Origin of the sequence: Lysobacter brunescens (genome assembly GCF_042677005.1) — a bacterium.
GTDB lineage: Bacteria > Pseudomonadota > Gammaproteobacteria > Xanthomonadales > Xanthomonadaceae > Lysobacter_I > Lysobacter_I brunescens.
On record NZ_JBHTIF010000002.1, the window covers coordinates 1 to 229,147 of the forward strand.

At 67.9% G+C, this 229,147-nt stretch carries 200 protein-coding genes and 2 tRNA genes (1 of these 202 cut by a window edge); 128 read left to right on the forward strand and 74 right to left on the reverse strand.

Going from position 1 to position 229,147, the window contains the following annotated elements; translation table 11 throughout:
• The 8 genes from ACFQ0E_RS12085 to ACFQ0E_RS12120 form a co-directional block, all read right to left on the reverse strand.
• Positions 1-385 (reverse strand): hypothetical protein (locus ACFQ0E_RS12085; RefSeq protein WP_386824149.1); only part of this gene is annotated, 385 nt, incomplete at its 3' end.
• Positions 386-629: 244 nt separating this feature from the next.
• Positions 630-1,190, reverse strand: a complete 561-nt coding sequence (locus tag ACFQ0E_RS12090; RefSeq protein ID WP_386824749.1) for an HNH endonuclease — start codon at positions 1,188-1,190, stop codon at positions 630-632.
• A 292-nt stretch (positions 1,191-1,482) separates the two neighbouring features.
• Positions 1,483-3,270, reverse strand: a complete 1,788-nt coding sequence (locus ACFQ0E_RS12095) for an acyl-CoA dehydrogenase C-terminal domain-containing protein (RefSeq protein WP_386824151.1) — start codon at positions 3,268-3,270, stop codon at positions 1,483-1,485.
• Between the two features lie 91 nt (positions 3,271-3,361).
• Positions 3,362-3,850, reverse strand: coding sequence for an NDR1/HIN1-like protein (locus tag ACFQ0E_RS12100; RefSeq protein ID WP_386824153.1), 489 nt, complete (start codon positions 3,848-3,850; stop codon positions 3,362-3,364).
• A 101-nt stretch (positions 3,851-3,951) separates the two neighbouring features.
• A complete protein-coding gene (locus ACFQ0E_RS12105; protein WP_386824155.1) occupies positions 3,952-4,518 on the reverse strand; it encodes a lipocalin family protein in 567 nt (188 codons plus the stop codon).
• A gap of 98 nt (positions 4,519-4,616) precedes the next feature.
• Positions 4,617-5,147 carry a DUF6702 family protein gene (locus ACFQ0E_RS12110; protein ID WP_386824157.1) on the reverse strand — a complete coding sequence of 177 codons (531 nt, stop codon included), beginning with the start codon at positions 5,145-5,147 and terminating at the stop codon, positions 4,617-4,619.
• Positions 5,144-7,603 carry a M1 family metallopeptidase gene (locus ACFQ0E_RS12115; RefSeq protein WP_386824159.1) on the reverse strand — a complete coding sequence of 820 codons (2,460 nt, stop codon included), beginning with the start codon at positions 7,601-7,603 and terminating at the stop codon, positions 5,144-5,146. The genes ACFQ0E_RS12110 and ACFQ0E_RS12115 overlap by 4 nt, the downstream gene beginning before the upstream one ends.
• Before the next feature lie 394 nt (positions 7,604-7,997).
• Positions 7,998-10,076 (reverse strand): 3-hydroxyacyl-CoA dehydrogenase NAD-binding domain-containing protein, encoded by a 2,079-nt coding sequence (locus tag ACFQ0E_RS12120; protein ID WP_386824161.1) that lies wholly within the window; start codon positions 10,074-10,076, stop codon positions 7,998-8,000.
• Positions 10,077-10,390: 314 nt separating this feature from the next.
• Between ACFQ0E_RS12120 and rpoE the strand changes: the two genes are divergently transcribed.
• The 10 genes from rpoE (at position 10,391) to recO (ending at position 20,160) form a co-directional block, all read left to right on the forward strand.
• On the forward strand, positions 10,391-11,008 hold the full coding sequence (gene rpoE / locus ACFQ0E_RS12125; RefSeq protein WP_137851118.1) for an RNA polymerase sigma factor RpoE: 618 nt from the start codon (positions 10,391-10,393) through the stop codon (positions 11,006-11,008).
• A gap of 130 nt (positions 11,009-11,138) precedes the next feature.
• Positions 11,139-12,086, forward strand: a complete 948-nt coding sequence (locus tag ACFQ0E_RS12130; RefSeq protein WP_386824164.1) for an RseA family anti-sigma factor — start codon at positions 11,139-11,141, stop codon at positions 12,084-12,086.
• 136 nt (positions 12,087-12,222) lie between these two features.
• On the forward strand, positions 12,223-13,794 hold the full coding sequence (locus tag ACFQ0E_RS12135; protein WP_386824166.1) for a DegQ family serine endoprotease: 1,572 nt from the start codon (positions 12,223-12,225) through the stop codon (positions 13,792-13,794).
• Positions 13,795-13,975: 181 nt separating this feature from the next.
• The gene (gene lepA / locus ACFQ0E_RS12140) at positions 13,976-15,769 is read left to right on the forward strand and encodes a translation elongation factor 4 (protein ID WP_386824751.1); all 1,794 of its coding nucleotides are present in this window, start codon (positions 13,976-13,978) and stop codon (positions 15,767-15,769) included.
• Positions 15,770-15,853: 84 nt separating this feature from the next.
• On the forward strand, positions 15,854-16,672 hold the full coding sequence (gene lepB, locus ACFQ0E_RS12145; RefSeq protein ID WP_386824168.1) for a signal peptidase I: 819 nt from the start codon (positions 15,854-15,856) through the stop codon (positions 16,670-16,672).
• Between the two features lie 66 nt (positions 16,673-16,738).
• A complete protein-coding gene (locus ACFQ0E_RS12150) occupies positions 16,739-17,128 on the forward strand; it encodes a DUF4845 domain-containing protein (RefSeq protein ID WP_386824170.1) in 390 nt (129 codons plus the stop codon).
• A 34-nt stretch (positions 17,129-17,162) separates the two neighbouring features.
• Positions 17,163-17,822, forward strand: coding sequence for a ribonuclease III (gene rnc, locus ACFQ0E_RS12155; protein WP_386824172.1), 660 nt, complete (start codon positions 17,163-17,165; stop codon positions 17,820-17,822).
• Positions 17,823-17,927: 105 nt separating this feature from the next.
• Complete coding sequence (gene era, locus ACFQ0E_RS12160) at positions 17,928-18,863, forward strand: GTPase Era (RefSeq protein WP_386824174.1); 936 nt, start codon at positions 17,928-17,930, stop codon at positions 18,861-18,863.
• Between the two features lie 31 nt (positions 18,864-18,894).
• Positions 18,895-19,299 carry a hypothetical protein gene (locus tag ACFQ0E_RS12165; RefSeq protein ID WP_386824176.1) on the forward strand — a complete coding sequence of 135 codons (405 nt, stop codon included), beginning with the start codon at positions 18,895-18,897 and terminating at the stop codon, positions 19,297-19,299.
• Between the two features lie 48 nt (positions 19,300-19,347).
• A complete protein-coding gene (gene recO / locus ACFQ0E_RS12170; protein ID WP_386824178.1) occupies positions 19,348-20,160 on the forward strand; it encodes a DNA repair protein RecO in 813 nt (270 codons plus the stop codon).
• A gap of 72 nt (positions 20,161-20,232) precedes the next feature.
• On the opposite strand, the gene ACFQ0E_RS12175 is transcribed toward recO, so the two are convergent.
• Complete coding sequence (locus ACFQ0E_RS12175; RefSeq protein WP_386824180.1) at positions 20,233-20,979, reverse strand: response regulator; 747 nt, start codon at positions 20,977-20,979, stop codon at positions 20,233-20,235.
• A gap of 24 nt (positions 20,980-21,003) precedes the next feature.
• Between ACFQ0E_RS12175 and ACFQ0E_RS12180 the strand changes: the two genes are divergently transcribed.
• The 3 genes from ACFQ0E_RS12180 (at position 21,004) to rlmD (ending at position 25,212) form a co-directional block, all read left to right on the forward strand.
• Positions 21,004-23,115: a hypothetical protein gene (locus ACFQ0E_RS12180; RefSeq protein ID WP_386824182.1), complete on the forward strand. Its 2,112-nt coding sequence runs from the start codon at positions 21,004-21,006 to the stop codon at positions 23,113-23,115.
• A 59-nt stretch (positions 23,116-23,174) separates the two neighbouring features.
• A complete protein-coding gene (locus ACFQ0E_RS12185) occupies positions 23,175-23,768 on the forward strand; it encodes a YdbL family protein (RefSeq protein ID WP_386824184.1) in 594 nt (197 codons plus the stop codon).
• Between the two features lie 106 nt (positions 23,769-23,874).
• On the forward strand, positions 23,875-25,212 hold the full coding sequence (rlmD, locus tag ACFQ0E_RS12190) for a 23S rRNA (uracil(1939)-C(5))-methyltransferase RlmD (protein WP_386824186.1): 1,338 nt from the start codon (positions 23,875-23,877) through the stop codon (positions 25,210-25,212).
• Between the two features lie 21 nt (positions 25,213-25,233).
• Here the strand turns inward: rlmD and ACFQ0E_RS12195 are convergent, their stop codons facing one another.
• Positions 25,234-26,253 (reverse strand): XVIPCD domain-containing protein, encoded by a 1,020-nt coding sequence (locus ACFQ0E_RS12195; RefSeq protein ID WP_386824187.1) that lies wholly within the window; start codon positions 26,251-26,253, stop codon positions 25,234-25,236.
• A gap of 269 nt (positions 26,254-26,522) precedes the next feature.
• Between ACFQ0E_RS12195 and ACFQ0E_RS12200 the strand changes: the two genes are divergently transcribed.
• From ACFQ0E_RS12200 to ACFQ0E_RS12250, 11 genes are all read left to right on the forward strand, one after another.
• The gene (locus ACFQ0E_RS12200; protein ID WP_386824188.1) at positions 26,523-27,062 is read left to right on the forward strand and encodes a CYTH domain-containing protein; all 540 of its coding nucleotides are present in this window, start codon (positions 26,523-26,525) and stop codon (positions 27,060-27,062) included.
• A gap of 142 nt (positions 27,063-27,204) precedes the next feature.
• Positions 27,205-28,212 carry a beta-N-acetylhexosaminidase gene (gene nagZ / locus ACFQ0E_RS12205; RefSeq protein ID WP_386824190.1) on the forward strand — a complete coding sequence of 336 codons (1,008 nt, stop codon included), beginning with the start codon at positions 27,205-27,207 and terminating at the stop codon, positions 28,210-28,212.
• Positions 28,209-28,769 carry a hypoxanthine-guanine phosphoribosyltransferase gene (locus ACFQ0E_RS12210; RefSeq protein ID WP_386824192.1) on the forward strand — a complete coding sequence of 187 codons (561 nt, stop codon included), beginning with the start codon at positions 28,209-28,211 and terminating at the stop codon, positions 28,767-28,769. Before nagZ ends, ACFQ0E_RS12210 begins: the two co-directional genes overlap by 4 nt.
• Positions 28,770-28,771: 2 nt before the next feature.
• Positions 28,772-29,551 carry an S-methyl-5'-thioinosine phosphorylase gene (locus ACFQ0E_RS12215; RefSeq protein WP_386824194.1) on the forward strand — a complete coding sequence of 260 codons (780 nt, stop codon included), beginning with the start codon at positions 28,772-28,774 and terminating at the stop codon, positions 29,549-29,551.
• Between the two features lie 177 nt (positions 29,552-29,728).
• Positions 29,729-29,935 carry a cold-shock protein gene (locus ACFQ0E_RS12220; protein WP_137851102.1) on the forward strand — a complete coding sequence of 69 codons (207 nt, stop codon included), beginning with the start codon at positions 29,729-29,731 and terminating at the stop codon, positions 29,933-29,935.
• Between the two features lie 251 nt (positions 29,936-30,186).
• Positions 30,187-30,690: a L,D-transpeptidase family protein gene (locus ACFQ0E_RS12225; RefSeq protein ID WP_386824197.1), complete on the forward strand. Its 504-nt coding sequence runs from the start codon at positions 30,187-30,189 to the stop codon at positions 30,688-30,690.
• Positions 30,691-30,928: 238 nt separating this feature from the next.
• Entirely contained in the window at positions 30,929-31,390 is a 462-nt protein-coding gene (locus tag ACFQ0E_RS12230; protein WP_386824198.1) for a Csu type fimbrial protein, read from the forward strand.
• Positions 31,391-31,470: 80 nt separating this feature from the next.
• Positions 31,471-32,199 (forward strand): fimbrial biogenesis chaperone, encoded by a 729-nt coding sequence (locus ACFQ0E_RS12235; RefSeq protein WP_386824200.1) that lies wholly within the window; start codon positions 31,471-31,473, stop codon positions 32,197-32,199.
• Positions 32,200-32,230: 31 nt separating this feature from the next.
• Positions 32,231-34,651 (forward strand): fimbria/pilus outer membrane usher protein, encoded by a 2,421-nt coding sequence (locus ACFQ0E_RS12240; RefSeq protein ID WP_386824201.1) that lies wholly within the window; start codon positions 32,231-32,233, stop codon positions 34,649-34,651.
• Position 34,652: 1 nt separating this feature from the next.
• Positions 34,653-35,102 carry a Csu type fimbrial protein gene (locus ACFQ0E_RS12245; RefSeq protein ID WP_386824203.1) on the forward strand — a complete coding sequence of 150 codons (450 nt, stop codon included), beginning with the start codon at positions 34,653-34,655 and terminating at the stop codon, positions 35,100-35,102.
• Positions 35,099-35,560 carry a spore coat protein U domain-containing protein gene (locus tag ACFQ0E_RS12250; RefSeq protein ID WP_386824205.1) on the forward strand — a complete coding sequence of 154 codons (462 nt, stop codon included), beginning with the start codon at positions 35,099-35,101 and terminating at the stop codon, positions 35,558-35,560. The genes ACFQ0E_RS12245 and ACFQ0E_RS12250 overlap by 4 nt, the downstream gene beginning before the upstream one ends.
• A gap of 55 nt (positions 35,561-35,615) precedes the next feature.
• On the opposite strand, the gene ACFQ0E_RS12255 is transcribed toward ACFQ0E_RS12250, so the two are convergent.
• Complete coding sequence (locus ACFQ0E_RS12255) at positions 35,616-36,338, reverse strand: winged helix-turn-helix domain-containing protein (RefSeq protein WP_386824207.1); 723 nt, start codon at positions 36,336-36,338, stop codon at positions 35,616-35,618.
• Positions 36,335-38,638, reverse strand: coding sequence for an ATP-binding protein (locus ACFQ0E_RS12260; RefSeq protein ID WP_386824209.1), 2,304 nt, complete (start codon positions 38,636-38,638; stop codon positions 36,335-36,337). Before ACFQ0E_RS12260 ends, ACFQ0E_RS12255 begins: the two co-directional genes overlap by 4 nt.
• A gap of 347 nt (positions 38,639-38,985) precedes the next feature.
• Here ACFQ0E_RS12260 and ACFQ0E_RS12265 point away from each other — a divergent pair, with 347 nt between their 5' ends.
• From ACFQ0E_RS12265 to ACFQ0E_RS12295, 7 genes are all read left to right on the forward strand, one after another.
• The gene (locus ACFQ0E_RS12265; RefSeq protein ID WP_386824211.1) at positions 38,986-39,684 is read left to right on the forward strand and encodes an alpha/beta fold hydrolase; all 699 of its coding nucleotides are present in this window, start codon (positions 38,986-38,988) and stop codon (positions 39,682-39,684) included.
• Positions 39,685-39,804: 120 nt separating this feature from the next.
• Complete coding sequence (leuS, locus tag ACFQ0E_RS12270; RefSeq protein WP_386824213.1) at positions 39,805-42,567, forward strand: leucine--tRNA ligase; 2,763 nt, start codon at positions 39,805-39,807, stop codon at positions 42,565-42,567.
• 76 nt (positions 42,568-42,643) lie between these two features.
• Entirely contained in the window at positions 42,644-43,165 is a 522-nt protein-coding gene (locus ACFQ0E_RS12275) for an LPS-assembly lipoprotein LptE (RefSeq protein WP_386824215.1), read from the forward strand.
• Positions 43,166-43,187: 22 nt separating this feature from the next.
• Positions 43,188-44,246 (forward strand): DNA polymerase III subunit delta, encoded by a 1,059-nt coding sequence (gene holA / locus ACFQ0E_RS12280; protein WP_386824217.1) that lies wholly within the window; start codon positions 43,188-43,190, stop codon positions 44,244-44,246.
• Positions 44,246-44,971: a nicotinate-nucleotide adenylyltransferase gene (nadD, locus tag ACFQ0E_RS12285; protein WP_386824219.1), complete on the forward strand. Its 726-nt coding sequence runs from the start codon at positions 44,246-44,248 to the stop codon at positions 44,969-44,971. The genes holA and nadD overlap by 1 nt, the downstream gene beginning before the upstream one ends.
• Positions 44,972-45,074: 103 nt before the next feature.
• Complete coding sequence (gene rsfS / locus ACFQ0E_RS12290; RefSeq protein WP_386824220.1) at positions 45,075-45,479, forward strand: ribosome silencing factor; 405 nt, start codon at positions 45,075-45,077, stop codon at positions 45,477-45,479.
• Positions 45,480-45,486: 7 nt separating this feature from the next.
• Positions 45,487-45,831 carry a YbjQ family protein gene (locus ACFQ0E_RS12295; protein WP_386824222.1) on the forward strand — a complete coding sequence of 115 codons (345 nt, stop codon included), beginning with the start codon at positions 45,487-45,489 and terminating at the stop codon, positions 45,829-45,831.
• A gap of 60 nt (positions 45,832-45,891) precedes the next feature.
• On the opposite strand, the gene ACFQ0E_RS12300 is transcribed toward ACFQ0E_RS12295, so the two are convergent.
• Both ACFQ0E_RS12300 and ACFQ0E_RS12305 read right to left on the reverse strand, forming a co-directional pair.
• Positions 45,892-47,463, reverse strand: coding sequence for an alkaline phosphatase PhoX (locus ACFQ0E_RS12300; RefSeq protein WP_386824224.1), 1,572 nt, complete (start codon positions 47,461-47,463; stop codon positions 45,892-45,894).
• A 123-nt stretch (positions 47,464-47,586) separates the two neighbouring features.
• The gene (locus tag ACFQ0E_RS12305) at positions 47,587-49,089 is read right to left on the reverse strand and encodes an SLC13 family permease (protein ID WP_386824226.1); all 1,503 of its coding nucleotides are present in this window, start codon (positions 49,087-49,089) and stop codon (positions 47,587-47,589) included.
• 77 nt (positions 49,090-49,166) lie between these two features.
• Between ACFQ0E_RS12305 and rlmH the strand changes: the two genes are divergently transcribed.
• Complete coding sequence (rlmH, locus tag ACFQ0E_RS12310) at positions 49,167-49,637, forward strand: 23S rRNA (pseudouridine(1915)-N(3))-methyltransferase RlmH (protein ID WP_137851093.1); 471 nt, start codon at positions 49,167-49,169, stop codon at positions 49,635-49,637.
• A gap of 316 nt (positions 49,638-49,953) precedes the next feature.
• Positions 49,954-52,005 (forward strand): hypothetical protein, encoded by a 2,052-nt coding sequence (locus ACFQ0E_RS12315; protein ID WP_386824228.1) that lies wholly within the window; start codon positions 49,954-49,956, stop codon positions 52,003-52,005.
• Between the two features lie 55 nt (positions 52,006-52,060).
• On the opposite strand, the gene ACFQ0E_RS12320 is transcribed toward ACFQ0E_RS12315, so the two are convergent.
• From ACFQ0E_RS12320 to ACFQ0E_RS12330, 3 genes are all read right to left on the reverse strand, one after another.
• Positions 52,061-53,134 (reverse strand): alkene reductase, encoded by a 1,074-nt coding sequence (locus ACFQ0E_RS12320; RefSeq protein WP_386824230.1) that lies wholly within the window; start codon positions 53,132-53,134, stop codon positions 52,061-52,063.
• Between the two features lie 233 nt (positions 53,135-53,367).
• A complete protein-coding gene (locus ACFQ0E_RS12325) occupies positions 53,368-54,060 on the reverse strand; it encodes an energy transducer TonB (RefSeq protein ID WP_386824232.1) in 693 nt (230 codons plus the stop codon).
• A 179-nt stretch (positions 54,061-54,239) separates the two neighbouring features.
• A complete protein-coding gene (locus ACFQ0E_RS12330; RefSeq protein ID WP_386824753.1) occupies positions 54,240-54,902 on the reverse strand; it encodes an SIMPL domain-containing protein in 663 nt (220 codons plus the stop codon).
• Positions 54,903-55,105: 203 nt separating this feature from the next.
• Between ACFQ0E_RS12330 and ACFQ0E_RS12335 the strand changes: the two genes are divergently transcribed.
• The 4 genes from ACFQ0E_RS12335 (at position 55,106) to tldD (ending at position 62,748) form a co-directional block, all read left to right on the forward strand.
• Positions 55,106-55,711, forward strand: coding sequence for a Maf family protein (locus ACFQ0E_RS12335; protein ID WP_386824234.1), 606 nt, complete (start codon positions 55,106-55,108; stop codon positions 55,709-55,711).
• The gene (locus ACFQ0E_RS12340) at positions 55,708-57,291 is read left to right on the forward strand and encodes an Rne/Rng family ribonuclease (RefSeq protein WP_386824236.1); all 1,584 of its coding nucleotides are present in this window, start codon (positions 55,708-55,710) and stop codon (positions 57,289-57,291) included. The genes ACFQ0E_RS12335 and ACFQ0E_RS12340 overlap by 4 nt, the downstream gene beginning before the upstream one ends.
• A gap of 54 nt (positions 57,292-57,345) precedes the next feature.
• On the forward strand, positions 57,346-61,209 hold the full coding sequence (locus ACFQ0E_RS12345) for a YhdP family protein (RefSeq protein ID WP_386824238.1): 3,864 nt from the start codon (positions 57,346-57,348) through the stop codon (positions 61,207-61,209).
• Positions 61,210-61,302: 93 nt separating this feature from the next.
• On the forward strand, positions 61,303-62,748 hold the full coding sequence (tldD, locus tag ACFQ0E_RS12350) for a metalloprotease TldD (RefSeq protein WP_386824240.1): 1,446 nt from the start codon (positions 61,303-61,305) through the stop codon (positions 62,746-62,748).
• A gap of 26 nt (positions 62,749-62,774) precedes the next feature.
• Here the strand turns inward: tldD and yjgA are convergent, their stop codons facing one another.
• The gene (yjgA, locus tag ACFQ0E_RS12355) at positions 62,775-63,338 is read right to left on the reverse strand and encodes a ribosome biogenesis factor YjgA (RefSeq protein ID WP_386824242.1); all 564 of its coding nucleotides are present in this window, start codon (positions 63,336-63,338) and stop codon (positions 62,775-62,777) included.
• Between the two features lie 20 nt (positions 63,339-63,358).
• On the opposite strand from yjgA, the gene pmbA reads away from it, so the two are divergent.
• From pmbA to ACFQ0E_RS12380, 5 genes are all read left to right on the forward strand, one after another.
• Positions 63,359-64,738: a metalloprotease PmbA gene (gene pmbA / locus ACFQ0E_RS12360; RefSeq protein WP_386824244.1), complete on the forward strand. Its 1,380-nt coding sequence runs from the start codon at positions 63,359-63,361 to the stop codon at positions 64,736-64,738.
• Between the two features lie 88 nt (positions 64,739-64,826).
• On the forward strand, positions 64,827-65,216 hold the full coding sequence (locus ACFQ0E_RS12365; protein WP_386824246.1) for a DUF4870 domain-containing protein: 390 nt from the start codon (positions 64,827-64,829) through the stop codon (positions 65,214-65,216).
• Between the two features lie 136 nt (positions 65,217-65,352).
• The gene (locus ACFQ0E_RS12370; RefSeq protein ID WP_386824247.1) at positions 65,353-66,789 is read left to right on the forward strand and encodes a DUF1800 domain-containing protein; all 1,437 of its coding nucleotides are present in this window, start codon (positions 65,353-65,355) and stop codon (positions 66,787-66,789) included.
• Entirely contained in the window at positions 66,789-67,988 is a 1,200-nt protein-coding gene (locus tag ACFQ0E_RS12375) for a DUF1501 domain-containing protein (RefSeq protein WP_386824249.1), read from the forward strand. The genes ACFQ0E_RS12370 and ACFQ0E_RS12375 overlap by 1 nt, the downstream gene beginning before the upstream one ends.
• 156 nt (positions 67,989-68,144) lie before the next feature.
• Positions 68,145-68,597, forward strand: a complete 453-nt coding sequence (locus tag ACFQ0E_RS12380; protein ID WP_386824251.1) for a DUF4870 domain-containing protein — start codon at positions 68,145-68,147, stop codon at positions 68,595-68,597.
• A gap of 78 nt (positions 68,598-68,675) precedes the next feature.
• Here the strand turns inward: ACFQ0E_RS12380 and ispA are convergent, their stop codons facing one another.
• The 4 genes from ispA to ACFQ0E_RS12400 all read right to left on the reverse strand — a co-directional run bounded on the left by ispA (position 68,676) and on the right by ACFQ0E_RS12400 (position 72,072).
• Positions 68,676-69,554 carry a (2E,6E)-farnesyl diphosphate synthase gene (gene ispA, locus ACFQ0E_RS12385; RefSeq protein ID WP_386824755.1) on the reverse strand — a complete coding sequence of 293 codons (879 nt, stop codon included), beginning with the start codon at positions 69,552-69,554 and terminating at the stop codon, positions 68,676-68,678.
• A 16-nt stretch (positions 69,555-69,570) separates the two neighbouring features.
• Complete coding sequence (locus tag ACFQ0E_RS12390) at positions 69,571-69,843, reverse strand: exodeoxyribonuclease VII small subunit (protein ID WP_386824253.1); 273 nt, start codon at positions 69,841-69,843, stop codon at positions 69,571-69,573.
• A 47-nt stretch (positions 69,844-69,890) separates the two neighbouring features.
• A complete protein-coding gene (gene tilS, locus ACFQ0E_RS12395) occupies positions 69,891-71,252 on the reverse strand; it encodes a tRNA lysidine(34) synthetase TilS (RefSeq protein WP_386824255.1) in 1,362 nt (453 codons plus the stop codon).
• 76 nt (positions 71,253-71,328) lie between these two features.
• The gene (locus ACFQ0E_RS12400) at positions 71,329-72,072 is read right to left on the reverse strand and encodes a tetratricopeptide repeat protein (RefSeq protein ID WP_386824257.1); all 744 of its coding nucleotides are present in this window, start codon (positions 72,070-72,072) and stop codon (positions 71,329-71,331) included.
• A gap of 117 nt (positions 72,073-72,189) precedes the next feature.
• Here ACFQ0E_RS12400 and ACFQ0E_RS12405 point away from each other — a divergent pair, with 117 nt between their 5' ends.
• The 8 genes from ACFQ0E_RS12405 (at position 72,190) to ACFQ0E_RS12440 (ending at position 78,254) form a co-directional block, all read left to right on the forward strand.
• Positions 72,190-72,858, forward strand: a complete 669-nt coding sequence (locus ACFQ0E_RS12405) for a nitroreductase family protein (RefSeq protein ID WP_386824259.1) — start codon at positions 72,190-72,192, stop codon at positions 72,856-72,858.
• Positions 72,855-73,424, forward strand: coding sequence for a GNAT family N-acetyltransferase (locus tag ACFQ0E_RS12410; RefSeq protein ID WP_386824261.1), 570 nt, complete (start codon positions 72,855-72,857; stop codon positions 73,422-73,424). Before ACFQ0E_RS12405 ends, ACFQ0E_RS12410 begins: the two co-directional genes overlap by 4 nt.
• A complete protein-coding gene (locus ACFQ0E_RS12415) occupies positions 73,376-74,254 on the forward strand; it encodes an SAM-dependent methyltransferase (protein WP_386824262.1) in 879 nt (292 codons plus the stop codon). The genes ACFQ0E_RS12410 and ACFQ0E_RS12415 overlap by 49 nt, the downstream gene beginning before the upstream one ends.
• Before the next feature lie 208 nt (positions 74,255-74,462).
• Entirely contained in the window at positions 74,463-74,807 is a 345-nt protein-coding gene (locus ACFQ0E_RS12420) for a hypothetical protein (RefSeq protein ID WP_386824264.1), read from the forward strand.
• Between the two features lie 31 nt (positions 74,808-74,838).
• The gene (locus ACFQ0E_RS12425) at positions 74,839-76,620 is read left to right on the forward strand and encodes a GGDEF domain-containing protein (protein WP_386824265.1); all 1,782 of its coding nucleotides are present in this window, start codon (positions 74,839-74,841) and stop codon (positions 76,618-76,620) included.
• 53 nt (positions 76,621-76,673) lie between these two features.
• On the forward strand, positions 76,674-77,282 hold the full coding sequence (locus ACFQ0E_RS12430; protein ID WP_386824757.1) for an HD domain-containing protein: 609 nt from the start codon (positions 76,674-76,676) through the stop codon (positions 77,280-77,282).
• Between the two features lie 47 nt (positions 77,283-77,329).
• On the forward strand, positions 77,330-78,100 hold the full coding sequence (locus tag ACFQ0E_RS12435; protein WP_386824267.1) for a sulfurtransferase: 771 nt from the start codon (positions 77,330-77,332) through the stop codon (positions 78,098-78,100).
• Positions 78,093-78,254: a hypothetical protein gene (locus tag ACFQ0E_RS12440; protein ID WP_171008238.1), complete on the forward strand. Its 162-nt coding sequence runs from the start codon at positions 78,093-78,095 to the stop codon at positions 78,252-78,254. The genes ACFQ0E_RS12435 and ACFQ0E_RS12440 overlap by 8 nt, the downstream gene beginning before the upstream one ends.
• A 37-nt stretch (positions 78,255-78,291) precedes the next feature.
• Here the strand turns inward: ACFQ0E_RS12440 and ACFQ0E_RS12445 are convergent, their stop codons facing one another.
• Positions 78,292-80,064: a M14 family metallopeptidase gene (locus ACFQ0E_RS12445; protein ID WP_386824269.1), complete on the reverse strand. Its 1,773-nt coding sequence runs from the start codon at positions 80,062-80,064 to the stop codon at positions 78,292-78,294.
• A gap of 116 nt (positions 80,065-80,180) precedes the next feature.
• Between ACFQ0E_RS12445 and ACFQ0E_RS12450 the strand changes: the two genes are divergently transcribed.
• The 3 genes from ACFQ0E_RS12450 to ACFQ0E_RS12460 all read left to right on the forward strand — a co-directional run bounded on the left by ACFQ0E_RS12450 (position 80,181) and on the right by ACFQ0E_RS12460 (position 83,293).
• Positions 80,181-80,825, forward strand: coding sequence for a glutathione S-transferase family protein (locus tag ACFQ0E_RS12450; RefSeq protein ID WP_386824271.1), 645 nt, complete (start codon positions 80,181-80,183; stop codon positions 80,823-80,825).
• 161 nt (positions 80,826-80,986) lie between these two features.
• Positions 80,987-82,621, forward strand: coding sequence for a POT-type proton-dependent oligopeptide transporter (locus ACFQ0E_RS12455; RefSeq protein WP_386824273.1), 1,635 nt, complete (start codon positions 80,987-80,989; stop codon positions 82,619-82,621).
• Positions 82,622-82,672: 51 nt separating this feature from the next.
• A complete protein-coding gene (locus ACFQ0E_RS12460) occupies positions 82,673-83,293 on the forward strand; it encodes a rhomboid family intramembrane serine protease (RefSeq protein WP_386824275.1) in 621 nt (206 codons plus the stop codon).
• A gap of 198 nt (positions 83,294-83,491) precedes the next feature.
• On the opposite strand, the gene ACFQ0E_RS12465 is transcribed toward ACFQ0E_RS12460, so the two are convergent.
• Positions 83,492-83,674, reverse strand: coding sequence for a hypothetical protein (locus tag ACFQ0E_RS12465; RefSeq protein WP_137851068.1), 183 nt, complete (start codon positions 83,672-83,674; stop codon positions 83,492-83,494).
• Between the two features lie 569 nt (positions 83,675-84,243).
• Here ACFQ0E_RS12465 and ACFQ0E_RS12470 point away from each other — a divergent pair.
• Both ACFQ0E_RS12470 and ACFQ0E_RS12475 read left to right on the forward strand, forming a co-directional pair.
• A complete protein-coding gene (locus ACFQ0E_RS12470) occupies positions 84,244-84,453 on the forward strand; it encodes a cold-shock protein (protein ID WP_137851067.1) in 210 nt (69 codons plus the stop codon).
• 199 nt (positions 84,454-84,652) lie between these two features.
• Positions 84,653-85,543: an RsiV family protein gene (locus ACFQ0E_RS12475; protein WP_386824278.1), complete on the forward strand. Its 891-nt coding sequence runs from the start codon at positions 84,653-84,655 to the stop codon at positions 85,541-85,543.
• 27 nt (positions 85,544-85,570) lie between these two features.
• Here ACFQ0E_RS12475 and ACFQ0E_RS12480 read toward each other — a convergent pair whose 3' ends face one another.
• Positions 85,571-86,428 (reverse strand): NAD-dependent protein deacetylase, encoded by an 858-nt coding sequence (locus ACFQ0E_RS12480; protein WP_386824280.1) that lies wholly within the window; start codon positions 86,426-86,428, stop codon positions 85,571-85,573.
• Positions 86,429-86,511: 83 nt separating this feature from the next.
• On the reverse strand, positions 86,512-88,689 hold the full coding sequence (locus ACFQ0E_RS12485; RefSeq protein ID WP_386824282.1) for a M3 family metallopeptidase: 2,178 nt from the start codon (positions 88,687-88,689) through the stop codon (positions 86,512-86,514).
• Between the two features lie 222 nt (positions 88,690-88,911).
• Here ACFQ0E_RS12485 and ACFQ0E_RS12490 point away from each other — a divergent pair, with 222 nt between their 5' ends.
• Positions 88,912-91,191, forward strand: coding sequence for a TonB-dependent receptor (locus ACFQ0E_RS12490; protein WP_386824284.1), 2,280 nt, complete (start codon positions 88,912-88,914; stop codon positions 91,189-91,191).
• A 291-nt stretch (positions 91,192-91,482) separates the two neighbouring features.
• On the opposite strand, the gene ACFQ0E_RS12495 is transcribed toward ACFQ0E_RS12490, so the two are convergent.
• The 12 genes from ACFQ0E_RS12495 to ACFQ0E_RS12550 all read right to left on the reverse strand — a co-directional run bounded on the left by ACFQ0E_RS12495 (position 91,483) and on the right by ACFQ0E_RS12550 (position 101,650).
• On the reverse strand, positions 91,483-92,253 hold the full coding sequence (locus tag ACFQ0E_RS12495; protein WP_386824286.1) for a MerR family transcriptional regulator: 771 nt from the start codon (positions 92,251-92,253) through the stop codon (positions 91,483-91,485).
• Positions 92,254-92,338: 85 nt separating this feature from the next.
• On the reverse strand, positions 92,339-92,995 hold the full coding sequence (gene pcp / locus ACFQ0E_RS12500) for a pyroglutamyl-peptidase I (protein WP_386824288.1): 657 nt from the start codon (positions 92,993-92,995) through the stop codon (positions 92,339-92,341).
• 4 nt (positions 92,996-92,999) lie between these two features.
• Entirely contained in the window at positions 93,000-93,956 is a 957-nt protein-coding gene (locus ACFQ0E_RS12505; protein ID WP_386824290.1) for a DUF979 domain-containing protein, read from the reverse strand.
• Positions 93,953-94,693, reverse strand: a complete 741-nt coding sequence (locus ACFQ0E_RS12510; protein WP_386824292.1) for a DUF969 domain-containing protein — start codon at positions 94,691-94,693, stop codon at positions 93,953-93,955. The genes ACFQ0E_RS12505 and ACFQ0E_RS12510 overlap by 4 nt, the downstream gene beginning before the upstream one ends.
• Positions 94,694-94,697: 4 nt before the next feature.
• Positions 94,698-95,441: a 5-oxoprolinase subunit PxpA gene (locus ACFQ0E_RS12515; RefSeq protein WP_386824293.1), complete on the reverse strand. Its 744-nt coding sequence runs from the start codon at positions 95,439-95,441 to the stop codon at positions 94,698-94,700.
• 75 nt (positions 95,442-95,516) lie between these two features.
• The gene (locus ACFQ0E_RS12520; protein ID WP_386824759.1) at positions 95,517-97,502 is read right to left on the reverse strand and encodes a peptidoglycan-binding protein; all 1,986 of its coding nucleotides are present in this window, start codon (positions 97,500-97,502) and stop codon (positions 95,517-95,519) included.
• Between the two features lie 39 nt (positions 97,503-97,541).
• Positions 97,542-97,775, reverse strand: coding sequence for a hypothetical protein (locus ACFQ0E_RS12525; protein ID WP_386824295.1), 234 nt, complete (start codon positions 97,773-97,775; stop codon positions 97,542-97,544).
• Positions 97,775-98,797, reverse strand: coding sequence for a hypothetical protein (locus tag ACFQ0E_RS12530; protein WP_386824297.1), 1,023 nt, complete (start codon positions 98,795-98,797; stop codon positions 97,775-97,777). The genes ACFQ0E_RS12525 and ACFQ0E_RS12530 overlap by 1 nt, the downstream gene beginning before the upstream one ends.
• A gap of 102 nt (positions 98,798-98,899) precedes the next feature.
• A complete protein-coding gene (locus ACFQ0E_RS12535; protein WP_386824298.1) occupies positions 98,900-99,865 on the reverse strand; it encodes a 5-oxoprolinase subunit C family protein in 966 nt (321 codons plus the stop codon).
• Positions 99,862-100,560: a 5-oxoprolinase subunit PxpB gene (pxpB, locus tag ACFQ0E_RS12540; RefSeq protein WP_386824300.1), complete on the reverse strand. Its 699-nt coding sequence runs from the start codon at positions 100,558-100,560 to the stop codon at positions 99,862-99,864. The genes ACFQ0E_RS12535 and pxpB overlap by 4 nt, the downstream gene beginning before the upstream one ends.
• Positions 100,557-100,991, reverse strand: a complete 435-nt coding sequence (locus tag ACFQ0E_RS12545; RefSeq protein WP_386824302.1) for an HIT domain-containing protein — start codon at positions 100,989-100,991, stop codon at positions 100,557-100,559. Before ACFQ0E_RS12545 ends, pxpB begins: the two co-directional genes overlap by 4 nt.
• The gene (locus ACFQ0E_RS12550) at positions 100,988-101,650 is read right to left on the reverse strand and encodes a dienelactone hydrolase family protein (RefSeq protein WP_386824304.1); all 663 of its coding nucleotides are present in this window, start codon (positions 101,648-101,650) and stop codon (positions 100,988-100,990) included. Before ACFQ0E_RS12550 ends, ACFQ0E_RS12545 begins: the two co-directional genes overlap by 4 nt.
• Before the next feature lie 128 nt (positions 101,651-101,778).
• Between ACFQ0E_RS12550 and rimO the strand changes: the two genes are divergently transcribed.
• Together rimO and ACFQ0E_RS12560 are read left to right on the forward strand one after the other, a co-directional pair.
• Complete coding sequence (gene rimO, locus ACFQ0E_RS12555; protein WP_386824306.1) at positions 101,779-103,140, forward strand: 30S ribosomal protein S12 methylthiotransferase RimO; 1,362 nt, start codon at positions 101,779-101,781, stop codon at positions 103,138-103,140.
• Between the two features lie 106 nt (positions 103,141-103,246).
• On the forward strand, positions 103,247-104,056 hold the full coding sequence (locus tag ACFQ0E_RS12560; RefSeq protein WP_386824307.1) for a DUF3025 domain-containing protein: 810 nt from the start codon (positions 103,247-103,249) through the stop codon (positions 104,054-104,056).
• A gap of 97 nt (positions 104,057-104,153) precedes the next feature.
• Here ACFQ0E_RS12560 and ACFQ0E_RS12565 read toward each other — a convergent pair whose 3' ends face one another.
• The 5 genes from ACFQ0E_RS12565 to ACFQ0E_RS12585 form a co-directional block, all read right to left on the reverse strand.
• Positions 104,154-104,945: a hypothetical protein gene (locus ACFQ0E_RS12565; RefSeq protein ID WP_386824309.1), complete on the reverse strand. Its 792-nt coding sequence runs from the start codon at positions 104,943-104,945 to the stop codon at positions 104,154-104,156.
• 13 nt (positions 104,946-104,958) lie between these two features.
• Entirely contained in the window at positions 104,959-105,336 is a 378-nt protein-coding gene (locus ACFQ0E_RS12570) for a cupin domain-containing protein (RefSeq protein WP_386824311.1), read from the reverse strand.
• A gap of 120 nt (positions 105,337-105,456) precedes the next feature.
• Positions 105,457-106,560, reverse strand: coding sequence for a DNA glycosylase AlkZ-like family protein (locus ACFQ0E_RS12575; protein ID WP_386824313.1), 1,104 nt, complete (start codon positions 106,558-106,560; stop codon positions 105,457-105,459).
• 219 nt (positions 106,561-106,779) lie between these two features.
• Positions 106,780-107,670: a hypothetical protein gene (locus tag ACFQ0E_RS12580; RefSeq protein ID WP_386824315.1), complete on the reverse strand. Its 891-nt coding sequence runs from the start codon at positions 107,668-107,670 to the stop codon at positions 106,780-106,782.
• Between the two features lie 191 nt (positions 107,671-107,861).
• Positions 107,862-108,707 (reverse strand): alpha/beta hydrolase family protein, encoded by an 846-nt coding sequence (locus tag ACFQ0E_RS12585; RefSeq protein WP_386824316.1) that lies wholly within the window; start codon positions 108,705-108,707, stop codon positions 107,862-107,864.
• On the opposite strand from ACFQ0E_RS12585, the gene ACFQ0E_RS12590 reads away from it, so the two are divergent.
• Positions 108,706-110,064: a hypothetical protein gene (locus ACFQ0E_RS12590; RefSeq protein WP_386824318.1), complete on the forward strand. Its 1,359-nt coding sequence runs from the start codon at positions 108,706-108,708 to the stop codon at positions 110,062-110,064. The genes ACFQ0E_RS12585 and ACFQ0E_RS12590 overlap by 2 nt on opposite strands.
• Here ACFQ0E_RS12590 and ACFQ0E_RS12595 read toward each other — a convergent pair.
• Together ACFQ0E_RS12595 and ACFQ0E_RS12600 are read right to left on the reverse strand one after the other, a co-directional pair.
• Positions 110,039-110,605 (reverse strand): YdeI/OmpD-associated family protein, encoded by a 567-nt coding sequence (locus ACFQ0E_RS12595; protein WP_386824320.1) that lies wholly within the window; start codon positions 110,603-110,605, stop codon positions 110,039-110,041. The two genes, ACFQ0E_RS12590 and ACFQ0E_RS12595, sit on opposite strands and share 26 nt — an antisense overlap.
• Before the next feature lie 24 nt (positions 110,606-110,629).
• Positions 110,630-110,980 (reverse strand): DUF2200 domain-containing protein, encoded by a 351-nt coding sequence (locus ACFQ0E_RS12600; RefSeq protein WP_386824322.1) that lies wholly within the window; start codon positions 110,978-110,980, stop codon positions 110,630-110,632.
• Between the two features lie 146 nt (positions 110,981-111,126).
• Between ACFQ0E_RS12600 and ACFQ0E_RS12605 the strand changes: the two genes are divergently transcribed.
• Positions 111,127-111,774, forward strand: coding sequence for a hypothetical protein (locus tag ACFQ0E_RS12605; RefSeq protein WP_386824323.1), 648 nt, complete (start codon positions 111,127-111,129; stop codon positions 111,772-111,774).
• 152 nt (positions 111,775-111,926) lie between these two features.
• A complete protein-coding gene (locus tag ACFQ0E_RS12610) occupies positions 111,927-112,376 on the forward strand; it encodes an NIF family HAD-type phosphatase (RefSeq protein ID WP_386824761.1) in 450 nt (149 codons plus the stop codon).
• A gap of 11 nt (positions 112,377-112,387) precedes the next feature.
• Here the strand turns inward: ACFQ0E_RS12610 and ACFQ0E_RS12615 are convergent, their stop codons facing one another.
• The 4 genes from ACFQ0E_RS12615 to ACFQ0E_RS12630 form a co-directional block, all read right to left on the reverse strand.
• A complete protein-coding gene (locus ACFQ0E_RS12615; RefSeq protein WP_386824325.1) occupies positions 112,388-112,921 on the reverse strand; it encodes a hypothetical protein in 534 nt (177 codons plus the stop codon).
• A 151-nt stretch (positions 112,922-113,072) separates the two neighbouring features.
• Positions 113,073-113,573 carry a transcription elongation factor GreB gene (gene greB / locus ACFQ0E_RS12620; protein ID WP_386824327.1) on the reverse strand — a complete coding sequence of 167 codons (501 nt, stop codon included), beginning with the start codon at positions 113,571-113,573 and terminating at the stop codon, positions 113,073-113,075.
• A 21-nt stretch (positions 113,574-113,594) separates the two neighbouring features.
• A complete protein-coding gene (locus ACFQ0E_RS12625) occupies positions 113,595-114,092 on the reverse strand; it encodes a hypothetical protein (RefSeq protein WP_386824329.1) in 498 nt (165 codons plus the stop codon).
• 77 nt (positions 114,093-114,169) lie between these two features.
• Positions 114,170-115,681 carry a helicase HerA-like domain-containing protein gene (locus tag ACFQ0E_RS12630; RefSeq protein ID WP_386824331.1) on the reverse strand — a complete coding sequence of 504 codons (1,512 nt, stop codon included), beginning with the start codon at positions 115,679-115,681 and terminating at the stop codon, positions 114,170-114,172.
• Positions 115,682-115,862: 181 nt separating this feature from the next.
• On the opposite strand from ACFQ0E_RS12630, the gene ACFQ0E_RS12635 reads away from it, so the two are divergent.
• Positions 115,863-117,437 carry a transglycosylase SLT domain-containing protein gene (locus tag ACFQ0E_RS12635; RefSeq protein ID WP_386824333.1) on the forward strand — a complete coding sequence of 525 codons (1,575 nt, stop codon included), beginning with the start codon at positions 115,863-115,865 and terminating at the stop codon, positions 117,435-117,437.
• A 37-nt stretch (positions 117,438-117,474) separates the two neighbouring features.
• On the opposite strand, the gene ACFQ0E_RS12640 is transcribed toward ACFQ0E_RS12635, so the two are convergent.
• The 5 genes from ACFQ0E_RS12640 to ACFQ0E_RS12660 all read right to left on the reverse strand — a co-directional run bounded on the left by ACFQ0E_RS12640 (position 117,475) and on the right by ACFQ0E_RS12660 (position 120,453).
• Positions 117,475-117,852: a hypothetical protein gene (locus ACFQ0E_RS12640; RefSeq protein WP_386824335.1), complete on the reverse strand. Its 378-nt coding sequence runs from the start codon at positions 117,850-117,852 to the stop codon at positions 117,475-117,477.
• On the reverse strand, positions 117,852-118,430 hold the full coding sequence (locus ACFQ0E_RS12645) for a DUF2939 domain-containing protein (protein WP_386824337.1): 579 nt from the start codon (positions 118,428-118,430) through the stop codon (positions 117,852-117,854). The genes ACFQ0E_RS12640 and ACFQ0E_RS12645 overlap by 1 nt, the downstream gene beginning before the upstream one ends.
• Before the next feature lie 88 nt (positions 118,431-118,518).
• The gene (locus ACFQ0E_RS12650) at positions 118,519-118,773 is read right to left on the reverse strand and encodes a hypothetical protein (protein WP_137851828.1); all 255 of its coding nucleotides are present in this window, start codon (positions 118,771-118,773) and stop codon (positions 118,519-118,521) included.
• 166 nt (positions 118,774-118,939) lie between these two features.
• Positions 118,940-119,797 (reverse strand): archaetidylserine decarboxylase, encoded by an 858-nt coding sequence (gene asd / locus ACFQ0E_RS12655; RefSeq protein ID WP_386824339.1) that lies wholly within the window; start codon positions 119,795-119,797, stop codon positions 118,940-118,942.
• Positions 119,797-120,453: an SCO family protein gene (locus ACFQ0E_RS12660; RefSeq protein WP_386824341.1), complete on the reverse strand. Its 657-nt coding sequence runs from the start codon at positions 120,451-120,453 to the stop codon at positions 119,797-119,799. Before ACFQ0E_RS12660 ends, asd begins: the two co-directional genes overlap by 1 nt.
• 114 nt (positions 120,454-120,567) lie before the next feature.
• On the opposite strand from ACFQ0E_RS12660, the gene prmB reads away from it, so the two are divergent.
• From prmB to ACFQ0E_RS12690, 6 genes are all read left to right on the forward strand, one after another.
• On the forward strand, positions 120,568-121,530 hold the full coding sequence (gene prmB / locus ACFQ0E_RS12665) for a 50S ribosomal protein L3 N(5)-glutamine methyltransferase (protein WP_386824343.1): 963 nt from the start codon (positions 120,568-120,570) through the stop codon (positions 121,528-121,530).
• 12 nt (positions 121,531-121,542) lie between these two features.
• Complete coding sequence (gene aroC / locus ACFQ0E_RS12670; protein ID WP_386824345.1) at positions 121,543-122,673, forward strand: chorismate synthase; 1,131 nt, start codon at positions 121,543-121,545, stop codon at positions 122,671-122,673.
• 173 nt (positions 122,674-122,846) lie between these two features.
• Positions 122,847-123,863: an aspartate-semialdehyde dehydrogenase gene (locus ACFQ0E_RS12675; RefSeq protein ID WP_386824347.1), complete on the forward strand. Its 1,017-nt coding sequence runs from the start codon at positions 122,847-122,849 to the stop codon at positions 123,861-123,863.
• Between the two features lie 103 nt (positions 123,864-123,966).
• Entirely contained in the window at positions 123,967-125,865 is a 1,899-nt protein-coding gene (locus ACFQ0E_RS12680; RefSeq protein ID WP_386824348.1) for a FimV/HubP family polar landmark protein, read from the forward strand.
• Positions 125,866-125,904: 39 nt separating this feature from the next.
• Positions 125,905-126,711, forward strand: a complete 807-nt coding sequence (truA, locus tag ACFQ0E_RS12685; protein ID WP_386824350.1) for a tRNA pseudouridine(38-40) synthase TruA — start codon at positions 125,905-125,907, stop codon at positions 126,709-126,711.
• A gap of 4 nt (positions 126,712-126,715) precedes the next feature.
• Positions 126,716-127,369: a phosphoribosylanthranilate isomerase gene (locus tag ACFQ0E_RS12690; protein WP_386824763.1), complete on the forward strand. Its 654-nt coding sequence runs from the start codon at positions 126,716-126,718 to the stop codon at positions 127,367-127,369.
• Positions 127,370-127,470: 101 nt separating this feature from the next.
• Here ACFQ0E_RS12690 and ACFQ0E_RS12695 read toward each other — a convergent pair whose 3' ends face one another.
• Complete coding sequence (locus ACFQ0E_RS12695; protein ID WP_386824353.1) at positions 127,471-128,355, reverse strand: LysR family transcriptional regulator; 885 nt, start codon at positions 128,353-128,355, stop codon at positions 127,471-127,473.
• A 106-nt stretch (positions 128,356-128,461) separates the two neighbouring features.
• Between ACFQ0E_RS12695 and trpB the strand changes: the two genes are divergently transcribed.
• From trpB to ACFQ0E_RS12730, 7 genes are all read left to right on the forward strand, one after another.
• Positions 128,462-129,688 carry a tryptophan synthase subunit beta gene (trpB, locus tag ACFQ0E_RS12700; RefSeq protein ID WP_386824355.1) on the forward strand — a complete coding sequence of 409 codons (1,227 nt, stop codon included), beginning with the start codon at positions 128,462-128,464 and terminating at the stop codon, positions 129,686-129,688.
• Positions 129,689-129,800: 112 nt separating this feature from the next.
• On the forward strand, positions 129,801-130,604 hold the full coding sequence (gene trpA / locus ACFQ0E_RS12705) for a tryptophan synthase subunit alpha (protein WP_386824357.1): 804 nt from the start codon (positions 129,801-129,803) through the stop codon (positions 130,602-130,604).
• A 110-nt stretch (positions 130,605-130,714) separates the two neighbouring features.
• Positions 130,715-131,605, forward strand: coding sequence for an acetyl-CoA carboxylase, carboxyltransferase subunit beta (gene accD, locus ACFQ0E_RS12710; protein WP_386824359.1), 891 nt, complete (start codon positions 130,715-130,717; stop codon positions 131,603-131,605).
• Between the two features lie 76 nt (positions 131,606-131,681).
• Positions 131,682-131,993, forward strand: coding sequence for a hypothetical protein (locus tag ACFQ0E_RS12715; protein ID WP_386824361.1), 312 nt, complete (start codon positions 131,682-131,684; stop codon positions 131,991-131,993).
• 11 nt (positions 131,994-132,004) lie between these two features.
• Positions 132,005-133,375 (forward strand): phosphoglucosamine mutase, encoded by a 1,371-nt coding sequence (gene glmM / locus ACFQ0E_RS12720; protein WP_386824363.1) that lies wholly within the window; start codon positions 132,005-132,007, stop codon positions 133,373-133,375.
• Between the two features lie 191 nt (positions 133,376-133,566).
• Positions 133,567-134,508 carry an isopenicillin N synthase family dioxygenase gene (locus ACFQ0E_RS12725; RefSeq protein WP_386824365.1) on the forward strand — a complete coding sequence of 314 codons (942 nt, stop codon included), beginning with the start codon at positions 133,567-133,569 and terminating at the stop codon, positions 134,506-134,508.
• 123 nt (positions 134,509-134,631) lie between these two features.
• Complete coding sequence (locus ACFQ0E_RS12730) at positions 134,632-135,045, forward strand: hypothetical protein (RefSeq protein WP_386824367.1); 414 nt, start codon at positions 134,632-134,634, stop codon at positions 135,043-135,045.
• A 16-nt stretch (positions 135,046-135,061) separates the two neighbouring features.
• Here the strand turns inward: ACFQ0E_RS12730 and ACFQ0E_RS12735 are convergent, their stop codons facing one another.
• Positions 135,062-135,883, reverse strand: coding sequence for an SDR family NAD(P)-dependent oxidoreductase (locus tag ACFQ0E_RS12735; RefSeq protein WP_386824369.1), 822 nt, complete (start codon positions 135,881-135,883; stop codon positions 135,062-135,064).
• Positions 135,884-135,982: 99 nt separating this feature from the next.
• Here ACFQ0E_RS12735 and tpiA point away from each other — a divergent pair, with 99 nt between their 5' ends.
• The 27 genes from tpiA (at position 135,983) to ACFQ0E_RS12870 (ending at position 164,962) form a co-directional block, all read left to right on the forward strand.
• Complete coding sequence (tpiA, locus tag ACFQ0E_RS12740) at positions 135,983-136,738, forward strand: triose-phosphate isomerase (protein ID WP_386824370.1); 756 nt, start codon at positions 135,983-135,985, stop codon at positions 136,736-136,738.
• A 74-nt stretch (positions 136,739-136,812) separates the two neighbouring features.
• Entirely contained in the window at positions 136,813-137,265 is a 453-nt protein-coding gene (gene secG, locus ACFQ0E_RS12745; protein ID WP_386824371.1) for a preprotein translocase subunit SecG, read from the forward strand.
• 134 nt (positions 137,266-137,399) lie between these two features.
• Positions 137,400-137,484 (forward strand) — tRNA-Leu (locus tag ACFQ0E_RS12750).
• 222 nt (positions 137,485-137,706) lie between these two features.
• Entirely contained in the window at positions 137,707-138,063 is a 357-nt protein-coding gene (locus ACFQ0E_RS12755) for an NADH-quinone oxidoreductase subunit A (protein WP_137851842.1), read from the forward strand.
• A 47-nt stretch (positions 138,064-138,110) separates the two neighbouring features.
• A complete protein-coding gene (locus tag ACFQ0E_RS12760; protein WP_137851810.1) occupies positions 138,111-138,707 on the forward strand; it encodes a NuoB/complex I 20 kDa subunit family protein in 597 nt (198 codons plus the stop codon).
• A gap of 1 nt (position 138,708) precedes the next feature.
• Positions 138,709-139,464 (forward strand): NADH-quinone oxidoreductase subunit C, encoded by a 756-nt coding sequence (locus ACFQ0E_RS12765; RefSeq protein ID WP_386824372.1) that lies wholly within the window; start codon positions 138,709-138,711, stop codon positions 139,462-139,464.
• Position 139,465: 1 nt separating this feature from the next.
• Positions 139,466-140,773: an NADH-quinone oxidoreductase subunit D gene (locus ACFQ0E_RS12770; RefSeq protein ID WP_386824374.1), complete on the forward strand. Its 1,308-nt coding sequence runs from the start codon at positions 139,466-139,468 to the stop codon at positions 140,771-140,773.
• Between the two features lie 12 nt (positions 140,774-140,785).
• Positions 140,786-141,313 carry an NADH-quinone oxidoreductase subunit NuoE gene (nuoE, locus tag ACFQ0E_RS12775; protein WP_386824375.1) on the forward strand — a complete coding sequence of 176 codons (528 nt, stop codon included), beginning with the start codon at positions 140,786-140,788 and terminating at the stop codon, positions 141,311-141,313.
• A gap of 14 nt (positions 141,314-141,327) precedes the next feature.
• The gene (nuoF, locus tag ACFQ0E_RS12780) at positions 141,328-142,689 is read left to right on the forward strand and encodes an NADH-quinone oxidoreductase subunit NuoF (RefSeq protein WP_386824376.1); all 1,362 of its coding nucleotides are present in this window, start codon (positions 141,328-141,330) and stop codon (positions 142,687-142,689) included.
• Entirely contained in the window at positions 142,686-144,941 is a 2,256-nt protein-coding gene (gene nuoG / locus ACFQ0E_RS12785; protein ID WP_386824377.1) for an NADH-quinone oxidoreductase subunit NuoG, read from the forward strand. The genes nuoF and nuoG overlap by 4 nt, the downstream gene beginning before the upstream one ends.
• Positions 144,942-144,946: 5 nt before the next feature.
• Positions 144,947-146,020 (forward strand): NADH-quinone oxidoreductase subunit NuoH, encoded by a 1,074-nt coding sequence (nuoH, locus tag ACFQ0E_RS12790; protein WP_386824765.1) that lies wholly within the window; start codon positions 144,947-144,949, stop codon positions 146,018-146,020.
• Positions 146,020-146,508, forward strand: a complete 489-nt coding sequence (nuoI, locus tag ACFQ0E_RS12795) for an NADH-quinone oxidoreductase subunit NuoI (RefSeq protein WP_137851803.1) — start codon at positions 146,020-146,022, stop codon at positions 146,506-146,508. The genes nuoH and nuoI overlap by 1 nt, the downstream gene beginning before the upstream one ends.
• 8 nt (positions 146,509-146,516) lie before the next feature.
• On the forward strand, positions 146,517-147,155 hold the full coding sequence (locus tag ACFQ0E_RS12800; RefSeq protein WP_386824378.1) for an NADH-quinone oxidoreductase subunit J: 639 nt from the start codon (positions 146,517-146,519) through the stop codon (positions 147,153-147,155).
• On the forward strand, positions 147,155-147,466 hold the full coding sequence (nuoK, locus tag ACFQ0E_RS12805) for an NADH-quinone oxidoreductase subunit NuoK (protein ID WP_386824380.1): 312 nt from the start codon (positions 147,155-147,157) through the stop codon (positions 147,464-147,466). Before ACFQ0E_RS12800 ends, nuoK begins: the two co-directional genes overlap by 1 nt.
• Positions 147,467-147,492: 26 nt before the next feature.
• The gene (nuoL, locus tag ACFQ0E_RS12810; RefSeq protein ID WP_386824767.1) at positions 147,493-149,631 is read left to right on the forward strand and encodes an NADH-quinone oxidoreductase subunit L; all 2,139 of its coding nucleotides are present in this window, start codon (positions 147,493-147,495) and stop codon (positions 149,629-149,631) included.
• A 30-nt stretch (positions 149,632-149,661) separates the two neighbouring features.
• Complete coding sequence (locus ACFQ0E_RS12815; RefSeq protein WP_386824381.1) at positions 149,662-151,173, forward strand: NADH-quinone oxidoreductase subunit M; 1,512 nt, start codon at positions 149,662-149,664, stop codon at positions 151,171-151,173.
• 9 nt (positions 151,174-151,182) lie between these two features.
• Entirely contained in the window at positions 151,183-152,628 is a 1,446-nt protein-coding gene (nuoN, locus tag ACFQ0E_RS12820; RefSeq protein ID WP_386824383.1) for an NADH-quinone oxidoreductase subunit NuoN, read from the forward strand.
• An 89-nt stretch (positions 152,629-152,717) separates the two neighbouring features.
• Positions 152,718-152,794: transfer RNA gene (locus tag ACFQ0E_RS12825), tRNA-Met, on the forward strand.
• Positions 152,795-153,037: 243 nt separating this feature from the next.
• Entirely contained in the window at positions 153,038-153,625 is a 588-nt protein-coding gene (rimP, locus tag ACFQ0E_RS12830; protein ID WP_386824385.1) for a ribosome maturation factor RimP, read from the forward strand.
• 66 nt (positions 153,626-153,691) lie between these two features.
• Positions 153,692-155,203 (forward strand): transcription termination factor NusA, encoded by a 1,512-nt coding sequence (nusA, locus tag ACFQ0E_RS12835; protein ID WP_386824387.1) that lies wholly within the window; start codon positions 153,692-153,694, stop codon positions 155,201-155,203.
• Between the two features lie 109 nt (positions 155,204-155,312).
• The gene (gene infB, locus ACFQ0E_RS12840; protein WP_386824389.1) at positions 155,313-157,955 is read left to right on the forward strand and encodes a translation initiation factor IF-2; all 2,643 of its coding nucleotides are present in this window, start codon (positions 155,313-155,315) and stop codon (positions 157,953-157,955) included.
• Positions 157,955-158,332 carry a 30S ribosome-binding factor RbfA gene (gene rbfA / locus ACFQ0E_RS12845; protein WP_386824391.1) on the forward strand — a complete coding sequence of 126 codons (378 nt, stop codon included), beginning with the start codon at positions 157,955-157,957 and terminating at the stop codon, positions 158,330-158,332. Before infB ends, rbfA begins: the two co-directional genes overlap by 1 nt.
• Before the next feature lie 54 nt (positions 158,333-158,386).
• Positions 158,387-159,337: a tRNA pseudouridine(55) synthase TruB gene (gene truB / locus ACFQ0E_RS12850; protein WP_386824393.1), complete on the forward strand. Its 951-nt coding sequence runs from the start codon at positions 158,387-158,389 to the stop codon at positions 159,335-159,337.
• 10 nt (positions 159,338-159,347) lie between these two features.
• Positions 159,348-159,977 carry a hypothetical protein gene (locus tag ACFQ0E_RS12855; RefSeq protein ID WP_386824394.1) on the forward strand — a complete coding sequence of 210 codons (630 nt, stop codon included), beginning with the start codon at positions 159,348-159,350 and terminating at the stop codon, positions 159,975-159,977.
• Positions 159,978-160,181: 204 nt separating this feature from the next.
• A complete protein-coding gene (gene rpsO / locus ACFQ0E_RS12860) occupies positions 160,182-160,442 on the forward strand; it encodes a 30S ribosomal protein S15 (RefSeq protein WP_386824396.1) in 261 nt (86 codons plus the stop codon).
• Positions 160,443-160,616: 174 nt separating this feature from the next.
• Entirely contained in the window at positions 160,617-162,725 is a 2,109-nt protein-coding gene (gene pnp, locus ACFQ0E_RS12865; protein WP_386824769.1) for a polyribonucleotide nucleotidyltransferase, read from the forward strand.
• Positions 162,726-162,865: 140 nt separating this feature from the next.
• Positions 162,866-164,962 carry a TonB-dependent receptor family protein gene (locus ACFQ0E_RS12870; RefSeq protein ID WP_386824398.1) on the forward strand — a complete coding sequence of 699 codons (2,097 nt, stop codon included), beginning with the start codon at positions 162,866-162,868 and terminating at the stop codon, positions 164,960-164,962.
• A 138-nt stretch (positions 164,963-165,100) separates the two neighbouring features.
• On the opposite strand, the gene ACFQ0E_RS12875 is transcribed toward ACFQ0E_RS12870, so the two are convergent.
• The 5 genes from ACFQ0E_RS12875 to ACFQ0E_RS12895 form a co-directional block, all read right to left on the reverse strand.
• Complete coding sequence (locus ACFQ0E_RS12875; protein ID WP_386824400.1) at positions 165,101-166,585, reverse strand: DUF1501 domain-containing protein; 1,485 nt, start codon at positions 166,583-166,585, stop codon at positions 165,101-165,103.
• Between the two features lies 1 nt (position 166,586).
• Positions 166,587-168,398 (reverse strand): DUF1800 domain-containing protein, encoded by a 1,812-nt coding sequence (locus ACFQ0E_RS12880; protein WP_386824402.1) that lies wholly within the window; start codon positions 168,396-168,398, stop codon positions 166,587-166,589.
• A 145-nt stretch (positions 168,399-168,543) separates the two neighbouring features.
• Positions 168,544-169,158 (reverse strand): HAD hydrolase-like protein, encoded by a 615-nt coding sequence (locus ACFQ0E_RS12885; RefSeq protein ID WP_386824404.1) that lies wholly within the window; start codon positions 169,156-169,158, stop codon positions 168,544-168,546.
• A 58-nt stretch (positions 169,159-169,216) separates the two neighbouring features.
• Complete coding sequence (locus ACFQ0E_RS12890) at positions 169,217-170,020, reverse strand: 3-hydroxybutyrate dehydrogenase (RefSeq protein WP_386824406.1); 804 nt, start codon at positions 170,018-170,020, stop codon at positions 169,217-169,219.
• A gap of 178 nt (positions 170,021-170,198) precedes the next feature.
• Positions 170,199-171,602, reverse strand: coding sequence for a GntP family permease (locus ACFQ0E_RS12895; protein ID WP_386824408.1), 1,404 nt, complete (start codon positions 171,600-171,602; stop codon positions 170,199-170,201).
• A gap of 161 nt (positions 171,603-171,763) precedes the next feature.
• Between ACFQ0E_RS12895 and ACFQ0E_RS12900 the strand changes: the two genes are divergently transcribed.
• Positions 171,764-174,049 (forward strand): TonB-dependent receptor, encoded by a 2,286-nt coding sequence (locus ACFQ0E_RS12900; protein ID WP_386824410.1) that lies wholly within the window; start codon positions 171,764-171,766, stop codon positions 174,047-174,049.
• 194 nt (positions 174,050-174,243) lie between these two features.
• On the opposite strand, the gene ACFQ0E_RS12905 is transcribed toward ACFQ0E_RS12900, so the two are convergent.
• Entirely contained in the window at positions 174,244-174,462 is a 219-nt protein-coding gene (locus ACFQ0E_RS12905; protein ID WP_386824412.1) for a hypothetical protein, read from the reverse strand.
• A gap of 180 nt (positions 174,463-174,642) precedes the next feature.
• The gene (locus tag ACFQ0E_RS12910) at positions 174,643-176,721 is read right to left on the reverse strand and encodes an oxidoreductase (RefSeq protein ID WP_386824414.1); all 2,079 of its coding nucleotides are present in this window, start codon (positions 176,719-176,721) and stop codon (positions 174,643-174,645) included.
• Between the two features lie 230 nt (positions 176,722-176,951).
• On the opposite strand from ACFQ0E_RS12910, the gene ACFQ0E_RS12915 reads away from it, so the two are divergent.
• A complete protein-coding gene (locus ACFQ0E_RS12915; RefSeq protein ID WP_386824416.1) occupies positions 176,952-177,431 on the forward strand; it encodes a DUF3592 domain-containing protein in 480 nt (159 codons plus the stop codon).
• 21 nt (positions 177,432-177,452) lie between these two features.
• Here ACFQ0E_RS12915 and ACFQ0E_RS12920 read toward each other — a convergent pair whose 3' ends face one another.
• From ACFQ0E_RS12920 to ACFQ0E_RS12930, 3 genes are all read right to left on the reverse strand, one after another.
• Entirely contained in the window at positions 177,453-177,614 is a 162-nt protein-coding gene (locus ACFQ0E_RS12920; protein WP_386824418.1) for a hypothetical protein, read from the reverse strand.
• A 106-nt stretch (positions 177,615-177,720) separates the two neighbouring features.
• On the reverse strand, positions 177,721-178,149 hold the full coding sequence (locus ACFQ0E_RS12925; protein WP_386824420.1) for a hypothetical protein: 429 nt from the start codon (positions 178,147-178,149) through the stop codon (positions 177,721-177,723).
• A gap of 114 nt (positions 178,150-178,263) precedes the next feature.
• Positions 178,264-180,693 carry a TonB-dependent receptor gene (locus ACFQ0E_RS12930; RefSeq protein WP_386824421.1) on the reverse strand — a complete coding sequence of 810 codons (2,430 nt, stop codon included), beginning with the start codon at positions 180,691-180,693 and terminating at the stop codon, positions 178,264-178,266.
• Positions 180,694-180,875: 182 nt separating this feature from the next.
• Between ACFQ0E_RS12930 and sufT the strand changes: the two genes are divergently transcribed.
• Positions 180,876-181,427, forward strand: a complete 552-nt coding sequence (sufT, locus tag ACFQ0E_RS12935) for a putative Fe-S cluster assembly protein SufT (protein ID WP_137852215.1) — start codon at positions 180,876-180,878, stop codon at positions 181,425-181,427.
• A 29-nt stretch (positions 181,428-181,456) separates the two neighbouring features.
• Here sufT and ACFQ0E_RS12940 read toward each other — a convergent pair whose 3' ends face one another.
• Entirely contained in the window at positions 181,457-184,372 is a 2,916-nt protein-coding gene (locus tag ACFQ0E_RS12940) for a winged helix-turn-helix domain-containing protein (RefSeq protein WP_386824422.1), read from the reverse strand.
• 941 nt (positions 184,373-185,313) lie between these two features.
• Here ACFQ0E_RS12940 and ACFQ0E_RS12945 point away from each other — a divergent pair.
• From ACFQ0E_RS12945 to ACFQ0E_RS12960, 4 genes are all read left to right on the forward strand, one after another.
• Entirely contained in the window at positions 185,314-186,681 is a 1,368-nt protein-coding gene (locus tag ACFQ0E_RS12945; RefSeq protein WP_386824424.1) for a trypsin-like serine protease, read from the forward strand.
• A gap of 477 nt (positions 186,682-187,158) precedes the next feature.
• Positions 187,159-188,211: a trypsin-like serine protease gene (locus tag ACFQ0E_RS12950; RefSeq protein WP_386824425.1), complete on the forward strand. Its 1,053-nt coding sequence runs from the start codon at positions 187,159-187,161 to the stop codon at positions 188,209-188,211.
• 475 nt (positions 188,212-188,686) lie between these two features.
• Entirely contained in the window at positions 188,687-190,492 is a 1,806-nt protein-coding gene (locus tag ACFQ0E_RS12955) for a S8 family serine peptidase (protein WP_386824426.1), read from the forward strand.
• Between the two features lie 582 nt (positions 190,493-191,074).
• Positions 191,075-192,889, forward strand: a complete 1,815-nt coding sequence (locus tag ACFQ0E_RS12960; protein WP_386824428.1) for a S8 family serine peptidase — start codon at positions 191,075-191,077, stop codon at positions 192,887-192,889.
• 120 nt (positions 192,890-193,009) lie between these two features.
• Here the strand turns inward: ACFQ0E_RS12960 and ACFQ0E_RS12965 are convergent, their stop codons facing one another.
• Both ACFQ0E_RS12965 and ACFQ0E_RS12970 read right to left on the reverse strand, forming a co-directional pair.
• Positions 193,010-195,937 (reverse strand): winged helix-turn-helix domain-containing protein, encoded by a 2,928-nt coding sequence (locus ACFQ0E_RS12965; RefSeq protein ID WP_386824430.1) that lies wholly within the window; start codon positions 195,935-195,937, stop codon positions 193,010-193,012.
• A 568-nt stretch (positions 195,938-196,505) separates the two neighbouring features.
• On the reverse strand, positions 196,506-196,670 hold the full coding sequence (locus tag ACFQ0E_RS12970; RefSeq protein WP_386824432.1) for a hypothetical protein: 165 nt from the start codon (positions 196,668-196,670) through the stop codon (positions 196,506-196,508).
• Positions 196,671-197,031: 361 nt separating this feature from the next.
• Here ACFQ0E_RS12970 and ACFQ0E_RS12975 point away from each other — a divergent pair, with 361 nt between their 5' ends.
• The 12 genes from ACFQ0E_RS12975 to ACFQ0E_RS13030 all read left to right on the forward strand — a co-directional run bounded on the left by ACFQ0E_RS12975 (position 197,032) and on the right by ACFQ0E_RS13030 (position 220,349).
• The gene (locus ACFQ0E_RS12975; protein WP_386824434.1) at positions 197,032-199,125 is read left to right on the forward strand and encodes a TonB-dependent receptor plug domain-containing protein; all 2,094 of its coding nucleotides are present in this window, start codon (positions 197,032-197,034) and stop codon (positions 199,123-199,125) included.
• A 119-nt stretch (positions 199,126-199,244) separates the two neighbouring features.
• A complete protein-coding gene (locus tag ACFQ0E_RS12980; RefSeq protein WP_386824435.1) occupies positions 199,245-200,066 on the forward strand; it encodes a hypothetical protein in 822 nt (273 codons plus the stop codon).
• A gap of 170 nt (positions 200,067-200,236) precedes the next feature.
• Positions 200,237-203,116 carry a proprotein convertase P-domain-containing protein gene (locus tag ACFQ0E_RS12985; protein ID WP_386824437.1) on the forward strand — a complete coding sequence of 960 codons (2,880 nt, stop codon included), beginning with the start codon at positions 200,237-200,239 and terminating at the stop codon, positions 203,114-203,116.
• Positions 203,117-203,767: 651 nt separating this feature from the next.
• Positions 203,768-205,636, forward strand: a complete 1,869-nt coding sequence (locus ACFQ0E_RS12990) for a proprotein convertase P-domain-containing protein (RefSeq protein ID WP_386824771.1) — start codon at positions 203,768-203,770, stop codon at positions 205,634-205,636.
• Between the two features lie 242 nt (positions 205,637-205,878).
• Positions 205,879-207,837 carry a M20/M25/M40 family metallo-hydrolase gene (locus ACFQ0E_RS12995; RefSeq protein ID WP_386824439.1) on the forward strand — a complete coding sequence of 653 codons (1,959 nt, stop codon included), beginning with the start codon at positions 205,879-205,881 and terminating at the stop codon, positions 207,835-207,837.
• A gap of 414 nt (positions 207,838-208,251) precedes the next feature.
• Entirely contained in the window at positions 208,252-210,060 is a 1,809-nt protein-coding gene (locus ACFQ0E_RS13000; RefSeq protein ID WP_386824441.1) for a S8 family peptidase, read from the forward strand.
• A 415-nt stretch (positions 210,061-210,475) separates the two neighbouring features.
• The gene (locus ACFQ0E_RS13005) at positions 210,476-212,260 is read left to right on the forward strand and encodes a S8 family serine peptidase (RefSeq protein ID WP_386824443.1); all 1,785 of its coding nucleotides are present in this window, start codon (positions 210,476-210,478) and stop codon (positions 212,258-212,260) included.
• A gap of 411 nt (positions 212,261-212,671) precedes the next feature.
• Positions 212,672-212,938, forward strand: coding sequence for a hypothetical protein (locus ACFQ0E_RS13010; protein ID WP_386824445.1), 267 nt, complete (start codon positions 212,672-212,674; stop codon positions 212,936-212,938).
• Positions 212,935-214,455, forward strand: a complete 1,521-nt coding sequence (locus ACFQ0E_RS13015) for a S8 family peptidase (RefSeq protein ID WP_386824447.1) — start codon at positions 212,935-212,937, stop codon at positions 214,453-214,455. The genes ACFQ0E_RS13010 and ACFQ0E_RS13015 overlap by 4 nt, the downstream gene beginning before the upstream one ends.
• Positions 214,456-214,911: 456 nt before the next feature.
• Positions 214,912-216,705 carry a S8 family peptidase gene (locus ACFQ0E_RS13020; protein WP_386824449.1) on the forward strand — a complete coding sequence of 598 codons (1,794 nt, stop codon included), beginning with the start codon at positions 214,912-214,914 and terminating at the stop codon, positions 216,703-216,705.
• Between the two features lie 181 nt (positions 216,706-216,886).
• Positions 216,887-218,248, forward strand: coding sequence for a M20/M25/M40 family metallo-hydrolase (locus ACFQ0E_RS13025; protein ID WP_386824451.1), 1,362 nt, complete (start codon positions 216,887-216,889; stop codon positions 218,246-218,248).
• Between the two features lie 406 nt (positions 218,249-218,654).
• Positions 218,655-220,349, forward strand: coding sequence for a hypothetical protein (locus tag ACFQ0E_RS13030; protein WP_386824453.1), 1,695 nt, complete (start codon positions 218,655-218,657; stop codon positions 220,347-220,349).
• Between the two features lie 180 nt (positions 220,350-220,529).
• Here the strand turns inward: ACFQ0E_RS13030 and ACFQ0E_RS13035 are convergent, their stop codons facing one another.
• The 5 genes from ACFQ0E_RS13035 to wrbA all read right to left on the reverse strand — a co-directional run bounded on the left by ACFQ0E_RS13035 (position 220,530) and on the right by wrbA (position 224,253).
• Complete coding sequence (locus tag ACFQ0E_RS13035; RefSeq protein ID WP_386824455.1) at positions 220,530-221,714, reverse strand: S1 family peptidase; 1,185 nt, start codon at positions 221,712-221,714, stop codon at positions 220,530-220,532.
• Positions 221,715-222,007: 293 nt separating this feature from the next.
• Positions 222,008-222,589: an SMI1/KNR4 family protein gene (locus tag ACFQ0E_RS13040; RefSeq protein WP_386824457.1), complete on the reverse strand. Its 582-nt coding sequence runs from the start codon at positions 222,587-222,589 to the stop codon at positions 222,008-222,010.
• A 109-nt stretch (positions 222,590-222,698) separates the two neighbouring features.
• Positions 222,699-223,187, reverse strand: coding sequence for an asparaginase domain-containing protein (locus ACFQ0E_RS13045; protein WP_137852198.1), 489 nt, complete (start codon positions 223,185-223,187; stop codon positions 222,699-222,701).
• Positions 223,188-223,277: 90 nt separating this feature from the next.
• On the reverse strand, positions 223,278-223,652 hold the full coding sequence (locus ACFQ0E_RS13050) for a DUF2069 domain-containing protein (protein ID WP_386824459.1): 375 nt from the start codon (positions 223,650-223,652) through the stop codon (positions 223,278-223,280).
• A 10-nt stretch (positions 223,653-223,662) separates the two neighbouring features.
• Entirely contained in the window at positions 223,663-224,253 is a 591-nt protein-coding gene (gene wrbA / locus ACFQ0E_RS13055) for an NAD(P)H:quinone oxidoreductase (protein WP_386824461.1), read from the reverse strand.
• 112 nt (positions 224,254-224,365) lie between these two features.
• Here wrbA and ACFQ0E_RS13060 point away from each other — a divergent pair, with 112 nt between their 5' ends.
• From ACFQ0E_RS13060 to ACFQ0E_RS13090, 7 genes are all read left to right on the forward strand, one after another.
• Positions 224,366-225,649 carry a YihY family inner membrane protein gene (locus ACFQ0E_RS13060; protein WP_386824463.1) on the forward strand — a complete coding sequence of 428 codons (1,284 nt, stop codon included), beginning with the start codon at positions 224,366-224,368 and terminating at the stop codon, positions 225,647-225,649.
• The gene (locus tag ACFQ0E_RS13065; RefSeq protein ID WP_386824465.1) at positions 225,646-226,239 is read left to right on the forward strand and encodes a TlpA family protein disulfide reductase; all 594 of its coding nucleotides are present in this window, start codon (positions 225,646-225,648) and stop codon (positions 226,237-226,239) included. Before ACFQ0E_RS13060 ends, ACFQ0E_RS13065 begins: the two co-directional genes overlap by 4 nt.
• Before the next feature lie 5 nt (positions 226,240-226,244).
• Entirely contained in the window at positions 226,245-226,523 is a 279-nt protein-coding gene (locus ACFQ0E_RS13070; RefSeq protein ID WP_386824467.1) for an acylphosphatase, read from the forward strand.
• Positions 226,524-226,646: 123 nt separating this feature from the next.
• Positions 226,647-227,093, forward strand: a complete 447-nt coding sequence (locus ACFQ0E_RS13075; RefSeq protein WP_386824469.1) for an RrF2 family transcriptional regulator — start codon at positions 226,647-226,649, stop codon at positions 227,091-227,093.
• The gene (locus ACFQ0E_RS13080) at positions 227,090-227,287 is read left to right on the forward strand and encodes a DUF2292 domain-containing protein (protein ID WP_386824471.1); all 198 of its coding nucleotides are present in this window, start codon (positions 227,090-227,092) and stop codon (positions 227,285-227,287) included. Before ACFQ0E_RS13075 ends, ACFQ0E_RS13080 begins: the two co-directional genes overlap by 4 nt.
• A gap of 97 nt (positions 227,288-227,384) precedes the next feature.
• Positions 227,385-228,851, forward strand: a complete 1,467-nt coding sequence (locus tag ACFQ0E_RS13085; RefSeq protein ID WP_386824472.1) for an OprO/OprP family phosphate-selective porin — start codon at positions 227,385-227,387, stop codon at positions 228,849-228,851.
• A 48-nt stretch (positions 228,852-228,899) separates the two neighbouring features.
• On the forward strand, positions 228,900-229,147 hold the 5' portion of the coding sequence (locus ACFQ0E_RS13090) for a sulfate ABC transporter substrate-binding protein (RefSeq protein ID WP_386824474.1). It continues 784 nt past the right edge of the window; the window shows 248 of its 1,032 coding nt (coding positions 1-248); the start codon lies at positions 228,900-228,902; its stop codon lies off the right edge, out of view.

Below are 229,147 nucleotides of genomic sequence, written 5' to 3' on the forward strand. Positions count from 1 at the left end.
CCGCCACGGGCGGCGCGACGGCCGGTGCCGGCGCAGCGGCCGGCGGTGGCACTGGGGCGGGCGGCGGGGCGACCGGGGCGGGTGCCGGTGCCGGCGCGGGTGGCGATGCCGGCTCGCCTCCGATCTGGGTGAGGATGCTGGCGAGCTGGTGGGCGTCGAAAGGGCGGCCCAGCAGGTAGTCCGCCTGGGTGCGCGGCGCCGAGGTCAGGCCGATCACCTGCTTGCCTGCGGCGTGCAGGCGCAGCCAGCTCATCGGCCCGTACATGCTGTCCATGTCGACGATCACGTAGTCGGCATCGTTTTCCGCGACCATCGACCAGTGGCCGACGCGCGCACCGGCTTCCTTGAAGGCCGCCTTGAGCGCGGTTTCGGTGGCTTGATCCATCCCTGTCAGGCCAAGTGTGAGCGACATGATTTGCAGCCTGTGTGCCGTAAACCTCAGAGTGTCGCCAAGGGGATATGCCACGTCAACGCGCACGCTGCGGCGTTTTTTTACCTTCCGCGTCAGTTTCTTGCGGCGCGCTCTTCCAGCGCTGCGCAAAGTGCGAACCCATCCGCGCTTTGCGCCCGCAGGCAAGACGTGTTGTGCATCGCAGCAGATGCCGCTGGTCGGCGAATGACGGCAGCGCTCAGGTCACGATCGACGTGCCCCTGGGATTCTTCGGCAACTGGTGTTTCAGGAAGGCCATCTGGTCGGCAAGGATGTTGCGATTGCTGAGGATCAGATGCTCGATCCAGCTCGGCCGGTACGGTACGGCCAGCAGCGGCATGCCGGCCTGCTGCGGCGTGCGTCCGCCCTTGCGCGAATTGCAGTGGAAGCAGGCGGCGACCACGTTCTCCCAGATGTCGCGACCGCCGCGCGAGATCGGCACGACATGGTCGCGGGTGAGCGTGCCGCGGCCGTAGTGCTTGCCGCAGTAGAGGCACAGGTGCTGGTCGCGCGCGAACAGTGCGGTGTTGGTCAGCGCGGGCGTGGGATCGAGCGCATGCGCGCGTGCCTGTCCGCGCGAGGCGATGATCGGATGCAGTTCGAGCACGCTGCGTTCGCCGCTGCTGCGGCAGATCCCGCCGTGCACGCTGAGGCAGGGCTCGCCGAGCGTCCACGACACGGCATCGCGCGCATAGAGGCAAGCGGCGTCTTGCCAGCTGATCCAGTCGAGCACGCGACCGTGCGCGTCCAGCGACAGCAGTCGAACGCTGTCGAGCCGCGCGGGGACGGCGCCGTGTGCATGCTGGGCGGGAGCGGAGGGTAGCGCGTCACCGTTGTCGGCGACGACGGTGAGGGCCGGGGGACGATCGTTGCGATCATCGACCCGGTGCGGAGTCCCGGTCTGGGACGCGCCCTGATGGAGCAGGCGCAACGTGGGTGTGTCGGCCTCCATATGGAAGCCGAGCATATACCCTTTTCGTGACGATTTGTCGATGCGCTGCAGCGAGGGCGGAGGCCAGCAGGCCACCGCCCCGGAGACTGCGACAGAGCACTCAGTCGAACGCGTCGGCGTCGAGCGCCATCAGTGGCGCCGCGCCGCTGGCGATCGCGGCAGCGTGGGTGCGCGTGCGCGGCAGCAGGCGCGTGAAGTAGAAGCGCGCGGTCTCGCGCTTGGCATTCTTCAGCGACTGCGGATGCGACGAGGCATCGGCGGCTGCGACCGCGCGCGCCCACCAGTACGCGAGCGCGGCGTAGCCGGAATAGAACAGGTAATCCCATGCGGCGGCACCGAGTTCGTCGGCATCGCCCATCGCGCGCTGGCCGATCTGCATCGTCAGCGCCTGCCATTCCTGGGCGATCTCGCGCAGCGGGCCGATGAATTCGGCCAGCGAAGCGTCGTCTGCGTGAGTGGTGCAGAACTCGCCGATCATGCCCAGGAACACGCGCAGGCCCGCGCCCTGCTGCTGCATGATCTTGCGGCCCATCAGGTCGAGCGCCTGGATGCCGGTGGTGCCTTCGTACAGCGTGGTGATGCGCGCGTCGCGGGCCAGCTGTTCCATGCCCCATTCCTGGATGTAGCCGTGGCCGCCGAAGCACTGCTGCGCGTGGTAGGTGCACTCGATCGACCACTCGGTGAGGCAGGCCTTCACGATGGGCGTGAGGAAACCGATGAGGTCGTCGGCGCGCTTGCGCGCTTCGGCATCCGGGTCGTGGATGGCCACGTCGATCAGCGACGCGGCGTGGTAGCCGAGCAGGCGGCCGCCTTCGATCAGCGCCTTCTGCGTCAGCAGCATGCGGCGGACGTCGGGGTGGACGATGATCGGGTCGGCGGCCTTGTCGGGGAATTTCGCGCCGGACAGCGCGCGCATCTGCAGGCGGTCGCGCGCGTAGCGCAGTGCGTTCTGGTAAGCGCGGTCGGACAGGCCCAGGCCCTGCAGGCCGACGGCGAGGCGGGCGGTGTTCATCATCGTGAACATCGCCATCAGACCCTTGTGCGGCTGGCCGATCAGCGTGCCGACCGCGCCGTCGAAGTTCATCACGCAGGTCGCGGAGGCGTGGATGCCCATCTTGTGTTCGAGCGCGCCGCACTGCACGGCGTTGGGTTCGCCCAGCGAGCCGTCGGCGTTCACCTTGACCTTGGGCACGATGAACATCGAGATGCCCTTGCTGCCGGCCGGTGCGTCGGGCAGGCGGGCGAGCACGAGGTGGATGATGTTGTCGGTGAAATCGTGGTCGCCGGCGGTGATGAAGATCTTGGTGCCGGTGATCGAGTAGGTGCCGTCGCCGTTGGGCACGGCGCGGGTCTTGAGCAGGCCGAGGTCGCTGCCGCAGTGCGGTTCGGTCAGGCACATGGTGCCGGTCCAGCGGCCTTCGATGATCGGCTTGAGGAAAGCTTCCTTCTGCCAGTCCTCGCCGTGGTGCAGCAGGGCCTCGGTGGCGCCGTGCGAGAGCAGGGGGAAATTGCCCCAGGCCAGGTTGGCGGCGTCGATCATTTCCTTCACCGGCACGCCGGCGGTGTGCGGCAGGCCCTGGCCGCCGTACTCGGTCGGCGACACCAGGCCGGCCCAGCCGTTCTCGGCGAACTGCTGGTAGGCCTCGCGGAAGCCCGGCGGCGTGGTCACGCGGCCGGTGGCCTTGTCGAGGGTGCAGCCATGTTCGTCGCCGACGCGGTTGAGCGGCGCGATCACCGTTTCGGTGAAGCGAGCGCTTTCGTCGAGGATCGCGTCGACCAGCTCGCGGCTGGCGTCGGCGAAGCCCAGGCGTGCGAACAAGGCCTCGCTGTCGAGCACGTCGTACAGCGCGAAACGGATGTCGGCGAGCGGAGCTTTGTAGGTGTTCATGGCGACTGCGGATCCGGTGTGGATGGACTGGCGCCGATGATGGGCGCCGGAATTGGAGCAAACGCTCCGCTTGCGGAAATGCTGCGGTGCGTCAACGCATCACGCCCGGCAGGCCGGGCACGGGGCTGAGCGCGCTCTCGCGCTTGATGTCGTACTCGCGCGGCTTGCGGTCTTCGGCTGCGGCGTTGATCGTGCCTTCGAGTCTGTACGACAGACTGCGACGGTCGGCGAGCGTGCCCGCGATCAGCAGGCGTGCGGGCGCGCTGGGCGTGAGCTTGATCGACAGGGTGTCGACCGATTCGGGACCGATGGTCAGTGCGGGCGAGGCCTTGAGTTCGCCTGCGGCCTCGTCGCCGGTGCGCAGGGTCAGCGCGACCTGGTCGAAGCGCATCGGCACGTTGCTGAAGTTCTGCAGGCGCAGGTCGACCGTCCATTGCCCGTCGGCGCCGACGCTGAGCTGCTGGATGCTCGCGGTGGGTTCGGAGACCCGCTTGATCGGGCCGCTCGCGCAGCCGGCGAGCAGCAGGGCCGCAGTGGCCAGGGCGAAGACGGGAAGGTGCGGGAACCGGCGTGGCCGCATGGGGTGCTCCAGGAAAGGCGTGATGTGTCGTGGAACGCCAATACTAACCGCCGCCGCGTGCGCAACGCGGCGGGTCCGGGAGAAGCCGGGTCAGCCGCCACTCAGCGCAAGGGCGCGCTGACGATCAGGGCGTCGAGGTCGTAGCCCATCGCGACGGCGCGCGCCTTGAGCTCCTCGAAGCGCGCGCGCGGCATGTCCGGCGTGCGAGAAAGAATCCAGAGGTATTCGTGGCCCGGTTCGCCGACCATCGCCCACTGGTAGTCCGGGTCGAGCGCGATCACCCAGTAGTCGGCCCAGGTCAGTGGCAGCCAGGACAGCCAGTCGGGCGCGAAACGCACTTCGAGACGTCCCGGGTGGTCGGCGACCTGGCGGGCGATGCCTTCGACCTCGTCCAGTTCGCCGTCCTCGTCGCGGCAGCGGTTGCGCACGCCGATCAGGCCGTCGTCGCGCAGCGTGTACTGCGCGGTGATCTCGCTTTTGCACTTGCGCTGGTAGAACAGCGGCAGCCGCGCGATCTCGTGCCACTCCCCGGCGTAGCGGGTGATGTCGAGCTGTTCGACGGAGGCGACGGGCTCGGCCGCGTGCGCGGTCGGGAACGCGCAGGCCAGCGCGAAGGACAGTGCGACGCTCCGTGAAACCAGCGACGTGACGAACGCGATCGAACGCATGCGACCCCCCGATGTCGTTGGATTGCGACCCTGCGCCGATGCGCGCGGATCGGGTCGATCATATCGACCCGATGTTCAAAACCCGTTATGCGCGCCGATCAGCGGCCGGCGGCGCCGGTGGCCTTTCCGGTGCGGGGGGCGAACGTGACGGTGCCGGTGTCGTCCGCGCCCTCGAACACCAGGGTCCGGGTCACGCCGTTGCGGCGCACGTTGACCTGGTGGCTGCTGCCGGCGGTGAGGTCGGCGCCGAGCGTGGAATGCAGGTCCAGCGAGGTCGCGGCCTTCGGGAAGCGACCACGATAGGCCACGCGCACGTCGTCGCCGCGCAGGCGCAGCGCATCGAGGCTCAGCACGATCCCGCCGGCGTCGGTCGACAGCGTGAAATGCCGGGCGAGGTGCGCGGTCAGTGCCTCCTGCGCGGCGGTGTCGTCGAGGCTGGCCTCGGCGTCGGCCGCCAGACGGGGCAGCAGGGGTTCGATGTCGTGCGCGGCGAAGTGGTGGGTCGCGACCACCTCGCCCCGCACATCGTCGATCTCGACTACGGTCAGGGCGTCCTGGCCGCGATGCGCGGATACCTGGGCGGACAGGGCCAGCAGCAGGCCGAGCGCGGCGATGCGGAAGCCGCTCACGGCGTGCCTGCCGGTTTCGCGTCCGACGCCTTGGCATCGGACTTCGGCGGTGCGGCCGGGAAGGTCTCCAGCGAGCCGGGCATGACCTTGAGGTCGGAATCCTTCATGCGGTTCTCGGCCTCCTCGGGCCTGGCGATGCGCAGCGTCTTCGTCTCGATCTCGCCGGTGAAGACGTTGTTGCCGCGATTGGCGTCGGCGGTTTCCCACAGCGGGTCGAGTTCGGCGCGGGCTAAGGTCTTCGCCGTCACCAGTTCCCAGGTCACCTGTTTCGCGTTGCGTCGCCAGATTTCGGCGGGCAGGCGCCAGGTGCCGTCGCTGCCGTCGGCGAAGGTCAGCTTCAGGATCACCGGCATCACCAGGCCGCCCTTGTTGGCGAAGGTGAAGCGGTAGAAGTTGTCGGTGGTCGCCTGCGCCTCGCGCTCCTCGGGCTTGAGCGCTTCGCGCGCGCGCGCGGCCTTGCGCTTCGCTTCGGCGGTGACGGTGAATTCGTCGGTGCGGTTGTAGAAATCGCGGGTGGCCGGGTCGCTTTCGACCACGGTCGGGCCCAGCGGCTTCGTCGCGGTGTTGCGCTGCGCGGTGAGCGACTTCGGCTCGTCTTCGCGCAGCTCACGGCGCTGGCGCATTTCCTTCTCGGGGTCGCCGCTGTCCAGGCGATGGCGCACAACCTTTTCCAGCGCGATGTCGACGTGGTCGGTGGTGTAGAACCAGCCGCGCCAGAACCAGTCGAGGTCGATGCCCGAGGACTCCTCCATGGTGCGGAAGAAGTCGTAGGGCGTCGGGTGCTTCATGTACCAGCGCTGCGAATACTCGCGGAAGGCGCGGTCGAACAGTTCGCGGCCCATCACCGTCTCGCGCAACACCACCAGCGCCGTCGCCGGCTTGCTGTAGCCGTTCGCGCCGAACTGCAGCAGCGAGTCGGACTGGGTCATCAGCGGCACCTGGTCCTGGGAGACCATGTACTCGACGATGTCCTTGGGTTCGCCGCGCCGCGACGGATAGTCGGCATCCCACAGCTTCTCGGCCTGGAACTGCAGGAAGGTGTTGAGGCCTTCGTCCATCCAGGTCCACTGGCGCTCGTCGGAATTGACGATCATCGGGAAATAGATGTGGCCGATCTCGTGGATGACCACGCCGATCAGGCCGTATTTCGCGCGCTCGGTGTAGGTGAGGTTGCCGGTCTTCTTGTCCTTCACCGGGCGCGGGCCGTTGAAGGTGATCATCGGGTATTCCATGCCGCCGACCGGTCCGTTCACCGACTGCGCGGTCGGGTAGGGATACGGGAAGGTGAAGTGCGAGTAGACCTTCAGGGTGTGCGCGATCGCCTTGGTCGAATAGGCATCCCACAGCGGGCGCGCTTCCTTGGGATAGAACGACATCGCCATGACCACCGGCTGTTCGGCGGAGTCCTGGCGCACGCCCAGCGCATCCCAGACGAACTTGCGCGAGGACGACCACGCGAAGTCGCGCACGTTCTTCGCTTCGAACACCCAGGTCTTCTCGCCCTTCGCCTTGCCCTGCTCGGCGGCCAGCGCTTCGTCGGGCGTGACCACGTACACCGGTTCCTTCGCGTCGCGCGCGCGCTGCAGGCGCTCGCGCTGCGCGGCGCTGAGCACGCGGTCGGCGTTCTCCAGCGCGCCGGTGCTGGCGACGACGTGATCGGCCGGCACGGTCAGGGCGACGCGGTAGTCGCCGAATTCGAGCGTGAACTCGCCCGAGCCGAGGAAGGCCTTGTTGTGCCAGCCTTCGTAGTCGGAATACACCGCCAGGCGCGGGAACCACTGCGCGCCCTGGAAGATGCAGTTGCCGTCCTGGCCCGGATCGGTGAAGCACTCGTAGCCACTGCGCCCGCCGACCACGCGGTTCTCGGCCATCGGGAACGCCCATTCGATGTCGAACGCGACGGTGCCGCCGTTCGCCGCGACCGGTGTGCCCAGGTCGATGCGCAGCAGGCTGTCGACCACGGTGAAGGGCAGCGCGCGGCCGTTCGCGTCGCGCACGGCGCGGATCTCGAAGCCGCCTTCCCAGGTCTGGTAGCGTTTGGCGCGGCGCACTTCGCCCAGGCTCATGCTGTCGCCGCTGACCGTGCGGCTGAGCTCGGCCAGCGAATCGCGCTTGTAGTGGTTCTGGTCGAGCAGCAGCCAGAGGTAGGGCAGGGCGTCGGGCGACTGGTTGCGGTAGGTGATGCGCGCCTTGCCGCTCACCGTGCGCGCGGCCTCGTCGAGCCGGGCCTGGATGTCGTAGTCGACCTTCTGCTGCCAGTAGCGATGGCCCGGCGCACCGGCGGCGTTGCGGTAATCGGTCGGGGTGGGCCAGTCCTCGCCTTCGAGCTGGCGGAACTTGTCCTCGAACGGCGCCTTGGTCTGGCGCAGGGCCTGCGCGCCGGCGTCGGGCGCGAATGCGCCCAGCACCATCGTCAGGGTCGAGAAGATCAGTCCATGCAGGACGACGGGACGCAAGGATGCTGGAATGCCCACGTAGTGTTCCCCGGGAAGTGGACGCCGCCGGACCCCTCTCCCGGGCCGAAACGGACAAACTCCCGATTTTGGCGACCGGTGAGCGCCTGCGACGTATGCCGGAAGTCCCGGTCGGGCGGAATCGGGTCTCGGTCTGCCCGGTCGGACAGGATCGGCACAGGCAGGATCGCCCCCTTTGGCAAAGGGGGCCGACGCGCGCAGCGCGGCGGGGGGATTTGCAGGAGCACGACGGACGGGGCGGCGCGTCGAAGGCCTGATCGGTAAGGCCCCAAATCCCCCGCGGACGCTGCGCGACCGCTGCCCCCTTTTGCAAAGGGGGCAAGCAGATGCGCGCCTGTTTGGCCGATGTCCGGATGTCGTGGAATCAGCGGGAGTGTCAGATGTTCTTCAGCGCCTGGTTGTCCCAGCCCGGGCGCGGTGCGAAGCGCTGGCCGTACTTCGCTTCCAGGGCCTTGAGCTGGCCCAGCAGCACCTCGACGCCGGTGTCGCGGATGTACTGGATCGGGCCGCCGCGGAATGGGGCGAAGCCGGTGCCGAAGATCACGCCGGCGTCGAGCAGTTCGGCATCGGCGACCACGCCCTCGTGCAGCGCGGAGACGGCTTCGTTGAGGAAGGGCAGGATCAGGCGGTCTTCGAGGTCGTCGGGCGCCTTGTACTCGGCCGGCACCTGCGGCTTCTGCGGCTTGCCGTTTTCCCAGCGGTAGAGACCCTGGCCGTCCTTCTTGCCGCGCTTGCCGGATTCCGGCGGTGCGGCGAGCGCGGCGGGAATCTCCAGGCCGAGGAAGGGCGCGAGTTCCGCGCCGACGCCGGCGGCCACGTCCAGGCCCACCGTGTCGACCAGTTCGACCGGGCCCATCGGCATGCCGAACTTCGTCGCGGCCTTGTCGATCACGGGGCCGGGGATGCCTTCGCTGTAGGCGGTCAGCGCTTCGAGCATGTACGGGAACAGCAGGCGGTTCACGAGGAAGCCCGGCGAACCGGCGACCGGCACCGGCAGCTTGTCGATCGCGCGGCAGAACGCGGCGAGGCGCTTCTCGACCTCGGGCGACATGCCGTTGTGGTGGATGATCTCCACCAGCGGCATCTGCGCCACCGGGTTGAAGTAGTGCAGGCCGGCGAACTGCGCCGGGCGCGCGATGTGCTCGCGCAGCTCGGTCAGCGGGATCGACGAGGTGTTGGTGGTCAGCATCGCCTCGGCCTTCATGCGCGGCTCGACCGAGGTGTACAGGTCGCGCTTGGCCTCGGGCTTCTCGATGATCGCCTCGATCAGCAGGTCGGCCTTGGCCACGCCCGCGCCGTCGAGGTCGCCGACCAAGCGCGCGACGACGTCGGGACGCTTCGCCGGGTCCTTCACGCGCTTTTCGAACAGGGTCTGCGCGCGCTGCAGGGCGCCGTCGATGAAGCGCTGCTCGCGGTCCTGCAGGGTGACGTGGAAGCCCTTGTAGGCAGCCCACGCGGCGATGTCGCCGCCCATCACGCCGGCACCGACCACGTGGACGTGTTCGATGCCGTGGGTCTTGCCGCCCAGGCCTTTCAGACGCTCCTGCAGGAAGAACACGCGGATCAGGTTGCGCGCGGTCGGCGTGCCGGCCAGCTTCACCACCGCCTTGCGCTCGGCGTCGAGGCGCTGCTGGATGCCCAGGCCGGCGCTGCGGCGCCAGGTCTCGATCAGCGCGTACGGCGCCGGGTAATGTTCCTTGCGGGCCTTGCGTGCGGTCATCTGCGCCATCTTCGGCGCGAGGAACTGGCGCGCCGGCCAGGTATTGGTCGCCCAGCCGAGGAAGCGCTGCTTGAACGGGCGTTCGGTACCCTTGAGGCCCAGCGTCGCGGCGGCTTCGACCAGCCCGACCGGGTCCACGACCTTGTCGACCAGACCGATGTTGCGTGCAGCCGACGCCGAGAGCGCGCGGCCGGTCAGCATCATGTCCATCGCCGCCGGCGCGCCGACCAGCTGCGGCAGGCGGGCGCTGCCGCCCCAGCCCGGGAAGATGCCCAGCATCACCTCGGGCAGGCCGATCTTCGTCGACGGGTCGTTCGAGGCCACGCGATACGTGCAGGCCAGCGAGATCTCGGTGCCGCCGCCCATGCAGAAGCCGTGGATCGCGGCGACGGTGGGGAAGGGCAGCTCGGCGATGCGCTGGAACACCTGCTGGCCGCGACGGATGGCGTCGGCGGTGGTGCCCTTGCGGTCGAAGGTCTCGAATTCCTTGATGTCTGCGCCGGCGATGAAGCCCTTGTCCTTGGCCGAGCGTAGCACCAGTGCCTTCGGCGGCTCCAGCACGATGCGTTCGAGCAGCGCCCCCAGTTCGATCAGCACGTCCTGGTTGAAGGTGTTGACCGATTCGCCCTCGCGGTCGAAGGACAGCACCAGCACGCCGTCGTGGCGCGGTTCCAGCCGCCAGTGGCGCAGGCGCAGGCCGTCGAGGCCGGGCAGGGGGGAAGGTCCTGTGGTCATGGGTTCTATTCCATACGCTGGAGAATGGATGAATGATCCGGGGTGGCTTCCGGCGCGTCAATGACGGGGCTGGGCCGGGACGCTGCCCGCCCGGATGCGCCGATCTGAACGCCCCGGCAACCGCCATGCCTTGTGGCAGGGGCGGCACGGCCTCAGATCAGGCGATGTTGCAGCCACGGCGGCCCCGCCGCCACTCGCCGGGAACTTCCCCGGAGGAGTATGGTCCCAACGACCGGTCATCCTGCTGGCCCGGCACGCCCCGAAGGCGATCCGGGCAGGGGCGGCGCGGTCACCACCACGGGAGAGACGGCCTCATGGCCGAGATGACGTCATCGGAAAATGTGGACTTCGAACTGGTCCGGCGGGTGCAGCGGGGCGACAGCGCCGCGTTCGACCTGCTGGTGCGCAAGTACCAGAACCGCGTGGTGGCCCTGATCGGCCGCTACATCCACGACTGGAGCGAATGCCAGGACGTGGCCCAGGAGACCTTCCTCCGCGCCTACCGCGCGCTGGGCAACTTCCGCGGCGACGCCCAGTTCTCCACCTGGCTGCACCGCATCGCGGTGAACACCGCCAAGAACCACCTGGTCGCGCACAAGCGCCGGCCGCCGGGCGAGGACATCGACATCGACGATGCCGAGCAGTTCGAGTCCGCGCTGCGCCTGCGCGACAACGACACCCCCGAACGCGAACTCATGCGCCAGGAGATGGAGCAGACCGTGATGAGCGCGGTCGACGCGCTGCCCGAGGAACTTCGCGCCGCGATCACGCTCAGAGAGGTGGAGGGCATGAGTTACGAGGAGATCGCCCAGCGCATGCAATGTCCGATCGGCACGGTGCGCTCGCGCATCTTCCGCGCCCGCGACGCCATCGACGCACGCCTGCGCCCGCTCATGGATGCGCCGCGCGAGCGCGAACGCGCGATCCGCTGACTTTCGCTCGCCGCGCGCCCGGCAAGCGCCGACAGATTCCAACAGGCTCCGCTCCAACAGGTTCCGCACGCTTCACCGCACTTCGACACCGCACCTCGACGCAAGCCCCCCTCTCCGACATCGAACCACCATGACCGGAATGCACGACATCGACACGAAGCACGACGCCCAGGGCCGGGAATTCCACCGCGAGCGCCTCTCCGCGATGATGGACGACGCGCTGTCTGCGGACGAATCCCGCTTCCTGCTGCGTCGCATGGAACACGATGACGAACTCGCCGACTGCTGGCAGCGCTGGCAGTTCTATGGCGACGCCATGCGCGGCGGCGCCGGCCGCGCCTTGCCTGCCGACTTCGCCCAGCGCGTCGGCCGCGCGATCGCCAACGACATCGCCGAAGCCGAGGTCGCGCCGATCCGCGTCGCCCGGGGCGGGCGGTCCTTCCTCTACTGGGGCGGTGGCGCCGCGCTGGCCGCCTCGGTCGCGCTGGCCGCGCTGTTCGGCACGCGCCTCGACACCCCGGCCGCCGGCGACCTGCAGATCGCCGGGGCGACTTCGCCCGCTGCCGCCACGCTGCCGGTTCCGGCGCCGGCCCCGCAGCTGCCGTCCGTGCCCGAACCCACGCCTGGCCTGACGCCGGGTACCGTCGGGGCCGTGGCTGCCGCGACCGTCGTTGCTGCCGCCGCCGTTTCCGAGCAGCGTCGCGACACCAAGCCCAGGCTCATGGCCGCCTCGCGCGCCATGTCCGAGCGGACCTCCGAACGCGCCGCGCTGGCCTCCGCAGCCCCGTCCTCGGTGCAGAACCCGTCCCGTGCGCGCCAGGGCGCGGCGTCTTCTGCCGCCGTCGATGCGTCGGTGCAGACCTACGCCGCCGTCGATGCCTCGCGCGCCGCAGCGCCGGGGATGTCGCCGGCGCAGGGCTCGAAATCCTGGCCCCGCGCGCTGGTGCCGGGTGCGTCGCAGTCGGACGAGGTGATGGTGACCTATCCGATCGAAACCACGCGTCGCTCGCCGTTCCAGCCCGACTTCGTGCCCCTGATCGACGCCTCCCAGGCCGAGCAGGCCGGTCGCGGGCACTGAGGCTCGCCCGCCCGGTGCCTCGCGGCACCGGCAGGAGGCGATCGGCATGACGGCGCGTCCGCAGCGTCGTCCGTCGCCCCACGCACATGACGCCCCTACATTTTCCTTTCCGTCTTTGTCGAGGATCTCACGCCCGATGAAATCGTCGCTCCGTACCCTTTCGCTCGTCGCGGCCACCGCTGCCGCCACCGCAACCGCCACGGTGGTGGTGCCGATCACCGCACGCTCGCCCGTCGTGCCGCCCGTTGCCGGACAGGTCGCCGCCGAGCCGGCCGCCGCCCCGCAGCTGGTCACCGGCCTGCCGGACTTCACCCAGCTCGTCGACCACGTCGGCCCGGCGGTGGTCAGCATCGTCGCCACCGGCTCGGCGCGCAGCCCGATGATGCGCGGCCAAGGCCCGCAGCAGATTCCCGAAGACCAGATCCCCGAATTCTTCCGCCGCTTCTTCGGCCCGGATACGCCTTTCCCCGGTGGCCCGGGCGGCGGACGCGGCCAGGGGCCGGACGATGAGGACGAGGTGGTCGGTCCGCAGAGCGCCTCGCAGGGCAGCGGCTTCCTGATCTCGGCCGACGGCTACGTGCTGACCAATCATCACGTCGTCGACCGCGCCGACAAGATCCGCGTGCGTCTCGCCGACCGCCGCGAATTCGAGGCCAAGCTGGTCGGCAGCGACGCGCAGTCCGATGTCGCCGTGCTCAAGGTCACCGCCAGCGGCCTGCCGTTCCTGCGCACCGGCGACTCGAAGAAGCTCAAGCCCGGCCAGTGGGTGGTCGCGATCGGCTCGCCGTTCGGTCTTGAACACTCGGTCACCGCCGGCATCGTCAGCGCCATCGGCCGCAGCACCGGCGGCGAGCAGCGCTACGTGCCTTTCATCCAGACCGACGTCGCGATCAATCGCGGCAACTCCGGCGGCCCGCTGCTCAACACGCGCGGCGAGGTGGTCGGCATCAACTCGCAGATCTTCAGCAATTCCGGCGGCTACATGGGCGTGAGCTTCGCCATTCCCATGGACGTGGCGATGAACGTCACCGACCAGATCAAGACCCGCGGCAAGGTCGAGCGCGCCCAGTTGGGTGCGGTGGTCGGCACGGTGACGGCGGACACCGCCAAGGGCTTCGATCTGCCCGACACCCGGGGTGCCCTGGTGACCGAAGTACGCCCGGGCAGCCCGGCGGAGAAGGCCGGCATCGAGCCGGGTGACGTCATCCGTGCGGTCGACGGCGCGCAGATCAACGACTTCAGCGACCTGCCGCCGGCGATCGGCAGCCGGGCGCCGGGCACCTCGGTCACGCTCTCGATCCTGCGCGCCGGCAAGCCCATCGAGCGCAAGGTCACCCTGACCCGCCTCGACGAAGGCGACGGTCCGACCCCTACCGTCGCGGGCGACGGCGGCAAGCCCGCCGAGGCGGCCTCGGGCAACAAGCTCGGCCTGATCGGCCAGGACCTGGATGCCGACGACCGCCGCAGCCTGAGCCTGCGCCCCGGCGAGGGCGTGGGCCTGGCCCGGATCGAGGGCAAGGCCGCGCGCGCCGCCAACCTGCGCCCGGGCGACATCGTCCTGCGCGTCGGCACCACCCCGGTCGGCAGCGTCGCCGCCATGGACCGCGAACTGGCGAAGTTCCGCGCCGACCAGACCGTGATGCTGCTGATCCGTCGCGGCGGCGCCACGTCCTTCGTCGCGGTCAGCCCGCTGGAGGAGCGCAAGTAAGCGGCCAGGCGCCACGCCCGATGCTTCCACATCGCCCGGTCCGGCCCCGCCGGCCGGGCGATCGCGTTCCCGGGCCGCCGTTCGGCCGACCTCCGGCGGTGAATCCCCGGGGGTGTGCGATAATCCGTCGTTTTCCCCTCAAGGCCGCCGACGGCCGCCGCCGACGACCATGACCGACTCCATGCGGAACATCCGCAACTTCTCCATCATCGCCCACGTCGACCACGGCAAATCGACCCTGGCCGACCGCATCATCCAGCTCTGCGGCGGCCTCGAGGCCCGCGAGATGGAAGCGCAGGTGCTCGACTCCAACCCGATCGAGCGCGAGCGCGGCATCACCATCAAGGCGCAGTCCGTCTCGCTGCCGTACAAGGCGAAGGACGGCGAGACCTACTTCCTCAACTTCATCGACACCCCCGGCCACGTCGACTTCAGCTACGAGGTCAGCCGCTCGCTGGCCGCCTGCGAAGGCGCGCTGCTGGTGGTCGACGCCGCGCAGGGCGTCGAGGCGCAGTCCGTCGCCAACTGCTACACCGCCGTGGAGCAGGGCCTGGAAGTCGTGCCGATCCTCAACAAGATCGACCTGCCCACCGCCGACATCGAACGCGCCAAGAGCGAGATCGAGGCGGTCATCGGCATCGATGCCACCGACGCCGTGGCGATCAGCGCCAAGACCGGCCTGAACATCGTCGACGTGCTCGAAGCCATCGTCCACCGCATCCCGCCGCCGAAGCCGCGCGACACCGACAAGCTGCAGGCGCTGATCATCGACTCCTGGTTCGACAACTACCTCGGCGTGGTGTCGCTGGTGCGCGTGATGCAGGGCGAGATCAAGCCCGGCGACAAGCTGCTGGTGATGTCCACCGGCCGCGCGCATCAGGTCGAGAACGTCGGCGTGTTCACGCCCAAGCGCAAGGTGCTGCCGAAGCTGGGCGCCGGCGAGGTGGGCTGGGTCACCGCCAGCATCAAGGACGTCCACGGCGCGCCGGTCGGCGATACGCTGACCCGCAACCAGGACCCGGCGCCGCATCCGCTGCCGGGCTTCCAGGAAATGCAGCCGCGTGTGTTCGCCGGCCTGTTCCCGGTCGACGCCGAGGACTACCCGGACCTGCGCGAGGCGCTGGAGAAGCTGCAGCTCAACGACGCCGCGCTGCGCTTCGAGCCGGAAAGCTCCGAGGCGATGGGCTTCGGCTTCCGCTGCGGCTTCCTCGGCATGCTGCACATGGAGATCGTCCAGGAGCGCCTCGAGCGCGAGTACGACCTCAACCTCATCACCACCGCGCCGACCGTGGTCTACGAAGTGCTGAAGACCGACGGCAGCGTGATGTCGCTCGACAACCCGGCCAAGCTGCCGCCGGTGAACCACGTCGACGAGATCCGCGAACCGATCATCCGCGCCAACATCCTCACGCCGCCGGACTACGTCGGCAACTGCATCACGCTGTGCGAGGAGAAGCGCGGTTCGCAGATCGGCATCACCTACATGGGCAACCAGGTGCAGATCAGCTACGAGCTGCCGATGGCCGAGGTGGTGCTGGACTTCTTCGACAAGCTCAAGTCGGTCTCGCGCGGTTACGCCTCGCTGGACTACCACTTCCTGCGCTTCGACGCCGGCCCGTTCGTCCGCGTGGACACGCTGATCAACGGCGATCGCGTCGATGCGCTGTCGATCATCGTCCATCGCAGCCACGCCGACCGCCGCGGCCGCGAGCTGTGCGAGAAGATGAAGGACCTGATTCCGCGCCAGATGTTCGACGTCGCCATCCAGGCCGCGATCGGTTCGCAGATCATCTCGCGCAGCACGGTCAAGGCGCTGCGCAAGAACGTGCTGGCCAAGTGCTACGGCGGCGACGTCAGCCGCAAGCGCAAGCTGCTGGAGAAGCAGAAGGAAGGCAAGAAGCGCATGAAGCAGGTCGGCCGCGTGGAGATTCCGCAGGAAGCCTTCCTCGCCGTGCTGCAGGTGGACAGCAAGTAAGGTCGGTCGATACCCCGGCCACCCGGATCCACGACGCAGCACGCCCGCGACCCCCATCCCCGATCCCGTTCCGAAGGAAGTCCCATGGTCTGGTTCGAAATCCTACTGGTCACGCTGACCCTGCTGTCCGGCGTCATCTGGCTGCTCGACAAGCTGATCTTCGCCAAGCGTCGTGCGAGGGCCGACGGCCTGCTCGACGAGGCCTCGGAACCGGTCGTGGTGGATTACGCCCGCGCGTTCTTCCCGGTGCTGGCGGTGGTGCTGATGCTGCGCAGCTTCGTGGCCGAGCCCTTCCGCATTCCGTCCAGCTCGATGATGCCGACCCTGCTGATCGGCGACTTCATCCTGGTCAACAAGTACGCCTATGGCCTGCGCCTGCCGGTCACCAACCGGAAAGTGATCGAGGTCGGCCAGCCCGAGCGCGGCGACGTGGTCGTGTTCCGCTACCCCGGCCGCGGCCCCAGCGATCCGAACACCGGCCTGGATTACATCAAGCGCGTGATCGGCCTGCCCGGCGACACCGTCAGCTATCGCGACAACCAGCTCAGCATCAACGGCAAGACCCTGGAGTACACCCCGGTCGGCGAGTACGTCGGCAAGGGCCCGGGCGTGGAGATGACCGGCGCGACCGAACTGCGCGAGAAGCTGCCCGGCCGCGAGCACGCCGTGCTCGAGATCACCCACCTGCCGGTGGTCGATCAGGGCGAGGGCGAATGGGTCGTGCCGCCGGGTCACTATCTCGTGATCGGCGACAATCGCGATCGCAGCGAAGATGGTAGATTCTGGGGCATGCTTCCGGAGGACAGACTCCGCGGCAAGGCCTTCCTGGTCTGGTTGAACTGCAGCGGTTGGTTCTGCCGCAACAGTTTCGACACGTCCCGGATCGGCAACGACATTCCCTGACCGGGCGGCGCCCGGCCGGGTGCGTCCACCACCACATCGTCACAGTGCCATTGGGGAGTTCGAACCATGCGACGTCACCAGAGCGGTATGACCCTGATCAGTTTCCTCGTCACCGCAGCGGTGGTGGGGTTCTTCCTCTTCATCGTCATGAAGCTGTTCCCGATGTACAAGGAATTCTTCGAGGTCAAGAGCGCGCTCAAGGGCCTGGCCAACGAGGCCGGCATCGCCCACGAGCAGCCGGCGCAGATCAAGGAAAAGCTGTTCAAGCGCATGAGCATCAACTACGTGTCGAACGTGAAGAACGAGCACGTGAAGGTCGAGAACAAGGGCGGCGGCCAGATGGTCCTCGTCAACTACGAAGTGCGCGTCCCGCTGTTCTACAACCTCGATGCGGTCGGCAAGTTCAATGCCGAGCAGTCGCTGTCCGGCGGTGCCGCGTCCGCGCCGGCGCTCTGATCCTGCGGCAGTGGCGAGCGGTTTCCCTGCGGGCATGACCGGACAGTCGTTCGGCCATGCCTTCCGCGACCCGGCGCTGCTGCAGCGCGCGCTGACCCACCGCAGCGCTGCGCCCGCGCACAACGAACGCCTGGAATTCCTCGGCGACGCCCTGGTCGGCGCCATCGTCGCCGAAGCCCTGTACACCCGCTGGCCGCGCGCGGTCGAGGGCGAACTCACCCGTGCCCGCGCCGAACTGGTCCGCGAGTCCTCGCTCGCCGCGCTGGCGCGCCGACTCGACCTGGGCACGCGCATCGTGCTCGGTCCGGGCGAGATGAAATCCGGCGGCCACCGCCGCGACTCCATCCTCGCCGACGCCTTCGAAGCCCTGGTCGCCGCCATCTACCTCGACGCCGGTTTCGAGACCTGTCGCGCCGTGGTGCTGCCCTGGTTCGCCGAGGCCATCGACGCCCTGCCGCCGCCGCACAAGCTCGGCAAGGACGCGAAGACCCGGCTGCAGGAATGGCTGCAGGCCCGCCAGTGGCCCCTGCCGGTCTACTCGCTGCTCTCCGAGAGCGGCGAGGAGCATGCCAAGGTCTTCGTTGCCGAATGCACGCTCGTCGATCGCGACCTGCGCCGGCAGGGCGAGGCGGGGTCCCGACGCGCCGCCGAACAGCTCGCCGCCGAGGCGGTCCTGGACGCGCTCGGCGCCTGATCCGTCCGGGATGTCGACCCGGCATGGCGACGCCGCACGTCGCCCGGGGTCGCCCTGACCGATATCCGTCGCTGCCGGCGCATCCGGTGCCGGTACAATCCCCCGATGAGCGAATCCCCTTACCGCGCCGGCCACGTCGCCGTCCTCGGCCGACCCAACGTCGGCAAGTCCACCCTGATCAACGCCCTCGTCGGCACCAAGGTCAGCATCGTCTCCCCCCGGCCGCAGACCACCCGGCACCGCATGCTGGGCATCGCCACTTTCCCGGAAGGCCAGCTGGTGCTGGTCGACACCCCCGGCATCCATGCCGACAAGGGCAAGGCCACGGCCTCGGCCATGCACCGGATGATGAACCGCGCCGCGCGCGGCGCGCTGGAAGGCGTGGACGCCGCATTGCTGGTCATTCGCGCCGGGCAGTGGAGCGACGAGGACACCCTGGCCTATGACGCGCTGAAGGGCGCGGGCATCCCGGTCGTGCTGGTGGTGAACCAGGTCGACCGCTATCCCGACAAGACCGAATTGCTGCCGTTCCTGCAGACGGTGAACGAAGGCCGCGAGTTCGCCAGCCTGCATCCGGTGTCCGCGCTCAAGCGCAGCGGCCTGCAGCCGCTGGTGAAGACCGTGCTCGGCCTGCTGCCCGAGCAGGACGCGCTGTACGGCGAGGACGAGATCACCGACAAGAGCCAGCGCTTCCTCGCCGGCGAGCTGGTCCGCGAACAGCTGATGCGCCAGCTCGGCGCCGAACTGCCGTACGCGACCACGGTCGAGATCGAACGCTTCGAGGAAGAGATGGCCAAGCGCAAGGGCGCGCCGCCGGAACCGATGTACCGCATCGGCGCGGTGATCTTCGTCGAACGCGAAAGCCAGAAGGCCATCGTCATCGGCAAGGGCGGCGCCCGCCTGCGCGAGATCGGCACCAAGTCGCGCCAGCAGATGGAACGCATGTTCGGCTGCAAGGTCTTCCTCGAAACCTGGGTCCGCGTCCGCGAAGGCTGGTCCGACGACGAAGCGGCGCTGAAGGCGTTCGGGTACACGGAGTAAGCCAATGAAGTGCGGCTCGCAGATGTTTCTCATGGCGCTGGTCATGGCGCTCACCAGTTCCGCGAACGCTGCCGGTGCCGGCAAGCGATACGAAGTGCGGTTTCCTGCGTCGTTCGTGACCACGGCAGAGGATCTCGCGATCGATCATGTCAATTTCGTCGTAGCGTGCGGTGAGATCGTGGCTGTCGAACATGTGCCTTCCGATTGGAATATCGGTGTCTCTCGCCCGATTTCCGGCCAGGTCGGTTTCGACGCAAGCGCGGGGCATGGTGCCAGTGCATTGAAGAACCTGTCCGAACTCGATGGCGTCATCGTCGTATCAAGTCTCGACAAGAGATGTTTCGGGTTCTCCATGGCCACTGCATCGAGCATGCGCGGCGAATGGGAGCGAAACATCGACGGCATGCGCTTGGTCGAACGCCCATCGTCGAGATGAGCGGCGTTCCGGCCAGCGCTGCCTGTGCTCTCCGCATCGATTGATTCGATGCGCTACGCCGCCGAACCCGCCTTCGTCCTCCATGCCCGCGCCTGGCGCGAGACCAGCCTGCTGGTCGAGGTGCTGAGCCGCGAGCACGGCCGCGTCGGCCTGGTGGCGCGTGGCGTGCAGGGGCCGAAGAAACACGTGCTGCGTGCGGCGCTGCAGCCGTTGCAGCACATCCGGTTCGATGGCGTGCAGCGCGGCGAATTGGCGCAGCTGTCGAGTGCCGAAGCCATCGACGAAGCACCGCGCCTGCAGGGCGAGGCGATGCTGGCGGGCTTCTATCTCAACGAACTCATGCTCCGCCTCGCGCCGCGCCACGATGGCCACGGCGAGCTGTACGCGATCTACGGCGAGACCCGCGCGCGCCTGGCGCTGACCGACCTGTCGCTGGCGTGGACGCTGCGCCGCTTCGAGCGCGACCTGCTGGAGGCGCTGGGCGTCGGCTTCGCCTGGGACTGCGACGGCGACGGTCGCGACATCGATCCGGCCGCGCGCTACGTGCTCGATGCTGAACACGGCCCGCGCCGCATGCTCGGCGATGCCGGTCGCGCTGGCCGCAGCGAAACCGCCACCGGGCGCGCGCTGCTCGACCTCGGCGCCGACATCGAGCCCTGCGCCGAGGACATGCCCGGCCTGCGCCGCGTGATGCGCGTGCTGCTGCTCCACCACCTCGGCGGACGCGGGCTCAAATCCTGGGAATTGATCGCGGCCTTGCCGCGTGGCGGCGATGCGAATGCATCTGCGTCCCGGGACGGGGATGCGCCCACTCCGACCCTTTCCCGCGACGCTGTGGAGGGGATGACGCCGGGCGATTGAGTGACCCGTTGAGGCGACGCGCTTCGCTCCCTCCCCCGCGAGCGGGGGAGGGTTGGAGTGGGGGCAAGGATTTCACGCGACCACTGCGCGCATCGTGCCGTCCACCGCATCCTCGAACTGCGCGAAGGCTTCGCGCGACAGCGGCGCATCACGCAGCGCCAGCACTGCCACCAGCACCCGCGCCGCGCCGACGAAACCGCAGGAGGCCTGCAGCTTGTGCAGTTCCGCGCGCACTGCATCGGCATCCGCACGCGCGAGCGCGTCGGCGATGCGCATGCGCACCGCGGGCAGTTCGCCGAGGAACAGGCCGCGCATGGTCTCGACCAGCGCGGCATTGCCGTTCAGTGCGCGCAGCGCAACCGCATCGTCCCAGATCGGCGAGGTTGCCCCGTCTTTGTCGTCGTCGTCGCGAGGCGGGCAGTCGTCCTTCGGTCCTCTCTTCCTGTTGGCACCCAGCGCCTGCCGCACCGCCGCCTGCAGCGCCGCCACGCCCAGCGGCTTGCGCAACACATCGGCGAAACCGGCGTCGATCAGCGCGTCGCGTTCTTCCGGGCGCGCATCGGCGGTATGCGCGAGCGCGGGCGTCGTCAGCCCGTGCATGCGCCATCGCGCCAGCAGTTCGCCGCCGGTGCCATCGGGCAGGTTGGCGTCGAACAGCCACAGCGCATGACGGGTGTCGCGCAGCGTCTCGGCCTCGGCCAGCGAGCCGGCGACATCGACCCGCGCGGGCAGGGCTTCGAGCGCGGTGGTCAGGAAGGCGGCGCTGACCGGGTCGTCTTCCAGCAGCAGGAGGCGGGGCAGGGCGGGATCGGCATTCATTGCGCTTCGATTACTCTGGCATCCATGTCGCGCCGCATCTTACCCAAGCCCGATGATCGAGCCTCGCCTGCGTGGCGCCGGCTGATCGGCGCATGCCTGCTCTTGGGGATCCTGCTGTCGATCGTGCCGAGCGCCCGGGCGCGCACCGCGACCGCCACGATTCAGCGCATCGGCACCGGGCTGGCCACGCTCGAACGCGTGCAGGTGCGCCTGGCCTGGCCGAAGGACGCCGCCTCGGGTCGTCTGCAGCTGCGCGTCGGGCATCTGGTCGCGCCTTCGCTGGGCTACGATTTCCGCGATGTCGACTGGAGCTGTCCGCTCACCCGTACCGGCGATGGTGCATGGCGCTGCGAGGGCGACCTGCGCGCCGGGCGCGGGCCGGCGCTGCGCTTCGGCATCGACCTGGGCGTGGCGCATACCGACGCCTGGTTGGTGCGCGGCGAGTCCCGCATCGATGTCCGGCGCCAGGCCGCCGTGCCCGACGACACCCGCATCGACCTGACCCGCGTGCCGCTGGCCTGGACCCAGGCGCTGCTCGCGCAGGCCTGGTCCGATGCGCGCCTGACCCGGGGGCAGGGCGACGCCCGACTCGTGGTCTCCGCGCCGGCCGACGGTCCGGTGCGCGTCGCCGGGCCGCTGAGCCTGCGCGGCGTCGGCCTCGAAACCGCCGACGCCAGCATCGCCGCCGACAACCTCGGCGGCCGTTTCGCGCTGGAAATGCGCTTCGCCGACACGACCACGCGCATCGACCTCGACGGCGCGCTGCAGGGCGGCGAACTGCTCGCTGCCGGCGCCTACGTCGCGCTGCCGTCGACGCCGGTCGGCCTGCGCGTGTCCGCTGTCGGCGATGGCGCCGGCTGGCGCCTGCCGACGCTGCGCTGGGACGACGGCAGCAGCCTGCGGGTCGAAGGCAGCGCCGGCGTCGCGCCCGACGGCTTGCTGCGCGCGCTCGATCTGGCACTGGACAGCGCCGACCTGTCGCCGGTGGCCGAACGCTACCTGTCTGCGTGGCTGGGCAGCTTCGGCCTGGGCAAGTTGCGGCTCGGCGGCGCGCTGCAGGCCCGGGTCCGGCTCGATGCCGGCGCGCTGCGCGGTGTCGATGCGCGTTTCGACGATGTCGCGGTGGTCGAACCCGACGGCCGTTTCGCGTTCGAGGGCATCGAAGGCGACCTGCGCTTTTCGACCGATGCGCCGGTCGAGGGCCTCATCGGCTGGCGTGGCGGCCGGCTCTATGGCCTGGACTTCGGCGCCGTCGGCCTGCCGCTGCGCAGCGCCGATGGCGTGATCGAGCTGCAGCAGGCGGCCGCCGTGCCCTTCGCGGGCGGCGCACTGCGCTTCGAACGCTTCCGCCTGCAGCCGCCGCTCGGCGACCGGCCCACGCAGGCCGGGTTCGCGCTGGATGTCGAGGATCTCGATCTCGGCACGCTGGCGAAAAGCCTCGGCTTGCCCGCGTTCCGCGGCACGCTGGCCGGGCGCATCCCCGACGCGCGCTATGCCGACGACCGGCTGGTGTTCGAAGGCGGCCTGGAGACGGACGTGTTCGATGGCCGCGTGCGGGTCGCATCGCTCGCGATGGAACGCCCGTTCGGCGTCGCGCCCACGCTGTCGGCAGACCTCACCCTCGACGATCTCGATCTGCTCGCGGTCACCGAGGTCTTCGACTTCGGCAGCATCAGCGGCCGACTGGACGGTCGCATCGACGGACTCCGCCTCGTCGACTGGACCGCCACCGCCTTCGACGCCGAACTTCGCACGCAGCCCCGGCGCGGCGTGAAGCAGCGGATCAGCCAGCGCGCGGTGCAGAACATCTCCAGCGTCGGCGACGCCTCGTTCGTGACCAGCCTGCAGGGCCAGCTGATCGGCCTGTTCGACGACTTCGGCTACCGGCGCATCGGCATCGCCTGCCGCCTGCGCAACCAGGTCTGCGAGATGTCCGGCCTCGACGGCAGCGGACCGACCACGGGACGTCCTGCGCCGGGAAGTTCCGGTTCAGGCACCGGCGGATTTACTATCGTCGAAGGTTCGGGGGTTCCGCGCCTGAACGTGGTGGGCTTCAATCGCAGGGTGGATTGGCCGACGCTCGTCGAACGCCTGCAGGCGGTCGGCAGCGGCGACCTCAAGCCGGTGGTGGAATGACCCGCCGCCCATCGTCCGGGCAACGCTGCGACCGCAGCGCCATCATCAGGAGAACCAAGATGTTTCGTTTGCTGGGTGCATCCACCGTCGCCGCGCTCGCGCTGACCGCGTGCGTCACGATCAACGTGTATTTCCCCGCGGCCGAAGCCCGCGAGGCCGCCAAGGAATTCGTCGAGAAGGTGCTCGACCAGGCCGCGCAGCCGGCCAAGCCCGAAGGCGGCGGTGGCGGCATGGCGATGGAACTGCCGCGCTTCGATCCGCTGATGCTCATCGGCATCGCCCCGGCCCACGCCCAGTCGCAGCCCGACTTCAACATCAAGACGCCGGCGATCACCGCGATCCAGGCGCGCATGGAGCAGCGCTTCGACAGCGCCCTGCGTCCGCATTTCGACACCGGCGCGCTCGGCTTCACCGAGGACGGCCTGGTCGTGGTCCGCGACGCCGCCGCGCTGCAGCTCAAGGACCGCGTGCCGGTCAACAACGCCGTCGCCGACGAGAACCGCGACCGCAAGGCGGTCTACCGCGAGATCGCCGTCGCCAACGGCCATCCGGAGTGGGAAGGCCAGATCCGCAGCGTGTTCGCGAAGCAGTGGGTCGACAGCGCGAAGTCCGGCTGGTGGTACCAGCGCGGCGGGGCTTGGAAGCAGAAATAAGCGCTTTCCGTCCGCATCCGTGTCACTGCGACGCCCGCCCTCCGGCGGGCGTCGTCGCGTCCGGACATGAGACAATCGCCGGCTCGCCAGCTCACAGATCCCGCCCGTGGCCCGCAACCGCATCGACCAGACCCCGTTTCCGATCGACATCCTCGACCTGAGCCACGACGGCCGGGGCGTGGCCCGCTGGCCGGAGGGCTCGCCGCATGCCGGCAAGGCGATCTTCGTGTCCGGCGCGCTGCCGGGCGAGCGGGTGATGGCCAAGCAGACCGCGAAGTCGCGGCATTTCGACGAGGCCGCCACGGTCGAGGTGCTCAGCGCATCGCCGGATCGCGTCGACGCGCGCTGCCCGCATTTCGGCACCTGCGGCGGCTGCGTGCTGCAGCATCTCGCCGAGGACAAGCAGATCCACGCCAAGCAGCAAGTGCTGCTCGACAACCTGCAGCGCATCGGCCACGTCCAGCCGGGCACGCTGTTGCCGCCGCTGACCGACGCGGCCTGGGGCTATCGCCGCAAGGGCCGGCTGTCGGTGCGTCGCGTCGAGAAGAAGGACAAGACCCTGGTCGGGTTCCGCGAGGCCGATCCGCGCTTCGTCGCCGACCTCGGCGAATGCCATACGGTCATTCCGCAGATCGGCCTGAAGCTCGGCGCGATCTCCGCTCTGGTCGACGGCATGGACGCGCGCCGCGATATCCCGCAGATCGAATTCATCGCCGGCGACGCCACGGTGGCGCTGGTGTTCCGTCATCTCCATCCGCTGGGCGAGCGCGACCGCGAGGCGCTGGTCGCCTTCGCGAAAGAACACGGTTTCGCGATCTTCCTGCAGCCCGGCGGCATCGACTCGGTGCATCCGCTGTGGCCTGAGCAGGCGCCGCTGTCGTTCGCGCTGCCGCAGTGGAACGTCGAACTCAACTTCCGGCCGCTGGACTTCATCCAGGTCAACGCCGGCCTGAACCAGAAGATGATCGCGCGCACGCTCGAACTGCTGGACGTGCAGGCCGAGGATCGCGTGCTCGATCTGTTCTGCGGCCTCGGCAACTTCACCCTGCCGCTGGCGCGCGTCGCGCGCGAGGTCGTGGGTGTGGAAGGCGAGGCCGGCCTGGTGGCGCGTGCCCGCGAGAACGCGACGCACAATACGCTCGACAACGTGCAGTTCCACGCCGCCGATCTCGCCCAGGACCTGTCCGGACACGCGTGGATGAAAGCCGGCTTCGACCGCCTGCTGCTGGATCCGCCGCGCTCCGGCGCGGACGGCGTGCTCAAGCAGCTGTCGCTGAAGGGCCTGAAGCGGATCGTCTACGTCAGCTGCCATCCCGGCTCGCTGGCGCGCGATGCTGGCTACCTGGTCAACGAACGCGGCTGGAAGCTCGTGTCCGCTGGCGTGATGGACATGTTCCCGCACACCGCACACGTCGAATCGATCGCGGTGTTCGAACCGAAGTGAGCGGCGACGCGCGACGCCGGCTCAGGCCTGGCGCGGCGCGTGTTCGCGGACCTGGGATTCGATGGCCTGCGACTCCATGGCCTGCGCCTGCACGGGGTTCTGGTGCGCGATGGCCATGTCGACCTGGTGGCTGCTCGCCTCGATCGACAACGCTCGGGCCTGTTGCAGGTCCACGCTGACATGCACCGCGTTCGGTGCCTCGGGCACCGGATGGTTGATCGCGAACAGACGCTCGCCGTTCTGAGCGACTCCGAACGAGAGCTGCGACGGATCCCCGACGTGCTGCGCGAAGGCCGGCTCTGCGGCGATCCGCGCGGTCAGCGCGGCGGCGACATTCGCCTGCTCGGCGGGTCCGATCGCGGCCTGCGCGGGCGCCAGTTCGGTCACGGCCTTGAGCGCGGCCCCGTAGAGCGGGGCGTGCGGATGCGCGGGGTCGTCCAGTCGCACGGTGTCGCGCGTGGTCGCAGCAGGTGCCTTGCGGTCGATCGCCGTGTCCACCGGAGCCTCGCCGTCGCGTTCGACGCGCGTCCCGCCGCCGCCACCCGAGCCCGATGCGCCTGTGTCTTCGTTCTTTTCGACCGGACCGCGCGCATTGCCGCCACCGCTGGCCTTGCCCGTATCGGCCTCGCCGTCAGTCCTGACCCGCACGTCATCGCTACCCGGGTGGCCTCGCTCGGCGCGCGGCGTACCGTGTCCATGCCGATGCCCGCGCTCGCCGTCCGCCTGCGGACGCCGGCGGCCACGGCCGCGTCGCCCGCCCATCGCCAGGCTGTCGTCTTCGTCGATCCCGTCGTCGTGGTGCTTGCGCGCGGCGACGATCCGGCGCTGTTCGGCGATCGGCAGCTTGCGCTCGTGGGGCAGCAGCATCGTGCCGCCGTCGCCGCCGTTGTCGAATCCCAGGCCGTCGCTGGAGCCATCTCCGCCCGGCGTGTCGAGCATGTCCATGGCCATGGAATCGCCGCGTTCGCGGTCGTCGTGGGTGCTCGCCGCGCCGTGCGGCACGGAAGCATCGGCGCGGTCCTTGGGGGTCTCGCTGCGCATGGCATGTGTCCTGGTTGTGGTGGACGATCGGCGTTCGTCGGTATCGCCTGGTGGGCCGAGAATGTTAAAAATTCGCTAATGCCGGGCAACCGTTTTCATGCTAGCACGCGAGCGCGAGGTGCTGCGATGGGGGCTGCGGGTGTCGCCCGGGTGGCCCGACCGGCGGCGCAGCGGGGCGAACGGCGTCGAAATCGACGGTTTCGTGCAGGAGAGGCGCGCGGAAGTTCTAGAATAGTCGGCCCGGATGCAGGACAGGACGCAAACCGAGCGTGGCCGTCGAAATCGAACGCAAATTCCTGGTGGTCAACGACCGCTGGCGCGCCCAGGCCCACCGCGTGGTGCCGATGGCGCAGGGCTACCTGAACGACCAGGCGTCGATGGACAGCGGCGCCCAGCGCGCCTCGGTCCGCGTGCGACTGGAGGGCGACGAAGCCCGGTTGAACCTGAAATCCCGCGAGCTGGGGCATACCCGCCAGGAATTCGACTACGTCATCCCGGTCGAGGACGCACGCGCGCTGCTCGCACTGTGCGTCGGCGGGTTGATCGACAAGCGCCGCCACCTGGTCGAACACGGCGACCACCTGTGGGAAGTCGACGAATTCCTCGGCGACAACGCCGGCCTGGTGGTCGCCGAGATCGAGCTGTCCTCGGCGGACGAGGCGTTCGAGCGCCCCGACTGGCTCGGGGCCGAAGTCACCGACGCCTCGCGTTACTACAATCTCGCGCTGGCTTCGCGTCCGTATTCGCGCTGGAGCGATGCCGAGCGCGCGGGCTCCGAGGCGGCGCCGCCGGTGGTGCGCGCCGGATGATCGGCGGCACACGGAGGTGTCGTGGCCGGAACGGGGGCGGGCCCGTGACGGTGGACGCGCAAGCCGGCGCCGGCCGGTCCCGCTGCAGTGGCCCCTTCCGCGGACGGAGCGGGGTCGACCTTCACCCAAGAGAATCCTCCCCATGCTCGTAATCGGCGTCGCCGGTACCGAACTCACCGCGCAGGAGCGCGACTGGCTGCAGCACGACGCCTGCGCCGGCGTGATCCTGTTCAAGCGCAATTTCGTCTCGAAGACCCAGGTCGCGGAGCTGTCCGCCGCCATCCGCGAGGCCGCCGCGCGTCCGCAGCTGCTGTGCGTCGACCAGGAAGGTGGTCGCGTGCAGCGTTTCCAGGAAGGCTACAGCGCGCTCCCGCCACTGGAGGCTTTCGGTCGCCTGTACGCCCGCGACGCTGCGCGCGCGCTGGCGCTGGCCGAGGAGCATGCCTGGCTGATGGCCAGCGAAGTGCGCGCGACCGGCGTCGACCTGAGCTTCGCGCCGGTAGTCGATCTGGGTCGCGGCAATCTCGCGATCGGCAACCGTGCGTTCTCGACCGAGCCGGAGATCGTCTCCGAATTCACCCGCGCCTACGTGCGCGGCATGCACGCCGCCGGCATGGCCGCGACGATCAAGCATTTCCCCGGCCATGGCACCGTGCGCGAAGACACGCACTTCGACGTGGCGGTGGACCATCGCACGCTCGACGAGCTGCGCGCGACCGACCTCGTGCCGTTCGCCGCCGGCATCGCCGCGAACGCCGAGGCGGTGATGCTGGCGCATGTGACCTATCCGCAGGTCGCGCCGGAACCCGCCGGCTATTCGCCGTTCTGGATCGAGACGATCCTGCGCCAGGAGATGGGCTTCCGCGGCGTGGTCTTCTCCGACGACATCGGCATGGCCGCCGCGTTCTCCGCCGGCGGCATCAAGCAGCGCATCGACGCGCACCTGGATGCCGGCTGCGACGTGGTCCTGGTCTGCCATCCGGAGCTGGTCGAGGAATCGCTCGACGCGGTGAAGGGGCGGGCACTGCAGCAGGACATCTGCGCGAGCCTGATGGGGCGCGGTGAGCAGGCCTGGGGGCCGCTGCTGGCCGATGCGCGCTACGCGCGCGCGCAAGCCGACCTCGCTGCCGACGTGGAGCCGCTGGCGTGACCGCGCCCACCCTGGCGCAGGTGCTGCCAACCGCCGACGTGATCCACGATCGCGAGACCCTCGACGCGGCGATCGCGCGCATGGCTGACGTCATTGCGCCTGACTACGCGAACGACGCGCAGGCGCCGCTGTTCGTCACCATCATGCACGGCGGCATGCCGTTCGCGGCGCAGCTCGCGTTCGCACTCGGCGAACGCGGCCTCGATCTCGAATTCGACTATCTGCATGCCACGCGCTATCGCGGCAACACCTCCGGATCCGGACTCGCATGGCTGCATCGCCCGGCCACGCCGATGCGCGGTCGGCGCGTGCTGCTCGCCGACGACATCCTCGACGAAGGCCACACGCTGCTCGCTGTGAAGCGCTGGTGCGAGGACCAGGGCGCCGCCGACGTGCGCGTCGCGGTACTCGCGGTGAAGCTGCACGATCGCCGCGTCGACGGCATCGAGGCCGATTACGTCGGCGTCGAAGTGCCGGATCGCTACGTGTTCGGATATGGCATGGATTACCGCGAGCAGGGCCGCAACCTGCCTGCGATCTACGCACTGAAGGATTGAGCATGTCGATCGAATCCGCCCCGCACGAACAGGACATCGCATTGGCGATCATCGGCGGCACGGGCCTGTACAAGCTCGCCGATCTGCAGGACGTGGTGACGCATCAACCTGTCACGTCTTACGGGGTGCCTTCCGGACCCGTGCGTATCGGTACATTCGCGAACAGGCGTGTTGCATTTCTTGCACGGCATGGCGAAGGCCATTCGGTGCCGCCGCACAAGGTCAATTACCGCGCGAACCTCGCCGCGCTGAAGGCGATCGGCGCCACCCGCGTGCTCGCGCTCAACACGGTCGGCGGCATCACCGAAAGCTTCGGTCCGCGCGTGCTCGCCTGCCCGGACCAGCTCATCGACTACACCTGGGGACGCATCTCGACGCTCTGCGAAGAGCCCGGCACCGAGGTGCTGCACGTCGACTTCGGTGATCCGTATACGCCCTGTTTTCGCGGGGAAATCCTCGCTGCGGCGGCGCGCGCGAACGTCGCCGTCGTCGATGGTGGCTGCTATGGCGCGACCCAGGGGCCCCGTCTGGAAACCAGGGCGGAAATCGCCCGGATGCGCCGCGACGGCTGCGATCTGGTCGGCATGACCGGCATGCCCGAAGCGGGGCTGGCCCGCGAACTCGGACTGGATTACGCGTGCCTCGCGATCGTCGCGAACTGGGCGGCCGGCGCCGGACCGGATCCCGACGAGCAGATCACGCTGCAGGATGTGCTGGCGAACGTGGAGGCGGCGAGCGCCGGCCTCGGGCCGCTGTTGTCGTCGCTGCTCGCCGCAGGCTGATCCATACGCCTGCGTTGGCGTGGATTCATATGCCCGCAGGTGATGGCGCCGTTGGTCGCAGTTCGACGCCGCTCTACTTGCGCCGCGCGGACGCTCAGGCATACACGCCCCCGTGCGCACGCAGGAGTTGCGAGAACGCACGCCACCGCATCCAATTCGAGGTCATCAGGAAGAAATATGCCGTACGGAACAGTGAAGTGGTTCAACGACGCCAAGGGATTTGGCTTTATTGCCCCCGAAGATGGCAGTGCCGATGTGTTCGTGCACTTTTCTGCGATCAACGCCAAGGGCTTCCGCAGCCTGCAGGAAGGTCAGCGCGTCAGCTACGACGTGACGACCGGTCCGAAGGGCGCGCAGGCCGCTGGCGTGACTCCCGTCGCCTGACGCCAGGCGATGCGCAAGACCCAGGCCCCGCTTCGGCGGGGCCTTTTCGTTGTGCGGCATGTGCGTTGAGCGGCATGCTCCTTGAACGGCATGCTCCTGGCGTGGCTCGATCATTGAGCGGATTGATCGCTTCCGTGCAACGCGATGTGCAGCATCTGCATCATCCGTCTTATGCTCGCGCATACGCCCCTGCGGAGCGCGCCATGACTGCGATGTCCAGACGGTCTTTCCTTCATCGTGTGGCAGCCGTCTTGCTGTCGTGGCACACGCGCATCCCGCTGCTGCTGATGGCCTGCGTGGTGACGATGCCGGCATGGGCCGCATGGCCGCCGCCGCTGGCGCCTGCTTCGCAGCGCGCCGACGAAATCCATGTGGTCAAGCACCAGCGACGCATGGACCTGCTGCGCGACGGCAAGGTCATCCGCAGCTACAGCATCCGCCTCGGCGACCAGCCGCGCGGCCACAAGCGCCAGCAGGGCGACGAGCGCACGCCGGAAGGCCGCTACACGATCACCTACCGCAATCCGAACAGCGCGTTCCACCTGTCGCTGCGCATCTCGTATCCCAACGCCGCCGATCGCGCGCAGGCGCGTGCGCGCGGCGTCGATCCCGGCGGCGACATCGTGATCCATGGCGGCACGCCGCCCGGCTACTGGCGCGACTGGACCGACGGCTGCATCGCGCTGATGGACAAGCAGATGGAAGAAGTCTGGTCGCTCGTGCCGACCGGCACGCCCATCGTGATCGATCCCTGAGCGAAGGCCGGGAAGCGCAGACCCCACGAGTCGGTCAACCGTCTTTTCGTGATGCATGTCCGCCGGCGTTACAGAGCGTTACCCAACCCTGACACAGACGCGACAGACATTTCCCTGGCCCGATCGCAATCTATCCCTGCGGTCGATGACCGCACCGGTGCAGACACCGGTCATCACACCAGTCATCACACCGGTCCACGGACCGATCCTACCCACGCCATTCCACAGGGGGAATGCCATGAACATCCGCAAGATCGCTTTCGCTTCTCTGTTCGTTTCCATCGCCGTCGCCGGCCAGGCCATGGCCGCGGACGGCGCCGACGTGCGGGTCACCGCCGCGGTCATCAACAACTGCAAGATCATCGAAACCCAGGACATCAACTTCGGCAGCCTCGATCCGGCCAATGCGACCGACGTCGATGCGCAGGGCGCGGTCGTGCTGAAGTGCACGAAGGGCGTCGATTACGCGCTCAGCGCCGACATGGGTCGCAACGAGGACGGCGGCAAGCGCCGCATGAAGGCCGACGGCAGCAACGACTTCCTGGCCTATGCGCTGGGTCAGGACAGCTTCGCCGGTACCGGCCAGGGCTTCAGCAATCCGATCACGGTGGCCCTGGCGGCGAGCATCGCCGGCAACGACTACCGCGACCTGCCTGCGGACGCCTATGCCGACACCCTGCGTTTCACGGTGACCCCGTAATCGGGACGATGGAGGCGGGCGACGCGTCCGACGACGCCCGTCCGCCTTGTCGTGCTGGTCGACATCCCAGGAGCACATGCATGAACCGGAATCGTTGGAAGCTCGTCTGCCAGTTCGCCGCCTTGGCCTGCATGCTGGCGTCGCCGGCGGCATTCGCAGGCAATTACGGCGTGAGCCCGCTCGATTTCCAGCTGACCCAGCAACGCCGCAGCGGCGTGCTCACGATCACGAACGAAGACAAGGCGCCGATCGCGCTGCGCGTGCGGGCGATGCGCTGGACCCAGGATGCGCAGGGCGTCGATGTCTACGAAGAGACCAATGACCTGGTGTTCTTCCCCAAGCGCGTCGACCTGCAGCCGGGCGACAAGAAGATCGTGCGGCTGGGCGTCAATGCGGTGGGGCAGGACGCTGAACGCGCGTATCGCTTGTTCGTCGATGAATTGCCGCCGCCGGAAGACCCGACGCGCGACCGGGGCTCACGCCTCTCGGTGCTGGTCAGCATCGGCGTGCCGGTGTTCCTCACGCCGGACGGGGCGGAGGCGAAGCTCGTGGTCGAACAGGCGCGCTTCGGCGACGGTCTGGATGTCACCGTCGGCAACCCGGGGACATCGCGCGTGCGACTTTCCCGGGTGATGTCCGGCGAAGGCGTCGAACTCGCACAGAACATTCCCGGACGCTACGTCTTTCCCGGCGTGCGCAAGCAGTTGCGCATTCCGGCTGCGGCCCCGGCCTGTGCCGGCGGTCGTGTTCCGCTCAAGCTCGATGCCGGCGCGACGATGACCGGTTTCGATGCCGCATGCGCACGCTGACCGCGATGCGCAGGGACCGCGAATGGGCGTCGTGTCCACTGTCGCATGGCTGGCCCTGTGCCTCGGGCCGTGTGCCTGGCCAGCCAGCGATGCGCTGGCGCTGAACCCGGCGCCCTCCGGAGAGGCGAGCGCGGCCTCCACGGCCGTGCAGGATGCGGAGGTGTCGCGCGGAGAACCCGTGATGCTGGAGCTCATGGTCAATGGTGTGCGGCGCGGCGAGATCGTGGTCCTCATCGATGTCGAGGGGACGCCCGATCCGGCGGGGCCGCTCTGGCTGGCCGCCGCCGATTTCCGCGCGCTCGGCATCGATCCCGGTCCTCTGGTCGAAGCCCGGCGCGACGACGCGGCCTATGTCCGCCTGCAGCCCTCCTCAACGGTCGGCATTGCGCTGGACACCGATGCGCTGCGCGTGTCGCTGACCTTCGATCCATCGCTGCTCGGTCGGCGCGTGATCGATCTGTCCACCGGCGGAGATCTCGCGCCGGCCACGTCGCTGCCGGCGCACGCCTGGCTCGATTACGACCTCGGCCTGCGTGCCGACCGCGATCGCCAGGTCGTCTCGGCGGACCTCGCCTTCAACCTCGCCATGGCCGGCTGGGCCGTGCGCAGCGAGCACACGGCGACCGTCGACGAGAACGGCCTGTCCGCGCAGCGCTGGCGGACCTTCGCCGAGCGCGACTGGCCGCAGGCGATGGTCCGTCTGAGCGTGGGCGATCTCACGCCGTCCCGTCTCGCGTCCGGTCGCCTGGGCGCGTCCTCCGGCATCCGCGTCGCAAGACGTTTCGACCTGCGCCCGGGCTTCTCGGCGCCGCCCACCTTCGCCTGGAGCGGCATGGCCGACTCGCCGTCCACCGCCGAGATCTACCTTGACGGTGCGCTGCTGCGCAGCGTGCGCATTCCCCCGGGCGCCTACGACCTGCGCGAACTGTCCTATTTTTCAGGCCTGCACGAGGTGCGCGTGGTGGTGTCCGATGCCTTCGGCGCGCGCCGGGAGATCGTGCTGCCGCACTATTTCAGCGACCAGCCGCTGCGTCGCGGGCTGCATGAATTCGAGTACACCCTGGGCCTGCCGCGCGACCCTTCCGTCGACCGGGCGGGAGCGGTCGATCCGCTGTTCACCGGAATGCATCGTTACGGTATGACCGACGCGATCACCGCCGGTGCGGGCGTCGAAGCGACGCGCGGCTATCGCGCATGGTCGGCCGACCTCGCATTCGTGCTCGGCCGCGCCGGGACGCTGCACGCGCAGCACGCGCGCAGCGCGACCGTGCATGCGGACGGGCGCGAGGACGACGGCGCGATGTCGTCCTTCGACTACGCCTTCAATGCCGGCGGCTTCGGCGTGTCGCTGTCGCACTGGCGACGGACTCCCGGTTTCGGCCGGCTGCCCGATGACGCGCCGCGCCTCATCGATGGGCTGCCGGTCCAGCGCACCGGGCTGGGGGTGTCGATGGCCCTGCCGGGGCGCCAGTCGGTGTCGCTCACGGCGGCGCGCGAGTCGCGCGCCGATGGCAGCCCGACGACGCAGTACGGCCTGCGCTACAGCGCGCGCGTGGGGAATCGGATCGCGCTCGGGGCGCGGGTCTCGCGGCGCATGCAGGGCGGACGCGGCGAGAACGAGGTGCAGTTGCGGTTCCAGTTCGACCTGGGCCGGGGCTGGAGCGGTGGCATCGAGACGGCCCGCGCACCGGAGGGCGACCGGCTCGGCCTCGCGGTGGAGCGGGGCATGCCCGCCGAGGGCGGCTGGGGCGTGCGCGGGCTGGTCGAGCGCGAACGCGACACGCAGCGCATCGAAGTGATGGCGCGCCGCGATGTCCAGGCAGGGGAGCTGTCCATGCAATTGCGCCAGCGCCAGGGGCGCGCCGGCAGCGGGGCCTCGCTCGGCGTGCAGTTCGGCGGCGCGCTGTCGCTGGTGTCGGGTGATCTGCGTGCGACACGCCCCATCCGCGAGGGCTTCGCGCTGATCGATACCGCCGGCCTGGCGGACGTGCGGGTGTATCGCAACAACATGCTCGCGGGCCGCACCGGCGCGGACGGGCGCCTGCTGCTGCCGGGGCTGGCGCCGTACATCCGCAACCAGGTGCGCCTGGACGATCGCGACATCCCGATCGAGGTGCAGCTGGATGCCGTGTCGATGGATGTGACCGCGCGTGCGCGGATCGGTGTGGATGCGCGTTTCCGTGCCACGCGCATCGTCAGTGCGGGTGGCCGGCTGCGACTGGCTGCGGCCGATGGCGCGCTGGTCGCATCGGCGGTGCTGCGCACTGTGATCGAGGGTCGCGAGGTCACGACGAGCACCGGTCCCGACGGCGATTTCTATCTCGATGGGCTCGCGCCGGGTGACTTCGTGCTGGAGGCGCGCAACGCCAGCGTGACCTGCCGCGCACGGCTGCAGGTGGTGGCCGATGCCCCGGCCTTCACCGACCTGGGGGTGCTGGCCTGTGCGCCCTGAATTGCATCCTGATCTGCGCGCGCCGCTGCTGGCGATCGTCCTCTGTCTGACCAGCGGGTCGGCTCATGCCGCCTGTGCGGTGTGGGCGGATGCGCTGGTGCTGGGCAGCTACGACCCGTCCAGTCCCGTGGTCATGGTCCAGGGCTACGAGATCGAGGTGCGCTGCGACGGCGGCGACCTGCAGTTCGAACTGTCGCTCGGGCAGAGTGCGACCTCCGGGACGGTGGACGCCCGGGCGATGCGGCATGCGTTCCATCCCGACCTGCTGCGCTACAACCTCTACCAGGACGCCTCCGCGACCCGACTGTGGACCGATCGCGGTGCGGGGCTGGTGTCCGGCGCGACCTCGCGCGGGCGGGCGAGGGTGCCGGTGTTCGCGCGCATCGAACCGCTGCAGGATGCCTGGGTAGGCGATTACCACGACGAAGTCGTGCTGACGGTGCTGCCATGAGCCGGCTTGCCGCCCTCGCCCTCGTCGCCTGCGTGCTCGGGCTGGCGGCGCCGCGTGCGCAGGCCGGGGACGTGGCGACGGTGCGGGTCAGCGCGACGGTCCTCGGTGTATGCAAGATCGTTTCGGTCGACGACATCCGCTTCGGGGACCTCGATCCCTCGCGACCGGTCGATGTCGAGGCCCAGGGCGCGGTGCGCCTGCAGTGCACGCGTGGCGTGGACTACCGGCTCAGCGTCGATTCTGGACAGGGCTTCGACGCGGCCGCCGGGCGTCGGCGCATGCGCGCCGGCGAGGCTTTCCTGCCCTACACGCTGGCGGCCGAGGCCTTCTCCGGCATCGGCACCGGGTTCCGCGTCCCGATCGAGCTGCCGCTGGCCGCTACCCTGCGCGGCGACGACTATCGCGACCTGCCGGCCGACACCTACACTGACACGATCCGCGTGCTGCTGGAGCCTTGAGCCCCGCGATACCGCAGCCGACCGCGTCCGGTCCGCGTCGCGCGCCGGCTCGCGCTCAATTCCAGTCGGTCCGGCTGAACAGGTAGCCGCGCGCGCGCACCGTCTTGATGCGGGTCGGCTGTTCCGCGTCGTCGCCGAGCCTGCGCCGCAGCCGCGAGATCCGCATGTCGATCGAACGGTCCAGACCGTCGTGATCGATGCCGTGCAGTGCGCGCTTGATCGCGTCGCGGCTGAGAATCGCCCCGGCGTGTTCGGCCAGCAGCCAGAGCAGGTCGAATTCCGCCGTGCTGAAGGACAGCTCTTCGTCCCCCAGGCGCACGCTGCGTGTTGCCCGGTTGATCGAGAACAGGCCGTAGCGCAGTTCGTCGCGCTCGCCGGCCGACGGTGTCTGCGGGCGACGCATGCTGGCGCGCAGATGCGCGAGGATCACCCGCGGCTCGACGGGCTTGATCAGGTAGTTGTCCGCGCCCAGTTCGAGGCCGAGGACCTGGTCCAGGTTTTCCGAGCGCGCGGTGAGCATCAGGATCGGACCGAGATAGCCCGGGCGCACTTCGCGGCACACCTCGAAGCCGTCCTTGCCCGGCAGCATCGTGTCCAGGATCACGGCGTCCGGCTGTGTGCCGAGGATCAGCGCGGGCGCTTCGTCGCCCCGGCCGACCCGCTGGACCTCCAGTCCATGCTCGCGCAGGTACACCTCCAGCAGCATGCCCTGCAGGTCGTCGTCCTCGACCAGCACGATCCGCCGTCGCGCCTCGCCATCGCGCCCGTCCATGTTCATCGTCCCCCCCTCCTGTGTTCTTCGAGCCACTGTTCCAGTGCGTGTGCGGTTTCCCTGAGCGCGGTGCACAGCGCGGCGATCGGCTCGCGCGATGCGGCGGCGTGCCTGCGCGACACCGTGCCCATGCAGCGGTCGGCGAGCATGGCATGCCCCGGCGCGGCATAGAGCGGCCAGCTGCCCTTGAGCCGATGCACCAGCTCGATCAGCGCGGGCCAGTCCCGCTGTTTGAGGTGCCTGGGCAGGTCGTCCGCCGCGCTGCGGAATTCCTGCGCCGCCTTGCGCGCGATGATCGCGAACAGGCGAGGATTGCCGTCGAGGCTGTCGAGCAGCCGCGAGAATCGACCGCCGCCGACGACGTGGGCCTCGGGCAGACGGATCCTGCGCACCCGCGCCATGCCCAGTACGCGATCCATCTCCGCAAGCAGGGCCTCGCCACTGAACGGCTTGGCCACGTAGCCTTCCATGCCCATCATCAGGAAGCGGTCGCGATCGCCGACCAGTGCGTGCGCGGTCAGCGCGATAGCCGGGACGAGCGCGCAGCCAGGCAGGGCACGGATCGCGGCCATCGCCTCAAGGCCGTTCATGCCAGGCAGCCGCAGGTCCATCAGGACCAGTGCGGGCCGGTCATTGGCCGCGATCTCGACCGCTTCTGGCCCGGTCGCGGCTTCGGTGACGCGATAGCCGTTGCGCGCGACCAGCCGGCCGGCGACCAGCCGGTTGGTGTCGTTGTCGTCGACCACCAGCACGTGCAGCTGCGCGTGCTCGCCGACGCTGTGTTCGATCGCGGTCGAGTCTTCGCTGGTGTGCTGGTCCTGGTCGAACTCCAGGTGCAGGCTGAAGCGGCTGCCGACGCCCTGCGTGCTTTCCAGTTCGATCCGGCCGTTCATCGCTTCCGCCAGGCGGCGCGCGATCGCCAGGCCCAGGCCGCTGCCGATGCGGTGCTGCGGCGCCTCGACGTGCGCCTGGGTGAAGGCTTCGAAGATCCGCTCGTGTTCGTCTGCAGGGATGCCGATGCCGCTGTCCTCCACGTCCATCACGAAGGCGACGCGCCCGTTGTCGGCTGCACTGGTCTTCACCGTCACCCGCACGTGGCCGCGATCGGTGAAGCGGATCGCGTTGCCGACCAGGTTGTAGGCGATCTGGCGCAGGAAGCCGGGATCGCCGATCAGCCGGCCCAGCGCATGGGCGCGATGGATCACGCGGAAATCCAGTCCCTTGTCGCGCGCGCGCGCCGCGAGCATCTTCAGGGTTTCGGTCAGTGCGGTCTGCGGGCTGAAGCTGCGCATCACCGGCTGGATGCCGACGGAATCGATCTTGGAGTAGTCCAGGATGCTGTTGACCGTTTCCAGCAGGCCGTAGGCGCTGTCGCGCATCATCCGCAGGTAGTGGTCGCGGTCCTCGTCGTTGCCGGCCTCGGCGGTCAGATCGCTCAGGCCGATGATCCCGTTCAGCGGCGTGCGGATGTCGTGGCTGAGGCGTGACAGGAATTCGCTCTTCGCGCGCAGGTCGGCCTCGGCCCGCGCACTGCTGCGCTTCTGTTCGGTGGCGTCGCGCACGCACACGACGATGCTGCCGTCCTCGCTCCCCTCGACGCGCGTGGCCGCGAGTTCGACCGGAAACACGCTGCCGTCCGCGCGCAGGGCTTCCATGTCGATCCGCAGCACCGGCGAGCGCGGCAACCCCGCGCGAAGCCTGCGCTCCAGTTCCAGGCGCTGTGGGCCGGGCAGCAGCAGGTCGACGAGCGATGTCCCCCTGGTCTCGCCGCCGCCAACGCCGAACATCCGCTCGGCGGCCGTATTGCCGCGCATGATGGCGCCGTCCCGGTCCACGACCAGGAACGCATCCATGGCGGTGTCCAGCAGGGCGCCGACCATGCCGTTCGCCCTCGTTTCCGCAGCGTCCGCCGCCGATGCGCGCGCCAGCGCCTCCTGGTGCTCGATGGCGGTCAGTGCCTGTCGGGACAACAGCCGCAGCGCCGCCAGGCGGCCTTCGTCGCGCCTGCGTGGCTCGGGCGAAGCGACGCACAGCGCCCCCTGTGTCCGGCCGTCACGCCCCTGCAGGCGCACCGCAGCCAGATGGCGCAGATGCGGGAGGAGGGGCGGTGCGTTGCCGGTGGCCCGGGCATCCTCGATCCAGATCGCCGGCCGATGGCCGAGCGCCTCCAGACAGCGTGCGGCCATGGCGCCATACTCTCCGGTGGCGAGACCGTATGCCGACACGCGTGCCTGCCTGCCGGGAGCGTCCTGGCGCAGCATCAGCGCGATGGGCGTCGAGCAGATCGTGGCTGCCAGTCGCAGCATCTGCGCCGTGCCACTGCCACGCTCGCGCTGTGCGCCATCGGCTGCGGAAGTGGAGGGATCTCGTGGCCGGCTGGACATGTCGCCTGTGCGCGTTGCGGTTCAGGGTGATCGCCACGGCAACTCTACTCCTCCGCCTTCAGTCGCTTCGTGGCTGGCGGAGCAGAATCGACCTGTCTGATCGGACAGGGTGGGTGCGGGCGGCACCAACCGGAAACGGCTGTTGCAGGTCGCGACCGCAGGTGTCCGACATGCTGCGGCGCACGATGCCCCATCGTCCAATTCCGCAGCGCAAGGCGGCGGCGCAGGATCGCGTCATCCGGCCACGTGCGCCGGCCAGGGAGTGGACCATGAAGCGTTTCGCGATGTGCGCGGTGGCGGTGTGCATGCTGTTCCTGTCGATCGGCGCCGCGCGCGCGGCCTGCGTCGACAGCGTGGTGCTGGTGCACGGCAATACCGGGAAACCCGCCGATTTCGACAACACCGTCGCCGAGCTGCAGCGGCGCGGCTATGCGTCGTCGCAGATCTTCCGGCCGAACTGGGGCAGCAAGACCTGCGCGGCCTGCAACGACCACAGCGGCAGCGAGGAGACGCCGGTCGAGAACGCGATCATCGACGCGATCGCGCTGTCGTGCACCGGAAAGATCGATGTCATCGGTCACTCGATGGGTGCGACGCTGTCCGCGCGGGTGATCGACCGCATCGCGGCGCGCGGCTACGTCGACAGCTTCGTCGGCATCGCCGGCGCGTTCCGGGGGCTCTGGAGCTGCGGCAGCTATCCGTTCAACGTCGTCACCAGCACCTGCGGTTACTGGGGGCTGTCGGTCGGCAGTCCATTGCTGAACGGGCTGTCCGGCAAGCGCTTCGGCGCGCGGATGCATTCGATCAAGTCCTGGAGCGACCAGGTGGTCTGCGCGACCGGTGTCTGCACCGTAGGCGGCGTCCACAGCTCGCAGATCGCCGGCGAGACCTCCAGCCTGAGCTTCGTCACCGGGCACTTCGGCCTGCTGACCGGGACCGCCTCGACCCAGGCCGACCTGATCCGCTGATCGGCGTGGTTCGCGGGCCACCGGGGCGGTGGGTATACATTTGATTTTCGATGGATTTCTGGCGGGGAAGGGGGCGGCTGGGGTAGTCTTGACGGTTCTTCCACGCCCCCAGAAACCGCCGTGTCCGCCGAGCCCGCCACCACCGAGCCCGCTGAGTCCGCTCAGTATTCGCCCCAGTCCATCGAAGCCGCCGCCCAGTCGTTCTGGCGCGACACCCGCGCCTTCGAGGTGACGGAGCTTGCGGACAAGCCCAAGTATTTCTGCCTGTCGATGCTGCCGTACCCGTCGGGCGCGCTGCACATGGGCCACGTGCGCAACTACACCATCGGCGACGTGATCAGCCGCTACAAGCGCATGACCGGCCACAACGTGCTGCAGCCGATGGGCTGGGACGCCTTCGGCCTGCCGGCCGAGAACGCCGCGATCAAGAACAAGACCGCGCCTGCGACCTGGACCTACGCCAACATCGAGCACATGCGCGGCCAGCTGCAGTCGCTGGGCTATGCGATCGACTGGTCGCGCGAGTTCGCCACCTGCCGCCCGGACTACTACGTCCACGAGCAGCGCATGTTCACCCGGCTGATGAAGAAGGGCCTGGTCTACCGCCGCAACTCGGTGGTGAACTGGGATCCGGTCGACCAGACCGTGCTCGCGAACGAGCAGGTCATCGACGGCCGCGGCTGGCGCTCGGGCGCGATCGTCGAGAAGCGCGAGATCCCGCAGTGGTTCCTGAAGATCACTGCCTACGCGCAGGAGCTGCTGGACGGCCTGGATACGCTGCCGGGCTGGCCGGATTCGGTGAAGACCATGCAGCGCAACTGGATCGGTCGCAGCGAGGGCCTGGAGATCCAGTTCCGCGTCGACGGCGAAGCCGAGCCGCTGACCGTCTACACCACGCGCCCCGACACCCTGATGGGCGTGACCTTCATCAGCATCGCCGGCGAGCATCCGCTGGCGCGCAAGGCTGCCGAGTCCAATCCCGAGCTGGCCGCGTTCCTGGCCGAGCTGCGCCAGGGCGGCGTGTCCGAGGCGGAGCTGGAGACCCAGGAAAAGCGTGGCATGGCCACCGGCCTGTGGGCGATCCATCCGGTCACCGGCGAAGACGTGCCGATCTACGTCGCCAACTTCGTGCTGATGGGCTATGGCACCGGCGCGGTCATGGCCGTGCCGGCGCACGACCAGCGCGATGCGGAATTCGCCAAGGCCTACGGCCTGCCGGTGAAGCCGGTGATCGTCTCGCCCGCAGTGCGCGACGCGCTGGCCGAGATCGCCTCGCACCTGAAGGATCACGACGACCCGATGGCGGTCGCGCTGGGCGCGCACGCGCCGGTCGACGTGGTCGAGATCGACGCCGCCGTGGCGGTGGTCCGCGAATACTTCGAGCGCATCGAGCAGGGTGTCGCGCACACCGAGCGCGGACTGCTGATCAACTCCGGCGAATACGACGGCCTGGATTTCGACGGCGCTTTGGATGCGCTGGCCGCGCGCTTCGAGGCCGAGGGCAAGGGCGCGCGCAAGGTCAACTTCCGCCTGCGCGACTGGGGCGTGAGCCGCCAGCGCTACTGGGGTTGCCCGATTCCGGTGATCTACTGCCCGAAGTGCGACGCGGTCCCGGTGCCCGAGGACCAGCTGCCGGTGCTGCTGCCGGAGGACGTGCAGGATGCGTTCGCCGCCGGCGTTGTGCTGTCGCCGATCAAGGCGGACCCGGAATGGCGCAAGACCACCTGCCCGCACTGCGGCGGCCCCGCCGAGCGCGAGACCGACACCTTCGACACCTTCATGGAGTCGAGCTGGTACTACGCCCGCTACACCTCGCCGGGCGCGGCCGACATGGTCGACGACCGCGCGAAATACTGGACGCCGGTCGACCAGTACATCGGCGGCATCGAGCACGCGATCCTGCACCTGCTGTACTTCCGCTTCTACCACAAGCTGCTGCGTGACGAAGGCCTGGTGGCCAGCGACGAGCCGGCGGTGAACCTGCTGTGCCAAGGTATGGTGATTGCGGAAACGTTCTATCGCGACAACGCGGATGGTTCGAAGGACTGGATCAATCCGGCCGATGTCGAGATCGAGCGCGACGACAAGGGCCGCATCGTCGGTGCCAAGTCGAAGTCCGACGGCGCCCCGGTGAAGATCGGTGCGGTCGAGAAGATGTCGAAGTCGAAGAACAACGGTGTCGACCCGCAGGCCATGGTCGACAGGTTCGGCGCCGACACCGTGCGCCTGTTCTCGATGTTCGCCGCGCCGCCGGAGCAGTCGCTGGAGTGGAACGAGGCCGGCGTCGAAGGCATGTCGCGCTTCCTGCGCCGCTTCTGGCGCGAGGTGACCACGCATGCCGCGCAGCCGGATCATCCGGAAGTCGACGTCGCCGCGCTGAACGCCGCGCAGAAGACCATGCGTCGCCAGCTGCACGAGGCGATCCAGAAGGTCGGCGACGACTACGGTCGACGCTACAGCTTCAACACCGCGATCGCGGCGCTGATGGAGCTGCTCAACCACGTCTCGAAGTTCGACGACATGAGCGAACAGGGCCGCGCCGTGCGCCATGAGACCCTGCAGACCATGGTCCTGCTGCTCAACCCGGTGACGCCGCACATCTGCCACCGGCTGTGGCAGGTGCTGGGCAATGCCGAGACGCTGCTGGAGGACGTGCCGTTCCCGCAGGCCGATTCCGCCGCGCTGGTGCGCGACGCGGTGACCCTGGCGGTGCAGGTCAACGGCAAGCTGCGCGGCACGATAGAGATTGGCGTGCAGACGCCGAAGGACGAGATCGAGGCCCTGGCCCTGGCCGAGCCGAACGTGCTCCGGTTCATGGAAGGCATGGCGGTGAAGAAGATCATCGTCGTACCCGGCAAGATCGTGAACATCGTGGCGGGGTGAATGACGCATGCACCCGGCGGGCCGCGCGCCCGCCGGTCGGCTTGCCCCCCGCGCGCCCCTCCCTCAGACTCCGCCCATGACCAGACTCCGCATCGCCTTCGGCCTCCTGCTCGCCCTCTCCACCGCCGGTTGCGGCTTCCACCTGCGCAACGCGCTGGAACTGCCGACCGATCTCGGCCCCGTCGCGGTGACCGCCCAGGATCCCTACAGCCCCCTGGCCTCGTCGCTGGCGCGCGCGCTGGAGCGTGCGGGTGCGGTGCCCGCGGCCACGACCGACCAGGCGACCCGGCTGGAGGTCCTGTCGGAGAAGTGGGTCGACATCCCGATCGCGATCGATGTCCAGGGCCGCGCCCAGGAATACAGCATGCGCTACGCCGTGGTGTTCCGCCTGCGCAAGGCCGACGACACCGTGATCGTGCCGCAGCAGGCGGTCGAGCTGTCGCGCGACTACATCGCCCCGCCCAGCGATTCCATCGGCAGCGGCAGCGAGCGCGAACTGCTGGCCAATGAAATGCGTCGCGAGATGAGCGCCTCGATCCTGCGTCGCGTGGATGCCGCGCTGCGTGGCGCTTCCGGCGCGTCAGGGTCCCGTCCCTGAGCCGCGGGCGCGCGGCCACACGATGGAACTCACGCCCGAACGCCTGATCGCGCAGCTGCCGAACGAGCCGCTGCGTCCCGTCTACCTGATCGCCGGTCCCGAGCCGCTGCGCGTGCTGGAGGCTGCCGATGCCGTGCGTGCCAGGGCGCGCGCCGACGGCATCGACGAGCGCGAGGTCTTCGACGCCGACGGCCGTGACGCGGACTGGAACCGGCTGGTGCAGAGCTTCGGCGCGATGAGCCTGTTCGCCTCGCGGCGCCTCATCGAAGTGCGCATGCCCTCGGCCAAGCCGGGCAAGGAAGGCGCCGAGGTCATTTCCGAGTTCTGCGCGCAGGCGCCGCAGGACGTGGTCCTGCTGATCACCGGCGACGACTGGAGCCGCCAGCACGGCGGCAAGTGGAGCGAGGCTGTCGCCCGCGTCGGCCACCACGCCATCGCCTGGGCGCTGAAGCCGCATGAACTCACCGAATGGGTCGAGCGTCGCCTGCGCGCGCGCGGCCTGCGCGCCGACCGCGACGCCGTCGAGCGCCTGGTCGAACGTGTCGAAGGCAACCTGCTCGCGGCAGGGCAGGAGATCGACAAGCTCGCCCTGCTGTCCGACGGCCAGCCGATCGACCTGGCGCGGATGGAGTCCTACGTCGCCGATGCCGCGCGCTTCGACATCTTCCGCCTGCTCGACGCGGCGTTGAACGGGCAGGGCGCACATGCGTTGCGCATGCTCCACGGCCTGCGCGCCGAGGGTGAAGCGGTGCCCGCGCTGATGGGCATGCTGGTGATGGAGCTGCAGCGCATCGCCGCGCTGGCCCGTGTGAACGCCAAGGGCGGCAACCTGGCCAGCGAGTTCAAGGCGCAGCGGGTCTGGGATTCGAAGCAGGCGGTCTACCGGCGGGCCCTGCAGCGCCACGATGCCGCGCGCTGGGAGGCCCTGCTCGCCGAGGCGGGGAAGGTTGACCGTATCGCCAAGGGCCGCCCGCGCATCGGCGAGGAGCCGGCGGACGCCTGGCTGGCCCTGGAGCGCCTGCTGCTGGCGATGTCCGAGCAGCGCGGCATGCAGTTGCTGGCGAAGCGGGCGGGCGGCTGATGTTTTCGGGTTCAGCGCAGCCCGGCGCCGCGTTGCCCAAGCGGCTCCGCGTGTTCTACGGCGGCACCTTCGACCCCGTGCACAACGGTCACTTGGCCATCGCCCGCGCTGTGCGCGAGGCGCTGGGCACTACGGTCTGGCTGATGCCCGCCGCCGATCCGCCGCATCGCGAGGCGCCGGGTGCGAAGGCCGAGGACCGCGCCGCGATGCTCGACCTCGCCATCGAGGGCCAGGCCGGGCTGCGCGTGGACAGGCGCGAGCTGGAGCGCTCCGCGCGCAGCGATGCGCCGAGCTACACCGTCGACACCCTGCGAGAGCTGCGCGCGAAATTCGGCGAGGACGCGCCGATCGCCTTCGTCATCGGCGCCGACAGCCTGCATGGCTTCGCCGGCTGGCGCGAGCCCGAGGCCCTGCTCGCCGGGGCGCACTGGGTCGTGGCCGAGCGCCCGGGCAGCGCGCTCGACGAACACCTGCCGCCGCCCGTGGCGCGGCTGGTCGCCGGTCGCTGGACCCTGGACGCCCATGCGCTGCGGACGACGCCCGGCGGCAAGGTGCTGCGCCTGCGCCAGCCGCTGCATCCGGAGTCGGCGACCCAGATCCGCCGCCGGATCGCCGCCGGGGAGACCTGGCACCATCTCCTGCCGCCGGCGGTCGCCCGCTGCATCGTCGAACGCGGCCTGTACGGCGCCACGCCCATCGTCCTGCCGCCGGCCCCGCCGCGTTGATCGCCCTGCCGTGCCCGCCCCGCAACGCGTGCCGTCCGTCGCCCCGGCAGGGGCCGGCATGGTCATCGCCTATAATCCCGGCCAGTTTCCGCGAGGATCGCTCTTGAGCAACAGCAACAACGCGCACGTCATCAAGACCGTGCTGCCCAAACCCGCCCCCTCGGTCGACGCCATGCTCCGCCAGGTGCGTGCCGGCGTCGAGGACCTGAAGGCCAAGGATGTCGTCGAGATCGACGTCCGCGGCAAGACCAGCGTCTGCGACTGGATCGTCATCGCCTCGGGCACCTCCACCCGCCACGTCAAGTCGATCGCCGACGAAGTGGTGCGCAAGGTCAAGGACCTCGATGTGCTGCCGCTGGGCGTCGAAGGCGAGCGCGAGGCCGAATGGGTCCTCGTCGACCTCGGCGATGTCGTGGTCCACGTCATGTTGCCGCGCGTGCGCGAGTTCTACGCGCTGGAGCGGCTGTGGACGGTGGGCGACCAGCCGCCGGACGCGGAAGAGGCCTGAGCCACGCATGCAGCGCACCCACGTCACCACCGCGCTGGAACTGCCCGGACAGCCGATCCTGCGCAATTACGGCGTGGTGCGCGGCCTGACCGTGCGTTCGCGCTCGGTGGTCGGCAACTTCCTTGCCGGCATCCAGACGATCTTCGGCGGCGACATCAGCCTGTATCGCGAACTCTGCGAACAGGCGCGTCGCGATGCGTTCGACCAGATGTGCCGCGAAGCGGATCGCATGGGCGCCAACGCGATCATCGGCGTCCGCTACGACGCCACCGAAGTGATGGCCGGCGTCACCGAAGTGCTGTGCTACGGCACTGCGGTGCGCGTCACCGAACTGCCGACGCCGCAGGCCTGATCCGCGTTTCCGGTCTGACGGGCCGCGCATCCCTGCGCGACCCATCCATGTCATCGAAACTCAGAGCGGGCCCTTCCACCACGGCCCGGTGATCGCGAACGTGATCCCCGGGGACTGCAGGTTCACGAACAGCGTGCGCCCGAACGGGTCCCAGCACGCGCCGCAGAATTCGCTGTCGCGATAGTCGCCTTCGGTCACGGTCTTGCCGGCGTCGGCGATCTGCGATGCGGTGAGTTCCACGTCGTTCTTCGCGAAATGGAAGCACTGGCCGTCGCGGGTCAGGCCGACCAGGCGCGCGCCGTTGCCGTTGCCGTCCGGGCTTTCGCCGCCGTCCTCGCAGAGCAGCACGCCGCCGCGCGGGCTGACGGTCACGTTGTCGGGATTGTTCGCGGCCAGTTGATTGCCGCTGACGAACAGCGCGGTCATGCGCATCTGCGCCAGGTCCAGCACCCACACCGCGCCTTCGCCGCGACCGCGACGTCCGCGCTCGTCGACGCCGGTGCTGGTGTCGACGATGAACAGCTTGCCTTGCGCGTACCAGATGCCTTCGCCGCGACTCATGCGCAGCGCGCCGGCGCTCCATGCCTGCGCGAACGGGCCGCTGAGGGTCTCGCTAGCGGAGATGTCGGGGAATCCGGCGGGCGCGACAATGCCGTCGAGGTCCGGATCGGGCACGTCCACCCATTCCAGTGCGTAGCTGTCGCCGATCGCGGCGACGATCAGGTCGGCATTGGGCTTGCCCTTCACGCGCGCGGCCTGCAGGCGACCACCCCGCTCGAGCGCGCCCGGGCGCGGGCGGCGGTCATTCGGGATGTAGCGGTACAGGCCGGACTTGTTGCGGTCGTCCTCGGTGAGATAGACGAAGCCGGTGACCGGGTCGATGGCCACGGCTTCGTGGCTGAAGCGGCCCATGTCGACGATCGGCGTCGGGCGGGTGAGCTCGGCGCGCGGGTTCACCTCGAACACGTAGCCGTGCTTCCGACCCGTGGATGACACGGCGTTGGTCTTGATCTCCTCGCAGGTCAGCCAGGTGCCCCACGGCGTCGGGCCGCCGGCGCAGTTGACCAGCGTGCCGCCGAGGCTGGCTTCCGCGCCCAGCCATTCGCCGTCGCGATACCACAGGTTGGTGGTGCCGCCGCCGGACAGCGCGCCGTTGCCGCCGCCGATGTCGCCGCTGTCGTAGATCGCGGGCGCCTGGATCTGCGTGCCGGCACCGCGCTCATGGTTGCGCACCAGCACCAGCGCCGGACCACGGCCCTTGCAGATGCCCGGATGGTCGAACTGGAAGCCGAAGCGGCCCTGGCCGCGCATCGCAGCCATGCCGTCGTGACGGTCGGGCGTGGGCTGGCCGTCGCTCATGCGGTCGCCGCTCCAGCCGTAGCTGGCGTAGCGGAAGCCAGGCGGCAGGCGCAGCAGCGGCAGGCCGGTGCTGTCGTCCTTCACCGGCGCCAGCGCGCCGTAGGGATTGGGGATCGGCGCGAGCCGCGTGGGGTCGCCCAGCGTGCGGGCTTCGGCCTGGCGCGAATGCAGTGCGCCGAGCGCACCGGTGGCGCCCAGCGCCATCGCGGCTGCGGAGCCCTTCACGAGGTTGCGGCGGAGATCATCGATTGCGTCCTTCTCGATCGTGGTCATCGTCTGTCCTGGCGGAAAGCGGGGGAGCCCCGCACGCTAGGCGACGCGTGTCACCGCACCGTGACGGCGAGGTGACAGCCGATGTCATCGATCGTCATCGATCACGATCGACGCCGTGCCGCGTCAGCCGAGCACCACCGGCGCCAGCCATTCGCCGGCGAGCGTGATCGCGACGATGCCGAACAGGTTCAGCCACAGGCCCACGCGGATCATCTGCCGCATCTTCACCGCGCCGGTGCCGTAGGCGATGGCGTTCGGCGCGGTGCCGGCGGGCATCATGAACGCGAGGCTGGCCGACATCGAGGCGCAGAACACCAGCACCAGCGGCGGCAGCCCGGTCGCGACCGAGACCGCGCCGACCACCGGCAGGAACGCGGCCAGCGTCGCCACGTTCGACATGAATTCCGAGGCGAACACGGTCAGCGTCGCCAGCAGCAACAGCACCAGGATCGGCGGCAGCGTGCGCATGCCCGACAACGCGTCGCCCAGCCAGCCGCTGACGCCATGCGCTTCCATCGCCGCGGCCACGCTCAGGCCGCCGCCGAACAGCAGCGCCACGCCCCAGGGAATGCGTTCGGCGGTCTTCCAGTCCAGCAGCCGGCGCGACGGATTCGCGGCGTCGCCGGACGGGATCGCGAACAGCAGCAGTGCGCCGGCGATCGCGATCACCGTGTCGTTGAGCCCCGACAGTCCGTCGATCTTCTTCAGCAGAGGCGCGAACATCCACGCCAGCGCGACCAGCGCGAAGACGATGAGCACGCGGCGCTCGGGCGTCGACATCGGCCCGAGCGCACGCCGTCGGGCGTCGAGCATGCGCGCCACGTCCGGATTGGCGGCGTGACCGCGCAACGGGCGCGAGAGCAGCCACCAGCAGGCCAGCAGCATCACCACCATCAGCGGCAGCGCGATGATCATCCACTGCGCGAAACCGAGGTCCAGGCCTTCCTTGCGCAGGTAGCCCATCGCGACCAGGTTGGTCGGCGACCCCACCGGCGTGCCGATGCCGCCGATCGAGGCGCCGTAGGCGACCATCAGCACCAGCGCTGCGGTCAGCGGCGCCGCCTGCTCGCGGTCGTGGCCGCTGGAGTGCGCGATCGCCTGCGCCACGCCCAGCGCCATCGGCACCAGCATCATCGTGGTCGCGGTGTTCGAGATCCACATCGACAGCAGGCAGGCGGCCAGCGCGAAGCTGCCGACCAGCGCCACCGGGCGCGTGCCGACCGCCGCGATCATCGCCAGCGCGATGCGCTCGTGCAGCCGCCAGTGTTCGATCGCCACCGCGATGATGAAGCCGCCGATGAACAGGAACACGATCGGGTCGGCGTAGGCGCCGGTGGCGTCGCCCATCGGCACGATCCCGAACAGCGGAAGCCACACCATCGGCAGCAGGGATGTCGCCGCGATCGGCACCGGTTCGGTGACCCACCACACGACCATCCACGCCAGCACCGCGAGCGTGTGCCAGCCCGGGCCCGGCAGGCCTTCGGGTGGCCCGATCAGCAGCATCAGCACGGCCAGCGCGGGACCGAGCAGGGCGCCGATCTTCGTGCCCAGCGGGCCAATGCCGGACGTCTCTGCGGGCGCTTCGGCGGGAGCGGGCGGCGTGTCCGGTGCGGCGGCGGTCATGGCAGAGCGGCGTCCCTGTGCGGCGATCCGCGCATGGTACAGGCGCGACGGGCACGGCCGGCCGCTACCATGACGGCATGAAAGCACGCCTCATCGCCGTCGGCGAACGCGCCCCCGCCTGGGTCGCCGAAGGATTCGCCGAATACCGCAAGCGCCTGTCGCACTGGCTGCCGCTGGACCTGGTCGAGATCGAGCCCGGCCTCCGTGGCAAGGGCCGCGATGCCGCCCGCGCCACCGCCGACGAGGGCGCGCGGGTGCTCGCGGCGCTGCCGAAGTCGGCGCATGTGATCGCCCTCGACGGTCGTGGCCGCATGCACAGCTCCGAACAACTGGCGCAGCGGCTGGAACACTGGCGCAACGGCGGACGCGACCTGGCCTTCCTGATCGGCGGCCCCGAAGGCCACGCGCCCGAGGTCATCGCCCGCGCCGACGAGCTGTGGTCGCTCGGTCCGCTGACCTTGCCGCACATGCTGGTACGGCTGGTGCTGGCCGAGCAGGTCTATCGCGCCGCCGCGCTGCTGGCCAACCATCCCTACCACCGCGCCTGACGGTGCGCCTGGCATCGAGGCATCGCCCGGCGCTGCAGGCGCATCCGGTGGCGAAAACGGCCTGAAAGCGTGATGATCGTCGCCTCTTCACCGTGATCCGGCTCGGGTGGATGAGGTCGATCGACGATTGGCCCGATCCATGGCGACGGCAGTCACGGTTTTCATCTTCGTTCGCTGGCTTCATGCGCCCATTGCTGCGCTGCCGCAGCAGCCAGACCACCGTCGCCGGATCGCCCCCGCGGCCCTGCGACGTCCCCCGTTCAGAGCGAGATCCAGGCGCGCGACGACGCGCGACCCGGGCGAGAGGTGAGATGCCATGCCACTGTTCCCGATGTCCCCGCTGTCGGCCGTATTGCCCGCGCGCCTGTTCCGCCCGGCCCTGATCGGCCTGATCGCAGGCGCCTCGACCCTGAGTGCCTGTACCGCCGATTCCGCCTCGCGCCAGGCCGCCGCCGCAGCCCCTGCCGCGACCTCCTCGCCGGCCGAGTCGACCGACCCCGTGCGTCCGCGTCCGCAGCCCTGGGCGGGGCGTCCCGTCGCCGCTGCTCCCAGCCTGCAGGCCGACCAGCAGGTGCTGGCCGCCGCGCTCGGCCCGCGCGTGATCAAGCCGCTGATGCCGGCCGCCGAACTGCATGGGGTCGTCGAGGTCCGCCTGCATCCGGTCGAAGGCGTGGCCGCCGGCAGCGAACAGCTCATCACCTTCGGCGTGCCGTTCCCGCGCGGTTCGATCACCCAGGCCGGGCTGTCGAAAGTGCGCGTGCTCGATGCGCGCGGCCAGGAGATCCCGGCCTTCGTCGAACAGCTCACGCCCTGGCGTCACATCAACAACGCCGCGCTCGACAACACCTCGGTGCGCGTGGCGCGCATCCAGATCCGCCGCGCGCTCGGCGTGGTCCATCCGAATGCCGAGACCATCCGCGTCGAATGGGGCTTCAGCGACCGCACCCAGTCGCGTCCCTCGCTGGAGAACCCGCGCAACGGCTGGCAGGCGGTGACCACGGGCAGCTTCATCGCCGGCGACGGCGTGTCCGAGCCGCGCGTCTACGCGGTGCTGCCTTCTTCGGTGCTGAGCAAGGGGCTGCTGCGCCTCGGTCCGATGCGTCCGTTCCACCAGGACATCGCCGCGACACGCGACGATCCCGCCGTGATGGATGCGACCGAGCACTATCCGGAATACCGCGAGCAGATGTTCGCTTCGAAGAACTTCTTCTACGCGCACATCAACGAGGACGATCCGCGCGTCACCACCGCCAACCAGACGCCGTACAAGGCCGCCGAGGGCGAGCCGTGGCTGTACGACCGCGTGTCAGCGTTCCATGGCCTGTATTTCCGCAGCGGCACCTTCAAGGCGCTGCGCGAATCGGTGCGCGCCGGCGAGTACTACCGCGTGAACCTCTATCCCGAGGGCACCACGCCGAACAGCGCGGTCGGCACCTTCCGTCTGAAAAATCCCAATCCGTCCGGCTACATCGGCGCGAACGGCGCGATGTACAGCTATCCGGAAGGCCTGGCGTATTCGCACTGGACCACCGGCGACGATCTGTCGAAGGACGGCGCGCGGCTCGCCGCGAAGGCGCAGCAGGACGCCAACGACGAACCCGACCGCTGGTCGACCGGCAGCAGCTATACCGAGCGTCACGTCGGCATCAAGCTGTCGGGCATGGTCGTCGGCTACGAGCTGTTCGGCGACGTGCCCTACAAGGCCGGCGCTGCGCAGACGTATCGCGAGCGCGTCGTCACACTCACCACCAACCTGATCTGGCACCAGAACGGCGCCGGTGGCGCGCTGCCGGCGAACCGCGTCGACGGAGGCCTGTGGAAGTACGGCAGCCAGGAGGGCAACGGCCCCAGCGCCAGCCTGCTGGTCAGCTTCTGGCAGACGCCCTTCGTGATCGATCCGATGGTGCGCGCCTACGTGCTCACCGACAACGCCGAGATCGCGCACTTCATCCGTCGCACCGGCAACGCGCTGAAATACGGCGCGAAGTCCTACTCGCCTGCGCAGCGCGATGTCTACACGAACGTGCCCGAGAACCTGCGCCTGGTCGACTACGTGACCCTCGTCGACGGTTCGACCTACGCTGCCGATGGCGCAGGCCCGGAGCATGCGCTGTCGGTCGGCGGCGCGATGGCCTGGGCGTATTACTTCAGCCGCCTGACGGGGCAGCCCGACGCCACGCTCGCCGAGGCCGCGAACGAGCTCTATCGCACCTACGACTACGAAACCAACGAGTGGACGCGCCCGGCCGGCCCGGCCAGCGGGCTGAGCGCGTACCGCAACTCGCCGTGGCGCCGCTACAACTGGACCTACAAGACCAGCGGCAGCCTGTCGTGGTGCCTGTCGGACGTGCGCTGGATCACTGATTGATCCAGCGATTCAACCGCCAATCGAATCGCCGGCCGAACCACCGGCGTCGCGCCCGTCAGGGCGCGGCGTACCGCGGGTAGTCCGTGTAGCCCTTCGCGTCCCAGGTGTAGAACGTGGCCTGGTCGGGTTCGGCGAGCGGCAGGCCGTCGCGGATCCGCTCGGGCAGGTCCGGATTGGAGATGAAGGGCTTGCCGAAGGCGACGGCGTCGAGCTTGCCCGCCGCGATCGCTGCCTCGGCTTCGTCCGCGTCGTAGCCCATGTTGCCGATCAGCACGCCACCGAAGGCCTCGCGCGCCGGCGTCATCACGTCGCCGCTCTGCTGGCCGAAGAAATCGCCGCGCATCACGTGCCAATAGGCCAGGTCGAAGTCGTTCAGGCGCTTGCCGAGCCAGCGCACCAGGCCTGCCGGATCGCTGTCGCGCATGTCGTTGTAGCTGTTGAGCGGCGAGACGCGCAGGCCCACGCGATGGCTGCCCCACACGCCGCAGACCGCTTCCAGCACCTCCAGCAGCAGGCGTGCGCGGTTCGCGATCTCGCCGCCATACGGGCCGCTGCGCAGGTTGGTGCCGTCGCGGAGGAATTCGTCGAGCAGGTAGCCGTTCGCGCCATGCACTTCCACGCCATCGAAACCCGCCGCCTTGGCATTGCGCGCGGCATGGGCGAATCCTTCGACGATGCCGGGCAGTTCCGCATCGTCAAGCACGCGCGGCACCACGTAATCGACCTTGCCCTTCGGCGTGTACACCTGGTCGTTCTCGATGCGCAGCGCGCTGGGCGCGACCGGCTGCGCGCCGTCGTTGAGGTCTGGATGGCAGGCGCGACCGCCGTGCCAGATCTGCAGGACGATCCGGCCGCCTGCGGCGTGCACGGCGTCGGTCACCCGCTTCCAGCCGGCGACCTGCGCCTCGCTGTGGATGCCGGGCTCGCGCCAGAACGCGGAGTTGTTCGGCATCGCCATCGTCGCTTCGGCGATGATCAGGCCGGCGCTGGCGCGCTGGGCGTAGTACTCGGCGATCAGCGCGCCCGGGACATGGTCATCCTCGGCGCGGCAGCGGGTCAGAGGCGCCATCAGGATGCGGTTCGGCAGATGCAGGTCGCCTGCCTGGAGCGGCGTGAACAGTGCGGTCATCGGAAGGGTCCGTGGGAGGGATGATCATGAGTGTCTCAGGCAACGATCCGCGCATCCATGCCTGATTCGATGCGTCCATGGAACGGATATCCGCGCCGCGCCGGATAAAAAACGCCGCCGGTCCTGCGACCGGCGGCGAATGCGCCGAGGGGCTCTCACTTCATCGCACACACAGATCGCGCACCGATCACACACAAACAGAGGGGCTGGCTTGCGGACGTCGCGCGGCGGCGTCAGCCGCGGGTCAGGGTGAAACTCACCGGGACGATGCCGTAGACCTGGATCGCCTGGCCGTCCTTGATCGCCGGCTTGAACTTCCACTTGCGCAGTACCTGGCGCCGCGCCGCGTCGTCGAGCCTGCGATGGCCGCTGCTGCGCTCGATCTCCACCGACAGCGGCGAGCCGTCCACGTCCACCAGCACCTTCAGCATCACCGTGCCTTCCAGCTCGCGGCCCAGTGCCTCCGGCGGATAGGCCGGTGCCGGTGCCGAGGCGTATTCCAGGCGCGTGCTCGGCTGCGGGCCGGGATTCGGCGGGCTGATCGGGTCGGTGTCGATCACCGGATCGGCCGGCGGCACGTAATCGGTGCCGCCATCGACCACGGGCGCTTCGGACTGGGTCTGCACCTGCGTCTGCGGTTGCGTGCGGACCGGCTGCGTCGGTGTGGTGGTGGGGATCGTCTTCTGTACCGGGACTTCGGGAGGTGTCGGAGGTGGTGGCGTGGGACGATCCGGGATGACGAAGATGTCATCGATGACATCTTCTGCAATCGTGCCCATCGGTGCCGACACCGGCACCAGCAGCAACATCAGCGCGGCAGCGTTGAGGGTGATCGCGCCGGCGATGCCCAGCACGCGCGCGGGCTGGATGCGGGCGATGGCGTCGTGCAGTCCATGTGCACTGGGGTGGCGTTGGGTCAGGACCATGGGGCACCTCCGTCGGTTGGGACAGCGATGCAAACGTGCCCGCGCGATGCGCGGGGTTGCGTCCGATGAAAAATTTTCCCTCTCGATCGATGTCCGTTTTCCGTATCGAATGGCGAGGCCGCAAACGACGACACCCGCCTTGCGGCGGGTGTCGTGGGTGTTGCATGCGATGGGTCGAATTACTTGCCGAGTTCGAACACCACGTTGACAGTGGCCGACAGCGAGGTTTCGCCCGGCGACACCGGCGTGTCCTGCGCCTCGGCCATCGCCATCTTCATCATCGGCATCGGGCGCGGCGGCTGGAAGTCGCCGCCTTCGCTGATGCTGACGATGCGGCGCACGCGCAGGCCGAGCGCCTTGGCGTACATCTCGGCGCGATCCTGCGCCTTCTTCAGCGCGTTGCGGCGGGCTTCGTCGTAGGCCGATTCGGGCTGGTCGATCTCGAAGTTCGGGCCGTTGACCTGGTTGGCGCCGCTGGCGACCAGGGCGTCGAGCACCTTGCCGAGCTTGCCGATGTCGCGAACCTTGAGGTTCACGGTGTTGCTGGCCTGGTAGCCGGTGATCGTCGGCGGCTGGTTCTCGGCGTAGCGGTACTGCGGCTGGATGCTGATGCCGCTGGTCTGGATGTCGCGCTCGGCGATCCCGGCGGCCTTCACTGCGGCCATGACCTTGTTCATCTGCTCGGCGTTGGCCTTCAGCGCGGAGTTGGCATCGGCGGACTGGGTGACCACGCCGGTGGACAGCGTGGCGATGTCGGGCACGCGGCTGGCGCTGGCGTCGGCGCTGATCTGGAGCAGGGTGCCGTCGGTGGCGACGCTGGGGGTCTGTGCGGAAGCGGTCATGGCGGGGCCCGTGGCGAGAAGTCCGGTGAAAGCGGCGGCGAGCGCGAAGGCGAGGACGCGGGGCAGGGCGAGGGGGAAGGCGGAGCGTCGTACCATCTTGGGTCTCCTTGTGGGTGGGCCGGGGAGTGAACGTCCTGTGAGCCCGGTCGGGGTTGTCCATGTTCCCGTACGGGTGGTGACGCTGCGCAGGGTATCCTACCCGCATGCTGCATCTCGCCTCGAAATCACCCCGCCGTCGCGAATTGTTAAGGATGCTCGGACTCGACTTCGGCATCCTCGACCTCGACATTCCCGAACACCCCGCCGCTGGCGAACCGCCGGAGGACTACGTCCGCCGGGTCGCGCGCGAAAAGGCCGGCGCCGGCCTGCTGAAGGTCGTCGGTCAGCCTGACGCCTTGGTCCTGGGCGCGGATACAGAGGTGATCCTCGGCGACCGCATCTACGGCAAGCCCGCCGATGCCGCCGATGCCGCCGACATGCTGCGCAGCCTGTCCGGGCGCACGCATCGGGTGATCTCGGCGCTGTCGCTGGTCTCGGCCGGACGCGAGCTGCATGCGGTGTCCGAGTCGGAAGTGCGCTTCGCCGAACTGTCCGATGCCGACATCGCCGCCTACCTCGCGACCGGCGAATGGGATGGCAAGGCGGGCGCCTACGCCATCCAGGGCATGGCCCAGGCCTTCGTCGCGCATCTGTCCGGCAGCCAGTCCGGGGTGATGGGACTGCCGCTGTTCGAGACCGCGCGCCTGCTGCGCGAATTCGGCCTGTTCCCGCCTTCGGGCGCGTCCCGCCGCATGGAGGCCGCGCCATGACCGAGGAGATCCTGGTCAACGTCACCCCGCGCGAGACCCGCGTTGCGGTGGTCGAGAACGGCATGCTGCAGGAACTGCACATCGAGCGCGGCTGGCGCCGAGGCGTGGTCGGCAACATCTACAAGGGCAAGGTGCAGCGGGTGATGCCCGGCATGCAGGCGGCCTTCGTCGAGATCGGCCTGGATCGCGCCGCATTCCTGCACGCCAACGACATCTTCCGTTCCGCCATCGCGCCGGTCATCGATACCGCGCTGGCGGCCACCGAGCCGCCGCTGGAGCAGGACGGCGCCGCGACCGCGCCGCCTGCCGTGGTGCCGCAGGCGAACGGCAACGGCAATGGCAACGGGCATGCGCCGGTGCCGCCGATCACCGAACTGCTGCGCGAAGGCCAGGAAATCGTGGTCCAGGTGGTCAAGGATCCGATCGGCAGCAAGGGTGCGCGGCTCACCACGCAGATCAGCATTCCGTCGCGCTACCTCGTGCTGCTCCCGCAGTCGAAGGTGATCGGCGTGTCCTCGCGCATCGAGGACGAGGCCGAGCGCCAGCGCCTGAAGTCGCTGGTGTCCGCGCAGGCCAGCGCCGATGCCTCCGCCGGACAGCCGCAGCACGGCTACATCGTGCGCACCAATGCCGAAGGCCAGCCTGCCGAAGCCATCGCCGAGGACATCGCCTATCTCGGCCGTGCGCTTGCGCTGATCGAGAACAACGTACGCACGGCCCGCGTCGGCCACTGCGTGTACGAAGACCTGACCCTGCCGATGCGCGCGGTGCGCGACCTGATCCGCCGCGACGTGGAGAAGGTGAAGGTCGATTCGCGCGAGACCTGCGACCGCCTGCGCACCTTCGCTGCGCAGTACATGCCGGGTCTGGCCGAGAAGATCGAGCACTACAGCGGCGCGCGCCCGGTGTTCGACCTGTACGGCGTGGAGGACGAGATCCAGCGCGCGCTCGACAAGGAGGTGCCGCTGAAGTCCGGCGGCTACCTGGTCATCGACCAGACCGAGGCGATGACCACGGTCGACGTGAACACCGGTTCGTTCCTCGGCCAGCGCAACCTCGAAGAGACCGTCTACCGCACCAACCTGGAAGCGGCGCAGGCCGTCGCGCGGCAACTGCGCCTGCGCAACCTCGGCGGGATCATCATCATCGACTTCATCGACATGGTCGATCCCGAGCATCGCCGCCAGGTGCTGCGCACGCTGGAGAAGTCGCTGGCGCGCGACCACGCCAAGACCACGGTCTACGACTTCTCGCCGCTGGGCCTGGTCGAGATGACGCGCAAGCGCACCATCGAGAGCCTGCAGCGCCAGCTCAGCGAACCCTGCCACGAGTGCGGTGGCCGCGGCACGCTCAAGACCGCCGAGACCGTGACCTACGAGATCTTCCGCGAGATCACCCGCGCGGTGCGCCAGTTCGAGGCCGCACGCCTGCTGGTGATCGCCTCGCCGAAAGTGGTCGCGCGCATCACCGACGAGGAGTCCGCCGCCGTCGCCGAACTGGAGGAATTCCTGGGCAAGACCATCCGCTTCCAGGCGGACGAGCAGTACACCCAGGAGCAGTTCGATGTCGTGCTGCTCTGAGCATGACGTCGTCCGCTGCCGGGATCGGTGGGCGGACGCGGGAGCTCGCGGCTGATGCCGACATCCTGGCGCCGTCGCCTGCGCCTGGCGCGTCGTGGCCTGTGGTACGTCACCGCAGTGTCTCTGGTGCTGCTCGCGCTGGTCGCGGGCATCGTCAGCCAGGTGCTGCCGATGGCCGAGCGTCATCCCGACAGGATCGCCGCCTGGCTGAGCGCGCGCGCCGGCCGGCCGGTGACGTTCGATACCGTGGAAACGGCCTGGACGCGGCGCGGTCCGCTGCTGCGCCTGGATGGCCTGCGCGTGGGCGCGGGCAAGGACGCGGTGTCGATCGGCGCGGCCGAGATCCTCGTCTCGCAGTACGCCGGGCTGCTGCCCGGTCGCTCGTTCACCGAACTGCGCGTGCGCAATCTCGCGCTGACCCTGGAGCGTGCCGATGACGGGCGCTGGCAGGTGCGCGGCCTGCCCGGGCAGGCGCAGACCGAGGATCCGCTGAGCGCGCTGGAAGGCCTGGGCGAGCTGCAGGTCATCGATGCGCGACTGGGCATCTCCGCGCCGTCGCTGGGCATCGAAACCACCCTGCCCGAAGTGGACGTGCGCCTGCAGGTGAGCGGCGAGCGCGTGCGCGCCGGCCTCCGCGCGTGGCGCAAGCCCGGCGTCGCGCCGCTGGACGCGGTGCTGGATTTCGATCGCGAACGCGGCGATGGCCGTCTCTACGCGGCGGCCAAGCGCACCGACCTGTCGGTCTGGTCGTCGCTGCTGCGCGTCGGTGGCGTGACCATCGATGCCGGTCGTGGGTCGGCCGAAGCCTGGGCCACCGTGCAGCGTCGCCAGGTGACTGCGATCGCCGTCGAAGGCGACCTGCGCGACGTGCGTCTGCGCGGCAGCGCATCGGGCGATGGACGCGCTGCGCCGGTGGCTGCGTTCGCGCGGCTGCAGGCGCTGGCGCACTGGCGCATGCGTCCTGACGGTTGGCGGCTCGAAGCCTCGGAACTGCAGGTGCATGCCGGGCAGGACGATCGACCGCAGGTGCTCGACGGCCTGGTCCTGGCGGGCGGCGCCCAGTACGGCTTGCGTGCGGAACGCATCGACGCGGGCCCGCTGTTCGCGGTGGTCGCGCTGAGCGACCGGCTCGATCCGGGTCTGCGTCGCTGGATGCTCGCGGCGAAGCCCGGTGCCGTGCTCGAAGGCGTGCGCGTCGGCGGCGTGCGCGGTGGTGCCATGCGTGCCGAGGCGACGATCCGCGACCTGCACTTCGACAGTGTCGGCCACACGCCGGGCCTGGACGATTTCGGCGCCCGCCTGCTGGGCGACGCCAACGGCTACACGCTGCATTTCGATCCGAAGACCCCGATGCGCTTCCTGTGGCCGACCGGATTCGGTGCGCCGCACGTGGTGCGCCTGGGCGGCGATGCGGCACTGTGGCGCGACGAAACCGTCGGCTGGCGCGTGGCCACGCCCGCGCTGCGCATCGACGGCGTCGGTTACGGCGCCGATGTCCGCGGCGGCCTGTGGTTCCAGGGCGACGGTACGCGTCCGGTGATCGATCTCGCCGCCGACATCCACGATGCGCACGTGCCGGTCGCGAAACGCTTCTGGCCGAAACACGTGATGTCGCCGCAGGTCGTGCGCTGGCTGGACACCGCGCTCATCGATGGCACGGTGGCCGGTGGTCGCGCCGTGGTCAGCGGCGATCTCGACCACTGGCCGTTCAAGCCGCACGACGGCAAGCCCGCGCCCGGCGTGTTCGACGCGCGCGCCACGCTTCGCGGCGCGGTGATCCACTTCCAGCCCGACTGGCCGGAGGCGACGCGCATGGATGCCGACGTGGCGTTCATCGGCAACGGTTTCACCGTGGGCGGCAAGGCGGCGCTGGCCGAGGTCGGCATACGCGAGTTCAGCGCGGGCATCGCCGACTACGGCGACGCGCTGCTCGGCATCGATGCGCGCGCCGATGCCGATGCCGCGCAGTTCCTTGATCTGCTCAAGCGCAGTCCGCTGCAGCGTGAGCACGGCGCGACCTTCGCCAAGCTGTCCGCCAGCGGGCCGGCGTCGACGCGGTTCTCGCTGCGCATGCCGCTGAAGCAGCAGGGCGCGCGAGGCCGCATCGACGGCCAGATCGACCTGCGTGGCGTGCGCCTGGCGGAAAGCGAATGGAAGCTCGCCTTCACCGGCGTGCAGGGCACCGGACGCTACGACCAGGATGGGTTCGACGCAGAAGGCCTGCGCGCCCAGTACGACCGCCAGGACGGGCGCCTGTCGCTGCGCGCGGGACCGGGTCACGTCCGCGATCGCAGGCAGGGCTTCGAGGCCGAACTCGATGTCTCGATGACCACCGACGACCTGCTCGAGCGCAGCGCCGATCTGGCCTGGCTGAAGCCGCATGTCGGCGGACGCTCGCGCTGGACGGCGGCGATCTCGATTCCGTCGTCGGCGCTCTCCGGGGCATCGACGCCGGCCGGTGCCGCCGCGCGTTCGCCGCTGGCGGGCGTGTCCCGCCTGCAGCTGCGTTCCGACCTCGTGGGGACCACGCTCGCCCTGCCGGCGCCGCTGGACAAGGCCGCCGGTGTCGCGCTGCCGAGCACCATCGATCTGGCCCTGCCGGTCGAGAAGGGCGACATCGGCATCGCCCTGGGCCAGCGCATGGCCCTGCGGGCCCGCCACGTGCAGGGGCAACTGGGCATTCGCGCCGCGTTCGGCACGGATCGCGTCGACGAGGCGCCGCCGGCGTCGGGACTGGCGCTGGGTGGCCGGGCCTCGACGCTGGATGCGCTGGGCTGGGTCGTGCTGATGCGCGGCGGCAGCAGCGGCAGCGGCAGCGGTCTGGCCCTGCGTCGCGTCGATGTCGTCGCCGACCGCCTCCTCCTGCTCGGCGCGCAGTTCCCCGACACCCGCCTGCAACTGTCGCCTGCAGGTCCGCTGCTCAACGCGCAGCTCGACGGCCCGGCGCTGGCTGGCACGCTGCAATTGCCCGAAGGCGAGGGCGGCACGATCGCCGGCCGCCTGCAGCGCCTGCACTGGCGGGCCGCGCCGGCCGTGGCCGCCGTCTCGTCCGCGCCGGCCACCGGCGACTTCAACCCCGCCAGCGTGCCGGCGATCCAGCTGCGCGTCGACGACCTGCGCCTGGGCGCGGCGGCGCTGGGCGAAGCGCAGTTCCGTTCGCGTCCCACCGCCAGCGGCATGGAGATCGTGCAGTTCCAGACCCGTGCGCCGAAGCGTCGACTCGACGTCACCGGGGAGTGGGCCGGTCGCGGCGCCGCTGCACGCACGCGTCTTTCAGCGACGCTCGGCAGCGAGGATTTCGGTGCGCTGCTGACCGACGCCGGCCTGGGCGGGCGCATCGCCGGCGGCAAGGGCGAGATGCGCTTCGATGCGGCCTGGCCCGGCACGCCGATGGCCTTCCAGCTCGGGTCGCTGGAAGGCAGCCTCAAGGTCGCGGTGAAGGATGGTCGACTGGTCGAGATCGAGCCGGGCGGCACCGGCCGCGTGCTCGGCCTGCTAAGCGTGGCCCAGCTGCCGCGCCGCCTGACCCTGGATTTCCGCGATTTCTTCTCGAAGGGCTTCGCCTTCAACCGCTTCGAGGGCATCGTGCAGTTCGCCGGCGGCAGCGCGCGCAGCGACGATCTCGCCATCGACGGTCCCGCCGCCACGATCAACATCCGCGGTGCGGCGAACCTGCGCGCGCAGACCTTCGACCAGACCATCGAAGTACTGCCCAAGGCCGGCAACCTGCTTACTGCGGTCGGTGCGATCGCCGGCGGCCCTGTGGGGGCGGCGGTCGGCGCGGTCGCCAATGCCGTGCTGCAGAAGCCATTGGGCCAGGCCACGGCCAAGAACTACCGCGTCACCGGGCCCTGGAAGGATCCCAAGGTCGAGGTGATCGAGCGCACCCCCGCGCGACCCGCACCGAACTCCGGCTGATCGCGGCCGGTTGATCGCGACCGGTTGATCCAGGCGACCCGCGTCGCCATCTCATTCCTGCAGTCCCGCCCCTCACGTCCTCCGGAACCCGACATGTCCTCGATGCTGCAGCTCTCCGAATCGCGCCTGCTCACGCCCGCCGGGCTGGACGACGCCGGCCTCGACCGCGTCTTCGGCCAGCTGATGGGCCCGGGCATCGATTTCGGCGACCTCTACTTCCAGCACGCCCGCCGCGAGAGCTGGACGATGGAGGACGGCATCGTCAAGGACGGCGCGCATTCGATCGACCAGGGCGTCGGTGTGCGCGCGATCTCCGGCGAACAGACCGGTTTCGCCTATTCGGACGAGATCAACGCCGATGCGTTGCTGGTCGCCGCGCGATCGGCCCGCGCGATCTCGCGCGACGGCGATGCCCGGCCGCACGCCATGCCGGTGCGCGTCGGCACACCGACTCAGCTGTACGCGCCCGTGGACCCGGTCGACAGCGTCGACACCGCCGCCAAGCTCGACGCCATGCGCCATGTCGACCGCGTGCTGCGCGCCGCCGATCCTCGCGTCAAGCAGGTGGTGGTGTCGCTGGTCGGCGGCGTCGACACCATGATGGTCGCGCGCAGCGACGGCGTGGTCGCCGGCGACATCCGGCCGCTCGTGCGCTTCAACGTGCAGGTGATCGTCGAACAGAACGGTCGCCGCGAGTCCGCGTCGTCAGGCTTCGGCGGACGCCACGGCTACGCCGAGCTGCTCGCCGATGGCCGTCCCGAGCGCTGCGCGCGCGAAGCCCTGCGCCAGGCGCTCGTGAACCTGGAGGCCGTCGATGCCCCGGCCGGGGTGATGCCGGTGGTGCTGGGCAGCGGCTGGCCGGGCGTGCTGCTGCACGAAGCCGTCGGCCACGGCCTGGAAGGCGACTTCAACCGCAAGGGCACCTCGACCTACGCCGGCCGCATCGGCCAGCGCGTGGCCTCGCCGGGCGTGACCATCGTCGACGATGGCACCCTGCCGGGCCGCCGCGGTTCGCTCAACGTCGACGACGAGGGTACGCCGACGCGCTGCACCACGCTGATCGAGGACGGCATCCTCGCCGGCTACATGCAGGACACCCACAACGCCCGGTTGATGGGCGTGGCGCCGACCGGCAACGGCCGGCGCGAGTCGTTCGCGCACCTGGTCATGCCGCGCATGACCAACACCTACATGCTCGCCGGCCAGGACGATCCCGAGGACATGATCCGCTCGGTGAAGAAGGGCCTGTACGCGGTGAATTTCGGCGGCGGCCAGGTCGACATCACCAGCGGCAAGTATGTCTTCTCCGCGACCGAGGCCTATCTGATCGAAGATGGCAGGATCACCGCGCCGGTGAAGGGCGCGACCCTGATCGGCAACGGCCCGGAGACGATGCAGCGAGTGACGATGATCGGCCACGACCTCGCCCTGGACGATGGCGTCGGCACCTGCGGCAAGGACGGGCAGAGCGTGCCGGTCGGCGTGGGCCAGCCGTCGCTGCTGATCGATCAGCTGACGGTGGGCGGGACGAAGGCGTGAGGCGGTCCGCGTCAACGCCGACGGCATCAGTCGGCGTCGTCTTCCGCGTCGCCCTCGCCATCCGCGTCGTGCGACTCCGCGAAGAGTTCGCGCAGCTCGCGGAACAGTTCGCGGAACGCATGCGGCGGCTTGTTCTTCAGACGCTCCTCGTGCGCGTTGCGCGCGAGCTGGCGCAGGTGCTGGCGGTCGGCGGTCGGGTAGGCGTCGAGCAGCTCGGTCAGCGCCGCGTCGCCGTCGGCCATCAGGCGCTCGCGCCAGGCTTCGGCGCGATGCAGCATCGCCGCTTCCACGCGCGCCGCATTGCCGTTGACGTCGAGCGCATCGCGGATCGCCTCCAGCGTCTCGTCGTCCTCGCGACGCATCTGCTTGGCCAGGAACTGCAGCTGGCGCTTGTGCGCCCCGTGCGACGTGATCCGACGGGTTTCGTCGATGTGGGGAACGAGGCGCTCGGGCACGGGCAGTTTCGACACCTGCTGCGCCGTCATTTCGGACAGCTGCCGCGCCAGATCGAGCACTTCAAGGGCCTCCCGCCGCTGCTGGCTGCGGCTGGGGGACAGGAACTCACCGGTTTCGGGATCTTTTCCACGCATAGTGGACACAGGATAAAGCATTGAACGCCATCGATTCTCCTCTTCCCACGCAGGCCGCCGTCGGCGGCGACGGCCAGGCCCGCCTGGATCGCTTGTCCGAGCTGGCCCGGGACCTGCTGGCGCGCGCGCGCCAGCACGGCGCCAGCCAGGCCGAAGTCAGGTGCGACGAGGGGCGCGGCCTCGACGTCAACGTGCGCATGGGCGCGGTCGACAGCGTGGAATCCACCCATGACCGCAGTATCGGCGTCACGGTCTACTTCGGTCAGCGCAGGGGCAGCGCGAGCACCGCCGACCTGCGGCCGGAGAGCCTGGAGGCCACGGTCGCCCAGGCCTGCGCGATCGCGCGCCATACCGAGGACGACCCGGCCTCCGGTCTGGCCGACGCCGACCGCATGGCCACCGACCTGCGCGAATTCGACAGCTGGCACCCCTGGGCGCTGGATGCCGATGGCGCGATCGACTTGGCACTGGCCTGCGAAGCCGCCGGCCGCGAGGCCGACGCGCGCATTTCCCTTTCGGACGGTGCCAGTGTCTCGACCAAGGACTCCGTGGGCGTCTATGCCAATTCCCACGGTTTCCTCGGCCGCGAGCGCGATACGGTGCACAGCATCTTCTGCAGCCTCATCGCCGGCGAGGGCGACGGCATGCAGCGCGACTACTGGTACAGCACCGCGCTGGCCCGAGAAGACCTGGAATCGCCCGAGGCCATCGGTCGCCGAGCCGCCGAGCGCACGGTCGAGCGCCTCGAACCGCGGACGCTCGCCACCGGCGACATGCCGGTGCTGTTCCAGGCCGAGGTGGCGCGCTCGCTGATCGGCCAGCTGCTCAACGCCGTGTCCGGCGGCGCCCTCTACCGTCGCGCCAGCTTCCTGCTCGACAGCATCGACACGCAGGTGCTGCCCGGCTGGTGCCGCCTGCGCGAACGGCCCTTCCTGATGCGCGGCCTGCGCTCGTCCTCGTTCGATGCCGAAGGCGTGGCCACGTGCGAATCCGACCTGGTCAGCGACGGCATCCTGCGTCGCTACCTGCTGGACAGCTACTCGGCGCGCAAGCTGGGCCTCCAGAGCACCGGCAATGCCGGCGGCGTGTTCAACCTGGAGGTCGACGCGAATGCCGGCGATCTGCGCGACCTGATGCGGGGGATGGGCAACGGCCTGCTGGTCACCGAGCTGATGGGGCAGGGCGTGAACGCGATCACAGGCGACTACTCGCGCGGTGCGGCCGGTTTCCTGGTCGAGAACGGCGAGATCGCTTATCCGGTCGACGGCATCACCATCGCCGGCAACCTGCGCGACATGTACATGGCGATCGAAGCGATCGGCAGCGACATCGACCCCCGCTCCTACATGTCGGTGGGATCCATCCTTGTTGGCCGGATGACCGTCGCAGGCGGCGTTTGACGTTTATCATCGTCGGGCGCGCTTGGCATGGCGCGCCAGGCACGACGCCAGCGACATTCATCCATCCACCGACCGGGGAGCCCCAGACATGTCCGATTTCGATCAATACACTTCCGCACCGGGCGCGCCGTCCGGGTCGCCCGGTGCCGAAGAGCGCCAGATGGGCATGATCGCCCACCTGAGCGTCTTGAGCGGCATCATCATCCCGTTCGGCAACATCATCGCGCCGCTGGTGATCTGGCAGATCAAGAAGGACACCATGCCCTTCGCGGCCGACCAGGCCAAGGAAGCGCTGAACTTCAACATCACGATGGTCATCGCCGGCATCATCTGCTTCCTGCTGACCTTCGTCCTGATCGGCCTGATCCTGGCCCCGATCGTCGGCATCGCCTGGCTGGTGCTCACCGTGATGGCCGGCATCAAGGCCAACAACGGCGAGGCGTATCGCTACCCGTTCGCGTTGCGCCTGATCAGCTGATCGCCTCCTGCATCCCGCACCATGGAGACCCCCGGCCTGCCGGGGGTCTTTCGTTTTGGGGATCACCGGTGCGGGCCCGGGTCAACTCGGCCGGCATCGACGCGTTTCCGGAAGGGTCTCCGAACGAGGGCCCGACATGGCGACGCACGCGACCCTGCAGACCGCCGCACTGAACCGCTTCGGCCTAGGGGCGATGCCTGGCGACCGCGACCGCGTGCTCGATGCGCGCGACTGGCTGCGTGCACAGCTGCGGCCCGTGCCGCCACCCAGGATGTTCGACGGGCTGCCCGGCAGCGTTGCGCTGCTGCGCCGGCAGACGGCCTACCGGCTCGCGCGCCGCGCCGAGCGCAACGACGACAGCCCGGCCAGCAACGATGCTGGCGACGACACCCCCCCGGGCGCGATGCAGCAGGCGCTGCGCCGCGATGCGATGGACGACATCGCCGCGCGTTATCGCCATGCCGCCATCACCGACCGCCCGTTCGTCGAGCGGCTGGTGCATTTCTGGTCGAACCATTTCGCGATCTCGATCGACAAGAACAGCGCGCGGCTGCTCGCGGCGCCGATGGAGCGCGAGGCGATCCGCCCGCACGTGCTGGGCAATTTCCGCGACCTGCTGCTGGCCGTTGAGACGCATCCGGGCATGCTGCTGTATCTCGACAACGCCGCGTCGGTCGGCGAAGAGTCGATGCTGGTCCGGCGCCAGCAGCGCCGCGCCGCACGCCGTGGCGATACCGACGGAACGCCGCGCCGGCTCGGCCTCAACGAGAACCTCGCGCGCGAGATCCTCGAACTGCACACGCTGGGCGTCGACGGCGGCTACGCGCAGCAGGACGTGGTCGAACTGGCGCGCGCCATCACCGGCTGGGGCACGCCGTTGCCGCGCGAGTGGGACAGCGCCACGTCCGCCTATGTGTTCCGTCCCGGTGCGCACGAGCCCGGCGCGCGCACCGTCCTCGGTCGTCGCTATGCCGAGGACGGCGAGGCGCAGGGACGCGCGATCCTGCGTGATCTCGCCCTGCATCCGGCGACCGCGCGGCATCTCGCGTTCAAGCTCGCGTGGCACATGGTCGCGGATGCGCCGCCGCCTGCGCTGGTCGAGCGCATGGCCGCCGCCTACCTGCGCAGCGGCGGCGAACTCGGCGCGCTGTACGCGGCGATGATCGACGACGACGCGGCCTGGTCCGGCGAAGCGCGCAAGTTCAAGACGCCGCAGGATTTCCTTGTGTCGGCGCTGCGCGCAGGCGGCGTCGCGCTCGAACGACGCCCGCAGGCCCTCGTGCGGCTGCTGCAGGGGCTGGGCCAGCCGGCCTTCATGCCGCGCTCGCCGGCCGGGTTCCCCGACACCGCCGACGACTGGGCCAGCGGCGACAGCCTGCGCAAGCGCGTGCAGGCCGCCGGCCTGCTCGCCGATCACGTATCCGATGCGCGTGCGCCGCAGGCCATCGCCCTCGATGCGCTCGGCGCCGATGCCGTGGCAGGCCTGCTCGGCGACAGCCTGCGCCGTGCCGGCTCGCCGCGCGAGGCCATCGCGCTGCTGTTCTCCAGTCCCGCGTTCCAGTGGAGGGTGTGATGCACCACGCGCATGATCTCAACGAGCATGCTCCCGACGAGCATGAGCAGAAGACGCGCCTCGTGATGTCGCGTCGCCGTTTCCTCGCAGCCCTCGGCGGTGCGACCGCGTCGCTCGCAGTGTGGTCGCATGGGGCCTGGGCCGCGCCGATGTCCGCGCCGCGCATGGTCGTGGTGCTGCTGCGCGGTGCGATGGATGGCCTGCACCTGATGCCGCCACGCGATGATCCGCATTACCTCCGTGCGCGCGGCGCGCTGGCGGTGCAGGGCGCGAAACCGCTGGACGGCAGCTTCGGTTTGCATCCGGCGCTGCCGTTCGCACACGACCTGTTCGCGCGCCGGCAACTGCTGCCGCTGGTCGCGGTCGCGCCGCCGTATCGCCAGCGTTCGCATTTCGATGCGCAGGATTGCCTGGAGAACGGCACTGCTGCGCCCGGCGGGCGTCGCGATGGCTGGATCGGTCGCTGCGTCGAGGCGATGACCGGCGCCGAAGGCGTTGCCATCGCGCAGGTGATGCCGCTGGCGATGCGCGGTTCCACGCGCGCCGACATCTGGTCGCCGCCGCTGCCGCGCGATCCCTCGGCGATGCTCATGCAACAGTTGCAGGCGCTGTACGCCGAGGACGCGCGTCTGGCGCCGGCCTTCGCCGATGCGATGCAGGCGCAGGACATGGCCATGGGTACGGGCACGGCGGGTGCGTTCCGCCTCCCGGATGCGATGTCGGCCGCCGCACGCAGGCTGCAGGGCACGGACGGCGCGCGCATCGCCTTCGTCGAGGACACCGGCTGGGACACGCATCGCGGCCAGGAAGCCGCGCTGGCGCGCAAGTTCGGTGAACTCGATGCCGGGCTGCGCGCGCTGCACGACGGCCTGGGCGAGGACTGGCGCAGCACTGTCGTCCTGGTCGTCACCGAGTTCGGTCGTACCGTGGCCGCGAACGGCAGCAGCGGCACCGATCACGGCGTCGGCGGCATGGCGCTGCTGGCTGGCGGCGCGGTGCGTGGCAGCCGCATCGCCGGTAACTGGCCCGGCCTGGCCACGGCCGACCTGCAGGACGGTCGCGACCTGCGCGCGACCACCGACCTGCGTGCGGTCTTCAAGGGCGTCCTGCTCGGGCACCTGGGCCTGCGCGAATCGGCGGTCGAGTCGCATGTCTTCCCGGACAGCCGCAGCGTGCGGCCGTTCGACGGCCTGGTCTGAGGTGTTCCATCCGGGCGTGATGGTGGTGGGCATGCCACCCATGACCTTCGTTGGGTGCCTTCCGGTGCATGGTCCCGGCGCGATTCGGGCGCATCCTGATCCTGCGCCGGGTGTTCCGGCGCGCAGTCCGGGGGCGATCCCCGGGAGGAATGCACGATGAACGACGTACTGGAAGCCCATGCCGGCATGTCCGGCGAATCCGACGCCAGCGCCCGCAACTGGGCCGCAGGCGCGCACCTCGCCGCGATGGGCGCGGCGTTCCTGACCAGCTGGTCGGCCGGCATCGCCGGCGCGGTGGCGGCGTTCGTGGTCTGGCTGATCGTCCGCGATCGTCATCCGTTCGCGGCCGCGCATGCGAAGGAAGCGCTGAATTTCAACCTCAGCATGCTGCTGTACGCGCTGGCGGCCTGCGCGCTCGCCGTGGTGCTGGTCGGCGCGACGATCTTCACCCTCGGGATCGGCGCGATCGTCACCGTCCCGGCCGGCCTCGCGCTGCTGGCGGCGGCGGGCGTGATCGCGGTGATGTGGCTGCTGTGCAGCATCATCGCCACGGTCAAGGCGTTCAATGGCGAGGACTACCGCTATCCGCTGACGTTCCGCCTGTTCTGAGGCGCGCGGCGCCCGCTGACGAAAGACCCGGGGCCGGTGCCGCGATGCGGTGCCGGCCTTTTCGTTTCCGGATGTCGCTCAGTGGCTGCGTTCGACGACCATGCGCGCCAGCTCGGCCAGCGCCGCCGCGTCGTCGCCGAAGGGCGCGATCGCGTCCGCCATGACCCCGCGCAGATCGGCCAGTCGTGCGCGCGAGCCGTCCACGCCGAGCAGGGCCGGGAAGGTCGCCTTGTTCTGCGCCACGTCCTTGCCGGCGGTCTTGCCGAGGGTGGCGCTGTCCGCCTCGATGTCGAGCAGGTCGTCGCGGATCTGGAAGGCAAGGCCCAGGGCTTCGGCATAGCGATCGAGCGCGGCCTGCGTCGTGATGTCCGCGCCGCCGGCCAGTGCGCCCAGGCGCACCGCGCAGCGCAGCAGGGCGCCGGTCTTCATCGCATGCAGGCGTTCGAGTTCCGCCAGGCCGATGTCGCCGCCGCGCCCGGTGGCATCGATATCGAAGGCCTGCCCGCCGCACATCCCCAGCGCACCGCTGGCGGTGGCCAGTTCGCGCACCATCGCGATCCGCACCTCGGCCGGCGCCGGGGCGTCGGCCAGTTGGCGGAAGGCCAGGGTCTGCAGCGCATCGCCGGCGAGGATCGCGGTCGCTTCGTCGAAGGCCACGTGCACCGTCGGCTGGCCGCGACGCAGGGCGTCGTCGTCCATCGCCGGCAGGTCGTCGTGGACCAATGAATAGGCGTGGATCAGTTCGACCGCGCTCGCCGGTGCGTCGAGCGCGGCATCGCTGGCGCCGAGCATGCGTCCGGTCGCATAGACCAGCAGCGGGCGCATGCGCTTGCCGCCGAGCAGGGCGGCATGGCGCATCGCGGCCTGCAGGCGGGTGTCGCCGAGGGCATGCGCGCGCAATGCCTGTTCCAGCACATCGTCGGCGCGCTGGCGCCAGTGGGCGAGGGCGGTCGCGATGTCCGCCGGAGGCGGCTCACGCATCGGCGAAGGGCTCGGCGCCGTCGGGCTGTTCCGGGTCGGTGAGCAGGCGCACGCGCAGTTCGGCGTGTTCGAGGGCCTGCTGGCAGCGGCGGTAGAGGCCGACGCCGCGCTCGTAAGCGCCGAGCGACTCCTCCAGGCTCATCTGCCCCTGTTCCATCTTCTCGACCAGCTGTTCCAGCGCGTCGAGCGACTGTTCGAAGTCTGCCACCGGCGAGCGGTCCGCTGCGGTCTCGGAGGTGGCGTCGGATGCGGTTTTTCGGGCCATGGCGGTGGAGTGTAAGGGGTGAGGGCGACTGCCGACAGGGGGACGCGTCACGTCCCGGCGGTTTCGTGGTCGCGTCGCAGCGTCCAGACCAGCGACGCATCGTGTGCCTGCATCCAGAGGTCGAAACCTGCCGAACGGATGCGGTCGCCGGCTGCGAGCAAGGTGCCGTCGTCGGTCCTCAGCAGCGGCATCCGCGAGCGGTGCCACGGGGCGATGTCCATGTCCTGCAGCACGTGCTTGAGGCTGTGATGCTGCGGTCCGCGTCCGGGCAGCAGGATGCGCTCGCCGCCCTGGCGCGCATGCACGCGCAACGGCGTGGGGAAGCGCGCGACGCCCTCCAGTCGCAGCGTGTCGCCGTTGGGCAGGGCCAGTGGCGCGCTGCCGTCCCATGCGCAGGACCAGTCCTTCGGCAGGTCGTGGTTCCCGTCGACGGCATGCAGCGCATCGCGCCAGCGGCGGATCTCCACGCCGTGCCAGGCGAAGCCGGGCAGGCGGTCGTGGACCTCGTCTCTGGGTGCGAGCAGATCGGCCTCGATGCGCGCGACGCCTTCGGCCGGCAGTGGCGGCCAGCCGAGGGTCGACACCCAGTGGCGGAACAGCCGCGCGCGCCGGGCAGGCGAGAGCAGTCGCAATGCCGCGATCGACAGCCCCGCGCCGAATTCCTCGCGCACCGAGGCCAGGATCGCGCCATCGCGTTCGCCGAGGATGTCGCTGGCTTCCGCCGACAGCTGCGCGGCGCGCGACAGCGCGGCATCGGCATGCGGCCAGCGTTCGCGCAGCAGGGGCATCACCTTCAGGCGCAGGAAATTGCGGTCGAATCCGGGGTCGGCGTTGCTCGGGTCCTCGATCCAGTGCAGGCCGTGCTGGTCTGCATGCGCGCGCAGCACCGCACGCGGCGTGTCGAGCAGCGGACGCCACATCCAGCCGTTCGCGAAATTCCGCCACGGGCGCATCGCGGCCAGGCCATCGGGCCCGGAGGCCCGCAGTGCCCGCAGCAGGAAGGTTTCCGCCTGGTCGTCGCGATGCTGTGCCAGCGCCATACACTCCCCCTCGCGCAGCTCGGCGGCGAAGGCCGCGCGCCGTACCTGCCGCGCCGCCGCTTCCGGCCCCAGCCCGCTGTCGCGCGCCACGTCGACGCGGACCACGGTCAGCGGCACCGACCACGCCTGCGCAAGTGTCTCGCAATGCGCCGCCCAGGCATCCGCCTCCGGGTGCAGCCCATGGTGGACATGCACCGCACGCAGGCCGCGTCCGCGTACGTCGGCATCCTGCGCGAGCAGGTGCAGCAGCACGGTCGAATCCAGACCGCCGCTCCACGCGACCAGCACCGGGGACGCCACCGTCTGCGGGATCGTCCGCAGGGTCGTCCGTGAATTCGGCGCGGGGGAGGGCGTCGTGCGGTGAGGCATGCCGCCATGCTAGCCGAAGGCTTGTGCGGTGGCTTTGCGGCAGCCGTCGGGAACGCAGGCTGTCGCTGTCTCTCCGTCACCGCTGAGGGCTGCGCTCGCGCGACGCCAGGTCGATCCACTCGCGCTGTTCGCGCTGGTAGTAGCCCGGCGCCACGCGCGAGCGGCGCAGGGTCTCGTCGAACGCGGCATCGGCCTCGGCGGCACGTCCTTCGCGCTTGAGCAGCAGGCCGTGGCGCACGCGCGCCTCCTCGCCGGGAAAGCCCGCCACCAGCGCCTCGTATTCGTGCAGGGCGCCGGGCACGTCGCCCAGCGCCTCCAGGCAACGCGCGTACAGCAGGTGGCCTTCGCTGGAGCGGAAGGCGGGATTCGCCGCAATCAGCGCGTCCAGGGTCTGGCGCGCCTCGCCCGCCAGTTCCAGCGCGAACTGCGATTTCGCCAGGCCCAGCATCAGGTTCGGATCGGTCGCGTACAGGCCGCGCAGGCCCGAGCGGTAGAGTTCCGCCGCCTGCTGATAATCGCCGCTGTCGTAGCTCTCGTCGGCCAGGCGCTGACGGTTTTCCAGGGTATCGGCGACTTCCAGCTGGCGCGACGCTGCGCGCTTGTGTCGCTCGGGGTCGATGCGGTCGCGCGCGCCCTGCAGCGCGCGTCGCGCGGCGCGGTTGTCCTTCAGGCCGGGCAGGATCTCCGCGAAAACATAGATCGCAACCGCCACGTACGAACCGATCAGCAACAGGAAGATCCAGTACATCGGTCGGCCGGTCCGCACCACGTGCACGGCGCAGGCGATCTGCAGGATCAGCGAGAGCAGGACGAAGGGCATTGGGCGGTCCGGGAGTGGGCGTGGCCGCGAGTGTAGGTGGCGTCACCGGAGGCGCCAAGGCTTGCGGTGTCGCGCTTGCCTGCTATGGTGCCGGCACGCCACAGGACAGGCCCTGTCATGCACGACCATTCGACCATCGCCCTGCCGCCCATGCCCGCGTTGTCGGACGAGGCGCGCGTCGGCATCGCACGCGACTTCGCCGACGAGCTGTCCCGCCGACGCACCGTCCGCGATTACGCGGACACCCCGGTGCCGCGCGAGGTCATCGAACACTGCCTGCGAGCCGCTGGCACCGCGCCCAGCGGCGCCAACCAGCAGCCCTGGCGCTTCGTCGCCGTCGCCGACCCCGAACTGAAACGCCTCATCCGCGAAGGCGCGGAAGCCGAGGAGCGGGAGTTCTACGCCCACCGCGCACCCGAGGAATGGCTCGATGCGCTGGCGCCGCTGGGGACCGACGCCGAGAAGCCCTTCCTCGAAACCGCACCCTGGCTGATCGGCGTGTTCTACGAACGCTTCGGTCACGACGCCGAGGGCAACAAGGTCAAGCGCTACTACCCGCACGAATCGGTCGGCATCGCCACCGGCATGCTGATCGCCGCCCTGCATCGCGCCGGCCTCGCCACCCTCACCCATACCCCGAGCCCCATGGGCTTCCTCAACGACCTGCTCGGCCGGCCCAAGAACGAAATGGCCTACCTGCTGCTCGTCGTCGGCCATCCCGCCCCCGGCTGCCGCGTCCCCGCGATCCAGCGCCTGCCCCTGGACGCCTACGCGAGCTTCCTGTGACCCCGTCCGACCTCGCTTTCGAAACGCCACGCGTCAAGGCACGCCTGCTCTGCGAAGACGACCTCGACCTCTACCTCGCGCTGTACACAGATCCGGAGGTGATGCGGTATGTCGGGCCTGTGATGGGGAGGGAGGAGGCGGAAGCCCAGTTCAGGAAAGCGCTTGCCTTGAATCTGGAGGACGCCGGCAGGATCCGATATTGGGCGGCATATACGGTGGAGAGTGCGGGCGTTTCGCCGCTGGGCATCATGTCCGCAGCACTGAGCTGGCCGGGCCGCAGCCAAGTCGAAATCGGCATCATGCTGTTGCGGCACAGGCAGCGCGGCGGATTGGGCAGGTTGCTGTTGACCCCTTTGATCGATGCGATTTTCGATGAAGCGGGCTTCGGTGTCGATGTGGTGACGGCCAGGCATCTGAGCCAGAATGCGGCCGCGCGTGAGTTGTTCTCCTGCCTTGGCTTCTCGTCATCGGTGGGTGAAGATTCGAGAACCGAGATGTGCATGCTGACTTCACAGCAATGGCGTCGAAAAATTTCATCTTTGGCCCTGGCGCCGTTATCTTCCTGAGGTTTTTGATGTCCCATCATGGCGCTGAGTCTTCGTCCGGGAGTTTCGTCGCCGTCGGCCTCGGCATGATGCTGGGCGCCCACATCACAGCTCGCGCACGCAGCGAGATCGAGCATGCCGATATCGTGTTTGCCTTGGTCTCCGATGCGATCGTCGAGTGTTGGGTGCAGGAGATGCGCGCGGATGTCCGCAGCCTCCAGCCGTTCTACGCAGAAGGCAAGCGGCGGACCCAGAGTTATCGCGAAATGATCGAGGCGATGCTGGCGGAGGTGCGCGCCGGGCATCGCGTCTGTGGTGTGTTCTACGGGCATCCCGGTGTGTTCGCCCAGGTGCCCCACCATGCCATCGCGCAGGCACGCAGCGAAGGGTTCAATGCCGAGATGCATGCCGGCATTTCGGCCGAGGACTGTCTCTATGCAGACATGGCCATCGATCCTGGCACCTACGGATGCCAGCATTACGAAGCGAGCCAGCTCATGTTCTACCACCGCAGGCTGGATCCCAGCGCCTACCTCATCCTCTGGCAGATCGGCGTGGCCGGCGACCGCAGCGTGTCCCGCTTCGGAACCGGGCCGGCCCACCGCCGGCTCCTGATCGAGCTGCTGGTCGATGAAGGATATCCGCTCGATCACGAAGTCATCGTCTACGAAGCGGCCACCCTGCCCATCGCCGAACCCCGGATGGAGCGGGTGCCGCTCTCGGCTCTGGTCGACGCGGATCTGCGCATCCAGAGCACCTTGGTGGTGCCGCCGGCACGCCCCATGGCCCGAAACGAGGCCATGCTGGAGAAACTTGCCCGCTTGGAATCCTCCCTGGATCCTGGGGCGTAACGCTGGATGAGCCTGCCGTTCCGGGCGTCTGGGGTTGTCACGAAAACATCAGAGTGATCATTCGTTCAGTGCTGTATGTCATTGACCCGGTTGATCTTTCCGGATTCATGGCTTAGCCTCGGAGCGTCGCCTTGGGGGATGATGCGGTTTGCGTGGGTCTGGCATCGAGTGCGATGTCCTACCCGCCACTGCACCTGCATCAGGCAGCTTGGCCGACAAACGGTCCGAACTTCGTAAAACATCTATTGGAAAATGGGGGCTCAACGTGTCGAATGTCATTCAGTTTCTTGAGTCGATGGGCAGCAATGCGCTGATGGCCCGGATGTCGGTCGCGGAGTATGAGTCGACCATCGATTCGTTGCTCGAAATCAAGGAACAGGAGCGTGTCGCGCTTCGTTCTCGTGATTCGAAGTATATCGGTGACGTTCTGGATGGCCGGGCGCAGATGCTGTGCTTTGTATTCGCCCCCGACCAGGATGAACAGGCTCCCTCGCGCGAAGATGATGGTGCTGATGTTCCTGCGCCGGATGAAGATTCGCCCGTGCAGGAGTAATTGGCGGTTCCAAATGACTCTGGAGTGAGAAATGGATTTTGTCCGCGCGATGTTTGTAAGCGCACTGTTGTTCGCAACGTCCCTGTCTGCCATGGCGCAGGGGGGCGGTGGTGCATCCTTCGATGCGCTCTTGAACAGCGCGGAAAAGTACCGCAGCTCCGACTCTTCGCGATTCACCGCATTGCTCGCGGAGATGGAGTCGAGGAAAAAGGAGGCAAGTGCTGCCCAGCTCCAGAGATACGACTACCTGCGTGCTTACGAGGCAGTCGTTTACAAGGATGAAATCAAGGCGGGAATTGAAACCGCGCGTCGCCTTTTCGAAGGCGACGCCGAACCTACCTTGAAATTCAGGGCTGGCTCGCTGGTTGCGAACGCTGCAGCCCTCAATCGCGACTTCACGACCGGTTTGCGCTATCTCGAGCGCTCGCTTGAGATTCGCAATTCGGTTCGGAGCAAGGTGGTCAGGCATGAAGGCCTGGGTGCTGCTGCCGTCATCTACAATCAGATGGGGCAGCATGAGATTGCGCTCCGCTACGCAAAGGAAATACTCAAGGACAGCCCGTCGGCACGCATCCGTTGCGGTGTGAGTCACGCTCGGTTGTCGTCGGAGTTCGCGCTGTCCAGGGTTTCCGACAGCAACGAAGGAATCAGTCGAATCATCCAGCAATGTGCGGAAGCGAAGGAGCCGATCGGCGCGAATCTCGTCAGGATCATTCTGGCGAAGAAGTTGGCGAAAGAGCAGAAGTTGCAGGATGCACTTGCCCTCATGGATGGGGCGCTTCAAGAGGTCGAAAGTACCAAGTACCCGTGGCTCATCGCTGATTTCAGGGCCGTTTTGTCCGAACTGAAATTCGATGCGGGGGACTTTGCCGCTGCCGAGGCCCATGCCAACGAGGCGGTTTCATACGGCAAGCAGGTGGCCTCATCCGCTGCGCTGGTTACTGCCTATCGAACCCTGTATCGCATTCAGGCCAACAAGGAAAAGGGCACGGTCGCCCTCGAACTCTACAAGCGCTACGCCGAGTCGCAGATGGCGCACCAGAGCGACGTCAAGGCGCGTGAGCTGGCGTACGAGATCGTGCGTCACGAGACGCAGCAGAAAAACAAGGAAATCGAACTCCTCCAGGCGCAGCAGCGGCTGGAGCGGGAGAATACGCAGAAGGCGCAGCTGACGACGCTGTTCCTGGCGATCCTGCTGGCGGGCATCGTGTTCTGGGCGTTCCAGATCAAGCGCCATCAGCAGCAGCTGAAGAAGCTGGCGCAGACCGATTCGCTGACCGGGCTGGGCAACCGGCACTACTTCACGCAGAAGTCCGAGCGTGCCTTGGTCGATGCGGCGCGCGCCGGCGAGCCGGCGTCGCTGGTCATGTTCGATCTCGACCACTTCAAGGCGATCAACGACACCTATGGCCATGGTGCTGGCGACTGGGTGCTGAAGCAGGTTGGCAAGACCTGTTCGGCGCATTGCCGCAAGGTCGACTACATCGGCCGCATCGGCGGCGAGGAATTCGCGGTGCTGCTGCGCGGCATCGATCTCGCGGGGGCTTCGCGACTGGCCGAGGATTGCCGCGCCCAGCTGGCGCAGATCGATACCCGCGACTGCGGTTACTCCTTCGTGGTCACCGGCAGTTTCGGGGTCAGTTCGACTGCGCAGTCGGGTTACGACCTGTCGCGCCTGCTGTCGCACGCCGACCAGATGCTCTATCGCGCCAAGAACGAAGGCCGCAACCGCGTCTGCGCGTACACCACGGAAGCGGCTGCCGACCATCGCTCCGCCCGCCGTTCGCCGAGCCTGTCGGTGGTCAACCGCTGACTGCGGTGCCGCCGGCTCCGGACTCGGCTGTCGCCGATATCGGCGCAGACGGACTGCTCGGTCAGCTGCCTGCAGATCAACTTGACGCCCTGCGTGCGGCCTATGCCGATCCACCGCGCGCCTACCACCACTTCGGTCATGTGCGGGAAGTGCTGGGCCATTACCGCGCGGTAGCCGATGGTCCGGGCTGGCACCGGCCGGGCGAAGTGCTCTTCGCGGTGCTCTATCACGATGCCGTCTACGTGCCCGGGCGCAGCGACAACGAGGCGGCCTCCGCCCAGCTGGCCGTCGAACACCTCTCGCGATGGCCTCCGGCGACCGCCATCGACGCGAACCGCGTGTCCGAGCTGATCCTGCTGACCGCGCGCCACGGCGCCATCGACCGGGATGCGCTCGGCGACGGTCCCGACGCCGAGGATGCGCGGCGTTTCCTCGATTGCGACATGGCCATCCTTGCCGCCGACCCGGATCGCTTCGCCGCCTACGACCGGGAGATCGCCGAGGAGTACCGCGCCGTGCCCCGCTGGCTGTACCGGATCAAGCGCCGACAGTTCTTCAGGCGCCTGCTGGCGTCGGAACGGATCTACCTGAGCGACCATTTCCACGGGCGACTCGAAGCCCGGGCGCGGGTCAATCTGGCCGCAGCGCTCGCCGGGCGCTGAACCGCTCCGGTCGCGCCCGGTCGCCGGCCGGTCGGTAGAATGCCCGGATGATCCGCAATATCGCCGCCTATCACTTCGTTCCGGTCGAGGCCCCGCAGGTCCTGCGCGACCAGTTGTTCTCGCACGCCGAGTCCCTGTCGCTGCGCGGCACGATCCTGGTGGCGGGCGAGGGCATCAACCTGTTCCTGGCCGGGGCCCCGGCCGATATCGATGCCTTCGTCGCCGGACTGCGCGCGGACCCGCGTTTCGCCGAGATCATCGTCAAGGCCAGCGATTCCGCCGAGCAGCCGTTCGGCCGGCTCAAGGCCAAGGTCAAGCCGGAGATCATCAGCTTCCGCATGCCCGACGCCGCGCCGATCGAGGGGCGCGCACCCGCGGTCTTGCCGCAGGACCTGTCGCGCTGGCTGGCGCAGGGCGCAGACGACGCAGGGCGCCGACTGGTGCTGCTGGACACCCGCAACCGCGAGGAGTTCGCCCACGGCACCTTCGCCGGCGCGGAAACCCTGCCCATCGACAACTTCACCGAGCTGCCCGACGCCGTGCTGGCGCGATGCGACGCCTGGCGCGACGCGACCGTGGTGAGCTTCTGCACCGGCGGGATCCGCTGCGAGAAGGCCGCGCTGTGGATGCGCGCGCAAGGCATGGACAACGTGGTGCAGCTCGACGGCGGCATCCTCGGCTATTTCGAGGCCGTGGGCGGCCAGGGTTACGACGGTGCCTGCTTCGTGTTCGATGGGCGCGTGGCGCTCGATCCTTCCTTGGCGCCGGTCGCGGCCCCATCTGCCCCCTCTGTTCCCGAGAATCCCGTCCATGCTTGAGTTCGGTTGGATCGGCCTGGTCCTGGCCATCGTCGCGGCTTACTTCGTCATCAAGGTCGTGAAGTTCGTGTTCAAGCTGTTCTGGATCGGCGCGCTGCTGTTCGGCGCCTATTGGTTCGTTGCACCGATGCTGGACCTGCCGAGACCGTTCTGATGGCGTCCATCGGCAATGGCCCGGGCATTTCGGCGGATCAAGGCGCTGTGTCGGTCCGGAACACCGGATACAGTCCGTAGCGCTCGTCCCAGGCAGTGTGGCGGCGATAGAAGAACTCGAGGCGCGCGTCGGCGCTGGCCGCGAACTTCGGGTCGTCCTTCAGCTTCTTGTCGAATGCGGCACGCAGCGCAGGATCGCGGGCGAGCATGTCGCGCGCGACCTCTTCCGCGACGTAATCCTCCATGTATTCCTTGCGTTCGAAGGCGTTGTTGAACCAGCCCCAGGCGAGCATCGAGTCCGGCGTCTGCGGTTCGAGCAGGGCCATCGCCAGCCGCGACTTCGGCTGTGCGATCGGCACGAACAGCGCGCCCGCGCCGATGTCCTGCACCTCGTTCGACCATGCGCCATCGACCGTGAGCCGCTGCCGGCCTTCGCTCGAACCTGCGGAAAACACCGGCGTGTCGTCGCGGTAGCTCTCGACCTTCGCATCGTCGAGCGCGCGATCGATGCGCGTGAACACGATGCCGTGCTGGCGCAGCTTCGCGGCGACGATCTCCGCGTAGGCCGGGGAGACTAGGTAGCCGCCCTTCGGCGCCGCGACCTGCAGCGACGGTGCGATCTCGTCGCGCAGCGGCACCTTCCAGACCTGCGGCGTGCGGTCGTCGTAGCGGGTCATCAGCGCGCCGGAGACCTCGGACGGCGTGCGCGTGTAAGCGTAGCCGCGGAAGTCGATGGTCCGCGCCTTGTCGGTGGCGGTCCAGGCCAGAGGCACGGTGGCGCCGGCGAGATTCGCGGCGCGCGCATCGGCCGCATCGGCGAGCGCGCGCCAGTCGTGCCCATGTTTCGCCATCAATTCCATGACAGCAACGACCGTGTTGCGGGTGGTGCGCACGCGCGTGGGATAGTCCTTCCAGGAATGCGTTTCGACCAGCATCGCCAGACGGTTGCGCAGGTGGAAATAGCCGGTCGAGAAGCGGGGCGGCGATACGCCGTCCACGAAACCTGAGGCCGGGTTGTCGCTTTCGACGAAGGACGGATAGAACGGCAGCGGCAGCGAGCCCTGTTTGGCGAGGCGCTCGATCGTGCCGTCGCGCAGCAGGCGGCCCGCGCCGCGCAGGGCCTCGTCGCCAGCGTTCACCGGCTCGACCTGGATCGAGATGTCGTGTTCGAACTTCGCGCCATCGGTGACGTGCAGGTCGACGGTTGCGACCGGGTCCCATGCGTTCACCAGGGCCAGCATGGCCTGCATTTCCGGGGCGTCGGCCTTGGCGTAGTCGCGATTGAGATTGTGGTTGCGGCCGGTGACGCGCCAGCCCATCTCCGTCGGGCCGTTCTGGTTGGGTCGGTTCCAGGCGCCGAAACGCTCGTGGCCATCGATGTTGAAGACCGGCACGAACACAAGCACGGTCTTTTCCAGCGCGCCGCGCGCGGCCTGGCCGTCGAGCATCTGCCGCAGCGCGAGAAAGCCCGCGTCCTTGCCGTCGATCTCGCCGGCATGGATGCCGCCCTGGATCAGCACCACCGGGATGCCGGCCGCGCGTGCGGCCTCCGGCGTGCGCGCGCCGCTGCGCGTGACCACCAGCGCCTTCATCGGCCGGCCTTCCGGCGTCGTGCCGAACTCGATGCAGCGCACGGCGTCGGGATGGCGCGTCGCGAACGCATCGCACAGCGCGATCACCTCGGCGTAGCGGCCGGTGCGCGCATAGCCGCTGCGCTCGCCATCGGTCGACAGGTCCTGCGGAGCCGCAACGGCGGCGACGGGCAGCGAGAGGGCGAGCAGCAGCGAAGCGATCAGCGGGGCAGGGCGCATGTGGCGTGGTCTCGGCGGGCGGAATGCAGCGTCGCATTGTGCCTTGTGATGCGTCGGCACGGATGCGCCATGGGTCATGCGAAGATTGGCGCCTTTCCCGCGTCGCAGGAGCGTCGATGAATCCGTCCCCGTACACGCTGTACTACTCGCCCGGTGCCGCCAGCCTGGTCGTGCATTGGGTGCTGCTGGAACTGGACCTGCCGCATGCACTGGCGCTGGTCGACACCAAGGCCGGCGCGCAGAAGCGGCCGGATTACCTGGTCCTCAATCCGAACGGCGTCGTGCCGACGCTGGTCATCGACGGCAAGCCGCAGTACGAAGCCGCCGCGCTGATCGCCTATCTTGCGGAAGCCCATCCCGAACGTGGCCTGGCGCCACTGCCGGGCGATCCGCGCCGGGCGGATTTCCTGCAATGGATGTTCAACCTCGCGAACATGGTGCAGCCGCTGTTCCGCCAGTGGTGGTATCCGCACGAGCCGGCCGGCGAGGCACAGGCCGAAACCGTGCTGGCGCACGTACGCCCGCGCATCGAAGCGCAATGGGATCGCATCGACGCGCACCTGGCCGCGAATGGCCCGTACCTGCTCGGCGACGCTGCGAGCGTGGCCGATTTCCACCTGGTCATGCTGATGCGATGGTCGCGCAGCATGCCGAAGCCCGCTACCGAGTGGCCGAATCTGGCGGCATTGGCGGCGAAGCTGAAGGCGCGACCGTCGTTCGCCGCGCTGTACGCGCGCGAAGGCCTGACGGAATGGGCCTGAGGGTCGGAAACTGACCTGCAGGTCAGCGCGGGATCTCCGACCGGACCGGTACGGATTCCACGGCGAACTTGGGTACACTCCGGAGGCTCGCGTCCGGCCGCATGGCCGGACGTTCCGTTCATTCCGCGAGACATCCTGCGATCATTCTGCGAGACCAGCCCATGCGCGAAGCCGCCCAAGACGCCCCGCCCGCCGGCGAGAAAGCCCGGTTGCCCGGGCAGATTCCCTACATCATCGGCAACGAAGCCTGCGAGCGCTTCAGCTTCTACGGGATGCGCAACATCCTGGTGCCGTTCCTGGTCGGCAGCGTGCTGCTGTCGTACCTCCCCGAGGCCGAACGGCAGGGCATGGCGAAGGAGGTCTTCCACAGCTTCGTCATCGGCGTGTATTTCTTCCCGCTGCTCGGCGGCTGGCTGTCGGATCGCTTCTTCGGCAAGTACAACACCATCCTCTGGCTGTCGCTGCTGTACTGCGTCGGCCACGCCTGCCTGGCGCTGTTCGAGGAGAACCGCACCGGCTTCTACACCGGCCTGTTCCTGATCGCGCTGGGCTCCGGCGGCATCAAGCCCTTGGTCTCGGCCTTCGTCGGCGACCAGTTCAACCAGTCGAACAAGCACATGGCGAAGGTCGTCTATGACGCCTTCTACTGGACGATCAATTTCGGCTCGTTCTTCGCCTCGCTGCTGATGCCGCGCATCCTCAGTGCGTACGGCCCGGCGATCGCGTTCGGCATCCCGGGCATCCTGATGTTCATCGCCACCATCATCTTCTGGATGGGGCGCCGCAAGTACGTGAACATGCCGCCGACGCCGCCCGATCCGAACGGATTCATGGCGGTCACGATGACCGCGCTGCGCGGCGGCGCGAACGGCGACAAGGGCGTGGGCACCTTCACCGCGATCGGCGGCGTGGTCCTGGCCATCGCGATGCTCGCAGGCTGGGCCATGAACGCACTGGGCAATGGCGGTTTCTGGCCCGAGTCGATCAAGTTCGTGGCCACGTTCTGCCTTGCGCTGGGTTCGGTGCTGCTGTTCGGCGGCATCGGCACCGCGCTGCAGCTGGAGCGCGCCCGCGGCCTGCATCCGGATGAAGCGGTCGACGGCGTCCGCGCGGTGCTGCGCATCCTGATCGTGTTCGCGATCGTCAGCCCGTTCTGGTCGCTGTTCGACCAGAAGGCTTCGACGTGGGTGCTGCAGGGCAAGGAAATGATGCTGCCCCATGACCAGTGGTGGTGGCCGAGCTGGTTGGTGAAGGATGCCACCCAGATGCAGGCCCTGAACCCGCTGCTGGTGATGCTGCTCATTCCCTTCAATAACCTCGTGCTCTACCCGGCGCTGTCGAAGATGGGCTTCCAGGTCACGGCGCTGCGGCGCATGGGCTGGGGCATCGCGTTCTCGGGCCTGGCGTGGGTGGTCGCCGGCATGATCCAGCTGCAGATCGACGCCGGCGACCCGACGTCGCTGGCCTGGCAGATCCTGCCCTACGCGCTGCTGACCTTCGGCGAGGTGCTGGTGTCGGCGACCGGACTGGAATTTGCCTACAGCCAGGCACCGCAGCCGATGAAGGGCGTGATCATGAGCTTCTGGTTGCTGTCGGTGACCTTCGGCAACGTCTGGGTGCTGCTGACCAATGCCGGTGTGAAGAGCGAGTTCATGGTGGCGCAGATCGCGTCGTCTGGCATGACCGAGAGCGCATTCCTGATGTTCTTCTTCGCCGGATTCGCTTTCGTCGCGGCGGTGATCTTCGCCCTCTACGCGAAGCGCTATCCGATGCAGGACTACTACCGTGCGGCCTGATGCGCGGCATGAGGTGAGGCCGGCCATGCGGCTCGGCGCGGAGTGTCGCGCATGAGCGGCGGCATCGTCACCTGGCTGATCCTCGCGGTGACCGTGCTGGTTTCCTGGCAGGCGTGGGAGAAGCCACGCCTGCAGGAGAGGTTGATCCTCTGGCCGCCGGCGATCGACCGGAACAAGGAGTACGACCGACTGGTGACCTACGGCCTGATCCATGCCGACGGCATGCACCTGGCCTTCAACATGATCACCTTGTACTCCTTCGGCATGCTGATGGAGCGGTACTTCACCGCCAGCATCGGGTCGATGGGTTACCTGCTGTTCTACCTGTCGGCGCTGGTGGTCTCGATCCTGCCCAGCTACCTGCGCCATCGCCACGACAGGCAGTACGCCAGCCTGGGGGCGTCGGGCGCGGTCTCCGCGGTGCTGTTCTCGTCGATCCTGCTCGACCCGTGGGGCCTGATCCTGCTGTTCTTCGTGGTCCCGGTCCCTGCCTTCATCTACGCCGGCCTGTACGTCTGGTACAGCATCTGGATGGACCGCCGGGGGCGCGACAACGTCAATCATAGCGCCCATCTGTGGGGCGCCCTCTACGGCATGGCGTTCGCCCTGGTGCAGGAGCCGGCGTTGGCCGGGCATTTCCTGGCGCGCCTGCTGTCGCCGTCGTTCGGCTGAAATCCGGTGGGATGTCCCGCGTCCGCGTTTTCCGCTTCCCCCAAAAAGAAAACTTCGTTTCGCGAGACGGGGCAATGTCCCGCGAAACGAAGCACACACAAAAGGGAGGGGAGGGATCGTGGTGTGACGGAAACGATGGATCAGATGCGTTGAGGCAAGGGGATCGGCAGGGCGTGCCCACCGATCCGTCGCCGTCGATCAGGCCGCGTGGGCGCTGTGGACCAGATCGCCGCCGTAGGTCTGGACCAGGCGCTTCTGGATGACGTAGTCGAGGAGCTGGAACTCCCTCGTCGACGTCTCGCCCTGGCGTGCCAGGTCGAAGAGCCGGGCCACGACCAGGTCGTCGGAGACGTTGCTGGCAATGGGTTGATCGGTTTGCATGGGCCACCTTGGAGAGGGGTGGGGGAACGGGTGATACCGGGTAATACGGGGTCACGCTGCACGGGTGTTTCGAGAAGGGATTTAGCAGGAAGCGTGCCAACGCAGTTCGCGCGTTTTCGCGGGTCCGGAACTGCCCTTGGGTGTCACTATCCACCGGTGCGGGGCCAGCGATGACGCCCTCCGCGACAATGCGCGCGAAACGCTTCCAACAGCGCCAAACCCTGCAAAATACGAGAAAAATGAACGTGCGATGTCCGGGGGCTCCCGGCAGCATGGACAAGGCCGAAAAAAAGTTCCCGGGCCCACTTCCCAAAACGGTTTCGTTGTGGTGTAAGGTGCAAATACTGTTCCAAGCGGGCACGGTACATCGTGGCCCGATGCGGTAGATCCAAGGTGGCAAGCCGGCAAGGCCCGCTGCGGATGCTCTCCCTCGGGAGCTCCGTTCCGGTGTACGACCTGCACCCGTCCCGACGATCCACTCATCGTTCGCGTTACCCCTGGCTAGACAGTCGCGGTGCCCGAAAGGTTCCGTGTATCCACCCAACTGTTGAATGTAAGGAGTAACACCCATGTCCGATCGTCAGAGCGGCACCGTCAAGTGGTTCAACGATGCCAAGGGCTACGGCTTCATCACCCCGGAAAGCGGCCAGGACCTCTTCGTCCATTTCCGCTCGATCCAGGGCACCGGCTTCAAGTCCCTGAAGGAAGGCCAGAAGGTCACCTTCAAGGTCGTGCAGGGCCAGAAGGGCCTGCAGGCCGACGAAGTCCAGGCGCTCTAAGCCGACACGCTTCGACACAAGGCCCCGGACGCTCGCGTCCGGGGCTTTTCTTTTGGCTGCGTCCCGGTGCCCTGCATGCGGGGCAGGCGATCCGATATCCTTGCGCCCTGCCGGTCGGGCACCCCGTTGACCGCCCCGGCACCCCCATCCCCCCGTGATCCATGTCCAGCGGGAACGGATCCCGCGAAGAGCCCCCACGATGCGCATCCCCACTGCTTCCTCCCGCCTGTGCGTGGCCGTGATGGCCGCCACCCTGTTCATCGCCGCCTGTGACCGGGAACGTCCGGCGCCCGCGCAACCGCAGCCGCCCGCCGCGACGACACCGCCGCCTGCGCCGGTCGCGGTCGAACTGAAGGATGTGATCGAACAGGACCCGCGCTTCATCGTCGGCATCAGCTATCCGCCGGGGATCTCGAAATATCCGGGCCTGGCCGAGGCGATGCGCGCCTACAGCGACAAGGCCCGCGCCACCCTGGATCAGGCCCTGGCGAAGACCGATCCGGCCAAGCAGGTCGGGCCCTACGACCTCACCCTGACCTTCACCCTGCTCGCGGACACGTCCGAACTGGTCGCGGTGTCGGCCGGCGGCGCCGTCTTCACCGGCGGGGCGCACGGCGAGCCGCTGGTCGCACGTTTCGTGTGGCTGCCGACGCAGAACCGTCTGCTCACCGCTTCCGCGCTGGTGCCCGATCCCAAGGGCTGGGTCGCGATTTCCGATTACGTGCGCGAACAACTGCATGCCGAGCTGTCGCAGCGCATCGACAGCGACGAATTGCCGCCGGCCGAGCGCGCGGAACTGATGCGCACCAGCGGCAAGATGATCGATGCCGGGACGAAACCCAGCGCCGAAGCCTTCGCGATGTTCGAGCCCGTGCTCGCCCCGGAAGGCGGCAAGCTGGTCGGCCTGAAGTTCGTGTTCCCGCCGTACCAGGTCGGTCCCTACGTCGACGGCGAGCGCATGGTCGAGGTGCCGACGTCCGTGCTCCGCCCGCATCTGTCGCCGGAGTTCGCGCCGATGTTCGTGGATGCGCCGGCGCCGATGCCGGCCGAGGCTGCCGCCGCGCCGGCGAAGCCTGCGGGCGCGCCCTGAACGAACTGGGGCGCCGTCGCGCTGGTGTCAGCGCGCGACGGCGTCCAGTACCGCCCCGCAATCCGCATCCAGCTTGAGCCCGCCAAGATCGTCGGCGCGGGTGCGGCCCCGGTTGAGCAGGGCGACCGGCAGGCCGCGTTCGTGGGCCATACGCACGAAGCGGAAGCCGGAATAGACCATCAGCGAGGTGCCCACGGCAAGCACGCCGTCGCTGGCGTGCAGGGCATCGAGCGCCTGCGTGTAGCGCGCGCGGGGCACGTTCTCGCCGAAGAAGACCACGTCGGGTTTCAGCATGCCGCCGCAGTGCGTGCATTGCGGCGGGATGAAGCGCGCGACGGCCTCGGCATCGATGTCGGCATCGCCGTCGGGTGCGGCGGTGGCGGTGTGCGGCCGCCAGTCCGGATTCGCTGCGAGCAGCCGGGGTTGCAGGTGCGCACGCGACTGCGTGTCGCCGCAACCCAGGCAGACCACGCCGTCGAGCCGGCCGTGCAGGTCGATGACATCGCAGCTGCCGGCGCGCTGGTGCAGGCCGTCGACGTTCTGGGTGACCAGTGAGGACAGGCGTTCGCTGCGTTCGAGCGCGGCGAGCGCGTGGTGGCTGCGATTGGGTTCCGCCGCCGAGAAGATCGGCCAGCCGACGAAGCTGCGCGCCCAGTAGCGGCGGTACGTGCCCGGGTCGCCGGTGAAGGCCTGCCAGGTCACCGGCGGCGAACGCTTCCAGGCGCCGTCGGCGTCGCGGTAGTCGGGGATGCCGGAGTCGGTGCTGATGCCTGCGCCGGTGAGCACGAAGACGCGGTCGCGGCGCGACAGCCACTCGCGCAGCGCGTCGGTGGCATGGGCGATGTCCTGCGCTGCGGTGCGGGCGATGTCTGGATCGGCACTCATGCAGGAAGGATAGAACGCGTCGTCCGGAAACGACACCGCCCGGACGAGCCGGGCGGTGTCGGTACTGCGATGGTGCGTTGCGATTACTTCGTGGTCAGGCCACGACGCTTCAGCAGCGGCTCGATCTGCGGATCGCGGCCGCGGAACTGCTTGAACGTGGTGATCGCATCTTCCGATCCGCCACGGCTGAGCAGCTTGGCGCGGAACCAGTCGCCGTTCTTGCGGCTCAGGCCGCCGTTCTCCTTGAACCACTCGACGCTCTCGGCATCCAGTACTTCCGACCAGATGTAGGCGTAGTAGCCGGCCGAGTAGCCGCCCATGATGTGGCTGAAGTAGGTGGTGCGGTAACGCGGCGGCACGGCGTAGAAATCGGTGCCGTTGGCCTTGAGCGCGGCTTCCTCGAATGCGATCACGTCCTTGGCTTCCGGGATCCTGTCGGCCGGCAGCTGGTGGAAGCTCTGGTCGAGCATCGCGGCGCCGAGGTATTCGGTGGTGGCGAAACCCTGGTTGAACTTCGAGGCGGCGAGGACCTTGTCGAGCAGTTCCTTCGGCATCGGCGCGCCGGTCTGGTAGTGCTTGGCGTAGTTGGCCAGCACTTCCGGCCAGTCGGCCCACATCTCGTTGACCTGCGACGGATATTCCACGAAGTCACGCGGCACGTTGGTGCCGGAGAAGCGCGGGTAGGTCACGTTCGAGAACATGCCGTGCAGGGCATGGCCGAACTCGTGGAAGGTCGTGGTCACTTCATCCCAGGTCATCAGCGTGGGCTGGCCGGCCGGCGGCTTGGGAATGTTGAGGTGATTGGCGACGACCGGCAGGTTGCCGGTGAGCTTCGACTGCGAGACGTACTCGTTCATCCACGCACCGCCGCGCTTGGACGGGCGGGCGTACATGTCGGCGAGGAAGATCGACAGCTGCTTGCCGTCGGCGTCGAATACGTCGTAGACCAGCACGTCGGGATGATAGACGGGCAGGTCGGTGCGCTGCTTGAAGGTCAGGCCGTACAGCTTGTTGGCGGCGAAGAACACGCCGTTCTCCAGCACGTTCTTCATCTCGAGATACGGCTTGAGCTGCGACTCGTCGAAGTTGTAGCGGGCCTGGCGGACCTTCTCGGCGTAGAACGCCCAGTCCCACGGCTCCAGCTTGAAGGTCGGCTCGCCCTTGGCCTTCTGCTCGGCGTCGATCACCGCCTGCATGTCGGCGGCTTCGCGCTTGGCGTTCGCCACGGCGGCCGGCGCGAGCTTGCCGAGCATCGCGTTGACGGCTTCGGCGGTACGCGCGGTTTCGTCTTCCAGCACGTAGGCGGCGTGGTTCGCATAGCCCATGATCTTCGCGCGCTCGGCACGCAGCTTCAGCACCTGCGAGACGATGCCGGTGTTGTCGAACTCGTTGCCGCGGCTGCCGCGCACGATGGACGCCTTGTACAGGCGCTCGCGCAGGGCGCGGTTCTCGAGCTGGGCGAGGGCTGGCTGGCCGGTGGTGTTGAGCAGGGCGATGACGTACTTGCCTTCCAGCTTGCGCGCCTTCGCCGCTTCGGCGGCGGCGGAGATCTGCTCGTCGGAGAGGCCGGCGAGTTCCGCCTTGGTGTCGACGACGACCGCCGAGGCGTTCACTTCGGCCAGCACGTTCTGGCTGAACTTGGTGCCCAGGGTCGCCAGTTCGGCGTTGATGGCCTTCACGCGCGCCTTCTGCGCTTCGCTGAGGCTGGCGCCGGAACGGACGAAATCGGTGTAGTAGCGTTCGACCAGGCGCACGCCTTCGGCGTCGAGGCCGAGGTCGTTGCGGCGGTCGTACAGCGACTTGATGCGCGCGAACAGCTTCGGGTTGAGCGAGATCGCGTCGCCGTGCGCGGAGAACTTCGCCGCGTAGTCGCTCTGCAGCTTCTCGCGGGCGTCGTTGGTATCGGCGCCGCTGAGGTTGAAGAACACCGCGAGGCTGCGGCCGAGGATCTGGCCGGTCTTCTCCATCGCGACGATGGTGTTCTCGAAGGTCGCCGGTTCCGGGTTGTTCGCGATCGCGTCGACTTCCTTGAGCTGTTCGGCCATGCCGCGATCGAAGGCCGGCGCGAAATCGCTGTCCTTGATCCTGTCGAACTGAGGGTACTTCAGCGGCAGCGGGCTGTCGGCGAAAAGCGGGTTGTTCTGGGTGGCGGGGGTGGACATGGCGGGCTTCTTGTCGGCAGCGTGGGAGGCCGGCGCGGCAGCGCCAGCGAGGCCGGTGGCGATGGCCAGCGCGAGCGCGCAGGCGATGGGACGTGTCATGGCGGTTCTCGGCGGACGGATTGGGCGGTCGACAGGGTAACGGATGGGGGCGGAGGCCGCCCATGACGAAAGGCATGGCTCTCCGGCCCGAGTACGCGTTTCGGACCGTGGTGCCGGTGCTCTATCACGATTTGTTTACAATTCGCGGCCTGTTCGGGCCCTGATTCCGACATGATCGGCAAGTCGGGCCGTTCGCCCCGTTCACACTCCCGAGGACTCCGCATGACCACCCCGCACCGTTCGAACCGCGCCCTGCGCCTGGGCGGCCTCGCCGCCGCCGTGCTGCTGGCCCTCCCGAGCATGGCCCTGCCCGTCATGGCCCAGGAGACCGCGTCGCCCGACGCGCCCGAGCTGGACACCATCACCGTCACCGCGCAGCGCCGGACCGAGAACATCCAGGACGTGCCGATGGCGATCACGACGATGGATCGCGAGAAGGTCGAGGCCCTCACCGCCAGCGGCGACGACATCCGCCTGCTCTCGGGCCGTCTGCCGAGCCTGAACATCGAATCCTCGTTCGGCCGCGCCTTCCCGCGTTTCTACGTCCGCGGCCTGGGCAACACCGACTTCGATCTCAACGCCTCGCAGCCGGTGTCGCTGGTGTACGACGGCGTGGTGCAGGAGAACCCGATCCTCAAGGGCTTCCCGCTGTTCGACCTCGACGGCATCGAAATGGCGCGCGGCCCGCAGGGCACGCTGTTCGGCCGCAACTCGCCGGCCGGCATCATCAAGTTCGAATCCGCCCGTCCGCAGGACGAGTTCGGCGGCTACGCGCGCATCGGTGTCGGCGACCGTCGCCAGGTGAACCTGGAGGGTGCGATCACCGGCCCGGTCGGCGAACACACGTCCGCGCGCCTGTCGATCATGCGCCAGAGTCGCGCGGATTGGGTCGACAATATCAACAATGGCCCGGGCGACGATCTGGAAGGCTATGAAGAGAACGCCGCGCGCCTGCAGTTCCTGTTCAAGCCGAGCGACACCTTCGAAGCGCTGGCGAATGTCCATGCGCGCAAGCTTGAAGGCACCGCGCGCCTGTTCCGCGCCAGCATCATCAAGCCGGGCACCAATGAACTGCGCGACGATTTCGATCGCGATCAGGTCTCCATCGACGGCGTGAACGAGCAGCAGCTCGACCAGGTCGGCGGCAACCTGCGCATGCGCTGGGATTTCGGCAAGGTCAGCCTGCATTCGATCACCGGCTACGAGAGCGTCGATGCCTTCAGCCGTGGCGACATCGACGGCGGTTCGCGCTACGTAGGTCCGTTCCCGCCGCCGTTCGCGTTGGGTCAGGCGTCGTTCCCCGCCGAATCCGCCGACGGCCTGCCGCGCCATCGCCAGTGGAGCCAGGAATTCCGCGTCGAATCCAACGAGTGGGGCCGCTTCGACTGGCAGGCCGGTCTGTTCTGGTTCGATGAAAGTATCAAGGTCGACAGCTTCAGCTACGACACCTTGCCGTCCGGCAGCGTGCAGAACGGTTACGCCACGCAGCGCCAGGACAACACGGCGTGGGCGGTGTTCGCTTCGGGCGATTTCGAAGTGAGCGACCGCTTCACGCTGCGCGGCGGCCTGCGCTACACCGACGACCGCAAGGAATTCGTCGCCGAGCGCGTCGTCGGTCCGTTCGGCCCGCCGATCGCACCGATCAAGGTCAGCCCGGAAGACACCAACCTCAGCTGGGACCTCAGCGGCGTGTTCGAGGCCAGCGACAACGTGAACCTGTACGCCCGCGTCGCCACCGGCTTCCGCGCCCCGAGCGTGCAAGGCCGCCTGATGTTCGCCAATGCCGCGCTGCCGTCGAACCAGTTGGTCACCGTGGCCGACAGCGAGACCGTGCTGTCCTACGAGGCCGGCGTGAAGGCGACGCTGTGGGACAACCGCCTGCGCCTGGGCTTCGCGCTGTACCGCTATACCGTCGACGACCAGCAGCTGACCGCCGTCGGTGGCGCCAGCAACATCGCCACCCTCGTCAACGCCGACCGCAGCGTCGGCCAGGGCGCGGAACTCGACCTGCAGGCATGGCTGACCGACCACCTGTTCGTCACGTTCGGCGCCAGCTACAACGACACCGAAATCCAGGACCGGACCCTGAGCGTGTTCCAGTGTGGCGCGAACTGCACGCCCCTCGATCCGGTTGGTCCGATCGGGGGCACGCGTCTGATCGACGGCAATCCGCTGCCGCAAGCGCCCAAGCACGTCTACAACCTCACCGCGCGCTACGGCATTCCGATCGGCAACGCCGAGTTCTTCATCTACACGGACTGGGCGTACCGCAGCAAGGTCAATTTCTTCCTGTACGAATCGACCGAGTTCACCGGCGATCCGCTGCTGGAAGGCGGCCTGCGCCTGGGCGTGAACTGGAAGGACGGCCGTTACGAAGTCGCGGCCTACGGCCGCAACATCACCGACGAGGAAGCGATCGTCGGCGCGATCGACTTCAACAACCTCACCGGCTTCCTCAACGAGCCGCGTACCTGGGGCCTGGAGTTCAAGGCGAACTTCTGATCGCTGTCGATCCCGATTCCCATGCAATGAACGAACGGGCGCCGATCACGGCGCCCGTTTCGTTTTCATGCCGCGATACTTGCGCAGCATGGCTGATGCTTGCGCCGCATGGTGATTGTAGAGCGGAGCTTGCTCCGCTCATTCCTTGCAGGCACAAGCATGCCGTGCCTCCCGCTTGCAGAGCGGATCGAAGATCCGCTGCACCGCACCCGCCAGCCTGTGCATCTTCCGTGTCGACATGATGCAGGCTACGGACAGCGAGCAGCGGAGCAAGCTCCGCTCTACAGCGGCTTAGGCGCCGTGCCGCGCCGCATTCGCACGCACGGCAGCCTCGATGTAGGCCGCGAGGCCGTCCGCCTGGCGGTCGTAATGCGCCTGGAAGCGTGGATCGGCGGTGTACATCGCCGCGACGTTCGCATGCATCGCGTGATCGCAGGGGTAATGGTGCCGCTCGATGTGTTCGCGATGCGATTCGGCCAGTGCCATCGCCGTCTCGCTGTCTGAGGCATCGCCACGCTGCATCGCTTCGATGAACGTGTGCGTGATCGCGTCCGCTTCGGCCTGGATGCGTGCCCAGTCGTCCTTCGAATAGCCCCGGGTGCGGGTTTGCGAGATTTTCCAGGCATCGCCTTCGCCCCAGCGCTGCCGCGCCTCTTCGGCGTACTCGCCGTTGTGGAAGGTGTCGAAGCCGTCGAACAAGTGTTCGGTCTGCATGATCATGTCTCCATCGAGTGTCTGAAGGGTTGCATCGACCGCCTTCAGGACCGATTCCCCATGGCGCAGTCGCGACTGCAGTGCCGCGCGTTGCTCGACGAGCGCCGCGCGCCGGCGTTCCGGCGGAGCGTCGATCAGGTCGCGCACGATCTCCAGCGTGAGCCCCAGTTCGCGGAACAGCAGCACCTGCTGCAGCCGGCGCAGGTCGTCGTCCGTGTACAGCCGATACCCGGCTGCGCTGCGCATCGACGGCGACACCAGGCCGATGTCGTCGTAATGGTGCAGGGCACGGACGGTCAGTCCGGTGAGTGCGGCAACGCGTCCGATGGTGAGTGGCGGGAGGGACATGCGGGTCACGAGGGTGTCGATGCGGGGTGCATGCTGCGGCCTGACGCCGCGTGAGGGTCAAGCGCCGACAGGTGTTTCGATCAGCTCAATGCGTCGCACCCGCGCCGATCCGCAGGTCCCGGCGCGTGCGCAGGGCGGTATCGATGCTGATCCGCAGGCCGGCGACGACCGTGTCCAGGTCGAGCGATGGCGTGCCCGGCATGGTTGCCACCTGCTGCGGCAGGTACGGGATGTGCAGGAAGCCGCCGCGCACGCGTGTGCCGGCGAGGGCGTGCATCAGCACGTAGAAGACCTGGTTGCAGACGAAGGTGCCGGCGGTCTGCGAGATCTCGGCGGGAATGCCGGCGGCGTGAAGATCGGCGTGCATGGCCTTGATCGGCAGGCTCGTGAAGTATGCGGCCGGCCCGCGCGCGACGACCGGGGTGTCGACGGGCTGTGCGCCGGCGTTGTCGAGGATGCGCGCATCGTTGACGTTGATCGCCACGCGCTCCAGCGACAGCGCCGCGCGACCGCCGGCCTGACCGACGCAGAGCACCAGCTCCGGCGCATGCCGACGCAGCGCGGCACGCAGCGCCCTCGGCGCGCCGGCGAAGGTCGTCGGCAACTGTTCCGAGACGATGCATCGGCCGGCGATGGTCTCGCCGTGAAGCTGCGAGACGGCTTCCCAGCTCGGGTTGATCGTGTCGTCGCCGAACGGGTCGAAGCCGGTGAGCAGAACGGTGTGGGGCTGTCGTTGCGCCATGGCGTCACCGGAAGGCGATGAAGTACATCAGCAGGATGTTGCACACGAGCAGCAGCGCGCCGGTTCGCCACTGCGCGCGTATCACGCCGTAAGGATCCTTCAGTTCGAGCAGTGCGGCGGGCACCAGGTTGAAGTTGGCCGCCATCGGCGTCATCAGCGTGCCGCAGTAGCCCGAGAGCATGCCGATCGCCGCAAGCGACGCCGCATCGGCGCCATGCAGCTGCACCAGCAGGGGCAGGGCGATGCCGCCGGTCATCACCGGGAAGGCCGCGAAGGCATTGCCCATGATGATGGTGAACAGTGCCATGCCCAGCCCGTAGGCAAGCACGATCAGGAACGTGTTGTCGGTCGGCACGATCGCGCGCACCACGCCGGAGACCGCTGCATCGACGCCGGACGCCTGGAACACGCTGCCCAGCGTGGCCAGCAGCAGCGGCAGCAGCGCCGCCCAGCCGATCGCATCGACGAGGCGACGCGACTGCTCGACGGCGCTGCCCGGCGATTGCCGCGTCATCGTGCAGGCCACGACCAGGGCGATGACGCAGGCAACCGTCAGCGAGGTCAGCGTCGCGGTGTTGGCGCTGTCGAACAGGGGCGTGCCGTCGATCTGCAGGTGCTTGGCGGACAGCGTGCCGATCACGGTGATCGCCGGAATCAGCAGGGCCGGCAGGAACAGGCGATGACCGAAACGCGCGGCATCGCTGCGCTTCGCCTCGGGCGTGCTTTCGGCGTAGCGTCCGCCGCGCAGGCCACCGAAGCCGGCGATCAGCACGAGCAGCACCACGCAGCCGCCGACGACGCGCACCGGCATGTGTTCGGCGACGAACAGCAGCAGGACGAGCACGGCCCAGAACAGCGCGGTGGTATGGCGACGCGGGTTGCCGGTGTCGCGCAGGCCGCGCCAGGCCAGTGCGCCGAAGTAGAGGCCGAGCAGCCAGTAGAGCGGGGTCAGCGTGATCATGCTTCGCCCTTGTTCGACGCGCGTTCCGCAGCGTCGCGCGCGGCGCGCAACGCGATCGTGCGTTCGAGCCTGTGGATGCGCCAGCTGTGGATGACGAAGGCGCAGATCGCGGTGGGAATGCCCCACAGTGCGATCTTCAGCGGTTCCAGTTCGATGCCGTTGTCGGCGAAGAAGGCCTGGATCAGCAGCACCGCGCCGAAGGCGATGAAGATGTCCTCGCCGAAGAACAGGCCGACATTGTCTGTTCCGGCGGCCATGGCGCGCACGCGTTCGCGCTCGTCGTCGGTCAGCGTGCCGTGCTTCGTTTCGGCGGTCGCCTCGGACATCGGCGCGACCAGCGGGCGCACGGTCTGCGGATGACCGCCGACGCTGGTCAGGCCGAGCGCAGACAGCAGTTGTCGCACGAACAGGTAGATCACCAGCAGTCGCGTCATCGTCGCGCCGCGCAGGCGCGCGATCCACGCCTGCGTGTGCTCCTTCAGTCCATGGCGCTCCAGCAGGCCGATCACCGGCAGCGTCGCCAGGAACAGCAGCAGGAAGCGTTTCTCGGTGAAGGCTTTGCCGAGAATGTCCAGCACCTCCAGGGGCGAGAGCTTCGCCGCCAGCCCGGTGATGAAACCGGCGGCAACCACGACCAAAGCGGGATTCAGGCGCAGGGCGAAGCCGAGCACGACGGCGGCGACGCCGATCAGCGGCCAGTAGTTGACGAGGGACGCGTTGACGAGGGGCTCGGTCATGCGATCAGTCCAGTGCGGCGACGCGGATATCGAAACGGGCGAGGCGGTCGCGCACCGCGCGTGCGACGGCGATCGCATCGACGCGATCGCCGTGCATGCACAGCGTGTCCGCGCGCAGCATCAGCGGGCGTCCGCGCTCGTCCTTGGCCAAGCCGAGAGAGGCGAGCATGAACGCGCGTTCGGCCACCTCCTCCGGCGAGTCGACCACCGCGCCCGGGCGATCGCGCGGCAGCAGGCGGCCCTCGGTGTCGTAGCCCCGATCCGGAAACACTTCGTGCGCGACATCGATGCCGAGGGTGCGCGCGATGTTCAGCATCTCCGAGCCCGACAGCCCGACCAGGCGCAGCGACGGATCGATCCGCTGCACCGTGCGTGCGACCGCCGCCGCGACCTCGACATCACGCGCCGCCCGGTTGTACAGCGCGCCATGCAGCTTCACGTGGCGTACCGGCACGCCGTGCGCACGGGCGAGCGAGAGGAAATGATCGACCTGCACCTGCACCAGCGCCGCGATCTCCTGCGCCGACTGCCCGGTTTCGCGGCGACCGAAGTGCTCGCGCTCGGCGTAGCCCGGATGCGCACCGACGACCACGCCGTGCGCCGCGCAGAGACGCAGGGTCGCGCCGATGGTGGCGTCGTCGCCCGCATGCGCGCCGCAGGAGATGTTCGCGGTGGAAATCAGCGGCACGATGTCGGCATCGTTGCCGCAGCCTTCGCCGAGATCGCAGTTGAGGTCGATGGTGTGCATGTCGGAGGTCGTCGGGCGATGGTGCAGCGTATGTGGGCTGCGCTGAAAATGCATGATGCAGTGCAGTGGCGCGCGTCAGCGCGCCCGTGCCGCCTGCGTCACCGCGTCCTGCTGGGACTGCTGCTGCGTGAATGCCTGGTCGCGTTGCTGCGCGGCGACGTTGTTGGCAACCTGGGCCGCCTGCTCGCTGCTTTCCCGGATCGGCTGATTCGCGGCCTGTCCGGTGGCGATCGGGTCGGTCCCGCGATTGAGCTCCGGTCTGTCGCCCATGGCGCTGAACTGCACCGCGCGGACCAGGCTGCCATCGCGGCTGAGTTCGACGCGGTCGGGCTGGACGCCTTCCCGGATGGCTTCGACGGTGAGTGCAGCGGCGACCTTGCGGCTGTGCTCGCCGTGCGGGATGCCGCGCGTGGCCTCGGCCGCGTGAACCTGCTCCAGCATGCGTTCGTACAGCGGATTATTCGGGTGGTCGGGGTGCGTCACCAGATCGCGACCGGCGGCGTCCAGCGCGGCGCGCGTCTTCGGGCCGATCACGCCGACCGTGTCGATGCCATGGTCGCGCTGGAACTGGCGCGTGGCGAATTCGGTGTTGGCGCCGAACTTCTCGTCGACCTTCAGCGGTTTGCCGTCGGTGCCGACATGGCCGAGATCGGCGAGCAGACGCTGGTAGCGGCCCACGTCCGGGCCCTGTTCGTTGCGACGCAGCACGCCATCGGCCATCGCTTCGGAGGGCAGTGGCGTGGTCGCGACGGTGACGGGCGAGGGTGCGGTGCCGCGTTCGGCTGCAGGTGTTGTGTTCGCTTCCGGTGTCGCTTCGGTACGTGTGTGCGTGCGGTCGTTCCAGAAGGCTTCGGGATCGATGATGCGCCCGTTCGGATCGCGCATCTGGTAATGCACATGCTGCGCATAGTCGCTCGATCCGCCGGGGCCGCGACCGCCCATCGTGCCGATCGGATCGCCGGCCTCCACGCGCGTCGGCGGATCGGTGACGCGCACCGAGCGCGAATCGAGGTGAAGGATCTCGTGCAGGTTGCCCTGGTCGTCGCGGATCTTCACCGTGCCGTAGCTGCCCTGGCCATCGCCGTACTCGACCACGCCGCTGACCGGCGAGTGCACGGTGGGATGGCGCAGGTTGACGCCGTTCTGGCCACCGACGTAGTTGAAGTCGACGCCGCCGTGATCGTCGGCACGGCCGTTGATCGTGCGCGGCCCGAAGTCGCTGGTCATGTGTGGCGCGGTGCCGTTCTGCGGCGGCAGCATGATCCGCATCACGTCGTCGAAGGATTGCGGGCCCGCCGCGGCTGTCGGCGTTGGTGTCGGCGTCGATGGTTGCGGTGCTGGTGCAGTGGTGGGCGTCGATGGCGCACGCTCGCGTGCAGCGGCCTCGATCGCACGCCGCGTGGCCTCGTCTGCGATGCCCGTTTGTGGCAGCTTGTTGTTGGCTTGGAAGTCGCGCACTGCGAGTTCGGTCTGTTGCCCATAGAAGCCAGTCGGAGGAATCGGGCGACCTTCGTTATCCTTGAACTGAACACCAAGCGCCACGAGGTCCTGCTGCAGTTTGCGGACGGATTCCCCTCGTTCGTTGCGTTCGAGTTTCCTGTCGGACAGTGGATCAATTGCCGCAGCGGTTTCTCCAAGGCCAAGCTTCTGCAGATAACCCTGCGCGAATTTGCGCTCCCAGGCGTCCGCGGCTTCGCCGCGCTCTTTCAGGTGGTTGTAGCCGCCGTTGATGTCCTGGGTTGCCTCACGCACGTTGAGCTGATGCCCTTGTGTGCGGACGCGGTCTTTCCAGTAATGGATCGCGATGCGCGCGGCGATCTCGCGGTCTGCTGCCAGGTCCGGGTTGTTGACCAGGTCCAGCCCGAGGGCCTGTCCTACGCTTTCGTAGTTCGCGCGCCCGGTGAGCTGGACATAGCCACGGCCGTGAAAACGCCAGCCGTCGCCAGGTTCCGTATTCCCTAGCGTGCCGGGCTTTTTGCCCCACTCGCCGCCATAGATGGCGTTGGCGATGTTCTCCTGGCCGCCTGCAGTGATCTGTCTGGCTTCGGCAAGCGTTGTCAGTCCGTTGCGACCGTCATGCCAGACGCCCTTCTTGTCTGTTCAGGGCCCGAATACCTGCAGCAGGCGTTCTGGGGAGTAATTGAGCCCCTCGTGCATGCTGCGGAATCCGCCACATTCCACCTGCATCTGCCCCATGAAGATGGCCAGCTCGCGCGGATTGGTGATGCCGGCCTGCATGGCCTGCTTGATCAGGTAATCCGCATTTTCCGTGGAAGTCGACATGGCACGATCCTTTGGTTCAAAACGGCTGGAGGCACGGGGTTCGATGGCCATCACTCGACATCAGGCAGGCCCCGGCGTTCGAGTTCAGTGTCGGACGGCACGTCTTCGAGCCGGGAGGCGACACTGGCCAGAACTTCCATGTCGACCGAATCTTCGATGCAAAGAGAGGAGGAAATGGGACGCTTGGGTCGGCTTTGGCCCGCACGATAGACGGCCATGCCATGCTGTTCGAAACGGTCGGGTCCACCATCGACGATCGAGTAGACCAGATAGTCGAAACCGCCATTGCTAAAGGAATAGGCTGTGCCGGACGTCGCGCCGGAATAGGGGATTCTGCTGCGCAGGACAGGCGATGAAACTGATTTCTCCGGATATTGCAATTCGATCCGGGCGGGCGTGCCATAGCGGTATACCAGAGATACAACATCGCTACCGGAGGCGCAGATGACAACATGTTTGCCATTTTTCAGTCTGCAGGTGAACACGGATGCATCGGTTCCACACAGCGACGGAAGAGATTTTGTCGTTGCGACTGGCTGTGTCGCCACATCCCCCCCGAATGCCTTCCCGAACACGGGATCGACGATCTTCACCAGGGTCCAGCAGGCGTCGCGGCGGAATGTGTAGCGCAGCTGCGTGTCGGTATCGGGGACTTCCAGGGTGATGGTGGTGAAGTCGCCTTCCGTGCCGATTTCGCGATAGCGCAGGCCTTCTGCCTGCTGGCGGGCGCGGTTGGGCATGACCGGGAAACGCAGAGCGTCGCGTGAAGTCTTTTCGACCGATTCGGCTGGCTCGGGCTGGGCGTTCCAGTCGATGAACGCGGTGTCGACGACCGGCGCGGTGAAGGCCTTCTGCAGCGCAGGACTTTCGGCGAACGCGGCGACGAAGCCGGCGAGGTCGGTCGCAGGACAGGTCGATGCGGTGGCTGTCGATGCGTTCGTGGCGGACGTCCCGGCGGTGTTCGGCGTGGCATCGCAGGCGCCGACGAAGAACGTGAGCAGGGCGATGAGGCCGAGGCGGCCCACTCGCGAGCAGGCGATGGCGTGACGGGTCTTGCGAAGCGCGCTTTCCATGGTGACGAGCCTGGCTCCGTGAGGCGTGGACAGGGCCTCATGATACGGGTTGGCCCGGCAGGAACGCTGCGGCGCCGGGGTGGTGTTCCGTGGGCTGCGTACCTATGCGGATGGTCGCCGCGCATCCGCCGCGATCAGCGCACGCGCCAGTTCCGCCTGGCGTTGGCGGCGCAGTCGCTCCGCTTCATGCGCATCGATCGGTTCGAAGCGCAGGGCGTCGCCGGGACGCAACTGCGCGAGGCGCGGCAGGTCGGCGGCGATGACGTATCCCAGGCTTGGATAGCCGCCGACGGTCTGCGCGTCGGCGAGCAGCACGATCGGTTTGCCGTCCGGCGGCAGCTGGATCGTGCCCGGGGCCACGGGCGCGGAGAGCAGGGTTTCTGCGGTGGTCTGCAGCTTGTCGTTGCCGAGGCGCAGGCCCTGGCGATCGCTGCGCGGATCGATGCGCCAGGCGCCGTCGCGCAGCTGGGGCGCCAGCGCATGCGACGACGGCACGTAACGGACGATGCAAGCACCCGTCGACGGCGTATCGAGCGCGATCCACCAGTGCGGCGCGTCGGGTGTTGTGTTGGCAGGCGGCGCTGCGTGCGGCCCGAGCGGCAGCACGTCGCAGGCCTGCAGCATGCGTCCTTCGATGCCGCCGAAACCGCCGCGCAGGTCGGTACTGCGGCTGCCGATGACAACGGGAGCGTCGATCCCGCCGCCGACCGCCAGCCAGGTGCGCAGGCCGTGGCGGATCGTGCCCAGTTTCAGCGTGCCTGCGGGCAGCGCGACCGGTCGGCCATTCGGCACGATGCGGCGCACGCCGTCGCCGTTGTCGAACGCGACATCGATCGCTGCGCCGCACACTGCGATGCGGATCGGCGCGTCGAAGGCGAGTGTCGGTCCGCCCAGCGTGATTTCCAGCACGGCCGCGTCGTGCGCATTGCCAACGAGATGGTTCGCGAGCATGGCCTGCGCCGGATCCAGCGCCCCGCCGCGCGCGACGCCGACATGTCGCCAGCCATCGCGCGGCGTGGCCTGCACGGTGGTCGCGGCGCCGGGCGCGAGCACGCGCATGACGGTCATGTCTCGGCGTCCATGCGCGCAAAGGCATCCGCATCGATGCTGACGAAGCGCACGCGGTCGCCGGGTGCCAGCAGCGAAGGCGATGCGCGCGTCGGATCGAACAGCCGCAGCGGCGTGCGACCGATCAGGCGCCAGCCGCCGGGGCTTTCGCGCGGATACAGCCCGGTCTGCGCGCCGCCGATCGCGACGCTGCCGGCCGGCACGCGGGTACGCGGCGTGGCCAGGCGGGGCAGGGCGAGTGCGGGATCGAGGCCGGACAGATACGGAAAACCCGGTGCGAAACCGATCATCGCGACGGTGTAGATGCCAGCGGCATGGCGTGCGGTCAGTGCATCTGCCGTGATCCCGAGTTCCTGTGCGGCGCTGTCGAGGTCTTCGCCGAAATCGCCGCCGTAGACCACCGGGATCTCGATGCAGCGCGACCCCGTGGCAACGGTGGCGCTGTCGCCGTCTGCGAGCTGTGCATCGAGCCAGCGTTCGACATCGGACGCGTCGATGGCATCGGGATCGAAGAACACCGCCAGACTCGCGTACGCGGGCACGAGGTCGCGCAGCCACGCGGGTGCGGCGGCACGGATGCGCGCGGCGAGGCGATGGACGCGCGCATTGGTCGCGTCATCGATCGGTGGCGTCTCCGCGCCGAGGTGCAGCAGCAACGCATCGTCGGCCAGACGTTCCCGGCGCGTCGCCGTCATGCCGACAGCGCGGCGCGCAGGGTCTCGACGCGTTCGATCAGCTGCTCGGGCGAATAGGGTTGCGCGGTGGCCATGCCCCACACCGGACGCGGCCAGGCGATGTCGTCGCGATAGCGCGCGATCACGTGGACATGCAGCTGCGGCACCATGTTGCCCAGCGCGGCGATGTTGAGCTTGTCCGGCGTCATCGTAGCGCGCAGCGCGCGGCTGGCGCGGTCGATTTCCTGCATCAGCATTGCCTGCTGCTGCGCGTCCAGGTCGATGACCTCGACGGCATCCTGCACGCGCGGCACCAGGATCAGCCAGGGATGATGGGCATCGTCCATCAGCTGCACATCGCACAGCGGCCAGTGCGCCAGCGGGTGCGTGTCTTCGGCCAATTGCGGATGCAGGTGCCAGCCCGGCGGGCTGGCGTGGGCGTGGCGGTTCATCGCAGGTGCTCCGTCAGGAAAGCGATGCTGCGGTCCCAGGCCAGGGCCGCGCTATCGGCGTCGTAGTCGTCGCGTTCGTCGCAGTTGAAGCCATGCCCGGCCGGGTAGACGTGGATCTCGGCATCGGGATGGTGGACGCGATGCTTCTGCACGTCTTCCGGCGGGATGATGCTGTCGCGTTCGCCGAAATGGAACAGCATCGGCGCCTGCGCCGGTTCGCCGAGGAAGGGCACGCTGCGCCCGCCGTAGTAGGTCACCGAAGGCAGGTGCAGGCGCGTGTTGGCCAGCATCGCCAGCGTCCCTCCCCAGCAGAAGCCGACGGCGGCGACGCTGTGCCCGGACTCGCGCATCCAGCGTGCGGCGGCGCCGACCACCTTCAGCGCCCGCTCGAAGCCCAGCTGCGCCACGTAGTCGCGGCCGTGGGACACGCCGGCTTCGTCGTAGCGCAGCTCCGTGTCCGGGCGCACCAGGTCGAACAGGGCCGGGGCCATCGCGGTGAAGCCAGCCTGCGCGAACCGGTCGGTGACCGCCCGGATATGCGGGTTCACGCCGAAGATCTCCTGGATCACCACCACGGCGCCGCGCGGGGCGGTGTCGGGGCGGGCCATCCAGGCCCGGACCGGGCCCTCGGGGGTCGTCAGGGGGATCCACTCGCCCATGGTCGGGTCTCCAGCCGTCCGAAAACCGCATGGTACGCCTGCCGCCAGCGGACGGGCAGGGTGGCGGGGCCGCTATAATCCCCGGTCTTCCGCAGCCAAGTCGGGCCCGCCAGCGGCCTGCACACGCCATGTCCGCCATCGAACCCTCCAACGGCCGCAAGATCGGCTTCGTCAGTCTCGGCTGCCCCAAAGCCCTGGTCGACTCCGAGCGCATCCTCACCCAGCTCAAGGTCGAGGGCTACGACATCGTCCAGACCTACGACGATGCCGACGTGGTGGTGGTGAACACCTGCGGCTTCATCGATTCGGCGGTGACGGAATCGCTGGACGCCATCGGCGAGGCCATGGCCGAGAACGGCAAGGTCATCGTCACCGGCTGCCTGGGCAAGCGTCCCGAGCAGATCCGCGAGGCGCATCCGGACGTGCTGGCGATCACCGGCCCGCAGGACTACCAGAGCGTGATGCGCGCCGTGTACGACGCCGCGCCGCCGAGCCACAACCCCTTCGTCGACCTGGTGCCGCGCCGCATCGCCGAAGACGATGTCGGTATCAAGCTCACCCCGAAACACTACGCCTACCTGAAGATTTCCGAAGGCTGCAACCATCGCTGCAGCTTCTGCATCATCCCCTCGATGCGCGGCGACCTCGTGTCGCGCCCGGTCGACCAGGTGCTGCGCGAAGCCGAGAAGCTGGTGATGGGCGGCGTGAAGGAGCTGCTGGTGATCTCGCAGGACACCAGCGCCTACGGCGTCGACCTGAAGTACGCCGAGCGCACCTGGCGCGACAAGTCGTACCAGACGCGCATGAAGGCCATGTGCGAAGGCCTGTCCGAACTCGGCGTCTGGACGCGCCTGCACTACGTCTACCCGTATCCGCATGTCGACGACATCATTCCGCTCATGGCGGACGGCAAATTGCTGCCCTACCTCGACATCCCGTTCCAGCACGCCAGCCCGCGCATCCTCAAGCTGATGAAGCGTCCGGGCGCGGTCGACAAGACCCTGGAACGCATCCAGCGCTGGCGCGAGATCGCGCCGGACATCACGATCCGCAGCACCTTCATCGTCGGTTTCCCCGGCGAGACCGACCAGGAATTCGAGGAACTGCTGGACTTCCTCGACGAAGCCCAGCTCGACCGCGTCGGCGCCTTCGCCTATTCGCCGGTCGAAGGCGCCGCCGCGAATGCGCTGCCCGATCCGGTGCCGGAAGAGGTCAAGCAGGAGCGCCTCGCCCGCTTCATGGAGCGCCAGGCCGCGATTTCCGAAGCCAAGCTCGCCGACAAGGTCGGCACCGTGCAGCGTTGCCTGGTCGACGCGATCGACGGCGACCTCGCTATCGCGCGCTCGATGGCCGATGCGCCCGAGATCGACGGCCTGGTGCAGATCCAGAACGGCTTCGAGGCCGGCCTGAAGCCGGGCGAATTCGTCGATGTCGAGATCATGGGCAGCGACGAACACGACCTGTACGGCGAAGTCTCGTTCGAGGATTGAGTTCGCATGCCGTGAGCGTGCCCCCACCCATTTCCGCTGCGCGGAAATCGCCCTCCCCCGCGAGGCGGGGGAGGGTTGGGGAGGGGGCGAACCATCGGGGCGCACCATGACCAAACGCCGCTTCATCGCCCCGCCGCGTGATGCCATCGCGCCCGATCTGTTCGATCATCCGGTGTTCGGCGGCTATCGTGCGTATCGCGAGTGGTTCACCGCGCCCGACTGGCCTGCTGTCGACAAGCTCAATGCGGGCATGCCGCTGCCCGATCACCGCTTCGTCGAACAGGATGACCGCCTGCTCGACGACGGACTGCACTACGAAACCCGCATCGCCGCCGGGCGCATCGCCACCCGCGCCGGGAACTGGCACGACCTGTTCAACGCGGCGGTCTGGTGTCGTCATCCCGCACTGAAACTGGCGTTCAACGCACGGCAATGCGCGCACATCGCGATCATGGGCCCCCGCGACCGCAATCGCGCCCAGTACGCGCTCACCCAGTTCGACGAAGCCGGCGTCATCGTCCGTCTGCGTGATGCCGCCTTGCTGCTGCTGTGGGATCGCCACGACTGGCGCGCGCTCTTCCTCGATCACGCCGATGCCTGGCGCAGCGGCGACATCGCCATCGCCGCCGTCGTCGGCCATGCCCTGCTCGAAATCGCCCTCGAACCCGCGCTGTTCATGGTCGGCAAATGCTTGGTCGTGCAGGGCGAGCACGATGACGCGGCCTGCGTCGATCTCGTCGCGGACGCGATCCGTGAAGGCAGCGCCTGCAACGACCCGCTCGAACTGCGTCCGCTGCCGCTGGCCGGGATTCCTGGCTGGTATCCGGGGCAGGATGCGAGGTTCTACGAGACGGCGGAATGCTTCCAGCCGGTGCGGGCGGGGCGGGTGTATCCGGTGCCGTTGGGTGGTGAGTGAGTGCGGAACCGTGGCCGAATTGTGCTTGGTGTCCGTTGTCTGTGTCTGCGCATCCTCTGGCATGAAGGGATCGTTCCGCAATGCCGGCGAAATCGGCTCAATCTGTCCGGGCGCGGCATGACCTGATCGATGCGTCGATCACGTCGTTCGTTGTCGAGTAACCTGCCAGATGCGAGCATCCGCCTCCGATATTCTCGCCGCAGCGATTGAGATTGCACGCATCGAAGAATGCCTTCCGATACTCCTCGATGAAGCTCTTCGAGCACATTCGCTCCTCCGCAGACAGTGCGTTCCGGTCTGGAATGGATCGAGTCTCACCCTTGCTGTCTTCCAGTGCGTCGCGGAATTTTTCGGGAAGACTGGCGTTCATGGCCAGCTGGCAACGCTCGTACGAAGCTGAAAGTTCCGAAATTTGCATCTGCAATGCAGCATCTCGTTCCTCTCGCTTCCTGCGGTCCGCACGGCATTCCGCATCCCCTGCTGCACAACGGCGGATGGAAAGAAGCCTATTCGTTCGCGTCTTTGCATTTCCTGGCGCGTCTCCGAAGACTGCACGTACCTCGTCGCCCTGCTTGATCGTTTCAAGTTGCCGGACCACGTCGCTATCGGCGATGAATCCGATGGAGGAGAAGCTGGCGCCCTGTTCTATCTCCAGATGGTCGTCCGAGATCTTCTGGACGTTCCCGACGTGGACGGCATCTTCCGGCAGTGTGGTGCAGCCCGTCACGAAGAAGAGGAGCAGCAAGGCTGCATATGGCATCGATGCGAAACATCTTGACGGATGGGGATGCGTCCGGGGCGCCATGATGCCGACAGCTTCGACGACCGCAGATTGCGGATCGTGATGCATGCGCGTGATTGATTGCGGTCGGTCGCTGTGTTGTCTCATCGGTTTTCCGGCACTACTGTCCGATCGGGCGCAACTGCTCGGCAAGACTACGCGTCTTCTCCGTGATTTCGTTGCCGGTGTGCAGCGTCGACTTCCGCTCGATCAGCATGATGTGGCATTCGTCGTTGGCGATGGGGTTGTGGCGCGCGCCCTTGGGGACAACGAAAGCATCGCCCTCATTCAGGACGACTTTCCGGTCCTCCATCTCAATCGTGAGCGAGCCCTTGAGGATGTAGAAGAGTTCGTCTTCGTATTCGTGGCTGTGCCACGCTAGCGTGCCCTGTACCTTCGCGACCTTGACGAACGAATCATCAAGTTCGGCCACCACGCGAGGGGACCAGTATTCGTCCAGGCCGGCCGCAACCTGGCGTGGGGAAACGACGTCTGACATGGGCTGATCCTCCGTTGGGTCGATCGGTGCGACATGGTTACAGGGCTGTCACGCTACATCCGTCCGGCATGTCGACGCCACCACCCGGCCCCGACATGCATCACCCCCGACTCGGATGGTTCACGCCCCGAGGAATGTGTCCAGCCGTGCGACTTCTTCCTGGAGCGCACGCGTGAAGGCAGGGTCACGCGGCACCCGACCACTGACGTAGCCCGGCTGCACGTCGAGCCGGCCATCGCGGACGGCGGCGTTGGCCCAGCCGATGACCTGGCCGCGCCACAGCATCGGCAGGGCGTAGTAGCCGCGCACGCGTTTCGGTGCGGGTGTGTAGGCTTCGAAGCGGTAGGCCCAGCCCCAGAAATGCTCGAAGCGGTCGCGATCCCAGACGATCGGGTCGAAGGGGGCGAGCAGGCGCACCTCGTCGTCAAGGAGGGTGTCGCTGGCGAAACGACGGCTGCCCGGGTTCTCGCCCTCGGGCCAGAACCAGCGCACGCTGTCGACGGTGGCCTGCGGCAGTCGCGCCTTCGCCCGTGCGAGCGCGACGCGACGACGATCGCGCCACTGCGGAGCTGCGGCCATGCCCAGCCACATCACGAAGCGGCTCAGCGTGGCGGCGGGCAGCGGCGCATACTTGGCGACCGTCACGTCGATCAATGCGTCCAGTGCGGCGTCGGGATCGGCCGGCGCGTCGCGTTCATGGGCGAGCTGCGGTGCGTACAGGCGGATGCCGCCCTCGCGACGGGCCACGCGCAGCAGGCCGCGATAGTGCATGCCGTCGAGCAACTGCGTGCTGGCCTTGGAGTTGCCGCCGAACCAGTTCCGGCTGGTGCCGTGCTGGAACGCCGCATCCACCTCGCGCGGATGGGCCACGCCGCGTTCCTGCACGAATTCGAGCACGGCCCGCGCCTGTGCCCACCGCGCGCGTGGCCACGCGGTGCGTTCCGTGCGCGGGTGCATCAATGCCTGCGTCGCACGCGGCAGGAAGCCGTAGTTGACGAAGAAATCCTCCTCGATCGCCAGGCGCGGGTAACGCGCCTCCAGATCGCCCGCGCGGTAGTCCTTCACCCGGTGGCGCAGGGTCAGGTCCTGCGCCCGCGCCGGCGCGCGGATCGGATCCGCCTGCACGAACCCCAGCTTCGCGATGGCCCGCGACAGCGTTGTCGGTGCGAACAGGCTGCGCGAGATCGCGTAACGGCGCAGGTGGGGGAGGGTGGGGGTGGTCATGTGGATCTTTCAGACTTTCAATCAGATTGTAGGGCGGAACCGCCGGAGGCGATTCCGCCGTGAACGTTGTAATCAATCCAATGGAGCAATTCACTGCGCGGGTTCTGCCCTGCGGTGCTGGAATTTTCGCTGCCACGAAACGTGCGCCGGGGTGCACGCTATTCAAGTCATAGGGCGCGCTCCAGTTTGCAGCTTTGTGCGGGTTGCGAAGTTATATCACTATGAATCAAACGGCGACACGGGTTCGGTGCGATGATGTTGCTTTAGATTTTTGTGTTCTTCTAGAAGGAAATGAATATAGCTGCGCGTTAAGTTACAGAACAGTCGAGCTTCGTTTAGATCTAGAGGTACGCCTTCTGCCAGATCAATTCCATGCCTTACTCCGCCGCCTTTTGGGGATGATAAATAACCATGCATGGATGTGATCCAATCTAAGATACGTTCTAAGGTGGTGTCGGCACTCTTGTTTCGTAAGTCGCGCACTATTTGATTGAAATACTTGCCCTCAATTCGCCCAGAGGCACTTTCTAGGTTACGGAAAGCTGTGGCCACTGTTTCGAGTAGCCAGATAATTTCTTGTACAGCCTCGCGGGCGCGTCCTTCCACCAAGAGATTCTCTGATCGGTTAAGAGAATTTTCGATAGTCATCCTTGCGGTTTCAGAGAGCGTTGGTGTTGCCACTGCTACTGGTATCGGAGTGCTGCCAGCTTCGCGTGCGATCAGCTTTGGCGGTTGAATTTCGTAGCCGATACGATGCTTGAAAAGCACTGAATTGATGAAGGCCGAGTCTGGGGCAAACCAGCCTCTTCCATCGTTCCGAATGGCGTCGCATGCGTTGACGAATGCCTCGATAAATAAGGGGGCATTGCCGGCCGCATGTTCCATGGCGCGTGCCAGATCCGATTCCGCCCAGCTTTCGCTAGAGCTGCGCGTAGATGTGCCGAATGCACTTTTAAAATGCTCAAGTAGGCTCCATCGGTCGCCTTGGCCGGTCATCTTGTCGATGATCGAGTTGAATTCCCAAATGGCTTCATTCGGTATGGAAGTATTGATGAAGTGACCATCCGGAGGTGGTGAAAATCGCCAGCTTCCCGGAAACTGCAAGCCCATGCTTACCTCGCTTGATTGGGTTCTTGGTGAGTTGTTGAGGAACTGTTGGGTTCAGCGCTGTAGTGTGGGCATTCTGCCTGCCGCGGTTCTATGGGCGTCTGTACGGCAAGCTGTCGCTTGCGATGGTGGGCAGAATGCCCACCCTACTTCACGCGTGAAAAGGGCCACCCTCCGGCAGCCCTTTTCATCCATCACTTCTTCGGCAGCGCGTAGTCCACCTGGTAGGCGGGTGGTTCGCCGCCGGGTCCGGTGAGGTAGTGCTTCATCCATTGCATCAGGCGCAGCGAGTAGTCGTACCGAGAGGCGGCGCGCTGGTTGCCGTGGCCTTCGCCGGGGTAGAGGACGAGACGGACCGGGGCCTTGCCGGCGAGCTTGAGGTAGCGATACAGCATGTACGACTGCATCGGCGGCACGCGGGGGTCGGCTTCGCCGTGCAGGATCAGCGTGGGTGTGCGCGATTTCTGCGCGTGGGTGATCGGGCTCTGCTGGCGGAACATCTCCGGGTCTTCCCACGGCCACTTGCCCATGTGGACGAGGTACTGCTCCCACGGGATGTCGCCGGTGGTGACGAGGCTGGCCTGGTCGGAGATGCCGACGAAGGTCACCGCGGCGGCGAAGCGCTCGCTGTAGTAGGTGGCGCCCCAGGCGCTGGCGTAGCCGCCGTAGGAGCCGCCGGTGATGCCGACCTTCACCTTGTCGACGAGGCCGGTCGCGATGAGGTGATCGACGCCGTCGACGATGTCGTCGAATTCGCCCATGCCGGGCTTGCCGAAGCCGAGCTTCGAGAACGCGACGCCGCGCCCGGTGCTGCTGCGGTAGTTCGGCAGGAACGAGGCGAAGCCCTGCGCGGCCAGCACGTGCACCGGCTGTGAATAGCCGTTGATCCAGCCGTTGGAGAAATGCGCTTCGGGGCCGCCATGCACGATGGTGACCAGCGGCACGCGCTCGTTGCCCTTGCGGTCCAGCGGATGCACCAGCAGGCCTTCGATGTCGAGGCCGTCGCGGGTCTTGTAGCGAATCACTTCCTGCTTCGCCATGCGCACGCCGGTCAGCCATGCGCACGCCGGTCAGCCAGGCGTTGCTGGTGGTCAGCCTGCGCGCTTCGCCGCCGGCAGCGGCCTGCAGGAAGGCTTCGCTCGGGTGCTGCGGCGTGCTGCCGGTGAGGGCGAGATCGCCCTGGTTCGACAGACTGAAGCCGTTCCAGATCGGGCCGCCCAGCGCGAGCAGCGTGCGCGGATTGCTGCCGTCGCCGCCGACTTCGCCCACGCGGGCCTGGACGCCTTCGTGGGCGATGAACACCAGACGCTTGCCGTCGCGCCACTTCGCGTCGGTGACGTGACCCTGCAGGCCCGGCAGCATGTCGCGGAAGTCGCCGCCATTCTTGCCGGTGACCATCAGCCGGCCCTGCTGGGCATCGTGCCTGTCCTCGGCGGAAATGAAGGCGAGCTGCGCACCGTCGGTGCTCCACGCCAGGCCGCCGATCTTGCCGGGATTCTCGACCTTGCCCAGCACCTTGCCGTCGGGCGCGACGATGCGCACGCGGGTGAACACCAGGGTGTCGTCGGTGAGCTGGCGCGGCGCGACCAGCAGGGCGATGCGATCACCGGCGGGGCTCCAGGCCAGCGACTGGATGCTGCCCTCGACCGGCACCTTGCGCGGCTCGGCCTTGTCGCTGTCGAGATCGACGATCCACAGGCCAACCGGCGTCCAGTCCTCTTCGTAGACCTTCTGGGTGAAGCCCTTCTTCTTCAGACCCTTGAGTTCATCGCTCTCCGGCTCGCTTGCCAGCAGCGCGGCGCGACGGCCATCGGGCGACAAGCTGAAGGCGCGGATGTCGGACTTGAGCTTGGCGATCACCCGGGATTCACCGCCGCCCAGCGGGATGCGGTACAGCGCCCGGAACTCGTCGCCCTCGCGCTTGGCGAGGTAGGCGATGCCGCTGGAATCCGGCATCCACGTGACCGAGCCGACGTTCACCTTGCCGGTGATGAAGCCGCGACTGGCGCCGTTGCGGTCGGCGACATGCAGTTCGGTCCAGGCCGACCCGTCGTCGTCGACGCCGGGCTGGCGCTGCACCGACAGCGTGTAGGCGACCTGCCGCCCGTCCGGGCTGATCTCGGCCTGCGACACCGCCCGCAGCTTGGCGACCTGATCCAGTGTCATGCCCGACTGGGCATGGACCACGCCGACCAGCGACAACAACGCGCCGGCCAGCAATATCGTCATCGAGCGCATTCGCGACTCCCCATGGAAAACCGGACTCGAACTTTGGACGCGAAGCGAGCGGATGACAAGGCGCGGATCTGGCGTGTCGGGGTGTTGCGCAGCATGCGGGGGCGTGTGGTCGGGCGAAGCCCCGTGGGCGGATTCAGCCCGCGGCCTTGGGCGGTTTGAAGGCCTTGCTGTAGTGGCCCGACGGGTCGAAGCAGCACACGCGCCGCTGGCCCGATGCCAGCTTGTCGCAGGCCTCGTCGACCCGTTTCCTGCGCGTGGCGGCCTGTTTCGCGGAGACGATCCAGTGGATCCAGTCCACACGCGCGAGCGTGGTGGTGTCCTCCCATACGACCCGGGCCTCGTGCGATGCGGCCAGGGCATCGCGCAGATCGTCCGGCACCTCGGGCTCGGGTTCCTCGTCGACGGGAGCGACCTCGAACACAGCCACGTCGCCGAATTCCGCACCCGCAGCAGCCATCATCGCGGCGTCGATCCGCAGCCAGTGTCCGAGGTTGCCGTCCGGTTCCAGCATCGCGCGGAAAGGCGCGCCGTTGATCGTGCCGTCGATGCTCGTTCTGCCGCGTCTGGGCAAGGTGTCGCTCGCCGCGCCCGGGAGGATCACGAAGGCCCAGCAAGCATCGCCATCCGGTTTCGCGGGGCGGAGGAGCTTTGCTTCGAATCGCGACTTCGGGTTGCCTGTTTTCACTTCGAAGTCCTCCATCCACTCATTCGATCTTCGCCCATGTCATGAACGCAGGATCTTCTCCATCGGCTTCCCCTTCGCCAACTCGTCGATCAGCTTGTCGAGATGGCGGATCTCGCGCATCAGCGGGTCTTCCACCGCTTCGACCCGGACGCCGCAGACCACGCCCTTGATCTCGAAACGCTTGGGATGCATCGCCGGCGCCTGTGCGAAGAAGGTCTCGAAGTCGACGGAGGCATCGATCTGCTGCTGCAGGCCGGCCGCGTCGTAGCCGGTCAGCCAGCAGAGGATGCGGTCGACATCGTCCTTCGTGCGCTGCTTGCGCTCCGCCTTCTGGACGTACATCGGATACACCCTGGCGAAAGTGGTGGCGAAGATGCGGTGGCCTGGCATGGCGTTCGTCCTCGGGTCGTGACGGTCACCCGCATGAGTCTACCCTCCGATCGCGCGGGATTGCCTGACTGGCCTGCATGCGACAGGCTCGACGTTGTTGACGGAAGCCACTTCCCTCACTGCGTCCGCCATCGTCCGGAGCCGCCATGTCACTGCATCGCTTTCCGCATCTGCTCTTCGTCGTCTGCTGCGTGATGTCGGCAGCGCCCTGCATCGCTGCCGATCGCATCCAGCCCGCGCGGATGGAGGCCGAGGATCTCGTGTCCTACATGCCCGACGGTGGCGTGATCGAGATCCGCCTGGACCAGGACGTCACCGGCGATGGCCTGCGCGACCTGGTGTTCGTGGCGCGCAACGACGAGACCCGCGTGCTGAAGGTGATGGTCGCCTATGCGGACGAGTTCGACATGGGCTATGCCCCGGTCGGTGAGATGCGCATGGGCGATTCCCCGCTGGGTGATGCCTCGCTGAGCGTGAAGAAGGGCGTGCTGATCGTCGAGGACCTGGATGGTGGCACTACCGCGATCCAGTCGCTGTACCGCTTCCGCTTCGACCCGAAGGAAAACCGGATGCGCCTGATCGGCGACGACGTCAGCCTGTACAGCCGCACCAACGCGCACGATTCGACCTCGATCAGCACCAACCGCCTGGCCGGCGTGCAGATCGTGAAGCGCAGCGTGGTCGGCAAGGACGGCTACACCGACCAGCCCGAGCAGAAGAAGCAGGTGTCCAAGGCGCCGGTGTGGATGGAGGACGCGCCGTCGCCGGCGAAGACGCTGGATTGGGATCAGTAGGCGCAATCGGGTTGCGCCATGCGTGGCTGGCGCGCGACGATGGCGGCATGACCGCCCGCACGCTGTTGATCCTCGACATCGACGAAACCCTGGTGCATGCGACCGATGCGCCGCTCGACCGCACGCACGATTTCGAGGTCGGGCCGTAAGTGGTGTATCGCCGGCCCGGCGTCGAGCGATTCATCCGCGAGATGCACGCGCATTTCGAGCTGGCGGTGTGGACCTCGTCGACGCGGCTGTACGCCGAGCCTGTGGTGGCCGAACTGTTTCCCGCCGGCATCACCCCTAGTTTCGTCTGGTCGCGGGAGCGCTGCACGCGGCGGTTCGATCCGGACACCCATGACTTCGAATGGGCGAAGAGCCTCGACAAGGTGAAACGGCGCGGCTATGCGCTGGAACGCGTGCTGATCGTCGACGACACGCCGAAGAAGCTGGAGCGGCATTACGGCAACCTGGTGCGCGTGAAGCCCTTCGAGGGCGACCCTGCCGATACCGAACTGCACGGTCTTGTCGAATATCTGCCGACGCTGGCCGATGCGACGAACGTGCGCCGCATCGAGAAGCGCTACTGGCGCAAGGCGCGGATGTCTTCCGGCGCCTGATGGCGTTCGGTTTACTTGGCTGCCGCTGCGTTTGCGGACGCCACCCGCTTCACATGCAGGTCGGCGATGTGCGCTGCGGGTTTGCCGCCTTCCCAGAAGCGCCATTGCGTGCGGATCTCGTCGGCGGCGACGAAGGTGAAGTCGGCGTCGTGCATGTGGCCGGCGGTGGCAGGGTCGAAATTCACCGCGCCGTCGAAGGCGAAGGCGATCCGGCCGTCGCGTTCCTCGCGGGCGCGCATCTTCGGGTGGTTGCCGCTGGCGCAGAAGTGGACCAGCACCACGTCGTCGCCGTCCTTGACGTAGAGGGTGCGCATCTCGTGCGGCGTCCCCGCGAACAGCAGTTCCTCCACCGCGCTGCCGTTGGCGGTGACGGTGTAGCTGACCTTCACGCCCGGGGCGGAATTGCCGTCCAGGCCTTCGCCGCTCCAGTCCCCGGCGAGGGCCTTGAAGCGATCAAGCAGGTGCGGCCTGGCGGCGGGCGCATCCGCCGCGAAGGCGGGCAGGGCGAGGGCAGAGAGGAGGACGAGGGCGGCGAGACGACGCATGGCGGCACTCCGGAGGCGGTTGTGGGCCGATCGTACGCCGATGCGAAGCGGCTGCGTAGGGTGGCGGTGAGCGCAGCGAATCCCACCTTTGCGGACGCATGGCCGTCGTTCGATAGTGGGGTTCGCTGCGCTCACCGCCACCCTACGGGCCTCATCCGTAACTCACACCCACGATATAGAACCGTTGCTTCCCGCCGGGCAACTCCGCTTCGAAGTCGTCGTCGACGCGCTTCTTCAGCATCGCGCGGGCGAGCGGGGAGTCGATGCTGATCCAGCCCAGCTTCGCGTCGGTTTCGTCGGGGCCGACGATGCGGTAGCGGCTGGTTTCGCCGGTGACCGCGTGCTCCAGTTCGATGGTCGCGCCGAAGTACACGGCTTCGGGATCGCTGGGCGTGGTCTCGACCACCTGCAGCACGCGCAGGCGCTTGCCGAGGTAGCGCACGCGGCGGTCGATCTCGCCGAGCTGTTTCTTGCGGTACGTGTACTCGGCGTTTTCCGAGCGATCGCCCTCGGCCGCGGCGGCGGCGAGGGCCCTGACCACTTCCGGACGCCGCACGCGCCAGAGGTCTTCGATTTCCGCCTTCAGCCGGGCATGGCCCTCACGCGTGATGAGGGCCGTGCTCTTCTCGGCGGGCGGGCGCCAGCGCGACATCCTGGGTGGGCCCGCGCGGGATCAGCTCTTCTGGCGCTGCAGCGTGGCGCCGTTGAGCTTCACGCTGTCGGCCGAGACGATCTCGACGGTGCGGTCGGCCTCGCCCTTGCTGTCGGGATCGAGCAGCACGCTCTTGCCGCCGGGCTGGGCGCTCCAGGTGCCGGTGACGGTGGCGCCGTTGTCGTTCAGGGTGAACGTACCTTCCAGGGTCACTTCCAGCGTGGTGGCGCCGGCGGTGTACTTGCCCTCGAAGGCCTTGATGTCGAAGCCGGCGGCGGCGTCGGCCGGCGTCGAGCGGTCCTCGACGACCACGGCATCGGTGCCCGGGGCCGGCTCCGGCGCGGGTGCCGGCTCGGCGGCCTTCGGCGCTTCGACCGGCGCGACTTCGGTGCTCTCGGCAGCGGTGTCGGCGGGCGCTTCGGTCTCGGCGGGCGCGTCCTTCTGGCAGCCGGTGGCGACCAGGGCGATGGACAGGGACAGGGGCAACCACAGCAGCGAAACGGACTTCCTCGGATTCATCTTGGCGTGTCTCTCGGATGGATGGGTGGTGCGGGGGGATGACGAAAACGGCCGCGAGGGCCGTCGGGTGGCGGCGGTCAGCGACGACCGCCGAAAAGGCTGCCCAGGATGCCGCGCACGATCTGCCGGCCGATCTGGTTGCCGACGGTGCGCGCGGTCTGCTTGGCCGCGGTTTCGACCATGCCCTGGCGACGCTTGGTGCCGAACACGGCGTCCTTGATGGCCTGGCCGAAACCGCCTTCCTCGGCGTCGTCCTGCGCGCGGGTGCGGGCGGGCGGGGCCTTGGCCTGCTCGGCGACAGCCTCGGCCTTCTTCGCGAGCACTTCGGCGGCGGATTCGCGGTCGATGCGGGTGTCGTAGCGTGTGCCGACCGGACTGCCGGCGCGGACCTGGGCGCGTTCGGCTTCGGTGATCGCGCCCATGCGGCAGCGCGGCGGCGCGATCAGGGTCTTTTCTACCGGCATCGGCACCCCCTTGTCCTGCAGCGTCGAGACCAGCGCTTCGCCGGTGCCGAGTTCGCCGATCGCCTTGGCGACATCGAGCGCCGGATTCGCGACGAAGGTCTGCGCGGCGGTCTTCACCGCCTTCTGGTCGCGTGGCGTGAACGCACGCAGCGCATGCTGGAAGCGGTTGCCGAGCTGGCCGAGGATCTCGTCCGGCACGTCGTCGGGGAACTGCGAGCAGAAATACACGCCCACGCCCTTGGAACGGATGATGCGCACGACCTGCTCGATGCGCTGCTGCAGTGCCGGCGGGGCGTCGTCGAACAGCAGGTGCGCCTCGTCGAAGACGAAGACCAGCTTGGGTTTGTCGAGGTCGCCCACTTCCGGCAGGGTCTCGAAGAGTTCCGACAGCAGCCACAGCAGGAAGCTGGAATAGAGCTTGGGTTTCAGGATCAGCTGATCGGCGGCGAGGATGTTGACCACGCCGCGACCGTCGGTCGTCGTGCGCATCAGGTCGTGCAGTTCCAGCGCCGGCTCGCCGAAGAACAGGTCCGCGCCTTCCTGCTCCAGGCGCAGCAGCGCGCGCTGGATGGCGCCGATCGACTGCGCACTGACCAGGCCGTAGCTGGTCGAGATGTCCTTGCGCTCCTCGGCGACCAGGCCGAGCAGGGCGCGCAGGTCTTCGAGGTCGAGCAGCAGCAGGCCGCGGTCATCGGCCAGCTTGAACACGATGTCGAGCACGCCGGACTGGGTGTCGTTCAGTTCGAGGATCCGGCCGAGCAGGGTCGGGCCCATCTCGCTGACCGTAGTGCGCACCGGGTGGCCGAGCTTGCCGTACAGGTCCCAGAACACCACCGGGCTCGCTTCGTTGCGGTACTCGGGGTTGCCCATCGCGGCGAGGCGCTGCTGGATGCGCTCGTTCATCGCGCCGGGCATGGCCAGGCCGGCCACGTCGCCCTTCACGTCGGCCAGGAACACCGGCACGCCGATCCGCGAGAAGTTCTCGGCCAGGGTCATCAGGGTCACGGTCTTGCCGGTGCCGGTGGCGCCCGCGATGAGGCCATGGCGGTTGCCGAAACGCGGCAGCAGGTGGACGTTGCCGCTGGTGTCGGTCGTGACGGCCTTGCCGACCAGGATGGGATCCATGAACGGTCCTCGATGGGGATCGGCGGATTCTATTCGGGATCAGCCGCCTGCGGGCATGCGGCGGTCATGACCCATCACCATGTGCCGGTCGTGGCTCGACATCTGCTGCATGACCTCCGCCGGTTGCCCGTGGCGCCCCCCGGGGCTAACCTGCAGGCCCCTGCTGTCGCCCGTGCTGTTCATGCCTTCATTTTCCGTGGTGTCCGGGGCGCTGCGCGCCCTCTGCGTGTCCGTCCTCGTGTTCTCCGCCGCCCTCGCGGCGCCCGCGCAGGCCCAGTCCAAGCGCGAACGTGACCTGGAGGCGATCAAGACCCGCATGGCCACGGCCGAGGGCCGCTATCGTGAGGCCCTGGTCAAGGTCGGCAACAACGACCCGGCCGGCGTCGACGAGAGCAACCTCGCGCTGGAGGACATGGAGGACGTCATCGCCGACTGCCTGAAGATCAAGGGCTGCCCGGTCTCGACCCTGCTCGCCAGCTACAAGCGCCTGCTCAAGGCCGATGTCGACGCCCGGGCCACGGGCGATATCGCCGAGGACGGCGCCGACGCCTTCGTCGAGAGCGAGCTGCCCACCGGCAACGTGCCGCGCAGCGCCGAGGCGGCGGCCCTGCTCAGCGCCGACGGCCAGCGCTTCGTCAACATGGTCAAGATGAACCCGGCGGTGCAGGCCGGCATCCGCCGCTGGCTCACCGACATGCGCGTGTCGCTGGTGCAGAGCCACGAGAACTACCAGTACATGCGCCACCTGATGTCGCCGGCCTTCCAGCGCAGCGGCCTGCCCGAAGCGCTGCTGTTCGGGATCATGGCGAAGGAATCCACCGGTCGCGTGCATGTCGGCTCGCGCGCCGGCGCGGTTGGACCGCTGCAGTTCATGCCCGCCACCGGCCGCCGCTTCGGCCTGGGCCCGGACGGCACCGGCTTCGACACCCGCTACGACCCGCGCATGTCGGCCGATGCCGCCGCGTCCTATCTCAACGAGCGCTTCGCCGAGTTCGGCAACAACATCGAGCTGTGGCTGGCCGCCTACAACGGTGGCGAAGGCCGAGCGCTGCGCGTGTACCGCAGCACCGGCGGGCGCAGCTTCTGGGACGAGGATGTCTATGCCCAGTTTCCGGCCGAGACCAAGGACTACGTGCCGATGGTCATCGCCGCGGCCTGGCTGTACCTGCATCCGAAGGAATACGGCCTGAGCTTTCCGAAGATCGATGCCAAGCCGGCGACTTTCCGCCTGGCCAGGGCGGCCTCGATCTACGAGCTGACGATCTGCATCGGCAACGGTGGCACCCGCGACGGGTTCATGCGCGCGCTGCGCAATCTGAATCCGCGCTACGAAGCCGACCAGTGGATCCCGGCCGGCACGGTCATGAACGGCACGGTGAAGATCGCCGGTCTCTACAGCCGCTACTGCATCGATGGTGCGCGCGCCGAGCTCGCGCGCCAGCTCGTGTCCAGCGACCCGCGCTCGGCGATCGTCCGCATCGGCCCGATCGAACCCGCCACCGGCACCGCGACCGGCGAAGACGGCACCGCACCGGTCGAGGGCAGCACTCAGGCCGCGCAGGCATCGCGCCCCGAACCGAAGAAGCAGCCCCGCGCGCCCCGCCAGCACCGCGTCGCCCGCGGCGAAACGCTGATGTCGATCGCGCGCCGCTACGACTGCGAACTCGCCGAACTGGCGAAGGCCAACAAGCTCAAGGCGCCGCGCTACGCGGTGCGGCTGGGCCAGCAGTTGAAACTGCAGGGGTGCGGGGACTGAGTCCGGGGGCGCTGTCGCGATTCCCTGGGCTTCGGGTTCACCCCGCGAACACGAACCTCACCAGCGCCAGCGCCAGCGCGAAGAGATAACCGCAGGCGAAACGGTCGATGCGCAGCACGTCGTCGCCGCGACGCGCGCGCCAGCGGCCGAGCAGCATCATTCCGATGCCGACCGCGACCGGCGTGGCGATCAGGTGCGCGATGCGCCAGTCCTCGTGCGTGAGGTGCTGCGGAAACACCAGCAGGCTGAGTCCGCCGGCCATCGCGCCGAAAATGGAGTAGCCGACTGCCGCCAGCCACGGCGATGGACGCCGACGGAAGGGTTCGGCGAGCGAATGCACGCCCAGTTCGACCAGCACTTCGATCACGGCCTGCAGCAGGAATTCGCCCACGACCTCGAACAGGAACTCCAGCATCAGCGCGCGCCGGCTTCACCATCCACCGACGGCAACTCGATGCCCGACAACTTCCACCACAGCAGATTGTGGCGCTTGAACACCAGCCGCGACGGCGCAGGTCCCATGCCATCGTTCGCGACCTTCACCGAGAAGGTCGACAGGTCGTCGTAGCCCATCGACAGCCGCCACTGTCCGGTGTCGATGCCGCCGCGCGATCCGTCGGCGTCCGTCGCCGGTGATGGCGCCTCCGGCGACCCGGCGTAGCGGTCGTGCATGTCGCGCCCCGCGAACAGCATTGCCAGCGCTTCGGGCGAGACCATCGCGTCGATGGCGGGCGCGGCGAGCGTCGTCGCAAAGTCCGCGCCGAGCCGGCTCCAGGCGCTGTCGCCGCCGAGACGATCGGACACGCGCGCCGCGAGCTGGGCGCGCACGCTGTCGCGCAGTGCCGGGAAGTCCACGTGGGATGCGAGCGCCTCGGCGTCGCCGCGCTCGGCGGCCTGGCGCATGGCATGCACGGTGAGATGCGGCGCGAACCAGACCCAGGCGCCGAAAGCGGCCAGCGCGGCGGCCAGCAGGAGTTTCGTGATGCGATGCATGCCGGTCTCCGGCCGTGGGGGACGGCCGGAGTGTAGCAATCGATCCGGAAGCGTATCGCAGGGCGCGGCATCGGCCGCGCCGAAGCCTTCAGCCGAACTGCAGCTTGAGCGTCGTGTCGTCGATGTCGTGGTTCTGCACGAAGACGTCGCCGCGCGTGCCGCGGGTCACGTTTTCGTAGGTCTCGAATCCGAGCCCGTCTTCGTTGTCCCACTCGATCCTGTCGCCGACCTGGACTTCCCAGCCCGGGTCGAGCTCGATGATGGTGTAGCCACGTCCCGGCGTCGCGATGGCGGCGGCGCCCTGTTCGTTGTCGATGGCTGCAATGGTGCCTGATCTGCGCATGCGTCAATCCCTCGTGTCAGGCGGCTGACTGCTCCGCGTCCCCGTGTCCGGCCATCGTGGCCGTTGCGGATCAACTTACGGAAGCCGAGAGACCAGATCAATCACTCTGGACCTATCAGAACTGACAGGCTTGCGCGAATCGCGGTGAAGGGGATCAATACGCGGTTCACGCGCGCGTCGCGAGGCACTGCCCCAGCCTGACCGGGCCCTCGGGCCGCAGCGACGGCGACAGCGCCGCCACGCCGCGCGGCAGCAGCACGATCACTGTAGAGCCGTAGTTGAAGCGCGCCATCTCGGCGAAGCGGTCGAGGGCGATGCCCTTGCCGCGCCAGTCCTTGCGGGTGATGCGGTCGCCGTAGGCCGGGATCTCCACGCCGCTCCACACGGTCTCGACGCCGGAGACCAGCAGCGCGCCGACCATCACCAGACACATCGGGCCGAAGTCGGTGTCGAAATGGCAGACCAGGCGCTCGTTGCGCGCGAACAGGCGCGGCACCGAGGCCACGGCGTCGGTGCCGACGCTGAACAGCCGGCCCGGCACGTGCACGGTCTCGCGCAGGGTGCCGGCCCAGGGCATGTGCACCCGGTGGTAGTCGCGCGGCGACAGGTACACGGTGGCGAAAAGGCCGTCGGCGAACGGTTTCGCGGCCTCGATGTCGCCGAGCAGCTCGGCGGCGGTGAAGGACTGGCCCTTGGCCTGGAAGATGCGGCCATCCCCATTGCCAAGCGGTTCGATGGGCCCGCACTGGCTGATGTGGCCGTCGGCCGGCATCAGCAGGCTGCGCGAATCGGCGTCGGCCACGCGCGCGCCGGGCTTCAGCGCGCGGGTGAAGAAGGCGTTGAAGGTCGGATAGGCGGTGGGATCGGGTTCGGCGGCCTCGTTGAGGTCGACGCCGAACTTCCGGGTCACGGTGTCGATCAGCCACTGCTTCACCGCGCGGTTGCGCGAGTAGGCGAGGCGGCGCGCCAGCGAGGACAGCGCACGGTGCGGCAGGACGTAGGTCAGCGTGGTCACGAGGCCCATCAGCGGGTTCCCTGCGAATGGGCGGTCAGCGCCGCGAGGTCCTCGGCGATGGCCTTGGGCTGGAGCGGCGGCCGGATGATGCCGGCCATGCGTCCCTGCGGGTCGAGCAGCACGAGCATGGCCGAATGGTCGATGGTGTACTGGTCGGCCGGGGCGTCGTCTCCGAGCGGCACCTTGGCGAAGACCATCGACAGCGACTTGGTGAAGGCTTCCAGCGTGGGCAGGTCGGCGGTCGCGGCCAGGGTGTCCTTGTGGAAGGCGTGGGCGTATTCGCCGATCTTCTCGATCGTGTCGCGCTCGGGGTCCACCGAGACGAACAGCACGCGCGGCCGGGTGCTCTCGGGCAGGGCGCTCCAGTGGTTCTGGGCCTGCGCCAGCTCGGCGAGGGTGGTCGGGCAGACGTCCGGGCAGAAGGTGAAGCCGATGAACACCAGGGTCCAGTGGCCGCGCAGCTCGCCGGGGAGCAGCTGGGTGCGGTCGGACTGCTGCAGGGCGAAGTCGGGCAGGACGCGCGGTTGCGGCATCAGGCGCACGGTCTGCATGGGCGGCGCCGAGGCCGGCGCGCGCTCGCGGTCGAAGACGTGCTCGGCCGCCATCAGGCCGACGCCGGTCGCCACGGCGACCAGCAGGATGAGGAGAGTGGTGCGGTTGAACATCGCGGCCGGTTCTTATGACATGTCGTCGGAAGCCGCCATGATACCGTCGCGAACGGCCCTGCTGCCGCTATACTTGCCGGTCTTTCCGCGCAGCGCCCGAGCCCTTCCCGAGCCATGACCGACGAGTTGCAGACGATCATCGACCTGATCCGGTATGGCGCCAGCCGCTTCAACGCGGCCGGGCTCACCTTCGGCCACAGCTACGACAACGCCCTCGACGAGGCCACCCAGCTGGTCCTCCATGCCCTGCACCTGCCGCACGACCTGCCGCCGGTCTACGGCCAGTCGCGGGTGACCCTGGCCGAGAAGGAAGACGTGCTGAAGCTGTTCCTGCGCCGCATCGAGGAACGCATCCCGGCCGCCTACCTGACCGGCGAGGCCTGGTTCGCCGGGCTGAGCTTCAAGACCGATGCCCGCGCCCTGGTGCCGCGTTCGCCGATCGCCGAGCTGATCGAAGCCGGCTTCGAGCCCTGGCTGGGCGGTCGCGAAGTCCGCCGCGCCCTGGACCTGTGCACCGGTTCGGGCTGCATCGCCATCGCGATGGGGCATCACAACCCGGACTGGCAGGTCGACGGCGTCGACATCAGCGACGACGCGCTGGCGCTGTCCGCCGAGAACAAGGCCCGCCTGCACGCCGAGAACGTCCGCTTCCTGAAGTCGGACCTGTTCGCCGGCCTGCAGGGCGAGCACTACGACCTGATCGTCACCAATCCGCCGTACGTCACCAACGACGAGACCGACGCCCTGCCGAAGGAATACTCCTACGAGCCGGAGCTGGGTCTGCGCGCGGGCGACGATGGCCTGGACCTGGCGCTGCGCATCCTCCGCGATGCGCCGCTGCACCTCACCGAGGACGGCCTGCTGATCTGCGAGGTCGGCGAATCCGAGCGTGCGCTGACCCGCCTGCTGCCGGAGCTGCCGCTGGCCTGGATCGAGTTCAAGGTCGGGCAGATGGGTGTGTTCGTCGTCGAATGCCGCGACCTGGTGACCTACCACGCGCGCATCCGCGAACTGGCCGACGCCCGCGATCCCGCACTGCGCGCTGCCGCGCCGTCCGCGCCCGCCGGGCTGTTCTGAGGAGCGACCGGCGTGAGCAACAGTTTCGGACGATTGTTGCGTGTCACCACGTTCGGCGAATCCCACGGCCCGGCCATCGGCTGTGTCATCGACGGCTGTCCGCCCGGGCTGGCGATCTCGGAAGAGGAATTCGCCCGCGACATCGAGCGCCGCGCCACCGGGCGCAGCCGCCACACCTCGCAGCGCCGCGAGACCGACGCCATCGAGATCCTCAGCGGCGTGCATGAAGGCCTGACCACCGGCACGCCGATCGCCCTGCTGATCCGCAACACCGACGCGCGCAGCAAGGACTACAACAACATCGCCGCGCAGTTCCGTCCTGCGCACGCCGACTACACCTACTGGCAGAAGTACGGCCATCGTGATCCTCGCGGTGGCGGGCGCAGCAGCGCGCGCGAGACCACGATGCGCGTCGCCGCCGGCGTGATCGCGAAGAAGTGGCTGGCCGAGCGCCATGGCGTGACCGTGCGCGGCCATCTGTCGCAGCTCGGCGAAGTGCTGCCGGACGCATCGCTCGGCGCGTTCGACTGGGACGTGGTCGAGACCAATCCCTTCTTCTGGCCGATCGATGCGCAGGTCCCCGCGCTTGAGGCCTACATGGATGCCCTGCGCAAGTCCGGCGATTCGGTCGGCGCGCGCGTCACAGTGGTTGCCGACGGCGTGCCGCCGGGCTGGGGCGAACCGATCTACGGCAAGCTGGACGGCGACCTCGCCGCGGCGATGATGTCGATCAACGCCGTGAAGGGCGTCGAGATCGGCGACGGCTTCGCCTCGGTCGCGCAGAAGGGTTCATTCCATCGCGACGAGATGACCCGCGACGGTTTCCTGTCGAACCATGCCGGCGGCATCCTCGGCGGCATCAGCAGCGGCCAGCAGGTCGTGTGTTCGGTCGCCTTCAAGCCCACCTCCAGCCTGCGCCTGCCCGGGCGCGGCATGAACGTGCTGGGCGAGGAGGTCGAGGTGGTCACCACCGGCCGCCACGACCCCTGCGTCGGCATCCGCGCGACCCCCATCTGCGAAGCGATGATGGCCCTCGTGTTGATGGACCAGGCCCTGCGCCACCGCGCGCAGTGCGGCGACGTGGGCGAGGTTTCGCCGCGAATTCCGGCCACCGCGATCATCACCACCGACGCCAAACGATAGCGGCGCGCCGCCGGTTGGCCCCCACGGGCAGCGACGCGCCGCAGCGGCACCGCAACGCACACACCCATTCTTTTCATTTTTTGTGGGAGCGACGCAAGTCGCGAACCGTCGGGATGCCGCTGGCATCCGATCGCGACTTGCGTCGCTCCCACAGGTCCACATCAGGAATACCCATGAGCAAGCAATTCAAGGTGGCAGTGGTCGGCGCGACGGGCGCCGTGGGCGAAACGATGCTGGCGATCCTCGCCGAGCGGAAGTTCCCGGCGAGCGAAGTGGTCGCCCTGGCGAGCGAGCGCTCGGCCGGTGGCTACGTCCAGTTCGGCAACGACGAGATCATGGTGCGCGACCTCGCCACCTTCGATCCGGCCGGCGTCGACATCGCGCTGTTCTCGGCCGGCGGTTCGATCTCGAAGGAATACGCGCCGAAGTACGCCGCCGCCGGTGCGGTGGTGATCGACAACTCCTCGGCCTTCCGCTACGACGACGACGTGCCGCTGGTGGTCAGCGAAGTGAACCCGGAGCAGGTGAAGAACCGCCCGCGCGGCATCATCGCCAACCCGAACTGCTCGACCATGCAGATGCTGGTCGCGCTGGGCCCGATCCACCGCAAGGTCGGGATCGAGCGCATCAACGTCGCCACCTACCAGTCGGTGTCGGGTGCGGGTCGTTCGGGCCTGGAGGAGCTGGGCAAGCAGACCGCCGCGCTGCTGAACTTCCAGGAGATCCAGCCGGAGCGCTTCCAGGCGCAGATCGCCTTCAACCTGATCCCGCACATCGACGATTTCCTCGACAACGGCTTCACCAAGGAGGAAATGAAGCTGGTCTGGGAGACCCGCAAGATCCTCGGCGACGACAGCATCCAGGTGAACCCGACCGCCGTGCGCGTGCCGGTGTTTTACGGCCATTCCGAGGCCGTGAACGTCGAAACCCGCGAGAAGATCACCGCCGACGAGGTGCGCGCGCTGCTGCAGACCGCCCCCGGCGTCGAAGTGGTCGACGAGCGCAAGCCGGGCGGTTATCCGACCCCGGTGTCGCACGCCTCGGGCCGCGACCCGGTGTTCGTCGGCCGCATCCGCGACGACATCTCGCATCCGCGCGGCGTGAACCTGTGGATCGTGGCCGACAACATCCGCAAGGGCGCCGCGCTGAACGCGGTGCAGGTCGCGGAACTGGTCGCGGCCGAAGGCTGAGCCGGTCGACGCGCGTGGCTGGCCGTTGCGGAGCCCTTGGCGGCCGGCTACAGTCTCCGCTGTGTCGCGGGGGACAAGCGTGATCAAAGACTTGCGGATCAAATTGAGTGCTGTACTGGCAGTGGCGATGTTCGCGTCGCCGCTGTCGGCGTGGGCGCTCGGCCTGGGCCAGATCCAGGTCATCTCGCAGCGCGACCAGCCCCTGCTCGCCGAGATCCCGATCATTTCCAGCGATCCGACGGAGCTGGAGACGCTGCAGGCCCGGCTGGCCTCGCCGGAAACCTTCGCCCGCATCGGCCTAGCGCCGCCGCAGGGCATCGTGTCCGACCTGCAGTTCGCCGTGGCCCTCAGCGCGGACGGACGCCCGGTCATCCGCGTCACCAGCGCCGCGCCGGTGCAGCAGTCGCTGCTGACCTTCCTTCTGGAAGTGAACTGGGGGCAGGGGCGCCTCGTCCGCGAATACTCCGCGCTGGTCGACACCCCGCAGACCGCCGCCGCGCCGGTGCAGCCGCCGATCGAGGAGGCGGTCGCCGAGATCGGCACCGTCGAGACCCCGACCAGCGGCACCATCGTCCGCGCGCCCGAACCGTTGCCGCCGGAGCCGCTGCCCGCGCAGCCGCCTGCGCCGCAGCCGACCCGTCCCGGTTTTGCCGAGACGCCCACCGCCATCCCGCTCGATCCGCAGCCTGCGGCCACCGCGTCGTCCTCGGTCGCCCCGGCGGTGCCGCTGCCCCTGCCGTCGGCCAGTGGCCAGACCCACACCGTGCGTCCGGGCGAGACCCTGGCCGGCATCGCCGGCGGCCTGCGACGCAGCTACGGGCTCGATCAGACCATCGTCGCGCTGCTGCGCGCCAATCCCGACGCCTTCATCGGCGGCAACGCCAACCGCCTCAAGGCTGGCGCGGTGCTGCGCATCCCCGACGATGCCGGCATCGCGCGCTACACGCCGGAAGAAGCGGCGCTCGTCGTCCGCGAGCAGTCCGCGCAATGGCGCGGTGCGGGGCGTGCGCTGCCGCAGCCGCCGGCCGTGGCCGGTGCGCCCGCCGGCGATGCCTCGGCGGCGCCAGCGGCATCGGGCATACGCAGCGCCCGTGCTTCGGCCGGTGCGCGACTGGAAATCACGCCGCCTTCCGCGAACGACGCGAGGAAGGCGGGATCGCGATCCGGCGTAAGCGCCGGTGGTGAGGGCGACATGTTGCGACAGCAGGAACTTCAGCAGACCCGGGAAACCCTGGCCGCGCGCGATGCCGAGGTCCAGGAGCTCAAGACCCGGGTTTCGGAACTCGAACAGCTGCAGAAGAAACAGAACGAACTCATCGCGATGAAGGACAGCGAGCTGGCCGCCGCGCAGCAGCGCATGGCCGCCGCGCAGGGCGATGCGTCCACGGGCGGTATCGGCCTGTGGGCCGGGGTCGGCGGCGGACTGGTGCTGATCGCCCTCGGTGCCTGGTGGTTCCTGCGTCGTCGCGTGCCGGTCGTCGCACCGGCGCCTGCGCCGCCCGCGCGTCGTCGCGACACCGAGCGTCTGGCCGCAGCGATCCCGAAGGCCGCCAGTCCGGCGCCGTCGGCGGTCTCCGATCCCGCCGCCGCGACCGAATCGGCTGCCGACCCCGCTGCGCCGCTGCCAGCCGAACCGGCCTGGAGCCGCATGGCCAAGCCGGCTGAGCCCGAAGCGCCCAAGCCCAAGCCTGCGGCGCTGGGCAAGCCGACCTGGCATGCCGGTGCGGTCGATGTCGCCCCACTCACCGCTGCCGCGCGCACGCCGCCCACGCCTGCCGCTGCGCAGCCGCCGGCCCAGACCGAATTGCCGGTCGGCCATGATCCCTCCGGTTTCTCGCCGGCGACGCCGGCACCGGGCCAGGGGCGCCTCGACCTCGCGCTCGCCTACATCGACATGGGCGACCGCGACGCCGCGCGCGAACTGCTCCAGGAAGTCGCCACCCGGGGTGCCACGGTCGAACTGCGCCGCGAGGCCGAGCGCCTGCTGCAGGAACTGGGCTGACGGCCCGGCCGCAGCGATGCCGTGATGGGTGATGCCCGGATGCGTTATGCCCTCGGCGTCGAATACGACGGCAGCGAGTTCCACGGCTGGCAGCGCCTGACCGCGCACGGCGAGACGCCGCCGCCCGGTCGCGAGCCGCCGCCGACCCTGCAGGCCACCCTCGAAGCCGCGCTGTCGAGCGTCGCCGCATCGCCGATCGAAACCATCTGCGCCGGCCGTACCGATGCGGGCGTGCATGCCGAATGCCAGGTCGTGCATTTCGACACCGACGTGCAGCGCGACCCGCGTGGCTGGGTACTCGGCACGACTTCACGCCTGCCGCCGTCGATGCGCATCCGCTGGTGCGTCCCGGTGCCCGGCGATTTCAGCGCCCGGTTCTCGGCGCGCGCCCGCCGCTACCGCTACCGCCTGCTCAACCACCAGGTGCGGCCGGCGCTGGGCCGGCAACTGCTGGCCTGGGAGCGCCGCCCGCTGGATGTCGACGCGATGCATCGCGCCGCGCAGCAACTGCTCGGCGAGCGCGATTTCGAAGCCTTCCGCACCGTGCACTGCCAGGCCGCGCACGCGCGCCGCGAGCTGCAGCGGCTGGATGTTTCGCGCGATGGCGACATCGTGACCTTCACCGTGCAGGCCAACGCCTTCCTCCACCACCAGGTGCGCAACATGGTGGGTTCGCTGCTCGAAGTCGGTGCGGGACTGCGCCCGGAAACCTGGATCGCCGACGTGCTCGAAAGCCGCGACCGCACCCAGGCCGGGCCGACCGCGCCGGCGCAGGGCCTCGTGTTCGTCGGCCCGCGCTATCCGCGCGAATGGCCCTTGCCCGAGGAGGTGCTGTTCGATGCCTGACGTCATGCCATTGCCGCGCCGCACGCGCATCAAGTTCTGCGGCCTGACCCGCCTCGAAGACGTGGCCGTCGCCTGCGCGCTCGGTGTCGACGCCGTCGGTTTCGTGTTCGCCGAACGCAGCAAGCGCCGCGTCTCGCCGGCCCAGGCCGCGCTGCTGCGCGAGGCACTCGATCCCTTCGTCGCCAGCGTCGCGCTGTTCATGGACAACGATGCTGCAACGGTGCGCGACGTGATCGACACCGTGCGTCCGACGCTCCTGCAGTTCCACGGCGACGAGGACGACGCCTTCTGCGCCGCGTTCGGCCTGCCGTATCTCAAGGCCGTGGCGATGGGCGGCGAGGGCGCCCGTGCCGACGATCTCGGCGAGCGCTACCCGCACGCGACCGGCTTCCTGTTCGACAGCCACGCCGCCGGTCAGGCCGGCGGCAGCGGCCACGCCTTCGACTGGTCGCGTATCCCCTGCGACTGCCCGCGTCCCTGGCTGCTCGCCGGCGGCCTGCATCCGGGCAACGTCTTCGACGCGATCCGCGCCACGCAGTGCTGGGGCGTGGACGTCTCCAGCGGCATCGAATCCGTGCCGGGAGAGAAGGACGCGATGAAGATGCGGCGGTTTGTCGAAGACGTGCGACGCGCCGACGCGATCGCGAATCCCGCGTGATTTTTTTGCCACGGATCTACGCGGAATGCGCGGATTGAAAAGCGATCGATGTCATTGCTCGATCCGCGTTCGTCCGCGCCAATCCGTGGCAAGAACGTTTTCTACACAAGCGCCTGCCGCAACCACTCCGCCAGTTGCCCGATCCTCGGGTTCGCACTGCGCTTCGAGGCGCAGAGCACCCACTGCGCGTCGGTGTCGACGAAACCCCAGGGCGCGATGAGGCGGCCGCTGGCGATGTCCTCGGCGACCAAGGGTTCCGGAGCGATCGCGATGCCGAGGCCGGCGGCGGCGGCTTCCAGCAGGTAATACAGGCGATCGAAGCGCGTGCCCATGCGCAGCGTGTCCGGGTCGAGGTCGATGCGCGTCGCCCATTCGCGCCAGGCCTGCGGGCGCGACGCGGTCTGCAGCAGCGCGTGGTCGGCGAGCGCGCGGGGTCGGGCGCCGACGAGAGTCTCGGCGCCCGGCCAGCGCGGACTGAGGACCGGGCCGATCCGTTCCGTCGCCAGCGCATGCACCTGCCAGTCCATGGGAAAGGGCGGGGTGGCGATCATCAGCGCCGCGTCCAGCCCGGCGAGCTGCGCGTCCGGCCGGGTCTCGTTCGCGGATAGGTGGAGCTGCAGGTCGGGGCGCTCGCGCGCGAGGCGGTCGAGGCGGGGGATCATCCAGCGCGCGAGGATGCTGCCCGGGCAGCCGAGCACCAGCGGCGCCTGCTGTGGCCCGCGCCGCAGTTCCGCCCAGGTCGCGCGCAGCGGGTCGAAGGCGTCGCTGGCGGCGGCATGCAGCCGGCGGCCGAGCGGGGTCAGCGCCAGTCCGCGTCCTTCGCGGACGAACAGCGCCGCGCCCAGGGCCTCCTCCAGTTGCCGCAGCTGCCGGCTGACCGCGCCATGGGTGACGTGCAGCTCCTCGGCAGCCCGGCTCACGCCGTCGAGCCGGGCCACGGCCTCGAAGGCGCGCAGGGCATTCAGTGGCGGCAGGTCGTGACGCATGCGTGAGATTTCCTGACAGGTGGCGCTGATTTTATAGCTTATACGCTTTTAATTCGTGCGCTAAAGTAAGGAATCAGCCAGATCCTCTGCGCACGGCGGACACCCCATGCTCGACAAAACCGACTCGACCCCCACCGATTTCAACGCCTTCCCGAATGCGGAGGGCCATTTCGACCGCTTCGGCGGCCGTTTCGTCGCCGAGACCCTGATCGGCCCGCTGCAGGAACTGGCCGCCGCCTACGACACGGCCCGGGTCGATCCCGAGTTCATCGCCGCCTTCGACAAGGATCTCAAGCACTACGTCGGCCGGCCGAGCCCGATCTACTTCGCCGAACGCCTGACCCGGCACGTCGGCGGCGCGCGCATCCTGCTCAAGCGCGAGGACCTGAACCACACCGGCGCGCACAAGATCAACAACACCATCGGCCAGGCCCTGCTCGCCAGCCGCATGGGCAAGCCGCGCATCATCGCCGAGACCGGCGCCGGCCAGCACGGCGTCGCCAGCGCCACTGTCGCCGCGCGCCTCGGCCTGGAGTGCGTGGTTTACATGGGCGCGACCGACATCGAGCGCCAGAAGATCAACGTCTACCGCATGAAGCTGCTCGGCGCGAAGGTCGTGCCGGTCACCAGCGGTTCGGCCACGCTGAAGGACGCGCTGAACGAAGCGATGCGCGACTGGGTGACGAACGTCCACGACACCTTCTACATCATCGGCACCGTCGCCGGTCCCGACCCGTATCCGCGCATGGTCCGCGACTTCAATGCCGTGGTCGGCCGCGAGGCGCGTGCGCAGATGCTCGCCGAGTACGGCCGCCTGCCGGACGTGATCACCGCCTGCGTCGGCGGCGGCAGCAACGCGATCGGCATCTTCCACGCCTTCCTCAACGATGCCGGCGTGCGCCTGGTCGGCGCCGAGGCGGCGGGCGAGGGCATCTCCACCGGCCATCACGCCGCCTCGCTGGCCGCAGGCCGCCCGGGCGTGCTGCACGGCAACCGCACCTACGTCCTGTGCGACGACGACGGCCAGATCATCGAGACGCATTCGATCTCCGCCGGCCTCGACTACCCGGGCGTCGGTCCCGAGCACGCCTTCCTCAAGGATCGCGGCCGTGCCGACTACCTCGGCGTCACCGATGCCGAAGCGATGGAAGCCTTCCACCTGCTCGCGCGCACCGAGGGCATCCTGCCCGCGCTGGAATCGAGCCACGCCGTCGCCCAGGCGATGAAGCTCGCCCGAGACCTGCCGAAGGACGGCCTCGTGCTGTGCAACCTCTCCGGTCGCGGCGACAAGGACGTACATACCGTCGCCGCGCGCGAAGGCATCGTGTTTTGATCCACCGCCAGATGTGGGAGCGACGCAAGTCGCGACTGCATGCCGCCGTCACGGCCTTTCTTCATCTTGTCGCGGCTTGCGCCGCTCCCACAGAAGCACACCGCTGCCTTCCATGAACCGAATCGACCGCAAGTTCGCCCACCTCAAGTCCGCCGGCCGCAAGGCGCTGGTGCCCTTCATCACCGCCGGCGATCCGTCGAAGGAAGCCACCGTGCCGGTGATGCATGCGCTGGTCGCGGCGGGCGCCGACGTGATCGAGCTCGGCGTGCCGTTCTCCGATCCGATGGCCGACGGTCCGACGATCCAGCGCAGCTCCGAGCGTGCGCTGGCGCGCGGCGCGGGCCTGTCCTTCGTGCTCGACGCGGTGCGCGAATTCCGCGGTACCGACGCCGACACCCCGGTCGTGCTGATGGGCTACCTCAACCCGGTCGAGATCCGCGGCTATGCGCGCTTCGCCGCCGATGCCGCCGCAGCGGGCGTGGACGGCCTGCTGGTGGTCGACCTGCCGCCGGAAGAAGCCGGCGACCTGCGCGACGCGCTCGGCCAGCATGGCCTGGCGCTGATCCTGCTGGCCTCGCCGACCACCCCGGACGCGCGCATCGATCTGCTCTGCCGCGACGCGCAGGGCTACCTCTATTACGTCAGCTACGCCGGGGTGACCGGCGCCGACCGCCTGGACACCGGCGAGGCCGGCGACCGACTGGACCTGATCCGCGCTCGCGCCGGTGCGCCGGTGGTCGCCGGTTTCGGCATCAAGGACGCCGCCAGCGCCGCCGCGATGGCCCGGTCCGCCGAGGGCGTGGTGGTCGGCAGCGCACTGGTCTCGGCCCTGGCCGAGTCGACCGGCACCGATGACGCCGTGGCCCGTGCCACGGCCTTCCTGGCGCCGCTGCGCGCCGCGCTGGACGCCGGCTGAGGGCGGAGCCACCGGCCCTCGACCATGCGGGGGCGAACGGATGCGGCAACACAGTCTTGGTAGACTGCAAGGCTCGACCGATCCGGTCGTCTACGAGACACACGAGACGCATGTCCTGGTTGAAGAAACTGATGCCCGCCCGGATCCGCACCGAATCGCGTGCGGCCCGCAAACGCAGTGTTCCCGAGGGGCTGTGGGAAAAGTGCGACGGCTGCGGAGCGGTGCTGTACCGGCAGGAGCTGGAGGAACACCTCGAAGTCTGTCCGAAATGCGCCTTCCACATGCCGATCCGCGCCCGCGCCCGGCTGAAGGCCTTCCTCGATGCCGGTACCGGCATCGAGATCGGCGCGGAACTCGGCCCGACCGACGTCCTGAAGTTCAAGGACCAGAAGAAGTACGCCGACCGCATCAAGGCGGCGCAGAAGGCCACCGGCGAGCGTGACGCGCTGATCGCCCTCGAAGGCACCCTGCGCAACCGCCCGATCGTCGCCGCTGCCTTCGACTTCCCGTTCATGGGCGGCTCGATGGGCTCGGTGGTCGGCGAGCGCTTCTCGCGCGGCGTCGAGCGCGCCTGCGACATCGGCTCGCCCTTCGTCTGCTTCGCCGCCAGCGGCGGCGCGCGCATGCACGAGAGCCTGTTCTCGCTGATGCAAATGGCCAAGACCTCGGCCGCCCTCGGCCGCCTCCGCGCCAAGGGCCTGCCCTACATCTCGGTGATGACCCATCCCACCACCGGCGGCGTCTCGGCCTCGTTCGCGATGCTCGGCGACATCAACATGGCCGAACCCGGCGCGCTGATCGGCTTCGCCGGCCCGCGCGTGATCGAGCAGACCGTGCGCGAGACCCTGCCCGAAGGCTTCCAGCGCTCCGAGTTCCTGCTCGACCATGGCGCCATCGACCAGATCTGCGACCGCCGCGAAATGCGCGAACGCATCGCGCATCTGGTCGCGCTGCTGATGAAGCTGCCGGAACCGGAAGACGAGTCTGTCGCGGAAGGCTGAGCTTTCCGCGTGGCCGGATGATGCGTTCCCTCGACGTATCATCCGTATCGTCGCAGCACCTCCCGGACGCAACGGCATGAAACGCAGGCGCACCCCGCAGGAAAAGAAGGCACTGAGCCTTCAGCTCGACCGCCGCAACGTGGTCGCAGAGAGCCAGTGGGGCGCACGCATGGCGATCGCCAAACGCAAGCAATGGGTCAATCAGTCCCATCGGAAGGCGGTCAACCAGCGTTTGGCCGGCCTTTCGGGCATGCAGCCTGCCGATCCCGAAGCGGTCGAAAGCGCCGTCGCTGCTGCTCCACGCCACAACTGGCGCAAACACCCTGACGTGAGTCTGGCGACGGCCCTCCGGCTGCGCCGCTCGCGTCGCACTCCACTCGAAGAGTAAAGACTGATCCGATGGCAAGAAAATACTTCGGCACCGACGGCATCCGCGGGCGCGTGGGCGAGGGCCCGATCTCGGCGGACTTCGTCCTGCGCCTGGGCAATGCCTACGGCCACGCGCTGCGCGAGGCGGGCGTGCATCCGGACGCGCGGGCGGGCGGGCAATGGCGCAAGCCGCTGGTCCTGATCGGCAAGGACACGCGCATCTCGAACTACATGTTCGAGGCCGCACTGGAGGCCGGTCTGGTCGCCGCGGGCGTGGACGTGCAGCTGATGGGGCCGATGCCGACCCCGGCGGTCTCGCACCTCACGCGTTCGCTCGGCGCCGACGGCGGCATCGTCATCAGCTCCTCGCACAACCCGCACTACGACAACGGCATCAAGTTCTTCTCGGCCGAAGGCGAGAAGCTCGACGACGCCACCGAGCTGGCGATCGAAGCCGCGCTCGACAAGCCGTTCACTACCGTGCCGTCCGACCAGCTCGGCAAGGCGGTGCGCACCCGCGACGCCATCGGCCGCTACGTCGAAGCCTGCAAGGGCTCGGTGCCGCGCCGCTTCGACCTCGGCGGCATGCGCATCGTCGTCGACTGCGCGCATGGTGCGACCTACCAGGTGGGCCCGCTGGTGCTGCGTGAACTCGGCGCGCGCGTCGACGCGATCGGCATCGAGCCCAACGGCGTGAACATCAACGACGGCGTGGGTTCGACCCATCCCGAAGCGTTGGTCGCCCGTGTCCGCGAGACCGGCGCCGATCTCGGCATCGCCTTCGACGGCGATGGCGACCGCGTGATGTTCGTCGACAGCGACGGCACGGTCCGCGACGGCGACGACCTGCTCTACGTGCTCGCCGCGGACTGGCAGGCCAATGGCCGTCTGCGCGGCCCGGTGGTCGGCACGCTGATGACCAACTTCGGTCTGGAGAAGGCCCTCGACGAGCGCGGCATCCGCTTTCTGCGTACCAAGGTCGGCGACCGCTACGTCCACCAGGGCCTGCTGGAGCACGACGGCATCCTCGGCGGCGAGACCTCCGGCCACCTGCTGTGCCTGGACCGGGTCAGCTCCGGAGACGGCATCATCAGTGCGCTGCAGGTGCTCGAAGTGCTGCGCCGTCGCGGCGTGAGCCTGCAGCACGCCCTGGTCGGCTTCAGAAAGGTCCCGCAGAAGACCGTGAACGTGAAGGTCGCCGCCGGCAGCCGTCCGGCCGAGGCCGAGAGCGTCAAGGCCGCGCTGGCCGAGGCGCAGGCGGCGGTGCAGGGCAGGGGACGCGCCTTCCTCCGCCCGTCCGGTACCGAGCCGGTGGTCCGGGTCACGGTCGAGGCCGACGAGGCCACCCTGATGCAGACGACCCTGGATCGCCTCGCCGAGGCCGTCCGCGCCGCCGTTTGACCGACCCCGGATTTTGATCGGGCCCGGTTTGATCAAGCTGGTTTGATGAAGCCGATTTGATGAAGCCGGTTTGATCGGGCGCAAGCCGCGCCATCCGTCGTCCCGGCGACAATGCCGGGCGACGCCATACCGCGCCGGATGTACTCTTCCCGCCGCAGACCGAACACGACACAGCCCAAGACCAGGACGACATGAGCGACCAGCCTTACATTCCGACCCTCGACATCCGCCGATTCGATACAGATCGCGACGCCTTCGTCGCCGAACTCGGCGCCGCCTACCGCGAATGGGGCTTCGCCGGCATTCGCAACCACGGAATCCCGCAGGCCCTGATCGACGGCGCCTACGACGCCTTCGTCGCCTTCTTTGCCCTGCCCGAAGACGTGAAGAAGCGCTACCACGTCCCCGGCGGTGGCGGCGCGCGCGGCTACACGCCGTTCGGCGTCGAGACCGCCAAGGACTCCAAGCATTTCGATCTCAAGGAGTTCTGGCATGTCGGCCGCGAGGTGCGCGACGAGAAGTACGCCGACGTGATGCCCGCGAACGTATGGCCGGCCGAAGTCGCCGATTTCCGCGAAAAGGCGCTCGCGCTCTACAACGCGCTGGACGACCTGGGCTCGCGCGTGCTGTCCGCGCTGGCGCTGCACATCGATCTGCCGGAGCACTATTTCGCCGACAAGACCGACAACGGCAATTCGATCCTGCGACCGATCCACTATCCGCCGATCACCGCCGACGACATCCCGAACGTCCGCGCCGGCGCGCACGAGGACATCAACCTCATCACTCTGCTGGTCGGCGCCAGCGCCGCCGGCCTGGAAGTGAAGTCGAAGAAGGGCGAGTGGGTGCCGTTCACCTCGGACGCCGACACCATCGTCGTCAACATCGGCGACATGCTGCAGCGCCTGACCAACCACGTGTATCCCTCGACCACGCATCGCGTGGTGAATCCGCCGGGCGAACAGGCGCGCAAGCCGCGCTATTCGACGCCGTTCTTCCTGCATCCGAACCCGGACTTCGTGATCGACGTGCTGCCGAACTGCGTCAGCGCCGACAACCCGAGCCGCTATCCCGAATCGATCACCGCGCAGGGCTATCTCGAAGAGCGGCTCCGCGAGATCAAGCTGAAGTGAGTCGGGGAAGGCCGGCGTCCGCACGCCCTGCGGTTCGTCGGACCGTCCGTCGGGCCGACAGCGGTCCGGTCGCCCGGACACGCGATGCATGACACAGTGAGGGCTCCCGTCGAGCCCTCACTCATGTCCAAGCCTGTCTACCGGAGCCGCAACGGGGCCCCGGTGCGTGCCATTTCACTGCCCATCGCGCTGGTCTGTGCGGTCGCGGTCCTGTTGCCTTATTCCGTCCGGCTGGACGCAGGCGAGCAACTTCCCGATGCCCTCTACGGTTTCGGCCTGTGGGTCGTGGCCTTCGCTGCGCTGCTCGCACGCTGGCGATTGGGCCTGGGCCTGCTGCCGGCCGCGCTGGCTGCGGGTGCCGGCGTACCGCTGGCCGTGCTCTGCAAGCTGGCCTGGGATGTGGCCGGCGACCCCACTTCGCACAACCTCTGGCCGTTCGAGCTGGCGATCGCGGTGGTGGTCGGCGCCGTTCCCGCGCTGCTCGGCGCGCTGGCCGGGTGGGGACTGTCGGTGCTGCTGCCGGCCGCGAAATCCTGATCGCCGACGCGCGGGCTCAGTCCGCGTCGCGGAACTCCTTGCTCCGGCTCGCGACCAGTGCGTGCGCCAGTCCGTCCGGCAGGTATTTGGAGATCGCGGCGATCAGCTTGTTCGCGCCGCCGGTGACGCAGCGCCGCTGGCCGCGTTCGACGGCGTCCAGCCCCAGTTTCGCGACCGCGTCGGCGTCCAGCCAGAGCCACTTCGGCAGCTTCGATACCCGGTCGCGCATGCCGTTCACGTCGTGGAATTCGGTGTAGGTGAAGCCCGGGCACAGCGCGCAGACGTGCACGCCCCTGGTTTCCATCTCCATCGCCAGGCATTCCGAGAAGCGGATCAGGAAGGCCTTGGTCGCGCCGTACAGCGTGTGTCCCGCCGACGCCGGCACCAGCCCGGCCAGCGACGCGACGTTGATGATCCGTCCGTGTCCCGCAGCTTCCATGGCCGGCAGGAAGCGATGGGTCAGCTCGCAGACGCCGTTGAGCATCACCTGCAGCGAGTCGGCATGGGTCTTCCAGTCCGAGGACAGGTAGCGGCCGGGCACGCCGTAGCCGGCGTTGTTGACCAGATGGGCGACGTGCAGGCCGCGCGACGCGATCTCCGCCTGCAGCGCGGCCGGCGCCGCCGGATCGGCCAGGTCGGCCGCCAGAGTCAGCACATCGACCCGGCCGCGCAGTTCCGCCGCCAGCGCATCGAGCCGGTCGGTCCGGCGCGCGGTGAGGATCAGCGGCACGCCCCGGCGCGCGTACTCGCGCGCGATCGCTGCGCCGATGCCGCTCGACGCCCCCGTCACCAGCGCATATCCGCGCCCGTTGCCGCCCTGCTGTCCCGATGCCCGCATTCGCCGCACTCCGACCGATGACCGGTGCCCAGCATACCCGGCGGTTCGGCCCGGGCCGGTCATCGGCTATCCTGTCGCGATTCTGTTCTGGAGTTGGTCATGCGCCGCAAACTCGTCGCCGGTAACTGGAAACTGCACGGCAGCCGTGCCTTCGCGCTCGATCTGGTCGGTGCCATCGCGACCGGCCTGCCCGCCGGCGACGGCGCCGAAGTCGTGATCCTGCCGCCGCTGCCCTACCTGGGCGAGCTGATCGAGGATTTCGAGGCCACGCCGCTGCGCTTCGGCGCCCAGGATGTCAGCGCGAACGAGAAGGGCGCCTTCACCGGCGAGGTGTCCGCCGGCATGCTGGTCGACATCGGCGCGCGCTACGGCTTGGTCGGCCACTCCGAGCGCCGCCAGTACCACGGTGAATCCGACGCCCTCATCGCCCGCAAGTTCGAGACCGCCAAGCGTGCGGGCCTGGTGCCGATCCTCTGCGTGGGCGAGTCCCTGCACGAGCGCGAGGCCGGCCAGACCGAGTACCGGATCGAGACCCAGCTGGCCGCGATCTTCGATCATTGCGGTCCCCAGGCCTTTGCCGGCGCGATCATCGCCTACGAGCCGGTCTGGGCGATCGGCACCGGCCGCACCGCGACGCCGGACCAGGCTCAGGCCGTGCACGCCTTCATTCGTGGCGAAGTCGCCGCCCGCGATGCTACAATCGCCGGCTCGCTGTCCATCCTGTACGGGGGCAGCTGCAAGCCGGACAACGCGGCGGAACTCTTCTCCCAGCCCGATGTCGATGGTGGTCTGATCGGCGGCGCCTCTCTCGTGGCGTCCGACTTCCTGGCCATCGTCGCGGCCGCACGGGGTTGACCCGTCGCGTCGCAGGCGCCCCGACAACCAGTTCCACGAGCGATATTCGAGCGGATTTCCGCGGGTAAACCACCATGATGCTGCTTCTCAACGTGGTCTTCGTCCTGGTCGCGATCGCGATGATCGCCCTGATCCTGATGCAGCGCGGCGCCGGTGCGCAGGCGGGCTCCGGCTTCGGCGGCGGCGCGTCGGCTACCGTGTTCGGCGCCCGTGGCGCCTCGAACTTCCTGACCAAGGCCACCAAGTGGCTGGCGATCGTCTTCTTCGGCATCACCCTGTTCATGGCGTGGTACGCCACGCACAGCGCGAAGCCGAAGGCTGCGGTCGAGCAGGATCTGGGCGTGATGTCGCAGGTCGCCGTGCCCAAGGCCGAGCCTTCGAAGCCGGTGGCCCCGGCTCCGGCCGCGCCGGCGAATTCGGCGCCCGTCCCGACTGCACCGGCGCAGGCAGCCCCGGTCCCGGCTGCGCCCGCGCCGGCTACGCAGCAGGCGCCCGCGCCTGCCCAGCCCGCCAAGCAGGGGGGCTGATCCCCGCGAAAGCGGGAATTGGCGACTGGAGCGAAAATATTCGTTCCGAATCGCATCCGGGAGTGCGACTTTCTCGTGACATCCCGTACAATACGCAGGCTTCGCGGATGCACTCCGTGAGGCAGCAGAAAATTGCCCAGATGGCGGAATTGGTAGACGCACTACCTTGAGGTGGTAGCGACGTAAGTCGTGGGGGTTCGAGTCCCCCTTTGGGCACCACATATTTGACTCATGCATGGATGCATGGGTGCTGGAGCAGGAGGCGGGGTGCCAGCGATGGCATCCATCCACGTTCTCCGCGAGAACCCGCGCCACGCGCGGTTCGGCGAAGGGCTGGCAGCCCGGAGCGGCGCACTCGTGGCGGGTTCCGGGCGGGTCGCGGCGACGCGATCCAGCGACACGGAACCCGACGACACACCACAACGCCGAGAGAACACACGAGTGCTGGCCGAATACCTGCCGACCCTGCTGTTTCTGATCGTTGCCGCCGGCATAGGCATCGCCCTCATCGCGATCGGCAATGTCCTTGGCCCCAAGCGATTCGACGCCGAGAAGCTCTCGCCCTACGAATGCGGTTTCAACGCATTCGAGGACGCTCGCATGCGCTTCGACGTGCGCTACTACCTGATCGCGATCCAGTTCATCATCTTCGATCTGGAAATCATCTTCATCGTGCCCTGGACCCTCGTCTTCACCGAGATCGGTCCGCGCAGCCTTGTCACCATGGGTCTGTTCGTCGGCATGCTGTTCCTGGGGTTCATCTACGTCTGGAAACGCGGCGCCCTGGAGTGGGAGTAACGGTTCGCCGTCTCCAGCCGTCGCAATCCACCGGAGTCCTGTTCGATATGGGCGTCATCAATACCATCCAGAAAGTCGCGGATTTCGCGAGCAACCCGATTCCCGAGGGTCGGGTCGACGACATCCTGCGTCCGGAAAGCCTGCTCTCCACCGAGGGCAATCCGCTGCTGGAAAACGGCTTCGTCACCACGAGCATGGACGTCCTGTGGAACTGGGCGCGTACCGGCTCGATGTGGCCGATGACCTTCGGCCTGGCCTGCTGCGCGGTGGAAATGATGCATGCCGGTGCTGCTCGCCTGGACCTGGACCGCTACGGCGTGGTGTTCCGCCCGTCGCCGCGCCAGTCCGACGTGATGATCGTGGCCGGCACCCTGGTCAACAAGATGGCCCCGGCCCTGCGCAAGGTCTACGACCAGATGCCCAACCCCAAGTGGGTGATCTCGATGGGCAGCTGCGCCAACGGTGGCGGCTACTACCACTACTCCTATTCCGTCGTGCGCGGCTGCGATCGCGTGGTCCCGGTCGACGTCTACGTCCCGGGATGCCCGCCGACTGCCGAGGCGCTGGTCTACGGCATCCTGCAGTTGCAGAAGAAGATTCGTCGCGGCACCAACTTCGGCGACAACCCGCAGGGTGTGTTCTGACATGAGCGAGACCGCACACGCTTTCGCCGACCGCCTGCGCGCCCGTTTCCCGGCCGCCACCGTGACCGTGTGCGCGCCGCGCGGTGAAGTCGGCATCGAATTCCCGAACGGCGACTGGCACGGCGGCTGCCTCGTGCTCCGCGACGAATTCGGCTTCGAGTCCCTCGTCGATCTCTGCGGCGTCGATTACCTCGGCCACGGCAGCGACGAGTGGGATACCGACGTGTCTTCCGAAGGTTTCAGCCGTGGCGTCGAAGGCCGCAACGTCGGCCGTTTCGGCTACGGTGAAACCACCACGCGTGAAGCCGACACCTTCGAAGGCCAGGCCATTGCGCCGGTCGCGCAGCGCCGTTTCGCCGCCGTCGCGCAACTGCTGTCGGTACAGCACAACCGCCGCCTTCGCGTGAAGGCCTTCGCGCAGGACGACGGCTTGCCGGTCGTGGCCTCGCTGACCGACATCTGGCCGGTCGCCAACTGGTTCGAGCGTGAAGCCTTCGACCTCTTCGGCATCCTCTTCGAAGGACATCCGGACCTGCGCCGTATCCTCACCGACTACGGCTTCGTCGGACATCCGTTCCGCAAGGACTTCCCCTTGATCGGCAACGTCGAAGTCCGCTACGACGAAGAGAAGAAGCGCGTCGTCTACGAACCCGTGACCTCGGTCGAGCCTCGCGTCGGCGTGCCGCGCGTGATCCGCGACGACGCCCGTTACGCCACCGCCACCGGCGAACAGACGGCCAGGAAGGCGGGGAACTGAGATGACCACCGTGCAACAAGCCAGCGAAGCCTTCGCCAGCAACGCCGCCGAAAGCAAGCAGGAAATCCGCAACTACACGCTGAACTTCGGCCCGCAGCATCCTGCGGCCCACGGTGTGCTGCGCCTGATCCTGGAAATGGACGGCGAAACCGTCCAGCGTGCCGACCCGCACATCGGCCTGCTCCATCGCGGCACCGAGAAACTGGCCGAATCCAAGCCGTTCAACCAGTCGATCGGTTACATGGATCGACTCGACTATGTGTCGATGATGTGCAACGAGCACGCCTACGTTCGCGCGATCGAGACCCTGATGGGGATCGAGGCGCCGGAGCGTGCGCAGTACATCCGCACGATGTTCGACGAGATCACCCGCATCCTGAACCACCTGATGTGGGTCGGTTCCAATGCGCTCGACCTCGGCGCGATGGCGGTCTTCCTCTACGCGTTCCGCGAACGCGAAGAGCTGATGGACGTCTACGAGGCGGTGTCCGGCGCGCGCATGCACGCCGCCTACTACCGTCCCGGCGGCGTCTATCGCGACCTGCCGGAGAAGATGCCGCAGTACCGCGAATCGCCGTGGCGCAAGGGCGGCAAGCTCAAGCGCTTCAACGAATGGCGCGAAGGCTCGATGCTCGACTACCTGGATGCGTTCACGAACGACTTCCCGACGCGCGTCGACGAATACGAGATCCTGCTGACCGACAACCGCATCTGGAAGCAGCGCACGGTCGGTATCGGCGTGATTCCGCCGGAACAGGCATTGGCCTGGGGCATGACCGGTCCGATGATCCGTGGTTCCGGCATCGCCTGGGACCTGCGCAAGAAGCAGCCCTACGCCAAGTATGCGGAAGTCGATTTCGACATCCCGGTCGGCGTGAACGGCGACTGCTACGACCGCTACCTGGTCCGCATCGCCGAGATGCGCCAGTCCAACCGCATCATCCAGCAGTGCGTGAAGTGGCTGAAGGCGAACCCGGGTCCGGTGATCGTCGACAACTACAAGGTCGCACCGCCGAAGCGCGAATCCATGAAGGACGACATGGAAGCGCTCATCCACCACTTCAAGCTGTTCAGCGAAGGCTACTGCGTGCCGGCCGGCGAGACCTACAGCGCCGTCGAAGCCCCGAAGGGCGAATTCGGCTGCTACCTGGTCTCGGACGGCGCGAACAAGCCGTTCCGCCTGCACATGCGCGCGCCGGGCTTCGCCCATTTGTCGTCGATGGACACGATCGTCAAGGGCCACATGCTGGCCGACGTGGTCGCGATGATCGGCACCTACGACATCGTGTTCGGCGAAATCGATCGCTGAGGTCACAGAAGAATGAAAGCGACTGGTAATTTCGAAGCCTGCCGCAACGTCGACCCGATGGTCGCGTTGAGCGACAAGACGCGGGCGCACATCGACCACTGGCTGGCCAAGTTTCCGGCCGACCGCAAGCGTTCCGCGGTACTGCAGGGCCTGCACGCGGCGCAGGAACAGAACGAAGGTTGGCTCAGCGACGAATTGATCGCCGCAGTCGCCAAGTACCTTGACCTGCCGCCGGTCTGGGCCTACGAGGTCGCGACCTTCTACTCGATGTTCGAGACCGAGAAAGTCGGTCGCAACAACGTCGCGTTCTGCACCAACATCAGCTGCTGGCTCAACGGTGCCGAGGATCTGGTCGCGCACGCCGAGAAGAAGCTGGGCTGCAGGCTCGGCGAATCCACCGCCGATGGCCGCATCTTCCTCAAGCGCGAGGAAGAGTGCCTCGCCGCGTGCTGCGGCGCGCCGATGGTGGTCATCAACGGTCATTACCACGAGAAGCTCACGCCCGAGAAGGTCGACGAGCTGCTCGACGGTCTGAAGTGAGGCAGGGCGACGAGATGGCACACCACGACTCGCATCACGTCACCGGTCCCGTCGGCCCCGCGCCGAAGGAGCACCAGGTCGTCTACACCACGCTGCATTTCGACAAGCCCTGGTCCTACGAGAACTACCTCAAGACCGGTGGTTACAGCGCACTGCGCCGGATCCTCGAAGAGAAGATCCCGCCGGAGCAGGTCATCGAGATGGTGAAGGGCTCCGGGCTGCGCGGTCGCGGCGGCGCGGGCTTCCCGACCGGCCTGAAGTGGAGTTTCATGCCGAAGGGCACCGGCATGCAGAAGTACATCCTCTGCAATTCGGACGAATCCGAGCCGGGCACCTGCAAGGATCGCGATATCCTGCGCTTCAACCCGCATTCGGTGGTCGAAGGCATGGCGATCGCCTGCTACGCGACCGGCTCGACCGTCGCCTACAACTACCTGCGCGGCGAGTTCCACCACGAGCCCTTCGAGCATTTCGAGGAAGCCCTGGCCGAGGCTTACAAGCACGGCTGGCTGGGCAAGAACGTGCTCGGCAGCGGCATCGACATCGACATCTACGCGGCCCTCGGCGCCGGCGCCTACATCTGCGGCGAAGAGACCGCGCTGATGGAATCGCTGGAAGGCAAGAAGGGCCAGCCGCGCTTCAAGCCGCCGTTCCCGGCGAACTTCGGCCTGTACGGCAAGCCGACGACGATCAACAACACCGAGACCTACGCCTCGGTGCCGGCGATCATCCGCAACGGCGCCGAGTGGTTCCTCAACCTCGGCAAGCCCAATAACGGCGGCCCGAAGATCTTCTCGGTCTCCGGTCACGTCAACAACCCGGGCAACTTCGAGATCCGCCTCGGCACTTCTTTCGCAGAGCTGCTGGAAATGGCCGGCGGTGTGCGCAACGGCCACAAGCTCAAGGCGGTGATTCCGGGTGGTTCGTCGATGCCGGTGCTGCCGGCCGAGACGATGATGGCCTGCACGATGGACTACGACTCGATCCAGAAGGCCGGTTCCGGCCTCGGCTCGGGCGCGGTCATCGTGATGGACGAGACTGCCTGCATGGTCCGCGCCTGCCAGCGCATCGCGCGCTTCTACTTCAAGGAAAGCTGCGGCCAGTGCACGCCGTGCCGCGAAGGCACCGGCTGGATGTACCGCATGCTGACCCGCATCGTCGAGAAGCAGGCCACGCTCGACGACCTGCACATGCTGAAGGCCGCTGCTGGCCAGATCGAAGGTCACACCATCTGCGCCTTCGGCGAAGCCGCGGCTTGGCCGGTGCAGGGTTTCCTGCGTCATTTCTGGAACGAATTCGAGTACGCGATCGTGAACAAGCGTTTCCTGGTCGACGACCAGCGCGCCGGTACCGTCGCCGAGAAGGTGGCCGCATGAGCACCCCGACCGACACCACGCCCGCCGCACCGGTGGTCCCCGAGGGCCACGTCGCCATGGAGATCGACGGTCAGTCGGTGTTCGCACCGAAGGGCTCGATGATCATCCATGCCGCCGACAAGGCCGGCATCCCTATTCCGCGCTTCTGCTATCACGAGAAGTTGCCGATCGCGGCCAACTGCCGCATGTGCCTGGTCGATGCGGAAATGGGCGGTCGTCCGTTCCCGAAGCCGCAGCCGGCCTGCGCCACGCCCGTGGCCGACGGCATGAAGATCTTCACGCGCAACGAGAAGGCGCTGAAGGCGCAGCGCAACGTGATGGAGTTCCTGCTGGTCAACCATCCGCTGGACTGCCCGATCTGCGACCAGGGCGGCGAGTGCGAACTGCAGGACCTCTCGATGGGCTATGGCCGTTCGGTCAGCCGTTTCGTCGAGCGCAAGCGCGTCGTCGCCGACGAGGACATGGGACCGCTGGTCGCCACCGAGATGACCCGCTGCATCCAGTGCACGCGCTGCGTGCGCTTCACTGCGGACGTCGCCGGCACCTACGAACTCGGCGGCATGCAGCGCGGCGAGAACCTGCAGATCGGCACCTACGACGGCAAGCCGCTGACCACCGAACTCTCCGGCAACGTCATCGACGTCTGCCCGGTCGGCGCGCTCACCAACAAGGTGTTCCGCTTCAAGGCGCGTCCGTGGGAACTGACCGCACGCGAATCGCTCGGCTGGCATGACGCGCTGGGCAGCAACCTGTTCCTGCACGTCCGTCGCGGCGAAGTGCTGCGCACCGTGCCGCGCGACAACGAAGCGGTCAACGAGTGCTGGCTGTCGGACCGCGACCGCTATTCGCACCAGGGCCTGTACGCCGACGATCGCGCCAGCAAGCCGATGATCCGTACGGGCGAGGGCAGCGATGCCACCGCGTTCCGCGAAGCCTCGTGGGACGAAGCGATCGCGAAGGCGGCCGAGATCCTGCGTGCAGCGCACGGCGACGACCTCGGCGTGCTCGTGCATCCGTCAACCTCGAACGAGGAGGGCGCGCTCATCGCCCGCCTCGCCGACGCGCTCGGCACCGGCAACGTCGACCACCGCATCGCCCAGCACGATCTCGCCGACGGCGCCGTGGCCGAAGCCTTCGCGATGCCGGTCGCCGACATCGAAGCCGCCGACGCTATCATCGTCGTCGGTTCGAACCTGCGCCACGAAGTCCCGCTGCTGCACCAGCGCCTGCACAAGGCAGCGAAGCGCGGCGCGAAGATCCACGTGGTCAATCCGGTCGATTTCGATTTCACCTTCAAGGCGGCCTCGAAGACGATCGTGGCGCCGTCGCAGCTGGCCTCGGCCGTGGCCGGGTTCAAGATCGAGGGTGCGACCCGCGCGGTCGTGATCGTCGGCGCGGTTGCCGAACTGTCGTCGCAGGCGAGCGCGATCCGCAAGGCGGTCGCCGATTTCGCCGGCGCGAACAACGCTGCGGTGTGCCGCATCCCGCAGGGCGCGAACGCCCTCGGCCTGTCGCGCGCCGGCGTGCTGCCGACCGCTCGCGATGCGCAGGCGATGCTTGCCGACGCCCGGGGCGCCTACGTGATCTACGGCATCGAACCCGGCCTCGATTTCGCCGACCAGGCGCGTGCGCTCAAGGCGCTGGGCGCGGCGAAGGTCGTGGCGTTCAGCCACTACGCCTGCCGTTCGACCCGCGCGGTTGCCGACGTGATCCTGCCGATCGGCGCCCTGCCCGAGATCGATGCCACCCTGACCAATCTCGAAGGCCGCACCCAGCGCGCCGTTGCCGGCGGCAAGCTGCCGGGCGAGGCCCGTCCGGGCTGGCGCGTGCTGCGCGCCCTCGGCGGCGTGCTCGGTGCGAACGGTTTCGACTTCACCGATCTTGCCGGTGCGAAGCTCGCAGCGCGCGAGGTCAAGGTCGCCGCGTCCGCCGCGCAGAAGACCGCCGGCGAAGGCCTGGAGCTTGCGGTCTCGCAGGCGATCTACCGCGTCGACGCCACCGTGCGCCGTGCCGCCGCGCTGCAGTCGCATCCGCTCGAAGCCGGTCCGCGCATCGTGCTGAACCCGGCCGATGCCGCTGCGGCTTCGCTGGCCGAAGGCGCGATGGCCAAGGTCGACAACGGTCTGGGCACCGCGACCCTGCAGGTCGTGATCGATGCGCGCGTGGCGGCCGGCGCCGCCTGGGTCGAATCCGGCTACGGCGCGACCGCCGCGCTCGGTGCCGGCCGCGTCCGCGTGACGGGGGTGAACTGATGGAGATGTTGCTCGACGGGTTCCGCGACTGGCTGCTGGCCTACGGCACCGCAGGCGCGCTGGCCTGGATCATCCTGAAGATCCTCGCGATCGCCGTGCCGGTGATCACCAGCGTCGCCTTCTACGTCGTGTGGGAGCGCAAGCTGATCGGCTGGATGCATGTGCGCCACGGGCCGATGTACGTCGGCTGGGGCATCCTCCAGGCCTTCGCGGACGTGTTCAAGCTGCTGTTCAAGGAAGTGCTGCAGCCGGCCAACGCCAACAAGCCGCTGTTCATCCTCGCGCCGCTGATCGCGCTCGTTCCGGCCTTCGCTGCGTGGGCGGTGGTGCCGTTCGATGCGAAGCTCGTGCTCTCGAACGCCAATGCCGGCCTGCTCTACCTGCTGGCGATGACCTCGCTTGGCGTGTACGGAGTGATCCTCGCCGGCTGGGCCTCGAATTCGAAGTACGCCTTCCTCGGCGCGATGCGTTCCGCCGCGCAGGTGGTGTCCTACGAAATCGCGATGGGCTTCGCCCTGGTCGGCGTGCTGATGGCCGCCGGCAGCCTCAACCTCACCGACATCGTCGTCGCGCAGTCCGGCAACGCCGGGTTCTTCGAGTGGTTCTGGCTGCCGCTGCTCCCGCTGTTCGGCGTCTACTTCATCTCCGGCGTGGCCGAGACCAACCGCGCGCCGTTCGACGTGGTCGAAGGCGAATCTGAAATCGTCGCCGGCCACATGGTCGAATACTCCGGCTCGCAGTTCTCGCTGTTCTTCCTCGCCGAGTACGCGAACATGATCCTGGTCAGTTTCCTGACCGCGATCTTCTTCCTCGGCGGTTGGCTCAGCCCGCTGCAGGGCTGGATCACCGCCGACGTCTCGCCGTGGGTCGACTGGATCTGGAAGGGCGGCTGGCCGTGGCTGCTGCTGAAGGTGTTCGTCTTCGCCAGCCTCTTCATCTGGTTCCGCGCCTCGTTCCCGCGCTATCGCTACGACCAGATCATGCGCCTCGGCTGGAAGGTGTTCATTCCGCTGACGATCGCCTGGATCGCCGTCACGTCGCTGCTGGTGTTCTACAAAGTCTTCGAGGCAGGCCAGTGATGTCCCGAGTCGTTTCCTACTTCAAGAGCCTGCTGCTGCTGGAGCTGTTCCAGGGCATGGCGCTGACGTTCAAGTATCTGTTCCGTCCGAAGTACACGCTGATGTACCCGATGGAAAAGACGCCGCAGTCGCCGCGCTTCCGAGGCCTGCATGCGCTGCGCCGCTATCCGAACGGTGAAGAGCGCTGCATCGCCTGCAAGCTGTGCGAGGCCGTGTGCCCGGCGCTGGCGATCACCATCGATTCCGAGCAGCGCGCCGACGGCACCCGCCGTACCACGCGCTACGACATCGACCTGTTCAAGTGCATCTTCTGCGGCTTCTGCGAAGAGTCGTGTCCGGTCGATTCGATCGTGGAAACCCACATCCACGAATACCACTTCGAGCAGCGCGGCGAGAACATCGTGACCAAGCCCAAGCTGCTGGCGATCGGCGACCGCCTCGAGAAGGAAATCGCCGAACGTCGCGCCGCCGACGCCCCCTACCGTTGAGGACCGCCGTGGAATTCGCCACTCTCGCTTTCCTGGTCTTCGCCGCCATCGCCGTCGTCTCCGCCGGCGCGGTGATCACCGTCCGCAATCCGGTCCACGCCGCGCTGTGCTTGGTCCTGACCTTCTTCACCGTCGCCTGCACCTGGATCCTCGCCGGTGCCGAATTCCTCGGCGTCGCCCTGATCCTCGTCTACGTGGGCGCGGTGATGGTGCTGTTCCTGTTCGTGGTGATGATGCTCGACATCGACACCACGGCCACGCGCGAAGGCTTCGTCCGCTACCTGCCGGTCGGACTCGTCGTTGCCGTGGTCATGCTGGTCGAGATGCTGACGCTGATCGGCGCGAAGTCCGAGCTCGCCAATGCCTTCGGCGAGGATCCTGCCGCAGCGGCGGGCCTGTCGAACACCAAGTGGCTCGCCCAGGCGCTGTTCACCGAATACCTGCTGCCGTTCGAGTTCGCGGCCGTGATCCTGACCGTCGCGGTCATCGCGGCCGTGATGCTGACCCTGCGTCGCCGCACCGGCGTGAAGACGCAGAACCCTGGCGAACAGGCCCGCGTGCGCGCCCAGGATCGCATCCGCCTGGTCAGCATGCCTGCCGAGAAGCCCGCCGGCGCCGGCGAAGCCACCGAGGAGGTGAAGTCGTGATGGGTCCGCTTGCCCTCGGGCATTTCCTGGCGTTCGGCGCCGCGCTGTTCTGCATCAGCCTGGCCGGCATCTTCCTCAACCGGAAGAACGTCATCATCCTGCTGATGTCGATCGAGCTGATGCTGCTCAGCGTCAACATCAACTTCGTCGCCTTCTCGCGCCATCTCGGCGATGCCGGCGGCCAGATCTTCGTGTTCTTCATCCTGACCGTGGCTGCGGCCGAGGCCGCCATCGGCCTGGCCATCCTGGTCACGCTGTTCCGCAACCGGCGCACGATCAACGTCGCCGAAATCGACACACTCAAGGGCTGACGGGCATCGGCATGGAACATTCTGCTGTGGAAGTCGCACTTTCCAAGTCCGTCCTGGTCGCGGTCGTGCTTGCGCCGCTGTTCGGCGCGATCCTCGCCGGCCTGTTCGGCCGCCGCATCGGTCGTGCCGGCGCGCATACCGCCACCATCCTCGGCGTGGCGATCAGCTGCGCGCTGTCCGTGTACACGCTGTGGCAGCTGGTCGGGCAGGGTGCCGCGCCGTTCAACGAAAACCTCTACACCTTCTTCCAGGTCGGCGGCTACGAGGCCCACGTCGGCTTCATGGTCGACAAGCTGACCGCGATGATGATGGTGGTCGTCACCTTCGTGTCGCTGCTGGTGCACATCTACACCATCGGCTACATGCACGAGGACCCGGGCTACCAGCGGTTCTTCAGCTACATCAGCCTCTTCACCTTCTCGATGCTGATGCTGGTGATGAGCAACAACTTCCTGCAGCTGTTCTTCGGCTGGGAAGCGGTGGGCCTGGTGTCCTACCTGCTGATCGGCTTCTGGTTCAAGCGCCCGAGCGCGATCTTCGCCAACCTCAAGGCTTTCCTGGTCAACCGCGTCGGCGACTTCGGCTTCCTGCTCGGCATCGCCGGCGTGCTGATGTACTTCGACACCCTGGACTACGCCACGGTGTTCGCCAACGCCTCCAGCACCCTGCCGGGCGTGGGCATCGAGATCTTCGCCGGCCGCGAGTGGGATGTCGCCACCGTGATCTGCATCTGCCTGTTCATCGGTGCGATGGGCAAGTCCGCGCAGGTGCCGCTGCACGTCTGGCTGCCGGACTCGATGGAAGGCCCGACGCCGATCTCGGCGCTGATCCACGCCGCGACGATGGTGACCGCCGGCATCTTCATGGTCGCGCGCATGTCCCCGCTGTTCGAGCTGTCGGAGACCGCGCTGCAGTTCGTGCTGTTCATCGGTGCGACCACGGCCTTCTTCACCGGCCTGATCGGCATCGTCCAGAACGACATCAAGCGCGTCGTCGCCTATTCGACGCTGTCGCAGCTCGGCTACATGACCGTCGCGCTGGGCGTGTCGGCTTACTCGGCCGCCGTCTACCACCTGATGACCCACGCCTTCTTCAAGGCGCTGCTGTTCCTCGCCGCCGGCTCGGTCATCATCGGCATGCATCACGAGCAGGACATGCGCAAGATGGGCGGCCTGCGCAAGTACATGCCGATCACCTTCTGGACCAGCCTGATCGGCACGCTGGCCCTGGTCGGCACGCCGTTCCTCAGCGGCTTCTACTCGAAGGACACCATCATCGAGGCCGCCAAGTTCAACGCGGAAGGTGGCGGCTGGGTCGCGACCTACGGCTACTGGGCGGTGCTGCTCGGCGCCTTCGTGACCTCGTTCTACAGCTTCCGCCTGCTGTACCTCACGTTCTTCGGCGAGGAGCGCTTCCGCCACGCTGATGCGCATGGCCATGACGCGCACGGACACGATGCGCATGACGATCATGCGCATCACGACGCACATGGTCACGACGTGCACGACGATCATGCGCACGACGACCACGGTCACGGCCATGGCCCGCACGTGCCGCACGAGTCGCCCTGGGTAGTGACCCTGCCGCTGATCCTGCTGGCGATCCCGTCGATCTTCGTCGGCCTGTTCACCGTCGGCCCGATGCTGTTCGGCACCGACATGTCCGGCCACCACGCGCAGCTGCCGTTCTTCCTCGGTGCCATCGAGGTGTCCGCCGCCAACGACGTGATGGCGACGATCAAGGCCGAGTTGTGGCACGGCTGGGTGAAGTTCGCCCTGCACGGTTTCATGGCGCCGGCGTTCTGGCTGGCCTTCGGCGGCTTCGCGCTGGCGACGCTGATGTACCTGTTCAAGCCGGAACTGCCCGCGAAGTTCGCCGCGTTCCCGCCGTTCAAGCTGGCCGCGCGCATCCTCAACAACAAGTACGGCATGGACGACCTGTGGATCGGCGGCTTCGCCGGTGGCGGCGTGCTCGCCGGCAAGGTCGCGCGCAAGCATGACGAGGTCGTGATCGATGGCGTCATCGTCAACGGCAGCGCGCGCATCGTCGACCTGTTCGCGGGCCTGCTGCGCAAGACCCAGTCCGGCTATCTCTACCACTACGCCTTCGCGATGATCCTCGGCCTGATCGCCTTCCTGGCCGTCCTGATCAAGTTCTGGCGCTAACGACACGCAACCGACGGATACCGAATCGCGATGCAACACTGGCCTCTTCTCAGCATCCTGGTCTGGCTGCCCATCGTCGGCGGCGCCTTGGCGCTCGCGCTCGGCAACCAGCGTGCGCAGACCGCGCGCTGGCTGGCGCTGACGGTCGCGCTGGCGACCTTCGCGCTCAGCATCCCGCTGCTCACCGGTTTCGACTACGCGACCTCGGCGCTGCAGTTCGTCGAACACCGCGAGTGGATCCCCGCCTACGACATCCAGTACCACCTCGGCGCCGACGGCATCTCGGTCGCGCTGATCGTGCTCACCACCTTCACCACGGTGCTGGTGTTGCTGGGCGCCTGGGGTTCGATCGACAAGCGCGTGAACCAGTACGTCGCCGCCTTCCTGTTCCTCGAAGGCCTGATGGTCGGCGTGTTCGCCGCCGTCGACGCGATGCTGTTCTACGTGTTCTTCGAGGGCATGCTCATCCCGATGTTCATCATCATCGGCGTATGGGGCGGCCCGCGTCGCGTGTACGCGTCGGTGAAGTTCTTCCTGTACACCTTCCTCGGCTCGGTGTTCATGCTGGTCGGGTTGATCTACCTGTACCTCAAGACCGGCAGCTGGCAGCTGCCCGACTGGTACGCGGCCAGTCTGAACGCGCAGGAGCAGATGTGGCTGTTCTTCGCCTTCCTTATCGCATTCGCGGTCAAGGTGCCGATGTTCCCGGTGCACACCTGGCTGCCCGACGCCCACGTCGAGGCGCCCACCGGTGGCTCCGTGGTGCTGGCGGCGATCATGCTGAAGATCGGTGGCTACGGTTTCCTGCGCTTCAACCTGCCGGTCGTGCCTGACGCGAGTCATGAATACGCCTGGCTGGTCATTGCGCTGAGCCTGATCGCCGTGGTCTATGTCGGTCTGGTCGCGCTGGTCCAGGAAGACATGAAAAAGCTGATCGCGTATTCGTCGATCTCGCACATGGGCTTCGTCACCCTGGGCACGTTCATCGCCTTCATGCTGATCCGCGACCAGGGCAACACCGATGCGGCCCGCCTCGGTCTGCAGGGCGCGATGGTGCAGATGGTCTCGCACGGCTTCATTTCCGGCGCGATGTTCTCCTGCGTCGGCGTGCTCTACGACCGCATGCACAGCCGCATGATCAAGGACTATGGCGGCGTCGCCAATGTGATGCCGTGGTTCGCGGCGTTCTTCGTCCTGTTCGGCATGGCCAACTCCGGCCTGCCGGGCACGTCCGGCTTCGTCGGCGAGTTCATGGTCATCCTCGCCAGCTTCCAGGCGCACCCGCTGCTGGCCTTCACCGCCGCCATCACCCTGATCGTCGGCGCTGCGTACACCCTGTGGCTGGTCAAGCGCATCGTGTTCGGCGACATCGGCAATGCCCATGTCGCCGAGCTCGAGGACATCAATCCGCGCGAGTGGCTCGTCCTGTCCGCGTTCGCGGCCGGCGTGCTCTATTTCGGCATCAACCCGAAGCCGCTCACCGACCTGATGGAACCCTCCATCGCCCAACTCGCCAGCCAGCTGGCGATCAGCAAGCTCTGAGGCCGCGACATGCTCGATACCAACGTCACCGCTGCCGACCTGTTGCCGCTGCTGCCCGAGCTGGTGGTGGTCGGTGCCGCCTTCGCGCTGCTGATGCTCGACCTGTTCATCTCCGAGCGCCAGCGTGTCGTCGTGCACGCGCTCGCCGTCGCCACTCTGATCGGTGTCGCCGGCATGCTCGTCTTCGATGTGGGCGGGCAGGGCACCGTGATGAACGGCATGTTCGTCCGCGACACCATGGCCGACGTGCTGAAGATGGTCGTGTGCGTGGTCAGCGCGCTCGCCCTGGTCTACAGCTGGCCGTTCCTGCGCGAACGCGGCCTGTACAAGGGCGAAGTCTCGGTGCTGATGCTGTTCGCGGTCGCCGGCATGATGCTGCTGATCTCGGCGGGCAACCTGCTGGTGGTCTATCTCGGCCTGGAAATGCTGGCGCTGTGCTCCTACGCGCTGGTGGCGGTCGACCGCGACAATCCGACGTCGTCCGAAGCCGCGATGAAGTACTTCGTGCTGGGCTCGCTGGCGTCCGGCCTCCTGCTGTACGGGATGTCGCTGGTCTACGGCGCCACCGGCAGCCTGGATCTGGCCGCGATCAACGGCGCTGCCGGATCGACTTCGCTGCTGCTGACCGGCATGGTCTTCATCGTCGCAGGCATCGCGTTCAAGTTCGGCGCCGCGCCGTTCCACATGTGGCTGCCGGACGTGTACCACGGTGCGCCGACGCCGATCACCCTGTTCATCGGCGCCGCGCCCAAGCTCGCCGCTTTCGCCATGGCTTTCCGCCTGCTCGAAGCCGGCCTCGGCCCGCTCGATGAGCAGTGGCGCATGCTGGTGTCGGGCCTCGCCGCGCTGTCTCTGGTGCTCGGCAATCTCATCGCGCTGGCGCAGACCAATCTCAAGCGCATGCTGGCCTATTCGACGGTCTCGCATGTCGGCTTCCTGCTGCTCGGCCTCGCCGGTGGCGGCGCGGTCGGCTATGCCGCCTCGATGTTCTATGCCATCAGCTACGCGATCATGTCCGCTGCGGCGTTCGGCGCGATCGTCGTGCTGTCGCGTCGCGGCTTCGAAGCCGACCGCATCGACGACTACAAGGGCCTGAACGCCCGCAGCCCGTGGACCGCCGGTCTCGTGCTCTGCGTGATGGCTTCCCTGGCCGGCGTGCCGCCGTTCCTCGGCTTCTGGGCCAAGCTGGCCGTGCTGCGCGCGGCCTGGGAAGGCGAGCTGGTCTGGCTCACCATCGTCGGCATCGTGTTCGCGGTGATCGGCGCGTTCTACTACCTGCGCGTGATCCGTGCGATGTATTTCGATGAGCCCGAGTCGAGCGACGGCCGCGAGCCCATGGCGCAGCGCGACGACGCGACTCTGCGCCTGGTGTTCGCGGTGAACGCCCTGGCCCTGCTGGTGCTGGGTCTGGCCTGGAACCCGATCATGGCGTGGTGCCAGGACGCGTTCGCCTGATGCATTGTTTGGAAATGAGGCTGATTTGCGGAAATCGCCTCATTCGCTCTTGCAAGTTTCGACGCATGTCGTCATAATTCCGCTTCTGCTGCGGGGTGGAGCAGTCTGGCAGCTCGTCGGGCTCATAACCCGAAGGTCGCAGGTTCAAATCCTGCCCCCGCTACCACGTTCATCCTGATCCGCGCACAAGGTCCGAAGGCAACTTCGAAACCTTGCGGATCAAGGAAACGGGGCTTTGTCGAAGCGATTGCTTCCGCTTCGACGCCGACATCCAGCGGTATCGGACAAGGGGCCCCTGCGGCCCCTTTTTCGTTGCCGTTTTTCGTGGCCGCAGTCCGCTTGCAGTATTTGCAGCACGCCAATCGTTTCACCCTTCGCAGTCTCCGTCGTCGCTCACCGCGGGAAGTTCATGGCCGACAAAGCCACCGACATTGCCAACCTGCTGTCGCCCACCATCCAGTCGCTCGGCCTCGAGCTGCTGGGCGTGGAATACCTGCCATCGCCCGGTGGCGCCGTGCTGCGCCTCTACATCGATATTCCGGTCGACTCCCAGAGTGAGGTCGTCGAAGGCGGCGCGCCGCGCATGGTCGGCATCGAGGACTGCGAAACGGTGAGCCGCGAAGTCTCCGCCCAGCTCGACGTCGAAGACCCGATCAGCGGCCACTACACGCTCGAAGTGTCCTCGCCTGGCGTCGATCGCCCCCTGTTCACCGCCGCGCAGTTCGTGCGCTTCCTCGGCGAAGAAGCCAAGGTCGTGCTGCAGCTGCCGCTGGACGGGCGTCGCCGCTTCCAGGGTCGCATCACGGCAGTGGAGGGCGACCGCATCGATTTCGAGATCGATGCCAAGCCCGAGCCGCAGCGTGTCTCGGTCGATATCGGCAACATCGAGAAGGCGCGCCTGGTCCCCGACTGGGTCGCGCTGGGCATGGCGCCCGTCAAACCCGGAAAGAAGCCCGCTGGCGGTGGCCGCAAGGCCAAGGCGCCGGACGGCAAATGACATCGGCCGGCGTCCGCGCCGGCCACACGCACACAAGAACTCAGAAAGTTTCAGAGGCGCAACACCATGAGTAAGGAACTCCTGCTTGTCGTCGACGCGGTCGCCAACGAAAAGGGCGTGCCCGAGTCGGTCATCATCGAGGCGCTCGAAGCCGCGCTGGCGACGGCCGCGAAGAAGCGTTACCTCGATCAGGACGTGCTGACCCGCGTCTCGATCAATCCGAAGGACGGCAGCTACGAGACCTTCCGTCGCTGGGAAGTCGTCGCAGACGACGTCGTCATGGAATCGCCGGATCGTCAGGTCCGCCTGATGGATGCCGTCGACGAAGTCGAGGGCGTCGAGGTCGGCGACTACATCGAAGAGCAGATCGAGAATCCCGAATTCGGCCGCATCGCCGCGCAGGCCGCCAAGCAGGTCATCGTGCAGCGCGTGCGCGAGGCCGAGCGCAACCAGGTGGTCGATGCCTGGAAGCATCGTGTCGGCGAACTGGTGACCGGCGTGGTCAAGCGCGTGGAGCGCGGCAACGTCTACGTCGACCTCGGCGGCAATGCCGAAGCCTTCATCCCGAAGGACAAGGCGATCCCGCGCGACGTGGTCCGCGCCGGCGACCGCGTCCGCGGCTACCTGTTCGACGTGCGCAGCGAACCCCGCGGCCCGCAGCTGTTCATCAGCCGCGCCGCGCCGGAATTCATGATGGAGCTGTTCAAGCTCGAAGTGCCGGAAGTCGGTCAGGGTCTGGTCGAGATCAAGGCCTGCGCCCGCGACCCGGGCGACCGCGCCAAGATCGCCGTCGTCGCCTACGACAACCGCACCGACCCGATCGGCGCCTGCATCGGCATGCGCGGCTCGCGCGTCCAGGCGGTGTCGAACGAGCTGAACGGCGAGCGCGTCGACATCGTGCTCTGGTCCGACAACCCGGCCCAGTTCGTCATCAACGCGATGGCGCCGGCCGAAGTGCAGTCGATCATCGTCGACGAAGACAAGCATTCGATGGACCTCGCCGTCGCCGAAGAGCGCCTGGCGCAGGCGATCGGCAAGGGCGGCCAGAACGTCCGTCTCGCCAGCCGCCTGACCGGTTGGCAGCTGAACGTGATGACCGCCGACCAGGTCCAGGCCAAGAGCGAGGCCGAACAGGCCGCCGCCCGCCGCCTGTTTATGGACAAGCTGGAAGTCGACGAGGAAATCGCCGGCATCCTGGTCTCGGAAGGCTTCAGCACGGTCGAGGAAATCGCCTACGTCCCGGTCGGCGAGTTGCTGGCGGTGGAAGGCTTCGACGAGGACATCGTCGAGGAACTCCGCTCCCGCGCCCGCGATGCCCTGCTGAACGAGGCGCTGGCGGTCGAGGAGGAACTGGAGGAACACCAGCCGTCCGCCGACCTGCTGGACCTGGACGGCATGGACAACGAGACCGCCTACGCGCTGGCCGCCAACGGCATCCAGACCGTGGAGGCCCTGGGCGAGCTGGCTGCTGACGAGGTCGCCGAATTCGGCATCGAGGGTCTGGACGAGGCGCGCGCCGCCGCGCTGATCCTGGCCGCCCGCGCCGAGGAAATCGCCCGACTGGAACGCGAAAGCTGAGCCCGGCCGGGATTAGAATCCCGCCCAGGGCACTCCGACGAAATCACGCACTATTTTCCGAGCGGGACCGGCCGAAACTCCGGCCCGCTACTCAGGATACGGATACCGAATGTCGCAGCAAACCACCATCCGCAAGCTGGCCGAACTGGTGAACACGCCGGTCGAGAAACTGCTGGAGCAGCTGGCCGAGGCCGGCATGACCTTCAGCGGTCCCGACCAGACCGTCACCAGCGCCGAGAAGCTGAAGCTGCTCGGGTTCCTGAAGCGTTCGCACGGCAAGGCCGATGTCGCGACGGAAGAGGCGGTCGCACCGAAGAAGATCACCCTCAACCGCAACCGCAAGCAGGAAATCACTGTCGGCGGCGGCAAGCACAAGACCACGGTCGACGTGGTCGTGCGCAAGAAGGTCACCCTGGTCAAGCCGCAGGACGGCGGTGGCGCAGGCGACGACGACGAGCGCGCCGAGATCCTGCGCAAGCTCGAAGAGTCGCGCCAGCGCAACCTCGAAGAGCAGCAGCGCCTGGCGGACGAAGATCGCCGCCGCGCCGACGAGGCCGCCGCGCGCAGGCGCGAAGCCGAGGAAGTCGCTGCCCGTGCGCGCGCCGAGGCGGAAGCTGCAGCAGCGGTCGATGCTCCGCCCGTCTCCTCGCCGGCCCAGCCCGCCGCGCGCGAAGCAGCCGCTGCGCCGCGTCCCAAGCCCGCCGCTACGCATGGCCACGGCCATCCGAAGCCGGCACGCCCGGAGCCGGCCCGCGTCGACGATCGCAATGCGCACAAGGCCAAGCCCAACCGCGGCTCGCACGCGATGGTCTCGGATGTCGAGGACGACGACGCCACCGCGCGTTTCGCGGGCCAGCTGCACCTGTCCGCATCCGAGCGCGAGCGTCGTTCCAGCTCGCGTCCGAAAGGCGGTCGCCAGACCCGGCGCCAGCCGGAACAGAGCCGCAGCGGCGGCGGCCAGCATGGATTCATGCGCCCAACGGAGAAAGTCGTGCGAGAAATCGCCATTGGCGATGCCATCACCGTGTCCGATCTCGCCCAGAAGCTCGCGCTCAAGGGCGGCGACGTGGTCAAGGCGTTGTTCAAGATGGGCGTGATGGCCACCATCACCCAGACCATCGATCATGACACCGCCGTGCTGGTGACCGAGGAACTCGGCCACAAGGCGCTGCGCGCCAACAGCAACGACGCCGAAAGCGAACTGCTGGCCCACCTGGAAGACCAGGCCATCGGCGACAAGTCGCAGCGTCCGCCGGTGGTCACCATCATGGGCCACGTCGACCACGGCAAGACCTCGCTGCTGGACTACATCCGCCGCACCAAAGTCGCCTCCGGCGAAGCCGGCGGGATCACCCAGCACATCGGCGCCTACCACGTCGAAACGCCGAAGGGCGTCATCAGCTTCCTCGACACCCCGGGCCACGCCGCGTTCACCGCGATGCGCGCCCGCGGCGCTAAGCTGACCGACATCGTGATCCTCGTGGTCGCCGCCGACGACGGCGTCATGCCTCAGACGATCGAAGCGATCCAGCACGCCAAGGCGGCCAACGTGCCGCTGGTGGTCGCGGTCAACAAGATCGACAAGTCGTCCGCCGATCCGCTGCGCGTCAAGAACGAATTGCTGACGCACGGCGTAGTCGCCGAAGACTTCGGTGGCGACGTGCAGTGCATCCACGTTTCGGCCAAGGCCGGGACGGGCATCGACGAACTGCTGGACGCGGTGCTGCTGCAGTCCGAAGTCCTCGAACTGAAGGCCGTGGCCACCGGCCGCGCCACCGGCACCGTGATCGAATCCTCGCTCGACAAGGGCCGTGGCCCGGTCGCGACGGTGCTGGTCCAGGAAGGCCTGCTGCAGAAGGGCGACTACCTGGTCTGCGGCGTGCAGTACGGCCGCGTGCGCGCGCTGTTCGACGAAACCGGCACGCAGGTGCAGAGCGCTGGTCCTTCGATCCCGGTGCAGGTGCTCGGTCTGTCGGGCGTGCCCGATGCCGGCGACGATTTCGTGGTGGTTGCCGACGAGCGACTGGCCAAGGACGTCGCGCAGCAGCGCGACACCAAGCGCCGCGAGTCGCGCCTGGTCGCCCAGGCGGGCAACCGCATGGAAGACATCATGGCCCAGATGGGGTCGGGCGGCACCCAGCTCAGCCTCAATCTCGTGGTCAAGGCGGACGTGCAGGGCTCGGCCGAAGCGCTGCGCCAGGCGCTCACCAGCCTGTCCAACGACCAGATCCGCATCAACCTCATCGTGTCCGGTGTGGGCGGCATCACCGAGTCCGACGCCAACTCCGCGCTCGCGGCGAAGGCGACGATCATCGGGTTCAATGTCCGTGCCGATGCGTCGGCGCGCAAGGTGATCGAGTCCAACAACCTCGACCTGCGCTACTTCTCGATCATCTACGACGTCATCGACCAGGTGAAGCAGGTCGCGTCGGGTCTGCTCGGCAAGGAAGTCCGCGAAGAGATCATCGGCACCGCCGAGGTCCGCGACGTGTTCCGCAGCTCCAAGTTCGGCGCGGTCGCGGGCTGCATGGTCATCGAGGGCGTGGTCAAGCGCAACAAGCCGATCCGCGTGCTGCGCGACAACACGGTCGTCTTCGAAGGCGAGCTGGAATCGCTGCGCCGCTTCAAGGAGAACGTGGACGAAGTGCGCAACGGCACCGAGTGCGGCATCGGCGTCAAGGCCTACAACGACGTCAAGCCGGGCGACCAGATCGAGTGCTTCGAGCGCATCGAAGTCCAGCGCACGCTCTGATGCCGAAGAAATCGTTCCACCGTACCGATCGCGTGTCCGCCCAGCTCCGCAGGGAGCTGGGCACGATCGTCCATGCCATGGTCCGCGAGCACGGCCTGCCATCGGTCAGCGTGTCCGATGTCGAAGTCAGCCGCGACATGGCGCATGCCAAGGTCTTCTTCACAGCCCTGCAGGGCGAACGCGCGAAGGAAGCGCTGAAGGGCCTGAAGGAACTCGCGCCGGAAATCCGCCATGCACTGTCGCGCGCGGTGAAGCTGCGGCACACGCCCGAACTGCACTTCCAGTACGACGATTCGGTCGATCGCGGGGAACGCATCGACACGCTGCTGCGCGACCTGGACGCCGGCACGCCCGGCGATTCGAACGACGACGCCTGACCGTCGCCCGGGCTGTCGCTTCCGCGCGGCCCGGCTCGGTGCTTTAATCCCCCGATGGCCCAGGCCCCGAAGAAAACCTTCCGCAAGCTCGACGGCATCCTGCTGCTCGACAAGCCACAGGGCCTGAGTTCCAACCAGGCCCTGCAGCGCGTGCGGCACCTGTTCCGCGCCGAAAAAGCCGGGCATACCGGCAGCCTCGATCCGCTCGCCACCGGCCTGCTGCCGGTGTGCTTCGGCGAGGCGACGAAGATCGCCGGCAACCTGCTCGGTTCGCGCAAGGCCTACGACACCGTGGCGCGGCTGGGCATCGTCACCGATACCGACGACGCCGAGGGCCAGCCGCTGCGCGAACGCCCGGTCGGTCGCTACGACATCGCGACGATCGATGCCGCGCTGCGCGGCCTCACCGGGCGCATCCAGCAGGTGCCGCCGATCTTCTCGGCGCTCAAGCGCGGCGGCGAGCCGCTCTACGCGAAGGCGCGTCGCGGCGAAGTCATCGAACTCGAATCGCGGCCGATCGACGTCCACGCCTTCGAGCTGCTGTCGGAACAGGACCTGCTCGACGGCGATGCGCCGCAGCTGCGCCTGCATGTCGAATGCGGCTCCGGCACCTATGTGCGCAGCCTCGTGCGCGATCTCGGCGAAGCGCTGGGTTGCGGCGCGCATGTCGCCGAGCTGCGCCGCCTGTGGGTCGATCCCTTCCGCGATCCGCGCATGTGGACCCTCGACTCGCTGCAGGCCATGGCCGAGCGCGATCCGCACTGCCTCGATGCCTGCCTGCTGCCGATCGAGGTCGGCCTGGTCGGATATCGCCACATCGAACTGACCGACGAGGCCGTGGCCCGCTTCCTGCAGGGGCAGCGCATCCGCCTCAATCCCGGTGCACCGCAGGAGTCCCCGGGGCCGTGCGCGGTGTTTGGCCCCGACGGCCGCGCGCGCGGACTGGCCGGGATCGACGACACCGGCTGCCTGCATCCGCAACGCGTTTTCCAGCGCCAACCCTGACCTGACCGATATGCGTCGCATTCACGCCCTCGTGCTCTTCCTGGCCGCGTCGATCGCACCCGGCCTGTCTCCCGCCGCCGAACTTTCGCCGGACCTGCCGCCCGAGGCGGTGCTGCGCGAGGCCTACGCGCGGATGCGCGCCGGCGACTGGAACGCCGCCGCCGAAGCCTTCGATCCTGCGGCCTTGGCCCGTTTCCGGACGATGCTGGAGCCGCTGTTCGTGGCGGCGTCCGCGCCGGCGGATGCGAAGGGGCAGGAGAACCGCGACGCGATGATGCTGATGCTGCTGTTCGCCCCGGCCCAGTCGGTCGAGGAGGTTCGGGCCCTGTCCGATCGCGAGCTGTTCGCCAGGCTGATGCGCGGGACGATGTCGCTGGCCGGCGCCTCGCTGGATGAACAGGTCATCCTCGGCAACGTCGCCGAGGGCAGGGACCTGGTCCACGTCGTGACCCGCAATACCGCGCGGATGGACAAGATCGTGGTCTCGAAGGTCGAGGCCGTGACCCTGCAGCGCACCCCCCAGGGCTGGCGTCTCGCCCTGACCGGGGAGATCGAGGGCCTGGCCGAAACCTTGCAGGCCACGGCCGAAGCAGGCCGCCAGCCTGCCCAGGACGCGCCGCCACCGCCCGGGACACCCTGACGCGGCGACGGACGGATCACGCCATCGGGCGGCTCCGGCTTGTCCGGGGCGCCCCCGGCGGCTACAATTCCGCCGCTGTCCGGGACGCTTTCGCAATGGCCCGGGCAGTTTCCTTTTTTCATTCATCCAGGCGGCTTCGGCGGTGCGTCTCGCCCGGTCCACACCGGCCACGTTCCTGCGGTTCCCGCGTCCCAGAGATCACTCATGTCCATCGAATCCAGCCCCATCATCGAAGCGCACAAGCGCAGCGCCAACGACACCGGCTCGCCGGAAGTCCAGGTCGCCCTGCTCACCGCGCGCATCGTGCAGCTCACCGAGCACTTCAAGGCCCATAAGCAGGACCACCACAGCCGTCGCGGCCTGCTGAAGATGGTCAACCGTCGTCGCAGCCTGCTCGACTACCTGCACCGCAAAGATGCGGAGCGTTACAAGGCCCTGATCGAGAAGCTCGGTCTGCGCCGCTAAGCTACAGACCCACCGCGGCGCAGAGATGCGCCGCGGTTTTTTTGGGGAAGAGACGGCTGCGGCCGTCTGGTTGTCGCGGGCCTGGCCCGCCGGATTTTCAGGCCGCCGTCGCGGCCGCCCGCAAGGGGCAGGGGCCCTTTCCGGTTCATCGTTTCAGATCGAGGAATGACCAACGTGGCAAAAGTGACCAAGCGTTTCCAGTACGGCCGGCATGAAGTGGTGCTCGAGACCGGCGAAATCGCCCGCCAGGCCGGCGGCGCAGTGATGGTGTCGGTGGATGGCACCGTGGTGCTGGTGACTGCGGTCGCCGCCAAGAGCGCCCGTGAAGGACAGGACTTCTTCCCGCTCACCGTCGATTACCAGGAGAAGTTCTACGCCGGTGGCCGCATCCCGGGTGGCTTCTTCAAGCGCGAAGGCCGTGCGACCGAGAAGGAAACGCTGACCTCGCGCCTGATCGACCGTCCGATCCGCCCGCTCTTCCCGGAAGAGTTCCGCAATGAAGTCCAGATCATCGCGACGGTCATGTCGCTGAATCCGGAAGTCGACGGCGACATCCCGGCCCTGATCGGTGCGTCCGCCGCGCTCGCCCTGACCGGCGCGCCCTTCGATGGCCCGATCGGCGCCGCGAAGGTCGGTTACAAGAACGGCCAGTACATCCTCAACCCGAGCACCACCGAACTGCTCGACAGCGACCTGGAACTGGTCGTCGCCGGCACCAAGCAGGCGGTGCTGATGGTGGAATCCGAAGCGAAGGAACTGTCCGAAGACGTGATGCTCGGCGCCGTGGTCTTCGGCCACCAGCAGATGCAGATCGCGATCGACACGATCAACGAACTCGTTGCCGAAGCCGGCAAGCCGAAGTGGGACTGGCAGGCGCCTGCCAAGAACACCGCCCTCATCGACGCCCTGAAGGCCGCCCTGGGCGACCGCCTCGGCGCTGCCTTCCAGATCCGCGACAAGCTGGAGCGTCGCGACGCCATCTCGGCGCTGAAGAAGGACGTGCTGGCCGGCCTCGCCGCGCAGATCGAAGCCAACGGCTGGAGCACCGCCGAAGCCTCGAAGGAATTCGGCGAACTCGAATACCAGACCATGCGCAACTCGGTGCTGAGCACCAAGGTCCGCATCGACGGCCGCGCGCTGGACACCGTCCGCCCGATCGCCTCGAAGATCTCGGTGCTGCCGCGCGTCCACGGCTCCTCGCTGTTCACCCGCGGCGAAACCCAGGCGATCGTCGCCGTCACGCTGGGCACCGCTCGCGACGGCCAGGTGATCGACGCGGTCGCCGGCGAGTACAAGGAACACTTCCTGTTCCACTACAACTTCCCGCCGTACTCGGTCGGTGAAGCCGGCCGCATGATGGGCCCGAAGCGCCGCGAAATCGGCCACGGCCGTCTTGCCAAGCGCGGCGTGCTCGCCGTCATGCCGACGATGGAAGCCTTCCCGTACACGATCCGCGTCGTCTCGGAAATCACCGAGTCGAACGGTTCGTCCTCGATGGCCTCGGTCTGCGGCAGCTCGCTGGCGCTGATGGATGCCGGCGTGCCGATCAAGGCGCCGGTCGCGGGCATCGCGATGGGCCTGGTGAAGGAAGGCAACGACTTCGTCGTGCTGTCCGACATCCTCGGTGACGAAGACCACCTCGGCGACATGGATTTCAAGGTCGCCGGCACCGACAAGGGCATTTCCGCCCTGCAGATGGACATCAAGATCCAGGGCATCACCGAAGAAATCATGAAGACCGCGCTGGCCCAGGCCAAGCAGGGTCGTCTGCACATCCTCGGCGAGATGGCCAATGCCATCACCGCGCCGCGCGAAGAGCTGTCCGAGTTCGCGCCGCGCCTGCTCACCATGAAGATCCATCCGGACAAGATCCGCGAAGTGATCGGCAAGGGCGGCGCCACGATCCAGGGCATCACCAAGGAAACCGGCACGCAGATCGACATCCAGGACGACGGCACCATCGTCATCGCCTCGGTCAATGCCGCCGCTGCCCAGGCCGCGAAGGCGCGCATCGAGCAGATCACCTCGGACGTCGAGCCGGGCCGCATCTACGAAGGCAAGGTCGCGAAGATCATGGACTTCGGTGCGTTCGTGACGATCCTCCCGGGCAAGGACGGTCTGGTCCACGTGTCGCAGATCTCCAACGAGCGCGTCGAGAAGGTCAGCGACAAGCTCAAGGAAGGCGACCTGGTCAAGGTCAAGGTGCTCGAAGTCGACAAGCAGGGCCGCATCCGCCTGTCGATGAAGGCCGTCGACGAAGGCGAAGGCCTGTCGGCCGAGTGATCGCGATCCACAGCGATGCGTGAACGAAAAAGCGGGCGAAAGCCCGCTTTTTCTTTGGGTGTGTCTGCGGGCGTTTGCTTGCTTTTCCTTTTGTGGCCGCTGGGCCGGCGTGCCCGTGGTGGCGTGTCAGAATTCCGGGCATGACTTCGTTCCATCCGCTCGCCATGTCTCTCGCCTGTGCCTGCTGCCTGCCGTTCGCGCAGGCGCACGCCCAGGACACCGATGACGCCACGGAACTCGACCGCATCGAGGTCGTCGGCAGTCCGCGTCCCAAGCCGCCGCCGCCGGGCGCGATCGCGCGCATCGATGCGCCGACCCTGCGCGAGGGGCAGCGCCAGGTGAACCTGTCCGAAGCGCTGCAGCGCGTGCCGGGCTTCACCGCGCTGGATCGCAACAACTACGCGCAGGACCTGCAGATCCAGACGCGCGGCTTCGGCGCGCGGTCGACCTTCGGCATCCGCGGTGTCCGGCTGATCGTCGATGGCATCCCGTCCAGCGGTGCGGACGGGCAGGGCCAGGCGGCGAGCTTTCCGCTGTCGTCGCTGGATCGCATCGAGGTGCTGCGCGGGCCGCTGGCCTTGCGCCACGGCAGCGCGCCCGGCGGCGTGATCCTCGGATCGAGCGAGGCGCCGATCGAGGGCGCCGTCGATCTCGATCTCTGGGCCGGCGACGATGGCGCGCGCCGCGCGAACCTGCAGGTCGACGGCCGCAGCCGCGAGCTGCGCTTCCGCTGGCGTGCGCAGGCCGGTACCTTCGCGACCGATGGCCTGCGCCCGCAAAGCGCCACGCGCCGGCATCACGCCAACGCGCTGGGCGAATGGCAGTGGGGCGAACGCGACCGTCTGCGCGTGGTGTTCAACGGCCTGCACCAGCCCTTGTCGGAGGATCCGCTGGGTCTCACCGCCGCCGCGTTCGCGGACGATCCCGAAGGGACCGATCCGGCCGCGCGGCGTTTCGATACGCGCAAGACCGTCGACGACCTGCAGTTCGGCGCGACCTGGATGCGCACGCTGGCCGCGCATGGAGCAACGCGCGGCACGACGGGCCTGTCGGCGTATCGCAGCGACCGACGCGTCGAACAGTCCCTTGCCTTGCCGGCGACGGCGCAGGCAGCCGCAGGCAGCGCAGGTGGCGTGATCGATCTGGCGCGCGTGTCGGATGGCCTCGAATGGCACTACGCCCTGCGTGGCCCGCGCGGGCGGCTGGAACTGGCGATCGAAGCCGCGCGCCTGGACGAAGCGCGGCGCGGCTACGAGAACTTCGTGGGCACGCAGGTCGGTGTGCGCGGGCGTTTGCGTCGCGACGAGCGCAATCGCGTCGACAGCCTCGATGCCGCCGTGGTCGGATCGCTCGATCTCGCGCATGGCGTCGATCTGCTCGGCGGCGTGCGCGCCTCGCGCCAGCGCATCGACAGCCGCGACCGTTTCCTCGCCAACGGCGACGACAGCGGCGCGCGCAGCGATGACCGCCTCGCCTGGTCGCTGGGCATCGAATGGGCGTATTCGGTGCCCGGGACGCTGTACGCGCATGTCGGTGAACAGGGCGAGGCGCCGACGCTCAACGAACTGGCCTATCGCGCTGACGGCAGCGCGGGGCTCAATCGCGATCTCGATGCGTCGCGCGCGCGCAGCGTCGAGGCGGGCTGGCGCTGGCGCGGCGAACGCGGCGAATTCAGTGTCGCGGCGTATCGGATCGACACCCTGGACGAGATCGTGCCGGCGCTCAATCGCGGCGGACGCGCGAGTTTCGCGAATGCCGGCGCGACCCGACGCGAAGGCGTCGAGCTCGGCGCCTGGTTGCCGTTCGGCGAACGGTGGACCGCGACACTGGCCGCGAGCTGGGTCGATGCGCGTTTCGAGGACGATTTCGCGTTCGTGGTGCAGAACGAGACGCGCACGGTGTCCGCAGGCAATCGCATGCCGGGCATTCCGCGCACGGATCTGTTCGCCGAACTCGCCTGGCACGCACCCGATGCGCGCTGGTCGACGGCGCTGGAAGCGCGCGCGGTCGGTCGCATCGCCGTCGATGATCGCAACACCGATGCCGCGCCGGGGCATGCGCGGTTCGCCTGGCGATTGAGTGGCCGCTTCGGCGATGGCTGGCGCGCGTTCCTGCGCGTCGACAACCTGTTCGACCGGCGCCACGCCGGCTCGGTGATCGTCAACGAAGCGAACGGCCGCTTCTTCGAGCCGGGCGCGGGACGCAGTGTGACAGTGGGGATCGGCTGGCGGCGGTGACCTCGCGGATGCCCTGCTTTCGTGGGAGCGACGCAAGTCGCGAACGCTGGTGACGAGCGTCCACATGTCGCGACTTGCGTCGCTCCCACGAAAGCAGGACACGGATCGCGGCATGGAGGCCGCGACCCGTTCAAGCGATCAGGTCAGCCCCAGCGCCGCGAGCAGCTTGCGGAACCAGTGTTCCTCGTCACGCTGGCGGGCGCGGGTCTCGCGCAGCGATTCACCGTAGGCCGGCTGCGGGTTCGCGGGTAGGCGCGCGACATCCGGAGCGCTCGCCATCGCGGTGTACTGCGGTGCGAGGTCGGTGCCCTGGAACACGCCGAGCGGCGAATAGCCGGTATAGCCGGGGAATACATCGCCGAGGCGGTTGTTGCCCATGCGCCGGATCAGCAGTTCCGAGAACACGCGGCGGTAGTCGGTGGTCACCGGGATGTCGCCGAAATACGGCGACAGGATCTGCGGGTCGAGGCCGAGCCACTGGCCGTAGAAACGACGGCCGTTGACTGCGCCGCCGAGCACCAGCAGCGGATTGCCGTAGCCGTGGTCGGTGCCGCCGCTGCCGTTCTGGCGCACGCGGCGGCCGAATTCGGACTGCACGATCACGGTCACGCGCGGCGCTTCGCTGCCGGTGTTCATCTCGTTGTAGAACGCGGTCAGCGCCTGCGACAGTTCGGCGATCTTGTTCTGGTAGTAGTGGTAGCCGCTGCCGGCGGTGCCCTGGCCGTCGTGGGTGTCCCAGCCGCCGAGGTCGACGGTGGCGAAACGCAGGCCGAGGTTGAAGCGGATCGACTGCGCGACGGTCCACAACTGGCGGGCGAAGGTACTGGTCGGCCAGCCGGCGGGCAGGGTGGAGGTGTAGGCCTGCGAGCCGATCACGCGCAGCGCGGCGTCGGCACGCTGGCCTGCGCGTTCCAGCCCGGTCTGGCCGGCCCACAGGCTGGCCAGGGTTTCGTTCACGCCCTTCGTGCCTGCAGGCAGGCCGCTGCGGTACTGCTGCCACTGGTACGCGCCTGAATTGAGCGAGAAATCGCTGGGGCTGGACATCGACAGCGACTGCGTGGCGCCGAGCAGGTTCGCGGGCTGGCGGCTGGCGACGGCGAGCTGCGGCATCACCGGCGCGGCGCCGATGCCTGGCTGGGTGGTCCAGGCGCGGGTCAGCCAGCCGGTGCCGACGCCCTGCTGGCCGGGCGTGCCGAGATCGAGGTAGAGCTGGGCGTCGAAGTGGCTGCGCGTGACCACGGTCGGCATGCCGCAGCTGTGCACGATGGCCAGCTTGCCGCCATCCCACAGTTCCTTGAGGCCGGTCGCCGACGGATGCAGGCCGAAGCCGGTGGCGCTGCCGTTGGCCAGGGTCAGCGGCAGGGCGCCATAGGTGCCGGTGGCCGCGATGTTCAGCGAGGGACGGGCTTCCTCATAGAAGCCGCGGTCGTTGCCGTCGATCGGCGGCACCAGGTTCAGGCCGTCGATGCCACCGCGCAGGAACACGACGACGACGGTGTCGTAGCTGTTGAGCGCGGCCTGGGCTTCGCTGGAGAACAGCATGCTCGGGCCGGCGGCGCCGACGGCGGCGGTGGCGCAGGCACCCTTGAGGAATTCGCGGCGGTCGATGCGGAGATCGGTCATGTCAGCGGCTCATGAATTCGGGGGTCATCAGGATCAGCGATACCAGGCTGCGCAGGCGCTGCTGGTTGTAGTGGCGCTTTGGGTCGCTGGCCGCCCAGGTGTCGGTGTCGGTGATGACGTAGGTCGCGGGATCGCCGTTCTGGGCCATGAAGGCCACCAGCGTCTGTCGGCGCGCGGCGGTCGGCAGGTAGCCGAGGATGCGCTGGCACCAGAAGTCCACGAGGTTGTTCGCCGTCCAGTTGCTCACGCCGCTGCGCGTGGTGGCGAGGATCGGCGCCATCGGCACGCTGTTGTCGCTGGTCTCGGTGATCCAGTTCAGCAGCTTCCAGGACATCGCGTAGCTGTTCGCGCCCGACCAGGCGAGGCTGACGTCCGGATAGCCGTTCGGCGCGGGCCACTCGTAAGGCGCATGGCCGGTGGGTGCGATGCGCCAGAACATCTCGTCGCTCTTGGCGTCGCCGACGCGCGGCGTCCAGTCCGAACCGGTGGCGCGCAGCGCGGCGGCGACCAGTTCGAACGGTCTGCGATCCTTCATGCCCCAGCTGTTGATGAAGGCATTCGAGAGCAGGATGTGGCGCAGCGTGCGCGCGATCTGGTCGGGCTGCTGCCAGTTGGCGCGGAACACTTCGGCCGCGCTGTCGACGAGCGCCTGCTCCGGGCGATCGCTGACGAAGCGGCGGATGAGCTTGCGGCAGATGAACTTCGCCACGCGGGGATGCTGCGCGACGCGATCGAGGATGTCGCGGCCGTCCTTCATCGCCGGCTGTTCCGGATTGAGGAACTTGCCCAGCACGAACTTCGGGCCGGCGTCGTGCCAGGCCTGGCGATAGACGAAGGTGCCGTCGTTTTCGTTGGGATACTGCCAGTGGCCGTCCTTCACCGACCAGCCGGTGAACGCCGATGCGGTCTCGTACACGTCCACGTCGGTGTAGCCGATCGGGAACGACGGATCTTCCGGGCAGGCCGGCACCTGGAAGGGATCCATGAAGCCCAGGTAGTTCTCGGCGCCGAAGGTGTGCAGTTCCAGCAGTTCGCGCGCGAAGTTCTCGTTCGGGCCCGAACGCGTGTTCGATTCGTTGTCGAGGTAGTAGAGCATCGCCGTGCTCTGCGCGACGGCTTCGAGCATGGTCCGGAAGTTGCCCAGCGCGTTGGCGCGGATCACGTCGCGGTTGTAGTGCATGTACACCGGTGCGGCCGAGAAATCGGTCAGCGTGACGTTGAAGTGGTTCTGCCAGAAGCCGACCACCACTTCCTGCAGCTGGCGCTTCGAATGCACGGCACGGGCCAGCGCCGAGCGCTGCACTTCCCAGGCCGGGCGCATGCGCACGTCGTAGACCGGGTCATTCAGCACGTGCTCGCTCCACAGCTGGGTGAGTGGCTTGGCGAGCGTGGTGTAGCCGGCGTTGGCCAGGCGTGTGTCGAAGGCGCTGTCGTCGATCGCCGCAGGATTGAGCTGCTGGTTGAGGAAGGCGGTCAGCCGCGCGGTGTCGTTCGCGCCGAGCGCGTTGAACTCCGCGATGGACGCGGTGGTCGCGCCGAAGGTGAGGTGGTTGAGCACGCGCACCGCGAACGGCGGTCGCGGCAGGGTGGTCAGTTCCGCCGGCGAACCGTTCGACGTGGACGGCGCCGGTTTGCTGCCCGCAGCTGCCGCGATGGGGCGTTCGAGGCGCGGTGGCCGTGCGTCGAAGCGAATCGGCCCCTGGATGCCGTGCCGGCGTGCGATCACGTCGAGCATCGCCTTGCGGTCGGCTGCGGGGACGGGCCTGGGAGCGGGCCGGGCGAAGGGAGGGCGGGGGGTGGTGGGGCGGGACATGCAGGCTCCGGCGATGCGCCCGGAATCCGGGCGGAACCCGCGCACCATACCCCGGATTCAAGTCGCCGCGTGGCAGGTCAACGGGCACAAATCGTGACCGGAAACACGATCCCGTCATGTCCCCGCGACAATCGGCGGATTCGGTCTATCGAGCGGAAAGCGCGGCCAGCAGCTGGTGTGAATCCGCGCACATTTTGTGCGGCGTGTAGGCCTGCAGGGCATCGGCCCGGGCATAGCCCCAGCCGACCCCGATGAAGTCGACGCCGAGCGTCGCCGCTGCCTGTGCGTCGCGGATTTCGTCGCCGACATAGACCGCGTCGTGGGGCGCGCAGCCGAGGCGTTTCAGCGTCTTCGCCAGACGCTTCTTCTTGCCGAAGATCGAGACGTCGCCTTCCAGTGCGTCGACATGCGCCAGCGTGCGCTCGCCGAGCACGGCGCGGACGTTGCCTGGGCTGTTCGAGGTGACGATCGCGATGCGCATGCCTTGCGATTTCAGCGATGCCAGCAGGGTATCGACGCCGTCGAACGGTACGATCCCGTCGATGTCGTCGCGCATGCGCCGGCGCATCTCGCGCGTGAGCAGCGGCAGCTTCCACCACGCAAGGCCGAGTCGCTGCATGATCGCGCGTGCCTCCAGTCCACGCAGCGCCTGCAACTGCGCATCGTCGAGCGGCGTCAGGCGGTAGCGCGGCGTGATCTCGCGCAGGGTCGCGGCGAACCAGCCGAAGGAATCGGCCAGCGTGCCGTCGAAATCGAACATGGCGAGGCGGTAGCGCGGCATCGCCGGGGGGGGGGGCGCAGTGCAAGTCCGCAGCGGCTTACTGCGCGGTCCAGCCGCCGTCGATCGGGAACGAGGCGCCGGTGACGTTGTGCGCTTCTCGGCGGCACAGCCACAGGGTGAGCGAGGCGATGTCCTCGGGCAGCGACATGCGCTGGCTGGGCTGCTTCTCGGCGACCAGTGCGCGCACGCCGTCGTCGCGACTGCCGCCATTGCGGCGCGCTTCGATCTGCGGCTCGATCAGCGCGGTCTCGACCCAGCCCGGGCAGATGCAGTTGACGGTGATGCCGCCGCTGTCTCGGCTGCCGCTGGCAGCGTATTCGAGCGCGGCGACCTTGCTCAGCCCGACGATGCCGAACTTGCTGGCGACATACGGCGCCTTGTTCACCGAGGCGACGAGCCCGTGCACCGAGGCGATGTTGACCACGCGGCCATAGCCGCGCGCAGCCATGCCGGGCATCGCGACGCGCATGGTGTGGAAGGCCGCGCTGAGATTGATCGCGAGGATGTCGTTCCACTTCTGCGTCGGCATCTCGGCCAGCGGCACCGCATGCTGGATGCCGGCGTTGTTGACGAGGATGTCGAGCGGCGACCAGGCCTCGATCGCCATGATCATCGCTTCGATCTGCTCCGGATCGCGCAGGTCCGCGCCGAAATGGCGGACCTCGGCGGCGCCGGCATCGCGCACGGCCTGCAGCGCGGCCTCGATCTGCTCGGGCATGCCCAGGCCGTTGATCGCGACCTTCGCCCCGGCGGAGCCCAACCCGCAGGCGATGGCCAGGCCGATGCCGGAGGTGCTGCCGGTGACGAGGGCGGTGCGCGGGGCGAGGAAACGGTCGGCCATGGCGGGGGTCCGGGAAGTGGGGGAAGGCGGAAATTATGCGGGATGGCGGTGTTGTTCTCCCTCTCCACGATGGGGAGGGCTTCCGTTGTAGAGCGGAGCTTGCTCCGCTCATGGCCCTTCCGGGAAAGGCGAGCGGAGCAAGCTCCGCTCTACAAGGGTGAAGGCAAGGGGGAGCGCCTCACACCAGCCCGGTCGCGTAGTAGGCACCGATGATCACGAACACCGCGGCTGTCTTGATCAGGGTGATTGCGAAGATGTCCTTGTAGGCCTGGCGATGGGTCAGGCCGGTCACCGCGAGCAGGGTGATCACCGCGCCGTTGTGCGGCAGCGTGTCCATGCCGCCGGAGGCCATCGAGGCCACGCGATGCAGTACGTCCATCGGGATGCCGGCGGCGTTCGCGTTGGCGATGAAGGTCTCCGACATCGCCGCGAGCGCGATGCTCATGCCGCCCGAGGCCGAGCCGGTGATGCCGGCCAGCGAGGTGACGGTGATCGCTTCGTTGACCAGCGGATTCGGGATCGAGCCCAGCGCGTTCGCCACGACAAGGAAGCCGGGCAGGGCCGCGATCACCGCGCCGAAGCCATACTCCGACGCGGTGTTCATCGCCGCGAGCATCGCGCCGCCGACGGCGGTCTTCGCGCCCTCGGAGAAGCTGGCAGCGACCGGCTTCCAGGCCAGCGCCAGCACGCTGAGGATGCCGACCAGCAGCGCGCCCTGCACGGCCCAGATCGCCGCGACCTTCGAGACCTCCTGCACCACGGGCGCGGCCTTGCCGATCACGGCTGGAACGAATTCATGACTGCTGCCGTAGACCTCGGGAATCCAGATCGTCAGCAGCTTGTTGACCACGCCGACCAGCAGCAGCGGCAGCAGCGCGACCAGTGGGTGGGCGAGGCGCGATTCGGCGAAGGGCGCGGGTTCGTTCAACAGTGTCGCGGGGTCGCCGTAGCCTTCGCCGTTGCGCTTCGCCACGCGACGGCGCCATTCCAGGTAGCTGAAGCCGACGGCGAGGATGAAGACCGCGCCGATCGAACCCAGCCACGGCGCCGCCCAGGTGGTGGTGCCGAAGAACGAGGTCGGGATGATGTTCTGGATCTGCGGCGTGCCCGGCAGCGCGTCCATGGTGAAGGTGAACGCGCCCAGCGCGATCGTGCCGGGAATCAGCCGCTTGGGGATGTCGCTCTGGCGGAAGAGTTCGGCCGCGAACGGATACACCGCGAACACCACCACGAACAGCGACACGCCGCCGTAGGTCAGCACCGCGCAGACCGCGACGATCGACAGCATCGCGCGCTCGGCGCCGAACAGCTTGATCGCGGCGCTGACGATGGATTTGGAGAAGCCGGAGACTTCGATGAGCTTGCCGAAGATCGCGCCGAGCAGGAATACCGGGAAATACAGCTTCAGGAAGCCGACCATCTTGTCCATGAACAGGCCGGTGAACATCGGCGCGACCAGCGAGGGGTCGGTGGCGAGCACCGCGCCCAGCGCGGCGATGGGCGCGAACAGGATCACGCTGTAGCCGCGATAGGCGACGAACATCAGGAAGCAGAGGGCGGCCAGGACGATGAGAAAGGACATGGGGCGGGGCCGCGCAGGCGAGGGAAGGCCGCGCCAGTGTCGGCAGGGCGGGCCGCACGGCCCATTGTCCGAAGGTACAAGTGTCCGCCGTGGCTGCCGGGCCCTAGGCTTGCCGCACCCTGGCCGCCAAGCGTCGGCGGCTTTCCGTTGAGGACCGATCCATGCGCCGCACCCGTACCGTCGAAACGCTGTCCCCCGCTGCCCTCCGCCGTGCCGCGATCCGCCACAGCGGCCTGAGCCTGGCCATTGCCCTGGGCCTGTTCGCGCCGTTGGGCCACGCCCAGGAGGCTGCCGATGCCCCGACCTCCGAATCGGGCACGCTGGATACGATCAAGGTCACGGCGCGCAAGCGCGAGGAGACCCTGCAGGACGTGCCGGTTGCCGTCACCGCGTTCACGCCGGACACCCTGGACAAGCTCAACGTCGAGGACCTGAGCGATCTCGACGCGCAGGTGCCCAACCTGACGATCTACGCCGCACGCGGCTCCAGCAGCACGGTCACCGCCTACATCCGCGGCGTCGGCCAGTCCGATCCGCTGTGGGGCGTGGACCCGGGCGTGGGCATCTACCTCGATGACGTGTATATCGCCCGTCCGCAGGGCGCGCTGCTCGACGTGTTCGACATCGGCCGCATCGAAGTGCTGCGCGGCCCGCAGGGCACGCTGTACGGCAAGAACACCATCGGCGGCGCGATCAAGTACGTGTCGAAGCCGCTGCCGGAATCCTTCGACGGCTTCGCCTCGATCACTGTCGGCACCGACAGCCAGTTCGACGTGAAGGGCGCGATCGGTGGTCCGATCTTCGGCGAGAACAGCGGCCTGCGCGCGCGCGTCGCCGTGGCCAGCCTCAACCGCGACGGCTTCGGCGAGAACGTCAACACCGGCCAGCCGGCCAGCGACAAGGAAATCAATGCCGTCCGCTTCAACCTCGGCGCCTACGCCGGCGAGACCTTCGACGCGCAGTTCACCCTCGACTGGATGGACGACCAGTCCGGCGTGCGCGCCGCGCGCATGCTCGCGCCGAACCGCTTCGCGCCGACCGTGCAGCCGCTGGACAGCCGCTACGACGTGCGCAACGGCATGCCGAACGTCAACGACACCGAGATGAAGGGCATGTCCGCCACCTTCAACTGGCGCCCCGCCGACGGCACGGCGCTGGAAGGCTGGGCGTTCAAGTACGTGGCCGCGCGCCGCGAGTCCGACACCGAGACCAACATCGACTTCGACACGCTCCCGAACAAGATCGCCGACGTGAAGGCGTTCTACAGCGACGAGCAGACTTCGCAGGAATTGCAGGCCAACTACGACAAGGGCGGGCGTGCGCGCGGCGTGATCGGTCTCTACAGCTTCGACGGCACCGCCGGCGGACGCGTGTTGAACAATTTCTTCAACCTGCTGTTCGGCGATACGCAGGGCAAGGTCGACACCGAGAGCTTCGCGGTCTACGCCGACTGGACCTTCGACCTGACCGATCGCCTGGCGCTGGATGTCGGCGTGCGCTACACCGACGAGGACAAGCGTGCCCGCGTGCTGAACCGGGGCTATTCCGATGCCACCTTCACGCGTCCGATCAGCGTGGTCGCGAACTTCGACAAGACCATCAACTTCAAGAACACCTCGCCGAAGATCTCGCTGGATTACCAGGTCAACGACGACATCATGATCTACGGCCTCGCCAGCCGCGGCTTCAAGTCGGGCGGCTACAACATCCGCGCCCAGGCCACGGCCGTGCCGCGCTCGGCCGAGCCCTTCGACGACGAGCAGGTCGACAGCCTGGAAATCGGCACCAAGATGTCGCTGCTCGACCAGCGCCTGTTCCTGAACCTGTCGGCCTTCCACAACAAGTACAAGGACATGCAGCTGTCGGTGTTTACCGCCTACGACAGCAATGGCGACGGCATCGACGACGCGTTCTTCGGCGACTTCACCAACGCCGGCCAGGGCACGGTGAACGGCCTGGAAGTCGAGTACCAGTGGCTGCCGACCACCCACTGGGCGATCACCGGCAACGTCGCCTGGCTGGACGCGAAGTTCGACGAGTACATCTTCAAGAACGTGAACATCGCCGACCAGCAGGAGTTCACCAACGCACCGGAGTTCTCCGGCGCGCTGAACGTCGAGTACCGCACCACGCTCGGCAGTGCCGGCAGCCTCTCGGCGCGCCTCGGCTACAGCTACCAGAGCGAGGTCGTGGCGACGACCGAAGTGGTTCGCGACCCGGTCACCGGTGCCACCGCGCAGCCGATCACCCAGGACGGCTACGGCCTGCTCAACGCCGGCGTGATCTGGAAGCCGAATGCGTCGTGGACGCTGTCGCTGCAGGGCACCAACCTGACCGACAAGGAATACCTGACCACCGGCTACAACCTGGTCTCGTCGCTGGGCGTGCTCACCGGTTTCTACGGTGCGCCGCGCCAGTTCTCGCTGACCGCGCGCTACGACTTCTGATCGTCCGCACCGGCGGCCCCTCTCCGCCGGTCGGTTGCAGATTTCGCATCATCGCCCCCATGTTGCGTGCACGCCGTCCCCGCGCTAGCGGGGGCGGTTTTTTTCATGTGTGAGCAGATGATGCGGTTGGCGTTGAGGTATCCCAACGTTATTCCTCGATGGATCATCGAGTTGGATCTGTGATTTCACCCCTGTCATCCTGAGCCGAAGGCGAAGGACCTGCTGTTTGCTTCTCCAAACTCTTGCGGAAAGGTATTCCAGTTATCCTGTATTTCGCTCGCTGTCGCGAGCGAGTTACTTTTCTTTGCTTGTGCAAAGAAAAGGTAACCAAAAGAAAGCACACCCCGTCGGTTGCGCCCGGCGCGATGCGCCGGGTCCACGGGCTTCGCGGGGTTTTTCGACAAGACGTCCATGTCTTGTCGAAAAACGCGCGGCGTCCTGCCGCGCGCCCTGTGGGCCTGATCCGCAAATCCCGTCGCAACCAGGGGCCCCGGTAAATCAAGATCAAAAACAGCGATGGCTGACAGATGGCTTGGTGGGCACAGTATTTCGAAGATATATAACGAAAAAGTGCGGGGCTCAGGCTCAGTGTGTCAGGGCTTGAGAATGTCGCTGGCGTCCGCGGTGTGGAAATGCCGCTTGAACGGCACGCCGTCGATGGCCGGCTCGTCGAGTTCGCGGGCGTAGCGATGCCCGGCGTAGACCGCATGCGCGATCAACCCCGGCGCCAGCGCGTCACCGATGCGGGTCACCGTGCGGATCCCGGCATCGGCCCAGTCGGCTTCGCGCGCGGCGATCGCGTGGTACAGCGCGTCGTCGGGCAGGCGTGAGGTGATCGTCACCACCGATGCGCAGTCGAGCGTGCGCGGCTTGCCGCTCCAGGCGTGTTCGAGCGACAGCCGGCCGTCGGCGAAGCCGGTGATGCTGTGGGAGACCACCTGTTCGACGCCGAGTTCGGCCATGCGCCACTGGATGTGGCGATAGTCGAGCGTATGCGCGCTCCACGAGGCGATGGTGTCGTCGGGCGTGACGTAGAAGACCTCGCGACCGGCCTTGCGCAGCGCTTCGGCGATCACGCTGCCGGTGTGGAAATAGTCGTCGTCGTACAGCGCGACCGGGCCGTCGGGCAGGCGGCCGTCCATGATGTCGTCGGGCGTGAACACCGCCGGGTTGTCGACGAAGTCGCGCAGCGCCTCGCCATGCGTGCGTCCGTAGCCGTCGCGCCGCCAGTGGCAGCCGGTGGCGATCACCACGTGCTCCGCGCCGAAGTCCAACACGTCCTGCGCGGTGAGCAGCGAGTCGAGATAGGTCGCGACGTTGTTCATCCTGCGAATCTGGCCGAGTCGCCAGTCGCGCACGCGCGCCCATTCGGCGAGGCCCGGCAGACGCGCTTCGCGGGTGACGCGGCCGCCGAGTTCGCGCCGCCCTTCCGCCAGATGCACCTCGTAGCCTCGCTGGCCGAGCGCGCGCGCCGCTTCCAGTCCCGCCGGTCCGCCGCCGACCACCAGCACTTTCATGCTCGATTTCGCCGGTGCGATGCGCTCCGGATGCCAGTCCTTGCGCCACTCTTCGCCCATGGTCGGGTTCTGCGTGCAGCGGATCGGGGTGATGGTGTTGTCGCCCGACACGCAGAGGTTGCAGCCGATGCATTCGCGGATGTCGTCGATGCGTCCTTCCTCGATCTTCTTCGGCAGGAACGGGTCGGCGATCGAGGGACGTGCGGCGCCGATGAAGTCGAGCACGCCGCGCCGGATCTGCGACACCATCGTGTCCGGCGAGGTGAAGCGACCGACGCCGACCACGGGCTTGCTCGTCGTTTTCTTCACGAAGTCGATGAAGGGTTCCTGCGCGCCTTCCGGTGCGAAACGCGAGGGCACCGAATCGTTGTACCAGGCAGCGACGTTCACGTCCCACAGGTCCGGCAACTCGGCGAGCATGCCGACGATGTCCTGCGCCTCGGCGCGTTCGATGCCGGCGGGCCCGAGCATCTCCTCGGTCGCGAAGCGGATCGCCACCGCGCAGCGATGGCCTACTGCCTCTTTCGTGTCCTGCAACACTTCACGCAAAAGGCGCACGCGGTTGTCGAGCGAGCCGCCGTATTCGTCGGTGCGGTGGTTGCGGCGGCGCTGCAGGAAATGCATCGCCAGCGACAGGTCGTGGCCGCAGTAGACGTAAATGATGTCCATGCCTGCGCGCATCCCGCGCAGCGCGGCTTCGCGATGCCAGCGCCGGTAGTTCGCGATGTCCTGCTTGTCCATCGCACGCGCCTGCGCCGGGTAGCCGTATTTCGACGGCTGGTGCGAGGGCGCGATCAATACCTCGCGCGAGTACAGGTTCGACGCGGTCGGGCCGTTGTGGGTCAGCTCCACCGCCGCCAGCGCGCCGTGCGCATGCACCTTGTCGCACATCAGCGCGAGCGCGGGGATGTCGCGGTCGTCCCACAGCCGCGCCTCGACGTAGGGCGACACGTCGCCGGATGGGTGAATCTCGCATTCCTCGGTCGCGATCACCGCCCAGCCACCCTCGGCCTTCACCTCGCGCATCGCCGCATGCGCCAGCGGCATCGCATGGCCCATGCCGTTGCAGTGCGGCACCTGGAAGAAGCGGTTCTTCGCCGTCACCGGGCCGATGGCCATCGGGCTGAAGAGGATGTCGTAGCGGGGGTCGCGCATGGGATGTGTCCGGGGCGGATCTGCGGCTATTCTGCACGCGCCGAGACGATGCGGCATCGATGGAGCGTTCGGATGAGCCTCTCCCTGGACCCTGTTCTCCCCCTGCATGCTGGTTCTGCCAGGCATTCCTGCAGCCCGGCCGCGGACTGCGGCTGTCCCGTGATGCGCAATGGAAGCAGCTGCGCATGCGTCCGTGTCGATCGTGTCGGCGCCGTCAGCCGGGTGCGTGGATGAATGGCGCCGTGATTTCGCCGTACGTCTGGCTGGCCCTGGCTATTTTCGTGTTCGCGGCTGTGGCAACGGCATGGGCCTGGCAGCAGTATCGGCTCGGTGAAGCGTCCCGACGCTGGCGGCGCACCGAGGGCACGGTCGTCGACATCTGGTTCGATGTGCGCGAAACATCCGATGGCGACGGCGGCACCGACGTCTCCACCAGTGCGCATCTGGTCTACGACTATGTGGTGAACGGCCAGCATTACCGGTCCCGCCGTTTCACCTACCGGCCCTCGCGCGGACTGGGCGAGCGCGAGGCTTACGCGCTGCTGTCCGGCATTACCCGGGGACAGCGTGTCGAGGTGCGCTACGACCCGCGACGTCCGCAGCGCGCGGTGGTGCTGACCGGAACCGATGCCGGCAACCTGTGGCGAATCGCAATCTGTGCCGTGGTGGCCTGCATTGCCCTGGCCTATGCGGCGCTCCGACTCGTGTAGACCCTTTCGGTTGGATCCCGCTCAGGGCTTTGTTGAGGTGGGGGCTGCCACGGGGAGCGTGGAAGGCTGCGTGGAGGGATCTTTGCCGATGTGCCTCTCGAAGAACGCCAGCATCTCGGTGTAGAACCTGAGGTTGTTCTCGGGCTTCTCGAAGCCATGCCCTTCGCCCTTCTGGATGATCACGCCTTCCGGTGGATTGCCGGCGGCGGTCAGTCAATCAACGCAGTGCTGGCAGAGAAACTTCGAGCATGGCGTCGTAAGGGATGACTGGGCGTGGAAAAGAACTCGATCAGCGTCCCGCCCAGAGCGCGATGATCGCGGCGATCGCGTACCAGGCCCATTCGGCGGGCTGGTTGGCGAGGCCGAACAGGGTCTGCGCGTGGTCGGTGCCGAGGCGTTGCAGGGCATCGAGGGTGCCGAAGCCCATGGGTCCGCCTACCTGTGAGGCGGCGATGACCCAGTTGCTGAACGCGACGGTGGCGAAGGTGGCGGTCAGCGCGACGATGGCGCGCGGCAGGCCGGGCGCGGCGCGGCCGAGTCGCAGCAGCAGGACGATGTCGATGGCGGCGACGGCCGCCATCCATGCGCACTGGCGATCGAGGATGAGAGCGATCAGCGCCCACAGCGCGCTCATGCCGACCACGCCGAACAGGGCGAGGACGACGGGGGCGACGATGCGGTGGCGCGGCGGGGCGACGGCTGCGGGGGCGGTGGACATGGTCAGAGAGTAGCGGAGCGGAGGCGGGCTGCGAAGCGCGAGCGCCCGGCCTCGAACGAGACCGGGCGCTCCATGTCGCAGGGCGATGCTTGCCGTCGATCAGGACGACATCGATCAGAACTTCGCGCGCAGGGTCACGCCGTAGCTGCGATCCGGCCCGGGGATCACGGTGGGAATGCCGAACAGCAGGCCGGTGTTGCCCGCGTCGATCAGGTACTCCTCGTTCGTGAGGTTGTTGCCCCACAGGCCGAGGTCCCAGCGCTGGTTGAAGCGCCAGCCCAGGCGCAGGTTGAGCAGGCCGTAGCTGTCCTGTTCGATGCCCGGCTGGTTCTCGTCCTCGAAATAGACCTGGCCGCGCCAGTTCCAGCTCGGACGCACGTACAGGCTGTCGCCGTTGGAGAGCGGGATCGTCCAGTCCAGGCCCAGCGAGACGCTCTGCTTCGGCGTCATGCGGAAGCGGTTGCCGGCCAGTTCCTGGTAGGTGCCGTCGTCGTCGAAGGCGTTGAAGCCGCCGTCGATGTAGCCGTAGTTGAACCAGCCGTTGACGTTGTCGCTGAAGCGCGCGAACAGCGAGGCCTCGAAGCCCGCGGCATGCGCCTTGCCGGCGTTGGTGGTGACGAAGAACGGCGGCGGGGTGTCGTTCTGCACCGAGGCCTGGAAGTTGGTGTAGTCGTAGTAGAACAGCGACAGGTCGTAGACGAAGCGGCCGTCGGCGGCCGAGCCCTTCATGCCCAGCTCGTAGCTCCACACGATCTCGGCCGGCACCTCGTCGCTGCCGGCGTCGCTGACGTTGATCATGTTCGGGCGACGGCCGCGCGAGATGCTGGCGTAGGTGTTGATGGTGTCGCTGAGCTTGTAGCCCAGCACGGCGCGTCCCACCCACGAAGTGAAGCTGTCGCTCGCGCTCAGGCGGCCGGCGGTGGCCGGGAACAGCAGGTTGGTGCAGGGCGGTGCGCCGCAGGCCGGGGCGCCGCGTGCCGAGAGCAGGAAGCCCAGGCTGGACCCGTTGCCCGGCGCCGAGAAATAGCCGTATTCGACCTTCTCGTGCGAGCCGCGCAGGCCGAGGGTGAGCGACCACTGGTCGTTGAACTGCCAGGTGCCGTCGGCGAACAGTTCGATCGCGCGGATGTCGACATCGTTGCCGAAGGTTTCGCGATGGTCGGGATTGAGCGGGATCTGCAGGAAACCGGCGGGATTGGTCGGCGTCGGCGGCACGAGGCCCGGCACGGGCAGCCAGGTGAAGGTGCGCGAGGTGTTCGGCGTCGCGTTCGCGTTGAGCAGCGGCAGGACCGGGAAGTAATAGTTCGCCAGGGCCGGGCCGAGCAGGGCGGCGGTGTTGCCGTTGATCTGCGGCGACAGCAGCGCGTACAGCTGGCGCTCGTCGGCCTGGTAGTCCAGCTCGCGTTCGGCGGTCTCGTCGAAGAACGAGGTGCCGAGGAAGCCGGTGAACTTGCCGCCGCCGTCGTAGTTGAAGCGGAATTCCTGGCTGAACTGGCGGCCGTCGGCGCGTTCGTCGAATTCGATCAGGTCGGCCTGCGAGCCGTCGGCATCGAACTTGTCGAGGCCGTCGTAACGGCGCCAGCCGGTGATGGTCGACAGCGACCAGTTGTCGTTGAGCACGAAATCGCCCAGCACGGTCGCGCCGTAGACGTCGCGATCGGTGCCGAGGTCGTTGCCGCGCTGCGAGTTGGCGGTGTACGGGTCGAGGCTGCCCTGCAGGTTCGGGATCACCTGGCTGCGGAAGCCGGTGCCCGGCGGCGTGTCCTTCTGGTAGTTGAGGATCACGTCGATGCCGCTGGCCTCGCCGATGTCGAAGTGCAGCGCGCCGCGGATCGCGCGGGTGTCCTTGCCCTGCAGCGTGCCGCCGTCGAGGTTGTCCATGTAGCCGTCGCGGGTCTCGTAGAAGGCAGCGATGCGGCCTTGAACGTTCTCGCCCAGGTCGGTGTTGAAATGGCCGGTGAAGCGGCGCTGGTCGTCGCTGCCCAGGCCGAGCTCGAAGCTGCCGGAGCGGCCTTTGCGGGCCTTGTTCTGGATGATGTGCACGGCGCCGGTCTCGGCGGCGCGGCCGAACAGGGTGCCCTGCGGCCCGCGCAGCACCTCGATGCGCTGCAGGTCGAACAGTTCGACCGACGAACCGCGCGCGCGGCTGATCGACACGCCGTCCTGGTAGAGCGAGATGCGCGGCTCCTGGGTCGGGTCGTCGAGGTCGGCGGTGATGCCGCGGATCGAGATGCTGGGGTTGCTGACGCTCTGGGTCTGCACTTCCAGGCCCGGCACCAGGCTGCCGAGGTCGCCGTAGTCGACGATGCCCTGCGCTTCGAGGAACTCGCCCGAGTAGGCGTTGATCGCGATCGGCACATCCTCGATCTGCTGCTCGCGCTTCTGCGCAGTGACCACGATCCGGTCGAGCTCGTCGCTGTCCGCAGCCGGCGCTTCCTGGGCCAGGGCGGGCAGGGCGACGGCCTGGGCGGCCAGGATGCAGGCGAGGGCGGTGAACAGGGCGGCGCGGCGTTGCGGCCGGCGTGCATGGAGCATTGGGGACATCGACGGGTTCCTCCCGGGGAGTCTGAAAAGACGCGGTGCGGGCCTCCCCAGCCGGCAGCGTCCATACTGAACAGTGTGTCCTTTATAACCCAGGCGCATGACACGCCATAAGCCGGGCAGGCTCGCCCCGGCTCCGCTACAATGGCGGCCCGCTAAACACCTGAATCCACGGAACTTTCACCGTGTACTCCCGCAGCAGTGAGCCGGTCCGCTTCGAGCGCGACTGCGACGCCGTCCTCGTCCCGCAGGGCGATTCCGTGACCCTGCCGGCCGGCAGCGTCGGCTACATCACCCAGGCCCTCGGCGGCAGCTGGACGGTCTTCGTCGAAGGCAACCTCATGCGCATCGCCGGCAAGGATGCGGACGCCATCGGCAAGGAACCGCCGCCGCCGATCGAGCTGCCCGAGGGCGCCGACGACGAGGAAGTGGAGAAGCTGGTCTGGTCGCAGCTGCGCACCTGCTTCGACCCCGAGATCCCGATCAACATCGTCGAACTGGGCCTGGTCTACGGCGTCGAGATCAAGCGCAGCGACGAAGGCGCGCGCATCGTCGAGGTGCGCATGACCCTCACCGCGCCGGCCTGCGGCATGGGCGAGGTGCTGGTCGAGGACGTGCGCGGCAAGATCGAAATGATCCCGACCGTGGTCGAGGCCGATGTCGAGTTGGTGTTCGACCCGCCGTGGAACCGCGAGATGATGTCGGAAGTGGCCCGTCTGGAAACCGGGATGCTTTGATCGACCCGAGGGCGGCCGCGTTGCCGCCCTCAGCGTGACGGGTCTGTCGACAGCCAGTCGAGCGTCGCGCCCGGCAGTGCGCGCGATGCCGCGTCGCGGCGCAGGCCGACGGCTTCGTCGAAGCCCGCTTCCCGCGCGAGCGATTCCAGTTCGGCCAGCAGCACGCCGTCGTCGTGGCGACGCGCGCGTTCGTGCAGCTGCGACCAGCGCGCACGTGTCTGCGCGGGATCGCCTGCGTGCAGCGAGTCAATGAGATCGAGCGTGTCCAGGCGTCGCTGCAGCAGCCACGCATCCGATGGTGCCTGCCTGCGCGCTTCGTCGGCGATGGCGCGGCTGCGCGCCCGATCGCCGCGCGCCATCGCGATCTCCGCCAGTCCGATGCGCATGCCGGTCGCCAGCAATTCGTAGCCTGCATCCTCGCAGCGCTGCAGCGCGGTGCCGTACAGGCGCTCCGCGCGGTCGTACTCGCGGACCCGCGCGAGCAGCGCCGCGACCGTCTCGACCATGATCCAGTGATCGGTGCCGCGCGGCATGTCGTCGATCGCGCGCTCGATCTGTGCGAGATGCACGCGGGCCTGGGCCGGATCGCCTTCCAGCAGGTCCGCCTGCGCGGCGAGGATCTGCGACCACTGGCGTAGATAGCCCTCTTCCGCGTGACGGCAGGCATCGATGCGGCGTCGTGCCGACGCGACGTCCCCGCGCACCAGGTCGATGTCGCCGCGCACGCAGGCCAGCCGCACCGCAATCGTGCGGGGCAGCGCCCGACCCTGTGCGGTGAGCCGGCGTTCGGCGCGCGCGAGCGCGGCCTGCGCACTGGCGACATCGCCGCCGCGCAGGTGCAGCATCGCGTCGAACTCGGCAGCCCAGTACACGCGTTCGTCGGTGTGCGTGCCGCGTGAGAGCCGGGCGATGCGCGCCTTCGCGCTGGCATGGTTGCCGACCAGGACATCCTGGTTCAGCAGGTCGAACTCCAGCGCATCCTGCAGCGCGGTATCGCCGGACGCGTTGGCGACTTCCAGCGCATCGCGCAGCAGGCGGCGGTATTCGCCGTGCGATCCCGCGTTGTAGTGCTTGAACGCTTCTCGGCGCAGCATTTCGGTCTCGATCGCGGCATTGCCGGCGCTGCGGGCTTCCTCGCGCAGCACGCGCATCGACGGTGTCTCGCCCGGCGCCACGCCGCGCCGGGCCTCGTCGGCGAGATAGCGCGCATAGCGGGCGCCCAGTGTGTCGCCGGCGGCCTCGAATTCGCCGGCCGCCAGTTCGAACAACGCGGGCGAGGGCGTCTGGCTGGCCTGGCCGTGATGCACGCGCGCCAGCTGCATGCGGACGCTGCCGCGTTCCAGTGCCCAGCCGGGCCCCAGGCGCGCGAGCTGGGCCAGCGTCTGCTGCGCCTGGGTACGGGCCGTGTCGAGATCGCCCAGGGTGCCGACGATCTCGGTCAGCAGCAGCTGCCGCCGGATGCGGCGTTCCTGCGGTTCGAGGGTCCAGTCGATGGCGGTGCCCTGCAGCAGGGCCTGTGCGGCGCGCGGATCGCCGCTGCGGAGCAGCAGGCGCGCATGGGCCAGCGCGAAATCGGCGCGGGCAGGAAACGTGCGAGACAGGTCCGCCAGGGCGCGTGCCGCTTCGGGCTGCCGCCGTGGATCGACCAGGGCGGCCTGTGCGTCGAGGATGCGCAGCGCGTCGGCGGGCAGCGGCGCGAGACCGCGCCGGGCCATGCCGATGTGCGACAGCGCGTCCCGCGTGCGGTTGTGGCGCAGGGACAGCTCGGCCAGCGCCAGATGCGCGGGGGCGAAGGTCGGCATGGCCGAGGCCACGGCTTCAGCCTCGCTGCGTGCGCGCGCCCAGTCGCGTTCGCGCCGGGCTTCGAACGCAGCGGCGTGTCGCCGTGCGATGTCCGGGGGCAGCGACAGCGCAGGCCAGCGCGCGTCGGCGCGATGCGGCAGCAGGCGCGCGACGATCCGCTGCGACAGCGCATCGACGGCCGCGGACAACCCGTCGTGCGTCCCGCGTTCGATCAGTTCGAGATCGGGCGGATCGCGACGATCACCCGATCCGCCCTGGCCGATCCGCGCGCGCAGCAGCAGGCCGTCCGGGCTGCCGGCGATCGGTTCGGCCGAGAGCACGACCACCCAGCGCGTCCCCGGGCCCTGGCTGCGGGGCAGGGCATCGCGGCGGACCACCTCCGGCAGCAGATCGAGCTTCCAGGACAGCCAGGCGTCGAGCAGCGCGACCGGCGCGCGCGTCGCGTCGTCGGCCTCGCCGGTGTCGGCTTGCAGCACGACTACCTCGCGGGTAGCCGGTAGGACGGGTGCGATCGCGTCCGTCTGTCGCGGCGGCGTCGACGGCAATACGGCGGCCAGCAGCAGCGCCCACATCGCGACCAGCGCCAGCACGGGCAGGATCGCCGGGATCGTGTCACCGCGACGCCGGGGCCTTGCCGGTGGCGGTGCATCCGGCATGGGGACCGCCCCATCGCCGACTGGCATGTCCGGCGCGTCGTCGGCCTTCCCGGAGATGGGCGGATTTGCCACCTCGTCGGTCGCCTGTGCCGTCGCGGGCTCGCGCCGGCGTTCGTCTGTGTCCGCCTGCAGCGCGGGAATCGGTTCCGCGCGCACGGGCGTCGGCGGCTCGAACACGTAACCGCGCTTGGACACCGTGCGGATCCAGTGCTTGCGCGGTTCGCCCAGCGCCTTGCGCAGCATCCAGACGCTCTGCGAGAGATTGGAGTCCTCGACCACCACGCCAGGCCAGACGCGCTCGAACAGGGTGTCCCGGGTATGCAGTACGCCGGGTTCGGCCAGGAACACCAGGAGCAGGTCGAACATCCGCTGGGGCAGCTCGGCCTGCCCCTCGGGCCGCATCACGCGGCGATAGCGCAGGTCGATGCGCACATCGCCGACGACCAGGATCGCCCCATCCCCGGGCACCGGCGACGGTGCCGTCATCGTCGACCTCCGCTGCGCAGGCGTGCGCGGTTCCGCGCCCCGGCGGATCGCCGGGACCGGGTCGCATCACTGCCCATCGTGCGGGACTGCTGCATCGCTCTCTCTCTGGCTGGTGCGGCGTGCGGTCGACGCCCCTTCGTCGGCACCGCGTCTTGTGGCGTCGGTCGTCTGCAGCCCAAGCGTAACGCGAGTGTCATCCGCGATGCGCAGCCTGCGCACCTGTGGATATCGCGATCGGTGATATCGCTCTTCGCGGACCTGCATGGCGACCTGCATGTGGCCTGCATGTTCGCGCGATGCGTCCGCCCGGCCGGTGACGCGATGCCGATTTGAGAAAAATTTGAAGGTTCCGAAGAAGCCCGTGGCGCCGCGCCGCCGTTTCATCGTGTCCGTCGGCGAGCACATCCGTCGGCGATGCTGCCCTGCAGCATGCGTTTCCGCCGTCCGACCCCGTGGACGGTGGCCTCTTTGGTGGAAGCTCGATCGATCATCGATGAAGCGAAGGGTGGACCGTTCCGCGCGCCCGTCGCCTCATCGGATCGCCCAGGCCATCGGGTCCGGGCGAGCGTTCCTGTCCCGGCCGTGCGCTCCTCGGGCGCACGGCCGTTTTTTTTGGCCGACGCCGCAGGCGCTTCGCCGGCGCATGTCCTTCGACATGCCGGGCTCTTCGACACCCCGGGCTCTTTGACACTCCGGGCTCTTCGACGCTCCGGGTCCTTCTTCGTCGCCGACCTCCGGGCGTGTTTGAGAAAGATTTGAGCGGCAGCACATCGTCCGCCGCCTCCGTGCTCGCGTCAGATCGACGGGTCCCGGATCGCGCCGTCACCACGGCATGGGGCGAGGGCACGGGGCGAGGGCAGGGCGGCCAATCACGCCCCGTCACGCCCGCCCGCACCTAACAACGAACGCATTCGCGTCATTCATTCTGAGGAGGGTCTTCCATGCAATCGCAGTCCCGCACCACCCGTCAGGCACGGCTCGCCCTGGCGATGCTCGCGGCGGTCGCCGCCACGTCCTCGATCGCCCAGCAGCGCCCGGCCACCACCGAGTCCCTGCGCCCGTCGGCACCCGCCCAGCGCATCGTCGGCGGCAGCCTCACCACCACGCCGCAGCCCTGGGTCGCGGCGCTGCTGCAGAACGGCCAGCAGGGCTGCGGCGGCTCGCTGATCGCCCCGCAGTGGGTCGTGACCGCCGCGCACTGCGTGACCGGTCAGGCCAATCCCACCCAGGTCCGCGTGGGTTCGCTGTACCGCAGCAGCGGTGGGCAGGTCATCTCGATCGCGCAGAAGATCGTCCACCCCAGCTACAGCACCAGCAACATCAACGGCGGCAACGACATCGCCCTGCTGCGGCTCGCAAGCCCGGCGTCGGGCATCACGCCCATCGGCATCGCCGCCAGCGCGCCCGGCGCCAACACTGCGGTCCGCCTGTACGGCTGGGGCCAGACCACGCCGCAGGCCGGCGGCGATCGCGGTTCGGAGCAGCTCAAGCAGCTCGACACCCAGATCATCGCGTCCTCGAACTGCGCCAACTACCGCACCGGCGACCTGTGCGTGCGCGGCACCTCGTCGGCGACCGCGTGCTACGGCGACTCCGGTGGCCCGGCCATCGTCGGCGGCGCGCTGGTCGGCGCCACCAGCCGTGCCGGCGGCAACAACAGCACCTGCGGCCCGACCAATGCGATCTACACCAGCGTCGTCTACTTCAAGAGCTGGATCAGCCAGTACGTCAGCACCACGCCGCCCGGCAGCTACAGCATTTCCGGCACGATCACCAACAGCTCGGGTGCCGGCATTTCCGGCGTGACCGTCAGCAACGGCAGCGCCTCGGCCACGACCAACAGCAGCGGCGCGTACACGCTGACCGGCCTGGGCAATGCCACCTACACGCTGACCCCGTCGCTGAGCGGCTACAGCTTCAGCCCGGCCAGCCGCAGCGTCACCGTCAACGGCGCCAACGTCACTGGCCAGGACTTCTCCGGCAGCGCCTCCAGCGGTGGCGGCGACTGGCTGACCCAGAGCGGTTCGCTGGCCAGCGGCGGCAGTGCCACCGTGCCGGCTTCGCCCGGATACGTGCAGGGCGGGAACGGGACCTACCAGGCCACCCTGACCGGCCCGTCCACGGCCGACTTCGACCTGTATCTGTTCAAGTGGAACGGCGCTTCGTGGACGCAGGTCGCGAAGAGCGACGGCAGCACCTCCAGCGAATCGATCAGCTACAGCGGCACCGCCGGCTACTACGCGCTGCAGGTGCTGTCCTACGCCGGCAGCGGCAGCTACACCGTGCGCTACCTGTTCCCGCAGCCCTGAGCGGCGGGATCCGTCGGCGTTCGGCAGCCTCTCCCGTGGCCGCATCGCGGTCACGGGAGAACGCTCGGCGGGCGTGATGCGCAACTGCGACAGGGTTCGTATTCCAGGCGAGTCGATGAACGCACAGGCCATGCTGCATTGCACAAGAAATGCCGAATTTGGCGTGTCGCGACCGGCAGGACAGGAATTGGTTTCGTTTGAAACCGTGAATCCCGTCTTGATTTCGCGCTTCGTCATAAGCGACTCGCCGATGCTGCGCCTGCACAACTGTTATCAAGCCCGCCGTGCCGGCAGCGTCCGGGCGTCGGCGATCAGGAACGGATCCGCGGAACGGATCGAGCGACAGATCGCAGCGGAACACCCAGCGTCGCAGACAGAACGACGCGCGTGCACCGCCGGGCCAGTCAGGCACCACCACGCATGCGCACACGCCATGCGACAGACCAATCACAACAAGCATCACGGAGGGTTCTCACAGTGGTTAATGCTTCCCGCAAGTTCCTGTTCGCCGCCATCGGTCTCACCCTGGCCGCCACCTCGCTGCACGCCAGCGCCCAGCAGCGCATCGTCGGCGGCAGCCTCGTCCCGAGCGGCTCCTATCCGTGGACGGCCGCCCTGCTCAGCAGCAGCGGCTCGCAGTTCTGCGGCGGTTCGCTGATCTCGCCGAAGTGGGTCGTCACCGCCGCGCACTGCAGCAGCAGCGCTGCCTCGGTCCGCGTGGGTTCGGTCGACCGCACCTCGGGCGGCCAGGTCATCCGCGTCATCCGCCGCATCAACCATCCGCAGTACAGCACGCAGAACGACATCGCGCTGCTCGAACTCGAAACCCCGGTCTCGGGCATCACCCCGGTCACCCGCGGCACCTCGTCGCCGGCCGTCGGCAGCACCGTGCGCCTGCTCGGCTGGGGGCAGGTGACCTCGCCGTTCGGCGGCGACTCCGGCTCGCGCTACCTGAAGATGCTCGACACCACCGTGCTGACGCCGAGCACCTGCTCGGGCACCGGTGCCGGTGACCTCTGCTTCCGCGGCACCACCACCGCCACCGCCTGCAAGGGCGATTCCGGCGGTCCGGCGCTTGCTGGCAGCCTGCTCGTGGGTGCGACCAGCCGTTCGGGCCGCAGCGCGACCTACTGCGGCGAAGACGTGATCTACACCAACGTCACCTACTACAAGGCGTGGATCGACTCGTACGTCAACGGCGGCGGTGGCGGCACCGGCACGGTCGTGCACAACGTCAACCTGCCGTCGGTCGCGACCGGCGCCTGGTCGTCGTTCTACACCGTCAGTGTCCCGGCCGGCACCACCAGCCTGGTCGTCAACATTTCCGGCGGTACCGGCGATGCCGACCTCTACGTCCGCGCCGGCGCTGCGCCGACCACCACCAGCTACAGCTGCCGTCCGTACCTGAGCGGCAACACCGAGACCTGCACGATCAACAACCCGACCGCCGGCACCACGTACTACATCGGCGTGCGTGCATACAGCGCGTTCTCGGGCGTCAACATGAAGGCCACCCGCTCGCCGAACTGAGGCGAGCGGCGACTCCGTTTCATGGAGTCGACGACCTGAGTGCCGTTTCGTGCGGCACTTCGATGCGACACCGGGCCCCGGCGAAAGCCGGGGCCTTTTTCGTTTTGCGATGTCGCTGCGGAATGACGAGCAGCGATGTTGCAGTCGTCCGCGCTCTTCGCCACTGGTTCCCCTTGAATCCATGATGATTCGTTATCAGTACGACCGGGTATGCGCGTTTCTCCGTTGTTCCGTGACAGATGACGCGAAAACCATCCTGCGCGATGTTGCAGTGCACATTGAAGGCCACCGAGCACGTGACTACTGTTCGCCTTGCGGGTGCTTGGACGAATGCCACATAAGAAATACGGGCAAGTCCATCACGGATAAAAACAACAACAGCGTTTCTGCCTTGCAATCCGCTCACTAGCGCGCCGGTCCATCCATGGACAATTTCCGGCGTGATTCGACTCATTTACGTATTTGAGGAGCGATTGTGAACTACCGTAACTCCGTTCTTTCGGTGGCCGTTGCCGCCACCTTCGCCTGTGCCTCGCTTCCGGCCTTTTCTGCGGATTTCCGGGCTGCACAGACCCCGATCAAGGGCCAGTACATCGTCGTCCTGAAGGACAACGCCGCCAGCCTCGCCAGCGAGCGCAGCAGCCTGTCCCGCGTGTCGGTCGTCTCCCGCGACATCGCCACCAAGCACCGCGCCAAGCTGGTGCGCAGCTACAACAACGTGCTGCGTGGCTTCGTGGTCCGTGCCGATGACAAGTCGCTCGCGCGGCTGCTCGCCGATCCGCGCGTCGCCTACGTCGAAGAAGACGGCATCATGTCGATCAGCGCGACGCAGACCAATGCGACGTGGGGCATCGACCGTGTCGATCAGCGCGACCTGCCGCTGAACCAGACCTACAACTACGACACCACCGCCTCGGGCGTGCATGCCTATGTGATCGACACCGGCCTGCTCGGCACCCACAGCCAGTTCACCAACCGTGTGGGCAACGGCTATGGCGCCATCAGCGATGGTCGCGGCACCACGGATTGCAACGGCCACGGCACGCACGTCGCCGGTACGCTGGGCGGCAGCACCTACGGCGTCGCCAAGGGCGTGACCATCCACCCGGTCCGCGTGCTCGGCTGCGATGGCTCCGGTTCGTTCTCCGGCATCATCGACGGCATGGACTGGGTCGCCAGCAACCACACCAAGCCGGCCGTGGCCAACATGAGTCTCGGCGGCGGCGCCACGCAGTCGGTCGACGATGCCGTGAACCGCCTGCACAACGCCGGCGTCACCGTGGTCGTCGCTGCGGGCAACAACAACGCCAGTGCCTGCAACTACTCGCCGGCCCGCGCCGCGAACGCGATCACCGTGGGTTCGACGACGAACACCGACGCGCGGTCGTCGTTCTCGAACTACGGTTCGTGCCTCGACATCTACGGCCCGGGTTCGAACATCCTCTCGTCCTGGTACACCAGCACCACCGCGACCAACACCATCAGCGGCACCTCGATGGCGTCGCCGCACGTCGCCGGCGTGGCCGCGCTGTACCTCGCCAACAACCCGAACGCCACCCCGACCCAGGTCCGCAACGCGATCGTCAACAACGCGACCTCGGGCAAGGTGACGGACGCGGGTTCGGGTTCGCCGAACAAGCTGCTGTATTCGCTCTTCGGTGGCGACACGCCGCCGCCGGGCAGCTACAGCATCTCCGGCACGGTCACCAACAGTGCAGGTGCAGGCCTCTCCGGCGTCACCGTCAGCAACGGCACGGTGTCGGCGACGACCAACAGCAGCGGCGCCTACACGCTGACCGGCCTGGCCAACGCCACGTACACGCTGACCCCGTCGCTGAGCGGTTACACCTTCACGCCGGCCAGCCGCAGCGTCACGGTGAACGGCGCCAACGTCACCGGCATCAATTTCACCGGCACGCAGGACAGCGGTGGCGGCGGCCAGACCTATACCAACGCCAACAACGTCACCATCTTCGACAACTTCACGGTGACCAGCCCGATCACGGTGTCCGGCCGCACCGGCAACGGTTCGGCGACGACGCCGGTGGCCGTGGACATCAAGCACACCTTCCGCGGCGACCTGAAGGTGGACCTGGTCGCGCCGGACGGTTCGGTCTACGTGCTGAAGAACTACAACAGCAACGACAGCGCCGACAACGTGATCCAGACCTTCACGGTGAACCTGTCCAGCGAAGCGCTCAACGGCACCTGGCGTCTGCGCGTGAACGACAACTGGGTGAACGACACCGGCTACATCGACAGCTGGAGCCTGACGTTCTGATCCTTGCGTCCTGACGCGGAACCGGCCGGCGTGCAGCGGCCGATCCGGATTGCGAACCGAGAACCCCGGCGAAAGCCGGGGTTCTTTTTTCCCCTTCCCCGCATGCACGGGAAGGTCGGGATGGGGGCGTCGGGCTGCGGCAAGGCACGACGCGGCCGTCATCCTCGCGCAAGGCAGCACCCAGGCGTGGCCGGGTCTGATGGCTGGGTGTTCGCTTGCGCGAGGATGACGAGGCTTCGCCTGACAGGCGAGGGGACGTGCCGCCATGGCTTGCTTGCCGGTCATCCGTCTCCTGGCGCCGATCCGCTCGGGCGATGTCGGCCTCATCAATATATCAATTGATGATATTTCCTCGAAAAAACAGATGTTTATTTGTTTCCCGGCGGCTTGTGGCGCTTTCCGGGCCTGCCTAGATTCGGTCCCGCGGATGCCGGACGAACAGGTCGTGTCGACCGGAACGACATGCAGATCCAGACATGCGAAGCACGGGACTGCACCGCATCGCCGGGCATCCGCCCACGCACGCCGTCCGAAACGAGACGGTACTTGGCAACTCTTCACGTCCTGATTGAAGGAGCGCTTGTGAATCACCGTACAACCCTGCTGTCCACCGCCGTGGGCCTCTCCCTGGCCTGCGCCTCGCTGACCGCGACCGCCGGCGAGTTCCGTACCGTCAAGCAGCCGATCCCCGGCCAGTACATCGTCGTCCTGAAGGACAACGCCGCCAGCCTCGCCAACGAGCGCAGCAGCCTGTCCCGCGTGTCGGTCGTCGCCCGCGACATCGCCGCCAAGCATCGCACCAAGCTGGTGCGCAGCTACAACAACGTCCTCCGCGGCTTCGTCGCCCGTGCCGACGACAAGGGCCTGGCCCGACTGCTCGCCGACCCGCGCGTCGCCTACGTCCAGGAAGACGGCGTGGTCTCGATCACCGCGTCGCAGAGCAACGCGACCTGGGGCATCGACCGCATCGACCAGCGCAACCTGCCGCTGAACCAGACCTACACCTACGACACCACTGCGTCCACGGTGCATGCCTACGTCATCGATACCGGCATCCTGCTCAACCACAGCCAGTTCTCCGGCCGGATGGGCAACGGTTACGACGCGGTGAGCAGCGGTGGCAACGCCAACGACTGCAACGGCCATGGCACGCACGTCGCCGGCACGATCGGCGGCAGCACCTACGGCGTGGCCAAGGAAGTGAAACTGCATCCGGTCCGCGTGCTCGGCTGCAACGGCTCGGGCGCCAACTCGGGCGTGATCGCGGGCATGGACTGGGTCGCCGAGAACCACGTCAAGCCTGCCGTGGCCAACATGAGCCTCGGCGGCAGCGCCGACCAGGCGACAGACGATGCCGTGAATCGCCTGCACAACGCCGGCGTGACCGTCGTGGTCGCCGCAGGCAACAACAGCGGCAATGCCTGCTCGTACTCGCCGGCCCGCGCTGCGAACGCGATCACCGTCGGTTCGACGACCAACACCGATGCCCGCTCGTCGTTCTCGAACTTCGGTTCGTGCCTCGACATCTACGGCCCGGGTTCGAACATCCTGTCGGCCTGGTACACCAGCAGCACCGCGACCAACACCATCAGCGGCACCTCGATGGCCTCGCCGCACGTGGCTGGCGTCGCTGCGCTCTACCTCGCCAACAACCCGAACGCCACCCCGACCCAGGTCCGCAACGCGATCGTCGACAACGCCACTTCGGGCAAGGTCACGGACGCCGGTTCCGGTTCGCCGAACAAGCTGCTGTACTCGATCTTCGGTGGTGGCGAGAACCCGCCGCCCCCGCCGGATACCTACAGCGTCTCGGGCACGATCACCAACGCCTCGGGCACCGGCATCAGCGGCGTCACCGTCAGCAACGGCACGGTCTCGGCCACGACCAGCAGCAGCGGCGCCTACACGCTGACCGGCCTGGCCAATGGCACGTACACGCTGACCCCGTCGCTGGGCGGCTACACCTTCAGCCCGGCCAGCCGCAGCGTCACCGTGAACAGCGCCAACGTCACCGGCGTGGACTTCACCGGCACGGCGAACGGCGGTGGCGGAGACGGCCAGACCTACACCAACGACTTCGACTACTTCATCTTCGACAACTTCACGATCCAGAGCCCGATCGTCGTGTCCGGCCGCAGCGGCAACGCTTCGGCGACCACGCAGGTGAAGGTGAAGATCCTGCACACCTACATCGGTGAGCTGAAGGTCGACCTGGTCGCGCCGGACGGTTCGGTCTACGTGCTGCACAACCGCTCGGGCGGCAGCGCCGACAACATCGACCAGACCTACACGGTCAACCTCTCCGGCGAAGCGCTGAACGGCATGTGGACCCTGCGCGTGAACGACAACGCCTGGGGCGACACCGGCCGCCTCGACAGCTGGAGCATCACCTTCTGATTCGAACGGAATCAGGAGCGCAACAGACAAGGAAGTTCGCAACGCCCTCGGGCCGCGGGTCGAAAGACCCGCGGCTTTTTCCGTGCGTGCGGCCCGCACGCTTGCCCGCCCCCGGCGCAGTCAGCGTGTAGCGGTCGAGGTCGCGCGCTGGCTGGGCAGGCGTCCGTAGAGCCAGTCGATGTAGACCTGGGCAGGATCGAGCGGCGCGATGCCTTCCGACGAGGCCGCGTCGCGGGCGCCAGGCGACGAGATCGAAGCCAGGATGCGCAGGTCGCGCAATACCAGGCGATCGTCCAGCGCTTCTGCCCGGGTACGCAGCGAGGCCATGCGCGCACGCGCGGACGCGACATCGTCGTGGACCAACGCATCCAGGATGTCCAGCCTGTCGAGGCGCTGGTTGATCAGCCACGCGTCCCCGGGCAGGCGGCGTCGCGCGCTCAAGCCCAGCGTCCGGCTGCGCATCCAGTCGCCACGCGCTGCTGCGATCTCGGCCAGGTTGGTTTCGATGCCCGCGACCATCAGCAGGTAGCCGGCACCGCGCGTCGCGTCCAGTTCGCTGTGCAGCAGGCGCTCGGCGCGATCGTAGTCGCCGACGGCCGCGAAGGCGTAACCGATCCCGCTGACCAGCGACCAGCGTTCCACGCCCGTGGCGAGGCTGGCCAGGTCCTTCTCGATGCCCTGCAGCTTGATGCGCGCACTTTCGAGGTCGCCGTCGGCGAGATCGGTCTGCACGTCGAGCATGCGTGCCGCCGCGCGCAGTGATGGATTGCCGAGGTTGCGGCAGCGATCGATCTGCGGGCGCGCGGCCACGGTGTCCATCATCGCGAGCAGGATGTCGGCGCGCACGCAGGCGTAGTTCGCCTCGACCACCGCCGGCGGCTTCTGCCTGCCCGCTGCATCGCCATCGCGGAGGTTCTGCAGGGCGTCGCGATAGCGGCCCTCGTGCAGGGTCATCGTCGCGTCCAGCAGGGGGACGAGATAGCCGATGGTGCCGTCGAGCCCGCCGCTGCGCAGGCGTCGGATGCGCGCGCGCGCGCTCGAGATGTTGGCCATGAAGAAGTCCTCGCCCATGAGGTCGAGGTCGACGATGCGCTGGCTGTTCAGGTCGTCGGATCGGTTCGCGGTGTCCTGCGCGCGGCGCAGGTATTCGCGGAAGCGCGCATGGTCGCCGGCACGGTAGAAGCGATAGGCGGTGGTGCGCAATGCTTCGATCTCCAGGCCGACGTTGTGCAGCCTGCGGGCGGTGGCGATCAGGGGTTCCAGGTGTTCCGAGACTTCGGGCCGCTTGTCCAGGCGGATGTTGTCGGCCAGGAATCGCGCGTAGAGCGAGCTGGGCGCCTCGCCTCCGGCGGCGAACGATTCCGCGGCCAGTTCGAACAGTTCCGGCGCCGGCGCGTTGCCCGGTGTCGCGTGGTGCGTACGCGCCAGCATCAGTCGCGCCGATCCGCGTTCGCGGTCCAGGCCGGGCGCCGTCGCGAGGGCCAGCGCCGCCTGCGCGTGACGGCGCGAAGTGGCGGGATCGCCCTTGAGCAGGGTCGCTTCCGAAGAGGCGATCGCCTGGCGGATGCGCACGTCGACCGGCAGCGCGCGCAATGCGTCCGGCGGATGCGTGGCCGCAGCCAGCGCCTCCGCCGGACGACCCACGCGGGTCAGCATCAGGGCACGCATGATCGCGAAGTCGATGCGCCCGGGCCATGTCTTCTCGAGTTCGGCGAACGCTGCGATGGTGTCTTCGCGACGCCCGGGATCCAGGGTCTTGGTCATGGCGTCGAACACGCGTTCGGCATCGTCCGGCAACGGCGTCGAGGCGCGGCGCGATTCGGCGGCCAGTTCGATCGCGCCGGGTACGTCGCCACGACGCCAGTGCAGCTGCGCCAGCAGCCAACGCACGGGGCCGAATGCGGGCGCTGCTCTCGCGGCTGCGTCCGCCTCCCGTTCCGCGCGGGTCCAGTCGTGCTGGCGTGCGGCCTGCATGGCGAGCGCATATCGCCGCGCGGCAACCACATCGCGGGGCAGGGCGGGCCAGGGGGCGTGCGCATGCGTCGGCAGCAGTCGCGTGAGGACCTCCTGCGACAGCGCATCCGCCAGTCGTACGGCGTCCTTCGCGGGGCCGCGCACCTCGAGCGCGGGCGAGGCCGGGCGCGCGGCGCCGGCGATGCGCGCCTGCAGCAGGATCTGGTCGGGTCGTTTCGGGTCGACGCTGGCGCGGATCGTGATGCGCCGCTCGTCCGGCGCGAGGTGCGCGCCGTTGGACGACCCCGGCGGCATCAGGAGCGTCTCCGGCAGCAGTTCCAGCTTGTAGCCCAGCCAGGCCTCGGCCAGCATCGCGGCCCACAGGCCATCCGGGGTGCGTGCATCGACCACGGGCGGCTCGGCGAACAGATGGATGCGCAGCGGCGGCGCGACCTTCCGCGCGGACGCCGCAGTGTCGATGCCTGCCGATGCGTCGGCGCGATCGCGCGGCGACAGCACGGGCAGCGACAGTACCGGCAGTGCGAGGGTCACGACCGCGACGCAGGCCGCCATGACCCCAGCGAGCGTGCGATGCAGCGTGCTCGGCCGTGGGTCGATCGTGCTGGCCGAGGTCGGGTTCGATGCCTCGCCCGTGACTGGGGCGGCGGTGTGCGATGTCGCGCCATCGACCGGGGATGGCGCGTTTGTCCGCGCTGCGGATTCGCCCTCGCTGTCCTCCACGCGGACGGCGTCGGGCGGTTCGAAGACGTAGCCGGTCTTCGAGACGGTACGGAACCACTGCCGCCGTTCCTCGCCGAAGGCCTTGCGCAGCATCCAGATGCCCTGGGTCAGGTTGGCATCCTCGACGATCACGCCATGCCAGACCCGTTCGAACAGCGCGTCGCGCGAATGCACGGTGCCGGGTTCGGACAGGAACACCAGCAGCAGGTCGAACACGCGCTGCGGCAGTTCCTGGCGCACGCCGTCGGGACGCTCGACCCGGCGGTTGGGCAGGTCGATGCGCAGGTCGCCCACGATCAGGCGGGTCGTGTGCTCGGGCCAGGGCTGGGCGTGTGGTCTCGCGCTCGATGTCATCGGTGGTATCGGTTCCTGACGGAGAATCCGGGGCGAGGTTCCGCGAGACGCTTCGGTGGTCGCCGTTGCGTCGGCCGGAGTGATGGTCGATGTCCCCCTGTTGCAGTCCGCCGGCAGAGCCGACGACCGTAGCGCCGACTGTCGACGACGCACGGCGTCCATGTCGGGCGTATACGAATCTAGCGCATCGTCTCGTGCATCGCGAGCCGCAGGCGTATGGATGCGCCCGCGCATGCTGCCTGCGTCGGGCTCGATCGATGGCGCATCGCACGCCCCGCGGTGCATTCGCCTCCGGCATCGCGAGGCGCTGCGAGCGCATGGTGCCCGCAACGACGGACGTTTTTCCCTCTCGCCGCACGCGCTGAGAAAAAAAAGAGATCTCAAAACAGGTCGGGACCCGGTGCCGGGCTGTGTGATGCGTCCACGGAATGCAGGTGGCACTCCAGTCCCGGCCGGACTGGATTCGCGTTCCGGCGTTTGCCCGCGAGGCTGGTTGCGGTGCAAACGTCCCGCTCCATCGCCTCCCCGGGGATGGGGCGGGGCCGCACCCTCCCTCGACGTGAAGCATTCAAGTCTTGCCCCGAGCTGTCATTGTGCCCCGGCCTTGCCGGGGCTCTTTTTTTCCGGCGTCCATTTCCCGGTGCCATCGCCTGGCGCTTTGCCCGATCGAGAGGCCGCCGTCGCGCAGGCCGATGTTGCGTTGCAACAAGATTCGCGTCGCGTTGTCTTCCATCGGACGCCTTTCCTGCGACAACGGGCACATTGTCCTGTCGCTGCACGCATTTCCTCGACAGGGTGTTGGTCCTGCCGCGACGCAATGGGCCTGCTATTGACCTGCCTTGTCCGTTCCGTTTACGTTCCGGATGGCCGTTGCGACGCTTCGCAGCGCAACGGACACGACAACGAAACACGGCGACTCCCTCGCTCGCATCCGACGCCCATCGGGCCACCGATGGCGCATCGGCTGTTTTGCGTGAGCATCGCCATCATCCGGTCGGGACATACACATGCGGCAGGACGCCGACGACGACAGGATGATGCACACTCTTGATTGCTTTGCTGACCTGACCTTCTCCTCCGGGGCTCTTCCATTGATGCGTTCCACCTTCCGCGCTCCCTGTCGCGCGCTCGCTTCGTTTGCGTTGCTGTCGATCGCCATCGGCCAGGCGCTCGCCGCCGAATCCAGCCCTTGTCCCGAACGTGACGCCTCCTGCCTGGATACCATCCAGGTCACCGCCACCAAGCGCCCCGAATCGACCCTGCATGTCCCGGCCGCCACGACGATCGTGGGAGGCGAGCGCCTGCGCGAGACCGCGCCGCAGACCCCGATGGATGCGCTGCACGGTGAGGTCGGCACCTTCGTCCAGCAGACCACGCCGGGGCAGGGCGTGATCATCGTCCGTGGCCTGAAGGGCTCGGAAGTGCTGCATCTGGTCGACGGCTTCCGCCTGAACAATTCGATCTTCCGCAACGCGCCGAACCAGTACATCGCCCTGGTCGATGGCCAGAGCCTGGATCGCATCGAAGTCGTGCGCGGTCCGTCGAGCACGCTGTACGGCGGCGACGCGATGGGCGGCGTGGTGCAGATGCTCACGCCCGAAGTGCGTTTCGACGGACAGGACTGGCAGTGGAATGGTCGCCTGCGCGCCATCGCCGCCAGTGCCGACGATTCGCTGATCGGCCGCGCGCAGATCGCCGGCGGTCGCGAAGGCATGGGCTTCTCGCTGGGCGTGACGTCGCAGGAGGTCAACGACCTGCGTTCGGGCGACGGCCGCGAGCGTGCCTTCACCGGTTTCACCCAGCGCAGCGCGGATTTCCGCTGGCAGTTCGACGTGGCCCCGGGCCATGAACTGATGTTCGCGCTGCAGTATTCGGAACAGCCGCGCACGCCGCGCCACGATGCGCTGGTGCCGGGCTTCGGCCAGGTCAATCCGGAAAACGCGACCTTCTTCTTCGAGCCGCAGGCGCGTCGTTTCGCGCAGCTGCGCTGGCGCATCGACAAGGCCAACGCCCTGTTCGACAGCGGTGAACTGCACCTGGGCCGGCAGATCGTGGTCGACGACCGTCGCCTGCGCGACTTCGGCACCGTCAACGAAGACCGCGAGCGCAACCGCGCCACGACCAGCGGCGTGTCCGGCCAGTTCGGCAAGGATGTCGGCGAGCGGCACCATGTGAGCTACGGTTTCGAGTTCTACCGCGACGAGGTCGAATCCTCGAAGACGCGGCGCAACATCAGCACAGGCGCCACCAGCGTGCGCGCGCCGCGTTTCCCGGACGGCTCGCGCATGGACGGCTGGGCCGTCTACGCGGCCGACGACTGGAAGGTCGGCAAGTTCGACTTCAACTACGGCGCGCGCTACAGCCGCTACGACATCGAAGTGCCCGGCAGCGGCAGCGTGCCCGGCGTGTCGCTGTCGCCGGACGATCTCACCGGCAACCTCGGCATCGCGTACGTGCTGTCGGAAGACACGCGCCTGGTGATGAACATCGGTCGCGGTTTCCGCGCGCCGAACATCTTCGACCTCGGCGTGTTCGGTCCGCGTCCGGGCAACCGCTTCAGCTCGCCGAACCCGAACCTGACGCCGGAATACGTCACCTCCATCGACGCCGGCGTGAAGTTCGGCGGCGAGCGCCTGAGCGGCGAAGTCATCGCCTTCCGGATGAACTACCGCGACAAGATCACTTCCGTGCTTACCGGCAACACCGTCGGCACCGCGCTTGAAGTGCAGAACCGCAACGTCGCACGCCTGCAGCTGTGGGGCGTGGAAGCCGGCGCGCGGTATCGCCTGCCGTCGCCGGACATGGAGCTGTACGCCACCGCGACCTGGACGCGCGGCGAAGAGGATGTCGACACCGGCGGCACCATGCCGGCCGACCGCATTCCACCGCTGTACGGCAAGGTCGGCGCGCGCTGGCAGGTCCGCGAATCCCTGGGCGTCGAGACCTACGTGCTCTACGCCAGCGAGCAGGATCGCCTGAGCTCGCGCGATCGCATCGATCCACGCATCAATCCCAACGGCACCGGTGGCTGGGGCACCGTCAACGCGCGCGTCTCGTGGAAGGCGAGCGATCGCTTCCAACTGGCGCTGCGTGCCGAGAACCTGGGCGACAAGCATTACCGCGAGCACGGATCGGGTCTCGACGAACCGGGCCGCAATTTCATCCTGACCGCCGATTACAGCTTCTGATCGGTTCCGCACGACATGCGGCTGGACGACGCAGTCCCCGCCATGCGGTCCGGTTGCGGAGTCGATGGTCCAGGAAGCCAGATCAGAAGATACGAGGAGTTCCAATGATGCGATGCGCCGTGCTTCCGCTGTTGTCGATGATGCTGCTGGCCGCAGGGGCGCCGCATGCGCGTGCGCAGGACGGCAGCGCACCCGTGCAGGAGGGCGCCGAAGCGCAGATGGCGGAACCCATCCGGCAGGACCAGAGCTTCAAGCTGTCTGCGGGCGTGCCGATCGCGGTGGTCAATCCCTACGGCAGCGTGTTCATGCGCTTCGGCGGCTACGAGCATCAGCTCGATATCCGCTCGACGATCCAGCAGCCCGAGGGTGCGGCGACGTTCGGTTTCGCGCCGGCCGTGCGCGATGGCCGCTTCGTGGTCGCGCCCACGCTGCCCGCAGGCGTCGCCCTCGCGCAAGGCCAGCGCATCGACCTGGTGCTGTACGTGCCGCAGGGCCACGCGCTCTCGGTCGATGCGGCGATCGGTGACATCGAGGCCCGCGGCCTGCGCAGCGACATCGACCTGAAGACCGGGCCGGGCCGCATCCAGGTCATCGGCACGCAGGGCACCGTGCAGGCGCAGAGCGACGAAGGCCGGATCGAGGTGTCGCTGCAGGACGGCGCGCGCGCGGGCTCGCTGCAGCGTTTCACCAGTCGCACCGGCAGCGTCACCCTCAATGTCGGCGACAGGCTCGACGCCGAAGTGACCCTGTCCACGTCGCACCAGTTCGCGACCGATTATTCCCTCACAGTCCGTCATCTCGATGGACAGGAACCGAACAAGACCGCGACCGCCATCGTCGGCCAGCCGAAGGCCGGCGACCAGAAGGCGCGGATCGAAATGCGGAGTCTGCTGAACGAGCTGCGCCTGCAACGGCGCGGCGTGTTCATCGACCCCGAATAAGAAGGCCCGCCGACGCCTCGCACATGGGCTGGATGCCCTGGATGCGAAGCGCGAGCGCGTGCTTGCTGTTGCTGTGTCGTCACACGATCGATTGTTCCAGGCGTTGCCCGTTGCACGGCCGGTGGGATGGCCGTGTTGCACACACACAAGACGAAATCGAGGACTCAGACATGAAATCAGCGATGATCAAGGGGGCCAAGGCCGCCGTGCTGATGCTGCTGTTGCCGTGCGCGGCGATGGCGGCACAGCCGTCCGGCGGCAAGGCCAATCCGGGGAGGCCGCAGATCGGCCAGCCGGTCTCGGCGCACAATATCGCAGTCGACCTGCGCAATCTGCCCAAGGCCAAGCCGTGGACGCCCGGCATGGGCATCCGCGAGGCGCACCGCCGCCAGTACACGCCGATCGGCAGCAAGCTGCCGCATGCGCCGGCCGACAAGCCGACCGCTCGCGACCGCCTGCCCGAACTGCAGACGCTGTGGGACAAGAGCCCGCGTGCGCGCAGCCTGAAGGGCAATGTCGCCGCGCGCAGCCGCGTCAGCATCAACAACCCGAACACCGGCGTGAGCCCGGGTGATCCGGTCGTCGAAGTCGGTGCGAACCACGTGATCTACGCCGTCAACAGCGGCGGCAGCGGCACCTACTTCAACGTCTACAACAAGTCCGGCACACTGGTGTCCGGTCCGACCACCTTCGGCTCGCTCGCGCCCGCAGGCAACTCCTGCACCAGCGATCGCGGCGACCCGCTGCTGCACTACGATCGCCAGGCCGGCCGCTGGTTCATGCTGACCATGGACGACACCGGTCTGTGCACCTTCGTGTCGAAGACCTCCGATCCGGTGAGCGGCGGCTGGTGGTTCTACCGCTACGCCACCCCGGTGCTGCCGGATTACCCGCATTGCGGCGTGTGGAACGACGCCTACGTGTGCGGCACCAACGAAGGCAGCCAGGCCGGCACCGAGATCTACGCCTTCGACCGCGCCAACATGCTCAACGGCGCCACCGCCCGTCCGGCCCAGCGCTTCAGCAGCGTGGCCAACCTGGCGGGTTACGGCTTCCAGATCATGACGCCGTCGACCTTCTACGGCACCACCGCGGCGCCGTCGGGCCGCAAGCAGGTCCTCGCCCGTCACAACGACGACGAAGCCCATGCCGGCGCCAGCGCCAACGGCAGCCAGGACTTCATCGAGCTGTACGAGCTGAACATCGACTGGAACACGCCGGCGAACAGCGGCATCACCACGCTGCCGCGCGTCGCGATCACCGAGTTCAACAGCTGGTTCCGCGACTACAGCACCTTCGCCACCGTGCCGCAGCCGGGTTCCACCTCGCGCCTCGACCCGATCCGCGAAGTGCTGCTCAACCAGCTCGTCTACCGCAACATGGGCACCCATGAAGCGCTGGTCGGCACGCTCGCGACCAACCAGGATCCGGCCCGCAGCGGCACCGTGGTCGACTCCGGCGTGCGCTGGTTCGAGCTGCGCCGCGTCGGCAGCGGTAACTGGACCCTGCACCAGGAAGGCACGTTCAGCCCGGGCGACAGCAGCACCCATCACCTGATGGGCACGATCGCCATGGACAAGTTCGGCAACATCGGCATGGGCTACAACGTCACCAAGACGACCACGCCGACCAAGTTCGCCACGCTGGGCTACACCGGTCGCACCGCCGCCGATCCGGCCGGCGTGATGTCGCTGGGCGAGAACGAAGTCGCCGTCGGCGCTGCCGTCGAGACCTCGGGCCGCTGGGGCGACTACTACCAGATGACCGTGGATCCGGTCGACGATTGCACCTTCTGGTTCGTCGGCATGTATCGCCCGTCGGGCAGCTGGCAGACGCGCATCGCCGACTTCAAGTTCCCGGCCTGCACCGGCGGTGGCGGCACCACGTACTCGATCTCCGGCACCATCGCCACCAGCGGCGGCACCGGCATCAGCGGCGTCAGCGTCAGCAACGGCAGCACCTCGGTCACGACGAATGCCAGCGGCCAGTACACGTTCTCCGGCCTGGCCAACGGCACCTACACCCTGACCCCGTCGCTGAGCGGCTACACCTTCTCGCCGACCAGCCTCGCGGTCACGGTCAACGGCGCGAACGTCACCGGCCAGAACTTCACCGGCACCGCGTCGGCCACCACGTTCTCGGTGTCCGGCACGATCTCCAACAGCGGCGGCACCGGCATCAGCGGCGTCAGCGTCAGCAACGGCAGCACCTCGGTCACGACGAACGCCAGCGGCCAGTTCACGTTCTCGAACCTCGCGAACGGCACCTACACGCTGACCCCGTCGCTGAGCGGCTACACCTTCTCGCCGGCCACGCGCAGCGTCACCGTCAGCGGTGCGAACGTCACCGGCCAGAACTTCACCGGCACCGCCACCAGCGGCGGCACCACCCTGACCAAGGGCGTGCCCGTCACCGGCCTCGGTGCCAGCACCGGCAACTCGCTGAACTACACGATGGTCGTGCCCGCGGGCGCCACCAACCTGACGTTCACGATGTCCGGCGGCACCGGTGATGCCGACCTGTACGTGAAGTTCGGCAGCGCGCCGACCGACACCGTGTACGACTGCCGTCCGTACCTCGGCGGCAATGCCGAGACCTGCACCATCGCCGCGCCGCAGGCCGGCACGTACTACGTCCGCGTCAAGGCGTACTCGACCTTCTCGGGCGTGAGCCTGGTCGGCGACTACTCCACCGGCGGCGGTGGCAGCGTGCAGACCTACACCAATGGCACGGATGTCGCGATCAGCGACAACGCCACGGTGCAGAGCACGATCACGGTGTCCGGTCGCAGCGGCAACGCCCCGACCAGCACGCCGGTCGCGGTCGCGATCGTCCACACCTACATCGGCGACCTGAAGGTCGACCTGATCGCGCCGGACGGTTCGGTGTACGTGCTGCACAACCGCACCGGCGGTTCGGCCGACAACATCAACCAGACCTACACGGTCAACCTCTCCAGCGAGCCGCTCAACGGCACCTGGACGCTCCGCGTGAACGACAACGCCGGTGGCGACACCGGTCGCATCGACAGCTGGAGCATCACCTTCTGATCAGGAAGGCGATTGGATGAAGAGGCCCGGAAGGAACCGGGCCGAACCTGGAGCCCCGACGCGAGTCGGGGCTCTTTTTTTGGCCTGCCCTTTTTCGAAGGGCGATCGTGTCCCGCGCCGATGTCCCGAAAAGGATTCGCGCAGAACGATGCTGCCGTGCGTCAACACCGTATGCCGGATACGGTAGCCGTTGAAGATCGTGCGAACCGTGTAGGCCAATCGCCAACAGTGTCGGGTCGATTCCCGGGGCGCACGGATGCCGGTCTCCATGCAGACCGCCATGCAGACCTGCACGCAGGCATCGAATGCGTTGTCCGTGATGCGAATCGGCAATGACTGCGGAAGTGTGATCCCAATCGCTTGCCGCGACCGGCGCGGCTGCTAGCGTGGATTCGCCGCATCGGCGTCCGATGCGGTGAACCAGCGCTGCGGGTCCGGCAAGGATGCCCCAGAGGCGCCTGCCGTCCGGGCGATGTCCGGCGACAAGCCAATCACAAGGAATCACAAGGAGTGATGTCAGTGAAAACATTGAGTGCCGCTTTGCTGTTGCTTCTCGGGGTGACCGTGTCCGCACACGCGGCGGATACGCTGCATCGACCCGCCTCCTCCGGGCACGCGATCCGTTCCATCGATCGCGTCGACGTGCGCAGGATGCCCGCCGTCGATCTCGTCCGCCTGAACGCCGAGGATCGCCAGCGCGATCGTCTTGGCCTGCCGGTCCGCTTCGCTGCGCCGATCAAGGTGAACTACACCACGGCCAACACCGGGACCTGGGAAACGCTGGACGATGACCATCTCGTCTGGCGCATGCGCGTGTCCTCCCCGGGCGCGCTGTCGCTCAACTTCGGTTTCACCGAATTCCGCATGCCCGTCGGCGGCCGCCTGATGGTCTATCCGGTGTCGGATGCACGTGCCGCCAGCGCCGCCCCGGTGCGCACCTACACCGACGCCGACAACGAAAGCCATGGCCAGCTGTGGACCCCGATCGTCGACGGCGACGAGGCCGTGATCGAAGTGGTCGTGCCGCGCGCGATGAAGGACCAGCTGAAGCTGCGCCTGACCCAGGTTGGCCACGACTACGCCGGCTTCCGCAACATCGCGGCCGGTCGTCGTTCGGTGTTCCAGACCCGCGGCACTTCCGGCAGCTGCAACACCGACGTGGTCTGCCCGGCCGGCGATGCGTGGCGCGACCAGATCCGCGCGGTCGCGGCGTATTCCACCGGCGGCAGCATCTTCTGCACCGGTTCGCTGGTGAACAACACCGCGAACGACCGCAAGATGTACTTCCTCACCGCCAACCACTGCGGCCTGAGCAGCTCCAACGCCGCGTCGCTGGTGACCTACTGGAACTACCAGAACTCCACCTGCCGCGTGCCGGGCAGCACCGCCAGCGGCCAGAACGGCAACGGTTCGCTCGCCCAGTCGCTGACCGGCGCCTTCTTCCGCGCCAGCAACGCCACCAGCGATTTCGCCCTGCTCGAACTCGATGATCCGGCGCCGGCGGCCTACAACGTCTACTGGGCCGGCTGGGATCGTCGCAGCGTCGAATTCCCCGGCTCGACCGGCATCCATCACCCGAACGGCGGCGAGAAGCGCATCACGCACTCGACCACGGCCACGCGCACGGTCGCCTATGGCGGCGGCACCGGCACCACCCACGTGGAAGCGTCCTGGGCCGGCGGCATCTCGGTGACCGAACCGGGTTCCTCAGGCTCCCCGCTGTACAGCCCGGACAAGCGCGTGATCGGCCAGCTGCACGGCGGTCCGTCGTACTGCGGCGCGCCCGCAGCGTCGATGAAGGACTACTACGGTCGCGTCTCGGTGTCCTGGGCCGGCGGCGGCACCAACAGCACGCGCCTGAGCAACTGGCTCGACGCGGGCAACACCGGTGCGACCACGCTCGACGGCATCGGCGGCAGCACCACGCCGACGTACTCGATCTCCGGCACCATCACCACCAGTGCCGGCGCCGGCATCGCGAACGTCATCGTCAGCACCGGTTCGGCCAGCGCCACGACCAACAGCAGCGGCGCCTACACGCTGAGCGGCCTGTCGAACGGCACCTACACGCTGACGCCGTCGCTGAGTGGCTATACCTTCTCGCCGACCAGCCGCAGCGTCACCGTGAACAGCGCCAACGTCACCGGCCAGAACTTCACCGGCTCGGGCCCCGTCGGCGTGCAGACGTACAGCAACGGCACCGACTACGCGATCAACGACAATGCCACGGTCAGCAGCCCGATCGCGGTGAGCGGTCGCACCGGCAATGGCCAGGCCAGCACGCCGGTCGCGGTGAACATCATCCACACATATCGCGGTGACCTGGTGGTCGACCTCGTGGCGCCGGATGGTTCGGTGTACAACCTGCTGAACCGTTCGGGCGGCAGCGCGGACAACGTCAACCAGACGTTCAACGTGAACCTCTCGGGCGAAGCGCTGAACGGCACGTGGAACCTCCGCGTGCGCGACGCCGCGACGGCCGACACCGGCCGCATCGACAGCTGGAGCATCACGTTCTGACGCCAGACTGATGGCGTGAGCCATCGCGTCATGCGTGCAGGAGGGGGCGGTCGGTCCTGCCGGCCGCCCTCTGTCCTGCCTGCGCTCCGCTTGCACGCGGCAGCGCCTCTTCCGACAGGCGGCATGCGGCCTCCGTGATGGACGCCGCAGGGCTGCAAGGGGCTGTCGGACACGATGCCTTTCGCGGACACGATCGTCCGCCTTTCGCCGGCACTGCCGGCTTCACAGGGAGAGAGAACGCAATGAAGCACCATCTGACCGCCGTCGGCCTCGCACTGCTGTGCGTGGCGCCGGTTTTCGACAGCATCGCCGCCGATCCTGCCACCGGCGCGTTAGACGCATCGTCCGGACAGGACCAGGCCCACATCCGCGCGCACAGCGAAGCCGAACTGGCGTCGATGCGCCTGGAGCGCGACCCCGATGCCCGCGTCTACATCGTGATGTCGCGCGATACGCACGCCGGCATGACCGATCTCGTCGCGCGGGGGCGCGCGATGCGCGACAGCATCGGCAACCCGCTGGTCGTCGCGGAGATCCGGGCGCACCAGCTCAGCCGTGTCACCGAACGCGTGCATCTGCGCGAGCGCCGCTGCGGCGGCTATTTCGCGTTCCCGACGCGCGAACAGGCCGAAGCCTTCGTGCGCTCGGACCGCTCCGCCGAGGTGGTGTCGGGGCGCGCCACGGCCCGCGTCGCCTACACCATCGACAACCAGACCACGGTCTCGCCGTGGCTGGACCAGGTGCAGCACACCAACATCTACAACACCATCAACCACCTGCAGACCTACCAGAACCGCTACTACGCCAGCAGCTACGGCAAGACCGCGGCGGAGTGGATCCGCACCACCTGGCAGGGACTCGCCGGCACGCGCAGCGACGTGACCTCCGAACTGTTCGCCTGCAGCAACTGCTCCACGCAGCCATCGGTGATCCTGACCATCCGCGGCAACGAGCTGCCGAACGAGATCGTGGTGCTCGGCGCGCATCTGGATTCGATCAACGGCAGCGCAGGCGGCAGCACCTCGCAGCGCGCGCCGGGCGCGGACGACGACGCCTCCGGCATCGCCACGCTGACCGAAGTGCTGCGCATCGCGATGGCCAATGGCTGGAAACCGAAGCGCACGGTGAAGTTCATGGGCTATGCGGCCGAGGAAGTCGGCCTGCGCGGCTCCAACGCGATCGCCCAGGCGCACAAGAACGCGGGCGCCAATGTCATCGGCGTGCTGCAGATGGACATGACCAACTGGAAGTCGGCCACGTCGACGATCGACATGCGCCTGGTCTCGGACTATTCCAGTCCGGACACCAAGACCTTCCTGACCAACCTGTTCGACACCTACCTGGCGCCGCGCGGCCTGCGTCGCGGCAGCGACACCTGCGGCTACGCCTGCTCCGACCATGCTTCGTGGACCGCCGCCGGCTATCCGGCCGGCTTCTTCTTCGAAGGCGGCACCGGCGCCACCAGCGGCGGCTATTTCAGCCAGATCCATACCGCCAACGACACCCTGGCGAACATGGGCAACTCCGCGCAGAACAGCGCCAAGTTCGCGCTGATCGGCCTGGCCTTCCTCGGCGAGGCGGCGAAGACGTCCGGTGGCGGTGGCGGCAACGCGGCGCCGGCCGCGAGCTTCACGTCGAGCGTCAGCGGACTGACCGCAAGCTTCACCGACACCTCGACCGACAGCGACGGCAGCATCGCCTCGCGCAGCTGGAACTTCGGCGACGGCACCACGTCCACGGCCACCAACCCCAGCCGCACCTATGCTTCGGCCGGTACCTACACGGTCGCGCTGACCGTCACCGACAACGGCGGCGCCAGCAACACCACGACGCGGACGGTCACCGTCGGCAGCGGCGGCACGCAGACCTACACGAACGGCACCGACATCGCGATCGCCGACAACGCCACGGTGGAGAGCGCGATCGCCGTCTCGGGGCGCACCGGGAACGGATCGACCACCACGCCGGTCGCCGTGAACATCGTCCACACCTACATCGGCGATCTGAAGGTCGACCTGGTGGCGCCGGACGGCTCGATCTACGTGCTGCACAACCGTGCGGGCGGTTCGGCCGACAACATCAGCCAGACCTACACCGTGAACCTGTCGAGCGAGCCGCTCAACGGCACGTGGAAGCTGCGCGTGAACGACAATGCGAGCCAGGATACGGGCCGGATCGACAGCTGGAGCCTGACATTCTGACAAGAATCGTCATGACGATATGTCATGAAGGGCCCTGGCGAATGCCAGGGCCCTTCCGGGTTTTACAGGATGAGGCACGCACGCGGCACGCGGTCTGCAAATCGCGATGCATGTCGTGTTTTCTGCTGCGGAAACCGCGCCTGAACTGCTGCGCGTGAACGATGCGATCGACCTGGCGCGTCCGCACTGATGACCATTCGTCATGTTCTGCTGCGAATCGCTCGCGCACACCAACATCGCTCCGGAAAAATGCTGCAGCGCACATTGATGGCGTCCGGCGCTGTTCCTAAGTTGCGCCACGGATTCGCAGGGGGCGGATCCGGTACACGGGCCGCACAGAACAAGCACGTTCACAACAGCGCGCCCGGGACATCTCGCCGCATCACGCGGTCATCCATTCCGGAGAAGAAAAAAATGTCTTTCGATGTGCATCACAAGGGGCAGGTCAAACCGCTCGTCGCCGCCATGCTGCTGGCGGTTTCGTCCATGGCAGCACCGGCCGCGTTCGCCGGTCAGGCCCATCTCTCGGGCCTGCAGACCGACACGCAGTTCGATCAGTTCATCGTGAAGTACCGTTCGGGTACCGCCGAGCGCAACAGCAGCGCCGCCATCGACCGTGGCCTGCAGCGCGCCACCCAGGGCATCGCCCGGAGCAAGGCCGGCCAGGCCGTCGCCCTCAAGCATTTCCGCCGCATGTCGCTCGGTGCGGACGTGATCCGCGCCAACCGCGCGCTGGGCCGCAGCGATGCCGAAGCGCTGATGCGCCGCATCGCCGCCGACCCGAACGTCGAATACGTCGAAGTCGACGTGCGCATGTATCCGGTGCTGACGCCGAACGACACGCGCTACACCGATCAATGGCACTACTACGGCGCCACCGCCGGCATCAACGCGCCGGCCGCGTGGGACAAGAGCAATGGTTCCGGCATCGTCGTCGCCGTGGTCGATACCGGCCGCACGCCGCACAGCGATCTCGACGCCAACACCGTCGCCGGCTACGACTTCATCACCAACACGTGGACTTCGCGTGATGGCAACGGTCGTGATTCGAACCCGAACGACGAAGGTGACTGGAGTCCGACGGCCAACGAGTGCTATCAGGGCTCACCCACGACGAACAGCAGTTGGCATGGCACCCATGTCGCCGGCACCATCGGCGCGGTCACCAACAACAGCAAGGGCGTCGCTGGCGTCGCCTACGGCGCGAAGATCCAGCACGTGCGCGTGCTCGGTCGCTGCGGCGGCACGCTGTCCGACATCGCCGATGGCGTGACCTGGGCCTCGGGCGGTACGGTCAGCGGCATTCCGGCCAACGCGACCCCGGCGAACATCGTCAACATGAGCCTCGGCGGCGGCGGCGCCTGCTCGACGACCTACCAGAACGCGATCAACGGTGCGGTCGGCCGCGGTACCACGGTCATCGTGGCTGCCGGCAACAGCAACGGCAATGCGGCCAACTTCCAGCCTGCCAGCTGCGCGAACGTGGTCACCATCGGTGCGATCGACAGCGCGGGCAAGCGCTCGGTCTGGAGCACGCAGTACAACCAGCTCTCCAACTACGGCAGCGTCGTCGACCTGTCGGCGCCGGGCTCGAACATCTGGTCGACGCTCAACGCCGGTACGCAGGGGCAGGGCGCCGAAAGCTACGCCTCCTACGGCGGCACCTCGATGGCGACGCCGCACGTCGCCGGCGTGGCCGCGCTCGTGCAGAGCCGCCGCAAGGCCCTCGGCCTGGCGCTGTACAGCCCTTCGCAGCTCGAAACCCTGCTGAAGAACACCGTCCGTCCGTTCCCGCAGACCCCGGACCAGCTGCTCGGCGCCGGCATGCTCAACGCCGATGCCGCAGTGACCGCCGCAGGCAACAGCGGTGGCGGTGGTGGCACGCAGACCTACACCAACAGCGCCGACTACACGATCGCCGACAACGCCACGGTCGAGAGCCCGGTCTCGGTGTCCGGTCGCACCGGCAACGGACCGACCAACGCTTCGGTCGCCGTCGCCATCGTCCACACCTACATCGCCGACCTGAAGGTCGACCTGGTGGCGCCGGACGGTTCTGTGTACGTCCTGCACAACCGCGCAGGTGGTTCGGCCGACAACATCAACCAGACCTACACGGTCAACCTGTCGAGCGAACCGCTGAACGGTACCTGGAAGCTGCGCGTCAACGACAACTACGTCAACGACACCGGCTACATCAACAGCTGGAGCGTCACCTTCTGATCCTTGCGGGTGGCTTCACGCAGCGACCGGCGCAGGCCGGTCGCGTGCGATCGTCAATACCCGGAGCCTCGGCGAAAGCCGAGGCTTTTTCATGTCCGGTCGTTGCGCAGTCCGCTGCAGGACCCGACATGAACTTTCGTCATCAGAACGCTCGATCATGATCCGACAATGCTTCTTCAGTGACGAATTTCTCGAAAATCGGGCGATGCCATGCTGCGATGCGCCTTGCTCGCATGTCGGGGCTTGACTAGTGTTGCGCCACGGAAGCAGGCGGCGCACACCGCCCGAGCACCGGGACGCAGCATCACAACCACGACACAAGCGCGTTCCCGTTCCTGCATTCGTCTTTCGCCATGTCGACCTTTCCGACGCGGCATACAGGACTCATTTCGACTCACTTTCTGAAGGAAGCCTCATGAAACATCGTCATTCCGTTCTCGCGGCCGCCGTTGCCGCCGCTTTCGCCTGCGCCGCCGTGCCAGCTTTCTCCTCCGAACTCCGCACCGTGAAGAATCCCGTCCCGGGCCAGTACATCGTGGTCCTGAAGGGCAACGCCGCCAGCCTGTCCAACGAGCGCAGCAGCCTCTCCCGCGTCTCTGTCGTGGCCCGTGGCATGGCCTCGCAGCATCGCGCGAAACTCGTCCGCAGCTACGAGCGTGCGCTCCGTGGCTTCGTCGTGAAAGCCGACGACAGGGCACTGGCGCGTCTGGTCGCCGATCCGCGCGTGGCCTACGTGAAGGAAGATGGCGTGGTCTCGGTGTCCGCGACCCAGGCCAGTGCGACCTGGGGCCTGGATCGCATCGACCAGCGCGATCTCCCGCTCAATCAGTCCTACACCTACGACACCACGGCGTCCGGCGTGCATGCCTACATCGTCGATACGGGCATCCTGGGCAGCCATGCCGAATTCACTGGGCGCATGGGCAATGGCTATCGTGCCATCGCCGACGATGGCCGCGGTACCAGCGACTGCAACGGCCATGGCACCCACGTCGCCGGCACGGTCGGTGGCAGCACCTACGGCGTCGCAAAGGGCGTGACGCTGCATCCGGTGCGCGTGTTCGGTTGCGGCAGTTCCGGCTCGACTTCTGACGTCATCGCAGGCATCGATTGGGTCACCACCAATCATGTGAAGCCTGCTGTGGCGAACCTGAGCCTCGGCGGCGGTGCCGATGAACTGACGGACACCGCGCTCAACAACATGATCGACGCGGGCGTGGTTGCTGTGGTGGCCGCCGGCAACGATGGCCAGAATGCGTGCAACTATTCGCCTGCTCGAGTGCCGGCCGCGATTACCGTGGGATCGACCAACAGCCAGGATGGTCGCTCGATCTTCTCCGTGGGTTCGTCGAACCACGGCACCTGCCTCGACCTCTTCGCCCCCGGTTCCAGCATCCTCTCTGCCGGTATTTCCAGCACCACGGCGACATCGACGAAGAGCGGCACGTCCATGGCCAGCCCGCACGTGGCCGGTGTCGCTGCCCTGTACCTGGCCAGCAATCCGACGGCGACCCCTGCGCAGGTGACGACCGCGATCATCAACAGCAGCACGCCGAACAAGGTGACCGATGCGAAGACCGGGTCGCCCAATCGCCTCTTGTATTCGCTGTTCGGCGGCACCACGCCGCCGCCGGTCACCTACACCGTCTCCGGCACGGTGACCACCGGCACGGGCGCGGCCCTGTCCGGCGTCACCATCAGTGCCGGCGGTGTGTCGGCGACCACCAGCAGCACGGGTGCCTACACGCTGAGTGGCCTGGCCAATGCCACCTACACGTTGACGCCGTCGCTGAGCGGCTACAGCTTCACGCCGGCCAGTCGCAGCGTGACCGTCAGCGGCGCCAACGTGATCGGGCAAAACTTCACCGGCACCGCAGCCAGCAGTGGCGGCACAGTCGTGCACAACGTCACGCTGCCGTCTGTGTCGTCCGGTAGTTGGTCGCCGACCTATGCCGTGAACATTCCCGCCGGCACTACCCAGCTGGTCGTCAACATCTCCGGTGGTACAGGCGATGCCGATCTGTATGTGCGCCGCGGCGCCACGCCTAGCCTGTCGAGCTGGGATTGCCGCCCGTACAAGGACGGCAACGTCGAGACCTGCACGATCAGCAATCCGGTTGCCGGCAGCACGTACTACATCCGCGTGAATGCCTACCGCAGCTTCTCGGGCGTCAACATGAAGGCGACCCGCACGCCTTGATGGCGTGGCGACATGTTGCCGCCTGCCGATGATCCCGTCGGCACGTTGCGACGCCGCGCGACGCACATGCAGGCGAGGCCCCGGCGAATGCCGGGGCCTCTTGCTGCCAGTCGCGAAACGGGCAGGCTGGGTTCGGCCTGTAGCGATGCCGCGCGCAATCAGGTGCGCGATCCGCCGGATGACATGCCCGGGCTGCTGTTCGCATCCGCCATTCGCTTGCGCATGGCGGGTCGCCGCTCACGTCATCGCGTCCATCGCACATGAAATATCGGATGGTCGGACATGGTCGCGAACCGGTTCCGTTGAATATTTGCGTCGTGCGGCCACTGGACGCGATGCCGGCGCGAAGCGAGTCGATGCGAAAAATGTGCTTTCCGTCTTTGTTTCAATTGAAACCAAATCGATGCTGCAATGCAGCACGCGCCGCATCGGGCGATTTGCAGCATGCTGCACTGCGAAAAAATCAACGCGTCGCATTTTTTCCGGGATATTGATTCCAGTTCCGGAGTGGTCTACGTTCCTTCGGCGCTTGTGGATGCGGACATCGCGTGGGGCACACATGGCGATCCGCTGGGGGAAGGCAGTGCCTTCATCCGCAATGCGCACGTTGCGCAGGCCAACGGTCTGCGCAGGTTCCATACAACATCAATAGAACGTCCTGATAAGGAGCGCTTGTGAACCACCGTCTTTCCATGCTGTCCGCCGCGATCGGCGCCACCCTCGTCTGCGCCGCCCTCCCGGCCTCCGCCGGCGAGCTGCGCACCGCGCAGACCCCGGTCCAGGGGCAGTACATCGTCGTGCTGAAGGACAACGCCGCCAGCCTCGCCAATGAGCGCAGCAGCCTGTCCCGCGTTTCCACCGTCGCCAGGGACATGGCCACCAAGCACCGCGCCAAGCTGGTGCGCAGCTACAACAGCGTCCTCCGCGGCTTCGTGGCACGTGCCGATGACAAGGCGCTGGCTCGCCTGATCGCCGACCCGCGCGTCGCCTACGTCGAGGAAGACGGCATCGTCACCGCCTCGGCCACGCAGACCGGCGCCACCTGGGGCATCGATCGCACCGACCAGCGCGACCTGCCGCTCAACCAGAGCTACACCTACAACACCACCGCGTCGGGCGTGCACGCCTACATCATCGACACCGGCGTGCTGCTCAGCCACAGCCAGTTCACCGGTCGCATGGGCAACGGCTTCGACGCCGTGACCAGCGGCGGCAACGCCAACGACTGCAACGGCCATGGCACGCACGTCGCCGGCACCGTCGGCGGCACCACCCACGGCATCGCCAAGGGCGTGACCATCCATCCAGTCCGCGTGCTGGGCTGCACCGGCTCGGGCACCAACTCCGGCGTGATCGCGGGCATGGACTGGGTCGCGAACAACCACATCAAGCCGGCCGTGGCGAACATGAGCCTCGGTGGCGGCGCCTCGCAGGCGACCGACGACGCCGTCGCGCGCATGGTCAACGCCGGCGTGACCGTGGCCGTGGCTGCGGGCAACGACAATTCGAACGCCTGCAACTACTCGCCGGCCCGCGCGGCTTCGGCGATCACCGTCGGTTCGACCACGAACACCGACGCGCGTTCGTCGTTCTCGAACTACGGCACCTGCCTGGACATCTTCGCCCCGGGTTCGAGCATCACCTCGGCCTGGTACACCAGCAGCACCGCGACCAACACCATCAGCGGCACCTCGATGGCGTCGCCGCACGTGGCCGGCGTGGCCGCGCTGTACCTCGCCAGCAACCCGTCGGCAACCCCGGCGCAGGTGACCTCGGCGATCATCAACGCGTCGACCCCGAACAAGGTGACCGGTGCCCAGACGGGTTCGCCGAACCGTCTGCTGTACTCGCTGTTCGGCGGAACCACGCCGCCGCCGCCGGGCGACACGGTCGTGCACAACGTCAACCTGCCGACGGTCTCGACCGGCAACTGGTCGTCGATCTACACCGTGGCCATCCCGGCCGGCACGACCAAGCTGGTCGTCAACATCTCCGGCGGCACCGGCGATGCCGACCTGTACGTCCGTGCAGGCGCTGCGCCGACCACCAGCAGCTACACCTGCCGTCCGTACTTGAGCGCCAACACCGAGACCTGCACGATCAACAACCCGACCGCCGGCACCACGTACTACATCGGCGTGCGCGCCTACAGCACCTACTCGGGCGTGAACATGAAGGCGACCCGCACGCCCTGATCGGGCGCTGCGACTCGGTCAATGCGCCGAGGCTTCCTGTTCCAACCCGCGATGCGGATCCTGGCTCTTCTTCGTGTTCGCATCGTTGCAATTCGGACCCCGGCGCAAGCCGGGGTTTTTTTTCAGGCGCGATCCCTGTTTTTGCGGCCTTCGTTCGCGCTGCACGGATCGTGTCGTGAGTGTCCCGTGTGACGCGCTTCGCATCGCACGCATTCATTCGCGCCGGGTGTTGCGAAATTCGAACACCTGTCGTCAGACGTATGGCCTTGATTCATTCGCCGAACTGCACTAGGTTTGAAGCGTGGTCGCAGGCATGGAGCGCCTGTATTCAAGGGGGAATCCATCAGCGCTCCGTCGTCGCGGATTTCGCGTCGCGACGCGACCGCGCCACCCGTGCCGACATCATTTCCGCACGGGTCCGGAAGTATCCAACCATAACGATATGAAGGAGCGATCGTGAACTACAGAAACTCCGTGCTCTCGCTTGCCGTCGTCGCGACCCTGTCGTGCGCGGCACTTCCCGCGTTCGCCGGCGAGCTGCGTGCCGCCAGCAACCCGATCCAGGGGCAGTACATCGTCGTGCTGAAGGACAACGCCGCCAGCCTCGCCAACGAGCGCAGCAGCCTGTCCCGCGTGTCCGTCGTCGCCAGGGACATGGCCGCAAAGCACCGGGCCAAGCTGGTGCGCAGCTACGACCGCGTCCTCCGCGGCTTCGTGGCGCGCGCCGACGACAAGGCGCTGGCCCGCCTGCTCGCCGATCCTCGCGTCGCCTACGTCGAGGAAGACGGCATCGTCACCACCTCGGCTACGCAGACCGGCGCCACCTGGGGCATCGACCGCGTCGACCAGCGCAACCTGCCGCTCGACAGTTCGTACACCTACGACACCACCGCGTCGGGCGTGCATGCCTACATCATCGACACCGGCGTGCTGCTCAGCCACAGCCAGTTCACCGGCCGCATGGGCAACGGCTTCGACGCCGTGACCACCGGCGGCAACGCCAACGACTGCCATGGCCACGGCACGCACGTCGCCGGCACCGTGGGCGGTACCACCTACGGCGTGGCCAAGGGCGTGACCATCCATCCGGTCCGCGTGCTGAGCTGCAGCGGCTCCGGTTCGAATTCCGGCGTGATCGCGGGCATGGACTGGGTCGCGAACAACCACATCAAGCCGGCCGTGGCGAACATGAGCCTCGGCGGCGGCGCCTCGCAGGCGACCGACGATGCCGTGACCCGCATGCACAATGCCGGTGTCACCGTGGTAGTCGCCGCCGGCAACGACAACGGCGATGCCTGCCTCAAGTCGCCGGCGCGTGCGCCCCTGGCCGTCACCGTCGGCTCGACCACGAACACCGATGCGCGTTCGTCGTTCTCGAACTACGGCACCTGCCTGGACATCTACGCCCCGGGTTCGTCGATCACCTCGGCCTGGTACACCAGCACCACCGCGACGAACACCATCAGCGGCACCTCGATGGCGTCGCCGCACGTGGCCGGCGTGGCCGCGCTGTACCTCGCCAGCAACCCGTCGGCGACCCCGGCCCAGGTGGCCACCGCGCTCGCCAACAACGCGACGCCGAACAAGGTGACCGATGCCAAGCCGGGTTCGCCGAACCTGCTGCTGTACTCGCTGTTCGGTGCAGGCACGCCGACGTACTCGATCTCCGGCACCGTCACCACCAGCACGGGCGCCGCCCTGTCCGGCGTGACCGTCAGCGCCGGCTCGACCAGCGCCACGACGAACAGCAGCGGCGCGTACACGCTGAGCGGCCTGTCGAACGGCACCTACACGCTGACGCCGTCGCTGAGCGGCTACACCTTCTCGCCGACGAGCCGCAGCGTCACCGTGAACAGCGCCAACGTCACGGGCCAGGACTTCACCGGCACCGGTTCGGGTGGTGGCGGCGTGCAGACCTACAGCAACGGCACCGACTACACGATCAACGACAATGCCACGGTCAGCAGCCCGATCGCGGTGAGCGGTCGTACGGGCAATGGCCAGGCCAGCACGCCGGTCGCGGTGAACATCATCCACACCTATCGCGGTGACCTGGTGGTCGACCTCGTGGCGCCGGATGGTTCGGTGTACAACCTGCTGAACCGTTCGGGCGGCAGCGCGGACAACGTCAACCAGACGTTCAACGTGAACCTGTCGGGCGAAGCGCTGAACGGCACGTGGAACCTCCGCGTCCGCGACGCGGCCAGCCTCGACACCGGCCGCATCGACAGCTGGAGCATCACGTTCTGATCCAACCGGCCTGACTTGCGCAAGCCGACCCGACGCCTCCCGCTCCGGCGGGAGGCGTCTTCGTCTGGCGGTCCGTCATCGTTGCTGCGCATGGCAGGGAAGGGCGGATGGCACGTCGGATGGCACGGGCGGCAGGTCGAGGCCGGCGGTATGATCCGCGCGTACGTCGCAGGATCCTGTCATGCCCATGCCGAACATCGCCGTCGTCCTCGTGTCCGCTGTCGTGCTGGGGCTCGCTTCCGCCTCTGCATTCGCGACAGATCAGGCCCATGACCCGGCCGTCGCGGCCCATGCGCGCGGGCATGCCGCCGATGCCCTGGCCTCGCTGCAGCTGGAACACGACCCTCTGGCGCGGGTCTACATCGTCATGTCCCGGGCTTCGCATGCGCACATGCCCGACCTGGTGCGCAGCGCGACGCCGAAGATGGACCGGCAGGGCAATCGCCTGGTGCTGGCCGAGATCCGCGCACACCAGCTCAGCCGGATCACCGAACGCATCCACCAGCGCGAGCGCCGCTGCGGGGGATACTTCGCATTCTCCACCCGCGCCCAGGCCGAAGCCTTCCTCCGCAACGACCGCTCGCGCCCGCCGCTGTCGCGCAAGAGCCCGGCGATGATGGTCGAGTACAGCATCGACAGCCAGGCCACGGTCTCGCCCTGGCTCGACCAGGTGCAGCACACCAACCTCTACAACACCATCAACCACCTGCAGACCTACCAGAACCGCTACTACGCCAGCAGCTACGGCCGCGATGCCGCGCTGTGGCTGCAGGGCACCTGGCTGGGCCTCGCCACCGGGCGCAGCGACGTCACCTCCGAGCTGTTCTCCTGCGGCAACTGCTCGACGCAGCCCTCGGTGATCCTGACGATCCGCGGCAACGAACTGCCGAACGAAGTGGTGGTGCTCGGCGCGCACCTGGATTCGATCAACGTCAGTGGTGGCGGCAGCACGAGCCAGCGCGCGCCCGGCGCGGACGACGATGCTTCCGGCATTGCCACGCTCACCGAAGTGCTGCGCATCGCGATGGCCAGCGGCTGGAAGCCCAGGCGCACCGTGAAGTTCATCGGCTACGCCGCCGAGGAAGTCGGCCTGCGCGGCTCGAACGCCATCGCGCAGGCCTACAGGCGCAGCAACGTGAACGTGGTCGCGGCCCTGCAGCTGGACATGACCAACTACAAATCCGGCTCGGGGCCGGACATGCGCCTGGTCACCGATTTCTCCGATCCGCACATGCAGCGTTTCCTGACCGACCTGTTCGATGTCTACCTCGCGCCGCGCGGACTCACGCGCGGCACCGACACCTGCGGCTACGCCTGCTCCGATCATGCTTCGTGGACCGCCGCCGGTTATCCATCCGGCTTCTTCTTCGAAGCCGGCACCGCCGACGGCAACATGTTCTCCGCGATCCACACCACCGGCGACACGCTCGCCAACATGGGCAATTCTGCGCAGAACAGCGCCAAGTTCGCGCAGCTGGGCCTGGCCTTCCTCGGCGAAGCGGCGAAGACCAGCGTGTCCGCGAAGACAGGCCGCAGGCGCTGAGCGCGCCGGACCGCACGGGTCCGGCCTTGTCTGCCCGCGGGACCCGACGCGATGTCCGGTCATCCGCGCCTGTGCCGACTTTGCGCATTCGCTTGCTGCGGCGCACAACGTGTTGCCCTGCGACTTCAATCGGAACAAGGGCTTGTCTCCGATCGCCAGGTCACTTGAGGATGCGCGGCGCGCCTGTGTTGACGCCCGATCGCTGCGACCGATAGCGTCGCCGGATCACCTGTTCCGAGGAGGGGACCCGGACAGGTGGCCCGCGCTTCGAAGGCGCGAGGCGACAGGGGAGGCACGCGCAGCGCACTGCCGGCCGAACGAAGATGCATCGAAGAGTGCGTCGTGACAGCACACGCCCGGCACGATCCGGGAACGAATCTTTCAGGACATTCCAAGGGGTTTTTGAATGAAGTCAGCGTTCTTTCCGACGGCTGCCGCAGCCGTCCTGTCGCTCCTGTTGCCCTGCGCCGCGATCGCGGCACAGCCGGGTGCGGCACAGGTCAAGACCATCCGGCCGCAGGTCGGCAGCCCGGTGTCGGCCCAGAGCATCGGCGTCGATGTCCGCAACCTGCCGCGCGCGAAGGAATGGCGTCCGGGCATGGCGATCCGCGAAGCGCATCGCCGCCAGTACACGCCGATCGGCACGAAGCTGCCGCACGCGCCGGAGAACAAGGCGGTCGCGCGCGATCGACTGAACGAGCTGCAGGCGATCTACGACCGCGCAGCGCCCAAGGCCGCGCGTGCCAAGGTCTCCGGTGGCCGCGTCAGCATCAACAATCCGAACACCGGCGTGAGCCCGGGTGATCCGGTCGTCGAAGTCGGCACCAACCACGTGATCTACGCCGTGAACAGCGGCGGCAGCGGCACCTACTTCAAGATCTACGACAAGGCCGGCAATCTCGTCGCCGGTCCCACCACCTTCGGTTCGCTGGCCCCGGCCGGCAATGCCTGCACCGCCGATCGCGGCGACCCGCTGGTCCACTTCGATCGCCAGGCCGGTCGCTGGTTCTTCCTGACCATGGACGACGGCGGCGTCTGCACCTTCGTGTCGAAGACCTCCGATCCGGTCAGCGGCGGCTGGTGGTTCTACCGCTACGCCACGCAGGCTTTCCCGGATTACCCGCATTGCGGCATCTGGAACAACGCCTACGTCTGCTCGACCAACGAAGGCAGCGTGGCCGGCGCCGACGTGTATGCATTCGACCGCGCCAGCATGCTGACCGGCGCCACCGCGCGTCCGGCCCAGCGTTTCAGCAGCGTGCCCACGCTGCCGGGCTACGGCTTCCAGATCCTCACCCCGTCGACCTTCTACGGCACGACCGCGCCGCCGGCCGGCCGCAGGCAGCTGATGGTCCGCCATCGCGACGACGAAGCGCATGATGGCGCCAGCGCGAACGGCACCCAGGATTTCCTGGAACTGTTCGAAATGAACATCGACTGGAACACGCCGGCGAACAGCAGCATCGTCACGCTGCCGCGCGTCGCGATCACCGAGTTCAACAGCTGGTTCATCAACTACTCGACCTTCGCCACCGTGCCGCAGCCGGGTTCGACCTCCAAGCTCGATCCGATCCGCGAGGTCGTGCTCAACCAGCTGACCTACCGCAACTTCGGCACCCACGAGTCGATCGTCGGCACCTTCGCCACGAACCAGAACGCGGGCCGTACCCGCAAGACGCCGGTGGATTCGGGCGTGCGCTGGTTCGAGCTGCGCCGCAGCGGCACCGGCAACTGGGCCCTGCACCAGGAAGGCACCTTCAGCCCGGGCGATACCAACACGCACCACCTGATCGGTGTCGCGGCGATGGACAAGTTCGGCAACATCGGCATGGGCTACAACGTCACCAAGACCAGCACGCCGACCGTGTTCGCTTCGCTGCGCTACACCGGCCGCACCGCGTCCGATCCGCTGGGCGTGATGTCGCTGCCGGAGACCACCGTGGCCGCCGGCGCCGCCGCGGAAACCTCGGGCCGCTGGGGCGACTACTACCAGATGACCGTGGACCCGGTCGACGACTGCACGTTCTGGTTCGTCGGCATGTACCGTCCGAGCGGCGGCTGGCAGACGCGCATCCAGGACTTCAAGTTCCCGGGCTGCTGATCGCCTCGCTTCATCTGCAATGCATTCGTTGCATCGAGACCCCGGCTCCGGCCGGGGTTTCGCTTTTGCGGTATGCGATCCGCGATATTCGATCCGCGATGTGCGAAGTCCACGAAAAAACGCCCCGGGTTTCCCCGGGGCGCTGCATCGAAGGACGAGGCCGATGCAATCCTGCGTCGATCAGCCCAGGACCAGCGAGAGGCCGTAGGCGCTCAGCAGCGGGTTGATGCGCTGGTAGTAGCTCACCGGGTTCGACACGCTGCAGTTGGAGTACGGCGGTGCGGAGCCGTAGAGCTGGCCGCCCGAGCTCACGCCCTGGGCCTGGTTGCCGGCCAGCCACGAGCCGCCGGAATCGCCCTGGGTGAGGCAGGCGTTGGCCTGGCGCAGGCCGTAGACCGGGCCGTTGGAGTAGTTCACGGTTACGCTGTTGGACGTGATCGTGCCGCAACGCCAGCCCGAGGCGTAGCCGGAACGGCAGACTGCGGTGCCGACGCCGTACTCGGTGCTGCCGCGCACGGCGACATTCGTGCCGTTGTAGCGGTTCACCTGGCCGTAGAGCACGTCGACGCTGCGCACACTGGCCCAGGCGCGGTCGTTGGTCGGGAAGCTGCTGCCCTGCACCGAGCCGACGGCCACGCCGCCGATGCTGACGCTGGTGCCCGCCGAGCCGCAGTGGCCAGCGGTGGCGAAGCCCTTGGTGGCGCCGCGCGTGACCGAGAAGCCGATCGAACACGAACCGCCGCCCGAGCCGTACCGGTTGCCGCCGATGACGTTCGCTGCCGGCATCGCGATGCCTTCCGCACGCTCGAAGCGCACGGTGTCGACGTTCGCGCCGCTCACTGCGACGAAATCGATGGCGCGCAGCGTCGCGCCGTCCTGCACCTTCACCACGACGCTGTTGGTCTGCAGGTCCACGTACCAGGACTGCACGCCGTTCAGCGCGCGGGCGTCGCGGGCGCGCTGGCGGATGTCGTCCAGGCGCGCCATCGTGCCTTCGAGCTGGCGCAGGCTGTGGCGCACCTGGCGCACTTCGCTGCCGGGCAGGCTTGCCTTCGCCGCGCCCGTCGTGGCGACGACGTAGCGGAAATCGCCGGTCGACGTGCGCTCCAGCCAGCCGCCGGCGAAGTTCGCGCCGAACGCGCGCCGTGCCTGCGCCTCGCGCGCCAGGGTTTCGTGCTGCAGCTTGAAGAAGCGCGGCAGCTGCTCGGCGGTGAGGTTGAGGTCGCGCTGCATCGCAGCCGCCATGTCGGCCGGGATCGAGGTGCGTGCATCGTTGGCGCCCGCGGTGCCGGCGAGGGCGGCGGTGGCCATGGCAACGGCGATCGAAACGAGGGTTTTCCTGTCCACGAATTTCGAATGAGACATTGAATCGCTCCAGAGACAATGATGGGTCTGTGTCCGAGATCGCCCGATGGCGTCATCGGGTCGGCAAGGGTGTCCTTCCCTGGCCGGCGCGGACATCATCGGCGCGTCGCGTCGCAGCGATTGCGAAACGGATCAAGAAAAACGGGCTTTGTTGCGACGCACCGTATAAGCAATTCGCATCACGGTTTCTTCCTTGGAATAAGGACGCATGCGTATCGTGATATTCCGAACGGAATTTACGGGATGCGGCGCCGCAGCAGGTGCGTGCAGTGGCTGCAGCAGCTTCAGCAGCTTCAGCCGAGTCCGACGATCGAAAGCGCGGTCGCGCTGCCTGGTCTTCGTGAATGCTTCGCCCATGCCCGGATATGCGACGTGATGTAGTTCGCGAAGGTATCGAACCGCTGTGTCCCGAACATCCTCGGCGGCGCCCAGTACTGGATCGCGTATTCCCCCGTTGACGGATCGAATGCATCCGCATCGAGGCAATCGTAATCGTGGTCGTGCCCGCGATTGATGGGAACGAACGCTACGGGCTTTACGTATTCCCAGCCGCCGCCACCGAGCATGCGGCGGCGGAATCTGCGCGTTCGCGATGTCATGCGCAGGATGTGATGATGGGCGTCGTCATCCTCGCCAAGGCTCGCCAGCCAGTGGTGGCATGCGCTGCTGACGGATGCGAACTGGATCAGTGATGCAGGCAACTGGATCGACAGGGCCTCGTTGATCCGGCGAATGCTCGATGCCGTCGGAGGAAAGGGCCACGGATCCGTTGTTTCAGGATGGAGCGCATCGTAGGCGCGGGCCAGGTCGGCGATGGGGATTGTCATGTCGGTCGTCGTGCGATTGGCGTTGCCGCGCGCGAATCGGATCAGCATCGCATGATCCGCCGATCCCGACGATCCCGCTCCTGTCCTTGCGAACGGGCAATCCAGCAAAAAGCCCGGCAGGGCCGGGCTTCGTGTCTCGTGCGCAGTGTCGTTCGGCTCAGCCGGCGGCCTCGAAGCGGTTCGCGTCGACGTTCTTGCGCACCTTGGTCGGATCCCAGATGCGGCCGTTCATCGCGATGTACACGCCCGGCGGCAGCGACTGCACTGCGCCGACGGCGGTGCCGATGTTGAATTCCGCGTCCGAGCCGCGGAAGCGTGCGGGATTGAGCGCGCCGGTCAAAACAATCGTCTTGTCGGCGATGGTGCTGAGCACCTTCGCGGTCTCGACCATGGAATCGGTGCCGTGGGTCAGCAGGACGTGCTTCGCGTCCTGCGCGGCGATCGTCGCGCGGATGAGTTCGCGATCGGCCTGGGTGATGTGCAGCGAGTCCTTGCGGATGATCGGGATGACGGTGAAGCGGAAGGCCACGCCCAGCTCTTCGAGGATGCGACCGATCTGCGGTTCGCCGACCTGATAGTCCGACTTGTCGTCGAAGTAGATCTTGTCGATGGTGCCGCCGGTGGTGACGATCAGGAGCTGGTCCATGGGGATGCTGCGTTCGAGGGGAGGTCGGTGCGGATTATAAGCCCCGTGTCCGCACCGGGGGTTCCATACGCGTGCGTTCAGTCCGATCTTCTATTCCGAGGTTCGATCCGATCCGCGCTTCCTGCCGAAGCGCGCACGCAGGCCGGGCGCGCTGGAGGCGAAGATGATCACCACCGCCAGCACCGTCTCGGCCAGCGCCAGCGGGCGTTGAGCGGCATCGGCCCAGGCGACCATCACGCCGTGCGAGAACCAGCCCAGTGCGAACACGCCGGCCCAGAAGCGTGCCGTCGATTTTCCGGCCAGCGCGCCCAGGCCCAGCAGCAGCGGCGGCAGTGCGAACAGCAGCAGCCCGGCGATGCGATGCGGGCTGTCGTGGACCCACCAGGCGAACAGGCCGGCCAGGGCGAACAGGCTGGCGACCAGAACGAGGCGTTCGGCGGGCGGTGGGGTCGGTGCGTTCAGCATGGAAATGTCCTCAGCGCAGGCGCAGCGCGAGCTGCGCGACCCGACGACCCAGCGCGCGTGCCAGCGCGGTCTCGTCGTCGGTCAGTTGCGGGTCGTCCTTGGCGCCGGCGACATGGCTCGCGCCGTAGGGCGTGCCGCCGCTGCGCGTGGTGTTCAGCGCGTTCTCGCTGTACGGGATGCCGGCGATCACGCAGCCGTGGTGCAGCAGCGGGACCAGCATCGTCAGCAGAGTCGCTTCCTGGCCGCCGTGCATGCTCGCGGTGGAGGTGAACACGCCGGCGGGCTTGCCGATCAGCGTGCCGCTGGCCCATTCCGCGCCCAGGCAGTCGAGGAAGTGCTTCACCGGTGCGGCCATGTTGCCGAAGCGGGTGGGGCTGCCGAGCAGCAGGCCCGCGCACTCGGCCAGATCGGCCTTCTCGACGTAGGGCGCGCCGTCCTCGGGTTCGGGCGGGGCGGCGCGCTCGGTGACCGGCGCCACCGGCGGTACCGTGCGCAGCCGTGCGCGGGCGCCCTCGACCTCGTCCACACCGCGCGCGATCTGCCGCGCAAGCCGGGCCACGGAGCCGCCGCGGCTGTAGTAGAGGACGAGGATGTCGGCCATGGCGGGCTCCGGACGGGCAGGGGGCCGACAGGGTACCGGAAAGGCGCGCCGCGTCGCCGCCTCGGGGGCAGGACGACTCGGTCGGCAACCCGCCAACTGCTACCCTTGGCCCATGGCTGCATCCTCCCCCCTGCAACGGCTGCACGATCTCGTCCGTCATTCGCCGGCCCTCGACCGGGCCCGCGCCGGCACCTTCTTCCGCTTCCTGCTCAAGCGCTTCCTCGACGACCGCCTCTTCCAGGCCGCCGGTGCGCTGTCGTTCACCACCGCCTTCGCCCTGGTACCGCTGAGCATGGTGGTGTTCGGCGTGCTCTCGGCGTTCCCGGTCTACGAGACCTGGAGCGCGCAGCTCAGCACCTACATCTTCTCCAACTTCGTGCCGTCCTCGGCGCGCGCGGTCGAGTCCTACCTGTTCGAGTTCTCGAAGAACGCCGGCCAGCTCACCGTGGTCGGCGTGATCGTGCTCGTGGTGTCGCTGCTGATCACGATGGTCAACATCGAGAGCACCTTCAACCAGATCTGGCGCGTGCCGACCGCGCGTCCCCGGTTCGGCCGGCTGGTGGTCTACTGGACGGTGATGACCTTCGGCGCGCTGCTCGCAGCGGCCAGCCTGGCGCTGTCGGCGCGGTTCTTCGCGCTGTCCATCTTCCAGACCGATCCCGGTCGCGTGCTCGAGCACTGGCTGCTCAGCGTGAGCCCGCTGTTCATCGAGCTGCTGGCGCTGACCGTGGTCTACCGGCTGGTGCCGCATCGCACGATCCGCTGGCGCTACGCGTTCATGGGCGGCCTGCTGGCGGTGCTGCTGATCGAACTGGTGAAGATCGGCGTCGGTTCCTATCTCGGCAGCTTCGGCGCCTACCAGAAGATCTACGGGCCGCTGGCCTTCGTGCCGATCTTCCTGGGCTGGATCTATTTCGGCTGGGTCGCGATCCTGCTCGGCGCCTCGCTGGCTTCGTCGCTCTCGGCGTTCCGCTACCAGCCCGCATCGCAGCGCCTGCCGCTGGGCTACGAGCTCTACGGGCTGCTGCGCCTGATCGGTCGCTTCGACGAAGCGCGCCGCAAGGGCAGGGGCCTGCACCTCGATGACATCCAGCAGATCGAACCCACGCTCACCGATGCGCTGACGCAGCAGATGCTGGGTCAGCTCTGCGAGATCGGCCTGGTGGTGCGCGCCGAGAGCGGCGAGTGGATCCTCGGCCGCGACCTCGACGCGCTCACGCTCGGCGAGCTGTACGAAGCCTGCCATCTCCGCATCCCGGTCGCCGAAGCCTGGCTGCCTGCGCGCGACGACGAACTCGGGCAGCTGTCCATCGCCGCGCTCGACCACCTCCGCGTGCCGCTGCGCGACCTGCTCAAGCGCCCCGTGGCGTCCCTCTATCGCAAGGAGTCCGAATGAAGTCCCTCGTCCTCGCCCTGTTCGCGTTGTCGCTGCCGCTGGTCGCCTGCACCGCTGCGGACGCCCCGCCTGCCGCCGATGCCGCGCCAGCGCCTGCTGCTGCGCCTGCAGACGCCGCGCCCGCCGCTGACCCGGCCAAACCCGCGGCCGACGTCGAGCGACCCACGCTGAAGGTCGCGACGCTCGACGGCGCGCAGTACGACCTCGCCACGAAGCGCGGTCGCTGGGTCGTGGTGAATTTCTGGGCGACCTGGTGCTCGCCCTGCCTGAAGGAAATGCCGGAACTCGACGCGCTGGACGCCGAGCGCGAGGACATCGACGTCGTCGGCCTGGCCTACGAGGAGATCGAGCCCGCCGACATGCGCGCCTTCCTCGCCAAGCGTCCGGTGAAGTATCCGATCGCGATCCTCGACGTCTACGACCCGCCCGCTGATTTCCCGACGCCGCGCGGCTTGCCGATGACCCATGTGATCGCGCCGGACGGCACCGTCGCCAAGCGCTTCATGGGCCCGGTGACGAAGGAAGAGCTCGCCGCCGTCGTCGATGGTGCAGGCAAGGACGCGAAGGCACAGGCCGCCGGCGGGACGTGATGTCCATGCACGCCGCGCGCTTTGTCGTCTCCGGCCGCGTCCAGGGCGTCGCCTTCCGTGCGTACACGCGCCAGCAGGCGCTTGCCCTGGGCTTGCGCGGCCACGCAGTGAATCTCCGCGACGGCCGCGTCGAAGTGCTCGCCGTGGGCGAGGCCGAGGCCATCGACCGCCTCGGTGACTGGCTGTGGCAGGGATCGCCGCTGGCGCGCGTCGAGGATGTGCAGCGCCATGAAGCCGTCACCGATGACGCGGCGGCCCTGGATCAAGGCTTCACGATCGGCTGATTCCCCCGGCCCTGTCGTCTGCGATCCTGCGCAGACGCTATTCCCATATATCCGGTAGGCATTGGATCGGCCCCCGGCCGCTGGCAACAATCCCTACTCATCGGATAGGGAAACACGCCGGCCATGCTCACCATGAAAGCCAAGTACGCCCTGCGGACCATGACCGCCCTTGCGCGGTCCGGGGATGCGCGGGTGCAGGCGCGGCAGCTGGCCGAGCGCTGCCGGGTCCCGGCCAAGTTCCTCGAAACCATCCTCGTCGAGTTGCGCGAAGCCGGCTTCGTGCAGAGCCGCCGCGGCCAGCACGGCGGGCATGCGCTGGCCCGCGCGGCCGAGGAGATCAGGATCGGCGACGTGATCCGCGCCATCGACGGGCCGCTGGCGCCCGTGCGCTGCGCCAGCGTCACCGCCTACGAGCCCTGCCGCGATTGCCCCGACCCCGACGCCTGCGCGCTGCGCGCGCTGATGCGCGAAACCCGCGACGCCCTGTCGCGCGTGCTCGACGGCAGGTCCCTGCGCGAGTTCGCCGATGCGGACGCCGCGCTCTCACCCACGACGATGGAGTTCGCATGAAGGAGAAAGACAAGCCGCCTGCCACGCCGGAGACGCCCGGTGTCTCGCTGCAGAGCATTCCGCTCAGCGCCCACGAACGCGCGGTGATCACAGCGCTGCGTGAAGTGGCGTTCGGCGAGATCGAAGTGACCGTCCACAACGCGCGGATCGTGCAGATCACGCGCAGCCAGAAATTCCGCTTCAACGACCGCTGAGCGGTCGGAGCCAACAGATCCAGCGACCATCGCGGTCGCACGCCACCAGCGCAGACCGGACCGCCGGACGCGCGACTTTCCTTCCCTGGAGTCGACGATGTCCGAAGTGTTCCCGCGCGTCTCCGCGCGCCTGTTGCCCCTCGCGATCGCGCTGTCGATCGCATCCCCGTCCGTCCTCGCGCAGGACGCCAAGCCCAACGACGCTGCGACGCAGCGCGCATTGATCGAACGCCTCGAAGCGCTGGAACGCCATCTTGGCGTGACTGGCGATGCTGGTGCCGACAGTGTTCCAGGCGATGCCGCCGATCTCGATCGCCGCCTGCGCGTGATCGAGCGCAGGCTCGAACTGCAGGCAGAAGAAAACGCTGCGAAGGCCGCGAAGGATCCGGTGGTCTCGCTCGCGGCCAATCGCGGTCTGTCGATCAAATCGCCCGATGGCCTCGAACTGAGGCTGCGTGGCGTGGTGCAGGCCGATGGCCGCTTCTTCGTCGGCGACGAACGCGTGCCGCAGAACGACACCTTCCTGTTCCGTCGCATCCGTCCCTCGCTCGAAGGCACCTGGGGCTCGCTGGTCGGCTTCCGCCTGACCCCGGAATTCGCCGGTGACAGCACCACCATCGTCGATGCCTACGTCGACCTGAAATTCGATCCGCGTGCGACCGTCCGCATCGGCAAGGTCAAGGGGCCGGTCGGCCTGGAGCGCCTGCAGTCGGCCAGCGGCATCGCCCTGGTCGAGCGCGGCTTCCCGACCGAACTGGCGCCGAACCGCGATCTCGGCGTGCAGCTGCAGGGCGACCTCTTCGGCAATCGCCTGAACTACGTGGTCGGCGTCTACAACGGCGCGCCCGACGGCCGCGATGCCGCGACCACCAACGTCGACAACGAATTCGAATACGCCGGTCGCGTGTTCTGGGAACCGTTCAAGAACAGTGCGAACGCATGGTCGGGCCTGGGCGTGGGCGTCGCCGCCAGCGTCGGCGAGACCTTCGGTGCCGGCAACAACGTGCTGCCGCGCTACCGCACGCCCGGCCAGGTGCAGTTCTTCGGTTACGGCGCCAACGTGGTCGGCGACGGCCTGCGCCGCCGCTTCTCGCCGCAGGGCTACTACTACGGCGGGCGTTTCGGCGTGCTCGGCGAATACATCACCTCCGAGCAGGAGGTGCGCATCGCTTCCGGCATCGGCGCCGGTCGTCGCGAGCATCTCGAACACGAGGCCTGGCAGCTCACCGGCAGCGTCGTGCTGACAGGCGAGGACGCCAGTTATCGCGGCGTGGCCAAGCCGGACCGTCCGTTCACCGTCGGCGGCGAAGGCTGGGGCGCGTTCGAGCTGGTCGGCCGCTACGGCGAATTGTCATTGGACGATGCGACATTTCCCCTGTTCGCCAATCCGGCGACCTCCGCACGCGCCAGCCGCGCGTGGACCCTCGGCCTGAACTGGTACCTCAACAGCAATCTCAAGCTGGTCGCGAACTACACCGAAGCCAGCTTCGACGGCGGCGCGGCCGCCGGTGCGGATCGCGAGGACGAGAAGTCCATCTTCACCCGCGCGCAATTCTCCTTCTGACCGACGCACCGTGCATCTCCACACCAACATCTCCCTCCAAGGACACCCATGAACACTCCATTGCTCAAGTCCTTCCTCGTCGCGACCGTCGTCGCGCTCTCCGCATTCGCCGCGCCACCGCGTGCGGCACTCGCCGCCGAGAAGGAATTCCTCAACGTCTCCTACGACCCGACCCGCGAGTTCTATGCCGAGGTCAACCAGCGTTTCGCCGCGCAGTGGAAGCAGCAGACCGGCGAGAGCCTGAAGATCCGCGCGTCCCATGGCGGTTCCGGCAAGCAGTCGCGCTCGGTGATCGA

Coding starts and splice junctions, on each gene's coding strand:
- ACFQ0E_RS12095 (WP_386824151.1), bottom strand. CDS start 3,270: ATGAACACCTACAAAGCTCCGCTCGCCGACATCCGTTTCGCGCTGTAC.
- ACFQ0E_RS12100 (WP_386824153.1), bottom strand. CDS start 3,850: ATGCGGCCACGCCGGTTCCCGCACCTTCCCGTCTTCGCCCTGGCCACT.
- ACFQ0E_RS12105 (WP_386824155.1), bottom strand. CDS start 4,518: ATGCGTTCGATCGCGTTCGTCACGTCGCTGGTTTCACGGAGCGTCGCA.
- ACFQ0E_RS12120 (WP_386824161.1), bottom strand. CDS start 10,076: ATGACCACAGGACCTTCCCCCCTGCCCGGCCTCGACGGCCTGCGCCTG.
- rpoE (WP_137851118.1), top strand. CDS start 10,391: ATGGCCGAGATGACGTCATCGGAAAATGTGGACTTCGAACTGGTCCGG.
- ACFQ0E_RS12130 (WP_386824164.1), top strand. CDS start 11,139: ATGACCGGAATGCACGACATCGACACGAAGCACGACGCCCAGGGCCGG.
- ACFQ0E_RS12135 (WP_386824166.1), top strand. CDS start 12,223: ATGAAATCGTCGCTCCGTACCCTTTCGCTCGTCGCGGCCACCGCTGCC.
- lepA (WP_386824751.1), top strand. CDS start 13,976: ATGCGGAACATCCGCAACTTCTCCATCATCGCCCACGTCGACCACGGC.
- lepB (WP_386824168.1), top strand. CDS start 15,854: ATGGTCTGGTTCGAAATCCTACTGGTCACGCTGACCCTGCTGTCCGGC.
- ACFQ0E_RS12150 (WP_386824170.1), top strand. CDS start 16,739: ATGCGACGTCACCAGAGCGGTATGACCCTGATCAGTTTCCTCGTCACC.
- rnc (WP_386824172.1), top strand. CDS start 17,163: ATGACCGGACAGTCGTTCGGCCATGCCTTCCGCGACCCGGCGCTGCTG.
- era (WP_386824174.1), top strand. CDS start 17,928: ATGAGCGAATCCCCTTACCGCGCCGGCCACGTCGCCGTCCTCGGCCGA.
- ACFQ0E_RS12165 (WP_386824176.1), top strand. CDS start 18,895: ATGGCGCTGGTCATGGCGCTCACCAGTTCCGCGAACGCTGCCGGTGCC.
- recO (WP_386824178.1), top strand. CDS start 19,348: ATGCGCTACGCCGCCGAACCCGCCTTCGTCCTCCATGCCCGCGCCTGG.
- ACFQ0E_RS12175 (WP_386824180.1), bottom strand. CDS start 20,979: ATGAATGCCGATCCCGCCCTGCCCCGCCTCCTGCTGCTGGAAGACGAC.
- ACFQ0E_RS12180 (WP_386824182.1), top strand. CDS start 21,004: ATGTCGCGCCGCATCTTACCCAAGCCCGATGATCGAGCCTCGCCTGCG.
- ACFQ0E_RS12185 (WP_386824184.1), top strand. CDS start 23,175: ATGTTTCGTTTGCTGGGTGCATCCACCGTCGCCGCGCTCGCGCTGACC.
- ACFQ0E_RS12195 (WP_386824187.1), bottom strand. CDS start 26,253: ATGCGCAGCGAGACCCCCAAGGACCGCGCCGATGCTTCCGTGCCGCAC.
- nagZ (WP_386824190.1), top strand. CDS start 27,205: ATGCTCGTAATCGGCGTCGCCGGTACCGAACTCACCGCGCAGGAGCGC.
- ACFQ0E_RS12215 (WP_386824194.1), top strand. CDS start 28,772: ATGTCGATCGAATCCGCCCCGCACGAACAGGACATCGCATTGGCGATC.
- ACFQ0E_RS12220 (WP_137851102.1), top strand. CDS start 29,729: ATGCCGTACGGAACAGTGAAGTGGTTCAACGACGCCAAGGGATTTGGC.
- ACFQ0E_RS12230 (WP_386824198.1), top strand. CDS start 30,929: ATGAACATCCGCAAGATCGCTTTCGCTTCTCTGTTCGTTTCCATCGCC.
- ACFQ0E_RS12235 (WP_386824200.1), top strand. CDS start 31,471: ATGAACCGGAATCGTTGGAAGCTCGTCTGCCAGTTCGCCGCCTTGGCC.
- ACFQ0E_RS12250 (WP_386824205.1), top strand. CDS start 35,099: ATGAGCCGGCTTGCCGCCCTCGCCCTCGTCGCCTGCGTGCTCGGGCTG.
- ACFQ0E_RS12255 (WP_386824207.1), bottom strand. CDS start 36,338: ATGAACATGGACGGGCGCGATGGCGAGGCGCGACGGCGGATCGTGCTG.
- ACFQ0E_RS12260 (WP_386824209.1), bottom strand. CDS start 38,638: ATGCTGCGACTGGCAGCCACGATCTGCTCGACGCCCATCGCGCTGATG.
- ACFQ0E_RS12265 (WP_386824211.1), top strand. CDS start 38,986: ATGAAGCGTTTCGCGATGTGCGCGGTGGCGGTGTGCATGCTGTTCCTG.
- ACFQ0E_RS12275 (WP_386824215.1), top strand. CDS start 42,644: ATGACCAGACTCCGCATCGCCTTCGGCCTCCTGCTCGCCCTCTCCACC.
- holA (WP_386824217.1), top strand. CDS start 43,188: ATGGAACTCACGCCCGAACGCCTGATCGCGCAGCTGCCGAACGAGCCG.
- nadD (WP_386824219.1), top strand. CDS start 44,246: ATGTTTTCGGGTTCAGCGCAGCCCGGCGCCGCGTTGCCCAAGCGGCTC.
- ACFQ0E_RS12295 (WP_386824222.1), top strand. CDS start 45,487: ATGCAGCGCACCCACGTCACCACCGCGCTGGAACTGCCCGGACAGCCG.
- ACFQ0E_RS12300 (WP_386824224.1), bottom strand. CDS start 47,463: ATGACCACGATCGAGAAGGACGCAATCGATGATCTCCGCCGCAACCTC.
- ACFQ0E_RS12305 (WP_386824226.1), bottom strand. CDS start 49,089: ATGACCGCCGCCGCACCGGACACGCCGCCCGCTCCCGCCGAAGCGCCC.
- rlmH (WP_137851093.1), top strand. CDS start 49,167: ATGAAAGCACGCCTCATCGCCGTCGGCGAACGCGCCCCCGCCTGGGTC.
- ACFQ0E_RS12315 (WP_386824228.1), top strand. CDS start 49,954: ATGCCACTGTTCCCGATGTCCCCGCTGTCGGCCGTATTGCCCGCGCGC.
- ACFQ0E_RS12320 (WP_386824230.1), bottom strand. CDS start 53,134: ATGACCGCACTGTTCACGCCGCTCCAGGCAGGCGACCTGCATCTGCCG.
- ACFQ0E_RS12325 (WP_386824232.1), bottom strand. CDS start 54,060: ATGGTCCTGACCCAACGCCACCCCAGTGCACATGGACTGCACGACGCC.
- ACFQ0E_RS12330 (WP_386824753.1), bottom strand. CDS start 54,902: ATGACCGCTTCCGCACAGACCCCCAGCGTCGCCACCGACGGCACCCTG.
- ACFQ0E_RS12335 (WP_386824234.1), top strand. CDS start 55,106: ATGCTGCATCTCGCCTCGAAATCACCCCGCCGTCGCGAATTGTTAAGG.
- ACFQ0E_RS12340 (WP_386824236.1), top strand. CDS start 55,708: ATGACCGAGGAGATCCTGGTCAACGTCACCCCGCGCGAGACCCGCGTT.
- ACFQ0E_RS12345 (WP_386824238.1), top strand. CDS start 57,346: ATGCCGACATCCTGGCGCCGTCGCCTGCGCCTGGCGCGTCGTGGCCTG.
- tldD (WP_386824240.1), top strand. CDS start 61,303: ATGTCCTCGATGCTGCAGCTCTCCGAATCGCGCCTGCTCACGCCCGCC.
- yjgA (WP_386824242.1), bottom strand. CDS start 63,338: ATGCGTGGAAAAGATCCCGAAACCGGTGAGTTCCTGTCCCCCAGCCGC.
- ACFQ0E_RS12365 (WP_386824246.1), top strand. CDS start 64,827: ATGTCCGATTTCGATCAATACACTTCCGCACCGGGCGCGCCGTCCGGG.
- ACFQ0E_RS12370 (WP_386824247.1), top strand. CDS start 65,353: ATGGCGACGCACGCGACCCTGCAGACCGCCGCACTGAACCGCTTCGGC.
- ACFQ0E_RS12375 (WP_386824249.1), top strand. CDS start 66,789: ATGCACCACGCGCATGATCTCAACGAGCATGCTCCCGACGAGCATGAG.
- ACFQ0E_RS12380 (WP_386824251.1), top strand. CDS start 68,145: ATGAACGACGTACTGGAAGCCCATGCCGGCATGTCCGGCGAATCCGAC.
- ACFQ0E_RS12390 (WP_386824253.1), bottom strand. CDS start 69,843: ATGGCCCGAAAAACCGCATCCGACGCCACCTCCGAGACCGCAGCGGAC.
- tilS (WP_386824255.1), bottom strand. CDS start 71,252: ATGCCTCACCGCACGACGCCCTCCCCCGCGCCGAATTCACGGACGACC.
- ACFQ0E_RS12400 (WP_386824257.1), bottom strand. CDS start 72,072: ATGCCCTTCGTCCTGCTCTCGCTGATCCTGCAGATCGCCTGCGCCGTG.
- ACFQ0E_RS12405 (WP_386824259.1), top strand. CDS start 72,190: ATGCACGACCATTCGACCATCGCCCTGCCGCCCATGCCCGCGTTGTCG.
- ACFQ0E_RS12415 (WP_386824262.1), top strand. CDS start 73,376: ATGGCGTCGAAAAATTTCATCTTTGGCCCTGGCGCCGTTATCTTCCTG.
- ACFQ0E_RS12425 (WP_386824265.1), top strand. CDS start 74,839: ATGGATTTTGTCCGCGCGATGTTTGTAAGCGCACTGTTGTTCGCAACG.
- ACFQ0E_RS12435 (WP_386824267.1), top strand. CDS start 77,330: ATGATCCGCAATATCGCCGCCTATCACTTCGTTCCGGTCGAGGCCCCG.
- ACFQ0E_RS12440 (WP_171008238.1), top strand. CDS start 78,093: ATGCTTGAGTTCGGTTGGATCGGCCTGGTCCTGGCCATCGTCGCGGCT.
- ACFQ0E_RS12445 (WP_386824269.1), bottom strand. CDS start 80,064: ATGCGCCCTGCCCCGCTGATCGCTTCGCTGCTGCTCGCCCTCTCGCTG.
- ACFQ0E_RS12450 (WP_386824271.1), top strand. CDS start 80,181: ATGAATCCGTCCCCGTACACGCTGTACTACTCGCCCGGTGCCGCCAGC.
- ACFQ0E_RS12455 (WP_386824273.1), top strand. CDS start 80,987: ATGCGCGAAGCCGCCCAAGACGCCCCGCCCGCCGGCGAGAAAGCCCGG.
- ACFQ0E_RS12460 (WP_386824275.1), top strand. CDS start 82,673: ATGAGCGGCGGCATCGTCACCTGGCTGATCCTCGCGGTGACCGTGCTG.
- ACFQ0E_RS12465 (WP_137851068.1), bottom strand. CDS start 83,674: ATGCAAACCGATCAACCCATTGCCAGCAACGTCTCCGACGACCTGGTC.
- ACFQ0E_RS12470 (WP_137851067.1), top strand. CDS start 84,244: ATGTCCGATCGTCAGAGCGGCACCGTCAAGTGGTTCAACGATGCCAAG.
- ACFQ0E_RS12475 (WP_386824278.1), top strand. CDS start 84,653: ATGCGCATCCCCACTGCTTCCTCCCGCCTGTGCGTGGCCGTGATGGCC.
- ACFQ0E_RS12480 (WP_386824280.1), bottom strand. CDS start 86,428: ATGAGTGCCGATCCAGACATCGCCCGCACCGCAGCGCAGGACATCGCC.
- ACFQ0E_RS12485 (WP_386824282.1), bottom strand. CDS start 88,689: ATGACACGTCCCATCGCCTGCGCGCTCGCGCTGGCCATCGCCACCGGC.
- ACFQ0E_RS12490 (WP_386824284.1), top strand. CDS start 88,912: ATGACCACCCCGCACCGTTCGAACCGCGCCCTGCGCCTGGGCGGCCTC.
- ACFQ0E_RS12495 (WP_386824286.1), bottom strand. CDS start 92,253: ATGTCCCTCCCGCCACTCACCATCGGACGCGTTGCCGCACTCACCGGA.
- pcp (WP_386824288.1), bottom strand. CDS start 92,995: ATGGCGCAACGACAGCCCCACACCGTTCTGCTCACCGGCTTCGACCCG.
- ACFQ0E_RS12505 (WP_386824290.1), bottom strand. CDS start 93,956: ATGATCACGCTGACCCCGCTCTACTGGCTGCTCGGCCTCTACTTCGGC.
- ACFQ0E_RS12510 (WP_386824292.1), bottom strand. CDS start 94,693: ATGACCGAGCCCCTCGTCAACGCGTCCCTCGTCAACTACTGGCCGCTG.
- ACFQ0E_RS12515 (WP_386824293.1), bottom strand. CDS start 95,441: ATGCACACCATCGACCTCAACTGCGATCTCGGCGAAGGCTGCGGCAAC.
- ACFQ0E_RS12525 (WP_386824295.1), bottom strand. CDS start 97,775: ATGGCCATCGAACCCCGTGCCTCCAGCCGTTTTGAACCAAAGGATCGT.
- ACFQ0E_RS12530 (WP_386824297.1), bottom strand. CDS start 98,797: ATGGAAAGCGCGCTTCGCAAGACCCGTCACGCCATCGCCTGCTCGCGA.
- ACFQ0E_RS12535 (WP_386824298.1), bottom strand. CDS start 99,865: ATGACCGTCATGCGCGTGCTCGCGCCCGGCGCCGCGACCACCGTGCAG.
- pxpB (WP_386824300.1), bottom strand. CDS start 100,560: ATGACGGCGACGCGCCGGGAACGTCTGGCCGACGATGCGTTGCTGCTG.
- ACFQ0E_RS12545 (WP_386824302.1), bottom strand. CDS start 100,991: ATGAACCGCCACGCCCACGCCAGCCCGCCGGGCTGGCACCTGCATCCG.
- ACFQ0E_RS12550 (WP_386824304.1), bottom strand. CDS start 101,650: ATGGGCGAGTGGATCCCCCTGACGACCCCCGAGGGCCCGGTCCGGGCC.
- rimO (WP_386824306.1), top strand. CDS start 101,779: ATGTCCGCCATCGAACCCTCCAACGGCCGCAAGATCGGCTTCGTCAGT.
- ACFQ0E_RS12560 (WP_386824307.1), top strand. CDS start 103,247: ATGACCAAACGCCGCTTCATCGCCCCGCCGCGTGATGCCATCGCGCCC.
- ACFQ0E_RS12565 (WP_386824309.1), bottom strand. CDS start 104,945: ATGAGACAACACAGCGACCGACCGCAATCAATCACGCGCATGCATCAC.
- ACFQ0E_RS12570 (WP_386824311.1), bottom strand. CDS start 105,336: ATGTCAGACGTCGTTTCCCCACGCCAGGTTGCGGCCGGCCTGGACGAA.
- ACFQ0E_RS12575 (WP_386824313.1), bottom strand. CDS start 106,560: ATGACCACCCCCACCCTCCCCCACCTGCGCCGTTACGCGATCTCGCGC.
- ACFQ0E_RS12580 (WP_386824315.1), bottom strand. CDS start 107,670: ATGGGCTTGCAGTTTCCGGGAAGCTGGCGATTTTCACCACCTCCGGAT.
- ACFQ0E_RS12590 (WP_386824318.1), top strand. CDS start 108,706: ATGCGCACGCCGGTCAGCCATGCGCACGCCGGTCAGCCAGGCGTTGCT.
- ACFQ0E_RS12585 (WP_386824316.1), bottom strand. CDS start 108,707: ATGGCGAAGCAGGAAGTGATTCGCTACAAGACCCGCGACGGCCTCGAC.
- ACFQ0E_RS12595 (WP_386824320.1), bottom strand. CDS start 110,605: ATGGAGGACTTCGAAGTGAAAACAGGCAACCCGAAGTCGCGATTCGAA.
- ACFQ0E_RS12600 (WP_386824322.1), bottom strand. CDS start 110,980: ATGCCAGGCCACCGCATCTTCGCCACCACTTTCGCCAGGGTGTATCCG.
- ACFQ0E_RS12605 (WP_386824323.1), top strand. CDS start 111,127: ATGTCACTGCATCGCTTTCCGCATCTGCTCTTCGTCGTCTGCTGCGTG.
- ACFQ0E_RS12615 (WP_386824325.1), bottom strand. CDS start 112,921: ATGCGTCGTCTCGCCGCCCTCGTCCTCCTCTCTGCCCTCGCCCTGCCC.
- greB (WP_386824327.1), bottom strand. CDS start 113,573: ATGTCGCGCTGGCGCCCGCCCGCCGAGAAGAGCACGGCCCTCATCACG.
- ACFQ0E_RS12625 (WP_386824329.1), bottom strand. CDS start 114,092: ATGAATCCGAGGAAGTCCGTTTCGCTGCTGTGGTTGCCCCTGTCCCTG.
- ACFQ0E_RS12630 (WP_386824331.1), bottom strand. CDS start 115,681: ATGGATCCCATCCTGGTCGGCAAGGCCGTCACGACCGACACCAGCGGC.
- ACFQ0E_RS12635 (WP_386824333.1), top strand. CDS start 115,863: ATGCCTTCATTTTCCGTGGTGTCCGGGGCGCTGCGCGCCCTCTGCGTG.
- ACFQ0E_RS12640 (WP_386824335.1), bottom strand. CDS start 117,852: ATGCTGGAGTTCCTGTTCGAGGTCGTGGGCGAATTCCTGCTGCAGGCC.
- ACFQ0E_RS12645 (WP_386824337.1), bottom strand. CDS start 118,430: ATGCATCGCATCACGAAACTCCTGCTGGCCGCCGCGCTGGCCGCTTTC.
- ACFQ0E_RS12650 (WP_137851828.1), bottom strand. CDS start 118,773: ATGCGCAGATCAGGCACCATTGCAGCCATCGACAACGAACAGGGCGCC.
- asd (WP_386824339.1), bottom strand. CDS start 119,797: ATGGGCCTCGTGACCACGCTGACCTACGTCCTGCCGCACCGTGCGCTG.
- ACFQ0E_RS12660 (WP_386824341.1), bottom strand. CDS start 120,453: ATGTTCAACCGCACCACTCTCCTCATCCTGCTGGTCGCCGTGGCGACC.
- prmB (WP_386824343.1), top strand. CDS start 120,568: ATGACCGACGAGTTGCAGACGATCATCGACCTGATCCGGTATGGCGCC.
- ACFQ0E_RS12675 (WP_386824347.1), top strand. CDS start 122,847: ATGAGCAAGCAATTCAAGGTGGCAGTGGTCGGCGCGACGGGCGCCGTG.
- truA (WP_386824350.1), top strand. CDS start 125,905: ATGCGTTATGCCCTCGGCGTCGAATACGACGGCAGCGAGTTCCACGGC.
- ACFQ0E_RS12690 (WP_386824763.1), top strand. CDS start 126,716: ATGCCATTGCCGCGCCGCACGCGCATCAAGTTCTGCGGCCTGACCCGC.
- ACFQ0E_RS12695 (WP_386824353.1), bottom strand. CDS start 128,355: ATGCGTCACGACCTGCCGCCACTGAATGCCCTGCGCGCCTTCGAGGCC.
- trpB (WP_386824355.1), top strand. CDS start 128,462: ATGCTCGACAAAACCGACTCGACCCCCACCGATTTCAACGCCTTCCCG.
- trpA (WP_386824357.1), top strand. CDS start 129,801: ATGAACCGAATCGACCGCAAGTTCGCCCACCTCAAGTCCGCCGGCCGC.
- accD (WP_386824359.1), top strand. CDS start 130,715: ATGTCCTGGTTGAAGAAACTGATGCCCGCCCGGATCCGCACCGAATCG.
- ACFQ0E_RS12715 (WP_386824361.1), top strand. CDS start 131,682: ATGAAACGCAGGCGCACCCCGCAGGAAAAGAAGGCACTGAGCCTTCAG.
- glmM (WP_386824363.1), top strand. CDS start 132,005: ATGGCAAGAAAATACTTCGGCACCGACGGCATCCGCGGGCGCGTGGGC.
- ACFQ0E_RS12725 (WP_386824365.1), top strand. CDS start 133,567: ATGAGCGACCAGCCTTACATTCCGACCCTCGACATCCGCCGATTCGAT.
- ACFQ0E_RS12730 (WP_386824367.1), top strand. CDS start 134,632: ATGTCCAAGCCTGTCTACCGGAGCCGCAACGGGGCCCCGGTGCGTGCC.
- ACFQ0E_RS12735 (WP_386824369.1), bottom strand. CDS start 135,883: ATGCGGGCATCGGGACAGCAGGGCGGCAACGGGCGCGGATATGCGCTG.
- tpiA (WP_386824370.1), top strand. CDS start 135,983: ATGCGCCGCAAACTCGTCGCCGGTAACTGGAAACTGCACGGCAGCCGT.
- secG (WP_386824371.1), top strand. CDS start 136,813: ATGATGCTGCTTCTCAACGTGGTCTTCGTCCTGGTCGCGATCGCGATG.
- ACFQ0E_RS12760 (WP_137851810.1), top strand. CDS start 138,111: ATGGGCGTCATCAATACCATCCAGAAAGTCGCGGATTTCGCGAGCAAC.
- ACFQ0E_RS12765 (WP_386824372.1), top strand. CDS start 138,709: ATGAGCGAGACCGCACACGCTTTCGCCGACCGCCTGCGCGCCCGTTTC.
- ACFQ0E_RS12770 (WP_386824374.1), top strand. CDS start 139,466: ATGACCACCGTGCAACAAGCCAGCGAAGCCTTCGCCAGCAACGCCGCC.
- nuoE (WP_386824375.1), top strand. CDS start 140,786: ATGAAAGCGACTGGTAATTTCGAAGCCTGCCGCAACGTCGACCCGATG.
- nuoF (WP_386824376.1), top strand. CDS start 141,328: ATGGCACACCACGACTCGCATCACGTCACCGGTCCCGTCGGCCCCGCG.
- nuoG (WP_386824377.1), top strand. CDS start 142,686: ATGAGCACCCCGACCGACACCACGCCCGCCGCACCGGTGGTCCCCGAG.
- nuoH (WP_386824765.1), top strand. CDS start 144,947: ATGTTGCTCGACGGGTTCCGCGACTGGCTGCTGGCCTACGGCACCGCA.
- nuoI (WP_137851803.1), top strand. CDS start 146,020: ATGTCCCGAGTCGTTTCCTACTTCAAGAGCCTGCTGCTGCTGGAGCTG.
- nuoK (WP_386824380.1), top strand. CDS start 147,155: ATGGGTCCGCTTGCCCTCGGGCATTTCCTGGCGTTCGGCGCCGCGCTG.
- ACFQ0E_RS12815 (WP_386824381.1), top strand. CDS start 149,662: ATGCAACACTGGCCTCTTCTCAGCATCCTGGTCTGGCTGCCCATCGTC.
- nuoN (WP_386824383.1), top strand. CDS start 151,183: ATGCTCGATACCAACGTCACCGCTGCCGACCTGTTGCCGCTGCTGCCC.
- rimP (WP_386824385.1), top strand. CDS start 153,038: ATGGCCGACAAAGCCACCGACATTGCCAACCTGCTGTCGCCCACCATC.
- nusA (WP_386824387.1), top strand. CDS start 153,692: ATGAGTAAGGAACTCCTGCTTGTCGTCGACGCGGTCGCCAACGAAAAG.
- infB (WP_386824389.1), top strand. CDS start 155,313: ATGTCGCAGCAAACCACCATCCGCAAGCTGGCCGAACTGGTGAACACG.
- rbfA (WP_386824391.1), top strand. CDS start 157,955: ATGCCGAAGAAATCGTTCCACCGTACCGATCGCGTGTCCGCCCAGCTC.
- truB (WP_386824393.1), top strand. CDS start 158,387: ATGGCCCAGGCCCCGAAGAAAACCTTCCGCAAGCTCGACGGCATCCTG.
- ACFQ0E_RS12855 (WP_386824394.1), top strand. CDS start 159,348: ATGCGTCGCATTCACGCCCTCGTGCTCTTCCTGGCCGCGTCGATCGCA.
- rpsO (WP_386824396.1), top strand. CDS start 160,182: ATGTCCATCGAATCCAGCCCCATCATCGAAGCGCACAAGCGCAGCGCC.
- ACFQ0E_RS12870 (WP_386824398.1), top strand. CDS start 162,866: ATGACTTCGTTCCATCCGCTCGCCATGTCTCTCGCCTGTGCCTGCTGC.
- ACFQ0E_RS12875 (WP_386824400.1), bottom strand. CDS start 166,585: ATGACCGATCTCCGCATCGACCGCCGCGAATTCCTCAAGGGTGCCTGC.
- ACFQ0E_RS12880 (WP_386824402.1), bottom strand. CDS start 168,398: ATGTCCCGCCCCACCACCCCCCGCCCTCCCTTCGCCCGGCCCGCTCCC.
- ACFQ0E_RS12885 (WP_386824404.1), bottom strand. CDS start 169,158: ATGTTCGATTTCGACGGCACGCTGGCCGATTCCTTCGGCTGGTTCGCC.
- ACFQ0E_RS12890 (WP_386824406.1), bottom strand. CDS start 170,020: ATGGCCGACCGTTTCCTCGCCCCGCGCACCGCCCTCGTCACCGGCAGC.
- ACFQ0E_RS12895 (WP_386824408.1), bottom strand. CDS start 171,602: ATGTCCTTTCTCATCGTCCTGGCCGCCCTCTGCTTCCTGATGTTCGTC.
- ACFQ0E_RS12900 (WP_386824410.1), top strand. CDS start 171,764: ATGCGCCGCACCCGTACCGTCGAAACGCTGTCCCCCGCTGCCCTCCGC.
- ACFQ0E_RS12905 (WP_386824412.1), bottom strand. CDS start 174,462: ATGGACGTCTTGTCGAAAAACCCCGCGAAGCCCGTGGACCCGGCGCAT.
- ACFQ0E_RS12910 (WP_386824414.1), bottom strand. CDS start 176,721: ATGCGCGACCCCCGCTACGACATCCTCTTCAGCCCGATGGCCATCGGC.
- ACFQ0E_RS12915 (WP_386824416.1), top strand. CDS start 176,952: ATGAATGGCGCCGTGATTTCGCCGTACGTCTGGCTGGCCCTGGCTATT.
- ACFQ0E_RS12925 (WP_386824420.1), bottom strand. CDS start 178,149: ATGTCCACCGCCCCCGCAGCCGTCGCCCCGCCGCGCCACCGCATCGTC.
- ACFQ0E_RS12930 (WP_386824421.1), bottom strand. CDS start 180,693: ATGTCCCCAATGCTCCATGCACGCCGGCCGCAACGCCGCGCCGCCCTG.
- ACFQ0E_RS12940 (WP_386824422.1), bottom strand. CDS start 184,372: ATGACGGCACCGTCGCCGGTGCCCGGGGATGGGGCGATCCTGGTCGTC.
- ACFQ0E_RS12945 (WP_386824424.1), top strand. CDS start 185,314: ATGCAATCGCAGTCCCGCACCACCCGTCAGGCACGGCTCGCCCTGGCG.
- ACFQ0E_RS12965 (WP_386824430.1), bottom strand. CDS start 195,937: ATGACATCGAGCGCGAGACCACACGCCCAGCCCTGGCCCGAGCACACG.
- ACFQ0E_RS12970 (WP_386824432.1), bottom strand. CDS start 196,670: ATGGAAGACAACGCGACGCGAATCTTGTTGCAACGCAACATCGGCCTG.
- ACFQ0E_RS12975 (WP_386824434.1), top strand. CDS start 197,032: ATGCGTTCCACCTTCCGCGCTCCCTGTCGCGCGCTCGCTTCGTTTGCG.
- ACFQ0E_RS12985 (WP_386824437.1), top strand. CDS start 200,237: ATGAAATCAGCGATGATCAAGGGGGCCAAGGCCGCCGTGCTGATGCTG.
- ACFQ0E_RS12990 (WP_386824771.1), top strand. CDS start 203,768: ATGCCCGCCGTCGATCTCGTCCGCCTGAACGCCGAGGATCGCCAGCGC.
- ACFQ0E_RS12995 (WP_386824439.1), top strand. CDS start 205,879: ATGAAGCACCATCTGACCGCCGTCGGCCTCGCACTGCTGTGCGTGGCG.
- ACFQ0E_RS13000 (WP_386824441.1), top strand. CDS start 208,252: ATGTCTTTCGATGTGCATCACAAGGGGCAGGTCAAACCGCTCGTCGCC.
- ACFQ0E_RS13005 (WP_386824443.1), top strand. CDS start 210,476: ATGAAACATCGTCATTCCGTTCTCGCGGCCGCCGTTGCCGCCGCTTTC.
- ACFQ0E_RS13010 (WP_386824445.1), top strand. CDS start 212,672: ATGCAGCACGCGCCGCATCGGGCGATTTGCAGCATGCTGCACTGCGAA.
- ACFQ0E_RS13025 (WP_386824451.1), top strand. CDS start 216,887: ATGCCCATGCCGAACATCGCCGTCGTCCTCGTGTCCGCTGTCGTGCTG.
- ACFQ0E_RS13030 (WP_386824453.1), top strand. CDS start 218,655: ATGAAGTCAGCGTTCTTTCCGACGGCTGCCGCAGCCGTCCTGTCGCTC.
- ACFQ0E_RS13035 (WP_386824455.1), bottom strand. CDS start 221,714: ATGTCTCATTCGAAATTCGTGGACAGGAAAACCCTCGTTTCGATCGCC.
- ACFQ0E_RS13040 (WP_386824457.1), bottom strand. CDS start 222,589: ATGCTGATCCGATTCGCGCGCGGCAACGCCAATCGCACGACGACCGAC.
- ACFQ0E_RS13045 (WP_137852198.1), bottom strand. CDS start 223,187: ATGGACCAGCTCCTGATCGTCACCACCGGCGGCACCATCGACAAGATC.
- ACFQ0E_RS13050 (WP_386824459.1), bottom strand. CDS start 223,652: ATGCTGAACGCACCGACCCCACCGCCCGCCGAACGCCTCGTTCTGGTC.
- wrbA (WP_386824461.1), bottom strand. CDS start 224,253: ATGGCCGACATCCTCGTCCTCTACTACAGCCGCGGCGGCTCCGTGGCC.
- ACFQ0E_RS13060 (WP_386824463.1), top strand. CDS start 224,366: ATGGCTGCATCCTCCCCCCTGCAACGGCTGCACGATCTCGTCCGTCAT.
- ACFQ0E_RS13065 (WP_386824465.1), top strand. CDS start 225,646: ATGAAGTCCCTCGTCCTCGCCCTGTTCGCGTTGTCGCTGCCGCTGGTC.
- ACFQ0E_RS13070 (WP_386824467.1), top strand. CDS start 226,245: ATGCACGCCGCGCGCTTTGTCGTCTCCGGCCGCGTCCAGGGCGTCGCC.
- ACFQ0E_RS13075 (WP_386824469.1), top strand. CDS start 226,647: ATGCTCACCATGAAAGCCAAGTACGCCCTGCGGACCATGACCGCCCTT.
- ACFQ0E_RS13080 (WP_386824471.1), top strand. CDS start 227,090: ATGAAGGAGAAAGACAAGCCGCCTGCCACGCCGGAGACGCCCGGTGTC.
- ACFQ0E_RS13085 (WP_386824472.1), top strand. CDS start 227,385: ATGTCCGAAGTGTTCCCGCGCGTCTCCGCGCGCCTGTTGCCCCTCGCG.